Annotated in this window: 179 protein-coding genes (1 of these 179 running past the window's edge); 101 read left to right on the top strand and 78 right to left on the bottom strand. The window is 67.9% G+C overall.

From position 1 onward, the window contains the following. The 3 genes from A9Z05_RS00515 to A9Z05_RS00525 all read left to right on the top strand — a co-directional run. On the top strand, positions 1–385 hold the 3' portion of the coding sequence (locus A9Z05_RS00515) for a zinc-binding alcohol dehydrogenase family protein (protein WP_069616419.1). The gene continues 575 nt to the left of window position 1, outside the view; 385 of the gene's 960 nt are visible here — the last part of the coding sequence; its start codon lies beyond the left edge, outside the window; its stop codon occupies positions 383–385. A 187-nt stretch (positions 386–572) separates the two neighbouring features. Then, on the top strand, positions 573–1040 hold the full coding sequence (locus A9Z05_RS00520; RefSeq protein ID WP_069616420.1) for a helix-turn-helix domain-containing protein: 468 nt from the start codon (positions 573–575) through the stop codon (positions 1038–1040). Further along, positions 1037–1612 (top strand): PIN domain-containing protein, encoded by a 576-nt coding sequence (locus tag A9Z05_RS00525; protein ID WP_069616421.1) that lies wholly within the window; start codon positions 1037–1039, stop codon positions 1610–1612. The genes A9Z05_RS00520 and A9Z05_RS00525 overlap by 4 nt, the downstream gene beginning before the upstream one ends. 178 nt (positions 1613–1790) lie before the next feature. On the opposite strand, the gene A9Z05_RS00530 is transcribed toward A9Z05_RS00525, so the two are convergent. Further along, the gene (locus A9Z05_RS00530; RefSeq protein WP_069616422.1) at positions 1791–2882 is read right to left on the bottom strand and encodes a porin; all 1092 of its coding nucleotides are present in this window, start codon (positions 2880–2882) and stop codon (positions 1791–1793) included. On the opposite strand from A9Z05_RS00530, the gene A9Z05_RS36735 reads away from it, so the two are divergent. Next, positions 2764–3003: a hypothetical protein gene (locus A9Z05_RS36735; protein ID WP_176730118.1), complete on the top strand. Its 240-nt coding sequence runs from the start codon at positions 2764–2766 to the stop codon at positions 3001–3003. The genes A9Z05_RS00530 and A9Z05_RS36735 overlap by 119 nt on opposite strands. Before the next feature lie 37 nt (positions 3004–3040). Here the strand turns inward: A9Z05_RS36735 and A9Z05_RS00535 are convergent, their stop codons facing one another. The 4 genes from A9Z05_RS00535 to A9Z05_RS00550 form a co-directional block, all read right to left on the bottom strand. Next, the gene (locus A9Z05_RS00535) at positions 3041–4108 is read right to left on the bottom strand and encodes an ABC transporter ATP-binding protein (protein ID WP_069616423.1); all 1068 of its coding nucleotides are present in this window, start codon (positions 4106–4108) and stop codon (positions 3041–3043) included. Next, entirely contained in the window at positions 4101–5873 is a 1773-nt protein-coding gene (locus tag A9Z05_RS00540; RefSeq protein ID WP_069616424.1) for an iron ABC transporter permease, read from the bottom strand. The genes A9Z05_RS00535 and A9Z05_RS00540 overlap by 8 nt, the downstream gene beginning before the upstream one ends. A gap of 113 nt (positions 5874–5986) precedes the next feature. Beyond that, a complete protein-coding gene (locus A9Z05_RS00545; protein WP_069616425.1) occupies positions 5987–7087 on the bottom strand; it encodes an ABC transporter substrate-binding protein in 1101 nt (366 codons plus the stop codon). A gap of 191 nt (positions 7088–7278) precedes the next feature. Further along, the gene (locus A9Z05_RS00550; protein ID WP_069616426.1) at positions 7279–8757 is read right to left on the bottom strand and encodes a PLP-dependent aminotransferase family protein; all 1479 of its coding nucleotides are present in this window, start codon (positions 8755–8757) and stop codon (positions 7279–7281) included. Positions 8758–8858: 101 nt separating this feature from the next. Between A9Z05_RS00550 and A9Z05_RS00555 the strand changes: the two genes are divergently transcribed. From A9Z05_RS00555 to A9Z05_RS00565, 3 genes are all read left to right on the top strand, one after another. After that, positions 8859–10094, top strand: coding sequence for a multidrug effflux MFS transporter (locus A9Z05_RS00555; protein WP_069616427.1), 1236 nt, complete (start codon positions 8859–8861; stop codon positions 10092–10094). A gap of 125 nt (positions 10095–10219) precedes the next feature. After that, complete coding sequence (locus A9Z05_RS00560) at positions 10220–10894, top strand: response regulator (protein ID WP_069616428.1); 675 nt, start codon at positions 10220–10222, stop codon at positions 10892–10894. 79 nt (positions 10895–10973) lie between these two features. Continuing rightward, a complete protein-coding gene (locus A9Z05_RS00565; protein ID WP_069616592.1) occupies positions 10974–12392 on the top strand; it encodes a sensor histidine kinase in 1419 nt (472 codons plus the stop codon). Between the two features lie 55 nt (positions 12393–12447). Here the strand turns inward: A9Z05_RS00565 and A9Z05_RS00570 are convergent, their stop codons facing one another. The 8 genes from A9Z05_RS00570 to A9Z05_RS00605 form a co-directional block, all read right to left on the bottom strand. After that, a complete protein-coding gene (locus A9Z05_RS00570) occupies positions 12448–13314 on the bottom strand; it encodes an MOSC domain-containing protein (RefSeq protein WP_069616593.1) in 867 nt (288 codons plus the stop codon). 87 nt (positions 13315–13401) lie between these two features. Continuing rightward, complete coding sequence (locus A9Z05_RS00575) at positions 13402–14355, bottom strand: ABC transporter substrate-binding protein (protein ID WP_069616429.1); 954 nt, start codon at positions 14353–14355, stop codon at positions 13402–13404. A gap of 33 nt (positions 14356–14388) precedes the next feature. Continuing rightward, positions 14389–15573 carry a cytochrome c gene (locus A9Z05_RS00580; protein ID WP_069616430.1) on the bottom strand — a complete coding sequence of 395 codons (1185 nt, stop codon included), beginning with the start codon at positions 15571–15573 and terminating at the stop codon, positions 14389–14391. Positions 15574–15623: 50 nt separating this feature from the next. Next, a complete protein-coding gene (locus A9Z05_RS00585; protein WP_069616431.1) occupies positions 15624–16445 on the bottom strand; it encodes an ABC transporter ATP-binding protein in 822 nt (273 codons plus the stop codon). Further along, positions 16439–17533 carry an ABC transporter permease gene (locus A9Z05_RS00590; protein WP_069616432.1) on the bottom strand — a complete coding sequence of 365 codons (1095 nt, stop codon included), beginning with the start codon at positions 17531–17533 and terminating at the stop codon, positions 16439–16441. Before A9Z05_RS00590 ends, A9Z05_RS00585 begins: the two co-directional genes overlap by 7 nt. A gap of 4 nt (positions 17534–17537) precedes the next feature. Continuing rightward, entirely contained in the window at positions 17538–18572 is a 1035-nt protein-coding gene (locus tag A9Z05_RS00595; RefSeq protein WP_069616433.1) for an ABC transporter substrate-binding protein, read from the bottom strand. A gap of 31 nt (positions 18573–18603) precedes the next feature. After that, complete coding sequence (locus A9Z05_RS00600) at positions 18604–19443, bottom strand: class II aldolase/adducin family protein (protein WP_069616434.1); 840 nt, start codon at positions 19441–19443, stop codon at positions 18604–18606. A gap of 32 nt (positions 19444–19475) precedes the next feature. After that, entirely contained in the window at positions 19476–20561 is a 1086-nt protein-coding gene (locus A9Z05_RS00605) for an LLM class flavin-dependent oxidoreductase (RefSeq protein WP_069616435.1), read from the bottom strand. Positions 20562–20790: 229 nt separating this feature from the next. Here A9Z05_RS00605 and A9Z05_RS00610 point away from each other — a divergent pair, with 229 nt between their 5' ends. Further along, the gene (locus tag A9Z05_RS00610; protein ID WP_069616436.1) at positions 20791–22134 is read left to right on the top strand and encodes an acyl-CoA dehydrogenase family protein; all 1344 of its coding nucleotides are present in this window, start codon (positions 20791–20793) and stop codon (positions 22132–22134) included. A 70-nt stretch (positions 22135–22204) separates the two neighbouring features. Here A9Z05_RS00610 and A9Z05_RS00615 read toward each other — a convergent pair whose 3' ends face one another. After that, positions 22205–23179, bottom strand: a complete 975-nt coding sequence (locus tag A9Z05_RS00615; RefSeq protein WP_176730122.1) for a LysR family transcriptional regulator — start codon at positions 23177–23179, stop codon at positions 22205–22207. Between the two features lie 17 nt (positions 23180–23196). Here A9Z05_RS00615 and A9Z05_RS00620 point away from each other — a divergent pair, with 17 nt between their 5' ends. Together A9Z05_RS00620 and A9Z05_RS00625 are read left to right on the top strand one after the other, a co-directional pair. Next, positions 23197–23763 carry a cysteine dioxygenase gene (locus A9Z05_RS00620; RefSeq protein WP_069616438.1) on the top strand — a complete coding sequence of 189 codons (567 nt, stop codon included), beginning with the start codon at positions 23197–23199 and terminating at the stop codon, positions 23761–23763. 105 nt (positions 23764–23868) lie between these two features. Further along, positions 23869–25494 carry a rhodanese-related sulfurtransferase gene (locus tag A9Z05_RS00625; protein ID WP_069616439.1) on the top strand — a complete coding sequence of 542 codons (1626 nt, stop codon included), beginning with the start codon at positions 23869–23871 and terminating at the stop codon, positions 25492–25494. 70 nt (positions 25495–25564) lie between these two features. Here A9Z05_RS00625 and A9Z05_RS00630 read toward each other — a convergent pair whose 3' ends face one another. Further along, on the bottom strand, positions 25565–26707 hold the full coding sequence (locus A9Z05_RS00630; protein ID WP_069616440.1) for a glycerophosphodiester phosphodiesterase: 1143 nt from the start codon (positions 26705–26707) through the stop codon (positions 25565–25567). Between the two features lie 362 nt (positions 26708–27069). Between A9Z05_RS00630 and A9Z05_RS00635 the strand changes: the two genes are divergently transcribed. Both A9Z05_RS00635 and A9Z05_RS00640 read left to right on the top strand, forming a co-directional pair. Further along, complete coding sequence (locus tag A9Z05_RS00635; protein WP_069616441.1) at positions 27070–28137, top strand: phytoene/squalene synthase family protein; 1068 nt, start codon at positions 27070–27072, stop codon at positions 28135–28137. A gap of 480 nt (positions 28138–28617) precedes the next feature. Beyond that, positions 28618–29832, top strand: coding sequence for a porin (locus tag A9Z05_RS00640; RefSeq protein ID WP_069616442.1), 1215 nt, complete (start codon positions 28618–28620; stop codon positions 29830–29832). A 109-nt stretch (positions 29833–29941) separates the two neighbouring features. Here the strand turns inward: A9Z05_RS00640 and A9Z05_RS00645 are convergent, their stop codons facing one another. The 7 genes from A9Z05_RS00645 to A9Z05_RS00675 all read right to left on the bottom strand — a co-directional run bounded on the left by A9Z05_RS00645 (position 29942) and on the right by A9Z05_RS00675 (position 38362). After that, a complete protein-coding gene (locus A9Z05_RS00645) occupies positions 29942–30361 on the bottom strand; it encodes a cupin domain-containing protein (protein ID WP_069616443.1) in 420 nt (139 codons plus the stop codon). Between the two features lie 10 nt (positions 30362–30371). After that, positions 30372–30809 (bottom strand): carboxymuconolactone decarboxylase family protein, encoded by a 438-nt coding sequence (locus tag A9Z05_RS00650; RefSeq protein ID WP_027805767.1) that lies wholly within the window; start codon positions 30807–30809, stop codon positions 30372–30374. A gap of 95 nt (positions 30810–30904) precedes the next feature. After that, entirely contained in the window at positions 30905–32389 is a 1485-nt protein-coding gene (locus A9Z05_RS00655) for a PLP-dependent aminotransferase family protein (protein WP_069616444.1), read from the bottom strand. 283 nt (positions 32390–32672) lie between these two features. Further along, entirely contained in the window at positions 32673–33950 is a 1278-nt protein-coding gene (locus tag A9Z05_RS00660) for an MFS transporter (protein WP_069616445.1), read from the bottom strand. Between the two features lie 28 nt (positions 33951–33978). Continuing rightward, a complete protein-coding gene (locus tag A9Z05_RS00665; protein ID WP_069616446.1) occupies positions 33979–36801 on the bottom strand; it encodes a molybdopterin cofactor-binding domain-containing protein in 2823 nt (940 codons plus the stop codon). Next, entirely contained in the window at positions 36782–37684 is a 903-nt protein-coding gene (locus A9Z05_RS00670; RefSeq protein ID WP_256121803.1) for a xanthine dehydrogenase family protein subunit M, read from the bottom strand. The genes A9Z05_RS00665 and A9Z05_RS00670 overlap by 20 nt, the downstream gene beginning before the upstream one ends. After that, entirely contained in the window at positions 37685–38362 is a 678-nt protein-coding gene (locus tag A9Z05_RS00675; RefSeq protein WP_069616448.1) for a TetR family transcriptional regulator, read from the bottom strand. Between the two features lie 332 nt (positions 38363–38694). Here A9Z05_RS00675 and A9Z05_RS00680 point away from each other — a divergent pair, with 332 nt between their 5' ends. The 3 genes from A9Z05_RS00680 to A9Z05_RS00690 all read left to right on the top strand — a co-directional run bounded on the left by A9Z05_RS00680 (position 38695) and on the right by A9Z05_RS00690 (position 41348). Further along, positions 38695–40077, top strand: coding sequence for a sensor histidine kinase (locus A9Z05_RS00680; protein ID WP_069616449.1), 1383 nt, complete (start codon positions 38695–38697; stop codon positions 40075–40077). Positions 40078–40403: 326 nt separating this feature from the next. After that, positions 40404–40793 (top strand): BON domain-containing protein, encoded by a 390-nt coding sequence (locus A9Z05_RS00685; protein WP_069616450.1) that lies wholly within the window; start codon positions 40404–40406, stop codon positions 40791–40793. 93 nt (positions 40794–40886) lie between these two features. Then, the gene (locus A9Z05_RS00690; RefSeq protein ID WP_256121804.1) at positions 40887–41348 is read left to right on the top strand and encodes a DUF3331 domain-containing protein; all 462 of its coding nucleotides are present in this window, start codon (positions 40887–40889) and stop codon (positions 41346–41348) included. Positions 41349–41371: 23 nt separating this feature from the next. On the opposite strand, the gene A9Z05_RS00695 is transcribed toward A9Z05_RS00690, so the two are convergent. From A9Z05_RS00695 to A9Z05_RS00705, 3 genes are all read right to left on the bottom strand, one after another. Further along, positions 41372–41803 (bottom strand): universal stress protein, encoded by a 432-nt coding sequence (locus A9Z05_RS00695; RefSeq protein ID WP_069616452.1) that lies wholly within the window; start codon positions 41801–41803, stop codon positions 41372–41374. Between the two features lie 185 nt (positions 41804–41988). Beyond that, on the bottom strand, positions 41989–42534 hold the full coding sequence (locus tag A9Z05_RS00700; RefSeq protein ID WP_069616453.1) for an RNA polymerase sigma factor: 546 nt from the start codon (positions 42532–42534) through the stop codon (positions 41989–41991). Between the two features lie 110 nt (positions 42535–42644). Continuing rightward, on the bottom strand, positions 42645–42875 hold the full coding sequence (locus A9Z05_RS00705; RefSeq protein WP_069616454.1) for a DUF4148 domain-containing protein: 231 nt from the start codon (positions 42873–42875) through the stop codon (positions 42645–42647). Between the two features lie 554 nt (positions 42876–43429). Here A9Z05_RS00705 and A9Z05_RS00710 point away from each other — a divergent pair. The 4 genes from A9Z05_RS00710 to A9Z05_RS00725 all read left to right on the top strand — a co-directional run bounded on the left by A9Z05_RS00710 (position 43430) and on the right by A9Z05_RS00725 (position 47293). Beyond that, entirely contained in the window at positions 43430–44098 is a 669-nt protein-coding gene (locus A9Z05_RS00710; RefSeq protein ID WP_069616455.1) for a response regulator transcription factor, read from the top strand. Between the two features lie 130 nt (positions 44099–44228). Then, the gene (locus A9Z05_RS00715; RefSeq protein WP_069616456.1) at positions 44229–44618 is read left to right on the top strand and encodes a response regulator transcription factor; all 390 of its coding nucleotides are present in this window, start codon (positions 44229–44231) and stop codon (positions 44616–44618) included. A gap of 142 nt (positions 44619–44760) precedes the next feature. After that, on the top strand, positions 44761–45837 hold the full coding sequence (locus tag A9Z05_RS00720) for a HAMP domain-containing sensor histidine kinase (RefSeq protein ID WP_069616457.1): 1077 nt from the start codon (positions 44761–44763) through the stop codon (positions 45835–45837). Positions 45838–46102: 265 nt separating this feature from the next. Further along, positions 46103–47293, top strand: a complete 1191-nt coding sequence (locus tag A9Z05_RS00725) for an MFS transporter (RefSeq protein ID WP_089436404.1) — start codon at positions 46103–46105, stop codon at positions 47291–47293. A 34-nt stretch (positions 47294–47327) separates the two neighbouring features. Here the strand turns inward: A9Z05_RS00725 and A9Z05_RS00730 are convergent, their stop codons facing one another. Beyond that, on the bottom strand, positions 47328–48593 hold the full coding sequence (locus A9Z05_RS00730; protein WP_069616459.1) for a condensation domain-containing protein: 1266 nt from the start codon (positions 48591–48593) through the stop codon (positions 47328–47330). 252 nt (positions 48594–48845) lie between these two features. Here A9Z05_RS00730 and A9Z05_RS00735 point away from each other — a divergent pair, with 252 nt between their 5' ends. The 4 genes from A9Z05_RS00735 (at position 48846) to A9Z05_RS00750 (ending at position 52618) form a co-directional block, all read left to right on the top strand. Next, complete coding sequence (locus tag A9Z05_RS00735; RefSeq protein ID WP_069616460.1) at positions 48846–49262, top strand: organic hydroperoxide resistance protein; 417 nt, start codon at positions 48846–48848, stop codon at positions 49260–49262. A gap of 216 nt (positions 49263–49478) precedes the next feature. Beyond that, positions 49479–50027 (top strand): RNA polymerase sigma factor, encoded by a 549-nt coding sequence (locus tag A9Z05_RS00740; protein WP_069616461.1) that lies wholly within the window; start codon positions 49479–49481, stop codon positions 50025–50027. A 20-nt stretch (positions 50028–50047) separates the two neighbouring features. Then, on the top strand, positions 50048–50890 hold the full coding sequence (locus A9Z05_RS00745; protein ID WP_256121805.1) for an anti-sigma factor: 843 nt from the start codon (positions 50048–50050) through the stop codon (positions 50888–50890). A gap of 264 nt (positions 50891–51154) precedes the next feature. Further along, positions 51155–52618 carry a catalase gene (locus A9Z05_RS00750; protein ID WP_069616463.1) on the top strand — a complete coding sequence of 488 codons (1464 nt, stop codon included), beginning with the start codon at positions 51155–51157 and terminating at the stop codon, positions 52616–52618. Positions 52619–52782: 164 nt separating this feature from the next. On the opposite strand, the gene A9Z05_RS00760 is transcribed toward A9Z05_RS00750, so the two are convergent. Continuing rightward, entirely contained in the window at positions 52783–53688 is a 906-nt protein-coding gene (locus A9Z05_RS00760) for a ketopantoate reductase family protein (protein ID WP_069616465.1), read from the bottom strand. A 307-nt stretch (positions 53689–53995) separates the two neighbouring features. On the opposite strand from A9Z05_RS00760, the gene A9Z05_RS00765 reads away from it, so the two are divergent. The 3 genes from A9Z05_RS00765 to A9Z05_RS00775 all read left to right on the top strand — a co-directional run bounded on the left by A9Z05_RS00765 (position 53996) and on the right by A9Z05_RS00775 (position 57335). Beyond that, complete coding sequence (locus tag A9Z05_RS00765; protein ID WP_069616466.1) at positions 53996–55288, top strand: MFS transporter; 1293 nt, start codon at positions 53996–53998, stop codon at positions 55286–55288. Between the two features lie 257 nt (positions 55289–55545). After that, complete coding sequence (locus A9Z05_RS00770; RefSeq protein WP_069616467.1) at positions 55546–56463, top strand: LysR family transcriptional regulator; 918 nt, start codon at positions 55546–55548, stop codon at positions 56461–56463. Between the two features lie 122 nt (positions 56464–56585). Further along, a complete protein-coding gene (locus A9Z05_RS00775; protein ID WP_069616468.1) occupies positions 56586–57335 on the top strand; it encodes an SDR family oxidoreductase in 750 nt (249 codons plus the stop codon). 67 nt (positions 57336–57402) lie between these two features. Here the strand turns inward: A9Z05_RS00775 and A9Z05_RS00780 are convergent, their stop codons facing one another. Together A9Z05_RS00780 and A9Z05_RS00785 are read right to left on the bottom strand one after the other, a co-directional pair. Continuing rightward, positions 57403–59040: a glycoside hydrolase family 32 protein gene (locus A9Z05_RS00780; protein WP_069616469.1), complete on the bottom strand. Its 1638-nt coding sequence runs from the start codon at positions 59038–59040 to the stop codon at positions 57403–57405. 180 nt (positions 59041–59220) lie between these two features. Further along, positions 59221–60804, bottom strand: a complete 1584-nt coding sequence (locus tag A9Z05_RS00785) for a glycoside hydrolase family 68 protein (protein ID WP_069616470.1) — start codon at positions 60802–60804, stop codon at positions 59221–59223. A gap of 187 nt (positions 60805–60991) precedes the next feature. Between A9Z05_RS00785 and A9Z05_RS00790 the strand changes: the two genes are divergently transcribed. The 5 genes from A9Z05_RS00790 to A9Z05_RS00810 all read left to right on the top strand — a co-directional run bounded on the left by A9Z05_RS00790 (position 60992) and on the right by A9Z05_RS00810 (position 66132). Further along, positions 60992–62020: a substrate-binding domain-containing protein gene (locus A9Z05_RS00790; protein ID WP_069616471.1), complete on the top strand. Its 1029-nt coding sequence runs from the start codon at positions 60992–60994 to the stop codon at positions 62018–62020. Between the two features lie 370 nt (positions 62021–62390). Continuing rightward, complete coding sequence (locus tag A9Z05_RS00795) at positions 62391–63077, top strand: type 1 glutamine amidotransferase domain-containing protein (RefSeq protein WP_069616472.1); 687 nt, start codon at positions 62391–62393, stop codon at positions 63075–63077. A gap of 139 nt (positions 63078–63216) precedes the next feature. After that, positions 63217–64326: an NADH:flavin oxidoreductase/NADH oxidase gene (locus tag A9Z05_RS00800; protein ID WP_069616473.1), complete on the top strand. Its 1110-nt coding sequence runs from the start codon at positions 63217–63219 to the stop codon at positions 64324–64326. A gap of 140 nt (positions 64327–64466) precedes the next feature. Further along, on the top strand, positions 64467–65537 hold the full coding sequence (locus A9Z05_RS00805) for an AI-2E family transporter (protein WP_069616474.1): 1071 nt from the start codon (positions 64467–64469) through the stop codon (positions 65535–65537). Positions 65538–65757: 220 nt separating this feature from the next. Continuing rightward, complete coding sequence (locus tag A9Z05_RS00810; protein ID WP_069616475.1) at positions 65758–66132, top strand: hypothetical protein; 375 nt, start codon at positions 65758–65760, stop codon at positions 66130–66132. 39 nt (positions 66133–66171) lie between these two features. On the opposite strand, the gene A9Z05_RS00815 is transcribed toward A9Z05_RS00810, so the two are convergent. Next, positions 66172–66966, bottom strand: coding sequence for an SDR family NAD(P)-dependent oxidoreductase (locus A9Z05_RS00815; protein WP_069616476.1), 795 nt, complete (start codon positions 66964–66966; stop codon positions 66172–66174). A 160-nt stretch (positions 66967–67126) separates the two neighbouring features. On the opposite strand from A9Z05_RS00815, the gene A9Z05_RS00820 reads away from it, so the two are divergent. After that, entirely contained in the window at positions 67127–67972 is an 846-nt protein-coding gene (locus A9Z05_RS00820; RefSeq protein ID WP_069616477.1) for an AraC family transcriptional regulator, read from the top strand. A gap of 12 nt (positions 67973–67984) precedes the next feature. On the opposite strand, the gene A9Z05_RS00825 is transcribed toward A9Z05_RS00820, so the two are convergent. The 4 genes from A9Z05_RS00825 to nthA all read right to left on the bottom strand — a co-directional run bounded on the left by A9Z05_RS00825 (position 67985) and on the right by nthA (position 71315). After that, positions 67985–68572: a LysE family translocator gene (locus A9Z05_RS00825; protein WP_069616478.1), complete on the bottom strand. Its 588-nt coding sequence runs from the start codon at positions 68570–68572 to the stop codon at positions 67985–67987. A gap of 186 nt (positions 68573–68758) precedes the next feature. Next, the gene (locus A9Z05_RS00830; RefSeq protein ID WP_069616479.1) at positions 68759–70021 is read right to left on the bottom strand and encodes a GTP-binding protein; all 1263 of its coding nucleotides are present in this window, start codon (positions 70019–70021) and stop codon (positions 68759–68761) included. Next, a complete protein-coding gene (gene nthB / locus A9Z05_RS00835) occupies positions 70018–70671 on the bottom strand; it encodes a nitrile hydratase subunit beta (protein ID WP_069616480.1) in 654 nt (217 codons plus the stop codon). The genes A9Z05_RS00830 and nthB overlap by 4 nt, the downstream gene beginning before the upstream one ends. A gap of 44 nt (positions 70672–70715) precedes the next feature. Beyond that, positions 70716–71315, bottom strand: coding sequence for a nitrile hydratase subunit alpha (nthA, locus tag A9Z05_RS00840; protein WP_069616481.1), 600 nt, complete (start codon positions 71313–71315; stop codon positions 70716–70718). Positions 71316–71837: 522 nt separating this feature from the next. On the opposite strand from nthA, the gene A9Z05_RS00845 reads away from it, so the two are divergent. From A9Z05_RS00845 to A9Z05_RS00860, 4 genes are all read left to right on the top strand, one after another. Beyond that, positions 71838–72734 carry a transporter gene (locus A9Z05_RS00845; RefSeq protein ID WP_069616482.1) on the top strand — a complete coding sequence of 299 codons (897 nt, stop codon included), beginning with the start codon at positions 71838–71840 and terminating at the stop codon, positions 72732–72734. A 94-nt stretch (positions 72735–72828) separates the two neighbouring features. Next, positions 72829–73887: a phenylacetaldoxime dehydratase family protein gene (locus A9Z05_RS00850; RefSeq protein WP_069616483.1), complete on the top strand. Its 1059-nt coding sequence runs from the start codon at positions 72829–72831 to the stop codon at positions 73885–73887. Between the two features lie 55 nt (positions 73888–73942). Then, positions 73943–75469 (top strand): amidase, encoded by a 1527-nt coding sequence (locus A9Z05_RS00855; RefSeq protein ID WP_069616484.1) that lies wholly within the window; start codon positions 73943–73945, stop codon positions 75467–75469. Positions 75470–75611: 142 nt separating this feature from the next. Beyond that, positions 75612–76655, top strand: coding sequence for a helix-turn-helix domain-containing protein (locus tag A9Z05_RS00860; RefSeq protein ID WP_069616485.1), 1044 nt, complete (start codon positions 75612–75614; stop codon positions 76653–76655). Between the two features lie 85 nt (positions 76656–76740). On the opposite strand, the gene A9Z05_RS00865 is transcribed toward A9Z05_RS00860, so the two are convergent. From A9Z05_RS00865 to A9Z05_RS00890, 6 genes are all read right to left on the bottom strand, one after another. Beyond that, positions 76741–78210 (bottom strand): heavy metal sensor histidine kinase, encoded by a 1470-nt coding sequence (locus A9Z05_RS00865; RefSeq protein ID WP_069616486.1) that lies wholly within the window; start codon positions 78208–78210, stop codon positions 76741–76743. After that, the gene (locus tag A9Z05_RS00870) at positions 78207–78902 is read right to left on the bottom strand and encodes a heavy metal response regulator transcription factor (RefSeq protein WP_069616487.1); all 696 of its coding nucleotides are present in this window, start codon (positions 78900–78902) and stop codon (positions 78207–78209) included. The genes A9Z05_RS00865 and A9Z05_RS00870 overlap by 4 nt, the downstream gene beginning before the upstream one ends. Before the next feature lie 33 nt (positions 78903–78935). Further along, positions 78936–80447, bottom strand: coding sequence for an efflux transporter outer membrane subunit (locus tag A9Z05_RS00875; protein ID WP_069616594.1), 1512 nt, complete (start codon positions 80445–80447; stop codon positions 78936–78938). Positions 80448–80452: 5 nt separating this feature from the next. Continuing rightward, positions 80453–81682 carry an efflux RND transporter periplasmic adaptor subunit gene (locus tag A9Z05_RS00880; protein WP_069616488.1) on the bottom strand — a complete coding sequence of 410 codons (1230 nt, stop codon included), beginning with the start codon at positions 81680–81682 and terminating at the stop codon, positions 80453–80455. Positions 81683–81718: 36 nt separating this feature from the next. Continuing rightward, complete coding sequence (locus A9Z05_RS00885) at positions 81719–84886, bottom strand: efflux RND transporter permease subunit (RefSeq protein ID WP_069616489.1); 3168 nt, start codon at positions 84884–84886, stop codon at positions 81719–81721. A gap of 185 nt (positions 84887–85071) precedes the next feature. Beyond that, positions 85072–85815 carry a Crp/Fnr family transcriptional regulator gene (locus tag A9Z05_RS00890; RefSeq protein ID WP_069616490.1) on the bottom strand — a complete coding sequence of 248 codons (744 nt, stop codon included), beginning with the start codon at positions 85813–85815 and terminating at the stop codon, positions 85072–85074. Positions 85816–85983: 168 nt separating this feature from the next. Between A9Z05_RS00890 and A9Z05_RS00895 the strand changes: the two genes are divergently transcribed. Continuing rightward, positions 85984–87636 (top strand): acyl-CoA synthetase, encoded by a 1653-nt coding sequence (locus A9Z05_RS00895; RefSeq protein WP_069616491.1) that lies wholly within the window; start codon positions 85984–85986, stop codon positions 87634–87636. A gap of 37 nt (positions 87637–87673) precedes the next feature. On the opposite strand, the gene A9Z05_RS00900 is transcribed toward A9Z05_RS00895, so the two are convergent. Together A9Z05_RS00900 and A9Z05_RS00905 are read right to left on the bottom strand one after the other, a co-directional pair. Continuing rightward, positions 87674–89656 (bottom strand): methyl-accepting chemotaxis protein, encoded by a 1983-nt coding sequence (locus A9Z05_RS00900; protein WP_069616492.1) that lies wholly within the window; start codon positions 89654–89656, stop codon positions 87674–87676. Between the two features lie 139 nt (positions 89657–89795). Further along, positions 89796–90227 carry a YqaA family protein gene (locus A9Z05_RS00905; RefSeq protein WP_069616595.1) on the bottom strand — a complete coding sequence of 144 codons (432 nt, stop codon included), beginning with the start codon at positions 90225–90227 and terminating at the stop codon, positions 89796–89798. Between the two features lie 356 nt (positions 90228–90583). On the opposite strand from A9Z05_RS00905, the gene A9Z05_RS33825 reads away from it, so the two are divergent. Beyond that, positions 90584–92272 carry a DUF6119 family protein gene (locus A9Z05_RS33825; protein WP_176730123.1) on the top strand — a complete coding sequence of 563 codons (1689 nt, stop codon included), beginning with the start codon at positions 90584–90586 and terminating at the stop codon, positions 92270–92272. Between the two features lie 92 nt (positions 92273–92364). Here A9Z05_RS33825 and A9Z05_RS00910 read toward each other — a convergent pair whose 3' ends face one another. Further along, positions 92365–93024: a LysE family translocator gene (locus tag A9Z05_RS00910; RefSeq protein ID WP_069616493.1), complete on the bottom strand. Its 660-nt coding sequence runs from the start codon at positions 93022–93024 to the stop codon at positions 92365–92367. A 284-nt stretch (positions 93025–93308) separates the two neighbouring features. Here A9Z05_RS00910 and A9Z05_RS00915 point away from each other — a divergent pair, with 284 nt between their 5' ends. Then, entirely contained in the window at positions 93309–93791 is a 483-nt protein-coding gene (locus A9Z05_RS00915) for an Lrp/AsnC family transcriptional regulator (protein ID WP_006479115.1), read from the top strand. Between the two features lie 798 nt (positions 93792–94589). Here A9Z05_RS00915 and A9Z05_RS00920 read toward each other — a convergent pair. After that, positions 94590–96239 carry an IclR family transcriptional regulator gene (locus A9Z05_RS00920; protein ID WP_069616596.1) on the bottom strand — a complete coding sequence of 550 codons (1650 nt, stop codon included), beginning with the start codon at positions 96237–96239 and terminating at the stop codon, positions 94590–94592. 178 nt (positions 96240–96417) lie between these two features. Between A9Z05_RS00920 and A9Z05_RS00925 the strand changes: the two genes are divergently transcribed. The 3 genes from A9Z05_RS00925 to A9Z05_RS00935 all read left to right on the top strand — a co-directional run bounded on the left by A9Z05_RS00925 (position 96418) and on the right by A9Z05_RS00935 (position 100323). After that, positions 96418–97377: an MBL fold metallo-hydrolase gene (locus tag A9Z05_RS00925; protein WP_069616494.1), complete on the top strand. Its 960-nt coding sequence runs from the start codon at positions 96418–96420 to the stop codon at positions 97375–97377. A 186-nt stretch (positions 97378–97563) separates the two neighbouring features. Further along, the gene (locus A9Z05_RS00930; protein WP_069616495.1) at positions 97564–98916 is read left to right on the top strand and encodes an MFS transporter; all 1353 of its coding nucleotides are present in this window, start codon (positions 97564–97566) and stop codon (positions 98914–98916) included. Positions 98917–98973: 57 nt separating this feature from the next. Beyond that, a complete protein-coding gene (locus tag A9Z05_RS00935; RefSeq protein ID WP_069616496.1) occupies positions 98974–100323 on the top strand; it encodes an MFS transporter in 1350 nt (449 codons plus the stop codon). Here the strand turns inward: A9Z05_RS00935 and A9Z05_RS00940 are convergent. Next, positions 100320–101120, bottom strand: coding sequence for an SDR family oxidoreductase (locus A9Z05_RS00940; protein WP_069616497.1), 801 nt, complete (start codon positions 101118–101120; stop codon positions 100320–100322). The two genes, A9Z05_RS00935 and A9Z05_RS00940, sit on opposite strands and share 4 nt — an antisense overlap. Positions 101121–101252: 132 nt before the next feature. On the opposite strand from A9Z05_RS00940, the gene A9Z05_RS00945 reads away from it, so the two are divergent. Together A9Z05_RS00945 and A9Z05_RS00950 are read left to right on the top strand one after the other, a co-directional pair. After that, a complete protein-coding gene (locus A9Z05_RS00945) occupies positions 101253–102212 on the top strand; it encodes a GlxA family transcriptional regulator (RefSeq protein WP_069616498.1) in 960 nt (319 codons plus the stop codon). A 73-nt stretch (positions 102213–102285) separates the two neighbouring features. Beyond that, on the top strand, positions 102286–103434 hold the full coding sequence (locus A9Z05_RS00950) for an epoxide hydrolase family protein (RefSeq protein ID WP_069616499.1): 1149 nt from the start codon (positions 102286–102288) through the stop codon (positions 103432–103434). A gap of 106 nt (positions 103435–103540) precedes the next feature. Here the strand turns inward: A9Z05_RS00950 and A9Z05_RS00955 are convergent, their stop codons facing one another. Continuing rightward, positions 103541–104032, bottom strand: a complete 492-nt coding sequence (locus A9Z05_RS00955) for a 2,4'-dihydroxyacetophenone dioxygenase family protein (protein ID WP_069616500.1) — start codon at positions 104030–104032, stop codon at positions 103541–103543. A 150-nt stretch (positions 104033–104182) separates the two neighbouring features. Here A9Z05_RS00955 and A9Z05_RS00960 point away from each other — a divergent pair, with 150 nt between their 5' ends. From A9Z05_RS00960 to A9Z05_RS00970, 3 genes are read left to right on the top strand one after another with little or no spacing between them, the layout of a single operon-like run. Continuing rightward, complete coding sequence (locus A9Z05_RS00960) at positions 104183–104671, top strand: MarR family winged helix-turn-helix transcriptional regulator (RefSeq protein WP_371090545.1); 489 nt, start codon at positions 104183–104185, stop codon at positions 104669–104671. Positions 104672–104708: 37 nt separating this feature from the next. Continuing rightward, positions 104709–105044, top strand: coding sequence for a hypothetical protein (locus tag A9Z05_RS00965; protein WP_069616501.1), 336 nt, complete (start codon positions 104709–104711; stop codon positions 105042–105044). Further along, positions 105041–106282: an MFS transporter gene (locus A9Z05_RS00970; protein ID WP_069616502.1), complete on the top strand. Its 1242-nt coding sequence runs from the start codon at positions 105041–105043 to the stop codon at positions 106280–106282. Before A9Z05_RS00965 ends, A9Z05_RS00970 begins: the two co-directional genes overlap by 4 nt. 24 nt (positions 106283–106306) lie before the next feature. Here the strand turns inward: A9Z05_RS00970 and A9Z05_RS00975 are convergent, their stop codons facing one another. Further along, positions 106307–107257: a LysR family transcriptional regulator gene (locus A9Z05_RS00975; RefSeq protein ID WP_069616503.1), complete on the bottom strand. Its 951-nt coding sequence runs from the start codon at positions 107255–107257 to the stop codon at positions 106307–106309. A gap of 105 nt (positions 107258–107362) precedes the next feature. Here A9Z05_RS00975 and A9Z05_RS00980 point away from each other — a divergent pair, with 105 nt between their 5' ends. Both A9Z05_RS00980 and A9Z05_RS00985 read left to right on the top strand, forming a co-directional pair. Then, the gene (locus A9Z05_RS00980) at positions 107363–108718 is read left to right on the top strand and encodes an aspartate aminotransferase family protein (RefSeq protein ID WP_069616504.1); all 1356 of its coding nucleotides are present in this window, start codon (positions 107363–107365) and stop codon (positions 108716–108718) included. Positions 108719–108767: 49 nt separating this feature from the next. Next, positions 108768–110285 carry a CoA-acylating methylmalonate-semialdehyde dehydrogenase gene (locus A9Z05_RS00985; protein WP_069616505.1) on the top strand — a complete coding sequence of 506 codons (1518 nt, stop codon included), beginning with the start codon at positions 108768–108770 and terminating at the stop codon, positions 110283–110285. 128 nt (positions 110286–110413) lie between these two features. Here the strand turns inward: A9Z05_RS00985 and A9Z05_RS00990 are convergent, their stop codons facing one another. Continuing rightward, the gene (locus A9Z05_RS00990; RefSeq protein WP_069616506.1) at positions 110414–110788 is read right to left on the bottom strand and encodes a hypothetical protein; all 375 of its coding nucleotides are present in this window, start codon (positions 110786–110788) and stop codon (positions 110414–110416) included. Positions 110789–111195: 407 nt separating this feature from the next. On the opposite strand from A9Z05_RS00990, the gene A9Z05_RS00995 reads away from it, so the two are divergent. Further along, positions 111196–111573: a nuclear transport factor 2 family protein gene (locus A9Z05_RS00995; protein WP_069616598.1), complete on the top strand. Its 378-nt coding sequence runs from the start codon at positions 111196–111198 to the stop codon at positions 111571–111573. A gap of 97 nt (positions 111574–111670) precedes the next feature. On the opposite strand, the gene A9Z05_RS01000 is transcribed toward A9Z05_RS00995, so the two are convergent. Next, complete coding sequence (locus A9Z05_RS01000) at positions 111671–112474, bottom strand: helix-turn-helix transcriptional regulator (RefSeq protein WP_069616507.1); 804 nt, start codon at positions 112472–112474, stop codon at positions 111671–111673. A gap of 132 nt (positions 112475–112606) precedes the next feature. Here A9Z05_RS01000 and A9Z05_RS01005 point away from each other — a divergent pair, with 132 nt between their 5' ends. Beyond that, positions 112607–114013: an APC family permease gene (locus A9Z05_RS01005; RefSeq protein WP_069616508.1), complete on the top strand. Its 1407-nt coding sequence runs from the start codon at positions 112607–112609 to the stop codon at positions 114011–114013. Positions 114014–114077: 64 nt separating this feature from the next. Continuing rightward, on the top strand, positions 114078–115187 hold the full coding sequence (locus tag A9Z05_RS01010) for a P1 family peptidase (protein ID WP_069616509.1): 1110 nt from the start codon (positions 114078–114080) through the stop codon (positions 115185–115187). A gap of 138 nt (positions 115188–115325) precedes the next feature. On the opposite strand, the gene A9Z05_RS01015 is transcribed toward A9Z05_RS01010, so the two are convergent. Then, positions 115326–115538 (bottom strand): hypothetical protein, encoded by a 213-nt coding sequence (locus A9Z05_RS01015; protein WP_069616510.1) that lies wholly within the window; start codon positions 115536–115538, stop codon positions 115326–115328. Positions 115539–115674: 136 nt separating this feature from the next. After that, complete coding sequence (locus A9Z05_RS01020) at positions 115675–117858, bottom strand: FUSC family protein (RefSeq protein WP_069616511.1); 2184 nt, start codon at positions 117856–117858, stop codon at positions 115675–115677. A 199-nt stretch (positions 117859–118057) separates the two neighbouring features. Here A9Z05_RS01020 and A9Z05_RS01025 point away from each other — a divergent pair, with 199 nt between their 5' ends. Next, a complete protein-coding gene (locus A9Z05_RS01025; RefSeq protein WP_069616512.1) occupies positions 118058–119005 on the top strand; it encodes a LysR family transcriptional regulator in 948 nt (315 codons plus the stop codon). 110 nt (positions 119006–119115) lie between these two features. On the opposite strand, the gene A9Z05_RS01030 is transcribed toward A9Z05_RS01025, so the two are convergent. Beyond that, positions 119116–119418, bottom strand: coding sequence for a DUF4148 domain-containing protein (locus A9Z05_RS01030; RefSeq protein ID WP_069616513.1), 303 nt, complete (start codon positions 119416–119418; stop codon positions 119116–119118). Positions 119419–119663: 245 nt separating this feature from the next. Then, the gene (locus tag A9Z05_RS01035) at positions 119664–120806 is read right to left on the bottom strand and encodes a porin (RefSeq protein WP_069616514.1); all 1143 of its coding nucleotides are present in this window, start codon (positions 120804–120806) and stop codon (positions 119664–119666) included. Positions 120807–121142: 336 nt separating this feature from the next. On the opposite strand from A9Z05_RS01035, the gene codA reads away from it, so the two are divergent. Further along, positions 121143–122384, top strand: coding sequence for a cytosine deaminase (gene codA, locus A9Z05_RS01040; protein WP_069616515.1), 1242 nt, complete (start codon positions 121143–121145; stop codon positions 122382–122384). 163 nt (positions 122385–122547) lie between these two features. Next, positions 122548–123882: a chloride channel protein gene (locus tag A9Z05_RS01045; RefSeq protein ID WP_069616516.1), complete on the top strand. Its 1335-nt coding sequence runs from the start codon at positions 122548–122550 to the stop codon at positions 123880–123882. A gap of 451 nt (positions 123883–124333) precedes the next feature. Here the strand turns inward: A9Z05_RS01045 and A9Z05_RS01050 are convergent, their stop codons facing one another. The 4 genes from A9Z05_RS01050 to A9Z05_RS01065 all read right to left on the bottom strand — a co-directional run bounded on the left by A9Z05_RS01050 (position 124334) and on the right by A9Z05_RS01065 (position 128444). Beyond that, on the bottom strand, positions 124334–125662 hold the full coding sequence (locus A9Z05_RS01050; RefSeq protein ID WP_069616517.1) for an MFS transporter: 1329 nt from the start codon (positions 125660–125662) through the stop codon (positions 124334–124336). A 223-nt stretch (positions 125663–125885) separates the two neighbouring features. Continuing rightward, positions 125886–126818 carry a 3-keto-5-aminohexanoate cleavage protein gene (locus tag A9Z05_RS01055; RefSeq protein ID WP_006482842.1) on the bottom strand — a complete coding sequence of 311 codons (933 nt, stop codon included), beginning with the start codon at positions 126816–126818 and terminating at the stop codon, positions 125886–125888. Between the two features lie 35 nt (positions 126819–126853). Continuing rightward, positions 126854–127660 carry an SDR family oxidoreductase gene (locus A9Z05_RS01060; protein ID WP_069616518.1) on the bottom strand — a complete coding sequence of 269 codons (807 nt, stop codon included), beginning with the start codon at positions 127658–127660 and terminating at the stop codon, positions 126854–126856. 73 nt (positions 127661–127733) lie between these two features. Further along, positions 127734–128444, bottom strand: a complete 711-nt coding sequence (locus A9Z05_RS01065; protein WP_069616519.1) for a GntR family transcriptional regulator — start codon at positions 128442–128444, stop codon at positions 127734–127736. 291 nt (positions 128445–128735) lie between these two features. Between A9Z05_RS01065 and A9Z05_RS01070 the strand changes: the two genes are divergently transcribed. Further along, positions 128736–129188 (top strand): type VI secretion system amidase immunity protein Tai4, encoded by a 453-nt coding sequence (locus A9Z05_RS01070; RefSeq protein ID WP_069616520.1) that lies wholly within the window; start codon positions 128736–128738, stop codon positions 129186–129188. Between the two features lie 47 nt (positions 129189–129235). Here the strand turns inward: A9Z05_RS01070 and A9Z05_RS01075 are convergent, their stop codons facing one another. Further along, positions 129236–130027 (bottom strand): IclR family transcriptional regulator, encoded by a 792-nt coding sequence (locus tag A9Z05_RS01075; RefSeq protein ID WP_069616521.1) that lies wholly within the window; start codon positions 130025–130027, stop codon positions 129236–129238. Between the two features lie 159 nt (positions 130028–130186). On the opposite strand from A9Z05_RS01075, the gene A9Z05_RS01080 reads away from it, so the two are divergent. The 5 genes from A9Z05_RS01080 to A9Z05_RS01100 all read left to right on the top strand — a co-directional run bounded on the left by A9Z05_RS01080 (position 130187) and on the right by A9Z05_RS01100 (position 134577). Continuing rightward, on the top strand, positions 130187–130963 hold the full coding sequence (locus tag A9Z05_RS01080; protein ID WP_069616522.1) for an ABC transporter substrate-binding protein: 777 nt from the start codon (positions 130187–130189) through the stop codon (positions 130961–130963). 88 nt (positions 130964–131051) lie between these two features. Beyond that, positions 131052–131708: an amino acid ABC transporter permease gene (locus A9Z05_RS01085; RefSeq protein WP_069616523.1), complete on the top strand. Its 657-nt coding sequence runs from the start codon at positions 131052–131054 to the stop codon at positions 131706–131708. After that, positions 131705–132460, top strand: a complete 756-nt coding sequence (locus A9Z05_RS01090; RefSeq protein ID WP_069616524.1) for an amino acid ABC transporter ATP-binding protein — start codon at positions 131705–131707, stop codon at positions 132458–132460. The genes A9Z05_RS01085 and A9Z05_RS01090 overlap by 4 nt, the downstream gene beginning before the upstream one ends. Next, a complete protein-coding gene (locus A9Z05_RS01095; RefSeq protein ID WP_069616525.1) occupies positions 132457–133767 on the top strand; it encodes an FAD-binding oxidoreductase in 1311 nt (436 codons plus the stop codon). The genes A9Z05_RS01090 and A9Z05_RS01095 overlap by 4 nt, the downstream gene beginning before the upstream one ends. A 78-nt stretch (positions 133768–133845) precedes the next feature. Next, positions 133846–134577 carry a class I SAM-dependent methyltransferase gene (locus tag A9Z05_RS01100; RefSeq protein WP_069616526.1) on the top strand — a complete coding sequence of 244 codons (732 nt, stop codon included), beginning with the start codon at positions 133846–133848 and terminating at the stop codon, positions 134575–134577. 24 nt (positions 134578–134601) lie between these two features. On the opposite strand, the gene A9Z05_RS01105 is transcribed toward A9Z05_RS01100, so the two are convergent. Together A9Z05_RS01105 and A9Z05_RS01110 are read right to left on the bottom strand one after the other, a co-directional pair. Next, positions 134602–136023, bottom strand: coding sequence for a cytochrome-c peroxidase (locus A9Z05_RS01105; protein WP_069616599.1), 1422 nt, complete (start codon positions 136021–136023; stop codon positions 134602–134604). A gap of 95 nt (positions 136024–136118) precedes the next feature. Next, positions 136119–137792, bottom strand: coding sequence for a phospholipase C (locus tag A9Z05_RS01110; RefSeq protein WP_069616527.1), 1674 nt, complete (start codon positions 137790–137792; stop codon positions 136119–136121). A gap of 403 nt (positions 137793–138195) precedes the next feature. On the opposite strand from A9Z05_RS01110, the gene A9Z05_RS01115 reads away from it, so the two are divergent. Continuing rightward, a complete protein-coding gene (locus tag A9Z05_RS01115; protein WP_069616528.1) occupies positions 138196–139053 on the top strand; it encodes an EamA family transporter in 858 nt (285 codons plus the stop codon). 29 nt (positions 139054–139082) lie between these two features. On the opposite strand, the gene A9Z05_RS01120 is transcribed toward A9Z05_RS01115, so the two are convergent. Further along, positions 139083–139556, bottom strand: coding sequence for an Lrp/AsnC family transcriptional regulator (locus A9Z05_RS01120; protein WP_069616529.1), 474 nt, complete (start codon positions 139554–139556; stop codon positions 139083–139085). Positions 139557–139876: 320 nt separating this feature from the next. Between A9Z05_RS01120 and A9Z05_RS01125 the strand changes: the two genes are divergently transcribed. The 6 genes from A9Z05_RS01125 to A9Z05_RS01150 all read left to right on the top strand — a co-directional run bounded on the left by A9Z05_RS01125 (position 139877) and on the right by A9Z05_RS01150 (position 144230). Further along, the gene (locus A9Z05_RS01125; RefSeq protein ID WP_069616530.1) at positions 139877–141262 is read left to right on the top strand and encodes an amino acid permease; all 1386 of its coding nucleotides are present in this window, start codon (positions 139877–139879) and stop codon (positions 141260–141262) included. 45 nt (positions 141263–141307) lie between these two features. After that, entirely contained in the window at positions 141308–142510 is a 1203-nt protein-coding gene (locus tag A9Z05_RS01130) for an amino acid aminotransferase (RefSeq protein ID WP_069616531.1), read from the top strand. A 159-nt stretch (positions 142511–142669) separates the two neighbouring features. Then, the gene (locus A9Z05_RS01135) at positions 142670–143068 is read left to right on the top strand and encodes a DUF488 domain-containing protein (RefSeq protein ID WP_069616532.1); all 399 of its coding nucleotides are present in this window, start codon (positions 142670–142672) and stop codon (positions 143066–143068) included. Positions 143069–143179: 111 nt separating this feature from the next. Continuing rightward, positions 143180–143470, top strand: coding sequence for a DUF1488 domain-containing protein (locus tag A9Z05_RS01140; protein WP_069616533.1), 291 nt, complete (start codon positions 143180–143182; stop codon positions 143468–143470). Between the two features lie 16 nt (positions 143471–143486). Then, the gene (locus A9Z05_RS01145) at positions 143487–143726 is read left to right on the top strand and encodes a hypothetical protein (RefSeq protein ID WP_006479066.1); all 240 of its coding nucleotides are present in this window, start codon (positions 143487–143489) and stop codon (positions 143724–143726) included. A 153-nt stretch (positions 143727–143879) separates the two neighbouring features. Then, a complete protein-coding gene (locus A9Z05_RS01150) occupies positions 143880–144230 on the top strand; it encodes a metal ABC transporter ATPase (RefSeq protein WP_069616534.1) in 351 nt (116 codons plus the stop codon). A 28-nt stretch (positions 144231–144258) separates the two neighbouring features. Here the strand turns inward: A9Z05_RS01150 and A9Z05_RS01155 are convergent, their stop codons facing one another. The 3 genes from A9Z05_RS01155 to lhpI all read right to left on the bottom strand — a co-directional run bounded on the left by A9Z05_RS01155 (position 144259) and on the right by lhpI (position 146561). Then, positions 144259–145035 carry a helix-turn-helix domain-containing protein gene (locus A9Z05_RS01155; RefSeq protein WP_069616535.1) on the bottom strand — a complete coding sequence of 259 codons (777 nt, stop codon included), beginning with the start codon at positions 145033–145035 and terminating at the stop codon, positions 144259–144261. Between the two features lie 16 nt (positions 145036–145051). Beyond that, positions 145052–145456, bottom strand: coding sequence for a response regulator transcription factor (locus A9Z05_RS01160; protein ID WP_069616536.1), 405 nt, complete (start codon positions 145454–145456; stop codon positions 145052–145054). Between the two features lie 169 nt (positions 145457–145625). Further along, a complete protein-coding gene (gene lhpI / locus A9Z05_RS01165) occupies positions 145626–146561 on the bottom strand; it encodes a bifunctional Delta(1)-pyrroline-2-carboxylate/Delta(1)-piperideine-2-carboxylate reductase (protein WP_069616600.1) in 936 nt (311 codons plus the stop codon). A gap of 263 nt (positions 146562–146824) precedes the next feature. On the opposite strand from lhpI, the gene A9Z05_RS01170 reads away from it, so the two are divergent. The 7 genes from A9Z05_RS01170 (at position 146825) to A9Z05_RS01200 (ending at position 154894) form a co-directional block, all read left to right on the top strand. Then, positions 146825–147562: a FadR/GntR family transcriptional regulator gene (locus A9Z05_RS01170; RefSeq protein WP_069616537.1), complete on the top strand. Its 738-nt coding sequence runs from the start codon at positions 146825–146827 to the stop codon at positions 147560–147562. Positions 147563–147707: 145 nt separating this feature from the next. Beyond that, entirely contained in the window at positions 147708–148829 is a 1122-nt protein-coding gene (locus tag A9Z05_RS01175; protein WP_069616538.1) for a branched-chain amino acid ABC transporter substrate-binding protein, read from the top strand. Positions 148830–148896: 67 nt separating this feature from the next. Then, complete coding sequence (lhpH, locus tag A9Z05_RS01180; RefSeq protein WP_069616539.1) at positions 148897–149904, top strand: trans-3-hydroxy-L-proline dehydratase; 1008 nt, start codon at positions 148897–148899, stop codon at positions 149902–149904. Positions 149905–150088: 184 nt separating this feature from the next. Beyond that, positions 150089–152680, top strand: a complete 2592-nt coding sequence (locus tag A9Z05_RS01185; RefSeq protein WP_069616540.1) for a penicillin-binding protein 1A — start codon at positions 150089–150091, stop codon at positions 152678–152680. Between the two features lie 78 nt (positions 152681–152758). Further along, a complete protein-coding gene (locus A9Z05_RS01190) occupies positions 152759–153637 on the top strand; it encodes a flagellar brake protein (RefSeq protein ID WP_069616541.1) in 879 nt (292 codons plus the stop codon). A 223-nt stretch (positions 153638–153860) separates the two neighbouring features. Beyond that, entirely contained in the window at positions 153861–154190 is a 330-nt protein-coding gene (locus tag A9Z05_RS01195; RefSeq protein ID WP_069616542.1) for a DUF4148 domain-containing protein, read from the top strand. Between the two features lie 299 nt (positions 154191–154489). Further along, complete coding sequence (locus A9Z05_RS01200; RefSeq protein WP_069616543.1) at positions 154490–154894, top strand: lysozyme inhibitor LprI family protein; 405 nt, start codon at positions 154490–154492, stop codon at positions 154892–154894. A gap of 54 nt (positions 154895–154948) precedes the next feature. Here the strand turns inward: A9Z05_RS01200 and A9Z05_RS01205 are convergent, their stop codons facing one another. Further along, on the bottom strand, positions 154949–155596 hold the full coding sequence (locus A9Z05_RS01205; protein WP_006483707.1) for a response regulator transcription factor: 648 nt from the start codon (positions 155594–155596) through the stop codon (positions 154949–154951). Continuing rightward, entirely contained in the window at positions 155593–157695 is a 2103-nt protein-coding gene (locus tag A9Z05_RS01210) for a PAS domain S-box protein (protein ID WP_069616544.1), read from the bottom strand. The genes A9Z05_RS01205 and A9Z05_RS01210 overlap by 4 nt, the downstream gene beginning before the upstream one ends. Before the next feature lie 319 nt (positions 157696–158014). Here A9Z05_RS01210 and A9Z05_RS01215 point away from each other — a divergent pair, with 319 nt between their 5' ends. The 5 genes from A9Z05_RS01215 to A9Z05_RS01235 all read left to right on the top strand — a co-directional run bounded on the left by A9Z05_RS01215 (position 158015) and on the right by A9Z05_RS01235 (position 163491). Continuing rightward, positions 158015–158485, top strand: coding sequence for a universal stress protein (locus A9Z05_RS01215; RefSeq protein ID WP_069616545.1), 471 nt, complete (start codon positions 158015–158017; stop codon positions 158483–158485). Between the two features lie 303 nt (positions 158486–158788). Then, on the top strand, positions 158789–159295 hold the full coding sequence (locus A9Z05_RS01220) for a cupin domain-containing protein (RefSeq protein ID WP_069616546.1): 507 nt from the start codon (positions 158789–158791) through the stop codon (positions 159293–159295). 185 nt (positions 159296–159480) lie between these two features. Then, entirely contained in the window at positions 159481–160506 is a 1026-nt protein-coding gene (locus tag A9Z05_RS01225; protein ID WP_069616547.1) for a DedA family protein/thiosulfate sulfurtransferase GlpE, read from the top strand. 458 nt (positions 160507–160964) lie between these two features. Next, positions 160965–162347: an amino acid permease gene (locus A9Z05_RS01230; protein WP_069616548.1), complete on the top strand. Its 1383-nt coding sequence runs from the start codon at positions 160965–160967 to the stop codon at positions 162345–162347. 208 nt (positions 162348–162555) lie between these two features. After that, a complete protein-coding gene (locus A9Z05_RS01235; protein ID WP_069616549.1) occupies positions 162556–163491 on the top strand; it encodes a universal stress protein in 936 nt (311 codons plus the stop codon). A 477-nt stretch (positions 163492–163968) separates the two neighbouring features. Here A9Z05_RS01235 and A9Z05_RS01240 read toward each other — a convergent pair whose 3' ends face one another. Next, the gene (locus A9Z05_RS01240) at positions 163969–164403 is read right to left on the bottom strand and encodes a hypothetical protein (protein WP_069616550.1); all 435 of its coding nucleotides are present in this window, start codon (positions 164401–164403) and stop codon (positions 163969–163971) included. Positions 164404–164941: 538 nt separating this feature from the next. Here A9Z05_RS01240 and A9Z05_RS01245 point away from each other — a divergent pair. Together A9Z05_RS01245 and A9Z05_RS01250 are read left to right on the top strand one after the other, a co-directional pair. Further along, positions 164942–165196 carry a DUF3562 domain-containing protein gene (locus A9Z05_RS01245; protein WP_069616551.1) on the top strand — a complete coding sequence of 85 codons (255 nt, stop codon included), beginning with the start codon at positions 164942–164944 and terminating at the stop codon, positions 165194–165196. 203 nt (positions 165197–165399) lie between these two features. Then, positions 165400–167199, top strand: a complete 1800-nt coding sequence (locus A9Z05_RS01250; protein ID WP_069616552.1) for a methyl-accepting chemotaxis protein — start codon at positions 165400–165402, stop codon at positions 167197–167199. A 28-nt stretch (positions 167200–167227) separates the two neighbouring features. Here A9Z05_RS01250 and A9Z05_RS01255 read toward each other — a convergent pair whose 3' ends face one another. Then, positions 167228–168268, bottom strand: coding sequence for a sigma-54-dependent Fis family transcriptional regulator (locus tag A9Z05_RS01255; RefSeq protein ID WP_069616553.1), 1041 nt, complete (start codon positions 168266–168268; stop codon positions 167228–167230). Positions 168269–168662: 394 nt separating this feature from the next. Between A9Z05_RS01255 and A9Z05_RS01260 the strand changes: the two genes are divergently transcribed. The 4 genes from A9Z05_RS01260 (at position 168663) to A9Z05_RS01275 (ending at position 172432) form a co-directional block, all read left to right on the top strand. Next, complete coding sequence (locus A9Z05_RS01260; protein WP_069616554.1) at positions 168663–170657, top strand: ATP-binding protein; 1995 nt, start codon at positions 168663–168665, stop codon at positions 170655–170657. A 68-nt stretch (positions 170658–170725) separates the two neighbouring features. Then, on the top strand, positions 170726–171136 hold the full coding sequence (locus tag A9Z05_RS01265; RefSeq protein WP_069616555.1) for a BON domain-containing protein: 411 nt from the start codon (positions 170726–170728) through the stop codon (positions 171134–171136). Between the two features lie 78 nt (positions 171137–171214). After that, positions 171215–171760, top strand: a complete 546-nt coding sequence (locus tag A9Z05_RS01270) for a hypothetical protein (RefSeq protein WP_069616556.1) — start codon at positions 171215–171217, stop codon at positions 171758–171760. 51 nt (positions 171761–171811) lie between these two features. Next, complete coding sequence (locus A9Z05_RS01275; protein WP_069616557.1) at positions 171812–172432, top strand: DUF4142 domain-containing protein; 621 nt, start codon at positions 171812–171814, stop codon at positions 172430–172432. Positions 172433–172466: 34 nt separating this feature from the next. Here A9Z05_RS01275 and A9Z05_RS01280 read toward each other — a convergent pair whose 3' ends face one another. The 3 genes from A9Z05_RS01280 to A9Z05_RS01290 all read right to left on the bottom strand — a co-directional run bounded on the left by A9Z05_RS01280 (position 172467) and on the right by A9Z05_RS01290 (position 174121). Further along, positions 172467–172970: a PRC-barrel domain-containing protein gene (locus A9Z05_RS01280; RefSeq protein WP_069616558.1), complete on the bottom strand. Its 504-nt coding sequence runs from the start codon at positions 172968–172970 to the stop codon at positions 172467–172469. A 103-nt stretch (positions 172971–173073) separates the two neighbouring features. Further along, entirely contained in the window at positions 173074–173505 is a 432-nt protein-coding gene (locus tag A9Z05_RS01285; RefSeq protein WP_069616559.1) for a CBS domain-containing protein, read from the bottom strand. A gap of 367 nt (positions 173506–173872) precedes the next feature. Next, positions 173873–174121: a hypothetical protein gene (locus A9Z05_RS01290; protein ID WP_069616560.1), complete on the bottom strand. Its 249-nt coding sequence runs from the start codon at positions 174119–174121 to the stop codon at positions 173873–173875. A 122-nt stretch (positions 174122–174243) separates the two neighbouring features. Here A9Z05_RS01290 and A9Z05_RS01295 point away from each other — a divergent pair, with 122 nt between their 5' ends. The 5 genes from A9Z05_RS01295 (at position 174244) to A9Z05_RS01315 (ending at position 180333) form a co-directional block, all read left to right on the top strand. Continuing rightward, the gene (locus A9Z05_RS01295; RefSeq protein ID WP_069616561.1) at positions 174244–174543 is read left to right on the top strand and encodes a hypothetical protein; all 300 of its coding nucleotides are present in this window, start codon (positions 174244–174246) and stop codon (positions 174541–174543) included. 308 nt (positions 174544–174851) lie between these two features. Next, positions 174852–175163 carry a hypothetical protein gene (locus A9Z05_RS01300; RefSeq protein WP_041492268.1) on the top strand — a complete coding sequence of 104 codons (312 nt, stop codon included), beginning with the start codon at positions 174852–174854 and terminating at the stop codon, positions 175161–175163. 203 nt (positions 175164–175366) lie between these two features. Then, entirely contained in the window at positions 175367–176245 is an 879-nt protein-coding gene (locus A9Z05_RS01305; RefSeq protein ID WP_069616562.1) for a MipA/OmpV family protein, read from the top strand. Positions 176246–176341: 96 nt separating this feature from the next. Then, positions 176342–178036 carry a VRR-NUC domain-containing protein gene (locus A9Z05_RS01310; protein ID WP_069616563.1) on the top strand — a complete coding sequence of 565 codons (1695 nt, stop codon included), beginning with the start codon at positions 176342–176344 and terminating at the stop codon, positions 178034–178036. After that, a complete protein-coding gene (locus tag A9Z05_RS01315; RefSeq protein WP_069616564.1) occupies positions 178033–180333 on the top strand; it encodes an ATP-dependent DNA helicase in 2301 nt (766 codons plus the stop codon). The genes A9Z05_RS01310 and A9Z05_RS01315 overlap by 4 nt, the downstream gene beginning before the upstream one ends. 18 nt (positions 180334–180351) lie before the next feature. Here A9Z05_RS01315 and A9Z05_RS01320 read toward each other — a convergent pair whose 3' ends face one another. The 4 genes from A9Z05_RS01320 to shiA all read right to left on the bottom strand — a co-directional run bounded on the left by A9Z05_RS01320 (position 180352) and on the right by shiA (position 185104). Further along, positions 180352–181125: an IclR family transcriptional regulator C-terminal domain-containing protein gene (locus A9Z05_RS01320; protein ID WP_069616565.1), complete on the bottom strand. Its 774-nt coding sequence runs from the start codon at positions 181123–181125 to the stop codon at positions 180352–180354. Between the two features lie 427 nt (positions 181126–181552). Then, the gene (locus tag A9Z05_RS01325; RefSeq protein ID WP_256121808.1) at positions 181553–182011 is read right to left on the bottom strand and encodes a DUF4440 domain-containing protein; all 459 of its coding nucleotides are present in this window, start codon (positions 182009–182011) and stop codon (positions 181553–181555) included. A gap of 267 nt (positions 182012–182278) precedes the next feature. Continuing rightward, entirely contained in the window at positions 182279–183580 is a 1302-nt protein-coding gene (locus A9Z05_RS01330) for a UDP-N-acetylglucosamine 1-carboxyvinyltransferase (protein WP_012340028.1), read from the bottom strand. A 216-nt stretch (positions 183581–183796) separates the two neighbouring features. Then, positions 183797–185104, bottom strand: a complete 1308-nt coding sequence (gene shiA / locus A9Z05_RS01335) for a shikimate transporter (protein ID WP_069616567.1) — start codon at positions 185102–185104, stop codon at positions 183797–183799. Positions 185105–185463: 359 nt separating this feature from the next. Here shiA and A9Z05_RS01340 point away from each other — a divergent pair, with 359 nt between their 5' ends. Then, a complete protein-coding gene (locus A9Z05_RS01340) occupies positions 185464–186591 on the top strand; it encodes a 4-hydroxyphenylpyruvate dioxygenase family protein (protein WP_069616568.1) in 1128 nt (375 codons plus the stop codon). Positions 186592–186636: 45 nt separating this feature from the next. Here A9Z05_RS01340 and A9Z05_RS01345 read toward each other — a convergent pair whose 3' ends face one another. From A9Z05_RS01345 to A9Z05_RS01355, 3 genes are all read right to left on the bottom strand, one after another. Further along, the gene (locus A9Z05_RS01345) at positions 186637–187977 is read right to left on the bottom strand and encodes a type II toxin-antitoxin system HipA family toxin (RefSeq protein WP_069616569.1); all 1341 of its coding nucleotides are present in this window, start codon (positions 187975–187977) and stop codon (positions 186637–186639) included. Between the two features lie 2 nt (positions 187978–187979). Beyond that, the gene (locus A9Z05_RS01350) at positions 187980–188375 is read right to left on the bottom strand and encodes a helix-turn-helix transcriptional regulator (protein WP_069616570.1); all 396 of its coding nucleotides are present in this window, start codon (positions 188373–188375) and stop codon (positions 187980–187982) included. A gap of 177 nt (positions 188376–188552) precedes the next feature. Further along, complete coding sequence (locus A9Z05_RS01355) at positions 188553–189218, bottom strand: cation diffusion facilitator family transporter (RefSeq protein WP_069616571.1); 666 nt, start codon at positions 189216–189218, stop codon at positions 188553–188555. A 431-nt stretch (positions 189219–189649) separates the two neighbouring features. On the opposite strand from A9Z05_RS01355, the gene A9Z05_RS01360 reads away from it, so the two are divergent. The 9 genes from A9Z05_RS01360 to A9Z05_RS01400 all read left to right on the top strand — a co-directional run bounded on the left by A9Z05_RS01360 (position 189650) and on the right by A9Z05_RS01400 (position 200197). Beyond that, positions 189650–190603, top strand: coding sequence for an alpha/beta fold hydrolase (locus tag A9Z05_RS01360; protein WP_084044076.1), 954 nt, complete (start codon positions 189650–189652; stop codon positions 190601–190603). A gap of 360 nt (positions 190604–190963) precedes the next feature. Next, the gene (locus tag A9Z05_RS01365; RefSeq protein WP_069616573.1) at positions 190964–191983 is read left to right on the top strand and encodes a DNA-binding protein; all 1020 of its coding nucleotides are present in this window, start codon (positions 190964–190966) and stop codon (positions 191981–191983) included. Positions 191984–192152: 169 nt separating this feature from the next. After that, entirely contained in the window at positions 192153–192773 is a 621-nt protein-coding gene (locus A9Z05_RS01370) for a TetR/AcrR family transcriptional regulator (protein WP_069616574.1), read from the top strand. Between the two features lie 233 nt (positions 192774–193006). Further along, positions 193007–194065 (top strand): NADP-dependent oxidoreductase, encoded by a 1059-nt coding sequence (locus A9Z05_RS01375; RefSeq protein ID WP_069616575.1) that lies wholly within the window; start codon positions 193007–193009, stop codon positions 194063–194065. A gap of 92 nt (positions 194066–194157) precedes the next feature. Next, the gene (locus A9Z05_RS01380; protein ID WP_069616576.1) at positions 194158–194457 is read left to right on the top strand and encodes a putative quinol monooxygenase; all 300 of its coding nucleotides are present in this window, start codon (positions 194158–194160) and stop codon (positions 194455–194457) included. A 144-nt stretch (positions 194458–194601) separates the two neighbouring features. After that, complete coding sequence (locus tag A9Z05_RS01385; RefSeq protein WP_006479019.1) at positions 194602–195057, top strand: (2Fe-2S)-binding protein; 456 nt, start codon at positions 194602–194604, stop codon at positions 195055–195057. A gap of 1 nt (position 195058) precedes the next feature. After that, on the top strand, positions 195059–197278 hold the full coding sequence (locus A9Z05_RS01390) for a xanthine dehydrogenase family protein molybdopterin-binding subunit (protein WP_069616577.1): 2220 nt from the start codon (positions 195059–195061) through the stop codon (positions 197276–197278). Between the two features lie 15 nt (positions 197279–197293). Continuing rightward, positions 197294–198598, top strand: a complete 1305-nt coding sequence (locus A9Z05_RS01395; RefSeq protein ID WP_069616578.1) for a cytochrome c — start codon at positions 197294–197296, stop codon at positions 198596–198598. 153 nt (positions 198599–198751) lie between these two features. After that, positions 198752–200197, top strand: coding sequence for an NAD-dependent succinate-semialdehyde dehydrogenase (locus tag A9Z05_RS01400; RefSeq protein ID WP_069616579.1), 1446 nt, complete (start codon positions 198752–198754; stop codon positions 200195–200197). Positions 200198–200484: the final 287 nt, after the last annotated feature.

A 200484-nucleotide genomic window follows, 5' to 3' on the forward strand; every position in this document is an offset into this window, starting at 1 on the left:
GCGGGCGCTGGAACCGCATTTGCGCGCGGGCGTGGATGTCGTGCTCGATTATCTGTGGGGCGCCAGCGCGCAGACACTGCTCGGCGCGGCCGCGAAAGCGACACCCGGCGGGCGGCGGCTGCGTTTCGTGCAGATCGGCTCGATCGGCGGCGCGGACGTGCTGGTGCCCGGCGCCGTGCTGCGGGCCACCGCGATCGAACTGATGGGCAGCGGGATCGGCAGCGTGTCGTTGGCGCGCTTGCTGGCGTCGGTGCGCGGCGTATTCGAAGCGGCCGGTGAGGCAGGCCTCACGATCGACACGCGCACGGTGCCGCTGTCGGCGGTCGGCGAACATTGGAGCGATACGAGCAGCGTCGTACGTTTGGTGTTCACGATGCGCGGCTAGTGAGCGGCGCATCGGCGTGCAGTGATCGTCGCTCGCCAAGAGTAAGGGCCAGAAGCCGAGTGACGGCGCGTATTGACTGATATCGAGGTTCGGCGATCTTATAAGGGCTCCATCAATTTTCGTTTATTGCGAATTTCGTTTATTTCGAATAAGATGGCGCATTTGAGAACCTGCTTGGGAGTGCGCGATGCCTCATACCTCGATGTCCGATACGATCTTGCCGGTGGAGCGGGAGGTGCAGGCGGCGGTCGAAGGACAGCGTGCGCTGGCGGCTTATCTGGCCACGCGAACGGAAATACAGCGCATCCAGATTTTCGATGACGAAAATCGTGCGCATCAGGTCGAGCTCCCGACTTCTGCACTGCGTCTGCTGGTCGACATCCTCGCGGAGCTCGCAGACGGCAATGCGGTCAAGGTCGTACCCGTTCACGCGGAACTGACCACGCAGGAAGCAGCCGACCTGCTCAATGTGTCCCGTCCACACCTGATCAAGCTGCTCGAATTGAAGGCGCTGCCATATCACAAGACTGGCAAGCACCGTCGTGTGCGCTTTTCCGATCTGATGCGTTACAAGACCGAACGCGATCAGGCGAGCGCCAGTGCGATGGAAGAGTTGAGTCGGCAAGCGCAGGCGTTCGGGATGGGCTACGAATGACGAGTTCGCCATTCACGGCGGTCTATGATGCCTGCGTGCTGTACCCGGCACCGCTGCGCGATTTCCTGATGTGGCTCGCATTGAGCGGATGTTTCAGGGCTCGCTGGAGTATCGATATCCACAACGAATGGAAACGGAATCTGCTGCGCAAGCGCGCGGACCTCAGTGCCGCGCAACTCGACCGTACCGCGAGTCTGATGGATCGGGCGATACCTGATGCGTTGGTGACCGGGTACGAAGCGTTGATCGAGGGCCTGACGTTGCCGGATGCCGCTGATCGGCATGTACTGGCCGCCGCGATCCGCTGCAACGCCAGTGTGATCGTGACGTTCAACCAGAAGGACTTTCCCGACGAAGTGCTGTCGGCGTACGGGGTGGAGGCGCAGCATCCCGACGTGTTCGTCGACAATCTCTTCGATCTCGAGCCGGCTGCGGTTGTCGCCGCAGCACGGCGACAACGCGAAATGCTCAAGCATCCTCCGGTGATGGTGGATCGTTACCTCGACATCCTGCAGCGGCAGGGGATGGTTCAGACCTGCAAGGCGCTCGAAGCTTACCGGGCGATTCTCTGAACGAGCCGCCATCGCGTTCGCGTGCTCAGCGAATCGCCGGCACGTTGCTCGCGCATCTGTTTCAGTTTCAACATGTTTCTTCGGTCGCTCGTGCCGTGCCCCGACATTCGACGAAGCGGATGACGACGCGCTCCCGAAACGCTTGTGCCGTCCTCCGCTTGCCGTCACGTCGCAACGGTCAGAACCGCTGCTGGATCCCCGCCGTTACCCCGACCTGCGTGGTGCCGTACCCGTTGAAATCGCGCGACACGCCGACTTTCTGGTCATGCTTCGCGATCGCAAACGCACCGGCTGCATACAGCACCGTGCGCTTCGACAGCGCGTACTGCGCGCGCACCGACACCAGCGTCGGATCGGCATCCGTGCCGCCCTTGATGTTCTGGTGATAGACGGCCGCGATCAGCGAGAACGTCGGCGTGAACTGGTACGACCCGCCGAGCCAGACCATGTCGCTCAACTGGTTCGCCGCCGGGGTGCGGAAGGTGCGCTTGTAATTGCGATAGCCGGCCATCGTTTTCAGGTTGCCGAAGTCGTAGCTCAGGCCCGCATGGATGCCCTGGATATAGTTGACGGTATCGGCCGGCGTGACGCTGTCGGCCGCGCCGTTCTGCCGGTCGAACGTGACGACGGCGGCGAACGGCCCCGTCTCGTATCCGATCGCGAAATCATACTTGGAGCTGGTCTTCACGCTGCCCGGCACGTTGCCGAAACCGTACAGCGCGCCGAACTTGAAGCCGCTGAATTCGCCGTCGTAGCGCACCGCGTTCGACGAGCGCGTGAACAGGCCGTCCTTGCGGCCGCCGGTCGCCATCGACGACGTCGCCCACGAGTAGTTCTGCGCGTAACCCATCGGGTCGAACGGCAGCATGTAGTCGTATGTGACGGTGAAGTTGCGGCCAAGCGTCAGCTCGCCCCATTTGCCTTTCAGGCCCACCGTCGCACGGCGCGCGAAGATCGAGTCGGGGCCGTCGTCGGACGCGCCGTTCGCGAGATCGATCCCGCTTTCGAGGCGGAACACCGCCTTCAACCCGCCGCCGAGATCCTCGACGCCGCGCAAGCCCCAGCGCGACGTGTTCTTGTTGCCCGACTTCAGCTTGAACGAATTGCCGCCATCCGGCGCCGCATGGTTCGTGTATTCGATGCCGGCGTCCATGATCCCGTATATCGTGACCGACGACTGCGCGTGCGCGGCCGGCGCGGCGAGACAGGCTGCCGCGGCCGAACCGGTGAGGACTACTGTTCGAATCGAACGTTCTGCGCGTGACTTCATTTTGACGGTGTCTCCTTGGTTTGTTTTGGGTGAGGTGAAACAGAAAACAGGTACGCAGCGCGCCATCGGCGGACGCGAGGAAGCGTCCGCCGATGCGAGTCGCAAAGGGATGCGCGCTTGACTGCATGCGCGGCGGCGCGTGAGCCGCCGCGGTCGGGTCAGCCCGCTTTCGCGAACGCCCAGCAGTCGTTGGTCGGGAATTCGATCCAGTGCTTGCCGGCCGCGCGCGGCACATGACCGAACGCGCGCAGGCGCATGTCGCCGCAATGGAACAGGTATTCCCAGCGGTCGCCGAGATACATCGACGTGACGAGGTCGGCCTGCAGCCGGTTCGCGCCCGGGCCGTCGGCGACCTGCACGCGTTCGAGACGGATCACGGCCTGGGCGTCCTGGCCCGGTGCGAGCGTGTCGCGGGCGACGGCGCGCAACTCCCAGCCGTCGCCGGCGAGCGTCACGCATTCGCCGTCGATCGCGGCGACGCGCGCGTCGATCCGGTTGTTGCTGCCCATGAACTCGGCGGTGTACAGCGAGCGCGGCGCGCCGTACAGCTCGGCCGGCGTGCCTTCCTGCTCGATGCGGCCGTTGCGCAGCAGCAGGATGCGGTCGGACATCGCCATCGCCTCGGTCTGGTCGTGCGTCACGCACAGCGCCGACAGCCCGAGCGACACGATCAGCTCGCGCAGCCACGCACGCGCTTCCTCGCGCAGCTTCGCGTCGAGGTTCGACAGCGGCTCGTCGAGCAAAATCACCGGCGGGTTGTAGACGAGCGCGCGGGCGATCGCGACACGCTGCTGCTGGCCGCCCGACAATTGATGCGGAAAGCGCTCGGCGAGGTGGCCGAGGCCGAGCTGGTCGAGCGCGGTCTGCACGCGGCGCTTCTGTTCGGCCGGCGCGACGCGGCGCAGCTTGAGACCGTAGCCGACGTTGTCGGCGACGGTGCGGTGCGGCCACAGCGCGTACGACTGGAACACGAGGCCGAGCGAACGCTGTTCGACGGGCAGGTCGATGCGTTGCGCGCCGTCGAAGAACACGCGCTCGTCGAGCTGGATGCGTCCGTCGGACGGCTGTTCGAGGCCGGCCACCGCGCGCAGCAGCGTGGTTTTGCCGCTGCCCGACGCGCCGAGCAGGCACACGACTTCGCCGGCCTTCAGTTCGAACGACACGCCCTTGAGGATCGGGTTGGCGCCGTAGCTGAGGTGCAGATCGTCGACGATGAGCTTATCCATGAAGTTTCACTCCGAAGCGCAGGGCCACGCCGAGACCGGCGCCGACCATCGCGATGTTGATGACAGAGAGCGCGGCGACCTGGTCGACGGCGCCGGTCGCCCACAGCGACACGAGCAGCGCGCCGATCACTTCGGTGCCGGGCGACAGCAGGTAGACGGCGGTCGAGTATTCGCGCTCGAAGATCATGAAGATCAGCAGCCACGCGGCGAGCAGGCCGAAGCGCACGAGCGGCAACGTCACGTCGAGCGACACGCGGCTGCGCGTCGCGCCGACGCTGCGGCCGGCTTCCTCGAGTTCGGGGCCCACCTGCAGCAGTGCGCTCTGGATCAGCCGCATCCCGTACGCGAGCCACACGACCGTGTACGCGATCCAGATGCTCCACATCGAGTTCTTCAGCTCGCGCAGGCCCGGCACGAACAGGAAGATCCACAGGAACGCGAGACCGGCGAGGAGCCCCGGCACCGCGCGCGGCAGCAGCACGAGGTAGTCGAGCAGCCTGGTCGCCCAGTCGGGGCGGCGGTGGCCGGCAAACGCGACGAGCGAGTAGAAGCCGATCGCGAGCGCGCCGCCGATCACGCCGATGCCGAGCGTGTTGACGATCGCGCGCACCAGGTTGTCCTGCTCGAACAGCTCGATGAAGTTCGACAGCGTCAGCACTTCGGCGAGCGCGACGCCTTCGCCCCAGTTGGTCACGAACGCGCGCAGCACGATGCCCGAGATCGGCACGATCACGGTCAGCATCAGCCACAGCGCGACGATCGCGAGCGCGACCCAGCGCCACACGCCGAGCGGCAGCACCGTCGCGCGGCCGGCCTTGCCCTTCACCGTGACGAAGCGGTTCGCCGTCTTCAGCAGGCGGCGCTGCAGCAGCACGAGCGGGAACGTGATCGCGACGATGCACACGGCGACCGCGGCCATCAGGTGATACGACGGCACGCCGAGCTTGTTGGTCAGCTTGTACAGGTAGGTCGCGAGCACGAGATGGCCTTCCGGGTCGCCGAGCACGAGCGGCAGCCCGAACACCTCGAAGCCGAGGAAGAACACCAGCACGCCGGCGAACAGCAGCGCGGGCATCGTCATCGGCAGGCTCACGTCGAGCGCGACGCGGAACGGACGGGCGCCGGTCACGCGTGCGGCTTCCTCGACGTCCGAGCCGAGGTTGCGCAGCGCGGCCGACGAATACAGGTACACGTGCGGCACGTGCGTGAGGCCGACGATCACCGTGATCGCGAAGATCGAATACACGTTCCAGGGCACGTTCTGCGCCCCGAACAGTTCCTTGAACCATACCGAGTAGAAGCCGACCGGGCCGGCCGCGACCACGTAGCCGAACGCGAGCACCATCGGCGACACGAACACCGGCGTGAGCAGCAGCGGTTCGAGCCAGCGGCGGCCGGGCAGGTCGGTGCGCACCATCAGGAACGCGAGGATGCCGCCGAGCGGGATCGAGATGAACAGCATCCCGCCGGCGATGATGAACGAGTTCTTCACGGCCGACCAGAAATCGGGATCGCTGAAGATGAAGCGGAAGCCGTCGATGCCGAGCGTCTTGTTCGCGTCGAAGAACGGCGCGGACAGCAGGCTCTGGAACAGGATGAAGCCGAGCGGCAGCGCGACCGCGACGGTCAGTACCGCGACGACGATCCAGCGCAGCATGCCGGCGAGCGGCTGCAGGCGGCTGACCGGCAGCGCGGGAATGGCGTCGCGCGGGCCGGCGGCGGGTGGCGCGGCCGGTGCCGTGCCGCGTGTGCTGGTTGAAAGCATGAGTTCGCCCCTGCGGCCATCCGGATGGCCGCCTCAAGGAAGTCGGTGAGGAGAAGGAGCCGCCCGCGCGACGGGCGGCGGGCGGCCTGGGTCAGCCGAAGCCGATCAGCGCATCAGCGCTTGATCGCCTGCTGCCATTGCTTCAGGAACGCGAGGCGCTTCGACTGGTCGAGATAGACGAGCAGGCCGGTGCCGATCTGGATCGGCTTCAGCGAATCGCCGAGTTCCTTCGTGAGGCTCGCGGCCGACGTCTCGCCGGTCACGTCCGCGCGGATCGCATACAGGTTCGCCTGGTTCGCGATCAGCGTCTGGCCGCGCTTGGACAGCAGGTAGTCGACCCACAGCTTCGCGGCGTTCGGGTTTTTCGCCTTCTTCGACACGGTGGCGAGGCGGCTCACGACCTGTGTGTAGTCCTTCGGAAACACGTAGCCGATCGACTTGTCCTTCTTCGCCTTCGCGTACGCATACGAGCCGATGATGTTGTAGCCGATCAGGTTCTCGCCCGACGAGATGCGCTCCATCATCGCGCCGGTGCTCGACTGCAGCTTCGGGCCGGTCGCGCCGATCGCCTTCACGAGTTCCCACGTGACCTTCTCGTTCACGTGCGCGTCCTGGGTCAGGTAGTTGAAGCCGACGCCCGATTTCTCGATGTCGTAGGTCGTGACCTTGCCCTTGAACTTGTCGGCCTGCGTGGTGAGCAGCTTGATCAGGTCGGCGCGCGTCGTCGGCACTTCGTTCTCGGGGATCAGGCGCTTGTTGTAGACGATCGCGAGCGGCTCGAACGTCGTGCCGTACGCCTGCTTCTGGTATTGCGCCCATTGCGGCACGTTCGGGCTTTCCGGCGAATCGTAGGACGCCATCAGGCCGTCGTTGACGAGCTTGACCTGCAGGTCCATCGCGGAGCTCCACAGCACGTCGGCACTGGTGCTGCTCGCCGCGTTCTCGCTGATGTAGCGGTTGTACAGCTCGGTGCTGTTCATGTCGTTGTACTCGACCTTCACGCCGTACAGGCTTTCGAAGTCCTTGATCAGCGGACGTACGAGGCCCGTGTCGGTCGTCGAGTAGACGATCAGCTTGCCTTCTTTCTTCGCGGCGTCGATCACGCCCTGGTAGTTCCCCGGGTAGCCGGCCGGAACCTGCGCGGCGGCGCTGCCGGCGGCAGCGCCCAGAACGACCGCCAGCGCGGCGGCGAGGTGCTTCGGTGCAAACGGCATGTCTTCCTCCAGTGATGCGTCGATGTTGTTCGAGTGACGCGGATGTTAAGTGCGAGGCACTTTCAGCCCGCTTTCATTTCCGTTCGCAATCATGCCATTCGTGTCATGGATTTCCCGAGGTCGGCGCGGCGCCGGCCGCGGGTTTCGCGGGGCGCGGCAGGGCTCGAAAGGGAGAGGGGCGAGGTTGCCGGCTACGCGGACGCGGCCAGCAGTTGTCCGAGGAGGCGGCCGCCATGCCGCGCGTGCGCGGCCGTCAGCGCGGCATATCCGACGACGACGCCCGCTTCGCACCGGGCGCTTCGACAGAAGCCGCGGATCGGCTGCAACTCGACGCCGGCCGCGCGGGCTTGCGAGACGTACGCAGCGTCATCGATACCGGGCGGCAGCCACAGCACGAAATGAAAGCCCGCGTGCTCGCCGGACACCGTGTACCGGCCGCCGGCATGCTTCACCAACTGGTCGAGCACGATGTCGCGCCGCTGACGGTACGCGTGACGCGCGGCGCGCAGGTGCTTCGCGAAATCGCCGTGTCCGATGAAGCGCGCGAGCGCGAGCTGCGGCGCGACGCCGACCGAGCGCGCGGTCGCGTGCCACACGGCGGACAGCGCCGGGCGCAGTGCCGCCGGCACGATCATGAAGCCGATGCGCAGTCCGGAAAACAGCGTCTTGTTGAACGACCCGCAGTAGATCACGCGATCGCACGCATCGAGCGATTTCAGCGCGGGCAGCGGCGCGGTCTGGTAGCTGAATTCGCCGTCGTAGTCGTCCTCGATGATCCACGTGCGGTTGCGCTGCGCCCAGTCGAGCAGCTCGAGCCGGCGCGAGACCGACATCGTGACGCCGAGCGGCGCCTGATGGGCCGGGGTCACATACGCGGCACGCGCATCGGGATGGCGGTCCAGCGATGCGGTGTCGATGCCTTCCCGATCGACCGGCACGTCGATCACGGTCGCGCCCGCGATCGTGAAGATCTGCCACGCCGACGCATAGCCGGGATCCTCCATCAGCACTGTCGAGCCGGGCGCGAGCAGCGTGCGCGCGACGAGATCGATCGCGTGGCGGATGCCGGTCGTGATGACGATGTCGCCGGCCCCGCACGGGATGCCGCGGTATTCCCGCAGGTACGCGGCAATTTCCGCGCGCAGGCTTTCGACGCCTTGGGCCGGCGTCGCGCCGAGCTCGTCGGCCGTCGCGGCAAGCAGGCTGGCGCCGAGCGCCTTCTTCCATTGCTGCATCGGCAGAAGGCCGGGATCGGCGAGCCGCGCGACGAACGGGACGCCCGGACGCACGCCGTGCTCGGGTTCGGCCGCCGCTGCCGGCGCGGGGGAGGCGGCGGCGTGGAGCGGGCTGCCGCCGCGCGACTGCGCGGCCGCGCGCAGATAACTGTCCGGCACCACCGCGCAGACCCGCGTGCCGGACCCTTGGGTGCGAGCGATGTAGCCCTCGGCGCACAGGATGTCGTATGCCGCTTCGACGGTGCCGCGCGCGACGTCCCAGCGCGCGGCCAGCGTGCGGCTCGATGGCAGCGGGCTGTCGGCGGGCAGCAGACGTTTCAGGATCGCGTCGCGAATCGTATCGGCGATGCATTCCTGCTTCGACTGCGGGCTGCCGCCCGATAGCGCGGCGGGGCGCGGCAGGTCCAGCGGGATCGCGGCTTTGCCTCGCGGCATAGTGGTCCAGTCAACGGTCGATTTAATGGTCCTTCAGCTTATATCACTTTCGCCTTAGATTGCTGTCGCCCCAACCATTCTGACCGAAACGGACTCACCGCATGAAGACGCGCTCGTTACCCCGATGGGGCTGGCTGTTCCTGCTGATGCTCGTGGTGTGCCTGCCGCGCGTCACGATCGATGCGTACCTGCCGTCGCTGCCCGCGATGGCGGACGCGCTGCACGGCACAGACTCACAGTTGCAGCTCACGCTGACGCTGTACATGGTCGGCTATGCGCTGTCGATGCTGGTGTCGGGGCCGCTGTCCGACCGCTACGGCCGACGTCCGGTGCTGCTCGGCGGCCTGTGCGTGTACGTCGTCGCGAGCGTCGCATGCGCATGGTCGACGAGCATCTCTGCGCTGATCGTCGCGCGCATGTTCCAGGCGCTGGGCGGCTGCAGCGGCACCGTGATCGGCCGCGTGATCGTGCGCGAGCGCTTTCCGGCCGCGACGCAGGCCACGATGCTCGGCCATATTTCGGCCGGCATGGCGCTGTCGCCGGTGGTCGCGCCGCTGGCCGGCAGCGCGATTGCCGAGTGGCTCGGCTGGCGCGGCGTGTTCGGTTGGCTGGCGGCCGGCGGGCTGGTCGCGACCGCGATGGTGCGGCGCTACCTGCCCGAGACGCGCGAACGCGGTGCGCGGCCGCCAGCCGGCGCCGGGCTGCTGCGGACCTATGCCGGCCTGCTGCGCGAGCGGCGCTTCCTGCGCTATTCGCTTGCGATCAGCTGCGCTTACTGCACGTACTATCCGTTCATCGCGGAATCGTCGACGCTGTTCCAGCGGCAAATCGGCGTGTCCGGGCCGGTCTATGCGGCGATCTTCGGCGTGACGGTGCTCGGCTATCTGGTCGGTTCGAATATGTTCGCGCGGATCAGCGCGCGCTGGTCAGCCGATTCGGTCATCGCGGCGGCGGCGGCCGTCAATCTGGTCGGGGCCGCCGTGCTGGGGATCGGCGGCGCGATCGCCCCGACTTCGGTGACGGCCCTCGTCGCACCGATGTTCGTCGTGATGATCGCGGTCGGGATCGCGATTCCGGCCTGCCAGTTCGCGGTGATGCAGCCCTACACGAGGATCGCCGGCACGGCGTCGGGGCTGTTCTTCTTTATCCAGATGACGATCACGGCCGCGTGCGGCGGCGTGCTGGCATGGCTGTCGGACGGCACGGCGCGCCCGATGATCGTCGTCACGGCGGGCGCGAGTATCGCGTTCGTCGCGGTGGTGGCCGGTTTTCGCGAGCGGCGCGTGACCGGCGATGCGCGCATCGCGGCGCGCAACCGTCCGGCTGCCGAGCGCTGAGCGGCAGCCGCCGGCACCGCCCGCGGCGGGTTCGCGGCACCCGCGCAACCCGTGTTTGCGCGAGGCGTGGAGACGGAAAGGATCATGTAATGTAGCGGGCTGTCGCTGACCTTACCGGAATCCCCATGCGCGTGCTGCTCGTCGAAGACAACCCGAACCTGGCCCAGTCGCTGAACGACGCGCTGAGCGCCGCGCGCTTCGCGGTCGATCACATGGCCGACGGCGAGGCGGCGGACCACGTGCTGCGCACGCAGGATTACGCGCTGGTGATCCTCGATCTCGGACTGCCGAAGCTCGACGGGCTGGAGGTGCTGCGGCGGCTGCGCGCCCGTCGCAACCCGGTGCCGGTGCTGATCCTCACCGCGCATGGGTCGGTCGAGGACCGCGTGAAGGGGCTCGACCTCGGCGCCGACGACTATCTCGCGAAGCCGTTCGAATTGACCGAACTGGAGGCGCGTGCCCGCGCGCTGATCCGGCGCAGCCTCGGCCACGAACATTCGCGCGTCGAATGCGGGCCGCTTTCGTACGACAGTATCGACCGCGGCTTTCATCTCGCGGGCGAGCCGCTGTCGCTCACGCCGCGCGAGCGCTCGGTGCTCGAGGTGCTGATCCTGCGCAACGGCCGCGCGATCAACAAGGACACGCTGTCGGAGAAGATCTTCGGGCTCGACGAGTCGGTCAACGCCGATGCGATCGAGATCTACGTGTACCGGCTGCGCAAGAAGCTGGAGAACTCGGGCGTCGCGATCGTCACGCTGCGCGGGCTCGGCTATCTGCTCGAAGCGAAGGCGGAAGCATGATCCGCCTTCGCGCTCACCGTCATTCGCTGTCCCCGGCGCGGGCGCATGCGTCGCCTCGGACGGCTCGGCAAGCCGGATGATGACCCGCCCGAACCTGCGCGCGCAGGTCGCGCTGTGGCTGCTGCTGCCGCTGCTCGGCCTGCTCGCGCTCGACTCGTGGCTCACGTACCAGCGCGCGATGAGCGCCGCGCACGTCGCGTTCGACCGCACGCTGTCGTCGTCGCTGAAGTCGATTCGCGAAGGCGTGCGGCTCAACGCCGGCGAGATCGAGGTCGACTTGCCGTATCTCGCGCTCGAAATGCTCGAATCGAGCGACGGCGGCAAGATCTACTACCTGATCCGCGAGGACAACGGCCGCACGGTCACCGGCTATCCCGATCTACCGCTGCCGCATGGCCGCGACGCGGGCGACGGCGCGCTGTTCGTCACGCGCTACTACGACGTCGTGTATCGCGGCGAGCAATTGCGGATGGCTGCGTTGCGTATTCCCGTGCACGACGTGCCGACCGCGCAGTCGCGCATCGTATGGGTGATGGTCGGAGAGACGATCGAGGCGCGTCAGGCGCTCGCGCGCGAGATCCTGGTCGGGTCGCTGCTGCAGGAAGGGCTGCTCGTCGTGCTGGCGCTCGGGATCGTGTGGCTCGGCGTCGGGCGCGGGCTGCGGCCGCTGAACCGGCTGTCGGCGACGGTCGCCGCGCGCAGCGAGGACGACACGACGCCGCTCGACACGGGCGCGATGCCGAGCGAACTCACGCCGCTCGTCGATTCGATCAACCAGTACATCGGTCGCACGCAGCGGATGCAGGTGGCGCGGCGCCGCTTCTTCGCCGATGCGGCCCATCAGTTGAAGACGCCGCTCGCGGCCGTGCAGGCGGGCGTCGAGCTCGCGTTGCGGCCCGACGAGCAGTCGCGCGCGAACGTGCACCTGCGGCGCGCGAACGGCGCGGTGCGGCAGGCCGCGAAGATCGTCCAGCAACTGCTGTCGTTGTCGCGGCTCGATTCGGACAGCGGTCATGCGGTCGCGCACAAGCCGGTCGCGCTGCATCGGCTCGCGCGCAGCGTGACGCTGGACTGGTCGCCCGTCGCACGTGCGCGCAGCATCGATCTCGGTTTCGAGCACGAGGCCGATGTCGACGTGCTCGGGCAGTCCGACTTGCTCGGCGAGATGATCGGCAACCTGATCGACAACGCGATCCGTTATGCGGGCGACCATGCGGTGATCACGGTGCGCGTGTCGCGCGACGGCGCGGACGCGCGGCTGGACGTGATCGACAACGGTCCGGGCATTCCGGCCGACGAACGCGACGCGGTGTTCGAGCGCTTCCATCGCGGCAGCAAGACGCAGACGGTCGAAGGCACGGGGCTCGGACTGTCGATCGTGCGCGAGATCGCGCGCGTGCATCAGGGCAGCGTGACGTTGACCGACGCGGCGGGCGGCGGGCTGATCGTGACGATCCGGCTGCCGGCGGTGAGCGACGCGATGCCGCGCGCCGCGTGACGGCGCGTGGCGATATGGCACGCGAAGGGAACGGGCGGCGCTGTCCGGCTGCGGCTCAGTCGCCGAACCCGATCTCCGCTTCGACCGGCTGCCCGACTTCGAGCCACGCGCCCGCGCCTTCGACGACGATCGCGTTGATGCCGAACGTCAGCGCGCCGTCGTAGTTCGGGTTCGCGCGATAGGTCTGCATCGTGTCGGTCGGTTCGTGCGGCCATGCGGGATCGGGCGCGCCGGTGGCCTGGTCGATCGTCGGCACCGGGCAGCGCGTGCACAGCTTCACGAGCCGCAGTCGCACCGGCGTGTCGCCGTCGGTGTCGAGGTGCTCGACGAAATCCTCTTCGTACGCGTCGAGATCCGACACGACGATGTTCGGACGGAAGCGGTTCATCGGGATCGCCGGCGCGCCTTTCGCGGCGAGCCGCGCGTTCAGGTCGTCGAGCGACGACTGGCCGATCACGAGCAGCGGATAGGCATCCGAGAATTGCGTATGCGTATCGATCTCGCCGGTCCATTGGCGGTTGCAGCGGCGGCGCGCGTCGGGGCCGAAGCGCGCGAGCTTCGTCGGCATGCCGAGGAATTCCGTGAGCCACGCGGCCGTGTCGGCACCCGTGTCGATCGCGTCGACGGTGTCGCGCCACACGGTCGCGGCCATCGTCGGCGTGGCGGGCGTCGCATCCCCGTCGAGCGGCGTGCGGATGGCCGGCATGCCCGGCGCGTTCAGCACGAGCGCGTCGTTGTCGAGCGCCGGACGGATCAGCGCGAGGCGCGGGTGCGTACGCTGCGTCAGCATCTGCCCGTGCGGATCCGTGATCAGCCAGTGGCGGTCGTACGCGAGGCCCGTTTCGAGCAGTTGCGCACGCGGCAGCGCGATGCCGGCGCAGGATTTGATCGGGTAGACGAAGAGTTCGGTGATGGCTGGCATGACGCTGGCTGAAGGCGGGATGGTCGAATCGCGATTGTGCCAGATCATGCCCGAGTCGTTTGCGCGGCCGGGCGCGGCCACCACCCGTCACGCGAGCGGGAAGTCCGTGTCGAAGGTCGTGCGCACGTCGAGCGGCTGGCGCAGCAGCCCGGCCTTCAGGTAGAAGTCGGCGGTGCGCTGCTGTTCGGCGATCACCGCTGCGTCGATCGGCCGCCAGCGCGTGCCGCGGCGCTCGAACTGCAGCTTCGCGGCCGCCGGCGGAATGCCGATGATGCGTGCGAGCGCGGCCGAATACGCGTCGACGTGCCGGTACGACCAGGCCTGCGCGCGCACGACGCGCCGCAGGAAATCGTGCAGTACGTCGCGCTTCGATGCGATCGCCGCGTCGGTCGCCGCGAGATAGCTGAGGCCCGACCACAGCCCGCGGCCGTTGACCAGCACGCGTGCGCGGCCGCTCGTTTCGGCGAGCGCCGTATAGGGCTCCCAGGTCGCCCACGCGTCGATCGAACCGGTGGCGAGCGCCAGCATCGTATCGGCCGGCGGCAGGAAGCGGAACGACACGGCATCGGGCGGCAGGCCGGCCGCGTCGAGCGCCTTCAGCGTGACGAAATGGCCGATCGAGCCGCGCGTGGTGCCGATGCGCTTGCCCTTCAGGTCGGCCGCGCCTTTCAGCGCGGCGTCGGGCTGCACGAGCACGGCCGTGCCGTACGGATCGGAACGGTTCGCGCCGATCACCTTGATGCGGGCGCCCGATGCGAGCGCGAAGATCACCGGCGCGTCGCCGATCGGCCCGCAGTCGACGGCGGCCGCGTTCAGCGCTTCCGCGAGCGGCGCGGCGGCCGGGAATTCGGTCCACGCGATGTCGTACGCGAGGCCGTTCAGTTCGCCGGCCGCTTCGAGCAGCGCGCGCAGCCCGCCTTTCTGGTCGCCGGCGCGCAGCAGCGGGCGGGCGCCCGATTGCGCGCACACGGCGGCCGGCGCGGCGGCGATCGTGGCAAGGGCGCTCGCCTGCGCGAGGAAGTGGCGTCGGGTCGGATTCATCGTGAAGTTCGGTTGAAGAAGGGGTTCTGGGATTCAATGCGGGAGCCCGGCCTGGACGTCGCGCACGGGTTCCTGGTCGACGCGCAGCAGCAGTGCGGTCAGTGCGTCGCCGCGGGCGGCCGGCGTGGACGGCCGGACCGCCGCCGTATCCGAGCGGCACAGCAGGTCGGCATCCGACCAGCCGGCGCTGCCCGGCAACGCGCGCGCCCGCAGCCAGCCGCGCCGATCCGCGAGCAGTTGCGTGCCGCCGAGTGCGTCGGGCGCGACGCCGGCAATCGTCGCGAACGCGAGCCACGCGTCGGCGGTCGTCGCGACGCAGTTCGCGCGCGCGCCGGCTGACGTTGGCACGGATGCGCCGCGCTCGGTGACGAGCAAGGTCTGCCAGCGCGCGTCTTCCGGCGGTGGCGTCGCGCCCGGCGCAAGCGCGACGACGCGCACGCGCTGGCCTTCGCGCCAGCGCTCGAGCGCCTGAGGGGCGGCGTCGCCGCAGCGCACGTCGAGGGCCGGCAGCGGGACGGGCGCCGGCCACGCGCCTTCCGCCTGCGCGCCGCTGCCGGCGGCCAGCGCTTTCAGGTAGTCGAGTACGGCCCATGTGTCCTGCGGGCCGAGCGTCGCCGCGAAGCCGGGCATCGTCGACGCGCCGTGCTCGTCCTGAGTGCCGTGACGCACGCGCCAGAACAGTTCGCCGTCGAGGCGACGCGCGAGCAGCGCGCCGGCGAAGGTCGGCGGCCAGTGCGCGAGCGTGGCCGCGAGCGGCCCTTCGCCGCGGCCGTCCGCGCCGTGGCAGGCCGCGCAATGTTGCGTGTACAGGTGCGCGCCGCGCATCACGTTCGATACGGAAAACGGCGCGGGATCGCGCTGGAAGCTCGTCGCCACGGCAGGCGCGAGCCACAGCGAGGCGGGCGGCCACGGCGCGAACCACGCGACGGCGAGCGCGGCGATGGCCGACGCGACACGCCACTTGCGCGAAGCCAGTGCGATACAGGCGAGCACGACGGCCAGCGCCGTCACGCCACCGGCGAACGCGAGCTGCCGCGTGAGCCCCGCGTCGATGCGCAGCGTTTCGAGCGCGATGCGGTGTGTCCACGGCCATGCGGCCTGGCCGTCGGCGTCGCCGGTCAGGCCGATCGCGTGCAGCACCTGTGCCAACGCGATCTGCGCGCGATACAGCAGTTGCAGGAACGCGATGGCCCAGTCGGCGAACGGCGGCGCGTTCATCGCGCGGGTTTCCGGCGTGCCGCGGTCAAACGTCGAACGCTACCCGGCATCTACCAGCTCGCATCGAGCCCGAGATGCCGCAGCGCATCGTGGCGCAATGCGGCGAGGCGCGGGTCGCCGCGATGGCGCGGGTAGGGCAGGTCGACGCGCAGTTCGGCGACGATCCTTGCCGGGCGCGGCCCGAACACGATCACGCGCTGCGCGAGGAACAGCGCCTCTTCCACGTCGTGCGTGACGAGCAGCGCGGAGAAACCGTCGCGTTGCCACAGCGCGGTCAGCTCGGCCTGCATCGTGAGCCGCGTCAGCGAATCGAGCTTGCCGAGCGGTTCGTCGAGGATCAGCAGGCGCGGATCGTTGACGAGCGCGCGGGCGAGTGCGACGCGCTGCGCCATCCCGCCGGACAACTGATGCGGAAACACGTTCGCGAAGTCCTGCAGCCCGACGCGCGCGAGCGCATCGTCGACGCGATGCTGCGCGGTGCGCGCCACGCCGCGCGCTTCGAGGCCGAGCGCGACGTTCGCGCGCACGCGCCGCCACGGGTACAGCGTCGGGTCCTGGAACACGACGATGCGCGACGGATCGGGGCGCTCGATCGGCGTGCCGTCCTGCGCGATCGTTCCTTGCCGCGCGGCGTCGAGCCCCGCGACGAGCCGCAGCAGCGTCGATTTCCCGCAACCGCTGGGCCCGAGCAGCGCGACGAATTCGCCGGCCGCGACCGACAGCGACACGTCGTCGAGCACCGGCAGCGCGCCGCCGGGGCCGTCGAACGCATGGCTCACGCGGCGGATGTCGATGCGTGCGCCGCGCGGCGCGGTGACGGCGGGCGCAGCAACTGTGGCAACGGACGATTCGAGTGCGGCGGCGCTTACCATTTGACGGTTCCTTTCTGCCAGGCGAGCACGCGGTCGCGCACCGCGAACAGCAGCGCGATCAGCCCGGAAAACAGCAGCGCCATCACGAGCAGCGCCGCATACATGTTCACGTACGACGCCCAGCCCTGCGCCCAGCTCAGATACCAGCCGAGCCCCGACTTGACGCCCATCATCTCGGCGACGACCAGCACCGTGAACGACGCGCTCAGCCCCATGAAGATGCCGACGAACACGTGCGGCAGCGCGGCCGGAATCGCGACGCGCAGCACGAGGAAGCGCGCGTTCGCGCCGAGCGTGCGCGCGACGTCGTAGTACTGCCGGTTCACGCTCGCGACGCCCGACCACGTCAGCACGGCGACCGGGAAGCCGGTCGACAGCGCGATCAGGAACGCGGCGGCCGAATAGCTCGACGGGAAGAAGTAGAACGTGAGCGGGAGCAGCGCGGTGGCCGGCACGGGGCCGAGCACACGCAGCACTGGATGCACCCAGTAGCCGATCCGGCGCGACCAGCCGATCGACACGCCCACTGCGAAGCCTACCGTGACGCCGTACGCGAACCCGAGCGCGAGCAGCTTCAGCGTGTTGCCGGCGCTGCCGGCGAGGCGCGGCCAGTCGTCGACGTAGACCTCGATCAGCGCTTGCGGCGGCGCAAAGAACGGCGTCGGCAGCCAGCCGGTTTTCGCGGTGACGATTTCCCACGCGGCGAGCACGAGCGGCAGCGCGACGAGCCACGGGCCGGCCGGGCGCACCCGTGCGAGCCGCGTGCGGGTCGCCGCAACGAGATGGCCGAGCGTCGCGGCGGCGAGCAGCAGCGCGGCGATCGTCCACGCGGCCGTGCCGAACGCGTCGGTGTACGTCCAGTCGCTGAAGCCGACGATCCGGTTCGGCCACAGTTGCGTGAGCGCGCCGAGCACGGCCCACGCGAATGCGGCGGCGATCCCGGTCGGCCAGGTGCGCGCGCGCCGCGCGTCGGCGGCCAGCGTGGCTTCGCAGGCCGTGCAGGCTGCGCGCGCGGTGGCGGTAGCGTTGACGTCGCCGGCCGGGGCCGATGCGGCGCGTGCGGCGGAAGCGTGTTCGATCGTCGACATCGCGTTACCCCAGTACGTTCGCATAGACCTGCTGCGCGAAGCGCTGCGGGTCCGTGCTCTTCTTCAGCACGCTGATGCGGCGGAAATCGTCCGCGTAGAACGCGATTTCCTGTTGCAGGTCGACGTTGGTCGGGTGGTGCGTGTAGGTGAGCGTCGCGTACAGCTTGCGCAGATCCTCGGGGCTGATCTTCGGCGAATACTTCGCGAACACCTTTGCGGCTTCGTTCGGGTTGTCGTGCGTGTATTCGGTGGCCTGCACGATCGAGCGCGCGAGCGCGGCGGCGGCGGGCCGGTCGTTGCGCACGAGGTCGCCGCGCGCGCCGATCACGCAGCACACCTTGCGCGCGTATTCGCCGGACAGGTTGGTCGCGAGTTCGGTATACGCGCCGTTGCTGCGCTTTTCGAGCAAATAGAGATTCGGGTCGCCGTCGGCGATCGCGTGGATTTCGCCCTTGTCGACCGCGACGCCGAGCAGGTCGGCCGGATACTGCCGCCACGTGATGTCGCGCTCGGGATCGATGCCGTTCTTCGCGAGCAGGATCGAGAAGAAGTGCTTGCCGGGCGCGGCCAGATCGCTGACGCCGACCGTCTTGCCCTTCAGCGCCTGCAGCGTCGTGACGCCGGCCGCCTTCGCGCCGAGCAGCCGCACGCAGCCGCCATGCGAGCTGCCGATGATCTTCACGTCGAAGCCGGCTTCGAGCGGCTTCAGCCAGCGATGGATCATCCCGACCGCCGCATCGGCCTTGCCGGTCGCGATCGATTCGAGCAGTTGATCGGTCGAGCCGCTGTAGTTGATCAGCTCGACCTTCAGCCCGTTCTTCTCGAAGAAGCCGCGCTCCTGCGCGACGACGATCGGCGTCAGGCAGAACGCGTTCTGGTTCCACGCGAACGTGAGTTTCTTCAGCGGCGGCGCGGACCACGCGTTGCGGCCGAGCGTGATCGCCGGCACGGCGAGCGCGGCGGCGCCGGCCGCGCGCAGCAGGCGGCGGCGTTGGTCGTCGTGTGCGTCGGCAGGCGCGGATGCGGTGGTTTGGGTCATGGTCTGGTCTCCGGTGTAGCGGAAGGGCGGATCAGTCGAGCAGATCGGGTTCGTCGGCGACGACACGCGCGAACAGGCTGTCGAACGCGTGCAGCGCGCCGTCGGGGCCGCCGATCTGGCCGTGCGTGTGGCGCGCGGTCGCGTGATCGATCGGTTGCGGCGTGCCGGCCGCTTCGGCCAGCAACTGCGTGTGCGCGACGTTGTCGAGCGCGATGTACCACCATGCGGCGGCCTCGACCGTCGGGCCGGCCGTCAGGATCCCGTGGTTCTTCAGGATCACGCCCTTGTGCGTGGCGCCGTCCGGTTTCGCGAGCGCATTGGCGATCCGTGCGCCTTCGCTCGTGTCGACGACCATCCCCGTGAAGTCGTCGAACAGCGCGTGGTCTTCGTAGAACACGCACGCGTCCTGCGTGAGCGGATCGAGCGGGCGGCCGAGCGTCGACCATGCCTTGCCGTAGGTCGAATGCGTGTGCGCGGCGGCGACGACGTGCGGATGGGCTTCGTGGATCGCCGCATGGATCGCGAACGCGGCCTTGTTCAGCGGCCGTTTGCCGATCGCGGTTTCGCCGCGCGCGTTGACGAGCAGCAGGTCGGAGACCTTGATCTGCGAGAAATGGACACCGAGCGGGTTCACCCAGAAGTGATCGGGCAGCTCCGGATCGCGTGCGGTGATGTGACCGGCGAGGCCCGCCGCGAAGCCGAAGCGCGCGAACAGGCGGAACGCGGCCGCGAGCCGCTCCTGCCGGTGGCGGCGCTCGGCGGCGACGTCGACGCGCGGCGCGGGCGGATCGAACCAGAAGTGCTGGCGCGGGGTGTCGGCGAGCACGAGGCCCGATGCGGTACGGTTGGGCGAGGACAGGACGGCGGACATGATCGCGTATGGCTCCGTTGGCTCCGTTGGGCTCAGGCGGCGCGGCGCGCCGCGTCGTGGGCGGCGACGGCGCTGCGCACGCGCGGAATCAGTTCGCGGCCGTAGTCGATCGCGTCTTCCAGCGGATCGAAGCCGCGGATCAGGAACGTCGTCACGCCGAGGTCGTAGTAGTCGAGCAGCGCGTCGGCGACTTGTTCAGGGGTACCGACGAGCGCCGTCGAGTTCGAACGCGCGCCGGTGAGCTTCGCGATCTCGGTCCACAGCCGCTTGTCGACGCGCGAGCCGCGCTCGGCCGCGGCGAGCAGGCGGCGCGCGCCTTCGCTCTGCTGCGGGCCGCCGGCGCCGAGCCCGGCCGCTTCGCGCAGCCGGCGCGTCTCGTCGAGGATGCGGTGCGCCCGCGCCCACGCTTCGTCCTCGGTCGCCGCGAGGATCGGGCGGAACGACACGGAGAAGCGCACCTGGCGGCCGTGTTTCGCGGCTTCGGCGCGTACGCGCGTCGTCAGGTCGCGCACCTGGTCGAGCGATTCGCCCCACAGCGCGTAGACGTCCGCATGCTTGCCGGCCACCGCGAGCGCGGCTTCCGATGCGCCGCCGAAGTAGATCGGCACATGCGGCTGCTGGACCGGCTTCACTTCCGAAAAACCCTGTTTGAAGCGGTAGTGCGCACCGTCGTGATCGAACGGCTGCGCTTCGGTCCAGATCCGCCGCAGGATGCCCAGGTATTCGTCGGTGCGTGCGTAGCGTGCGTCGTGATCGAGGAAGTCGCCGTCGCGCTGCTGCTCGCTGTCCGAGCCGCCGGAGATGAAGTGCACGGCGAGCCGGCCGCGGCTGAACTGGTCGAGCGTCGCGATCTGCCGTGCGGCGAGCGTCGGCGCGGTGAAGCCCGGGCGATGCGCGAGCATGAAATGGATGCGCTCGGTCGCGGCTGCCGCGAACGCGATCGTCAGCGTCGCCGACGGGCCGGTCGAGTGATGCGGCACGAGAATCCGGTCGAAGCCGGCGGTTTCGTGGGCGCGGGCAAAGTCGCGCACATAGTCGGGATCGACGACGGGGCCGGACGCCGGGTGGATTTCCGACTGTTTCTGGCTCTGGATCATGCCGATGAATTCGACGCTCATCTGGGTCTCCGGTGCAGGGACGTCCCGGCGTACGGCCGGGCAGGAATGGAGCGCAGGTTAACGCCGGGATCATGCGGAATGGAAATAATCAATCCCGATTTGAATATCAGATTTGCATGGTTTGGGGTCGCATGCGTTGCGCATACGCTGTGGGCTCGTGAATGATCGGGCGCGCGTTGGCGCCTTGTTTGTTGCCGTCGTGTTCGACCTACCCAGGGAATCCGTTTCGATGTCCGCCAGCCTTGCCGTTTCCTCGCCGCCACCGCACCCTTCGCTGCGCCTTCTGCCGGTCGACGCGGCTGACGTCGCCGACGAGACGAGCGACGCGCGCGTCGCCGCGCTGCTCGAGCGCCTCGCCCCCGAACTCGCCGCCGATGCGGCCCGCAACGACGTCGACGGCCGCTTTCCGCACGAGAACTTCGCGCGACTGCATCGCGCCGGGCTGATCGCGCAGGTCGTGCCGCGCGAGCACGGCGGCGCCGGGGCGACGCTGGCGCGGGCGAGCCGGATCGTCGCCGCCGTCGCGCGGGCAGACCCGGCGACCGCGCTGGTGTTGACGATGACGTATCTGCAGCATCGCGCGCTCGGCCGCGCGGACAACCGCTGGCCGGCGCAGGTGCGGCGCGCGGTGTTCGACAGCGCGGTCGCGCACGGCGCGCTGATCAACGCGCTGCGCGTCGAGCCCGCGCTCGGTTCGCCGTCGCGCGGCGGGCTGCCGGACACCATCGCGCGCCGCGATGGCGACGGCTGGCGGCTGTCGGGCCACAAGCTCTACAGCACCGGAATTCCGGCGCTGCGCTGGCTGGCCGTGTGGGCGCGTACCGACGAGCCGACGCCGCGTGTCGGCGTGTTTCTCGTGCCGCGCGACCCGGAGACCGACGGCGACCGCATCCGCGTGATCGAAAGCTGGAATCACCTCGGCCTGCGCGCATCGGGCAGCCACGAGGTCGTGTTCGACGACGTGCCGCTGCCGGCCGATCACGCGGTCGACGTGCGCGCGCCGGACGCATGGGCCGTGTCGGCTGCCGCGCACGCGGATGCCGACGCGCAGGCCGATCAGCAGGCGTGGATGGTCGCGCTGCTCGGCAGCCTGTACGACGCGGTGGCGCGCGCATCGCGCGACTGGCTGATCGAGTTCGCGACGACGCGTGCGCCGAGCGGGCTCGGCGCGCCGCTCGCGACGCTGCCGCGCGTGCAGGAGGCGGTCGGCGAAATCGAGGGCTGGCTGCATACGAATCGCGTGCTGCTCGACGAGCACATCGCGCGCACCGACGCAGGCAACGCGCCGTCGCTGACGACCAGCGGCCTCGTCAAGCGCACCGTGACCGAGCACGCGATCCGGACGGTCGAGCAGGCGCTGAAGCTGTCGGGCAATCACGGGTTGAGCCGCGCGAATCCGCTCGAACGCCACTATCGCGACGTGCTGTGCAGCCGCGTGCATACGCCGCAGGACGACGCGATCGCGGCGGCGGCGGGGCGGGCGGTGCTCGATGCGGCGACGCGCGGGCAGACGAACGCGGCGACGGATGCAACGTCACGCAACGGGATCGAAGCCGGTCGACGCGATGCGTGAGCCGGACCGGGTTGCCGCGCGCGGAAACGGCGCTGCGCGACGCGGGCGCCGCGCAGCCACCGCGGCTACGTCAAGCGGCCTGGTCGTGCGATTGCTCGGGCAGCGCGAACGCCGTGCGCGCATGCGCGGCGACGGCCGCCAGCGGCGCGTCGAGGCGCGCCGCATCGTGTCGGCGCAGCAGCCACAGGTCGATCTGCGGCTTGAAATCGGCGAGCGGCACGATGTCGAGCGCGTCGCGCAGCGGGCTGCCTTCGACGAGCGGCAGCGGCATCAGCCCGAGGCCGACGCCGTTTGCAACGCTCTGCAGTTGCAGGTCGCGGCCGTATGCATCGAGCGTGACCGGCATCGGCAGGCCCTGCGCGTCGAGCGCGCGCCGCAGGCCCGCACGAAAGCCGCAGCCGTCCGGATTGAGCACCCAGCCGCGCGCGTGGCAATCGGCGAGCCGGTAGCTGCGGCGCGGCCAGTCGCCCTTGCGGCCGACCGCGACGAGCCGCGTGTCCAGCAGCCGCTCACCCTCGACCTGCGCCGGCAGCACCATCTCGCGGGCGAGGAAGACCAGCGCCGCATCGAGTTCGCGGCGGGCGACACGTTCGACGAGCAGGCCGCCCCATGCGGTCGTGACCTGCGTCGCGAGCGCGGGCCACTGCGCGGCGAGATCCGCGATGAGCGCCGGCAGCATCAGCTCGCCGAGCCCTTGCGTGAGCCCGATCCGGAATTCACCGGCAGGCGGCTGCTCGCCGGCAGTCAGTTCGCGCAGCGCGTCGACCTCGCGCAGGATCGCGCGACACTGTTCGAACACCTGCCGGCCGATGTCGGTCGGGCGCGGCGGCTTCGTGTTGCGGTCGAGCAGCGTCACGCCGAGCGCTTCCTCGAGATTCTGGACGCGCCGCGTGATCGCGGGCTGCGTCATCCCGAGCTCGGCCGCGGCCTGGCTCAGGGTCTGGCAGCGGACGACCGCTGCAAAAGCGTCGATATCGCTAATTTTCATGTTTGTTCTGCATGGTCTTTCGGGTGCATCATGACGATCCATCATATTCCGCATCATATTCGAGGAGCCGGCCGATGAGTACGCTTTCGTTGCAGCAGACGCCGCTGCGTCCGTTCGTCGACGGTCTGGATGCGCTGCTCGCGTCCGGCGCGAACGAGGCGCGCATTCTCGACGAGGGCGGCGCGCTGCTCGCCGCGCTCGTCGAACACGACGACTGGTTGCCCGACGCGTTCGCGCAGCCCGACCCCGAGCGTTACCGGCAGTACCTGCTGCATCTCGACCCGGACGAGCGCTTCTCGGTCGTCAGCTTCGTGTGGGGGCCCGGCCAGGCGACGCCGATCCACGACCACACGGTGTGGGGGCTGATCGGGATGCTGCGCGGCGGCGAGTTCTCGCAGCCGTACCGGTTCGACGCGGCCGGCAAGCCGGTGCCCGCGGGCGACGCCGTGCGGCTGCAGCCGGGCGAGGTCGAGGCCGTGTCGCCGCGCATCGGCGACGTGCATCGCGTGACCAACGCGTTCGCCGACCGCGTATCGATCAGCATCCACGTGTACGGCGCGAACATCGGCAAGGTCGAGCGCGCGGTGTACCTGGACGACGGTACCGTGAAGCCGTTCGTGTCCGGCTATTCGAATGCCTGACGCCCGGCCCGCTCGCGCGGCCCGTTGCGGGTGCGCGCGGGCAGGGCCACGCTCGATCCGTTCCGCTTTCTTCACCGACTTCAACACATTCAACACCGAGACATCGTGACGCAATCCGCCGATTCCACTTCCCGCTTTCCCGTCGCGTCGTACCAGGACGTACGCGCGCGCCTGCTGGCCCGCGACGAGATCGCGCTGATCGACGTACGCGAGGAGGATCCGTACGCACAGGGCCATCCGCTGTGGGCCGCCAACTTTCCGTTGTCGAAGCTCGAACTCGACGCATGGACGCGGATTCCGCGCCGCGACACGCCGGTCGTCGTGTTCGGCGAAGCGGGTGGCGAGGATCTCGCGCCGCGCGCGGCCGCGACGCTCGCGCGGCTCGGCTACACCGACGTGCGGCTGCTCGAAGGCGGCCTCGCGGGCTGGGTTGCCGCAGGCGGCGAGCTGTTCATCGACGTGAACGTGCCGAGCAAGTCGTTCGGCGAATGGGTCGAGGCCGAGCGCCATACGCCGTCGCTGTCCGCGCAGCAGGTGCAGGCGCTGATCGATGCGAAAGCCGATGTCGTGATCGTCGACGCGCGCCGCTTCGACGAATACCAGACGATGAACATCCCGACGTCGATCAGCGTGCCGGGCGCGGAGCTCGTGCTGCGCGTGCGCGCGCTCGCGCCGGATCCGCGGACGCAGGTGATCGTCAACTGCGCGGGCCGCACGCGCAGCATCATCGGCACGCAGTCGCTCGTCAACGCGGGGCTGCCGAACCCGGTCGCCGCGCTGCGCAACGGCACGATCGGCTGGACGCTGGCCGGCCAGACGCTCGAGCGCGGCGCGGCGCGCCGCTTTCCGGACGAAATCGACGCGACGCAGCGCGACGAAGCGCGTCGGGCCGCCCGCGCGGTGGCCGAGCGCGCCGGCGTGCCGCGCATCGCACTGGCCGACGTCGCGGCGCTCGACGAACCGGGCCGCACGCTGTACCGCTTCGACGTGCGTACGCCGGAGGAATACGAAGCCGGCCACCTGCCGGGCTTCCTGAGCACACCGGGCGGCCAGCTCGTGCAGGAGACCGACCATCACGCGGCCGTGCGCGGCGCGCGGATCGTGCTGGCCGACGATGACGGCGTGCGCGCGGACATGACCGCATCGTGGCTCGCGCAGATGGGCTGGGACGTGCGCGTCGTCGAGCCGGCCGGCACCGCGGCATTCATCGAGCGCGGCCAGCCGCCGCGGGAAGTGCCCGCGACGCCGCCCGCGACCGACGTGTCGCCCGCGACGCTCGCCGGCTGGCTGAAGGAAGCCGCGCCCGGCGAGCTCGCGATCGTCGACGTGACGGCCAGCGCGAACTACGTGAAGCGTCATATCCCGGGCGCGTGGTTTGCCGTGCGCGCGCAGTTGCGCGACGCGCTGGCGGCGATTCCGCCCGCGAAGCGCTACGTGTTCACGTGCGGATCAAGCCTGCTCGCGCGGTTCGCGGCGGATGACGCCCGCGCGCTGCTGCCGGCGTCGGCCGAGATCCGGGTGCTGACCGGCGGCACGGCCGCGTGGATCGACGCCGGGCTGCCGCTCGAGCGCGGCGAGACCCGGCTTGCGTCGCCGCGCATCGACCGCTACCGGCGCCCGTACGAAGGCACCGACAATGCGGCCGCCGCGATGCAGGCGTATCTCGACTGGGAATACGGACTGGTCGACCAGTTGAAGCGGGACGGCACGCACCACTTCAAGGCGATCTGACCGACGCGGGCCAACCGGGCGCGGCCCGTCGTGCGCGGCGCCCGGTCGCGATGCGGGTCGGCGCCGGGTATCAGCGCTTGAACGTATCGACGGCCGTGCGACCGACGGCCGGATCGTCGGTGAAGAAGCCGTCGATGCCCGCGCGCAGGTACGCCTGGATCTCGCGCACCGAGCCGGCCGTGTTGCGCGTGGCCGGCGTGCCGCCGTCCTTCAGCGACGCGGGCAGGAAGTTGTTCTCCGGGCGGAACGTGTACGGATGCACGACGAGGCCGGCCTCGTGCGCATAGCGCACGTACGGCGTCGGCTGCTGCAGCGTGCCGTCCGCGGCGACCGCGATGATCGACGTCTTGTACGGTCCGACGCCGTTCGCATAGGTCGCGATCTCGCGCATCCCGTCGCGCGTCGACAGGTCGCCGTAGGTGCGCGTGTCGTTCGCCTTCACGAAGTCGTACGGGTGCTGACCGGCTTCGTCCATCAGTTGCACGAGCTTCCAGTTCGGCTGGCTCGACTTGATCCGGTTGCGGATCGTCTTCAGGTTCGCGACCTCGAACGACTGGATGTAGACGGTCGCCGTGCGCGACGTGTACGCGTCCTTCAGCAGCGCGTCGACGAGGCGGTCCTCGAGCGGCAGGCCGATCGACTGGAAGTAGGTCGGATGCTTGGTTTCCGGATACAGGTGGATCGTGCGGCCGGTCTGCGCGGACATCTGCTTCGCGAGCGCGACGATCTCGTCGAACGTCGGAATCTCGAACTGGTCGTTGTACGCGGTGTTGGCGGGGCGCACCTGCGGGATGCGCTCGCGCGCCCGCAGCGTCTTCAGCTCGGCAAGCGTGAAATCCTCGGTGAACCAGCCGGTCAACGGCGTGCCGTCGATCGTCTTGGTCGCCTTGCGGCTCGCGAACTGCGGCAGCGCCGACACGTTCGTCGTACCCGAGATCTCGTTCTCGTGGCGCGCGACGAGCACGCCGTCGCGGGTCGACACGAGGTCGGGCTCGATCACGTCGGCGCCGTCCTCGATCGCCTTGCGGTACGACGCGAGCGTGTGTTCGGGGCGCAGCGCGCTCGCGCCGCGATGGCCGACCACCTGGACCTTCGCGGAAATCGGCTGCGTGGGATCGCGCGTCAGATCGTCGCCGCCGCACGCGGCGAGCAGGAACGCGGCGGCGCAGGCGAACGGGACGTAGCGCAGGGAGGTCGGGCGCTTGAGGAGCATGTCGATGAACCTTCGAAACGGAGTCGGGAAAGGGTGCTCGCGCCGACGGCCCGGCAGGGCGCCGGGCTGCGGAGTCGAACGGTGCGCGATCGTCGCATCGAATGATTACATATGTATTACGTCGGCCTTTCCGTTTCGTTGTGGGGCGGCGACATGCACGCGCGTGACGGTAGGCGGGCGCGCACCGCATTCCGGCCGTCACAGCGAACCCGCGCGCCGGATGCACTAAACTTGCGGGAATTTTGCATCGCCGCACCGGGGCCCACGCCCGGCTGGCGCGACGATGAGGCGACTCGCGGGCCGGCGCGGGCGCCCGGCGCCCGTGGCGTCCGGGGCCCGCGCCGGCCGATTTTTCCCGACCCATGACGACCCATACTGATCCCGCCTATCTGCTCGGCGAGCTGCTGAAGAACGTTTCCCGCTCCTTCTACCTGACGCTGCGCGTGCTGCCCGACGGCATGCGCGACCCGGTCGGCCTCGCGTATTTGCTGGCGCGCGCGGCCGACACGATCGCCGACACGGCGCTCGTCGCGCCCGACCGACGCGCGGCGCTGCTGACCGACCTGCGCGACGACATCGAGCGGCTCGGCGACGGCGCGGCGCTGTCGCGCTCGCTCGACGACGTGACGCGGATGCAGACCGATTCGCACGAACACCTGCTGCTCGGCTCGATGGAGCCGATGCTCGCGCTGCTGCGCGCGCAGCCGGAGGCCGACCGCGCGTCGATCCGCAAGGTCGTCGCGACGCTCACGGCGGGGATGGAATTCGACCTGCGCACGTTTCCGGACGAGCAGTCGGGGCAGGTCGCATCGCTGCCGACGCGCGACGTGCTCGACCGCTACACGTACCTCGTCGCCGGCTGCGTCGGCGAATTCTGGACCGACATGACGGGGATGCACACGCGCGCCGCGCGCGGCTGGGATCTGGCGGACATGCGCGAGAAGGGCATCCGTTTCGGCAAGGCGCTGCAGATGACCAACATCCTGCGCGACTGCGCGAAGGACCTGCGCATCGGCCGCTGCTACCTGCCCGACGACGTGCTGCGCGCGCACGGGCTCGTGGTGGCCGACCTGATGCGGCCCGAGGGCTCGGCGCGCGCGCGCGGCGTGCTGGTTGACCTGCTGCGCGTCGCGCTCGACCAGTATCGCGATGCCTGCCTGTATACGCTCGCGATCCCGCGCCGTTTCGTGCGGCTGCGGCTCGCGTGCCTGTGGCCGATCATGATCGGCCTCGAAACGCTCGAGCTGCTGGCCGGCCACGCGGCGTGGCTCGATCCGGCGAAGCCGGCCAAGGTGCCGAGAAAGCGTATTTACCGGATCATGGCGGCGTCGTTCGCGCTGGTCGGTTCGAACACGGCGATCCGCACGCGCCTGACCGCGCTCGCCGATGCGGTGGCCGCGCGGCTCGCGCGCCCCGCCACGCAGTCCTGAAGATCGCCGGCGCGACACGCGCCGGCATCGCCTCCCGGTCCGCGTTCGCCGGACCGTACCCGTCCGGTTCCCGGCACGTCGACTAAAAACGTTTTCATGATTTCGTGTCTCGAAATGTGGGTGTCACGAACGTCGGCGATCCTGCGCGGCGGCGTGAATCGCGGCGTCAGCTTCGATCGCGCATTGGTAAGACGTTTTGTCGCCGAAGGCGTCTGACGACATCGGACGGTCGTGTTGCACCCGTAAAAATGTAAAGCTAGGGTTTTCACCGGGAAATGCCGGAAACACCCGCTGAGCAAGCGTTTGGGGCTGTCTTGTAACCGTTTGGTGAACCGCTGCGTTGCGTCGATCATACGATGACCGACTGCACATGTTGGGAAACAATCGGTAATCCGTCAGAATCGCGTCGGCATGTACTCGCACATGTGTCGGTCATAAAACCACACCAGAAAAGAAACATTCTTTGAGGACGGAGAATCAATGAAAAAGCGCGTCGCTTTCGCCATGACGGCAGTCGGTCTCGCAGCCGCTACCGCCGCCCACGCCCAGAGCAGCGTGACGCTGTACGGTATCGTCGACAACGGTATCGCCTGGCAGAACAATTCGTCGGCAACCGGCGCGACCACGGGTGGTCACTCGAAGGTGCAGATGTCCACCGGCGTGTGGGCAGGCAGCCGCTTCGGCCTGAAGGGCAGCGAAGACCTCGGCGGCGGCACGAAGGCGATTTTCCAGTTGGAAGCCGGCGTCAACACGGCTAACGGCTCGTCGCAGTGGACGGGCGGCATCTTCACGCGTCAGGCATGGGTTGGTATGACGAACCCGACGTACGGTACGCTGACGGCCGGCCGCCAGTACACCGCGTACTACACGCTGCTGTCGCCGTACAGCCCGACGACCTGGCTGACCGGCTACTACGGCGCGCACCCGGGCGATATCGATTCGCTGGATACCAGCTACCGCGCGAACAACTCGCTCGTCTACATGTCGCCGAAGTTCTACGGCTTCACGGTCGGTGGTTCGTACTCGTTCGGCGGCGTCGCAGGCGCGACGAACCGCGGCTCGACGTGGAGCGCGGCGATCCAGTACCTGAACGGCCCGGCAGGCATCGCGGTCGGCTACCAGAAGATCAACAACTCGACGCTCGGCGGCGGCGTGTGGGGTGCGAACTCGACCGCGCAGAACGGTCTGGACACGAGCGGCAACGGTGCGGAACAGGCCGTGTCGTCGATCAACAACGGCTACAAGACGGCACAGTCGCAACAACGCGTCGCCGTGACGGCCGGTTACCAGTTCACGCCGTCGTGGGATATTTCGGCGTCGTACTCGAACGTCCAGTACATCCCGGGCGTGGGTTCGTCGTTCCGCAACACGGCGATCTTCAACACGGCAGGCGCCGTGCTGCACTGGAAGGCATCGGCTCAGTGGGACTTCGCCGCAGGCTACTCGTACACGCGTGCGACCGAGTCGAACGGCATCTCGAGCTCGGCCAAGTACCACCAGGTCACGCTGTCGCAGTACTACAGCCTGTCGAAGCGCACGGGCCTGTACGCAGTTGAGGCGTACCAGCACGCGAGCGGCAACACGCTCAACGGCGCGGCGGTCATCGCGGCAACGACCTCGATCGGCGACGGCGTGGGCGCAGGTTCGAAGCAGAACCAGATCGGCGTCGGCGTCGGCCTGATCCACCGCTTCTGATGTCGCGCGGCGCGCGAGCGCCGCTCACGGCATGCGGGATGAAAAACCGGCCTTCGGGCCGGTTTTTTTCGTTTACGTCGCGAGCCGATGCGCGATCCGTCTCATCGGATCACTGATCGATCGGCGACTTCAGCGGCTGATGCTCGCCCGTCAACCCGAACACGACGAGTTGCGCGGGCTCGGTTGCGCTCGCGTTGCGCGATACCTGATGGCGCGAGCCGGGCGGCTCGTACCAGCCTTCGCCGGCCCGATAGCGGCGCAGCGGGCCGCCGTTCACCTGCGACAGGACTTCGCCTTTCGACACGACGGCGAACACCGAGCCGAGGTGCTTGTGCGGTTCGGACACCTGACCGGGCGCATAGTCGACCGTCGCGACGACCGCGAGCTTGCCGGGCGCCTCGGGCACGGCCTGCTGCATGATCGCGTGCACGCTGTCGCCGGCGTCGTGCGCGTGAGCGGCGGCCGGCAGCGCCGCGGCGAGCACGAGCCCGGCGCACAGCGCGACGCGATGGAGCGGGGAACGGATCATCGTCGGCTCCTTACTCGGGCATCTTGCGGAACGCGATCGCGAAGCGGTTCCACGAGTTGATCGTCGCGATCAGCATCGACAGGTCGAACAGTTCCTCGTCGGTGAAGTGCGGCTTCACGGCTTCCCATACGGCGTCGGGCACGTGGTTGCCGGCCACCAGCGTCAGCGCCTCGGTCCATTCCAGCGCCGCGCGTTCGCGCTCGGTGAAGAACGGCGTTTCGCGCCACGTGACGACGGTCGCGAGACGGCGGTCGGTTTCGCCGCCCTTGCGCGCGTCGGTCGTGTGCATGTCGACGCAGAACGCGCAGCCGTTGATCTGCGATGCGCGCAGGCGGACGAGCTCGGCGAGCGGCTTCTCGATCGAGCTCTTCGCGAGGAATTCCTCGGCGTTGCGCATTACCTTGATCGCATTCGGGCTGGCGGCATAGAAGTTCAGGCGCGGTTGCATGGCAGGTCCTCTTCGGTTGGGTGCGCCGGGGTGGCGCGACAGGACCCACTTTAAGCACCGCATTGGCCTGCTTGAATAGCCAATTCCGTGCAAATTCAGGTAACCAGTGGCGACCCGTCTACGATGCCGGCCTCCAGCAAGCCGGCCAGCTTCGCGAGCGCCGTGTCGATGCGCAGCGCGTCGATCCCGCCATAGCCGAACAGCAGCCCCGGGCGCACCGGCACGCCCACGTGGAACGCCGAAATCCCGTACAGGCCGATGTCCTGCGCGCGCGCCGCGCGGACCAGCGCCGCTTCGTCGAGCCCCGGTTTCAGGTGCGCGGCGAGATGGATGCCGGCGGTCGGCACGATCGCGTCGAACCACGGCGCGAGTCCGCCGCGCAGGTGCGCGACCAGCATCTTGCGACGCGCGTCGTAGTGCTTCTGCACGCGCTTCAGGTGCCGCGCGAAATCGCCTTCGAGCATGAAGCGCGCGAGCGCCGCCTGCGTCAGCGTGCACGTGTGCCAGTCGACGATCTGCTTCGCCTTGGCCAGCGCGCCGCGCAGCGCGCGCGGCGGAATCGCGTAGCCGATCCGCAGCTCGGGGAAAATCGTCTTCGAGAACGTGCCGACGTACGCAACGAGGCCCGTGCGGTCCAGGCTCTTCAGCGATTCGACCGGCCGGCCCTCGAAGCGGAATTCGCCGTCGTAGTCGTCCTCGATGATCACCGCGCGGCGGCGCTGCGCCCATTCGAGCAGCGCGACGCGGCGATCGAGCGTCATCGGCATGCCGAGCGGGAACTGGTGCGACGGGGTCACGTAGACGAGCCGCGCGTCGTCCGGCAGCCGTTCCGTGACGAGGCCCTGCGCGTCGACCGGCACGCCGATCACCGTCGCGCCGAGCGACGCGAATGCGGCGCGCGCGGGCGGATAACCGGGATCCTCGACCGCGACGACGTCGCCCGGCCGGACGACGACGCGCGCGAGCAGGTCGAGCGCCTGCTGCGCGCCTTGCGTGACGAGCACGTCGTCCCAACTGCAGGCGACCGCGCGGCTGAATCCGACGTAGCGCGCGATCGCGCCGCGCAACTGCGGATCGCCGGCCGGGTCGTGGTACTGGCCGGGCCCGCGTGCCTGTTGGCGCAGCGCGTGATGCAGGCAGCGCCGCCAGGCGTCGAACGGGAACAGTGTCTTGTCGGTTACGCCGCCGCGAAAGTCGAAGCCGGGGGAGTCCTGCGGCGCGGGCATCGCGAGTGCGTCGGGCAGGTCGTTCCACAGCGCGCGTGCATCGACCGCGTCGATGCGCGGCATGTCGTCGACGATCGACGGCGCCGACGTCGCCGCGGCATGCGGCACGCGCGCGAGGCCGCCGGCGACGAACGTGCCGTCGCCCGCGCGCGTCGTCAGGTAACCCTCGGCGACGAGACGCTCGAACGCGTCGAGCGTCGTCTTGCGCGACACGCCGAGCTGTTTCGCGAGGTCGCGCGTCGACGGCAGCCGCGCGCCGCCTTCGAGACGCCCGTCGACGATCGCCGTGCGCAGTTGCCGGAAAATTTGCCCCGTCAGGTCGTGACGGCCTTCGATGCGGATCGCGATGTCCATCGCAGTGGTTACCTTGATTCCCGGGATTTCGCCTTGATCAGCATACCGGAAGTCGACCGGGCGGCGGCCGTTCGCGGCAGGCTGGCGCGGTCGCCATCGTCCGTCGGTGCCTTGCGATCCATGACGCGCTCACCACCGAGGGGGCCGTGCTGTCCGAAGGCGAACTGCTGCGGTGTTGTCGGGTTGTTCGGCCGGTGGGCGGTCGAGGGCGGGACGCCGTGCGTCACCCGGTCACACGTCGGTGCGAATCAACACATCGAGATTGCGCTGCGCGATCCGGCATTCAAAGCGACCTCGCCTTCGTCTCCGGCAGCAGCAGGACGGCGAGCAGCACCACGCCATAGGCTGCGCCGGAAAAGATCGCGATGGCCAGCGCGAGGCCGAGCGAATGGCTCAGCATCCCGACGAGGCTCGGGAACAGCGCGCCGATGCCGCGTCCGAAGTTGTAGGTGAAGCTTTGCGCATTGGCGCGGAAAGTCGATGGATACAGTTCCGTCAGGTACGCACCGACTCCGCTGAAGATGCCGCATGAGGAAAAGCCGAGCGGAAATCCGAGCCACAGCATCTGTGCATTCGAGAGCGGGACGGTCAGGTACGCGCACACCGACACGAGAGAGAGCGCGGAGAACAGCATGAAGTTGCGCCGGCGCCCCCACCAGTCGGAAAGATACGCGCCGACGACATAGCCGCAAAACGACCCGACGATGATCACGAACAGATAGGCGCCCGTATCGAGCACCGACAGGTGCCGCTCGATCTTGAGAAAAGCCGGCAGCCACGTCGACATCGCATAGAAGCCGCCCTGGATGCCGGTGCAGAGCAGCGCGGCCAGCACCGTGCGCCGTGCGTGCGCGCGCGAGAAGATCGCCCACACCGACGGCTGGCCTGCGCCTTGTTTGCGGGCGGCGTCCGCCTGCACGAACACCTCCGGTTCGGGCACGTGCTTGCGTACGTACAGGACGAGCAGGGCGGGCACGATACCCACCCAGAACAGGCTGCGCCACGCCAGCGACTCGGGAAGGACCGAAAACGCGATGCTGTAGAGGATCGCCGCGCCGCCCCAGCCGATGGCCCAGCCGCTCTGCACGAGGCCGACCGCCTTGCCGCGATGGGCGGGTGCGACGATTTCGCCGATCAGCACGGCGCCGACGGCCCATTCGCCGCCGAAGCCGAGCCCTTGCAGCGCGCGCAGCACGAAGATCTGCTCGAAGTTCTGCGCGAAACCGATTGCCAGCGTGCAGACGGAGAACCACAGGATCGTCCCCTGCAATACCTTGACCCGTCCGTATCGATCCGCGAGGATGCCCGCGATCCAGCCGCCCACGGACGAGAAAATCAGCGTCACGGTGCTCAACAGGCCGGCCTTGCCGCGATCGAGTCCCCACAGGTCGATCAGCGAAGCCAGCACGAAGCTGAACACCATGAAGTCGAACGCATCGGTCGCCCAGCCGGCGAACGCTGCCTTGAACGCGCGTTTGCCCGCGGAATCGAGTTCGGCGTACCACGACGCGCGCGGCGCGATTCGCAGTGTGGCTTCGTCGGCATCTCTCGTCGTCGTCATTGTTGTTGTTCGCGAAGTAGGAATGGCGCTATCGAAGCGCGGAAGGCCGTTTGCCGGTCGCGAGTGCGCGCCGCACGACGTCCGGCGTGGCCGGCGCTTCGCGGATGCGCACGCCGGTCGCGTGATGGATCGCGTTCAGGATGGCCGCGGCCGTCGGCACGAGTGCCGGCTCGCCGATGCCTTTCGCTCCGTACGGTCCGACGGCGGTCGGCGCCTCGATGAAGATCGACTGCACGTCGGGCATGTCGTGCACGGTCGGAATCACGTAGTCGTGCAGATTGTTGTATCGGCCGGGGTGATACTTCTCCATCAGCGCCATGCCGACGCCTTGCGCGACGGCGCCTTCGACCTGTCCTTCGAGCAGCGTCGGATTGACCATCCTGCCGACGTCGTGCGCGGCCACGACCTTGAGTACCCGCACGCGCCCGCTTTCGCAGTCCACCGCGACCTCCGCCATCTGCGCGCCGAACGCGTAGGTTGCATAAGGCGTGCCTTGCCCCGACGCATCGAGCGACGTGGTCGGCGGATCGAAGCGCTCCTCGGCCGCGATCACGTAGCCGTGCGCATCGACGGGCAGCGTCCGCAGATCGAGCGGATGGCCGTCGACGGCGATGCCGCGCGCATCGGACGAAATCCGCGCATTGGACGCCGCGCCGGCGAACGCGAGCAGCCGGTGGCGCAGCGCCGTGCCGGCAAGGAACGCCGCGCGACCGGTGATGAAGGTCTGTCGCGACGCCGACGTGCGCCCGCAATCCGGCGACAGCGCGGTATCCGGGCCGACGAATCGCAGCCGGTCGACCGGTACGCCCAGCGCGTCGGCCGCGATTTGCGGAATGACCGTGTTCGCGCCCTGGCCGGCATCCACCGCACCCTGGTGCAGCACGATCGTGCCGTCGCGCCGGATGCCGAAGCGGACGGTCGACGGGTTCGGCAATGCGGTGTTGCCGCAGCCGTAAAAGAACGCCGCGACGCCGACGCCATGGCGAATGTGGCCGGGCGACGCCGCATTCAGCGTCGCGATCCGCGCATGCGCGTCACGCCACGCGGGACGCAGCACATCGAGGCATGCGACGAGGCCGACGCTGTCGTCGAGCACTTGCCCGGTCGGCAGCGTATCGCCGGGGCGCAACGCATTCAGCGCGCGGAACGCGAGCGGATCGATGCCGGCCGCGAACGCCAGCTCGTCGATCAGCTGTTCCTGCGACATCGTCGTCTGCGGCACGCCGAAGCCGCGGAAGGCGCCGGCCGGCGTCACGTGCGTATGAATCGCCCGCGTGTGCGCCGCGTAGTGCGGAATCACGTACGGGCCGCCCGCATGCACCGGTACGCGATTCGCGACGGCCGTCCCCCAGGACGCAAACGCGCCGGTGTTGTAGTCGCCTTCGAACGTCACCGCGCGCAGCCGGCCATCGGCATCGGCGGCCATGCTGGACGTCATGCGGCCGGGATGGCGCTTGGTCGACGTGGCCATCGACTCCTCGCGCGAGAACGCCATCGCGACGGGCCGGTCGAGATGCCAGGCCGCGATCGCGAGCAGCGGCTGGACCGTCATGTCGAGCTTGCCGCCGAAGCCGCCGCCGACCGCGGTCGCGACGACGCGCACCTGTTCCGGCGCAACGCCGAGAATGCGCGCGAGGTCGGCGCGATGCGGGTGCGGCGCCTGCGTCGACGAATGGATTTCGATCACGTTGCCCACGCGTCGCGCCCAGCCGGCCTCCGGCTCGAGGTACGCGTGCTCGACGAAACTGGACTGGAACGTTGCGCTGACGACGTGACGGGCATCCTGTATCGCGCGCTCCGGGTCGCCGCGGCGCACGACACCCTCGATCAGCACGTTGCCGGGGCGATCGGCGTGCAACTGCGGACTGTCGTCCAGCACGGCGTCGGCGATCGCGAGAACCGGCGTCAGCGGCGTCCACTGCACCGGAAAGCGGTCGAGGTCGAGCGCCGCGATCGAGGCGCGCTCGCCGACCACCAGCGCGACCGCCTCGAGATGGTGGCGTGTTTCGGCATCCGGAAGGACCGGCTGGTCCGCGTACGGCGTCGCGACGCCGTGCAGGTTCATGCCCGGCACATCGGCGTGGGTGAGAACGCGATGCACGCCCGGATGCGCGTCGACGAAGGCGGCGAGATCGCCGAACGCGAAACGTGCGCGGTGATGCGGGCAACGCACCGCGCGCACGAACAGGCTGTCGGCCGGGTAGTCGTCGGCGCCGAATCGCTGGCTGCCGTCGACTTTTTCGGGGCCGTCGAGACGCGTGAGCGGCACGCCGACGGACGGCCCTTCGGACGGCGCGGGCGTGCGGCACCGCGCGGCGGCGCCGCATCCGACCTCGGTCACCGCGTCGACGATCTTCTGATAGCCGGTGCAGCGACACAGCACGCCGTCGATCGCGGCCCGCGCACCGGCGCGGTCGTTTACCTCGCCGGCGTCGATGGCCGCCGCCGCCGCGGCGAGCATGCCGGGCGTGCAGAAACCGCATTGCACCGCCTGGTGGGCGAGAAATGCCTGCTGCAGGCGGCCGCCGCATCGCGTGCCGCCGGCAAGGCCTTCGACGGTGACGACACGACGCCCCGCGATCTGCCCGACCGGGATCAGGCACGCATAGCGTGCGTCGCCGTCGACGATCACCGTGCAGCTGCCGCAATCGCCCTGACGGCAGCCTTCCTTGGTGCCGAACTGGCGCAAGTCCGCACGCAGATGGTCGACGAGGCGCTGCGAGCGGTCCGCCGGCAGGCGCCGCCGCGTGCCGTTGAGGTCGAACCAGTCCGGTTCCGGCGAAATCGCGGGGCCGTCGCCCGCGATGGTCTCGCGAACGTCGGCAAGCGGGTCAGGCCGGGGATGCGCCACGTGCGTTCTCCTCGATGCAGCATGTGAAAGCGCGCGTGATTGCCAGCCGCGCGAGATGAAGGCGATGCAGTGCGGTCGCCCGGCAGTCGTCGGCCGGAGACAGCTCGTCCAGCGGCGACGTTGCAAGCACGCCGGCCAGTTCGTCACGCCGTCGGCCCGTCAGTGCATTCTCGAGCACCTGCATCCGGCGCGCAACGGCGGAGGCGCCGCCGACGGCAACGGCGGCCGCCTCGATCGCCCCTGCGGCGCCCACGCGCAACTGCGCGGCGGCCGACACCACGGCGATCGCCGCGCCGTCGCGATTCGTGCACTTGATGAACGACGTACGCGCGTGCGCGCGGGGGCGCGCAAACAGCAGCGCCACCAGCAATTCGTCGGCGTCCAGCGCGGTCCGGTGGTTGCCCAGCAGGAATTCGGCCAGCGGCAAGCGGCGCATGCCGCGCACGCTGGCCAGTTCGACGCTCGCATCGAGCGCCAGCAGCGCGGGAATGCCGTCCGCGACGGCGGATGCATGGCACACGTTTCCGCCAATCGTGCCCTGGACGCGGATCTGCCGGGGGCCGATCGAAGCGGCTGCGTCCGTGAGCGCCACGGGGAGCCATGTCGTGCGGGCGATGGTGTCCCACGTGGCGGCCGCACCGATACGGGCGACGCCGTTGTTCAGCTCGATGCCGCGCAGCGCGTCGACGCGGCTGATATCCAGCCATGCCGACCGTGCCGGCACGAGCCCGATATCGGCAAATGCGTCGGTGGCCCCGCACACGATGCGCGGCCGCGGCTGCGCCGCGAGCGCACCGAGCACTTCGTCGAGGGTATGGGCGCGAACGTAGTTCATCTCTGCATCGTCATGGTCACGAGGGGCGACATCGGTGCCGGCACACACTCAATCGCCGATCGGCGGATCCTTGCGGACGACCCGCAGCACGCTGTCGATGACGAACGCCTCCCATCGGCGCACGGCCTCCGGCGCATTCAGTTCCTCGCCGAGGAACGCGGACAACGTATGGCGGTTCGACGTATAAAAATACGCTGCCGAAATGATCAGCAGGAAAACGTCGCGCGCGTTCAGTTCCGTGCGGAACAATCCCTGTTCGGCGCCGCTTTCGAGAATCCTGGCCACGTTCTGCACCGCATGCGACGAATATTCGCCCCGGCGCTCGAGCCTGGCCAAATGCTTGCCCTGGTGCAGGTTCTCGGTGTTGAGCAGCGTGATGAAATCGGGATTGCGCCAATAGTAGTCCAGCTTGAAGCGAATCACGGTCTTGAGCGCTTCCACGGGATTCGACGGATCGGGCGCCATCTTGAGCTCCGCCTCGTCCATCCGCCGATAGATGCCTTCCAGCACCGCGACGAACAGGCCCTCCTTGCTCCCGTAGTAGTAGTAGATCATCCGGTCATAGGACTTCGCCAGCCTGGAGATCCGCTCCACGCTGCCGCCTTCGTAGCCGTAGCGCGCGAAGACCTTGGTCGCCGCGCGCAGGATCTTGTCGCGGGTTTCCTGTGCCGCTGCCTCCCGGACACCGGTTCCGCGCACCGTCTTGGCTTTTGTTGCTTGAGTCATACCGCTCCTATGGCGGCCGGCAACCTCGTCTTGCCGCCTGAAAGAAACCTGGAACAGCGGCATTCCTCGAACTTTCGTACAGGGAACGCTACATGAATTAAGGATTCTACGGAACTCTCGCCGGGTTCGCAACAAATCATAAATAGGTAATTGATTCAATGGTTTGAGGGTGCCGTGATCGACGTATCGGCCCGCATGGAGGAGGCGTGAACCCTATCTTCACATTTTTATTTTGAGAAACTGCTGCTACCATTCGTTTGTGGAGTACTCACTACATGAAATGTTGATTTCAGGTTGGCATAGGCCGATGCCGGCAAGCAGGAGATAGACCCATGAACAACGAACTCGACGATGCCTGCAGCACGCTCGCTGCGCGGACGCCATGGAAATCGCTCGCCGATCCCGGCGGCGCCGAAGTGGGCCCGGCCTTCGACGAACTCATGTCTCGATCGCTGCCGTCGGTCGACATGCACGTGTTGCGCGACGTTTCGCGCGCGATGGCGCACGAGGCTTCGCCCGCGACGCGCGTCGCGACCCTGCTCGAGTCGGCGTTGCGGGGGGCGGGGGCAACGTGGGGCATGATCGCGGTGCTGCGCGACGGCGGCTGGCAGGCAGCGGCCGTCGCGACGGCCGCGAACGGACCGCACACCGAGCGGCGGCCGGTCGACCGGCTGCCCGTGCCGATCATTGCCGCCGCCGTGCACTTGCGCAACGGCCTGGTGCTGCGCGATGCGTGCGCCGCCGACCATTGGCGAACGGACGACTATGTGCGCCGCCGCAAGCCGCGCTCGGTGATCTGCGTGCCGATACGGTGCAACGGTGAACTGATCGGCGCACTGTATCTCGAGCATGGCGACCTGCCGGGCATGTTCACGCCGGCGAAGGCCGCACTCGTCGAGATCATTGCGCCGCATGCAGGATGCGTGCTGGAGAACCTTCGGCTGCGCGACGAGCTGGGCGCGCAGCGCGCACGCCTGGCCGGCGTCGAAGCCGCGATGCGCGAAACGCAGTCCGAAATGGACCGCACCAGTCGGCTGACCGCGTACGGAGAGCTTGCGGCCTCGATCGTGCACGAGGTCGCCCAGCCCGTCACGGCGATCGACACGTCCGCGCGTGCCGGGCTGAAATGGCTCGATCGCGGCGCGCCGAACATCGAAGCCGCCCGCGAGATGCTTGCGCACATCTGTGCGTGCACGGTTCGTGCGCGGACCATCATCGGTGCGCTGCGCGCCCGGGCACGGCGCGCGGCGCCCGTGCTCGCCGTGTTCGACCTCGCCGATGTGCTGCGCGAGGCGGCGGAGATACTCGAAAGCACGCTGGACGCGATGAAGGTGAACTTGCGCGTCGACGGATGTGCGTCCGCGATACCGATGCGCGGCGAACGCGTGCCGCTGCAGCAGGCCATCATCAGCCTGCTGATGAACGGCGCGGAATCGATGATTGGTACACCTGATGGACGGCGTGTCATCGTCCTGACATGCGAAGCCGATCGGAACCTCGTGCGCATTCGGATCGACGACAACGGCGACGGCTTCGATCCGCAGCTGGCGGCGCGCCTGTTCGAACCGCTGTTCACCACCAAGCCGCACGGAATGGGCATGGGGCTGTCCATCTGCAAGTCCATCGTTGAATCACACCACGGTCAGCTGGATCTTGCGCCGCGCGAGCACGGTGGTACGCGCGCCACGGTGACACTGCCGGTTTCTTCCATGTGAGCGGATACGGGCGCGATGTGTCGGGGCGTGAATCGGTGCGGACCGGCGCACGTCGCGGGCAAAGCAGACCGGATGCCTATACGAACGTATGCGGCGACTCATGCCGACGCGTCATGCGGCTAGCTGCAGATGCTATGGAGCACGCCGACGCGTCGCCTTATGCTCGCTTCACCGGTACGCGATTCACGTTGACGACGGCTCGACCGACCCGTCAGCGAGTCGGAATCGCGACGCGGCGCGGACGTGATGCGTGCGCATCGTGACGACGCAGGTCGCCGGAACACATGTGCTTGTCGACCCGATACCAGACACCCAAGGAACCCATCATGAAACTCCGACACATCGTCGCCTCCGGCGGCCTCGCCGTCGCCCTGATCGCCGGCATGAACCTGCGCGCGTTCGCGGACGAACGACCCGATACGGCCGGCGCGGATGCCGCGCTCACGTCGACGCCGGCGGCCGGCACGTCGAAGAAGGCGGTCCGTGCGGCCAATCGCACGTTCTCGCGGTCGGTTCAGAAGGCACTGTCCCATACGAAGGGGCTTGAAGGGAAGCCGATCGTCGTGTTCGGCAACGCGTCGACCGGACGCGTGACGCTGACGGGCCAGGTGGAAAGCGAAGACCTGGATCGTCTGGCGGTCGACGCGGCGCGGAAAGTGCGCGGCGTCACGTCGGTGAACAGCCGGATCACGCTGCGCTCGGAAGGCGGCGCCTGAGCGACCGGCGGACGCACCGCAGGCGGATGGCCCCGCCGTGGCGCTCGCGTGCGTCCGCTTTCACACGACCGACACGACCGGATGGGAGAAACGATGATGGCGACACTGCCCGAAGCGGACATCATGATTCGCACGTTGATCAATGTCCTCGATCCTTCGCTGGAGCAACGCGATGTTTGCCGGCAAGCGCAGCGCACGCGATACAAGTCGCGCCGCTTCGGCCGGCGCCGGTGCGACGACAACGACACGCTCGCGCGTGAAGACTCGCTTTACGCGATCGAGGTGATCGAGTGCCTGTCGTCGTCGATGATCAGCGTTTCATGGAGCGACTCGCGTTCGGGACGGTATACCGAGCAGATCTGGTGCCGCAGCCGCGCACGCGAGCCGGCGGTCTGCGCGTTGACGGGAAGCGCGATCGCGCGGGGGGATCGCGTGTTCCGTCCGCGCTCGAGCGACGTTTGCCTGCCCGCCAACCGGCAACGCATGATTCTCGCGGCAACCATTCAGTCGCGCGCCGGCGTATCGGTGCCCGACGGGATCGAGCCGGACGCGTGATGCGCGCGGTGCGAGCGGCGGCGCTAGGCGGACGGGACCGTCACGACGATCAGCGCCGCACCGCGAAGGCGCTCGGCGAGATCGAAGTGAACCGGGCGCACGCGCCACCAGCGCGCGAACCCGCTGCTGGCGCGATGTCCGACGACGACCATGTCCGGACGGGTGGTCAGCGCGTGGGCGGCGACGGCGTCGGCCGCGCGTCCGAATCGCACGAAGCCGCGCGCGTCGATGCCGTCGTCCGCGAGTGTGACGATCGCGCGCTGAAGTGCGTCGCGCGCGAATTCCTCGAGGCGATGGTGGGCGAGATCGGTGAGCAGGCCGGCTGTCTGCGCGTTCGCGGTCACGGGATCCACGACGGTCACGACGTCGACCGCGGCGGACAGCGCGTGCGAGAGCGCCGCACATCGCGCGAGCGCGGCCTGTGCCTCGTCGGTTTCGTCATAGACGAGTAGCATTCTGGAAAGTGCTGACATATTTCGTGTCGAGTAGTAGGCGCCCGGTCGTATCCCCCGCGGCGGATGCGATTGCCTACACTGAACACGCCACGCACGTCGTTTATTCCGTCGCCGTTCGTGCATTGCCGCGACGCGCCGCAAGCGATGCGCCCCCGCGTCGATTGACCTGCCCGCGGCAACGGGCATCAGCCGCCGGTCGCGGAACCCGTGAAGTTGTGTCGCGACGTGCGCGCCGCGTCGCCGCCGAGCGCGATGCGGATCGCCTTGCGCGCACGCGATATCCGGCTCATGACGGTGCCGATGGGGATGTCGAGCGTGTACGCGGCTTCCCGGTAGCTCAGCCCGTCGACGCTGACGAGCAGCAACGCGATGCGCTGCGGTTCGGGCAACCGTTCGACGACGTCGACGATCTGGCGGACGGCCACGGTGGTCTCCGGCGCTGCGCGCGGATCGGCGACCGTTTCCAGCAGCGCGTCGCTGCACGCGAGCAGCAGGCGGTCGCGACGATTGCGTCGCCGCAGCTCGTTGAGCCAGATCGAATGAACGATCGAGAAGACCCAGCTGACCGGCGCCGTATCGGACCGCAATTGATGAGCCCGCTCGAGCGCGCGAATGCATGCGCGCTGCACGAGCTCGTCCGCGTCGTGTCGATTCCCGGTCAGACGCAGCGCGAACGACCGCAGACGCGGCAGCATGTCGGGAAGCATCGTTGAAAATTCGATTGGCTTCATTGGCAGACGGGCGTGCCCCCTGCATGGGACGAAATGCAGTGACGGCCCGGGCGCTGGCGAGGACGCCGGCGGTGTCCCGCCCGTGCCGGGCCCGATACGAGGGCTGCCGTTCAATGCCCGGAATAGAGTTTCCTCAGCGCGTCGAGCTCGCCGTTCTGTCGCGCCGCCACCAGCTCCTGGCGGACTTCCGAGCGGGTCTTCGCCATCGGTGCGAGCGACGCCCACTGGCTGGCGGCCGGCACGTCGGAATGTCCGGCGACCGTTTCCGCCGGGGACGCCGCGTAGGCCGATGCAGTCAGCGCGAGCGCGGCGAAAGCGAGCGTGATTTTCGAAGTGTTCATGCTGGGCTCCTGAAGAAGGATGGATCGGAACGTATTTGCGTCACCTGATGGCGTCGGGAGCCTGCCTGGGCCCGCGGCGTCGTGTTCGTATCAGGTTCCGCCGTGTGTGTATTGAGCGCCGGGGAGGTATCTCGCATGTGTCCGGCGCGCGGTGTTTTGCAATGTCATGTATCCGCCTCGAAGCCCGATACATTCGGATACCGACGCGTGCGTCGGCGCGGTCGATGTGCAGCGCCGTTTCCGTGCGGACGCCGGTGCACAACCGGCGGTCATGCGCTGTGACGAGGGCGCGCAAGCCGACGAACGGCCGAGCGCGATGCGCACGCGGTTGCATCGGTGAATTGCGACTGGAATAATCGGAGCGTTCGCGTGTTTTCATTGATGCCGGCAGAGCGGGCGATCGTTGGGGCATCGTCCGCATGCGTCGCGGCAACGTGCCCGGCCGCACGATGCGAACGGGGCATCCCGCTTCGGGCGGCGGCCGCACCGCGTGCATCGAGATGCCTTCGCGCCGCCACGCGGCCATCCCAGCAAATTCATCAGCGAATATTTCAATGCCCGAGATCAGAATGCCGAACGTGGCGACTTCATCCGACGATCGGAGCGGCCGTGTCGTCTACGTCGTCGACGATGACGAATTCGTGCGTGCCGCGCTCGTCAGCCTGTTGCGCTCGATCGATCTGGCGGTATGCGCGTTTGCGTCGACCGAAGCGTTTCTCGCGGCGCCGAAGGGGGCAGGGCCGTCTTGCCTCGTGCTCGACGTGCGATTGCGCGGGCAGAGCGGGATCGCGTTCCAGAAGTCGCTGGTCGAGAATGGCGGCCCGCAAATGCCGATCATCTTCATGACCGGGCACGGCGACATCGCGATGACGGTGAAGGCGATGAAGGCCGGCGCGATGGATTTCCTGACGAAGCCATTTCATGATCAGGAAATGATCGATGCGGTGGTCGCGGCGCTCGATCGCGACGCGCAGCGGCTGGAGGCCAGCCAGTCGCTGCGCGATCTGCGCGAATGCTGGGAATCGCTGACGCCGCGGGAGCGGGAGGTGCTGCAACACGTCGCGACGGGCCTGATGAACAAGCAGGTCGCCGGCAACATGGGCATCGCCGAGATCACGGCCAAGATCCATCGCGGCCAGGCGATGCGAAAGATGAAGTGCCGTTCCGTCGCGGAACTGGTGCGCAAGATGACCGCGCTCGGCATCGAATTACCGTCGCGGTAGCGGCGGCGCCGTCGGGAGCAAGCCGACCCATACGTAGATATGGTGGCGGCTCGGCGGCGTGACGGTATGCTGGCGACTTGTGTAGCAGTATGTGGGGCGAGCCTGCTCGTTCCCCTGGCCATAAGCGCGGATGCCTCTTTCACTCTCAGTCACCGATCTCGTAGCGATTGTCGACGACGATCCGTTCGTGCGCGCCGCCGTGAGAAGCTTCGTGCGCGCGCTGGGCGGCGACGCGTGCGAGTTCGCGTCGGCGCCGGCATTCCTCGTGTCCGACCGGGTGGCGCGCACGCGCTGCCTGATCTGCGATATCCAGATGCCCGGGATGGACGGCATCGACGTGCTGTCGCGGATCGAAGCCGCCGGCGCGCGCATTCCGACCATATTCGTCACGGCGTTCGCCACCGTCCGCCAGCGCGAGCGCGAGCGCGTGCGCGCGAGCGCCGCGCTGTGTCTCCTCGAAAAACCGATCGATGCGCGAGAACTCGAAGGGTGGCTCGCCCGCGCGCTCCGGCGCGGCTGAGCGCCTGGCGGTTGCGGTTGCCGCGGCGGCAACCTAAACCTTCGTAGGGGGTGAATGGCCGCTCGTTTGATGGTGCACGCCCCCATGCGCGTGTTTTCATCTGTCCTGTACCGTCCGCCGCGACGGCGACAGGAGAACGAAGATGGAGCACATTCCTACCTTATCGTCAGCGACTGTGTTTGAATCGCGGGCCACGCGCAGCCTGCGCGGCGCCGCCCGCGCAGTGTTCCCGCATCCGCGCGAACTCGTCGTGTGGTCGGTGCGCCTCCTGCTCCTCGCCGGCGTGCCACTGGTCGCGGCCGGCATGTACGACGCACGCGCGCCGCTCGCGACCGCATTGCGCCCGGTGGCAAGCGAGGGTCTGCTGATCGCCGCGGCCGTGGCGATCCTGTTCGCGCTGGTCGCGACCGCGCTGTGGTCGTGGCTGCGGATGCTCAGGCTGGATGCGATCGTGCGCGAGCTTGCCGATGCCATCGACAAGCAAGGTATCGAGGCGCTTCCCGATACGTGGGCCGAACGCGGCGCGCCATCGATCGCGACACTCGCACGCGCGATCAACGGCGCGCACCGTCAGCATGCGGAACGCATGACGGAATTGCTGCACGTGCTGGCCGCCTATGCGCACGACCTGCGCACGCCGCTCACGCGAATGATGTTGCGCAGCGGGATGATGGATGACGGTGCGCTGCGCGACGCGATCGAGCGCGATCTTGCCGAGATGAGCGAACTGGTCGACGCGAGCCTGGCGTGCGCCCGACTTCAATGCAGCGTGCCGGAGCCGCCGCGCCGTGTCGACGCGGACGAAATGCTCGGCGTGCTGGTCGACAGCTATCGCGACGCGGGCCTGACCGTCGATCTCGACGGACGGGTCGGGCATCCTCTCGTGACGTTCCCGCACGCGCTGCGCCGCGTGCTCGTCAACCTGATCGACAATGCGTTGCGTTACGGGGACGACGTCCGTCTGTGTGTGCGCGTCGACGCGCGGCACGTGATGCTGACCGTGCTGGATTCGGGGCCGGGTATCGTGCCGGCGGAGCTCGAGGCGGTGTTCAAACCCTGGTATCGCGCGCCGCAGACGGCGGCGCGCGCGCCGGGATCGGGGCTGGGGCTGGCGATCGCCCGCCGGCTCACGCGGGCGATGCAGGGAGACCTGCAACTGAACAATCGCAGCACCGGCGGCCTCGAGGCGACGGTGATACTGCCGCTCGCGCCCGCATGAACGCATCGCTGGGGGGCGTCCGTTTCCCCGATACATTTCGATACGCCGGCGACACAAGCCGGATACATGGCGGGCGTCCAATCGGGACGGCAGGCGCGGCATTCCTGGACTGCGACGGTCGACTGAAGGACCGGCAGGCCGAGCGGCTCGTCGGTGAGGTCGACACATCGCTGTTCAGGACCGCGGCGCGCTTGTCCCAGGGCGTGAACCCACCCTGGCCGCCGACCCCAGATCCGGCCGGAATTTCGAAACGACAGGAGGCACGATGGCCGATCCCCACACAATGTCTGCGCGCGGCGCATCGTTCGTGCTGCTGGGCGCGCTGTTGACGGCATGCGGATACGGTGCGACGTTCCTGTTGTCGATGCATTTTCGTTCGGCGGGCGGAGGCGACGTCGATACCGGCGTCGCGCTGGTCGAAGCCATGGTCGGCGCGTTGATCGGCGTGCCGCTGGTCGCATGGCTTGCCCATTCGATCGGCACCGCACGTACCGCTGCGCTGGCCGCGCTCGTCGTCGGCGCGGGCGTCGTGGGTTTTGCGCTGATCGACCGCGCCGGCTCACTGAGCGTCGTGCCCGGATTGCTGGTCGGCGTCGGCTGGGGCGCGTTCTACCTCGCGGCGCCGATGATGCTTGCCGAGCGCACCACGGATACCGAACGCGAGCGCTGGTTCCTGCGGTTCGGGTCGTTTCAGATGGCGGGCGTCGGCGGCGGCCCGGCCGTCGCGTCGCTCGCGATACGCAACTGGCACTGGACGACGGGGACGGTGTTCTGCACCGTCGGCGGATTGTGCGCGATGGCCGCCGTCATGCTGGAATGCTTCGGCCGGCTGTCGCCGGCGTCGCTGCCCGCCGCGCGGCCGGTGCGGCAACGATGGGGCCGGGAGATGATGGCGATTGCCCGCACGCACGCGATCTATCCGATCGCCATCATCGCGCTCGGCTCGAGCGTCTTCTCGGGGCTGATGACGTTCCAGATGTCGATGGCGCAGGAAACCGGCGTGAAGGCCGGAACGTTCTTCGGGCTGTATTCGGCCACGGTGGTCGTCATCCGCTGGCTGCTCAGCGCGCTCGTGATCCGGATGCGCGTCGATGCGACCACGCAGATCCTGCTCGGCTTCATGATCCTGAGCGTCGCGGTGACGTTCGCCGTGCCGCACCATGCGCTCCTTCATTCGGCCAGCGCCGTGCTGCTCGGTACGGGCTACGGCCTCATCTATCCGATCGTCCAGGCGCAGGCCGTCAACAGCGCCGCTGCGCGGCATCGGCGCGCGGTGCTCACGTGGTTCGTCGCATCGTACTTTGTCGGCGTGTTCGGATTCCCGGCGCTCGGCAGCCTGGTGCTGGTCACCCTGGGCAGGACGATGCTGCTGACGCTCATCGCCGCATGCGGGCTGGCGGCGTTGCTGCTGTCCGTCGTCGAGCACCGCAAGCGGGTGTCGCTCGCGGTGTTCTGAAATCGGCGCAACCGGCGCGGCGCCGCGCCGGCCTTCAGCCGGCGGCGTCCTCGAGAATCGTGCGGACTTCGCCGAGCAGTCCCGGGATGGCGCGATGGCTCGTATGCGCGAGCCGCAGGACGCCGTCGATCGTGCAGGCGCCGATGACCTGATCGTCGGCGAATCCTGATGTCACGAACGGACCCCACAGCGCGTCGAGCGATACGCCGTCGTACGCGGCTGCGATGGGTTGATTGCCGAGGTTTGACAGCAGGACGTCGAAGGCCAGCACGTTCGACAGGAAGCCCGCCGCGTGCTCGACGCTCGGTCGGGCCGCCATCGCGGTATCCAGCGCCTTCAGCTCCGCCGCGACGCTCGCACGCGTTTGCGACGGCGCGAGGTCCTGCTTGATCGTGCGGGCGGCTGCCCACAAGTCGACCCCGCGCGGGTGATCGTCGATCGTGACGGTCTGGGTGATGTACACGCCGTTCGCGACGCCCGCTTCGCTGGCGAGCGCGCGTACGTCGATCGGCGTGACGGTTCTCAACGCGCGCGCGGCCCAGTCGCTCGACAGGCGCCGGCCCGCTTCATGAACGGCTGCGGCAATCGCGCCATGCACGGTCGTGCGCGCTTGCCGGGCGCGCGCGGCGAGGCGGCGCGTGGCTTCGGCTGAAAGCGCGACGGCGTCGATGTGCGGCAGCGCCGCCGTGTCCGGACGGAACGCCTTCGGCTCCGGTGCCGGAAGCGGCGCGGGCAGGGTGGCCGCGTCGTTCAGGTCGGCCTCGAGCAGCGTCTCGAGCGACTGCACGAGCGGCAGCGGCGTCACGGGCTCGCCCGTCAGCGTGCGCAGCAGTTCGTCGATCAGATACGCGGCGCCCATGCCGTCGAGGACGGAGTGATGCGCGACCAGAATCAGCGTCGACGTCGATTCGCGCTGCAACAGCGTTGCGCGCACCAGCGGCGCTGTCGTCCAGTCGAAGCGCGTCGCGATTTCGCGGGCCGTTTCGGTCTGCCACGACGTCGCGTGGTGCTCGATCACGCGTAACGGCACCTCGGCGCCGGGTACCGAATGGAACGCCGAATTGTGCTGCGCGTCGGCGGCGATACGGGTCGACAGCAGCGGATGCCTGCGCTGGAGCGCCTGAAAGGCGGCGTGCCATGCACCCGGCGCAAACCGCCGGTCGATCTCCGCGACCATCGCGAAATGCGTCGGCCGATTCCGGTCCAGCAACCAGAACAGATGTTCCGTGCTGCCAAGTGCCCGCACGCGTGTTTGCGCGGTCGCCGGACGATCGTCGAGTTCCTGCTGCTGGTTCTGCACCGTTTCACTCCCGAAGGGTTGTCTGCCTCAACAGAACACCGGAGGACGCAGGGCTATTCCCGCTTCGTTTCGGCAATGGTTGTGGCCGGCGTGGCGGATTCGTTTCTCAATGTGTACGCATCGCGAATGGATACATGACGTTGCAATAGCCCGGCGTCGGGACACATGACCGATACGTGGCCGCGCTCTAATGCATCCCGACGACGGAATACGTTCTCCATTCATTCACCCCCATCCAGCACGGTACCGATCATGAGCCAGCAAACCAAAGTTCTGTACACCGGCAAGACTCGCACCACCGGCGGGCGCGACGGCGCTGCCCGCAGTGCCGACGGCCGCCTTCACGTGAAGCTCTCCGGGCCCGGCTCGGCCGCGCCCGGCACGAATCCCGAGCAATTGCTGGCCGCGGGCTGGTCGGCATGCTTCATCGGTGCGATGGGGCTGGCCGCGCAACGGCTGAAGGTTGCGCTGCCGCGCGATACGCACGTCGATGCGGAAATCGATCTCGCCATGGCCGACGGCGCGTACTTCCTGCAGGCCCGGCTGAACGTCAGCGTGCCGGGCGTCGACGCGGACGTCGCGCAGGCGCTCGTCGATGCCGCGCACCAGACGTGCCCGTATTCGAAGGCGACACGCGGCAACGTCGACGTGGTCGTCACGGTGATCTGACGCGCATCGCGCGCCACGCCGCCGACGTACGGCCGGCGCCCCGTGATCCGGCCTGTCGGGCGACACGCGACCGCGGATGGAATATCTGCGCCGTCCAGCTGTTTACGTGGGCTGTAGGGGTGTTGCCCGTTCAATTTCGCCTAAACCCATGGATACACATCAGATACGGCCGTTTGTCCGCGTCGGCCGGCTTGCACGTTGCGGAGATCGACGTCGATGACCGCGGCCGAACTGTCCGCCATGCTGCCCGCGATGCTTCCGCGCCTCTGGACGTTCGCGCTGCGCCTCTCCGGCGATCGGCACGACGCGGAGGATCTCGTGCAGTGCGCGTGCGTGCGTGCACTCGAACGCGCGCATCAGTTGCGGCCCGGAACGGCACCGCTCAGCTGGATGTTCTCGATCGTGCAGTCCACCTGGCTCAACGAGCTTCGCGCGCGCAGCGTGCGCCGGCGCTCGGGCATGGACTGGGACGACGACCTGCTCGAAACCATCTCCGATCCCGCCGCACCGACACTGGAGCAGCAGGCGCTGGATGCGCAGATCGTCAGGGCCGTGCAGCAGCTGCCCGAAGCGCAGCGCGCGGTGATGTTGCTGGTCAGCGTGGAAGGACTCAGTTATAGCGAAGCGGCGGACGTGCTCGGCGTGCCCATCGGTACGATCATGAGCCGGCTGTCGCGTGCTCGCCAGGCGATCGGTGCGCTGTTCGCCGATCGACACGAACGACCCGTGAAAAGCGCGGCGAACAGTGAGGATCAGGGGGCTTGAAAATGGACGACGTCCTGCTCATGGCATACGTGGACGGAGCGCTCACGTCGCACCAGCGCGAGGAAGTCGACCGGGCGATCCGAATGTCGGCCGAGATCGCGACGCGGGTGGCCTTGCTCGAAGCATCGGTGTTGCCCTATCAGCGTGCGTTTCAGCGTCACCCCTGGCTGCCGGTGCCGCAGAGTCTGATCCGGACGGTCGCCGACATCGCGCACGCGCATGCGCCGCCGTCGGCGCTGCCGGTCGGCGGCGGCGATCGTCGGCAGATATCGGGTCCGTCGCAGCCCGGTGTACGCGGGCGGCAGTCCACGCCGGTTCGCTTGCGCGTTCGCATGATGGCGCCGTGGCTCGCGGTCGCATTCGTCGCCGGCGCGTTCTGCAGCGCCGCCGTACTGCGCTTCGCGCCGCCACCCGCAACGGTGGCCGCGCAGGCGCGGATGTCGCCGTGGATCATGGCGGCCGTCAATTATCAGCGGCTCTATACGCGCGACACCGTTGCGTCCGATTCGGCGAACGTCGCGGCCGCCGCGCAGACGATCGACACGATTCGCCGGGACGACGGACGGGGGATACGGATTCCGGACCTGCGCTCGGCCGGGCTGACGTTCAAGCGCATCCAGCGCCTGAGCTTCAATCGCAAACCGCTGGTGCAGATCGTCTATCTGCCCGCCCAAGGCGCGCCCGTCGCGCTATGCGTGATGAAGGACGAGCGGCCCGATACCGTGCCCGACCGTCAGCAGGTCGGCAACATGGACGTCATGACGTGGCGGCGCTCGGGAATCGCGTATGCGCTGATCGCCGCTCCCGGCGATGCGGACCTCGGCGCGCTCGGCGACCGGATCGTCGATAGCGAACGATCGTGAGGGCAAGCGGCGACGCCGTCGAAACGATCCGGCAACACAGCGTCGTGCCGCAGCGGTCCTGCTCGACGTGCGTGGTACAGCCGGCTGTCGACGTAACCCGGTACAAAGCGATACAAACCGGACAAACGCCGGATACGTTGTCCATTTCCAATCTGTCCGTGGACGGCCTGACGGATGGCCGCCTGCACGACGCGCGTTCCCCGCACCGACGGCGGACCGCGCGACCCATGAACTGAAATCACATACCGTTGGGGGAACCAGGACATGTCAGAGCATTCGATTCCGCGCGAAATTGCCCATGCGAACGGCGCGCCGGTCAGCAACAACGTCAACATCCAGACGGCCGGTGCGCGCGGTCCGGCGTTGCTGCAGGACGTCTGGTTGATCGAAAAGCTCGCGCACTTCGATCGCGAGGTGATCCCGGAGCGCCGCATGCATGCGAAGGGCGCCGGCGCATACGGGACCTTCACCGTGACGCACGACATTTCGCGGTACACGAAGGCGAAGCTCTTTTCCGAAATCGGCAAGCAGACCCCGATGTTCGTGCGCTTCTCGACGGTCGCCGGCGAGCGCGGCGCGGCCGATGCGGAGCGTGACATCCGCGGCTTCGCGCTGAAGTTCTATACCGAGGAAGGGAACTGGGATCTGGTCGGCAACAATACGCCGGTGTTCTTCTTTCGCGATCCATTGCGCTTTCCCGATCTCAATCATGCCGTCAAGCGAGACCCGCGCACCGGCATGCGCAGCGCGGAAAACAACTGGGATTTCTGGTCGCTGCTGCCCGAGGCGCTGCATCAGGTGACGATCGTCATGAGCGAGCGCGGCATTCCGCGATCGTTCCGGCACATGCACGGCTTCGGCAGCCATACGTACAGCATGATCAATGCGGAGAACGAGCGGACCTGGGTGAAGTTCCATTACCGCTCGCAGCAGGGCATCGAGAACCTGACCGACGCGCAGGCGCAAGCGCTGATCGCCCGGGACCGCGAAACCCATCAGCGCGACCTGTTCGACAGCATCGAGGCCGGCAATTTTCCGCGCTGGACGTTGTACATCCAGGTGATGACCGACGCGCAGGCGAAAGCGTTTCGGTTCAACCCGTTCGATCTCACGAAGGTATGGCCGAAGGCCGAGTTTCCGCTGATCGAAGTCGGCGAATTCGAGCTCAACCGCAATCCCGACAATTTCTTCGCCGAGACGGAGCAGGCCGCGTTTTCGCCGGCGAACGTCGTGCCGGGCATCGGTTACTCGCCGGACCGGATGTTGCAGGCACGCCTGTTTTCCTACGGCGATGCGCAGCGATATCGGCTCGGCGTCAACTTCGCGCAGATCCCGGTGAACGCGCCGAAGTGCCCGTTCCACAGTTATCACCGCGATGGTGCGATGCGCACCGACGGCAATCTCGGCGCGGCGCCGTCGTACTGGCCCAACAGCAAGGGCGCGTGGTCGGACCGGCCGCAGCTCGACGAACCGCCGCTCGAGTTGAACGGCGCGGCCGCGCATTGGGATCATCGCGTCGACGATGATCATTATCAGCAGCCGGGCGACCTGTTCCGGCTGATGGATGCGCGGCAACGCCAGTGCCTGTTCGATACCACCGCACGGCAGCTTGCCGGCGTGTCGGCGGATATCCGGCAGCGCCACATCGACAACTGCTCGCGGGCCGACCCGGCCTATGGCGCGGGGATCACCGCGGCGCTCGCGCGACTGGCCGGCGAACGCGAATAGCGGCTGGTATCGGCGACGCGCGACGGCCGCCGCCGGCCGCGCGGCATCGCGGCCGGCGGGCCGGTTCGACGCCCGACGTCACGTCGCCGGCGGCGCGGCCGCAGGCTGGCCGGCGCCGCTCGACGCGCCGTGACGGTCGGCGCGGCACACGCGAACGCCGTCCGTCACGAACGCGCCGCCGTCTTCGCTTCCAGCATCTTCACGAGCAGATGGAGCGTCCGATTGACCGGCGTGTCGATGCCTGCCGCGCGCCCGCGCCGAACGACCGCGCCGTTCAGGTGATCGATCTCGCCGGGTCTGCCGCGCGCCAGATCCTGCGCCGTCGACGAATACTGGCCGGGCGGAATCGTCGCTTCGATTTGCTCGACGATCGCGGCCGGCCGGTCGGCGAAATGGACGCCTTCGGCCGCCGCGACGGCGATGCACTCGGCGACGGCGGCACGCATCGTTTCGCGCAACGCATCGCGATGCGACATCTCGCCCAGGGGCAACTGCACGATGGCGGAAATCGCGTTGTACGCGCAATTGAGGATGAACTTGTGCCAGAGGGCCGCGCGCACGTCGTCGGCGATCCGGGTCGGAATGGCCGCTGCCCGCAGCACCTGCGCCAGCCGTTCGCTGGACGGCGACGCTTCGATCGCGAGATCGCCGCGGCCATGATGCAGCAGATGCCCCGGGCCCGCCATCTCGCTCGCGACATAGACGGCCGCGCAAATGACCGGGCCGGCGATCTCCGCGCGCAGCACGGCTGCGTTGTCGACGCCATTCTGCAGACTGACCACGATCGCTTGCGGCGCCAGCACGCGGCTCAACGTGCGCGCGGCTTGCGCGGTATCGCCGGACTTCACGCACACGAACACCACGTCGGCCGATGCCGCGGCGTCGATATCGGTCGACGCGTCGGCCGGCACGCGCCTGTCGAACGTGCGCGTCTGGACGCGCAGACCCTGGTCGCGAATCGCGTCGACGTGCAACGGACGACCAATGAAAACCACATCGTGGCCGTGCAGCGCCAGCATGCCGCCGAAGTAGCAGCCGACCGCGCCGGCGCCCAGAACCGCAAAACGCATGATTGCTCCAAGGAGAAGGCGTGAACGTGTCACGCATGGGCGAGGCGCGCGCAAGCGGCAGGCTCGTGCGCCCTCCATTCCCATGGAACACGCGACGGCGGCCGTTTATTCCCGGCGTCGCACCGGATTCGCGACACGGCGTCCGACATTGCTCGGCCTGCAGGCCAACGGAGGTTGCCGAGCGCGGCCTGGAACAGGCGCCGCGGAAAATCGACGCGCAATGGAATGACGTGCGGCGCCCGGGTGTTGTCAATCAGTAGCGCGTCATCGGGTTGGCGCGCGGTTCCTGATCCCGGACCTCTTCCAGATGAACTTTCCAGACTCGCTTCAGATTCCGGCTGTATCCCATCGCCCGCTGACCGGCCGCGATCACCGGACGCTCGTGCTCGCCGCGCTCGGTGGCGCGCTCGAATTTTACGATTTCGTGATTTACGTGTTTTTCGCCGCGGTCATCGGCCAATTGTTCTTTCCGCCATCGATTCCCGACTGGCTGCGCCAGTTGCAGACGTTCGGCATTTTCGCGGCCGGTTATCTCGCGCGCCCGCTCGGCGGCGTGGTGCTCGCGCATTTCGGCGATCTGGTGGGCCGCAAGCGCATGTTCACGTTGAGCGTGATGATGATGGCGCTGCCGACGTTGGCGATGGGGCTGCTGCCGACCTATGAGTCCATCGGCATTGCCGCGCCCGTGCTGCTGCTCCTGTGCCGGCTGTTGCAGGGGGCGGCGGTAGGCGGCGAGGTGCCGGGCGCGTGGGTGTTCGTGTCCGAACATGTGCCGCCGCGCCATGTCGGCTATGCGTGCGGCCTGCTGACCGGCGGCCTGACGCTCGGCATCCTGCTTGGCTCGCTGATCGCGTCGACGATCAATCGTCATTATTCGCCGGCGGAGATCGGCGCCTATGCGTGGCGATTGCCTTTCCTCGTCGGCGGCCTGTTCGGGATAGTGTCCGCGTTGCTGCGACGCTGGCTCGACGAGACGCCCGTATTCATCGAAATGAAGCGGAGCCGGTCGCTGACCCGCGAAGTGCCGCTGAAGGCCGTGCTGCGCGATCACGGTCGGGCCGTGCTGGTATCGATGATCCTCACGTGGACGCTCACCGCCGCGATCGTCGTCGTGATCCTGATGACGCCGACCCTCGTCGCCAGGCAATTTCACATCGCGCCCGCGCTTGCGCTGCAGGCCAATTCGGCCGCGACGTTCTGCCTGACGATCGGATGCATCGTCGCCGGTTCGATCGCGGGACGGTTCGGTACCGGCCGCACGATCTTCGTCGGCTGCCTGATGCTCGACGCATCGTACTGGCTGATGGCGTCGCAACTCGCCGTCGATCCGGCGTTGCTGTTGCCGCTTTATGCGCTATGCGGTTTCTGCGTCGGGGCGGTCGCGGCGATTCCGGTCGCGATGGTCCACGCATTTCCGCCAGCCGTGCGCTTTTCCGGTATCTCGTTCTCGTACAACGTCGCCTATGCGGTGTTCGGCGGTCTCACGCCGGTATTCGTCTCGGTACTGCTGAAATCGCATCCGCACGCGCCGGAACTGTACGTGGGCGTGCTGTGCATCGCGGGCGCGCTGACGGGCATCATGCTGCGGCCTGCACGGTAAGCGGCGCGCTGGGGCAATGCGGACACGGAGATCCGGCGGCGGCGACCGCGCGGCTGCGTGATCGCGCACATGATGCGGATCGCGACGCGCATTGCAGTGGTCGCCTCGAGATTCAGGTGAATTCGCGTCGATCAGCATACCGGGAGTCGTCTGCGCAGCGGGCGATCGCGCCGGCCGACCGCAGCCGCGATCGCCGGATTGGACCGCGGCGCGCCAGTGCCTTACGATCCACGACATCCTCACCGTGGAGCGACCTCATGCTGTCCGAAGACGAACTGGCGCTGCTCGACGCGATCCGCGTCACCGGCAGCCTGTCGCGTGCCGCCGCGCGGCTGGGCAAGGCGCCGTCGACTGTGTCGCACGCGGCGCGCCAGCTTGAAACGCGCTTCGACGCGCTGCTGTTCGACCGCCGTGGGTACCGGCTGCAGCTCACGCCGGCCGGGCAATTGCTGGCCGACGAGGCGGCGCGGCTGGCGCTCGACGTCGCCCGGCTGACGCAGCGCGTGCGGCAGGTCGCGAGCGGCTGGGAGGACCGGCTGTGGATCGTCAGCGACGAGGTGCTGGAGTTCGATACGCTGCTGCCGGTCATCCGCGCGTTCGATGCGCTCGATTCGGGCGTGTCGCTGCGCTTCACGCACGAGGTGCTCGGCGGGACCTGGGAAGCGTTGCGCGACGGCCGCGCGGATCTCGTCGTTGGCGCGACCAACGAGCCGCCGGCGATTCCGGGCCTCAAGTGGTTCGAACTCGGCGCGATGGAGTGGGTGTTCGCGGTGTCGCCGCGCCATCCGCTGGCGTCCGCGAGCGGCGTGCTGACGCGCGACGCGATCGGTGCGCATCGATCGGTCGTCGTCGCCGATTCGTCGCGGCGCGCGGCCGGCCGCGCGTATGGGCTGCTTGGCGGGCAGGCGGTGCTCGCGGTGCCGTCGATGCGCGCGAAGATCCTCGCGCAGCGCGATGCGCTCGGCGTCGGCTGGGTGCCGCGCCGGCGGGTGACGTCGCTGCTCGCGCGCGGCGAACTGGTCGAGAAGCAGACGGCCGATCCGCGCGAGCCGAATCTGCTGTACGTCGCGTGGCACGACGACCGCGACGGTCGCGCGCTGCAATGGTGGCTGGAGCAATTGCGCGAGCCGCGGCTCGCGCAGCGGCTGCTCGACGGGATCGACGTGGTCGGCTGAATGCGCTGCCGCCAACATGTTCGATGTTTTCGAACATGTTCGTCGCACCGGTCGTACGGCAACGCCGCGCGGCGCGCGCATCCTGTGTTCACGGTCAACTCACCGGTTCACAGGAGAACATCATGCAACGCTTCGAAGAAAAGACGGTCCTCGTCACGGGCGGCAACAGCGGCATCGGCCTGGCGGCCGCCAAGGCATTCGCGGCCGAAGGTGCGCGGGTCATCATCACAGGGCGCGACGCCGGCACGCTGGAAGCTGCCCGCCAAACGCTCGGCGAAGGGGCGCTGGCGATTCGCAACGAAGCCGGCAGCGTCGCGTCGGCCCGCGCGCTGGCCGACGCGCTCGCCGCCGCCGGCGTGCGGCTCGACGCCGTGTTCGTCAACGCGGGCGTCGCGAAACTCGCGCCGTTCGCCGACAGCGACGAAGCGATGTGGGATCTCGTGTTCAACACCAACGTGAAGGGCGCGTATTTCCAGATCCAGTCGCTGGTGCCGCTGCTGAACCGCGGCGCATCGATCGTGATCAACGGCTCGATCAACGCGCATGTCGGGATGCCCGGCTCGTCGGTGTACGCGGCGAGCAAGGCGGCCGTCAATTCGTTCGCGAAGACGCTGTCGACGGAACTGCTGCCGCACGGCGTGCGCGTGAACGTGGTGAGCCCCGGGCCCGTGCAGACGCCGCTGTACGGCAAGCTGGGGCTCGATGCGGCGGCGCTCGACGCGACGGCCGACAAGATCAGGGGCCTCGTGCCGATCGGCCGGTTCGGCACGCCGGACGAAATCGCGTCGACGGTGCTGCACCTGAGTGCGCCGGAATCCGCGTTCATCGTCGGCGCGGAAATCATCGCGTCGGGCGGGATGGGGTTGCTCTGAGGGGCGAGGCGGGCGGCGACCGTAGCCGGCCGATGCGGTGCTGGGCGAGCGGCACCGTCACCTGCACCTATCGGGACGCACAGGCGCCACGCGTATCGTCGCCGGTTCCCAGTTGCGTCACCGTCAACCCCGAAAACGTCGCGCGGCCCTGTTCGGCAAACACGGCCACGCGATCCGCATCGAGCGGCGGAAAGACCAGGTCCGTCAGCGCGACGCGGCCGCCGTTCGCGAACACTTCGACCGAGCCGCGATCGACGACGATTTCGAGTCGCAGTTGTCCGTGTTCGAGCGGCAGATCGACGATGTGCTCGCGGCTGAACGTGCCGGCGAAATTCGCTTCGCCGGATCGCGAGCGGTCGAGCGTCAGCGTGCGCTTCGCGGTGTCGTACACGATCCGGGTGCCGACCGACCCGTCGGCCGAGCGCCGCACGATCAGCCCCGCGCGCGCGGCACGCTGCGGCGAGAGCGTCACCGTGATGCGCTGGACGACGCCGCGTGTGGCGGCCGACAGCGGTCGGGTAGCGGAGTCGACCGTGACGTCGCCTTCATGTACGGCCGGCCGGCCGTCGGCCCATGTGTCGAACGCGGCGGCGGGCGCGACGACGAGGGTCGGCTCGCCGTCGATCGCCCTCAGCGACAGTTCGCGCGGCAGCGTGGTCGCGCCGCGCCACGGGGTGGTCGGCACTTTTGCCGCGTAATCCCAGTTGCTCATCCACGCGATCGCGACCGGCCGGGCGCCCGGTGCGCCGGAGAACGTGCCGGCCGCGTAGAAGTCGGCGCCGTGATCGACCCAGCGGAATTGCGCGGGATCGGAGCCGGCGGGCGCGACGCGGTCGGGCGTGAACGTGCGGCCGTCGAAATCGCCGACGAAATACATGGCCCCGGAACCCCCCGCGATCGACCACGGATTCACGTTGACGATCATGACCCACTTGATTCGCTTCGGATCGCCGTCGAGCGGCAGCGGTATGAGGTCCGGCATTTCCCACAGCGCGCCCGCATGCGGCACGTCCGGCAGCGTGAAATCGCTGAGGAACGACCAGTGGATCAGGTCGTCGGAACGATAGAGCTTCACGACGTGCGCATCGGCGACGACCGTCGTCATCAACCAGTAGCCGCCCGCCGCATACCACGACACTTTCGGGTCGCGAAATTCCTTCGATTCCGGATCGAGCGTCAGCACCGGGTTGTGCGCATACGGCTGCCAGGTCGTGCCCTGGTCGAGGCTGTACGCGAGCGACTGCGCCTGTATGCCCGGTGCGTGGCCCGAGCCGGGCTTGTAGACGCTCGTATAGAGCGCGACGAGCGGCGTGTGGCCCGGTGTGCCGAGGCCGGACGTGTTCAGCGTATCGGCGACGATCGAGCCGGAGAAGATTTCCTCGGTGGCGTTCGCGCGCATCGCGACCGGCTGCTCGCGCCAGTGGACGAGGTCGGTGCTGGTCGCGTGGCCCCACGACATGTTGCCCCAGTCGTTGCCGAGCGGGTTGTACTGATAGAACAGGTGATAGCGGCCGTTCGCGTAGACGAGCCCGTTCGGGTCGTTCATCCAGTTGCGCTGCGGCGTGTAGTGGAGGGCGGGCCGCCATTGCGGCGTGCCGTTGTCGGCCTGCGTGTGGCAGGGCGCGGCGATGGCCTGCGTGCAGGCCATGCAGACGAGCAGCAGCCGGACGATGCGGACGGAAAAGCGGAAAGACGTCGATTTCATGCGGTGCCGGAGGCGCTTCGTCGGACGAAGCGGGAAAGGAGGGCGCAGGCCGCCTGCAACGACGGCATGCGCAACGGTCAAAAGAAAGTCGAAGGGAAAAAGCGGAGGCGCGCACGCGGCACGCGCGATACGCGCCTCCTGAACCTCGTGCCTTTATCGACGATGGTTATTTTCGGTTGCTCAATTGGCCTGGCCGTTGCCGTCGTTGTGGCCGGCCCCCGTCGCCGGCAGGTTCGACGGGATGTCGCCGTAGCCGCCGAGGCCGCCGCGTCCATACGTGCGGTCGACCGCCGTCGACGTGCCGTTGATGTTCACCTTCACCGTCGGCGCGAGCGTGCCGCCGCGGCGCGGGCCGATCGCATCGATGAACGACTCGACGAGCCCGCCCGGCATCACGTAGTGCGAATACGACTGGAATTCCCGCGGGTTCTGGTTCGGGTCCTGCGCATACGGTGCGCCGGCCGGTGCGGAGAAGTCGGTCGGGTTGCCGAGCACGAGGCCGCTGCCGCCGTTCAGCGGCAGGTAATCGCTGCGGATGCCGTTGCCGACGAAGCCGTACACGCCGTCCGGGCCGTCGACGCCGGCCGCCATCGTCGTGCGGTGGCTGATCGTGAACAGGTAGTACTTGCCGTCCTTCAGGTAGATCTGCGGGCGCTCGGTCTGGTCGTCGACGCAGTTCGCCGACAGGATGGGCGGCAGGAACTTCCACTCGGTCAGTTGCGGGTTCGTCGCGACCGCGAGGCCGACGTTGGCCTTTTGATACACTGCGCCCGAATTCATCACCGCGTTGAGATCTTCGCGGTTCGGATCGTTCGGTGCATAGCCGAGATCGGCCTCGGTGCAGGTGCGTGCGCCGCGCGGGCCGCCGGTATTGCCTTCGAACACCATGTAGGTCTTGCCCGGATGCGCGGGGTCGGTGAACACGAACGGATCGCGGAACGAGAAGTAGGTGTTCTGCTGGCCGGTCTGGTAGTAGTTGCCGTCCGGCTGCAGCAGCGCCTTGTGATCGCCGAAGCCGGTGAACCACACGTGCTTGTCGTCGGCGTGGATGTTGCCGTCGGCGCGCGTGATGATCGCCTGCGGCGGCGTGATGTCGGCGCCGCCGGGGGCCGAGCGGTTGAACGACGTCGCGGTGTAGTAGAGGCTGACGTTGCTGCCGTTCGTGAGGCGCGCGGAGCCCGACCATTCAGCGTTGTTGGTCATCGGCGCGGTGCCGAACACCCTGGCGCTCGCGCCGTCCGGGAACAGGTGGCCGCCCCAGGTCCAGCCGCCGTTCGCCGGGCGCTGCGACGCGGGGATGCCGGCGCGGCGATAGAAGAAGCCGATGCGGGCGTGGACGTGACGGTCGTCGAACGTGTAGCCCGCGTGCGGATCGGCGGTGAGCGAGAAGATCACCTCCCAGCCCTTGTAGCTGAGCTGGTTCGCGCGCAGGTCGGCCAGCGGCCAGGTGTCCCACACCCACACGTTCGAGTTGATCAGCGGGAAATCCTGCGGGATGTCCGGCATCGTCAGCGCTTGCGGCAGCGAGTTCTTGTCGGCGCCGGCGGTGTGCGATTGCGCGACGATCTGGCGGATGTCCGCGCGCGTCCAGCGCATCGTGAAGTTGCCTTCGGGATCGTAGGCTTGCTGCGTATGGGGCGTGGGCACGGGCGCGCCCGTGCCGCTGGACTGCGCGTGCGCGACGGACGCGAAGGCGGCGAGTGCGCCGCCAGCGAGCAGCAAACGTTTGGTCGTGATCGGGCGGAAAAGGGGAAAGTATGTCATCTCGTCGTTGTTTCCTTGGCAGGTGAAAATGAACGGCTGAGTGGGCATCGATGTCCAAACCGGTTTGGATGCTATTTCAAACCGGTTTGGAACGCAAAAGATATTTATTTGACGGTAATGATTACTCAATGGAAATAATTACCAGGTCGGCGCGTCCCGGGCATCGGGCGACCGGGCGGGGCGGCGAATGCGAGGAATGACGGTGAAGGTGAATCTGAAGGCGCTGTCGGATGCGCTGGGTCTGTCGCGGACGACGGTCAGCCGCGCGTTGAACGGTTACGACGACGTCAGCGAGGCGACGCGCGAGCGCGTGGCGAAGGCCGCGCGCGAAATGGGCTACGTGGCCGATCCGACCGCGCGCCGGCTGGCGACCGGCCGGGCCGACATGATCGGCATCGTCTATCCGTTCGGCGCCGGCGATCTCGGCGATCCGCGGTTCGGCGAGGTCGTCGCGGGCATCACCGAGCGGCTCGCCGAGCGAAATCTCGATTTCATCATCGCGTCCGCGCGACCGGACGCGGAACTGGACACTTATCGGCGCATCGTCGACGGCAAGCTCGTCGACGGGCTGATCGTCGCGCGCACGCGGGTCGACGATCCGCGTCTCGCGTACCTGCAAGCGAGCGCGTTTCCGTATGTCGCGTACGGCCGCACGCAGGCGGCCGGCCCGTATGCGTGGTTCGACTTCGACAACGAGGCGGGCGCGCGCGACGCGGCGCGCCGGCTGATCGGCTTCGGGCATCGGCGCATCGCGATGATCAGCGCGCCGCTGGGGCTGAATTTCGCCGCGCAGCGGCGCGCCGGCTATCTGTCGGCATTGCGCGAAGCCGGTATCGAGGCCGATCCGGCGCTGCTCGTCGAGTGCGCGTTTACGCACGACGGCGGCCAGCAGGCGGCGCGGGCGCTGCTCGCGCGCGCCGAGCCGCCGACCGCGCTGCTGGTCGACAACAACATCGCGGGCGGCGGCGCGTTTCGCGCGCTGGTCGACAGCGGGCTGCGCTTGGGCGCGGACATGTCGCTGATCGTCTATGACGGCGTGCCGCCCGATATCGCGCATCCGTATCGTGTCACGGCGGTCGTGCAGCCGACCGGACACGCATCGGGCCGCGCGCTGGCGGAGCTGATGCTGCGGCTGCTGGACGACGGCGTGCGCGATCACCGGCTCGAAGCGCCAGTCATCGAAGCGGGGGACACGGACGGGCCTTTGCGCGGGTAATCGTCGGGAGCCGGCGCGACGGCAGCGGCCGGCTGCCGCGGGCAAACGGTGGAGGGCGGGACGGCGATGCCGGACTGCGCCCCCGTCGCAAAGGCCATGTCGATGGCAGGGGCGAATACGCCTTCTTCTAGACGACCGGTCTAATTCACGGATATCATCGGTCCGGTGAATGCGGCGACGTCCCCGGCAGCTTCATGCCGCGAGACGCCGTCGTTTTATTTCGGCCGCTTCTAGACGACTGGTCTAATAGGTGTATATCGCATGCGGGTGAATGAATCGCACGTTGCCGCGCGCGGGCGGACTAACCGACAGGTGCGCCGCGTCGACGTGCGGCCCCGTTCCCCGTTCATTTTCGAAGGAGTGTCCGATCATGAAGATTCTGGTTGTCCTGACCTCGCACGACACGCTCGGCGACACCGGCAAGAAAACCGGCTTCTGGCTCGAGGAACTGGCCGCGCCGTACTACACGTTCAAGGATGCGGGCGTCGAGTTGACGCTCGCGTCGCCGAAGGGCGGCCAGCCGCCGCTCGACCCGAAGAGCAGCGATCCGACGGCCCAGACCGACGCGACGCGCCGCTTCGACGCCGATGCGGCGGCCCGGGCCGAACTCGCGTCGACGCGCAAGCTGGCCGATGTGTCGGCGGACGACTACGACGCGGTGTTCTACCCGGGCGGCCACGGCCCGCTGTGGGATCTTGCCGAGGACCTGCATTCGATCGGCTTGATCGAGCGCATGCTGGCGGCCGGCAAGCCGGTCGCCGCGGTCTGCCACGCGCCGGGCGTGCTGCGCCACGTGAAGCACCCGCAGACCGGCGAGTCGGTCGTGCGCGGCAAGCGCGCGACGGGTTTCACCAATAGCGAGGAAGCGGCCGTCGAGCTGACCGAAGTCGTGCCGTTCCTCGTCGAGGACATGCTGAAAACCAATGGCGCGGAATTCGAGCGCAGCGCCGACTGGGCGCCGCATGTCGTCACCGACGGGCTGCTGATCACCGGGCAGAACCCGGCGTCGTCGGCGCCCGCGGCCGAGGCGCTGCTCGCGAAGCTCGGCCACCGCTGAACACGGCGCCGGCTCGGCCGGCGTCTCGTCCTTGCCGTCGGCGGGCGCACCCGGCCCGCCGACGGCCCGCATCGTTGCGCCGTGCGTCGCGCACGGCGCATTCCCAGCCGTTTTGCAGAACCCAACAAAGGAGTCGTGGATGTCTGCCCTGTTCGAACCGTTCAAACTCAAGGATGTCACGCTGCGCAACCGCATCGCGGTGCCGCCGATGTGCCAGTACGTCGCCGAAGACGGCGTCGTCAACGACTGGCATCACGTGCATCTGGCCGGCATCGCGCGCGGCGGCGCGGGCCTCGTGATCGCGGAGGCGACGGCCGTGTCGCCGGAAGGCCGCATCACGCCGGGCTGCGCGGGGTTGTGGAACGACGCGCAGGCCGAAGCCTTCGCGCCGTCGGTCGCGGCGATCAAGGCGGCCGGCGCGGTGCCCGGCATCCAGATCGCGCACGCGGGCCGCAAGGCGAGCGCGAACCGCCCGTGGGAAGGCGACGACCATATCGCCGACGGCGATCCGCGCGGCTGGCAGACCATCGCGCCGTCGGCCGTGCCGTTCGGCGCGCACCTGCCGAAGGTGCCGCGCGAAATGACGCACGACGACATCGCCCGCGTGCAAGCCGACTTCGTGGCCTCCGTGCGGCGTGCGCGCGACCTCGGCTTCGAATGGCTCGAACTGCACTTCGCGCATGGCTATCTCGGCCAGAGCTTCTTCTCGGTGCATTCGAACCAGCGCACCGACGAATACGGCGGTTCGGCGGAAAACCGCGGCCGCTTCCTCGTCGACACGCTCGCGGCCGTTCGCAAGGTCTGGCCCGAGCACTTGCCACTGACCGCGCGCCTCGGCGTGATCGAATACGACGGCCGCGACGAAGAGACGCTCGCCGAGTCGATCGCGCTCACGCAGCGGATGAAGCGGGAAGGGCTCGACATGCTGAGCGTGTCGGTCGGCTTCTCGACGCCCGACGCACAGATTCCGTGGGGCCCGGCGTTCCTCGCGCCGGTCGCCGAGCGCGTGCGCCGCGAGGCCGGCTTGCCGGTGTCGTCCGCGTGGGGAATCGATACGCCGCAACTGGCGAACCGCGTGGTGGCGGAGGAGCAGCTCGATCTCGTGATGGTCGGCCGCGCGCATCTCGCCGACCCGCACTGGCCGTACTACGCGGCCAAGCAGCTCGGCGTCGAGCGTCCGTCGTGGACGCTGCCCGCGCCGTACGCGCACTGGCTCGAGCGCTACCGGATCGCCGACAAGGTGGCCTGAACGGCGCGCGGCGACGCGGCGGCGGGCGGTCCGCGCATCGATCGCGCGTGCCGCCGATCCGGCGCCGATGGATAGAATGGCGGTTCGTCCGGCCCGATTGCCTGGGCGAGCCGCCATTTTTTCATTTCGACAGAGGTGCCATGGGCGCACATGTCCCGTCGTCTCCCGATTCCGCCGCGCGGCCGCGCGCCCAGCAGGTCGCCCGCGTCGCGCTGTATGCGGCGCTGCTGGTGCTCGCGCTGTGGGTGATCCGCGACTTCCTTCCCGCCATCGCATGGGCGTGCGTGATCGCCATCGCGATGTGGCCGCTGCTGAAGTGCTTCGAATCGCACCGGCTGTTCCGCAATCGGCCGACGCTGATCGCGACCGTCATCACGGCGGCGATCTCGCTGCTCGTCGTGCTGCCGGTGGCGGTCGCGACGACCCAGGCGATCGCGCAGGCGCACGACCTGCGCGAGTGGCTGCACACGATCCAGGACAACGACATCCCGTTGCCGGACGTGATCGGCCGGTTGCCGTACGGCGCGACGCAGATCACCGAATGGTGGCAGGCCAATCTCGGCCATCCGCTGCATGCGGCCACCGCGATGCACGGCGTCAACGGCGAGAAATTCATCGCGTTCGGCCGGCAATTCGGCACGAAGCTCGCGCACGTGCTGCTCGAATTCGGTTTCATGCTCGTCACGCTGTTCGTGATCCTGCGCGCCGGCCACAAGCTGTCGGGTGCGTTGCTGCAGGGCGCGCGGCGCGCGTTCGGCCGTAACGGCGCGGAACTGATCGAGCGCATGGTCGCGGCCGTGTACGGCACTGTGACGGGACTCGTCGTCGTCGGGCTCGGCGAGGGCGCGCTGCTCGGCATCGCCTATGCGCTCGCGGGCGTGCCGCACGCGGCGCTGCTCGGGCTCGTCACGGCGGTCGCCGCGATGCTGCCGTTCTGCGCGCCGGTCGTGTTCTGCGGCGCGGCGCTCTGGCTGTTCGTGCAGGGGGCGACCATGTGGGCCGTCGCGATCGCGGTGCTCGGGTTCATCGTCGTGTTCGTCGCCGAGCACTTCGTGCGGCCGGTGCTGATCGGCGGTTCGACACGGCTGCCGTTCCTGCTCGTGCTGTTCGGCATCCTCGGCGGCGCCGAGACGTTTGGCCTGATCGGGCTGTTCGTCGGCCCCGCGCTGATGACGGTGCTGACGATGCTGTGGGCCGAATGGATCGCCTGATCGCGCATGCCGTTGCACCGGTTCGATACAACGGTGCGGTGGTGCGGATGCGCGTGCGCGCACGCCGGCTGCAACGATTGATGACGATTCAGCCGGCGCGAAGGCCCGCAAACGCAGGGATCCGGATAAAGATCTCTACATTTCTTTTCGATCCGGACCCAAAGGTCGAGTAGCATGGGGCTTTCGATCACGCCGGTATGGCGCAGCAGATTTCCCGAGCATGCGATTGATTCCGATGGCCCGTCCCGCAGCGACGCTGTCCCTGGCCGCCAGCTGCCTGATGTTGCATGGCTGTGCGTGGTTCGACTCGTGGCTGCCGTTCTCGTATTCGCGCACGCCGCTTGCACGGGCCGCGTCGCGGCACGGCGCGACGCGCGCCGACGTCGTCCGCGCCGCAGGCAACCCGCGCAGCGTCTGGATGGTCCGTAACGGCGGCGGCGTCTGCTACAACTACTTCATCGAGCACGGCAACGATCACCGCGCGTACTTCGTCGTGTTCGACAAGGCCGGCGTCGTCACGCAGTCCGGCTTCGATACCTGCATGGACGCCGATCGCAAGGGCACGCTTCAGTCTGGCAAGCGCGCGTCGCGCTAGTGCGGCGGCCACGCGCGGCGCGAGCCCGTCATATGGCCGTCACGCTATCGTGTCGACCACGCCGCCGTCGACGCGCAACGCCGCGCCGGTCGTGGCCGAGGCCTGCGGCGAGCATACGTACACGACCAGGTTCGCGACTTCCTCCGTCGTCGCCGGCCGCTGGATGATCGAACTCGCGCGTTCGCTGCGTACGAACTCCACGGCAATGTCGTCGATGCTGCGGCCCGTTTCGTCGGCCTGCGCCTTCAGCATCTCGCGCACGCCTTCCGACATCGTCGGCCCCGGCAGCACCGAATTGACGGTCACGCGGGTACCGGCCGCGAGCTTCGCGAGGCCGCGCGCGATCGACAGCTGCGCGGTTTTCGTGAACCCGTAATGAATCATGTCGACGGGGATGTTCAGGCCCGATTCCGACGAAATGAACACGATGCGCCCGGCATTGCGTTCGATCATCCCTTTCAGGTAATGCCGCGCGAGCCGCACGCCGGACATCACGTTGATCTGGAAAAAATGTTCCCATTCGGCGTCGTCGATGTCGAAGAACGCCTTCAGGCCGTAGATGCCCGCATTGTTGACGAGAATGTCGGCGTTCGGCGTGTGCTGCGTGACGCGCGCGACGCCGGCCGCGTCGGACAGGTCGGCGGCGACGCCGTCGAGGCTTGCGCCGGGCACGGCGTCGCGCAGTTTCCCGAGCGCGGACTGCACCGACGCGTCGCTGCGGCCGTTGACGACGACGTGCGCGCCGGCGCGCGCGAGCCCTTCGGCGATCGCGAACCCGATGCCGGCGGTGGAAGCGGTGACGACCGCGGTCTTGCCTTTCAGATCGATCTGCATGAGTGTACCGGTTGGAAGAGAAAGCGGAACCCGCCGCGTGTGCCGCGGCGGCCGAATTCAAAGCTTAGGCGATCCAGCCGCGAAGCGTCGGCTCGCTGTTGCGCGGCGCCGCACAGTCTTGTACGGTGAGCGTTCGCCGTTCGAACCGGGAGCCCGCCGCGTGAGCCGTACCGCCAACCGATCCGCCGTACCGTCGCCATTCTGGCGCGATACCGCGCTGCCGTTCATCGAGGCGCGTACCGTCGACGACGGGCGCGCGATCTGCTATGCGAAGCACACGCACGACACGTTTTCGGTGGGCGCGATCGTCGGCGGCACGAGCACGTACGTGAACGGCGCGACGCACGCGCACGTCGGGCGCGGCGTGCTCGTGATCATCGATCCGGAGCAGGTCCACGCATGCAATCCGTACGGTCCCGATGCGTGGGCGTACCGGATGGTCTATGTCGACGTGCCATGGCTCGCGCGGCTGCAACATTCGCTCGGTCGCGATCCGAATCGCGATTTTCACGGGTTTTCGCCGAAGTTGACCGAGCGCGGCGATCTGTTCGCGCAATTTGACGGCTTCTACCGCACGCTGGTGTCGCCCGGCATCGATGCGCTCGGCAAGGAGAGCGCGGCGGTCGAATTCTTCGCGGCGCTGCACGGCGCGCTCGATCGCGAACTGCCCGAGCCGCGGCCGGGAGACGACAACGTGAAGCTCGCGCGCGCGGCCGACTACATCGCCGCCCATTGCCGCGAGGCCGTCACGCTCGATGCGATCTGCGCGGCGGCCGACCTGTCGCCGTCGTACCTGATCCGCGCGTTCAATGCGCGTTACGGGATGACGCCGCATGCGTTCCTGATCGATCGGCGCGTGCAATACGGCCGCACCGAGTTGCGCCGCGGCCGGCCGATCGCCGAAGTCGCGCTCGACGCAGGCTTTGCGGACCAGGCGCATTTCCAGCGTGCATTCCGGCGAATCGCGGCCGCGACGCCGGGGCAGTACCGCAGCGCCAGGCGCTGAACGCGACGGCGGCTACACGTCGAGCAGAAACAGCGCGCTCCCCGCGAGCAGCAGCGCCATCAGCCGGTTGAACACGCGCATGCGCCGCGCGTTCGCGAGCCGGTGCCGCAGCGACGCGCCCGCATAACCCCAGGATGCGATCGACGCGAAGCAGATCACCAGATACAGCGCGGCGAACTGCCAGACCTGCGCGCGGTCGCCGTCGGATGCATACGCACCCATCGCGGCCACGCACGCGAGCCACGCCTTCGGGTTGAGCCACTGCATCGCCGCGCCGGCCGCCGCCGACGGGCCGGCCACGTCCGGATCGGCCGACAGCCGGCCGTCGTCGAGCGCGAGCCGCAGCGCCATGTATAGCAGGAACGCGATTCCCGACCACTGCGTGGCCGTCGTCAGCACGGGCCAGCGCGCGAGCGCCGCGTGCAGGCCGAGGCCGATCAGCAGGAACAGCGCGACGAAGCCCAGCGTCGCGCCGGCCGCGTAGCGCAAGCTGGCGCCGAGGCCGTGGCGCGCGCCCGCGCTGAGCGCGACGATGTTGACGGGACCGGGGGTGATCGACGAGGCGAGCGCGAACGCGGCCATCGAAAACAGCATGCTCATCAGGTGTCTCCATGCGACATGTTGAAAGTCGCATCGAGACTACGGGCGCCGCGTCGGCCCGTATTGAAGAAAACTGCCGTCGGCGGTGCGGTCGGTATTACGTCACGCTGAACCGCGCGAGGCGCTCACGGGCCGACCGAAAGCGACACGACGCAGGCGCTGCCGCCGACGCCATCGAGTCCCACTTCACGGATGGGCGGGCGTCGCCAGTGCGTCGAACGCGTCGGCTTCCGGAAGCCGGCGCCACGACTCCGGGCCGGCGTCGATTTCTTCGACCGTCAGCAGGCACGCATCGAGTTCGCGGCGCAACCGGACGTGATCGATCGACTGCCCGATGAACACGATTTCCTGTCGGCAATCGCCTGTCGGCTCTTCCCATTTCTTCAGCACACCCTCGCGACGATAGTCGTCGTGCGGCCAGTCCGACGGTGGCGTAAACCGCCACCATCGGCCGACGTAACCCCACTGGAACGTGTCGCCGGCCTGCACGAGCAGGGCGGTTTCGGCATATCGGTGCGCAGCCCACACATAGCCCTTGCAGCGAAGCAGTCGGCCGTTGGTCCAGGGGCGACGCAGCCATGCGAGCAGCCGCGCCGGATGAAACGGCGCACGTTCGCGATAGACCCACGACGCAATCCCGTACGCATCCGATTCCGACGGGCGTTCGTCGGCCTGCATGCGTTGCATCCATCCCGGCGATTCGGCGAGCGCCGGCAGATCGAAGCGCCGCGTATCCAGCACGTCCGACGGATCGACCTTGCCGTGCTGCATCGGCAGGATTCGCGCCGATGGATTCAGTGACGCCAGAATTGCGCGCAGCCGCTCGAAACCCGCGTGGCCGATCCGGTCGAGTCGGCTCACGAGGATCACGTTCGCATATTCGACTTGTTCGATCAGCAGGTCCGACAGCTTGCGCGGCGGATCGGCATCGTTGCCGTTCGAGAGCGGGGCGTCGCGCGTGACCGGTTCGGTCGACGCGATCATGTCCTCGAACGTCTCGCCGTTGACCACCGTGACGAGCGTGTCCAGCCGCGCGAGTTCGCTGAGGCTGAAACCGTCCCGGTCGAGAAACGCGAACGTCTCCGCCACCGGCATCGGCTCCGAAATGCCGGTCGACTCGATCAGCAGGTAATCGAAGCGATGCTGCCGCGCAAGCGTGCTGATCTGCTCGAGCAGATCGGCGCGCAGCGTGCAGCAGATGCAGCCGTTGCTCATTTCGACGAGTTCGTCCTCGCCTCGATGCAGCTCGACGTTGCGCCGCACGTCGTCGGCGTCGACGTTCACCTCGCTCATGTCGTTGACGATCACGGCGACCTTCAGGCCGGCGCGATTGCGCAGGATATGGTTCAGCAACGTCGTCTTCCCCGCGCCGAGGAAGCCGGACAGCACGGTGACCGGAATCCTCGGCGGCGGGGCGGCCGGCACGTGTCGATTCGCCGGCGTCGTCATGCGCTCTGCGCGGACGCGCGATCCAGGTAGCCTTCGAACAGGTCGACCACGACATAGCCGTCGTCGGCGGCATCGCCCCACAGATCCTTCACGCGGAACTCGACGTGATAGGTCGGCTGATGCGCGGCGCTGGTGTCGCCGTGGCCGATCGCGTCCGGGAACGGCCACGATTCGGTCGTCCGGTGCAGCACGACACCTTCCTTGCCGCGAACGTAGCCGGGCGCGCGGCTGTGCCCGCTGACGTGTTCGTCGCGAACCACGACGCGATCGCCGACCTCGAACCGCGTCGAGTCGGGCGGGGCCGCCCGGCCGCCGGATCGCGGCGGGTTCGCGAGCCGGAAGTGCGAACCGAGCGCGCGGTCGAGTTCGTCCTGCGTGAGCACGCCGGTTTCGACGAGCAATGTCGCGGTCGCGATCACGTAGCGCTCGTAGTAGCGCGTGCCGGCGTGCTGGCGCACGTCGATGCGTTCGACTGCGTGACGTACCTCGTCGACGCTGAATTTTTTCAGTTGATCCACGCCGACGAACATCAGGCTGTATGCGAGATGCTCCCAGTCTTCCTTGAAGACCGGTTTGTAGCCGAGACTGTTGATCGTATGCGGCACCGGGCCGAAACCCTGGAATCCGCCGAGGTCGTGAAAGCCGTCCATATAAGATCTCCGAATTGAAGGTCGAGAGCGAAACGTGGTGCGCGTCAGTGCGCGCGCGGCAGCGCCACGCCGATCAGCACGTCCTTCGTGACGAGCGTGCGCAGTTGTTCCTCGGTCATGTGCTCGCTGCCGGCCGGCCGCACGGGCAGCACGAGATAGCGGCTTTCGGCGGTCGTATCCCAGACCTTCACGACGACGTCGTCGGGCAGGTCGGTGCCGAGCTCCCGCAGCACCGTGCGTCCTTCGCGGACGAGCCGCGCACGATATTCGAAGCCCTTGTACCACTCGGGCGGCAGCCCGAGCACCGGCCAGTTCGTGCATGAGCACAGGCTGCAGACGATCACGTTCTTCAGCGTCGGCGTGTCTTCGAGCGCAACGATGTATTCGCCCTGCGGGCCGGTGTAGCCGAACTGCGCGCACGCGGCCGTGCCGTCCTTCAGCAGAAGTTCGCGAAATGCCGGATCGACCCACGCGCGCGCGACGATGCGCGCGCCATTGGCCGGATCCCAGGTCGTGGACATCAGCTCGGTCAGACCTTCGATATAGCCGTCGGGAATCAGGTTCTTCTCTTTCATCACGCGAAACAGCGCCCAGGCGCGTTCGCCGGGCGTCGAGGCTGTTTCCTCGGAAGGAATCGTGTTCATCGTGGGGCTCCTTGTCGTAGTTCGGGGCGACCGCCGCCACGACGTTGCGACTGCCGTGGCGGGGGATGGGCGCGTCATGTCGGTCACGCTCGACGAGCAGGGTAAGAAGAGAAAAAACGCGGTTCTTTGCCGGCACGGATCGGAAACTATGCCGAGACGGCCCCGTTGCGCGGCAGGCGCCGATGCGCAACGCATACGCGGCGATTCGCAACGATTCGCGGCATCGACCGCGCGCCCGGCACGAAACGGCGGCCGCCGGCGCACGTTTTGCGCCCGCTGCAGGCCGCTGGCGGAGGAGGCCCGCCACAGCCAATTTCTTGTTCCGCCGGAAAACAGAAATGCGGATTTTGCCTTTCTATTCTCACCCTCAAGCGACGGCCGTTCGATGTCGCGAATCGTCGGCACTCCCTCGAGTACCGGCGGAACAACAGTCAGCCAGCACCCCGCGATTCCACGCTCCGGCAACGGTCTCCATTGGTCGTACGTCGAGCGTGGCGGTGTCTGCGCATCCAGGTGAGGAGCATGATGGACAACGTGAACAGAATGAAACTGAAGCGAATCGCGCGGTGGATCGGCCTGTCGCTGATGGTCGTCGCATCGCATTACGCGGGCGCGGTCGAGGTCGATCCCGGCGACTACGAGCAGTATCCGGTCGGCGCGACGATCGGCGTGCTGTACTACAACTATTCCGCGACGAACGCGTACTACGCGAATGGCCACCGGACGTCCGATTTCGACCTGCAGTCCAATGTCGGCATCGCCCGCCTGCTGCATGTGTTCCAGCTCACCGACAGGCTCACGATCGATCCGCAGGTGTTGCTGCCGTTCGGTCACATCAGCAGCTTCGGCAGCGCTGGCGCGCTTGGCAGTACGAACGGTGTCGGCGACGTGATCCTGACCGCGCCGTTGAAATTCCGGCTGAACGAAGCGAAGGACGTCGTCGCCGCGACGGTCTACGTTTACGCGCCGACCGGAAGTTACGACCAGAACCGTGGGCTCAATCTCGGCGCCAACCGCTGGTCGCTCGATTTCCAGGCAGCCTACGTCAAGCACTTTTCGCCGCAGTGGGCACTCGATCTCGTCGGCGACGCGATCTGGTACGGCAACAACACGTCGTACGGCGCGAGCGGTGCGACGCTCCATCAGCGGATGAGCTACAGCGCCCAGGCGATGGTGCGTTACATGCCCGATCCGGGCACGTCGCTCGGTATCGGCATCACCCAGCTCTGGGGCGGAGAAACCAGCGTCGACGGCGCGGACAACAACGACGCGCTGCGCACGACGCGCCTGCGGATCACCGCGGCGAAGTTCGTGACGAAGGCCGACCAGGTGCAAATCCAGCTCGGCACCGACCTGAGCGTGCGCAACGGCCCGAAGAACAGCGTGCTCGCCGGCCTGCGTTACGCGCACATCTTCTGACGGTCCGCATGCGCCGGGATATGGCCGGTGCATGTCGTTCGTTGCGCCCACGTCGAACCCTCGACACCCGATTCCCTTTCCAGAGAGGTCATGCATGGAATCCGCCATCGACAAACACCTGATCTGCCCGCGGAAGTTGTCACGCCGCGTCGCCGACGATTACCAGCCGCCGTTCCCGATGTACGTCGCCCGTGCCGCCGAAGACCTGAGCCAGGTCGTGATGGGCTATTTCGGCGTGCAGTATCGCGGCGCCGACAAGCGCGCGGCGGCGCTGGCCGCGTTGCGCCGGATCGTCGCCGATTTCGGCGCGCAGGACGGCCCGAACAATTTCGACCTGACGCAGCACACCGACGACGAGGACCACGAGAACCTGATTGCCGTCGGCTACTGGCGCGATCCGGCCGCGTATGCGCGCTGGATTGCGTCGCCGGCGCTCGTCGAATGGTGGGCCTCCGACGCACGCCTCGCGGACGGGATCGGCTACTTCCGGGAAATCGTCGCGCCGCGCGCCGAGCAGTTCGAGACGCTTTACGCATTTACGAGCGATTTCCCCGGCGTCGGCGCGATCATGGACGGCGTCAGCGGCGAGATCGAGGAGCACGGCTACTGGGGATCGATGCGCGACCGGTTCCCGATCTCGCAGACGGACTGGATGAACGCGAACGGCGAGTTGCGCATCGTCGACGGCGATCCGGCTCGCGGCGGCCGCGTGGTCGTACTGGCACACGACAACATCGCGCTGATTCGGTCCGGTCAGGACTGGCGCGCCGCGGAGACTGACGAGCGCCGACTGTATCTGGAGGAGATCGAGCCGACGCTGCGCAGCGGAATGGAGTTCCTGCGCGACAACGGCAAGGACGTCGGCTGCTACAGCAACCGCTACGTGCGCTCGATCGATCTCGACGGCAACGAGCTCGACGAGAGTTACAACATCGGCCACTGGCGCTCGCTCGACCGCCTCGAGCGGTGGGCCGAATCTCACCCGACGCACCTGCGGATCTTCGTCACGTTCTTCCGCGTCGTCACCGGGCTGTCGAAACTGCGGCTGTATCACGAGGTTTCCGTCTTCGACGCAAAGCATCAGGTCTACGAATACGTGAACTGTCATCCGCGCACCGGGCTGATGCGCGACGCCGTCGCCGTCGCGCGATGAATCCCGCCGGCGCCGCCCAGGCTCGCGGCGCCGCTTACCGAACTGGAGAACGTCGATGGCCATCAAACGCCCGACCCGCGAACAACTGTCCGACATTGCAGCCGGCTTCGGCTTTCATGTCGATTCCCGCCAACTCGCCGAATACGACGATGCGCTGCAGGCGAACTTCGACGCGTACGACGCGATCGACGCGCTGCCCGACCATCTGCCCGTCGTCGCGTATCCGCGCACGCCCGGCTACCGCCCGGAAGGCGACGAGAACCGTTACGGCGCATGGGCGCGCAAGAGCACGATCCATGGCGCCGCCGACGGCAAGCTGCGCGGCAAGACGGTGGCCGTGAAAGACAACATCTGCGTCGCCGGTGTGCCGATGCGCAATGGCGCGAGCACGTTCGAGGGCTACGTGCCCGATATCGACGCGACCGTCGTCACGCGGGTGCTCGACGCCGGCGCGACGATCGCCGGCAAGGCGACCTGCGAGTACTACTGTTTTTCCGGCGGCTCGCACACGAGCGCGTCGGGGCCGGTGCACAATCCGCGTAAGGCCGGATATTCGTCAGGCGGCTCGTCGTCCGGCAGCGGCGCGCTGGTCGCGAGCGGCGAGGTCGACATGGCGCTCGGCGGCGACCAGGGCGGCTCGGTGAGAATCCCGTCCGCCTATTGCGGCATCTACGGGATGAAGCCGACGCATGGGCTCGTGCCGTACACCGGCGCGATGCCGATCGAGGCGACCGTCGATCATCTCGGGCCGATGACGGGCAGCGTGCTCGACAACGCGCTGCTGCTCGACGTCATCGCGGGCGACGACGGGCTCGATCCGCGCCAACGGATGTTGCCGCCGCGCGCCGATTATCTCGGCGCGATCCGCGACGGCATCGCGGGCCTGCGGATCGGCATTCTGCGCGAGGCGTTCGGACTCGCGAATTCGGAGAGCGTGGTCGACGAGGCCGTGCGGGTCGCCGCGCTCCGGTTGCGCAAGCTGGGCGCGAGCGTCGACGAAGTGTCGGTGCCGCTGCATGCGGCCGGCACCGCGATCTGGCTGCCGATTGCGGCCGAGGGTGCGACGCAGCAGATGATGAAGGGCAACAGCCATGGCTTCAACTGGGGCGGCCTGTACGTGACCGGCATGATCGATCATCACGCGGGCTGGCGCGAGCGCGCCGACGAGCTGCCGGATACCGTGAAGGTGACGATGCTGCTCGGCGAATATTTCACGAGCCGGTATCGCGGGCGCTACTACGCGAAGTGCCAGAACCTCGCGCGACGCTTGCGAGCGGATTACGACGCGGCGCTGCAATCGTATGACGTATTGCTGATGCCGACCGTCCCGATGCGCGCGTCGGAACTGCCGAAGCCCGGCTGTGCGATGTCCGAGTCGTTGACGCGGGCGTTCGAGATGCTCGCGAATACCGCGCCGTTCGACGTGTCCGGGCATCCGGCCATGTCGCTGCCGTGCGGGGTGGCCGACGATCTGCCGATCGGGCTGCAGCTGGTCGGGCGCCGCTTCGACGAGGCGACGCTCTACCGCTGCGCCTATGCGTATGAACAGTCTTCCGACTGGCGTCAGACGACGTTCGCGTGACATGCGGCGCGGCAGCGCATCGCCGCCGCGCCGCATGTCGGTCCGACCGGCAACGCGGCTTGCACGGTTGCCGATTGGACAAGGCGCTTTTGAACGGGCACGCTACCGGCTGCATGTTGGCTAAACGATGTGGGGCACGACCATGACGATGCGTCCTTTTCCGCGCGCCGCGAGCGGCGACGCGCCCGGCCCGGCGGCCGACGACAGTCCGCCGGACCAATGGACGAATTCGGCGATCGAGGTGGCGACCGACGGCTCGGTCAGCCAGCGTATCGAGTTTTGGCGCGAGACGATTCTGCGTTTGTTCGCGGACGTGCAGATCGCGGCCGTGCAGAAAGCCGATTTCTTCGGCCAAGTGCGGCAGCGCAAATGCGAAAAGATGCGGATCTCGGAAATCTACGCCAGCGAGCAGGCCGTGATCCGGCGCTATCGCCAGGCGCGCAGCGAGTATGAGGACAAGTATTTCGGCGTATTGATGCTCGAGGGCAGCCAATCGGTCGAGCAGGACGGCAAGATCGTCACGCTGCACCCCGGGGATTTCGCGATCTACGACGCGACCCGGCCTCACCACCTGCAGTTCGGCCAGTCGTGGCGCGAGATCGTCGTCAGCATTCCGCGTGCGACGCTGAACCAGCTCGTCGTCGGGATGGAGCACCGCACGGCCTGCCCGACGCATACCGGGCAGGGCGTCGGCAGCGTCATGCGTGCGTTTCTCGAGCAGATGTCGTCGCAGATCGGCAGCGTGACCGAGGACGAGATGCGGCAGTTGTCGGATACCGCGATCTCGCTGATCGCGATGACCCTCGGGGGCATGCAGCGCAACGACCTCGCGCAATCGAGGATGAAGACGTTGACGCTGACGCGGGTGAAGCGGCATCTGCTCGAGCACCTGCACGATCCGGAGCTGAGCCCGATGATGATCGAGCGGTCGATCGGGATTTCGTCGCGGTACATCAACAAGCTGTTCGAGGCCGAAAACACGTCGCTGATGCGTTACGTATTGAACCTGCGACTCGAGCGGTGCGCGCAGGATCTCGCGAATCCGCAATGCGCGGTGCTGCGCGTGTCCGACATCGCGTTGCGCTGGGGATTCAACGACATGTCGCATTTCAGTCGCGTGTTTCGCGAGCGGTTCGCGATGTCGCCGCGGGCGTGGCGCGAGCAGGGCGGCAAGCCGCGCGCGTAACGCGTCGTCCTGGGCCGCGTTCGCGGCAGGCAAGCGCCGATCGGAAGCGGCTGGACGTCGACAGGCGTGGCCGCCGCGGCCGCCGTCAATGCAACGCGCGCGGCACGTGCGCCGGGCGAGCGCCGTGCGGATCAGCGGAATCGCTGGAATCGGCCGGGGCGTCGGCCGCGCGCAGCGGCCCGCCCGACCACGGCTGCGTCGACACCGAGAAGCCGAACGTATTGACGCCGCCGGAACACGCGACGAACACGCCGCCGCCGTGCATCTCGGCCACGGCCTTGACGATCGACAGCCCGAGCCCGTGGTTTTCCTTGCTGTTCGCGCGCGCTTCCTCGAGCCGGTAGAAGCGCTCGAACACGTGCGAGCGCTGCACCGGATCGATCGGCTCGCCGGGGTTCGACACGGCCATCTCGACGAGCGTGTCGCGGCGCGCGATCGTCACGTTCAGCGTCGCGCCCGGCGCCGAATGCTGGATCGCGTTGATCAGCAGGTTCGTCATCGCGCGGCGGAACAGCGACGGATCGACGGCCGCGCGCGCATCGCCGTGCAGTTCGGCGCGCAACCGCGCCTCGTCGAGCGGGATCTCGAGGAAGTCGAGCATGCGCCGCACCTCGTCGGCGAGCGACACGTCCTTCAGGTCGGTCGCGCGTTCGCCGCGGTCGCTGCGCGACAGGAACAGCATGTCGTTGATGATCACGCGCAGCCGCTCGAATTCCTCGAGGTTCGACTGCAGCGTCTGGCGCATCCGGTCGACCGAGCGGTCGCGGCTCGTCAGCGCGACCTGGGTCTGGCCGATCAGGATGCTGATCGGCGTGCGCAACTCGTGCGCGACGTCCGCGTTGAACGCTTCGAGCCGCGCGTAGGTTTGCTGGATGCGTTCGAGCGCGCCGTTGAACGACGTCGCGAGATCGCGCAGCTCGGTCGGCAGCGCGTCGGTGTGCAGCCGCTGGCGGCGGTTCGTCGCGCTCACGCTCGCCGCGTCCTGCGACAGCCGATCGAGCGGCGCGAGCCCGAAGCGCGCGACCGCGCGGCTCAGCAGCAGCGTGATGACGGTGGCCGTCGCGATCAGCGCGGCCAGCGTCCAGCCGAAGCGGCGCAGCATCCGCTGCGTACGCTCGCACGACGTCGCGACGACCAGTTGCAGCGTCGGCCGCTCGCCGGCGCCGGCCAGCGTGACGGTTTTCGTCATCACCGCGTAGCTGCTGTCGTTGAGCTGATAGCGCTGGAACGCGCCGAACGGCGGATCGAGCGGCACGCCGTTGACGGGGCTGCCGAAGCGGAACGCGGGGTCGGTGCTGATCACCTGATAGTGCGTCGAGCCGTCGGGCGGTTCGAGATCGGCGAGTTTTTCCTGCATCAGGCGGCCGCGCGTGGCGGTGGTCGCGTGCGACACGATCATCGCGGCGACCTTGGCGCGCGTGTCGAGCGTCGCGCGCAATTCGGCGAACAACTGGCGCTCCATCATCACGAACAGCCCGCAGCCGACCAGCGTGAACACGAGCAGCGACACGATGCCGAACATCGCCGAGAGCCGCAGGATGATCGAGCGTTTCATGCGCGCCGCTCCGTGTCGCCGTCGTCGCGCGCCTCGAGCACGTAGCCCATCCCGCGGATCGTGTGCAGCAGCTTGTCCGCGAACGGGCCGTCGAGTTTCGCGCGCAGGCGCTTGATCGCCGTCTCGACCACATTCGCGTTGCTGTCGAAGTTCACGTCCCACACGAGTTCGGCGATGGTCGTTTTCGACAGCACCTCGCCGCTGCGTCGCGCGAGCACGCCGAGCAACTGGAATTCCTGCGCGGTCAGGTCGAGCCGCGCGCCGTCGCGGGTCGCGCGGCGGCCGATCAGGTCCACGCGCAGGTCGCCGATCGAGATCAGCGTCGATTCCTGCACACGCGCGCGGCGCGTCAGCGCACGCAGCCGTTCGATCAGTTCGAGGAACGAGAACGGCTTGGTCAGGTAGTCGTCGGCGCCGCCGCGCAAGCCCCGCACGCGATCGTCGACACGGTCGCGCGCGGTCAGCATGATCACCGGCGTTTGTTTCTGCGCGCGCAACACGCGCAGCACGCCGAAGCCGTCGAGCTTCGGCAGCATCACGTCGAGCACGACCACGTCGTAGTCGAATTCGACGGCTTTCCACGCGCCGTCCTCGCCGTCGAGCGCGGTGTCGACGACCCAGCCTTCCTCGGTCAGGCCGCTCTTCAGGTATTCGACGACTTTCGGTTCGTCTTCGACGATCAGCACTTTCATGGTGGTTGTCCGCGTAACCAGGTTAAGGGCGGGTCAAGGGCCGACGCTCGCGCCGCGCGGTGGGGCCGCCGACGCGACGTCGGACGGCGCGGGGCCGTTCGACGCAGCGCCGTCCCAGCCGCCGCCGAGCGCCTTCGCGAGAAACACGACGAGCGCCGCGCGCTGGCCCTGGATCTGCACGGCCTGGCGCTCGCTCGTCAGCAACTGCTGCTGGGCCGTCAGCACGTCGATGAACGGCGTCAGGCCGCCCGCGTAGCGGTCCTGCGCGAGCGACACGAGCTTGCGCGCGTCGTCGACGGCCGCCGACGCCTGCTGCGCCGCCTGCGCGAGCACCGACAGGCCGGTCACCGCATTTTGCACCTCCTGGAACGCGGTGAGCACGGTCTGCCGGTAGCTGGCCTGCGCGGCGACGTAGCCGGCCTGCGCGAAATCGACGCCGGCCTTCAGCTTGCCGCCCTCGAACAGCGGCTGGCTGAGCGAGCCGCCGACCGACCACAGCAGCGCCGGCACGGTGAACAGGCCGGCGAAGCGCGTCGCGTCCCAGCCGATGTCCGGCGACAGCGTGATGCGCGGGAAATACGCGGCGCGCGCGACGCCGATCTGCGCGTTCGCGGCGGCCATCGCGCGCTCGGCCGACGCGACGTCGGGGCGCCGCTGCAGCAGGTCGCTCGGCATGCCGGTCGGCAGCGCGGGCGCGTTGATCGGCACCACGCGCGGCGGCAGCGAGAACGCGGGGGCCGGCGTGCCGACCAGCGTCGCGATCGCGGTTTCGACCTGCGCGCGCTGCTGGATCAGCAACTGCGCCTGCGTGCGCGTCGCGTCGAGCTGCGCGCGCTGCTGCAACAGGTCGAGGCCCGACACCGCGCCGAGGCCGTGGCGCGCGCTCACGTAATCGAGCGCCTTTTGTTGCAGTTCGATCGAGCGCCTGACGACGTCGATCTCGGTATCGAGTTCGCGCAGCGCGAAATAGCTCGATGCGAGATCGGCGCTCAGCACGAGGCGCGCATTCGCGAAATCGTCGCGCGCCTGCTCGGAGCTGGCCTGCGCGGCTTCGACGTTGCGCCGCACCCGGCCGAACAGGTCGAGTTCGTAGCTGACCGCCGCGCCGACCTGGATCTCGTTCTGCACGGTCGACATGCTCTTCGTCGCGTAGTTGGTCTGCGGCCGGTCGGCGGAGATCCTGAAGCGCTGGCCGCTCGCGTTCAGCCCGACGGCCGGATACTGGGCGGACGCGACCGACGCGAGCGTCGCCTTCGCCTGGTCGTAGCGCGCGGCGACCGCCTTCAGGTTCTGGTTGTTGCGCAGCGCATCGGCTTCCAGCGCGTCGAGCTGGGCGTCGCCGAACGCGGTCCACCAGGCCGGATCGAGCGGCGCGCGGGCCGGCGCGGCCGGTTGCCAGTATCCGTCGGCCGGGTCGAGCCGCCACGCGGCCGGCGTGTCGACGGCCGGGCGCCGGTAATCCGGGCCGAGCGTGCAGCCGGCGAGGGCGACCGCCGCGACGATCGCGACGGCGCCGACCGCGGCCGGGTGCACGCGGGTGCGTATCGCACTCACGACTTCGCTCCCGCGACGGCCGAGGCCGGCTGCGCCGCCGGCGCCTGCTCGACGACCGCGTCGCCGGTCGCGAGCGCGTCGCTCGGGTTCGCGACGAGGCGATCGTTCGGCGTGATCGGCCCGTCCACTTCGAGCGTCTGCCCGATCGTGCGCACGACCGTCACCTGTTTCAGCCGGACCTTGCCGTTCGCATCGACGGTCGCGACCGTCGGGCCTTCGGCGCGGAACAGCAGCGTATTGGCCGGCACCTGCAGGCGGCCGACCGGCGTCATCGGCAGCGTCGCCTGCACGTATGCGCCGGGCAGCAGCCGCCCGTCCGGGTTCGGCAGCGTGATCTCGATCTGCAGCGAGCGCGTCGCGACGTCGATTGCCTGCGACGTGCGCGTGATCGTCCCGTCGAAGGTCCGCCCCGGCAGCTCGGCCTGCGCAACGCTCACGTGCTGGCCGACCTTCACCTGCTGCGCATACGCCTGCGGCACCTGCACGTACAGGCGCAGCCGGTCGGCCTGCACGACCGTGAACAGCGCGCGGCCGGCGTTGCCCGAATTGACGAGATCGCCGACGTCGACGTTGCGCTGCGTGACGATCCCGTCGATCGGCGCGACGATCCGCTGGAAACCCTTCAGCTCGGTGAGGCGGCGCATGTTCGCGTCGGCCGCGGCGAGGTTCGCGGCGCCCTGGCTGAACGCGCCTTGGCGGTCGTCGAGTTCCTGCTGCGACACGGCATCGCGCTGGCGCAACTGCTGCGCGCGGTCGAACGACGTCTTCGCGAGCGCGAGCGCCGCTTGCGCCTGCTGGCGCTGCGCGGTGGCCTGCGCGAGTTCCTGGTTCAGCTCGGGCGTGTCGAGTTCGGCGAGCGTTTGCCCCTGCTTCACGTGCGCGCCGATGTCGGCCTGCCAGCGCAGCACGTAGCCGCTGGCGCGCGCATAGATCGGTGCCTCGACGAAGCCGCGCAGCGTGCCCGGCAGCGTCAGCTTGCCGCCGGTGGCCGCGTCGACCGGATGCACGACGGTTACGTACTGGCGCGTGTTCTGCTCGGCGACCGCGTCGAGGTGGTGCCGGTTCAGCACGTTGACGACGATGGTGCGCGCGGCGCCCGCAACGAGCAGCACGCCGATCACGATCGCGACGATCCGCCCGCGTCGCGACACCGACGCGCGCGCCGGCAGGTGCATGCCGTGTTCGTCCACCTGGATGCCGACGGCGCTGTGATGTTTCTCTTCCATGAATTCAACCAATTCAACCGGGTAGTGGGGCGAAAGTCAGTGACCGGCCTGGCGCGCGCGCCGCCGGGCCAGCCGCGCATGCACGCCGCCGAACACGAGCGGCACGAACAGCAACGTCGAAACGGTCGCGAACAGCAGCCCGCCGATCACCGCGCGGCCGAGCGGCGCGTTCTGCTCGGCGCCTTCGCCGAGACCGAGCGCCATCGGCACCATCCCGATGATCATCGCGAGCGCCGTCATCAGCACCGGGCGGATCCGTGTCGCGCCGGCTTCGAGCGCGGCCGTGAGCGGCGGCGCGCCGGCCGCGAGGCGTTGCCGCGCGAACGAGACGACGAGAATGCTGTTCGCGGTCGCGACGCCGACCGTCATGATCGCGCCCGTCAGCGCGGGCACGCTCAGGTGCGTGCCGGTGATGAACAGCATCCACGCGATGCCGGCGAGCGCGGCCGGCATCGCGCTGATGATGATCAGCGGATCGAGCCACGACTGGAAATTGACGACGATCAGCAGGTAGACGAGCACGATCGCCATCGCGACGCCCGCGCCGAGGCCGACATACGACGTGCGCATCGTCTCGATCTGTCCGCGCATCGTGAGGTCGGTGCCGCGCGGCAGCGTCGCGCGCGCGTCGGCCACGATGCGGTCGATCTCGCCCGCGACCGCGCCGAGATCGCGGCCCTCGACGCTCACGTACACGTCGATCGCCGGGCGGATGTTGTAGTGCGTGATCACGGCCGGGTTCACGGTGCTGCGCACCTGCACCAGGTTGCCAAGCAGTTGCAGCGGCATGCCCGTGCGGCCGCTGGCGGAGATCGGCGTGCCGAGCAGGTCGTCGACCGACGACAGGTTGTATTGCGGGGTCTGGATCTGCAGCGGGTATTGCACGCCGGTGCGCGGGTTGATCCAGAACGACGGCGTCGTCTGCGAACTCCCCGACAGCGAGATCAGCATGTTCTGCGCGACGTTCTGCGCGGAGAGATTGAGCTGCTGCATGCGCGTACGGTCCATGTCGGCCAGCAGGGTCGGTTCGTCGTTACGTTGCAGCACGTGCACGTCGACGGCGCCGGGGATTTGCCTGATCTTTTTCATCAGGCTGCTCGCAATCGTCATGTTACTCGCGAGATCGTTGCCGAGCACCTGCACGTCGATCGCGGCCGGCTGCCCGAAGTTGAGGATCTGCGTGATGATGTCCGACGGCTGGAAGAAGAACTCGACGCCCGGGAAGCGCTGCGGCAGCAGCGTGCGCAGCGTCTCTACGTAATGCGCGGTCGCGCGATGGCCGGGCTTCAGCGCGATCAGCAGCTCGCCGTCGAGCGTGCCGATCGTGCCGGCGTTGCTGTACGACAGGTTGATGCCGCTCACCGGCAAGCCGAGGTTGTCGACGATCGCGCCGAGCTCGTCGGGCGGCACGGTTTCGCGGATCACGCGCTCGACCTGGTCGGCGAGCCGCGCGGTTTCCTCGATCCGGTAGCCGGTCGGCGCACGCACGTGCAGCCGGAGGTTGCCGGAATCGGCGTTCGGGAAGAAGTCGCGGCCGAGCGCGAACACGAGGCCCGTCGACAGCACGCAGAAGGCGAGGAAGCACAGCGCGTAGAAGCGGCGGCGCACGAGCAGGATGCTGAGCAGCACGATGTACCACGCGCGCAGCCGTTCGAACGCGTGGTTGAACGCGTGATGGATGCGCGCGAAGCGCGACGTCGAAGCGGCGGGGCCGGTGCTCGCCTGCTGCGGGCGGAACAGCAGCATCGCGAGCGTCGGCACGAGCGTGCGCGACAGCACGTACGACGCGAGCATCGCGAACACGACGGCTTCCGCGAGCGGCACGAACAGGAAGCGCGCGACGCCCGTCAGGAAGAACATCGGCACGAACACGATGCAGATGCACAGCGTCGACACGAGCGCGGGCACCGCGATCTCGCCGGCGCCTTCGAGAATCGCTTCGTGCAGGTCGGTACCGAGGTGCAAGTGCCGCTCGATGTTCTCGATCGTGACGGTCGCATCGTCGACGAGAATGCCGACCGCGAGCGCGAGCCCGCCGAGTGTCATGATGTTGATGGTCTCGCCGAGCGCGGAGAGCGCGATCAGCGACGTGAAGATCGACAGCGGGATCGAGATCGCGATGATCAGCGTGCTGCGCCAGTTGCCGAGGAACAGCAGGATCATCATCGCGGTCAGCACGGCGGCGATCAGCGCCTCGTGGATCACGCCCTGGACGGCCGCGTTCACGAACACCGACTGGTCGAACAGCGGCGTGATCGTGAGCCCTTCGGGCAGCGTCGGGATCACCTTCGGCAGCAGCGCCTTCAGGTCCGACACGACCTTGAGCGTCGACGCGTCGCCGCTTTTCAGGATCGAGATCAGCACGCCGCGCTGGCCGTTCTGGCGCACGACGTTGGTCTGCGGCGCGAAGCCGTCGCGCACCGCCGCGACCTCGCGCAGGTAGGTCGTCGCGCCGTTGATCGTCTGGACCGGCAGGTCGCTGATGTCGGCGACCGTATCGGCCGACGCGTTCGTGTCGATCCGGTATTCGGTCTGGCCCATCTTCGCGGTGCCGGTGGGCAGCACGAGGTTCTGCGCGTTGACCGCGTTGACGATGTCGGCCGGCGTGAGCCCCTTCGCTTGCAGCGCCCGCGGATCGAGGTCGATCGCGACCACGCGCGTACGACCGCCGTACGGAAACGGAATCTGCACGCCCGGCACCGTGATCAGCTGCGGGCGCAGGAAGTTGAGCGCGATGTCGGCGAGCGACTGTTCGCTGAGCGTCTTGCTCGACAGCCCGAGCTGGATCACCGGAATGCTCGACGCGGAATAGGTGATCACGAGCGGCGGCGTCGCGCCCTGCGGCATCTGCCGCACGATCGCCTGCGCGGACGACACCGTCTGCGCGATCGCCGTCTGCACGTTCGCGCCCGGTTGCAGGAACACCTTCACGACCGCGATGCCGGGCAGCGACGTCGATTCGACGTGCTGGATGTTGTTGACGGTCGTCGTCAGGATCCGTTCATGGACGGACGTGATGCGGTTGGTCATCTCCGTCGCGGAGAAGCCGCTGTAATTCCAGATCACGCTGATCACGGGGATGTTGATCGCGGGCAGCACGTCGACCGGTGTGCGCATCAGCGCAAGCGGGGTGGCCAGCACGATCATGATGGCCATCACGATGAACGTGTAGGGGCGCCTGAGCGCGAGATTGACGATCCACATGGAGGCAGCGGGGCAGGCGGTGATCGGGCGGCGGTGAAGGGAACCCGAATGATAGGCGTCGGCCCGCAACGGGTTACTGTCGCGAAACTGGCGGAATCGTCAGGTTGGGGCGCGCCGGCCGTCGGCCGATTCCGCAGACGGAATGCGCGGGCGAGATGGCGACGGTTTCGCGCATCGGGCGGCGCTCACAGCTGCTCCATGCCGAAGCGCGCGAGCGCGTCGAGCTCGACGACCTCGATCTGGTTGTACGCGAGCCGCAGCGCGCCGAGCTTCTCGAGCTGCTGCAGCGCCTGGTTGATCCGCTGGCGCGACACGCCGACGAGCATCCCCAGTTCCTCCTGCGAGATCGACAGCGACGGGCCGGTATCCGGATACAGCGCGGGGTTGAAGAGCTGCGCGAGCGCCTGCGCGACGCGCGCGTCGACGTCGAGCAGCCGGCTGTTCTGGATCGACGCGATGAATTCGCCCATCCGGTTGTTCAGCTGATGAATCACGAAGCGCGTGAACGGCAGGCTCGTGTCGAGCAGCGCATGGAACGTGTCGACCGGCACGAACAGCACGGTCGAGCGCTGGATCGCGACGACCTCGTACTTGCGCAGCTCGCGCTTGATCACGCTGCCTTCGCCGAACCAGCCGCCCGACGGCACGCCGGAAAACGTGCAGCCGCGTCCGGACACGTTGAAGATCGCGAGCTTCAGCAGCCCTTGATGGACGCCGATCCAGTATTCGGACGGCGCGAGCCGGTGCGCGATCACGTCGCCGGCGTCGCACTGTTCGACGTGCGATTGGGCGAGCACGAGCGCCTGGTGTTCGGGCGCCAGCGTGCGGAACCACGCGCACTGGCCGAACAGCGTCGCGAGCGGCGGCACCGGGCCCGGTTCGGGGAGCGTGTCGGCCGGCTGGGCGGCCGCGTCGGGATGGTCGTGCATGGGTGCGGGTTTGCGAGGATAGGGATAACGCGCAGCGCTCGAGCGGCACTCTGTCGTTTCGATGACAGACGGCTCACAATAGCGCCCGTTAGGCTGTCGGCAATTGAACCACATCAAGACGATCCGGGGTGCACGCATCCCGGTGGACAGAACACGGGAGACAGGATCATGACGCAGATGTTCGAGGCCGGGCTCGGCCGCCGCGATGCCAATTACGTACCGCTCACCCCGATCGATTTCCTGATCCGCGCGGCCGAAGTCTACGGCGAGCGCCTCGCGATCGTGCACGGCGACGTGCGGCGCACGTGGGGCGAGACCTGCACGCGCGCGAAGCAGCTGGCGAGCGCGCTCGCGCAGGCCGGCGTCGGCCGCGGCGACACGGTCGCGGTACTGCTGCCGAACATCCCGGCGATGGTCGAGGCGCACTTCGGCGTGCCGATGGCCGGCGCCGTGCTGAACACGATCAACACGCGGCTCGACGTGTCGTCGGTGCTGTTCATGCTGCGTCACGGCGAGGCGAAGGTGCTGATCGTCGACACCGAATACGCGGAGGTCGCGCATCGCGCGGCGCTCGAGGTGCCGGGCCTGAAGATCGTCAGCGTGGCCGACGCGATGCCGGCCGACCCCGACCGTTTCGCGGACGCGACCGACTACGAGACATTCGTGGCCGGCGGCGACCCCGACTACGCATGGACGCCGCCCGCCGACGAATGGGAGGCGATCGCGCTGAACTACACGTCGGGCACGACCGGCGACCCGAAGGGCGTCGTCTACCATCATCGCGGCGCGTATCTCGCGGCGATCAGCAACATCCTCGAATGGGACATGCCGAAGCACGCGGTGTATCTGTGGACGCTGCCGATGTTCCACTGCAACGGCTGGTGTTTCCCGTGGGCCGTCGCGGCGCGCGGGGGCGTGAACGTGTGCCTGCGCAAGTTCGACGCGAAGACCGTGTTCGACCTGATCCGCCGCGAGCGCGTCACGCATTACTGCGGCGCGCCGATCGTGCAGAGCGCGATCGCGAACGCGCCGGCCGAGTTGCGCGCGGGGATCGACCATACGGTGCACGCGATGGTCGCGGGCGCGGCGCCCGCGCCGGCCGTGATCGCGAAGATGAAGGAGATCGGCTTCGACCTGCTGCACGTGTACGGGCTGACCGAGGTCTACGGCCCGGCGACCGTCTGCGCGAAGCAGGCGCACTGGGAAACCGCGTCCGACGAGGAACGCGCGCGGCTCAATGCGCGCCAGGGCGTGCGCTACCACCTCGAAGCGGGCGCGACGGTGCTCGATCCCGACACGATGACGCAGGTGCCGGCCGACGGCGAGACGCTCGGCGAGATCATGTTCCGCGGCAACATCTGCATGAAGGGCTACCTGAAGAATCCGAAGGCGACCGACGAAGCGTTCCACGGCGGCTGGTTCCATACGGGCGATCTCGCGGTGCTGATGCCGGACGGCTATATCCGGATCAAGGATCGCAAGAAGGACATCATCATCTCCGGCGGCGAGAACATCTCGAGCATCGAGGTCGAGGACGCGCTGTACCGGCATCCGGCGGTGGCGGTCGCGGCCGTCGTCGCGATGCCCGACCCGAAGTGGGGCGAGGTGCCGTGCGCGTTCGTCGAGCTGCGCGAAGGCGCGAGCGCGACCGAGGCGGAGATCGTCGCGCACTGCCGGCAACTGCTCGCGGGCTTCAAGGTGCCGAAGGTCGTGCGCTTCGGCGAGCTGCCGAAGACGTCGACCGGCAAGATCCAGAAGTTCCAGTTGCGCCATGCGGTCGGCTCGGACAAGGCGATCGACCTGGCGGGCGACAAGAAGTAAGCGAGCCGCCCGGCCCAGGTTGATCATCGGTCGTGCGTCACGCGCTGCGTTCGAGCCGGAACACGCTGACGGCGTCCGACAGCTGAGCGGCCTGGTCGCGCAACGCGACGGCCGCGCGCTCGGCATCGGAGATCAGCGTCGCATTCTGCTGCGTCGCTTCGCCGATCTGCGTGACGGCCAGGTTCACCTGCTCGATCCCGGTCGATTGTTCGCGCGACGCGGCGCTGATCTCGCCGATCAGCGTGCGGACCTGGTCGACCCGCGCGACGATGTCGCGCATCGTGCCGCGTGCGGCGTCCGCGATCCGGTAACCCTGTTCGACGGTCGTCGACGATTCGGCGCTCAGCGCGTCGATCTCCTTGACCGCGGCCGCGCTGCGCTGCGCCAGCGCGCGCACCTCGGCCGCGACCACCGCGAAGCCCTTGCCGTGCTCGCCGGCGCGGGCGGCCTCGACCGCCGCGTTCAGCGCGAGGATGTTGGTCTGGAACGCGATGCCTTCGATCGCACCCGTGATCTCGGCGATCCGACGCGTCGCGCGGCCGATGTCGTCCATCGTCGCGACCACGCGCTGCACCGCGGCGTCGCCGTTCGTCGCGGCGGCCGATGCGTCCGCGACCAGCGCGTTGGCTTGTGCCGCATGCTCGGCGCTCTGCTGCACGGCGGCGGTGATCTGTTCCATGCTCGCGGCCGTCTGTTCGACGCTGCTCGCCTGCGTCGCGATCCGCGCGGCGATGTCGCCGCTGCCGGCCGCGATGCCGACCGTGCCGTGCGCGATGTCGGCCGCGCTGTTGCGCACCTGCGCGACGATGCGCGCAAGGCCGTCGCCGATTCCGTCGACCGCCTGCACGAGACGGCCGATCTCGTCGTTGCCCGCGCGGTCGGGCACGTTCGCGCCGTCGCGGATCCGCACGCTGAGATCGCCCGCCGCATAGCGCTCCGACGCGCGGGCGGCGGCTTCCAGCGGCCGGCTCACGACGCGACGCACGACGATTACGAACAGCGTCGCGAACGCCGCGACGAGCACGGCGCCGATCATCAGGAAGCGGTTGCGGGTGGCGCGCATCGTGGCGAGCAGTTCGTCGTCGAGCGCGATGCCGCCGACGAGCCATTGCCACTGCGGAATCGTCGTGAAGGACACGACTTTCGCGGTCGGCCCGCGGTCGTGCGCGGCCGGGTCGGTCGACGTGTACGCGAGCCGGCCTTGGGCCGTCGCGAGCATCTGCGCGTAGGGCGCGCGTGTGTTGTCGGCCGGCTGGCCCGCCGCGTCGGGATGCACGACGAAGGTGCCGCGCGACGGGCCTTGCGACGCATCGAGCACGAAGTAGTAGCCGTTGTCGCCGATCTTCAGCGAGCGGATGCCGTCTTGGACGAGCTTGAGCTCGGCGCCGATGTCGAGGCCGACGAACAGCGCGCCGATCACGCGGCCGGTCGCGTCGGTCACCGGCTTGTACTGCGTGATGTACGTTCGGCCGAACAGCTTCGCGAGGCCCGTATAGCTGCGCCCCGCGACCAGCGGCGCATACGCGGGGCCCGCCCGGTCGAGCTTCGTGCCGACGGCGCGCGCGCCGTCCTGCTTCTTCAGCGACGTCGTGATGCGCACGAAATCGTCGCCGTCGCGCGCGAAGATCGTCGCGATCGCACCGCTTTTCTTCAGGAACTGATCGGGAATCGAGTAATCGAGGTCGAGCGGCTGGCCGCCCGCGAAGAGGGTCGGCGCGGCGACGCCGCCGATATCGACGGTGCGTGCCGGGTCGAGCGAGAAATCGGCCGGCAGGAAGCTCGCGAACAGCGACATCGAGCGGTTGGCTTCGGCGGTCAGCGCCTTGTCGAACAGGTCGACCATCGCGCGAATCGACTGCTCCCTGTCGTCGATCCGCAGATGCGCTTCTTCGGCGAGCTGCTGGCCGGCGAAATGGGCGAGCGTCCATGCGAACACGGTAAACAGCAGGGCGACGAGCGTGCACGCGAGCGCGGCCAGACGCGCGCCGACGCTCACCCGGCCCAATTGGGTCAGTCTCATGGAACATCCTGAGTGGGAGTGAGAGGGGGCGGAACGCACGCGTCACCGCTCGTGGACCCGTTAATACGGCAACTTTCGCGAAATCTTTAGCGGCTGTCGCGAATCGCGAACCGGCAGGCGGGCGAAGGGAAAGCGGAGGTCAGTGGGTGACGAGCCACGCGACGGCCAGATAGCGGCCGACCTTGGCGATCGTCACGATGACGAGAAAGGTCGGCAGCGGTTCGCGCAGCACGCCGGCGATCATCGTCAGCGGATCGCCGATCACCGGCGCCCAGCTCAGCAGCAGCGACCAGCGGCCGTAGCGCGCATACCAGCCCTCGGCGCGCGCCAGCGCCGACGGCCTGACCGGAAACCAGCGGCGCTCGCGAAAGTGCTCGATGCCGCGTCCGAGCGCCCAGTTGATCGCCGAGCCGGCGACATTGCCGACGCTCGCGACGAGCACCAGCGCCCACACGGGTTCGCGGCCGGCGAGCAGCAGGCCGGCGAGCACGGCCTCGGACTGGAGCGGAAACAGGGTCGCGGCGACCATCGACACGGCGAACAGGCCGCCGTAAGTGAGCAATTCGGGCATCGCGCGATTGTACTGGCCCACTCTAGGCTATTCACGTAAGCAGAGTAGGTAGCCGACTCGTCCTTGGCAGTTCCAAGGGCTCGCCAGAGGGAAAAGGCGCGTTCACGCGTGAAGGTACCTTCGAACTGACCACGAACAGAATCCGGGCGACTCTCTTTAACGGAGTTGAGCGAAGTTAAATCGCACTGGCGCCTAGTATCCTCTCGTTGCAAGGAGCGACGGGCAATTCGGTTCAAGAAATCACAGCTCGATCCGTCCGATTTCGATTTGCCTTTTTTGACATAGAATGGAGTTTCATCTCAATGTCCTGATTTCGGTTCGGATGATGAGAGTCACATAAAATTTTGGATTGTAAAATGAAAAAGAAGAGCGAAGAGACCAGTAAGTTAAGTGGGCGATCCAGTACCCTTTCGATTCGTTTAATGAACAAAGGGGCTTCTGTCAAAGATGGCTTGCGCTCGGGGCACACAATGATTGAGCGAGAAAGCGAGGGTGGATATCTGTACACGGCGCAGTCCGAAGATGCCCCGCCAAGCTGGGTCAAAATTGTCCGCGAATTTTCTATAGAAGATCTCCCGGATTTGACCAATCGTCACTGCTCGGCGGTCCTGTTTTTGGAGGTTACCCCCTCTGATCTGCGAATGAGTAAACGATTTTTTGCGATAACATTTGGTAGTGGTCATCTTTTCCTTAATCCGGATTCTTACGTTAAAAATTTCGGATTGCGTGTGACGCTCAATGCGGTGGCTCGAAGTGATTTGCGCAATGTGGATGTCGCTCAATTGGATACTACTCTTATTCAGAAGAGAATTCAGGCAAGTAGAAAATCTGATCTGCGCGACTTTGGTATCGATGAGCAGAGTGACTTGTTGAGGCTGGCTGGCGGAGCCCCTACTGATAGAGAGTTTGCTCGCGCGCTAGTTGGGAAGGATGCTTTGTCTCTCACGGCAAAAATAGATCCTGCTAAGATTGCCGAGAAGTGTAGGGAGGCATTTGATTTATATTGTGAAAAGCATTACGAGAGAGATTTTAAATTTATTGATTATATCGTTCCGGAAAATCGCCAAAGTGTTGTAAAGGTTCTCGATAAGAAGGTTTTTGATTCATTAAAGTCGATGGTTGATGGAAGGTCGTCAAGTCTTCATATTGCGATTCCCGAGATGATTAACCCAGAGGATGCATTTGAAATTGGATATTATGGGAGTGGACTTAGATCAGGGAGCAAGGCGACATATCCGGATGTTGAAATTGAAGACTATGTTTCGGAGCTTCGATCTGGACGTATGGCGGATATCGCTGATATGTCAGAATTGAAGGCTAGTCACGAAATTCGTGTAATTGTCAATGGGGAGGGGGATAAGCGTCAGCGTCAGCGGTTATATGACTGCTTTATATTTGAAGCAAAATATGGGGGTGCAACTTATGTACTCTTTGCTGGATCATGGTATCGAATTGATAGCGGGTATTATGCACGAGTTGTTTTGAATTTTGAAAAATATTTATCAAAAAAACCATTTGTAAAATCAACAAATTCAGTTAATGAAAGGGATTTTATTGGTGAATTGAATGCCCGTAAGGAGTTGTTGAATTTGGATCAGGTTAAATTGTCTCCATTAAATGCATCTGGCGCAAATCTTGAGCCTTGTGATTTTTTTTCTAAAAGCAGACAATTTATTCATTTGAAAGATGGGCATGATTCTGCTCCAATTAGTCATCTTTGGAATCAAGGCTTGGTATCGGCTGAGTGTTTGGTTAGTGATGGTGAGTTTCGTCAGCAATTAAGAGATAATGTGCAGATTCGCCAAATCAAGTACGGTCGAGCTGGATTTGTGAAGCTCTTGCCCAGAAAAGGGGATCAGCCCGTGACTGCTAGTTATTCCGTTGTTTATGGAATTATGCGAACTGCATATGTATCAAAAAAGGCGAGGTCAAAGGGATTGGATTTGCCATTTTTTAGCAAAGTAAGCTTTCAGCCGATCGCGGAGCGCATAGGAAGGATGGGGTTTAAGGTTGAAGTGCATTTGATTGAGAAAAAAAGAAAGTAAGTATGTGTTTTGATAAAATTTTCTTAAGAATATCGGTTTATCTGGGCGAAGCGGTTTCGGTTGACATGTTGATCAGAGAATTTGTGTTTTCTTCAGTTCCAGCCGACCATGATCGCGCCCATCCCGACGAGCAGCCCGCCCGTCACGCGGTTCATCGCACGCATCCGCGCGGGCCGCTGCAACGCGCGGCTCAGCCGGTGCGAGAACAGCGCCATCGATGCGACGCCGCCCGCGAACAGCAGGGCGAACGTCGCGGCGAGCAGCAGATATTGAAGGTTCAGGCTCCAGTCGGCAGTCGGGCTGATGAACTGTGGAAAGAACGACGGAAAGAACAGCAGCGTCTTCGGATTCAGACCGGAAGTCGCGACGCCGCGCCAGAACAATGCGCGCCGGGTGTCGGTGTCCGGCGCGGCGCTTGCCGCGGTGTCGGTGCCGGTATCGGCCGGCGCCGCGGCTGCGCCGGCCGGCGCGCGGCTCAGCCATTGCTTGCCGCCGAGCCAGACGAGATACGCGGCGCCGGCCCAGCGCAGCACGGTCAGCGCGTGTTCGTCGAGGTGGACCAGCGAGTTCAGGCACAGCGCGGTCAATGCGAGTTGCAGCAGCACGGCGAGCGTGCCGCCCCAGACGCACGGCAGCGCACGGCGCCAGCCGGTGCGCAGCGCCTGGTTCATCGTGAGCAGGTTGACGGGGCCGGGTGCGTAGATGAGGACGACGGAAGCAGCGAGGAACGACAGATAAAGCTTGAACGACATGACGGACGGGCAGGAACGAGGAAGCAGGCACCGGCCCCGCACGCGGTCGGATAGGCGTGCGGGCGGCGGGGAATCGCATGCCTGCCGGCCGGCCCCGCAACTCGTGATTGCGGTCGTGCGTCCCGCTGCGACGGGTGATCGCGGGGAGCGTGCCGGGCAGCAGGCATGAAGAAAATGTATCAAGCAGGCCGGTTAAAAGGCTTCCTGTTTTCCAGCAAAACGGATCTGAAACCGGAATGTCGTTCAGATAGAATCACGTTTTTCAGTAGAAGATTCTTCTCATCATGGCTACCCGCGAACGCACGCCGAAAACGCTCGACAATCAGGACCGCAAGATCCTCGGCGCATTGCAGAAAAATGCGCGTCTGTCGAACGCCGAACTGGCCGAACAGATCGGCATGTCGACCACCGCCTGCTGGAACCGCACGCGGCAACTCGAACTCGACGGGTACATCGACGGCTATGTCGCGCTGGTCAACCAGCGCAAGCTCGGCTATGCGGATATCGTGATTCTCGAAGTCACGCTCGATCGCCATGAAGACGACGCGCTGGCGCGCTTCGGCGCCGAACTGGCGGCGCTGCCCGAGGTGCTCGAGGCGTATCTGGTGTCGGGCGAGTACGACTACTGGATCAAGGTCGCGGTGGACGGCACGGCCGGCTACGAGCGCTTCCTGCGCGAAAAGCTGTACCGGATCTCGAGTATTCGCCACAGCCGCTCGATGTTCGCGCTGCGATGCATGAAGGACGTGCCTTCGATTCAGGTGTAACGCAAGGGAAATGCGAGCGCGACCGGCGTTGAAACGAAACGGCGGTGCATGCGACGAGGCGCCGACGCGGACGTGACCGGCGAACGGCCGAAAGGAAAGGCTCACCGGGGGGGCTGCCCGCAGAGCCACAAAAACGGATGAATCTTCCGTCCGGGATGGCCGGTGTTAATCGCCCGTCGGAGGAGAATGGCTTCTCACCGAGGCAACCGGCTTGCAGCAAGTGATCCGCGCCGATACGTACGCATCCGCGCCGGCATCGGCCTGAAACACGGCCGCGATACGATCTTGAAACGCTCGCCACGCGCCGAGCGCATTCGGCCGGGCCCGGCCTCTTGCTATCCGACCGGCGCACCCGTCGCGTGCCCGGCGCAACAGCCGCTCGCGGCGCGCGTCAGCGCCGGCGCATCAGGCGACCGGCGATTCGCTCAGCGCGGCAGGCGCGCGTGTGCTTCAGCGATGACTTCGCAGTTCTCGAGGTGCAGTGCCCAGGCTTCTGCCAGCAGCTCGCCAACACGTGCGAGCCAGCCAGTGGATTGGGTGGAACGATCGGAGACATTAGACGTTTGCATGACGAAGCCCCATATAGGTGGCGAGTTAGGGATAACCCTAATCATAGCGAAACGGCCCCGCTTTGTGAAATGCGATTTCGTTATATGAGAATTACTGACAATTGATGTTGCTGCCGCGCAACATGAATATTGGCTGTCCGCGCTCGTCGGGCACGCGTGACGAGGCAGCCCGCGCGGCCTCGCGGGCAGACAGAAAGGGAGTCGAAGGTACGTGGGGAGAAGGGTGTGGCTACCGGCCGATCCACCCGAAGCGCCAGGACAGTCGCCGCGTCGCGGCGCGCAGCGCTAGCGCCAGTTCGCTCTCCGGCTCGCGCGGGAAGCCGCGCGACGAACCGATGATCGCGATCACGAGGCGGATGCTGCCGGTGTGATCGAACACCGGCGCGGCGATCGTCCCGATGCCCGGCACCGGCGCGTCGAACGCGAAATCGAGTTCGTCCGCGCGAATCGCCGCGAGCCGCGCGCGGAAGGCCGCGTCGTCCGGCACGGCAGGCGCGCCAGCGAGGCGCACGGGCTCGTTGGCCAGCAGGTCGGCCAGCACGTCGTCGGACATGCCGGACGCGAAAATCCGCCCGATCGCCGTATTGACGAGCGACATCACGGTGCCGACCTGCAGGCTCACGTGCTGCGGCCGCGCCGATTCTTCCAGTCGGATCACGGTCGGCCCGAGCGGCCCGAGCGTCGCGGCGGCCACGCTCATGTCGGTCGCGCCGGCGAGCGCGACGATCTCGGCTTCTGCGTCGCGCGTCGGCGACACGCGCTGCATCGCAATCAGGCCGAGCGCCTGCGCGAGCGGGCCGCCGTCGAAGCAACCGGCTTCGTCGCGGCTCAGCAGGCCGATCTTCTGCAGGCTGACCAGATGCGGAAACGCCTTCGCCGCAGGCATGCCGGCCGCCGTCGCGAGATCGCGCAGCGGCAGCGCGCGGCCCGTCGACACCAGCGCGAGCAGCAGGTCGCCGGTGCTGTCGAGCGCATTGATCCCGCGCTGCGCCTTCGCGTCGTCGGCCAGCGCCGGCGGTACGCGCGCGGGACCCGACGCCGGTGCGGGCGCCGGTTCCGCACGCACCGCGCCGAGCGACGCGGTGGCCTGCCGCGCCGCGTCGCGCAACGCCGCGGCGATCGGGCCGTTCCAGTCGACATCGATCGAGCCCGTCGACCCGATGACCGTCAACGCGAGCTGCAGGCGCCCGTGCGCATCGAGGACGGGCACGCACATCCCGCTGACGCCCGGGCTCGGCCGGTCGATGCTGCGTTCGATGCCGCGCGCGCGGATCGCGTCGAAGTCGACGTGTTGCGCGTCGGGGTCCGGCGCGCGTGACGCGCGTTCGGCGCCGGCGAGCGTCTCGCCCGCGCCGGCCTGGCTGGCCGCCATCGCGTTGATTTGCGCGGCGTCGCCGAACGCGCGGAACACCCGGCCGGTCGCCGTGGTGTCGAGCGACATCACCGAACCGACGTGCAGGTTCACGTGCAGCGGATAGCCGCCGTGCTCGATGCGCACGATCGTCGGGCCGAGCACGCCCGGCACCGACAGCGCGACGCTCAGGCCGACCGTTTCCGCCAGCCGCGCCGCATGCGGCAGCGTCGCGCGGTAGGCCGGCTGGCGCTCGATCGACATCAGCCCGAGCCGCAGCGACAGCGGGCCCGGCTCGTAGTCGCCGGTGATCGCATCGCGCTTCACCAGCGCGAGCCGCGTCAGGCTCACGAGATAGGTGTGCGCCTGCGCGGTGGAGAGGTCCGCCGCCGCGGCCAGCTCCGACAGCCCGAGCGGCTTGCGCCGGCGCGCGAACGCGTCGAGCAGCCGGCCGCCGACCTCGACACTCTGGATGCCGCGTTGCGCCTTGGGCGGCGCGTCGTCCGCGCTGACTTCGTGGTTCTGCACGCGATGATTCTTCCGTTTGACGAAACCCCGCATGGTATCCGACGCCGTTTTCAGCGCCAGCCCGGAGGTTTACCCGTATTAGACAATAACAAGCGTATTTGCCATTGACAAATATTGGGCGCAAGCAGATGATCGGCCCATTCCCCTCAACACATGGCTCGCAGCCACGGAACGCACAATGGCCAAAGCATTCGCCTCCCAAGCCGATCTGGAAGAGAAGAAAGTCACCTGGACGAAGCTGTCCGAGAACGCGTACGCATACACAGCCGAAGGCGACCCGAACTCGGGCGTGATCATCGGCGACGACAGCGTGCTGATCGTCGACACGACCGCGACGCCCGCGATGGCGCAGGACCTGATCGCGAAGATCCGCAGCGTGACCGACAAGCCGATCAAGCACGTCGTGCTGTCGCACTACCATGCGGTGCGCGTGCTCGGCGCGTCCGCGTACTTCGACGAAGGCGCGCAGCACGTGATCGCGAGCCGCGGCACGTACGAGATGATCGTCGAGCGCGGCGAGGCGGACATGAAGTCGGAGATCGAGCGCTTCCCGCGCCTGTTCGCCGGCGTCGAGACGGTGCCGGGCCTGACCTGGCCGACGCTCGTGTTCGAGCGCGAGATCACGCTGTTCCTCGGCAAGCTCGAAGTGAAGATCATGCACGTCGGCTCGGGCCACACGAAGGGCGACACGATCGTGTGGCTGCCGTCGCAGAAGGTGCTGTTCTCGGGCGACCTCGTCGAATACGACGCGGCCTGCTATTGCGGCGACGCGCAGCTCGAACAGTGGCCGGCCACGCTCGAGGCGCTGCGCGCGCTTGGCGCCGAGAAGCTCGTGCCGGGCCGCGGCCCCGCGCTGCTGAATCCGGCCGACGTGAACAAGGGCCTCGACTACACGAAGGATTTCGTCACGACGCTGCTCGCGCAGGGCCGCAAGGCCGTCGAGCGCAATCTCGACCTGAAGGCGGCGATGGCGCTCACGCGCGAGGCGATGGACCCGAAGTTCGGCCACGTGTTCATCTACGAGCACTGTTTGCCGTTCGACGTGTCGCGCGCGTTCGACGAAGCGAGCGGCATCGCGCATCCGCGCATCTGGACCGCGCAGCGCGACAAGGACATGTGGGCCGCGCTGCAGGAGTGAATGGCACGCGGTAGCGGGGCGGCGTTCGCATGATCGTCCCGCCGTTTCACTGAGGGTTGCGGCATCCGCGGCGGCATCGCGCCGCGGCGCCGGCAGCCGTATCCGGTCTCACAAGAAAGCAGGGCGCACGCACGCCCTCGGAGACTGCCGCGCGCTCGATATCGCGCGGCCCGTTTGGAGAGAGACATGCCCCAATCGCTTCCCGCCGAAGCGACGCTCGCGCACGCGAGCGCTTCGGCGCCGACTTCCGCATCCGCATCCGGCGATGCGCTGCTGTTCCGCAAGATCGCGTGGCGGATCGTTCCGTTCCTGTTCCTCTGCTACGTCGTGTCGTTTCTCGACCGCATCAACATCGGCTTCGCGCAGTTGCAGATGAAGCACGATCTCGGCTTCAGCGATGCGATGTACGGCCTCGGCGCCGCGGTGTTCTACGTCGGCTACGTGTTCTGCGAAGTGCCGAGCAACATGCTGCTCGCGCGGTTCGGCGCGCGCCGCACGTTCACGCGGATCATGCTGCTGTGGGGCCTCGCGTCGACCGGGATGATGTTCGTGTCGCAGCCGTCGCATTTCTACGTGCTGCGCTTCCTGCTCGGCGTGTTCGAGGCCGGCTTCTTCCCCGGCATCGTGCTGTACCTGACCTACTGGTTCCCCGCGAACCGGCGTGCGGCCGCGATCTCCGTGTTCTTCGCGGGCGTCGCGGTGGCCGGCGTGCTCGGCGGGCTGCTGTCCGGCTGGATCATGCGCGACATGAGCGGCGTGCTCGGGCTGCACGGCTGGCAGTGGATGTTCGCGATCGAAGGTGCGCCGGCGATCCTGCTCGCATTCGCCGCGTTCACGCTCCTCGTCGACCGGCCGCGGGACGCGACGTGGCTCACGGCCGACGAAAAGGCGCGCGTCGCCGCGCTGTGCGCCGAAGGCCGCACACACGGCAATGCACACGACGGGCGCAGCGTGCTGGCCGCGCTCGCGAATCCGCGCGTGTACCTGTTCGCGTTCATCTATTTCTCGCTGACCTGCGCATCGCTGACGCTCAACTTCTGGATGCCGCTGATGATCCGCGACTTCGGCGTGACCGACGTCGTGGCCGTGAGCCTCTACACGGTCGTGCCGAACGCGGTGGGCGCGGTGGGGCTGGTGCTGATCGCGCGCCGCTCGGACCGCACCGGCGAGCGCCGCAAGCACTTCGCGTGCTGCACGATCGGCGGCGGCCTCGCGCTCGCGGCCCTGACGCTGCACCTGCACAGCTTCGCGGCGATGCTCGCGTGCCTGTCGATCGCGGCGACGCTGATCTTCGCCGCGCTGCCGATCTTCTGGGCCGTGCCGACCCGCTACCTGTCCGGCAACGCGGCCGCGGCCGGGATCGCGTTGATCAGCAGCATCGGGATCACAAGCGGCATCGTCAGCCCGTGGGTGATCGGGATGATCCGCACGCGCACGGGCAGCATGGATCTCGCCGTGTATCTGCTGGCCGCGCTGCTGGTCGCGAGCGGCGTGGCGCTGATGGTCGGCGTGAAGGGCGAATCCGCTCGGCGCGGCTGAACGTCGGCGTCGCGTTTCCCGTCCGGCCCGTATTCGCATCCATCGAGGAGACGATCGATGTCCATCCCCCTGCAAGCGGACGCCGCGCACGCGGCCGCGTCCGGTTCCGCCGCGTCCGGCAACGACGCGCTGTACCGCCGCATCGGCATCCGGATCGTGCCGTTCCTGTTCGTCTGTTACATCGTGTCGATTCTCGATCGCAGCAACATCGGCTTCGCGCAGTTGCAGATGCGGCAGGATCTCGGGCTGACCGACGCGATGTACAGCCTCGGCGCGGTGCTGTTCTTCGTCGGCTACGTGCTGTTCGAGGTGCCGAGCAACGCGCTGCTGCGCCGCTTCGGCGCACGCCGCACGTTCGCGCGGATCATGGTCCTGTGGGGGGCGGTGTCGGTCGCGATGATCACCGTCGACAGCGCGAAGCAGTTCTACGTGCTGCGGTTCCTGCTCGGGCTGTTCGAGGCCGGCTTCTTCCCCGGGGTGGTGTTCTATCTGACGTACTGGTATCCGGCGCGCCGGCGCGCATCGGTGCTGTCGATCTTCTATGCGGGTGTCGCGGTGGCCGGGATGGTCGGCGGGCTGCTGTCGGGCTGGCTGATGCGCGGGATGGCCGGCGTGCTCGGGCTGCACGGCTGGCAATGGATGTTCGCGATCGAGGGCGCGCCCGCGGTCCTGCTCGGCGCGATCGCATGGTTCTGGCTGTGCGACCGCCCCGAACACGCGCGCTGGCTGTCCGACGACGACCGGCAGCGGCTCGCGGCCGACCTCGCCGCCGATCGCGCCGATGCGCCCGCGCACGCGGCTGCTTCGCTGCGGCAGGTGCTGGCCGAGCCGCGCACCTATCTGTTCGCGTTCATCTATTTCTCGCTGACGACTGCGCTGCTGATGCTGCTGTTCTGGATGCCGCTGATGATTCGCGAATTCGGCATTCACGACGTCGTGCACATCAGCCTGCTGTCGATCGTGCCGAACGCGATCGGCGCGGCCGGCCTGATCGCGATCGCGCGGCGCTCCGACCGCAAGCGCGAACGGCGCCGGCATTTCGCCGCATGCGCGTTCGGCGGTGCGCTGGCGCTCGCGTTGCTGACGCTGCACCTGCCGAGCATCGTCGCGATGATGGCGTTGCTGTCGATCGCGGCGATGCTGATTTTCGCCGCGCATCCGGTGTTCTGGGCCGTGCCGTCCGCGTATTTCGCGGGGGCCGGCGCGGCGGGCGGGATCGCGCTGATCAGCAGCATCGGCGTGTCGAGCGGAATGATCACGCCGTGGATCGTCGGCGTGATCCGCACGCGCACGGGAAGCATGGATTCGGCGATGCTGATGATCGCCGGTTTGCTGGCCGCGTGCGCGGTCGCGATGCTGCTGGGCGTGCGCGCCGCACCGCGCGGCGCGGGCCCCGCCGGCAGCTAGCGCGCCGCGGTGTAGCGCGGGGCCGGCGTATCGGCCGACAGGTGCGGCGCCATCGTGCGGCGCGCGGCCTCGTACGCGTCCCATTCGTCGCCCGCGTGCAGCGACGGGATCGTCACGAGCTCGCCGCGATCGAACCCGACCAGCGCCGCATCGACCATGTCCGGCGCCGTCATCACGATTTCCTTCGGCAGATGCTCGAGCGGCAGGCCGCCCGTCTGCCAGAAATCGGTGGCCGTCGCGCCGGGCAGCACGGCCTGCACCTGCACGCCCTTGTCGGCGAGCTCGTGATGCAGCGACTGGCTGAACGCGAGCACGAACGCCTTGCTGCCGCCGTACACGCCATTCAGCGTTTCCGGCGAGATCGCGACGATCGACGAAATGTTGATCACCGCGCCGCGGCCGCGCGCGACGAAGCCGGGCACGGCCGCATAGGTCAGCCGCGTGAGCGCGGTCACGTTCAGGTCGATCATCCGCGTCATCGCGTCGACGTCGCTGTCGAGCAGCGGCGCATGCGTGCCGATGCCCGCGTTGTTCACGAGCAGCGTGATGCTCGCGTCCTGCTTCAGCTTCGCTTCGACGGCGGCGAGCGCCGCGCGGTCGTTGAGGTCCGCGTCGACGATCTCGACGCCGCGCTGCGTGTCGTTCGTGATGCGGTCGGCGAGGGCGCTCAGCCGGTCGCGGCTGCGCGCGACCAGGATCAGGTCGTAGCCGCGGCGCGCGAGGCGGTCCGCGTAGACGGCGCCGATGCCCGACGACGCGCCGGTAATGACAGCGGTACCGCGATGTGCTTGCGTCATGATGTACTCCGTTTCGATGAGGATGGCCGGATGGCGTGAAGGCATTCTGGCCTCGAAGCGCGGCGACACAAATGACGTAGATGGGTATGATTTCGGACATCGGGCCATTGGGCACGAAACCGGAGAACGCAGATGCACCGAATCGGCTTTCTGATCAGCGACGGCTTTCAGATCATGGCGCTCGCCGCGCAGTCGGTGTTCGAGTACGCGAACATGGGGATGGACGCGCCGTTCTACGCGATGGACAGCTATTCGGTCGACGGCGGCGACGTGCGCTCGTCGCTCGGGCTGCCGGTCGCCACGCGCGCGCTGCGCGGGCGGATCGGCGTCGATACGTGGATCGTCGCGGGCGTCAACGATCCGCTCGCCTCGCCGGCACCGGCCGGTGTCGTTGCTTACCTGCGCCGCGCGAACGGGCAGGCGCGGCGGATCGCCGGCATCTGCACGGGCGCGTTCGTGCTGGCCGAGGCCGGGCTGCTCGCGCAGCGCCGCGCGACCACGCACTGGGCGTTCGGCCGCGACATGCAGCGGCACTACCCGGAGATTCGCGTCGAGGACGACCGGATCTTCATCGTCGACGGTCCGATCTGGACGTCGGCCGGGATGACGGCCGGCCTCGATCTCGCGCTCGCGATGGTGGAAAAGGACCTCGGCGCCGACGCCGCGCGGTCGGTCGCGCACAAGCTGGTGATGCATCAGCGCCGCGCCGGCGGCCAGTCGCAGCATTCGGAAATGCTCGAGCTTGCGCCGAAATCCGACCGGATCCAGAACGCGCTCGACTACGCGCGCCGGAATCTCGGCCGCGCGCTGACCGTCGAGGAGTTGGCCGAGGCCGTGCACCTGAGCCCGCGCCAGTTCAGCCGCGTGTTTACGCTCGAAACCGGGCAGTCGCCGGCGAAGGCGATCGAGCGGCTGCGGCTCGAATCGGCGCGGCTGATGATCGAACAGAGCCGCCATCCGCTCGACGTGATCGCGAAGGAGAATGGTTTTCGCGACCGCCGGCACATGCGCGACGCGTTCGTGCGCGGGTTCGGCGTGCCGCCGCAGGCGCTGCGGCGCGATGCGCGGGCGGGCCAGCGGGAAACGGGCTGACGCGCGGCCGCACGCCTGCGCGGGTCGGGAAAATCGCGCAGAATCTCGTCGATATGTTTCGCGAGGAAACACGATGCATGCCGAACCGTTCGACGTTGCGATACCCGACCAGGCACTTGACGACCTGCGTCGACGCCTGCGCGACACCCGCCCGCCGAACCTGACGCCCGCCGAGCCGTGGCAGCAGGGCGTCGACGGCACGTGGCTGCGTGAGCTGGCCGCGTACTGGGCCGACGGGTTCGACTGGCGTGCGGCGGAACGCGCGCTGAACCGGCTGCCGCAGTTCGTCGCGGACGTCGGCGGCCGGCGCGTGCATTTCGTGCATCGGCGAGGCACGGGGCCGAAACCCTATCCACTCGTCGTCACGCACGGCTGGCCCGGTTCCGCGTTCGAATTCCATGCGCTGATCGATCGCCTGTGCGATCCGGCCGCGTTCGGCGGCGATCCGGACGACGCATTCGACATCGTCGCGCCGTCGCTGCCCGGCTTCCTGTTTTCTCCGGCACCCGCGGCACCCGGCACGTCGGCGCTGCAGGTCGCCGACTGCTGGGCGGAATTGATGGCCGGGCTCGGCTATCGACGCTTCGGTGCGCAGGGCGGCGACCTGGGCGCGGGCGTGTCGGTCGCGCTCGGCGCGCGGCACGAGGGCGTGGTCGACGGCGTCCATCTGAACTATCTGCCCGGCAGCTACGAACCGCCGATCGACGCCGCGCGGCCGCTGACCGACGACGAGCAGGCATTCCTGAAGCAGCGTGGCGATTGGGCGGCGCTGGAAGGCGGGTACGCGTATGTCCACATGACGAAGCCTCGGACGCTGGCCGTCGCGCTCAACGATTCGCCGCTCGGGCTGGCGGCGTGGATCGCCGAGAAATTCCGTGCGTGGAGCGATTGCGACGGCGACGTCGCGCGGCGGTTTTCGCACGACACGCTGCTGACCGGCATCTCGCTCTACTGGTTCACCGGCTGCATTGGCTCGTCGATGCAGATGTATTGGGAAAACCGGCTGCAGCCGATGCGCTTCGCGGCCGGACAACGCATGGCGGTGCCTGTCGCGTTCGCGCGCTTTCCGAAGGAGATCAGCCGTCCGCCGCGCAGCTGGCTCGAACGCGTATTCGACGTGGCGCAGTGGACCGACATGCCCAGCGGCGGCCATTTCGCGGCGATGGAAGAGCCGGATTTGCTCGCCGACGATATTCGGCGGTTTTTCAGGCGTTTTCGATAACGAGCGGGGCGGCCAGCGACGCGTGCGAAGTACGCCGGTGGCCATCCTGGCGACCGGGCGCGGCCGCATCGCGGGGATCGCGCCGCGCCGACGCCCGTCTCGAGTCTTACCGCGTCACGAACGCCGTGGCCGCCTCCGGCGCCGTACGCGCATGCTTGCGCTGGCGCAGCAGCGCGACGCGGCAGTTCTCGCGCGCCGTTTCGCGGCCGTCGTCGTCGAGCAGCACGAGGTCGCCGCGCATCACGTTCAGCGTGATCACGTCCTCGCCCGGCACGCCGAGCGTTTCCGGCGTATGCACGGAGCCGGCCGGTTCGAGCACCGTCGAACCGGCGTGCGCGACCCAGTCGTATTCGCGGTAGCGCCACGCACCCTGCAGCGTATGGACGAACACCTCGCCGTCGTGACGGTGGCGCGGCAGCGTGCCGCCTGCCGGCATCTTGAGCAGCGCGGTCAGCGTGTCCTCGGCCGCGTTGATGTGCAGGTACTTGATCGCGAGCCCCGGCAGGTCGGCGCTCATCGGCAGCCACGGCAGCGCGTCCCCGGGCAGGCACGAGATCGGCGGCAGGTCGGTGGAGGGCGGGGCGGACGGCTGCGTCATGGCGGAAGTCGGGGCGGAAACGGGAAGCCCGCATTATCGCAGAGGCGAATCGCGCGGCCGAACGGGGTGCGGCGTCGCGCCGAAAGCGTGCGCGGCAGGCCGATTCTTGCGCGACGGAATATACAGCTAAACTGTACAGTTTAACTGTCGATGTGCTATCTTGAATTCATGAACTCGCCATCGCCTCCCGCCGACACGCTCCCACTGGCCGGTCTCGCCGGCGAACTTCGCATCTCGGTCGGCAAGCTGATGCGGCGGATGCGGGAGCAGACCCATCCGAACGACCTCACGTCGTCGCAGAAATCGGTGCTGCTGCGGCTCGATCGCGACGGCCCGGCGACCGTATCGGCGCTTGCACGGGCCGAAAGCGTGCGCCCGCAGTCGATGCGCGTGACGGTCGCGACGCTGGAGGCGCTCGGCGCGGTCGCCGGCGCGCCCGATCCGACCGATGGCCGGCAGACGCTGATCGCGCTCACGCCCGGTTTCCGCAAGGTGTTGCAAGCGAACCGCGCGGCCAAGGACGACTGGCTGTTCCGTGCGCTGCACGCGCAATTGTCGGCGGCGGAACAGGCGGAGCTCGCGGCGGCCGTGAAGCTGCTGCAGCGGCTCGCCGAATTCCGGGACCCGGCGCGTCCGTAAACCGTATCGACCCGCTCGCCGAAAGGATGGCCCGCTCATGAACTACCTGCATCTCGTGTCGTACTTCTTCGGCGGCGCGTGTCTCGCGAACGCCGTGCCGCATCTCGTCAGCGGGCTGCGCGGCGAGCCGTTCCAGACGCCGTTCGCGCATCCGCCCGGGCGCGGGCTGTCGTCGTCCACCGTGAACGTGGTGTGGGGCGTCGTGAACCTCGTCATTGCTTATGCGCTCGTGCGCCGAGTCGGCGATTTCGACCTGAAGATCACCGCCGACGCGGCGGCGTTCGGGCTCGGCATCCTCGTGCTCGGCCTGTTCCTCGCGCGGCATTTCGGCGAACTGCACGGCGGCAACGCGCCCGGCCGGGTGCGGCGATGAGCGTGCCGGCCGCGGGCGTATTTCGCTCGCTTCGCAGCTTCAACTATCGCGTGTGGGCGATCGGCTCGCTGGTGTCGAACATCGGCACATGGATCCAGCGCACCGCGCAGGACTGGCTCGTCCTCACGCAGCTCACGCATCACGACGCATCGGCGGTCGGCACGGTGATGGCGCTGCAGTTCGGCCCGCAATTGCTGCTGTTGCCGTGGACCGGCTATGCGGCCGACCGCTTCGACCAGCGCAAGCTGCTGATGGCCACGCAGGCGCTGATGGGTGCGCTGGCGCTCGTGCTCGGCGTGCTGACGGTCACCGGCGCCGTGCGGCTCGAGCACGTGTATGTGTTCGCGTTCCTGTTCGGCTGCGCGTCGGCGTTCGACGCGCCGGTGCGGCAGACCTTCGTCGCGGAACTCGTCGGCGACCGCGAGCTCGCGAACGCGGTCGCGCTCAATTCGACGTCGTTCAACGCCGCGCGGATGGTCGGCCCGGCGGCGGCCGGCTTCCTGATCGCATCGGTCGGCACCGGCTGGGCGTTTCTCGCGAACGGGCTTAGCTTCTTCGCGGTGCTGGCGTCGCTGTCGCGGCTTCGGGAAGACGAATTGCGCACGAACGTACGGGCAGGCCGCTCGCGCGGCAGCCTGCTCGACGGATTCCGCTACGTATGGCGCCGCCCGGACCTGACGGCGATCCTCGTGATGCTGTTCCTGATCGGCACGTTCGGGCTCAATTTCCAGTTGTTCATTTCAACGATGGCCGCCAGCGTGTTTCACGTCGATGCGCGCGGGTTCGGCTTCCTGTCGTCGATGATGGCGGTCGGCACGATCTCGGGCGCGCTGCTCGCCGCGCGCCGCGAGCAACCGCGGTTTCGCCATCTGTGGATCGGCGCGACGCTGTTCGGGCTCGGCTGCGCGTTGGCCGCGCTGGCGCCCGGCTACTGGTCGTTCGCCGCCGCGCTGGTGCTGACCGGGATCGCCGCGATCACCTTTATGAACTCCACCAACAGCCTGATGCAGCTCTCCACCGAGCCGGCGATGCGCGGCCGCGTGATGGCGCTGCGCCTCGCGGTTGCATTGGGCGGCACGCCGATCGGCGCGCCGGTGGCGGGCTGGGTCGCGAACCACCTCGGCCCGCGCTGGGCGCTCGGCGTCGGCGCGGTGTCCGGCTTTGCCGCGGCGCTCGTCGCGACCCATTTCGTCACGCGCAAGCGTGCGCAGCCGCGCGCGGCCGACGACGGGGGCTGAACGAAGCGGGAGCCGAAGCCGCCGTTACGCGGCCGGCAACACCGCCGCATGCGCGGCTTCGAGGCACGACTGGAACAGCAGCGCCGCCCGCGACGGCCGCGGCGAGCGTCGCAGCAGGCTTACGAACCGGCACCGGTAATTGAACCGGTGCGGCGCGATCGGCTGCATCAGCCCCTTGTTTTCGAAACTCTCCGCGTAGTGATCGGGCAGGAAGCCGAGATAGCGGCCCGACAGGATCAGCGTTGCAATCGATTCCTGGTCCGACGCGGTCGCGCTGCGCGTGAGCTTCGCGCGATGGCTGAGTTCCATGTTCGGCGAATGGAAGCCGAGCCCCGCGAACGCGTGGTGGCGGATCGTCGTCCACGTGAGCTTGCCGTGCGGCGCGTCGAACAGCGGATGCTGGCGGCCGCAGTAGAGCAGCATCCGTTCGTCGAACAGCGCCGAATACACGAGGCTGCCCGAGTTGCGGTGCGCGGGAATGATCCCGACGTGGTAGCTGCCGTCGATGACCCCGCGCTCGACCTCGTTGATCGACGCGACGTGCAGGTTCAGCGCGACGTCCGGCGCTTCGTCCGCGAACTGGCGAATCGCGTCGCCCAGGCGCGCATGCGGGTTGGTCGCCGTCTTGTCGAACACCGCGATGTGCAGTTCTCCGCCCATCTTGTCGTGAATACCATCGATTCTGCTGCGAAATGCCTCCATTGACGCGAGCAGTCGCAGCGTTTCCTCGTATACCGTCTGCCCTTCGGGCGTCAGCGTGAAGCCCGCGCGGCCGCGCCGGCACAGCACGAGGCCGAGCCGCGTCTCCAGATCCTTCACGTGCCGGCTGATCGTCGAGATGCCGATATTCAGTTCCAGTTCGGCGGCGGCCATCCCGCCGCACTGCACGACGCCCTTGAAGACCCGCAGCAGGCGGAGATCCATGTCGCTGAGCTGCCCGAGCAACGCGCGGCTCTTCGGTTTCTTTGCTTGCATAGTTGCGCAAGTGAACATTGATATTGCGATATTCAAAAGACTAATTGGCGTCCCGACAATGCGCAATATCAATACGAGAAGGAGGGGCGCGCCGCGCCGACCGACATGACCGACATCACCACCGCGCAGCACGACGACACGAACCTCCGCACCGACGCCGCATGGCTCGACGCGCACTGGATGCCGTTCACGGCCAATCGCCAGTTCAAGGCCGACCCGCGCCTGATCGTGTCCGGCAAGGGCGCGTATTACACCGACGGCGAAGGCCGCAAGATCTTCGACGGCCTGTCGGGCCTCTGGTGCACGGGCCTCGGTCACGGCCGCACGGAAATCGTCGAAGCCGTGAGCCGTCAGGTCGCGCAGCTCGACTACGCGCCGGCCTTCCAGTTCGGCCATCCGAAATCGTTCGAGCTCGCCAACAAGATCAAGGAACTGACGCCGGCCGGGCTCGACTACGTGTTCTTCACGGGCTCGGGCTCGGAAGCGGCCGACACGTCGCTGAAGCTGGCCCGCGCGTACTGGCGTGCGAAGGGCAAGGGCACGAAGACGCGCCTGATCGGCCGGGAGAAGGGGTACCACGGCGTGAACTTCGGCGGCATCTCGGTCGGCGGGATCGGGCCGAACCGCAAGCTGTTCGGACAGGGCCTCGACGCCGATTTCCTGCCGCATACGCAACTGGCCGAGAACAAGTTCTCGCGCGGCATGCCGGAACACGGCGCGGAGCTGGCCGACCGCCTGCTCGAGCTGATCGCGCTGCACGACGCGTCGAACATCGCGGCCGTGATCGTCGAACCGTTCTCCGGTTCGGCGGGCGTGGTCGTGCCGCCGAAGGGCTATCTGAAGCGCCTGCGCGACATCTGTACCGCGCACGACATCCTGCTGATCTTCGACGAGGTCATCACGGGCTTCGGCCGTGCCGGCGCGATGACGGGCGCCGACGCCTTCGGCGTGGTGCCGGACATCATGAACTTCGCGAAGCAGGTGACGAACGGCGTGCAGCCGCTCGGCGGCGTGATCGCGACGAAGGAAATCTACGACACGTTCATGGCCGCGGGCGGCCCCGAGTACATGCTCGAGTTCCCGCACGGCTACACGTATTCGGCGCACCCGGTCGCGTGCGCGGCCGGCGTCGCGGCGCTCGACCTGCTGGTGAAGGAAGACGCGGTGGCCCGCGTGCGCGATCTCGCGCCGCATTTCGAGGCGGCCGTGCACGGGCTGAAGGGCCAGCGTCACGTCGCGGACATCCGCAACTACGGGCTGGCCGCCGGCCTGACGATCGCGGCGCTGCCGGGCGAGCCGGCACGGCGCCCGTACGAGATCGCGATGCGCTGCTGGGCGAAGGGCTTCTACGTGCGCTACGGCGGCGACACGATCCAGCTCGCGCCGCCGTTCATCGCCGAGAAGCGCGAGATCGACAACCTGGTCAACGCGCTGTCCGACGCGCTGAACGAAGTGGACTGAGCCACTGCTCGCCCGCAGCGACAACCGAATCCACCAAAGAGCCAGACACATGAAACACGACAGCAATGTGACCTCCACCGTCGGCCATCTGATCGACGGCAAGCGCGTCGACGGCGGTAGCCGGGTCCAGCCGGTGTTCGACCCGGCCACCGGCGAATCGCACAAGAGCGTCGCGCTCGCCGACAAGCTGACCGTCGAGGCCGCGATCGCGTCCGCGCAGGCCGCGTTCCCGGCATGGCGCAACACGCCGCCGCTGAAGCGCGCCCGCGTGATGAGCCGCTTCAAGACGCTGCTCGAGGAGCACGCGGAAGAATTGTGCGCGCTGATCACGGCCGAGCACGGCAAGGTGCTCGCCGATGCGATGGGCGAACTGCAGCGCGGGATCGAGAACGTCGAATACGCGTCCTATGTGCCCGAACTGCTGAAGGGCGAGCACAGCAAGAACGTCGGTCCCGCGATCGATTCGTGGAGCGAATTCCAGGCGCTCGGCGTTGCCGCCGGCATCACGCCGTTCAACTTCCCGGTGATGGTGCCGCTGTGGATGTGGCCGATGGCCGTCGCATGCGGCAACACGTTCGTGCTGAAGCCGTCGGAGCGCACGCCGTCGTCGACGCTGCGCATGGCCGAGCTCGCGCTCGAAGCCGGCCTGCCGCCGGGCGTGCTGAACGTCGTGAACGGCGACAAGGAAGCGGTCGACACGATCCTGACCGATCCGCGCGTGAAGGCGGTGAGCTTCGTCGGCTCGACGCCGATCGCCGAATATATCTACGCGACCGGCTGCGCGCACGGCAAGCGCGTGCAGGCGCTCGGCGGCGCGAAGAACTTCGCGGTCGTGATGCCGGATGCCGATATCCCCAACGCGGTGAACGCGCTGATGGGCGCCGCGTACGGCTCGTGCGGCGAGCGCTGCATGGCGATTCCGCTCGTCGTCGCGATCGGCGACGAAACGGGCGACCAGGTCGTCGCGGGGCTGAAGGCCGAGATCGAGAAGATGAAGGTCGGCCCGGGCAACGGCGCGGGCGTCGACATGGGCCCGCTCGTCACGCAGCAGCATTTCGAGAAGGTGACGGGTTTCGTCGAAGCGGGCGTGGCAGCGGGCGCGACGCTCGTCGTCGACGGTCGCGGCGTGAAGGTCGACGGTCACGACGGCGGCTACTACCTCGGCCCGTGCCTGTTCGACAACGTGAAGCCCGGCATGCCGATCTATCAGCACGAGATCTTCGGGCCGGTGCTCGGCGTGATCCGCCTGAAGTCGCTCGACGACGCGATGGCGCTGATCGACGCGCACGAATACGGCAACGGCACGTGCCTGTTCACGCGCGACGGCGAGGCGGCGCGCTACTTCAGCGACAACATCCAGATCGGCATGGTCGGCATCAACGTGCCGCTGCCGGTGCCGGTCGCGTACCACTCGTTCGGCGGCTGGAAGCGTTCGCTGTTCGGCGATCTGCACGCCTACGGCCCGGATGCGGTGCGGTTCTACACGAAGCGCAAGACGATCACGCAGCGCTGGCCGTCGGCCGGCGTGCGCGAAGGGACGGTGTTCAGCTTCCCGTCGAACCGCTGAGTCGACGTGCGCGCCGGCTGCATGCAGCCGGCGCGACGTGAGGCGCCGCCGCGGCCCGCCCCGATCGACGATCGGAGGCGGGCTTTTTTACGTCCCCGCAAAACGCGCGGAATGCGGCGAAAGCAGGCTCAAGGCGCGACCACGTGCCACACGTTCTTGAAGTTGTCGCCGTTGCGTTCGCCCTGTTTCATGTCCTTCGAGTAGAAGTACAGCGGCTTGCCCTTGTATGCCCATTGCGGGCTGCCGTCGTCGCGCTTGACGATCGTGTAGGGGCCGACCGGTACGTCGGTCGCGCTGGCCTTGTACGGCGGCCAGAGGGTTTCGCATGGGCCCGAACAGGCGCTGGTGCCGGCGTTGGGCTTGTCCTTGTCGAACGTGTAGACGGTCATCCCGTTCGCGGCGACGAGTGCGCCGTTTTCTTCCTTCGTGATGGAACCCTGGGCCGTGGCCGAAGCTGACGCAATGGCGAGCAGGGCGGAGCTGACGAGCAGCGCGGCTTTCATGAGTGCCTCCTGATAATCCGGTGGGCGGCCGCGATCGCGTGCACGGGCGAGCGTGCGCCGGAATCGCGATGAATGGTGCCGGAGCACGGCGCCGTCGCCGCCTGCACGCGTGAGCGACGCCCGGGCGACTGGCGGCAAACGGAGCGCCTTATTCACGATAGGCGGTTTTTGGCGGGGCTGCGAGAAGATCGGGGGGCATATCGGCGGCATGCACGCCGCGCGCAACGGCGCGACGATCGTCGTCGGGTCTGGGTATTCGGCATCCGTCCCCGAACGCGCGCCGGGCATGCGTTGCGACGACAACGACCCCGATACGGGTTTGCGTGGATGACATCGCGCGGATTCCGCCGGAATATTTCCGTCAGCGCGAGCCCGGCTCGCGCCGATCCTTCCGGGAGGTGACGACGATGCTTGAGGATCCAGGCGATGTAGCGCGCGCCAGCTATCGCGCGTATGTCGACAAGGACCGCGACGCGATCGAAGCGCTGATCGCGCCGGACTTCCATTTCACGAGCCCGCTCGACAACCGGCTCGATCGCGACGCGTATCTGGCGCGCTGCTGGCCGAACAGCGCGATGCTCGCCGGTTTCGCATTCGTCGACGTCGCCGTGCACGGCGAATACGTGTACGTCGTATACGAAGCCGTCACGACCGCCGGCAGGCGGTTCCGCAATGCCGAACGGTTGCGCGTGCGCGATGGCCGGATCGTCGAGGCCGAAGTGTATTTCGGCTGGTACGTGCCGCACCCGGCGCCGGATGGCGGGTTCATCGAATCGGGCACGTGAACGCGATCGCGCGGCGCGAAGCTGACGTTTCGCCGTCGCGAGCCGCCCGCGAAGGGCTGCCTGCCGGGGCGTCGCCGGTCGACGGCGCGCGCGCCGCTCAACCGGCTGCGTCGTTTTCCCCCAGCGCCTGAATGAACCGCGAAAACAGCTCCGGCTGCGACGAGATCCCGAGCTTCGCGTAAAGGTGCCGCCGATGCACCTTCACCGTTTCGGGTGATATCGCGAGCCGCTCCGCGATCGCCTTCGACGAATTGCCGCGCAGCACCATGCGTGCGATCGCCATCTCGCGATCGGTCAGCACACCCGCGCCGAAGCGCGCGAGCGCCTGCTCGACGCGCGCGCCGAGGTCCGCGTCGGGCGTGGCGCGCGCGGCATCGCCCACCAGCCGCCAATGCTGGCGGATAACGGCGAGCACCCACGGCATCGCGGCCGTCAGCTTGCCGAGCGGCTCGACGTCGAAGCGCGTCGACGCACCGAGCGACAGCGACAGCAGCGTATCGGCGTTCGGCCGCACGAGAATCTGGATCTCGTCGTCGCCGACCGCATCGCGAAAGTAGCTGAGGAAATATTCGCTCTGCCGGAACAGGTCCGGCGCGACTTCCTCGAGCCGGTAGCAGCCGTCGGCGAGCCCGTCGTGCGCGGCCTGCAGAAACGGATCGAGCAGATATAACCCGTTCAGGTAAAGCGGCACCGGCGACGCGGTGTCGGCGCCGCCCGTGTCGTATTCGTCGAGCACGAGCGGCACGCCGTCGCGGCCGATCGCGGTCGCGAGCGCGTTGTCGAACGGCGCCATTTCATTGAGCAACAGCACGAGGAACCGCCAGAAGCGCGGTTGGCCGAGATGATCGATCGCGCGGCCGAGTGCCTGGTGCATCGCGATTTCGGAAAAGAGACGATCCATACCACCACCGGAAGGGCGTAACACGAAGGGGGAATAGCGGTCCTGAAATTGGCTTCCTAGACTGCCACGCAATCAATCGGGCCCGAGTATGGGTGTTCAAAAAAAGGCGGCAAAGGAACAAAGGAGCACGAAATGGCGATGATGTCGGAATCGACGGGCACGCTGCAAGCGGCCTCTGCAACGGAAGATGCGCCACGCGCGCTGTCGCAGACGCTCAGCGTGCGCGACGCAGTGATGATCACCGTATCGGGCGTGACCCCGGCCAGCTCGATCTTCGTGATCGCGCCGTTCGCGATCCAGCAGGCCGGCAGTGGCGCGGTGCTGTCGTTCGTGCTCGGCGGCGTGCTCGCGCTGGCGTTCGCGCTCTGCTATGCGGAACTCAGCGCCGCGCATCGCAGCGCGGGCGGCGAATACGTGATGGCCAAGCGCGTGTTCGGCACGCTGCCCGGCTACCTGACCTTCATCACGGTGCTGTCCGTCAGCGTGTTCATCCCGGCCGTGCTCGCGAGCGGCGCCGCGCCGTACCTGAACAGCGCGCTCGGCACGCACTTCGGCAACCAGTCGGTCGCGCTGACGATCGTGCTGCTCAGCTATCTGCTCGGCATGCTGAACATCAAGACGAATGCGTGGATCACCGGTGCGTTCCTGGTCGTCGAAATCGGCGTGCTGATGCTGATCGCGGGGCTCGGCTTCGGATCGCCGCATCGCGGCGCCGACGTCCTGATCGCACCGGTCGTCGCGAGCGGCAACGCGCTGGTGCCCGCAACGCTCGCGGCCATCGTGCCCGCGATCGGCACCGCGATCTTCTGCTACAACGGCTTCGGCTCGGCCGCCTATCTCGCGGAAGACTTGCGCGGCGGCAACCGCAACGTCGCGAAGGCGGTGATCTATTCGCTGCTCGTGATCCTCGTCGTCGAGCTGGTGCCGCTCACCGCGATCGTGCTGGGCGCACCGTCGCTGACGGAACTGACGAAGAGCGGCGATCCGATCGGCTATGTCGTGCGCTCGCTGAGCAATCCGGCCGTGTCGCGCGTGGTCAGCGGCGGGATCTTCCTGTCGGTGTTCAACGCGATCATCGCGATCGTGATCGCGATGGGCCGCCTGCTGTACAGCAGCGGCCGGCATGCGCTCTGGTCGCGCACCTGCAACCGCGCGTTCTCGACGATCCATCCGCGCCTCGAATCGCCGTGGCTCGCGACGATCGCGCTCGCGATACCGTCGGCCGGGCTCGTGTTCGTGTCGAGCCTCGACGCGCTGACCGCGTTCACGGTCGACCTGTTGCTGCTGATCTACCTCGTCGTGGGGCTGGCCGCGCTGGCGAGCCGGTTCGTGCGCCGCGACGTCGAGCATCATTACCGGATGCCGCTGTGGCCCGTGACGCCGCTCGTCGCGGTGGCGGGCGCCGCGTACACGCTCTACACGACGCTCGCGACGGCGACGAAGCCGACCGACCTGATCATCATCGCCGGGCTGCTGGTCGCGGCGCTCGTGATGTACGTGGTGTGGGCGCGCCACAGCGCGGCATTCCGCGCGCTCTGAGCATCGGATCGACACCGGGCAGCACCGATACACCGAACCATTGAAAGACAGGAGGAATTGCATCATGCGCACGAGGGATCTCGGCATCCGCATCGGACTCGGCACGCCGGGCCGCTTCAACGCGATCACGGACGTACCGGGCGTGCGGGTCGGGCATTGCACGCTGAACGTCGAGAACGGCGACGCATCGATCCGCACCGGCGTCACCGTCATCGAGCCGCGCGCGGGCGCCGCGCACGAATCGCCGTGCTTCGCGGGCGTGCACGTGCTGAACGGCAATGGCGACGCGACCGGGCTCGAATGGATCCGCGAAGCCGGCCTGCTGACCACGCCGATCGCCTATACGAACACGCACAGCGTCGGCGTGGTGCGCGACGCGCTGGTCGCGAACGAACGGGAAGCGGCGGCCGGCCGCGTGTATTGGTGCATGCCGGTCGTGATGGAGACCTACGACGGGCTGCTGAACGACATCTGGGGACAGCACGTGAACGCCGCGCACGTGCAGCGCGCGCTGGCCGCCGCCCAGCCGGGGCCGGTCGCCGAAGGCGGCGTGGGCGGCGGGACGGGCATGATCTGCCACGAGTTCAAGGGCGGCATCGGCACCGCGTCGCGCGTGCTGGCGGCCGATGCGGGCGGCTGGACCGTCGGTGCGCTCGTGCAGGCGAACTACGGCGTGCGCGAGATGCTGCGCGTGGCCGGCTACCCGGTCGGCGAGGTGCTGCGGCACGTGCATTCGCCGTTCCGCGAAGCCGAAGCGAAAGGCGAGGCCGGCATGGGGTCGATCGTCGTCACGATCGCGACCGACGCACCGTTGCTGCCGCATCAATGCACGCGTCTCGCGCAGCGCGCGAGTGTCGGGCTCGCCCGCGTCGGCGGTGGCACCGAGGATTCGAGCGGCGACATCTTCCTCGCGTTCGCGACCGGCAACGCCGGCTTGCCGGCGGTGAACTACGGCAGCAAGGGCACGCCGAGCACCGACGTGCGGATGGTCAACAACGACCACATTTCCGCGCTGTTCGTCGCGGCGGCGGAAGCGGTCGAGGAAGCGATCGTGAATGCGCTGGTTGCGGGCGGCGACGTCGAGTCGCGCGGGGCGAGGGTCGAAGGGCTCGGGCCGGCGCGCTTGCTGGATGCGTTACGCGAAGTGGGCTGGCGGCCGGGGCGCGGCGCCTGAAACGGCAAGCGCCGCTTCAATCGAAGCGGCGTGGTGCGGGACGGCGATGCGGCGATCGGCCGGACCGCCGTCCGCCCGCGCATGTCATGCATGCGGTGCGGGCGATGCGGGCCTGGCCGTGACGACGCGGCGTCATGCTCAGCTGCCGAAGTAGATGTTGCAGAAGCTGACGGGGCCGACGCATGCGTTCGGGTCTTCCTGCTTCGATTGCGCACGATCGACGCGGCCTGCGGCCTTGACGGCCTCGGCGCGGTTCGCCTGTTGCGGTGCGGCGTCTGCCGGCGCCGGCTGCGCGTGAGCGACGGCAGCGGTGAGCGACAGGGCAACGAGGGCGAGGTGCAGCGGCTTCATTTTGTTTCTCCTGGGTGAGTGCCAGTCTCGCTGGCAGTGAGGAAACTATAGGCTCGCACTGCTTAAAGATTAATCGCCGCGCCTGTAGAGCTTATTTCCATCGGGAACAACGATCCCGTTGCGCGCGCATCGATCTTCAATGGCGATGCCGGTTGAACGGCGCGTCCTTGTCGAGCAGCGCGCTGCGCATGAAGTGCAGGCAGCCGACGATCCGCTGCATGTTGCGACGCGCGTCGGGCACCGCGTACCACGCCTGCAGCGCGTGCTGCGCCGCGCGGATCGCGAGATTCACGGATTTCAGCGTGCGCGCATGGCGGGCGGGCGTCGGATCGTCGAAGAAGCGCGGCAGTTCGAGCAGCACCGCATCGATCGAACCGGTCCAGCGCAGCATCTGCGGCGATTTCGCCGCGCGGAACGCGTGCAGCTCGTCGCGCAGGTCGATGACCGCGTGGCCGATCTCGAGCGTCGACAGCATCCAGCGCAGTGCATCGCGATGCTGCCGCGTGCGGCGCACCAGCAGCGTACGCAGTTGCGCCATCAGGTCGTGCGTGCTCGACTGGAAGCGCTGCGCGAGGCCCTCCGGCGCGCCTTCGCATGCCAGCGTCACCTGGCGGCGCAAGTCGTGCGCGATCCGGCCGGTGAGCCAGGGCATGTGGGTGGGGAACACGACGGCGAACACGAGCGAGCACGCAAGCATCGCGACGACGACCGCCAGCCCGTTGTTGATCAGCACTTCGGGCGTATACGCGATCGTGTTGTCGGGGCCCGCGAGCAGGCAGAAGAACACCGCGAAGCCGATCCCGTAGCCGGACAGGCCGGGCCGCATCGCGAGAAACGCGCCGAGGCCGAGGACGGGGGCGAGCGCCGCGCACAGCAGCGGAAAGCCGTCGATGTTCGGATAGACGTAGCACAGGAACAGGTAGCCCACGGCCGTCGCGAACGCCGCGCCGACGCCCATCTGCGCGACGAACTTCGGCGCGCGCGGCGACGTCGAGCTGAGCGCGCACGCGATCGCGGTGGCGATCACCGCGAGCGAGCCGCTCGGCCATTCGGATGCGATCCAGAACGCGCTCATCGCGCCGACGGCGACTACCGTGCGCAGGAACGCGAAGCCGACGAAGAACGCATTGGTTTTCACCGCGTAATGCGTGACCGAGCGCTCGAACGCATGATCATCCTGGTCGAGCGACGCGTAGGTGTCGACGTAGCCGAGATATTCGCCGATGAACCGGTACAGCAGCTCGATCGCGGTATCGAAGTCGAGCAGGCCGCCGGCCGCATGGTCCTCGATGGCTCGCCGCGACGCGCGCGCGGCCTTCGGCAACGCAGTGTGAAAGCGGCGCAGTTCGAGCAGCGCGCCGGTGGCCGGCGCGATGCCGCGCTGGCGTTCGTCGCGCAACGCGGCGAAGCGCAGGGCGAGCGCGTCGACGTGCGGCGCCAGCGCATCGAGTACCGCGTCCGACCGATTCGCTCGCAGCCGTTTGACGAGCTGGTGCAGCGCATGCAGCCGCGTGCAGGCGTTCATGAACTCGCTGTTCAGCCGCGCAAGCCGGCGGCTGCGCGCGCGAATGTGCGGATCCTCGAACGACGCGAATGCGCGGTTCGCTTCGAAGCCGACGATGTCGTCGACGAAATCGGCGAAGCGCCGCTCGAAATCGCCGCGCGCGACGTCGCCCGAGAGCGCGCCGGCCGTGAACGCCGCGAACGTCGCGTGGCGCGCGCTCAACGAGCGCATCAGCGCCTTCGCGGAGCTCAACGGCAGGATCAGCGCGCTGACCGCGCCCGAGCACGCGATGCCGAGGGCGACTTCCGCGGCGCGCGTGAGTGCGGACTGGAACAGCGTCTGCGGCGTCATCACGGCCGGCAGGCCGATCAGCGCGGCCGTGTAGCCGGCGAGCACGAAGCCGTACCAGCGGAAGTGGCGGTTGCGCACCGCGAGCGCGATGCAGCCGCCGATCCACAGCGTGATGCCGGCCATGTACAGCTCGGGTTGCTGCGCGAACAGCCCGCCGAGCGCGAGCGCGCCGACAAGGCCGGCCGCCGTGCCGAGCACGCGATAGAAGCTCTTCGCGAACACCATCCCCGACAGCGGCTGCATCAGCACGAACACGGTCGTCATCGCGGTGCGCGGCTGCGACATCTCGAGACGCATCGCGATACCCATCGCAAGCAGCGCCGCGAGCACGGTTTTCGCGAGGTGCAGCCAGATCAGCCCGTCGGTCATGGCCCAGTCGCGCGCCGCGTTGCCGAGCGGATCGAGCCATCGCCTCCATCGTGCCGGTTCGATGGAAGGTCGCGCGATCGCAGGTTGTGGCTTCATGGAAAGAGGGCCCAAGGCCGACCGCGCGAGGTGCCGCGGCGCGTCCGAACGGGTCCGTTCGACTGGTGAGGCGCCGATTGTAGGAGTGCGGCGCTCGCGCATTAACGCAGCTGCGGGGAAACGATAGTTGCAGCTGGAGTAACAATCTGTCGCATCCAGTGGAGGAAAATGGCGGCTCCGCTACAGGTCGCTCACAGGAATGGATACCCTACAAAACATGCGGGTGTTTTCGCGCGTCGTCGAGACGGGCAGTTTCACCGCCGCCGCGCAATCGCTGAATTCGACGACGGGCGCGATGTCGCGCGCGGTGTCCGAGCTGGAGGCGCGCCTGCGCACCCGTCTGATGAATCGCTCGACGCGCCGTCTCGCGCTCACGTCGGCCGGCGAAAGCTATCTGCGGCGCTGCCGCCAGATCCTCGCCGACGTCGATCGCGCGGAAGAAGAGGCGAGCTGCGCGCACGAGCGCCCGGCCGGCGTGCTGCGCATGCACAGCTTCGCGAGCGTGGGGCATCACTATGTATTGCCCACGCTGACGCGCTATCACGCGCAGTTTCCGGACGTGTCGATCGAGCTGTCGCTGTCGCAGCGCATGCCCGACCTGTTCGACGGCACGAGCGACACGGCCGTCGTCACCGCGTCGTCGCTGCCCGATTCGGAACTCGTGTCGCACCTGCTCGGCTCGACGTTCAGCATTCTGTGTGCATCGCCCGACTACGTGAAACGGCACGGCGCGCCGGCCCGCCCGCAGGATCTCGCCGCGCATGCGTGCCTGACGCTGTGTACGCCGGCGTTTCCCACGCACGAATGGGTGCTCGAAGGGCCCGAAGGCGTCGAGCAGATCCACGTCGCCGGGCCGGTGCAGACCAATACCGCCGAATCGCTCGCGCTCGCGATCCGCGACGGCATCGGGATCGGCATGCTGCCGCTGTATTCGGCGATCGACGCGCTGCGCGACGGCACGCTCGTCCGCGTGCTGCCCGCGCATATCCTGCAGAAGATGAACGTGTATGCGCTGTACCCGTCACGCCGCTTCGTCGATGCGAAGGTGCGGACCTGGGTCGAGATGCTGCGCGCGCAGGTGCCGACGATGATCGCGCGCGACGTCGAAATGCTGAACGCGATCGACCGCGAACCGCAGGCCGCCTGAACGCAGGCCGCCTGGACCCGGCGCGCGCATCGGCGCGCGGCGGGTTGCTTCATGCCCATGCCGAAACGGCGTCGCTCGCCACACATGCCGGATGCGAGCGACGCGCGCCGTCACAGCGCCGGCTTGGCCGCCGCGCCTGATTCGGTTGCCGGCTCGCCGGCCGGGCCGTAGGCGGCCCGCGCCGCTTTCCGCTCGGCGAGACGCTTCGCCTGCAGTCGTTCCTGAGCCGCGAGGATGTCGTCCGGATAGTTGCCGACTTCACCGCGCGCCGGGTTGTAGCCGACCGATTCGAGATCGACCAGCTCCTGCAGCACCTGCGCGCGCGTGACGGGCGACTTCGCCTGCTGGGCGAACGACAGGGCCGGTGCGGCAAGCATGACGGCAGCGGCGGCGGTAACGACGAGCGATTTCACGAGGTTCTCCTGAATAGGGGGTGGGTGGCCGGATCGACACGCGACGCGCGGCGCCGACCTTCGACGTCAGTCTACGTAGCGAGTCCGCGTGCAAACACCCCGATTCCAGGAGGGCTGCGTTCCAGAAGGAACAACATTGGCGGCGTCGCCCGCGGGCCACCGAACCCGTGGGGGAACACGGGCGCCGCGCACACGGGGCCGTGCACACGGCCCCCCGGCAGGCGGACGACGTCGCGCGATGCCGATCAGAACCGCGTGCGCATGCCGATCGTGCCGACCACCTGATTCGCCGTGCTCGATGCGCCGCCCGACGTGTTGATGAACGCCTGGTAGCCGCGGCCCGACGCATGCTGGAACATCGCTTCCGCGTACAGGTCGGTGCGGCGCGACAGCTTGTACACGGCCTGCAGGTTGGCCTGATGCCACTTCGGATCGCCGTCGTGCTTGCTGTCGGGATTCGACACGCTGGCGTCCGTGTATACATACGCCGCGCCGACGCTGACGGCCGGCGTCACCGCATAGCGCACGTTCACGTCGTAGTTGTTGAACGCGATCTGGCCGCTGGAGCCGAACGCGCCCGTGTTGTCGTACTGCGAACGCGTGTAGACGAAGCCGACGGTCGCCGGGCCGAACACGTAGCTGACGCCGCCGCCGTACGTGCGCATGCGGTCCGAGCCGATCGACCAGCCGCCCTGGTTCAGGCTCTTCGCTTCGGCCGAATCGGTCGCGCCGGGGCTCGCGCTCGTCGAGCCCTTCGTGCCGTTCATCTGCAGGTAGGCGCCGGCCAGCTTCAGCGGGCCGTTCGTGTAGCTCGCGGCCACGCTGTACGCGCGGTTCGCGCTGAAGTTCGCCGAGTTGGAGAACGCGTACAGCGCGCCGACCTTGAAGCCCGCGATCGTATCGCTCGTGTACTTGACCGCGTTGTTGATGCGCAGCGAGTGGTTCAGGTTGTCGTTGTCGAACGGATGCGCGAAGCCCGCATCGCCGAAATCGCCGGACGTCGCCGACAACGGCGCGACGAAGTCGACCATCGTGTCGTACTGGCGGCCGAGCGTCAGCGTGCCGTAGCCGGCCTGGCTGAGGCCGACATACGCGTGCCGGCCGAACAGCTTGCCGTCCTGGCCGAGCCCGCCGTTGTTCGCGTTGAAGCCGTTCTCGAGCACGAACAGCGCCTTCAGGCCGCCGCCGAGATCCTCGGTGCCGCGCAGGCCGAAGCGGCTGCCGTTGATCGTGCCGCTCGCCATGCGCCACTGCGGCGCGCCGTTCACGTTGTTGGTATAGGCGATGCCGGCATCGATCAGGCCGTACAGCGTGACCGAGCTTTGCGCGTGGGCGAGCGGCGCGAACAGGGCGGCGGCGCACGCGCCGGCGATCAGGGTTTTTTTCATGGTGAAGCTCCTGCGTGTGGGACGGGAAATCAAAGTTCGGCGCAAGTATAGAAATGCGCGTCGCGCGCAAGGGCCGGGCGGCCGCGAGCGCACTGTTCCAGATCCTGCAAGAGTCGTTCACAAAACCGACACGACGTGTCGCGCGCGCGCCGGGCAGGCGATTCTTGCGTGACGGCCGGCCCGCGGCTTCCGTCCGGCGCGGCCCGGCTGTCGTGTCGATGCAACATGCGCGGTACGTGCGCGCATCGCCGCTTTTACTCCATACTGGTCACCCGGACCGCACGGCCGCCGGCGCAGATCGCGCGGCCGTGTCAACGCATACGACAAGAGGCCCCCATGAACCTGTTCAACGTACGCCTGCGCGGCCGCGACGGCCTGTTCACGATCGGCGTCGATGCCGGCAAGATCGCGCGGATCGATGCGCAAACCGGACCGATCGCGTCGACGAATCCCGACCATATCGATGGCGGCGGCCGTCTTGCGATTCCGCCGCTCGTCGAGCCGCATATCCACCTCGATGCGGTGCTGACGGCCGGCGAACCCGCGTGGAACATGAGCGGCACGCTGTTCGAGGGCATCGAGCGCTGGGCCGAGCGCAAGGCGACGATCACGCACGAGGACACGAAAGCACGCGCGCATGCCGCGATTGGCATGCTGCGCGATCACGGGATCCAGCACGTGCGCACGCACGTCGACGTGACCGATCCGACGCTCGCCGCGCTGAAGGCGATGCTGGAAGTGAAGGACGAGGCGCGCGGGCTGATCGACCTGCAGATCGTCGCGTTCCCGCAGGAGGGCATCGAATCGTTCGATGGCGGCCGCGTGCTGATGGAGCAGGCGATCGAGCTCGGCGCGGACGTCGTCGGCGGGATTCCGCATTTCGAGAACACGCGGGAGCAGGGCGTCAGCTCGATCCGCTTCCTGATGGATCTCGCGGAACGCACGGGTTGCCTCGTCGACGTGCACTGCGACGAGACCGACGACCCGCATTCGCGCTTTCTCGAAGTACTCGCGGAAGAAGCGCGCGTGCGCGGCATGGGTGCGCGCGTCACCGCGAGCCACACGACCGCGATGGGTTCGTACGACAACGCGTACTGCTCGAAGCTGTTCCGGCTGCTGAAGCGGGCGGGGCTGAACTTCATCTCGTGCCCGACCGAAAGCATCCATCTGCAAGGGCGCTTCGACACGTTTCCGAAGCGGCGCGGCGTCACGCGCGTCGCGGAGCTCGACCGTGCCGGGATCAACGTGTGCTTCGGGCAGGATTCGATCAAGGACCCGTGGTATCCGCTCGGCAACGGCAACATCCTGCGCGTGCTCGACGCGGGCCTCCATATCTGCCACATGATGGGTTACGAGGACCTGCAGCGCTGCCTCGACTTCGTGACCGACCACAGCGCGACGACAATGCATCTCGGCGATGGCTACGGCATCGCGGTCGGGCGGCCGGCCAATCTCGTCGTGCTCGACGCGGACAGCGACTACGAAGCCGTACGCCGGCAGGCGAAGGCCACGCTGTCGATGCGCGACGGGAAGGTCATCATGCGGCGCGAACCGGAGCGCGTGACGTATCCGGATTGACGGGAAGGCGGGCGCTCGCCGGCCGCCGGCCTTGAGTATTCGCGGAATGCATCAGTCGATTCGAAAAATACGTTTGTTTCATGAGAGGCGAGGGCCTACGATTCGGTCCTGACGACGGCGTGCAACGTGCGCACCGTCCTTTCCCTCTTCGTTCGCCGACCCCATGCGCCTCGATCTTCCGTCCGCCCCCGCTGCTTCTTCACCGACCGCCAGCTCGTTCGCGCGCATGGCCGTCGTCACGGTCCTGACCGGCATCGGCGCGGGTCTCGGCGGCATGCTGCTCGCGCTGCTGCTGCATGCGATCCAGCACGTCGCATACGGCTACAGCATCGCGCACGTGATCGGGGCCGAGAGCTTCCTCGGTGGCGTGAGCGGCGCCGAGCCGCTGCGCCGGTTGGCGGTGGTGGCCGTCTGCGGGATCGTCGCCGGCGGCGGCTGGTGGGCGCTTTACCGATATGGCCGGCCGCTCGTCAGCATCCGTCGCGCGGTGCGCGCGGCCGATCCGCGGATGCCGTTCGTCAGCACGACGGTTCACGCGCTGCTGCAGATCGTCACCGTCGCGCTCGGCTCGCCGCTCGGCCGCGAAGTCGCGCCGCGCGAGATCGGTTCGCTGCTCGCCGGGCGGTTTGCCCACGCGGCGCGGCTCACGCCCGACGACTGCCGGCTGATGGTCGCGTGCGGCGCCGGCGCGGGGCTCGCGGCCGTCTACAACGTGCCGCTCGGCGGCGCGATCTTCGTGCTCGAGGTGCTGCTCGGCACGTTCGAACCGCGGGCGCTGATCGTGGCGGTCGTGACGTCCGCGATCGCGGCGGTCGTCGCGTGGGTCGGCCTCGGCAACGAGCATCAGTACACGGTGCCGGCGTTCGTGCTGAGCACGCCGCTCGTCGCATGGTCGATCGTCTGCGGGCCGCTGTTCGGCTTCGCCGCGTACGGTTTCGTGCGGCTCACGAGCCGCGCGCGCGCGAACGCGCCGAAGGACTGGCGGCTCCCGGTGTTCGCGCTGCTGAACTTCGCGGTGATCGGCGTGCTCGCGATGGGGTTTCCGCAACTGCTCGGCAACGGCAAGGGCCCGGCGGCGCTGGGTTTCGACGGCACGCTGACGATCGGCCTCGCGGCGACGCTGCTCGTGCTGAAGGTGCTGATCGAGGCCGGCAGCCTGCGGGCCGGCGCGGAAGGCGGGCTGCTCACGCCGGGTCTCGCGAACGGCGCGCTGCTCGGTGTCGTGCTCGGTGGGCTGTGGAGCGTGGTGTGGCCGGGTGCATCGCTCGGCGGATGCGCGTTGATCGGCGCGACCGCGTTTCTCGCCGCGTCGATGCAGATGCCGATCACGGCCGTCGTGTTGATGCTCGAATTCACGCGTGCGAATCACGACAGCCTCGTGCCGATGCTGCTGGCCGTGGCGGGGTCGCTTGTGGCGTATCGGCTTGCGCAGAAGCTGGCGGAGCGGCGCGCGACAGCGATCGCAGCCGTCGGCACGCCGGAGGCGGTTGCTCGCTAGCGGGCTCACGCCAGGGCGCGTATACGCATCGATGAGCGCGGCGATCCATCCACGACGTGACGTAGCTGGAGGGCGACTGGTGCGTACGGGAAGAGCATGCATCGCTGACGCATCAATTCCGTTTCGGCGTGGGTTATCCGGGAAACTCTCCCCGTAAGACACAACATCCGGGAATTATATTTCCGGCGTGCATCTCATTCTGCGAGGGGCCGGGCGGTTACCACCAAATGGACGTCATGGGCGAGGCGCTGCGGATCGACCGGGCGGCATTGCTCGGACTGGCAAAGGAAGCGGAGCTTTCCGCAGCCGCTGCCGGCGACATGATCGACGCAATGTGCGGAGTGGCCAGCCAGTTCTCGGCCATTGCGAAGCGCCGCTATGTTTGGACGGAGCGGAGGCGAGATGCGGACGGGGCGAAACCCGCATCTCGCCAGCCCGAATCTCGCTGTCTTCAGCCGCGCGACCGAACATCGGCGCGCTCGTGCCCGTGACGCAACGCGAGGCTCGCGAATGCCGCGACGACGAGTGCCGCCGCCAGCAGCGTCAGCCCGTTCTTCGCATTGCCGGTCGCCTGTTCGATCGCGCCGACGACGGTCGGCCCGACGAAGCCGCCGAGCAAACCGCAGGTATTCACGAGCCCGAGCCCGCCGGCCAGCGCGCTGCCGGCGAGCCGCGACGCCGGAAACGTGAACACGATCGACTGCACGACGAAAAACATCGACGCGGCCACGCACACACAGAGCAGCCCCGCCAACGGCGACGCATGCGCGGCGCCGACCATCCCGGCCGCCATGACCACCAGCCCCGCACACAGCATCCGCCGCGAATGACGCGATTCGCGCGCGAAGCGCGGCAGCGTCCCGGCCCCGAGCGCGGCGGCGAGCCAGGGCAGCGACGTCAGCAACCCGACCGCGACCGGCGACAGGCGCCCCGACGCGCCGATGATGCCCGGCAGGAAGAAGATCACCGTGTAGATGGTCAGCTGGTGGCAGAAGTACACGAAGATCGCGAGCCAGATCTGCGGATCGCGCAGCGCGGCGCCGAACGCATGGCCGTCGTGCGCGGCGACGCCCGCGTCCTGTTCGGCGGCCAGCTTGCGCTCGAGCGCGCGGCCGGTTTCCGCGGAGAGCCATGGCGCGGCGCTCGGCCGATCCGGCAATCGCGTCCACACGACGAACGCGAGCAGGATCGCCGGAATGCCTTCGACGACGAACAGCCATTGCCAGCCGTGGAAACCGAGCGTGCCGTCGAGCTCGATCAGCGCGCCGGCCAGCGGCCCGCCGACGATATTCGCGATGCACACGCCGAGCAGGAAATAGCCGGTCGCGCGTGCCCGCTCCTCGCGGCCGAACCAGTACGTCAGATACAGCATCACGCCGGGAAACAGGCCGGCTTCGGCCACGCCGAGCAGCAGGCGCATCACGTAGAACGACGTCTCGCCGCGGACGAACGCCATCGCAACCGACAGCGCGCCCCACGTGATCATGATCCGCGTGATCCAGAAGCGCGCGCCGACGCGATGCATGATCAGGTTGCTCGGGATCTCGAAGAGCGCGTAGGTGAGAAAGAACAGCCCCGCGCCGAGTCCGTACGCGGCCGATGAAATGCCGAGATCGACGCCCATCGAATGTTTGGCGAACGCGATGTTGGTGCGGTCGAGAAAACTGATCACATACGCGGCGATCAGCAGCGGCATGAGTTTGCGGAACAGCAGCCGGTTCAGCGACGCATTCGCGTCGGTCGCGGCGGACGACAAGGCCTGAGCGTGATGAGTGGACATGCGGACGACTCCGGTAGGGGCGAACCGGCGCGCACGGCAAGCACGGCGCGCCATGTTCGGCAAATGCCGCTGCGATGCAGGCAGCGGATGGGCAGTCGACGGAGCCGCGCCGGCGGCGCTCGAACGGAGCGGGGCGATCGAGGGCGTCCTGGCGCCGGCCGGCTCGGGCCGGCGCCTTGTCACTGCGCTTGCGGATTCTCGTGTTGGGGGCGCACCCCGGCGATCAGAAGTTCACCGCGTCGCCGCCCTTGAGCGCGAGCATCGCGCGCGCCTCGGCCGGCGTCGCGATCTCGAGCGACAGGCCTTCGAGCACCTGCCGCATTTTCAGGACTTGCGCGGCGCTCGATTCCGCGAGCTTGCCGGGCGCGATCCACAGCGAATCCTCGAGCCCGACGCGCACGTTCGCGCCTTGCGCGGCGCCGATCGTCGCGAGCGGAATCTGGTTGCGCCCGGCGCCGAGGATCGACCACACGTAATCGCTGCCGAACAGGCGGTCGGCCGTGCGGCGCATGTGCATCAGGTCCTCCGGATGCGCGCCGATTCCGCCGAGCAGGCCGAACACGCTTTGCACGAAGAACGGCGGCTTCGCGAGCCCGCGGTCGACGAAGTGCGCGAGGTTGTACAGATGCGAGATGTCGTAGCACTCGAATTCGAACCGCGTGCCGTTCGCGCCGCAGCGCGTGAGGATCGTCTCGATGTCCGCGAACGTGTTCTTGAACACGAGATCGCGGCTTTTCTCGAGATGTTCGCGCTCCCACGGATGCTTCAGCTCGCGGAAGCGCTCGAGCATCGGATACAGCCCGAAGTTCATCGAGCCCATGTTCAGCGACGCGACCTCGGGCTGGAAATGCAGCGCCGGCTGCAGCCGTTCGTCGACCGTCATGTGCGGGCTGCCGCCCGACGTGAGATTGATCACCGCATCGGTCTGCGCCTTGATGCGCGGCAGGAATTCGGCGAACACGGCCGGATCCTGCGTCGGTTTGCCGTCGGACGGATTGCGCGCGTGCAGATGCAGGATCGCCGCGCCGGCCTGCGCGGCCGCGACCGCGGCCGTTTCGATTTCGTGCGGCGTCACGGGCAGGTACGGCGACATCGACGGCGTATGGATCGCGCCGGTCGGCGCACAGGTGATGATGACTTTGCGAGCGTTTGCCACGGATGGATTCCTTTCGATGAACGATGCAGGACGCGTCAGAGCACTTCGACGTTGCCGCAGACGGAGATCGCCTGCCCGGTGATGCCGTGCCCGCCCGGCGAGCACAGGAACAGCGCGGTCGCGGCGATTTCGGCCGGGTCGGTCATGCGCCGCAGCGAGATCTTCTCGAGATAGCGTCGCTCCATTTCGTCGTAGCCGATGCCGAGCTGCTGCGCGCGCGCCTCGATCACGCGGCGCATCCGCGGACCGCGCACGATGCCGGGCTGGATCGCGTTCACGCGGATGCCGAGTGGCCCGAGCTCGATCGCGAGGCTCTTCACGAGGCCGACCACCGCCCATTTGGTGGCCGCATACGGCGTGCGGAACGCATAGCCGAGCCGGCCGGCGACCGACGACAACGCGATGATCGCGCCGCCGTGTTTCGACTCGCGCAGCAGCGGCACCGCGCGGCGCGTGAACTGGAATTGCGCGTTCAGGTTGATCGCGACGGTCTGTTCCCACTGCACGGGGTCGATTTCGTCGATGCCGCCGGTCGGGCCGGCGATACCGGCGTTGTTGACCAGCACGTCGAGGCCGCCGAGCCGCGTCGACACGTCGGCGAACACGCGTTCCACGGCGGCCGGGTCGGATACGTCGGCCAGCGTCGCGCTGATCGCGCCGGCCGCGGCACGCGGCGGCCGGTCGGCGAGCGCCGCGATCGCGGCTTGCGACGCGTCGCACACGTGCACGCGCGCGCCGCATTCGGCGAACGCGTCGGCGATTTCGAGACCGATGCCTGACGCGCCGCCCGTCACGAGGACGCGCAGGCCGTCATAGGGTTTCAGCAGGTCGGAAGCTGTCATGCCGGGTTGTCTCCATCGTTGATGTAGTGGGATGGCGGTCGCGCGCGTGTCGGGCGGCCGCCGCAAGCGGCCGCTACGGCTTCGCGTTCACGGTTCGAGGCGTCCGCTCGGCCCGCAGCGTCTCGGCGAGATCGTGCGCGGCGCCACCGATGTCGAGCGCGATGCCGGCCCGCACGCCCGCGCCGTCGCGCCGTTCGAGCGCATCGACGATCGCGCGGTGCGCGTCCATCGAGCGCCGCATGTGCGGGATGTCGAGCGCGACCATGTTGAGGAACGGGCCGACGCGCATCCACAGGTTCTCGACGATCGCGAGCGTGTTTTCGCTCGCGCCGTGCGCGTAGATCGCGCTGTGGAACGCGAAATTGCTTTGCAGGTAGGCGCGCGAGCGGCCGGCCTCGACGTGTGCCTGCATCGTCTCGCAGGTCTTGCGCACGGCGGCGATCTGCGCGTCGGTCATCCGCTCGCACGCGCGCTCGGCGATGCAGCCTTCGAGCGCGATCCGCACGTCGCGCAGTTCGTCGAGCATGTCGAGCGTCATCGGCGGGACGACGAGCGCGCGATTCGGGCCATCGACGAGCGCGCGTTCGGCGCGCAGCCGCGTGAGCGCGGCACGCACGGGCATCGTCGACGAGCCGACGGCTTCGGCGACGCTGCGCAGGCTCAGCGCCTGGCCGGGCGCGAACCGGCCGCTCATCAGCGCTTCGCGCAGTTGCTGGTAGACCTTGTCTGCCATCGTTTCCTGTTCGATGGCTTTCAGTGCGGGCGGGACGATACGAGGCGGCAAGGGGCGCTCCTGGGTTTGATCTGCGATCTGTGATCACACTGTGGATGTGCGAAGTTTTGTCGATCGGGGCGGCGGAGTCAAGGCGAACGGGATCGGGGAAAACGAGGGGGTGGGTGGACGAAGAGGCTGTCGGCGACAGTCGGCAATACTTTTCCCGTCGGGGTTTGATCCGATCCTCGAGGCCCGGCGTCGGAGGGCGACGGAGGCGAGCATGCGGGGGCGCGACCATGGTTACTTCAACGAACCGGGCGCGCGGTATCGTTCCGGTCGCGCAAACTTTTGGAGCCTGTCATGAGGGGAGTCCGGATCGCGGCCGCGTTGGCGTGCATCGCGTTTCAACCGGCGATGGTCGTGGCGAAGGACGTCGCACAAACCTCTCCCGAGGCCGGCTCACGTACTTATCTGCAGAACTTCAAGGACATGGTGCTCGCGGAGTGCCTGGCTACCGCGTACAAGCCGGCGCCCGGCACGAGCAAGGACATCGGCAGCAGCATCAGCGCGTTGCGCGACTGGACCTACTACGACATGGAACGTGCGCCGGACGTCATTCACGCGCTGGTCGCGAAGTATCTGGCTCGTGACTATCGGAATCCGGTTGTCGAATCGGAAGTCGCGGATGTGAAGTTCGACTTCCTGAAGTGCATCGACCTGTATCACGGCAAGGAACTGGACGCTGCGGCGAAGCAATTCGTATCGCGCCCGAACCGTACCTACCGGACCGAGCATTCGCCGAAGCCGCAGTAGCGATCGAACGCCGTTGCGCGGGCGCGCCGCATGCCACTTCGTCGACGCTATTCAAGCGTCCGGATCGAATTGCTGATCCCGCGCGCACAGTCGATCACCGCCGGCGCGAGCTTGCGGCGCGCGTCGTCGAACGTCCAGCGGCTCGTCGGCGCGACCACGTGCACGGCCGCGACCGGCTGCCCCTGGCTGCCGAGCACGGGCGCCGCGATCGACATGTCGCCGATGAACAGTTCTTCCTGGTTGGTCGCGTAGCCTTCGCGCCGCGCGCCCTCGAGCAGCGCGACGAGATCGTCGAGCGCCGTGACCGTGCGCGGCGTATGCGGCGTGCGCGCCATGCCGTCGAGCCGCACACGCGCTTCTTCCGGCGGCAACGCGCTCAGGAACGCGCGGCCGGAGCCGGTGCAGTACATCGGGATACGGCTGCCGATCGGCATGTGGATCGGCACGAACTTCGTCGACACGAAACGCGCGACATACACCATTTCATCCTCGTCCGGCTCGGTGAGGTTGGTGGTTTCGCCGGTCAGGTTCGTGAGTTCGGACAGGAACGGATTCGCGACGTCGATCAACGTATCGGCCGCGAGATAGTTGAAGCCGATCCGCATCACGTGCGGCGTGAGTTGGTAACGCCGCGTGACCGGATGCTTGCGGATGTAGCCGAGCTTCTCGAGCGTATAGACCATCCGCTGCGCGGAGCTTTTCGTCATCCCCGCCGCGTCGGCCACTTCCGCCAGCGTCATCGTGCGCCGTTTCGCGCTGAACGCGCGCAGCACGTTCAGCCCTTTTTCCAGCGACTGGTTGAACAGCAGATCGTTTGCTTGGTCGGGTGACGTTTCCATGGCGAAGGGCGGAATCGATTCGATATCGCATCATATCGTATCGAATATCGATACGCAAAAATCTATTTGCGATGTTTTTGATTCGTTTTAAGATCAAGTCATCGTCGCAGTGTCGATCAGCGACCGGCCGGCGCCCGGATTATTCGAGAAGGAGTCACCATGGTTCCGTTCATCAAGCGGTTCGGCGCACTGGCCGCCGGTTTCGCCACCTGTATCGCACTCTCCACGGCGTCGCCGAGCGCCGGGGCGGCCGAGCCCACGCTGAAGGTCGGCGCGACGGCCACCGGCGTGCCGTTCACGTTCCTCGACGTCAAGAGCAATTCGATCCAGGGGATGATGGTCGATGCGATCACCGCGGCCGGGAAGTCGGCCGGGTTTCGCGTCGACGTGCAGCAGACCGTGTTCTCGGCGCTGATCCCGTCGCTCACCACGCAGAAGATCGACATCATCTCGGCCGCGATGCTGAAGACGCCGGCGCGCCAGCAGGTCGTCGATTTCTCCGACACCGTCTACTCGTTCGGCGAAGGCCTGATCGTGAAGGCCGACGACCCCGGCCGCTATACGTCGATGGACGATTTCAAGGACCAGGTGGTCGGCGCGCAGGTCGGCACGGCGTTCGTCGATGCGCTCAACAAGAAGGGCATCTTCAAGGAAGTCCGGACCTACGATTCGATCGCCGACATCATGCGCGACGTCGCGCTCGGGCGCATCAAGGCCGGCTTCGCCGACCAGCCGATCGTCGCGTACCAGATCGAGCACGGCGTCAATCGCCAGGTGCGGCTCGTGCCGGAATACCAGAGCGTCGTGAAGGGGCAGGTGTGCTTCATCGTGCGCAAGGGTGACACCGCGACGCTCGAACAGCTCAACGGCGCGATCCGCAAGATGAAGAGCGACGGCACGCTGCAGCAGATCCTGCAGAAGTGGCACATGAGCTGAGCGTCGGCATTCGATTCCCGACCGGCATCGCCCGCGCGTCGCGGGCATCCCCAGCGGCGGGCCGTCTGGCCGTCGCACAGGAGGCCTCATGTTTTTTCAGAACGCGATCGATTTCCTGCCGATCCTGCTGACGGGCGCGGTGGTCACGATCGAGATCACCGCATGCGCGTTCGTGCTCAGTTCGGTGCTCGGGCTGATCCTCGCGCTGCTGAAGGTGTCGCGCAATCGTGCCGTCTCGACGGCCGGCAGCACGATCGTCAACGTGATCCGCGGGCTGCCGATCATCGTGCAGCTGTTCTACATGTACTTCGTGCTGCCCGATCTCGGTGTGCAACTGTCGGCGTTCCAGGCCGGCGTGCTCGGGCTCGGCATCGCATATTCGGCGTATCAGGCCGAGAATTTCCGCGCGGGCATCGAGGCGATCGACCGCGGCCAGATCGAAGCCGCGCACGCGATCGGCATGCGCGGCCCGATGATCATGCGGCGCGTGGTGCTGCCGCAGGCGTTCCGCATCGCGCTGCCGCCGTACGGCAATACGCTCGTGATGCTGCTGAAGGATTCATCAGTCGCGTCGACGATCACGGTCGCGGAAATCACGCGCGCCGGCCAGCTGATCGCGTCGTCGACGTTCCAGAACATGAGCGTCTACACGCTCGTCGCGCTGCTGTATCTCGCGCTCGGCCTGCCGCTGATGTTCGGCGTGAACCGGCTCGGCAAGCGGCTCGCACTGAGGAGAGGCGCATGATCCGGATCGATTCGATACACAAGCGGTTTCAGCAGCACGCGGTGCTGAAAGGCGTGAGCCTCGACGTGCAGCCGGGTGAAGTCGTGTGCCTGATCGGGCCGTCCGGGTCCGGCAAGTCGACCGTGCTGCGCTGTATCAACGGTTTCGAGACCTACGACGAAGGGTCGATCACGATCGACGGCGTGAAGGTCGATGCGCATTCGAAGCGGATTCACGAACTGCGGATGCGAGTCGGCATGGTATTCCAGCGTTTCAACCTGTTCGCGCACCGCACGGCGCTCGAGAACGTGATGGAAGGGCCGGTGCACGTCCGGCGCATGCCGGCCGCGCAGGCGCGCGAACAGGCCCGCGCGCTCCTCGACAAGGTCGGGCTTTCGCACCGGATGAATGCGTATCCGTCGGAGCTGTCGGGCGGGCAGCAGCAGCGCGTCGCGATCGCCCGCGCGCTCGCGATGACGCCGCAGGCGATCCTGTTCGACGAGCCGACGTCGGCGCTCGACCCCGAGCTCGTCGGCGAAGTGCTCGGCGTGATGCGCGGGCTCGCTCGCGACGGGATGACCATGGTGGTCGTCACGCACGAAATGGCATTCGCGCGCGAAGTGGCCGACCGCGTGTGCTTCCTGCACGACGGCACCATCTGCGAAAGCGGGCCGGCGCGCGACGTGCTCACGCAGCCGGCCCATCCCCGCACGCAGGAATTCCTGCGTCGCCTGCTGGCGTCGGACGGCGCCGACCACCCGGATCGAACATGAGCGCAACGAACGCGGCACCCGGATGGCCCGACTCGCCGTGGCCGGATTCGCTGTGGGCGGCGACCGCCGCGCCGGCGCCCGATACACCGGCGCTCGACGCGTCCGTGTCGTGCGACGTGGCGATCGTCGGCGCCGGCTTCACGGGCCTGTCGACCGCACTTCATCTGGCCGAACGCGGCGTGAACGTTCGCGTGATCGACGGCGCGCAGCCGGGCTGGGGCGCATCGGGCCGTAACGGCGGGCAGGTGATTCCCGGGCTGAAATACGACCCCGACGAACTGGTGCGCCGGTTCGGCGACGAGACGGGCGAGCAGCTTGCCGGCATTGTCGGCGGCGCGACCGATACCGTGTTCGACCTGATCGCACGGCACGGAATCGACTGCGATGCGCGTCGGCACGGCTGGATCCAGCCGGCGCCGACCGCCGCGATGCTCGACACGGTCGCGCGCCGCGCGCAGCAATGGGCCGCGCGCGGCGCGCCGGTCGACGTGCTGAGCCGTGACGACGTCGCGCGGCGGCTCGGCACGCCGGCGTATGCGGGCGGCTGGATCGATCGCCGGGCGGGCAGCGTTCAGCCGCTCAGCTATACGCGCGGCCTCGTGCGCGCCGTGCAGGCGAGCGGGGCGGTCGTGCACGGCTCGACCCGCGCCGTCGGGTTGACACGTGCCGACGGCCGCTGGCGGATCGCGACGTCCGGCGGCGCGACGCTGTCGGCCGAGCGCGTGGTGATCGCCACCAACGGCTACACGGACGGACTATGGCCCGGCTTGCGCCAGTCGGTGATCGCCGCGAACAGCTTCATCGTCGCGACGCAGCCGCTCGCGCCGGCGCTTGGCCGCGACATCCTCGCCGGTGGCGAGGTCGCATCGGATGCGCGGCGTCTGCTGCTGTACTTCCGCCGTGACGCGGCCGGGCGTCTGTTGATGGGCGGCCGCGGCCCGTTTGCCGACCCGCGCGCGCCGAGCGACTGGCGACATCTCGAACGCGCGACGACGCTGTTGTATCCGCAACTGAAAGGCGTCCGGTTCGAATACCGTTGGGCGGGGCGCGTCGCGATCACCGCGGATTTCCTGCCGCACGTGCACGAGCCGGCGCCGGGCGTGACGATCGCGCTCGGCTACAACGGCCGCGGCATCGCGATGGCGACGACGCTCGGCAAGCATCTGGCCGCGCATCTGGCGGGCGATGCGCAACTGCCGCTGCCGTTCCGGGTCACGCCGATCCGGCCGATCCCGTTGCACGGGCTGCAGCGCTTCTATATCGCGGCCGGCGTCGCCTGGTATCGCTTGCTCGACAGCCTGTCCTGATGCAGGCGCGACGGTAGTCGCCATTCGTCGTCCGATCGGGCAGAATCGGCCTGCCCTGTTTCGACCGACGGATGCCGCATGACCGAACCGAACGAATCACCCGGCCGCCGCGCGTACGCGAGCTTCGCGCAACGCTATGCGGACCTCGCGCCGACGAAGGCGCACAACGCGCTTTACGAACGTCCGGCAACGATGGCGCTGCTCGGCGACGTCGACGGCCTGACGGTGCTCGACGCCGGCTGCGGGCCCGGCATCTGCAGCGCGCATCTCGCCGCGCACGGCGCGACCGTGCATGCGTTCGACGTGACGCCGGAAATGGTTGCGCTCGCGCGAACGCGGTGCGCGGGACTGGCGGTCGACGTCACGGAAGGCGATCTCGAGGCGCCGCTCGCGTGGCTGCCCGACGCATCGGTCGACAAGGTGCTGTGCTCGCTCGCGCTCGACTACGTGCGCGATCTTGCGCCGACGCTGCGCGAATTCCGCCGCGTCGCGCGTCCGGGGGCAACGCTCGTGTTCTCGATGGCGCATCCGATGCGCGACTGGATGGACGAACGCACGCGCGGCGACGGCACGTACTTCGATACTTCGCGTTTCGGTTTCCACTGGTCGGGGTTCGGCGAACCGAGGCCCTACGTCGAAGCGTGGCGGCGGCCGCTCGCCGACATCGTGAACGCGGTCGCCGACGGCGGCTGGCGGCTCGACCGCTTCGTCGAACCGACGCCGCTGCCGGAGATGAAGGTCGTATCCGAACGGCTCCATGCGGAGTTGACGCTGGCGCCCGCCTTCCTGTGCATTCGCGCGTGCTGCTGATGCGGCACGGCGCCCGGCCGGCGCTCAGTGCTGCGCCGGGGCGTCCGTCAGCGTGCCGAGAAACGCTTCGATATCCTTGATGTCCTGCGCCGTCATCGCGGGTTTGTCGCCCGGCTTGCGATCGAACGGCGCGTCGGTCACGTCGACGTTCGCGCGATATTTCGGCGGGATGTCGTCGTATTCGTCGACCTTGCCGTCCGCGCCGCGCGAATAGAACTTCCGCGGCGAAATGCTGCGCTCGTTGTAGAACGCCATCACCTGATCGAGCGTGTGGAACACGCCGTTGTGGAAGAACACGTGGCGCGTCGCCGAATTGCGCAGCGTCGGCGTCAGAAACATCCCGCAATACTGCGTCTGGTCCTTCAGGTCGTCGCGGAACGGCCCGCACACGCCGAGATCGTAGAACGCCGGGTCGCGGTTCTGCACGAGCGCCCGGTTGCGCGGCGCGCCGAGCGCCTCGTACTGGTAATCGGTAAACATCGGCGGCAGCCCGTCCTTGCCGGGTTTCGACAGGTGGCAGCCCGCGCAATTCGCCTTGTCCGGATCGTTGAACAGGCGCAGCCCGCGCAACTCCGCCTGCGTGAGGCGCGCACGGCCTTCGAGCCAGCGGTCGTACTTGCTGTCGTACGGATGGAACGACGGATCTTCGACCTGATAGCGCGCGATCGCGAACATCGCCTCCGATACCGCGAGCTGCGGGGTGGAGAACACGCGCGGCCCGAACAACTGCTCGAACTGCGCGCGATGCGACGACTGCGCGAGCTTGCGGGCGACATCGTCGACGCTCGCATTCGCCATCTCGACCGGATTCAACAGCGGGCCGAACGCCTGCTGCTGCAATGTATCGGCGCGGCCGTCCCAGAACATGCCGCCCTGCGGCACGAGCTGCGGCGCGGCCGACGTGCCGGCCACCTTCTGCGCCTTGACGACGCCGGCCGCCGCCGTGGCCTGCTGCGCGACGCTCGGCGCGGCGTCGTTTTCGCCGGCATCGGGGCCGATGCTGAAATTCGGCTGGCGGTACAGGTACATCAGCGACGGCGGCGGACGATAGCCCTGCTGCGTCATCGCGAGGCCGCCCGGCTGCACGTCCAGCGCATTCGGCGGGCCGTACGCGTGATCGGGGCTGTGGCACGACGCGCACGACTGCTTGCCCGACGCCGATAGCGACGGATCGTTGAACAACGCGCGCCCGAGCTGCGCGACCGCCGACAGCGGCTGCGCGGCGGGCCGCTGCAGCACGACCGGATGCGGGTTCGCGCCGGTCCAGTCGGCGACCACGGTGCTGATCGCCGCCGGCACCCGAGCGGGAAACGCGATCGCGAATGCGCCATAGCCGAGCACGGCCGCGCCGAGCGCGACCGCCGCGCGGCGCAGCAGGCGGGAAGGGGCGCGCGGCACGGGCGTGCCGGCGGCATCGGGAGACGGAAACGCAGGGCGAGCTGTCATGCTGTCGATCGAAAATCGGGCGTCGCACGAGGCGACGCGTTGAAATGGAAACGGCCGGCGCATGATGCGCCGGCCATGCGGTCAGGCAGTGCCGGTCAGATCGCCGGGGCCGCGCTCAATGCGGTGCCGAGCGTCGGGTCGAGATACAGCGGCGTCGTGTTCGGCTTCGACGTGAAGTCGAACAGGTTGCGCAGGTCGCCGGCCGTCGCATCGAACGAACCGCCGCCGATACGCTGGCCGCCGAGCCAGTTGTCCTCGATGAAGCGCACGACGGACGCCTGGTCGAGCATCGTGTGATCGACGTAGTTCTGCTTCGCATACGGCGAGATCACGACGAGCGGAATGCGCACGCCCGGGCCGCAGCGGCCGTTCACGGTCGCGCCGTTCACGCCGGTGGTGCCGCCCGTGCCGCACTTGCCGGCGCCGTTGAGCTGGTCGACCGGGTCCGACGACGCGTGCGTCGGCGGCGTGTACACGTGGTCGTACCATCCGTCCGAGTCGTCATAGGTGACGATCACGGCCGTGTTCTGCCAGTCCGGCTGCTGCTGCAGGAAGTTGACGACCTTCGTCACGAACGCCTGCTCGTCGAGCGGATCCGAATAACCCGCGTGCCCGTCCTGCGCGGCCGGCGCCTTCAGGTAGCTGACCGACGGGAAGTTGCCGGCCTTCACGGCGGCGAAGAAGTCGTCCGTGTCGTACTGGTGGTTCGCGGGTTCGGCCGTCTTGCCGTCGGTCTCGACGCTCGAGCCGATCGCCGCGATCGAGCTCGGGCGCGTGTGCTGCGGGTTCGCGGTCGACGCGTAGTACTGGAACCAGTTGTGGTGCGGGATGTAGTCGGCCGTCGCGGCGTTCACGGCGGTCGCGACCGTGCTGCGCGCGCAGCCCGTCGTGCCGTTGCCGTTCGTCGTCGACAGGTTGAAGCCGCCCATGAAGCCGCCCCATGTGATCTTCGCGGCGTTCAGCAGGTCGCCGATATTCTTGCCCGTCATCATCGCCTGGTCCGTCGTGCTCGAACACACGTCGAAGCCCGGGTCGACGTCGTTGATCATCGTGAGGCCGCCCTGGCCGTCATTGATGTAGTACGAGGTCGCGGCGAGCGTCGACGGCTGCTTCGACGTCTTGACGATCTGCATGCCGTTGGTCTGCCCCGCGACGATGTTCAGCGCGCCCGGCGTCGACGGCCCGTAGACCGTCGTGAACGTGTTGTCGCTCATCGCGAAGCGCTGTGCATAGTTCCACAGCGCGGTCACCGTGTTGCCGTCGAAGTAGCCCATCACCTGGCCCTTCGTGCCGAATGCGCCGGCGCCGCCGGACGAGCCCTTGCCCGTGTATTTCGGGAACAGGTCCGCCAGGCCGTTGTCCTCGGCCTGCTGTTCGGCCGTGTACGCGTGGTTCTGGTCGGCGGTCGCGGCCTGCGTGCGGTCGAGACGGAACGGGTTCGCCGCGTCGGTGCCGTTGGCCGTATTCGTGAAGTTCGGGTTCGCGGTGAGCAGCGTGCCGGTCAGGCCGTTCGGCGTCGGCGTGCCGGACTTCGCGGTGAACGCCGGTTCGCCCGACGGGTTCGTCGCGTTCGGGTAGGTGCCGAAGTAGTGGTCGAACGAGATGTTTTCGCCGTAGATCACGACGACGTGCTTGATCGGCGTGGCGGTCTGCAGCGCATCCTGCGACGACACGGCGGGCGTCGGCGTGGAATCGTCGCTGCCGCCGCAGGCGAACAGCGCAAGCGCTGCGGCTGCGCAGGCGGTGACGAGCAAGGCTTGACGGAACATCGGGAAACTCCAGGTAAGGTCTTCGATGGTGGAGAACGGCCCCGTCGCCGTGTCGGTTCGGCGCGAAGCTCGTGAGGGAGCACGCGCATTGGAACAGCCGCGTATGAAGATATGGGGACGGAGTGTTTTCGCGACGGTTGCGCTGCGGTATCGGTTTCATTACGGCGCAGCGCGAGGCGAAAGAGAACGGAAAGGGGCGGACCGCCAGCAACGTCCACGTCGCATGCCGGGGCGTGGCGCTGCTTGCGGCGCAAGCAGCGCCGGGCGGGGCGATGGGGGGCCGCGGCCGGATCGTTTAGGGCGCGCCGTGCGTCGCTTTTCTGACAATCTGGTGACGCATTCATACTACGATGGACGCCTGCCGCGCACCGCGCGGCCTCCGACCCGTCAGCGAGGTTTCAGCGTGCCGATTCCCGTTCTGTTTGCCGTTCTGTGCGCGGCGTTCCTGCATGCGTCATGGAATGCGCTGGTGCGCAGCAGCGGCGACCGGCTGCGCTCGGCCACGGTGCTGCAGATCGCGATCGGGCTGTTCGCGCTGCTGTTCCTGCCGGCTGCCGCGCCGATCGCGCCGGCGAGCTGGCTCTGCGTCGTCGCGTCGGCCGTGATCCACGTCGTCTATACGCTGCTGCTCGTCCGCGCGTACGAACACGGCGACCTGAGCGTCGCGTACCCGGTCGCGCGCGGCACGGCGCCGCTGCTCGTCACGCTCGGCGCGGCGGCGTTCGCGGGCGAGCGCCTGAACCTCGGCGCGCAAGGCGGGCTCGTGCTGATCTGCGTGGGCATCATGGCGATCGGGCTGGAACGCGGGCGCGGCGCGAAACACCGGATGATGCAGGTGCTGCCGACGGCGTTCGCGACCGGCGTGTCGATCGCGGCCTATAGCGTGGTGGACGGGATCGGTGTGCGCGAGAGCGGCAGCACGGTCGGCTATACCGCGTGGATGTTCGTGCTGACGGGCGCGATGATGGCCGCGTACTACCGGCTGCGGGCGGGGCCGCTGCGGCTGACGCAGGAGGTCGGCGAGACGGCGAAGGCCGCCTGCGGCGGCGTGTTCGCGGCGCTCGCGTACGGCATCGTGATCTGGGCGATGGATCGCGCGCCGATGGGGCCGGTGTCGGCGCTGCGGGAGACGAGCGTGGTATTCGCGGCGCTGATTGCGCGCGTGTATCTCGGCGAGCGGCTGACGCCGCGCCGGGCGGCAGGGTGTCTGGTGATTGCTTGCGGAGCGTTGTTGATCAGTGCGTTCGAGGCGGTGCGGTGAGCGCATCGGCCTGATGCGCGCCGGGCGGGTCAGCTTTCCACCGGCATCGCACTCGTACACTTGATCTCGTCGAGGCACACGCTCGAATGCACGCCGCTCACGCCGGGAATGCGCATCAGCGTCTCGAGCAGGAATCGCGACAGCCCCTTCAGATCGTGCGCGACGACTTTCAGCACGTAATCGATGTCGCCCGTCACAGAGAAACATTCCTGGATCTGCGCGAGATCCGACACGAGTTTCTGGAATTTCGACAAATCGCGGATATGCCCGCGCTCCATCGTCACATGCACGAACGCGGTGACGCCGAAGCCCAGCGTGTCGGGGCAGAGCCGGGTTTCGTAGCGGCGGATCGCGCCGATTTCCTCCAGCCGCCGGTGACGTCGCAGCGTTTGCGCGGGTGACAGTCCCACGGCCTTCGCCAGATCGAGGTTCGACGCGCGGCCGTTCTCCTGCAGCACCGACAGCAACTGACGATCGATACGATCGAGAACCGGGTCAGGCATTTTTGTTTCCTCATTCGTCTCCCGGATGCAATCTTATCTCATAATGTAGGGTTTGCATGAGCGGGTTACGCAACCCGATTTCGCGGTCGCGACGCTAAACTGACGCCGGATTTTCGTGTGCGGTCGCAGCAGTGGGGCGCGGGCGGACGAGTCGGCGGCCAGCCAGGCCGCACACCGACGCGAATCGGCTGCTCGCCACGCGAAAATTGCAGTCCCCAACCCGGCGGCTCCACGAACGGCCGCCGGCACAGCAAAACAGCGCCCGGCACACCGAGGCGCGCCGCACCGCTTCCGGCGGAGGCGGGCAGAATGGAGAAGACATGGTTTCTGGAAACGAGAGCGACGGCCTGAAGCGCGGGCTGAAGAACCGGCACATCCAGCTGATTGCGCTCGGCGGCGCGCTCGGCACCGGGCTGTTCCTCGGCATCGCGCAGACGATCAAGATGGCCGGCCCGTCCGTGCTGCTCGGCTATGCGGTGGCCGGCATCGTTGCGTTCTTCATCATGCGCCAGCTCGGCGAGATGGTCGTCGACGAGCCCGTCGCCGGCTCGTTCAGCTACTTCGCGAACAAATACGTCGGCCACTTCACCGGCTTCCTGTCCGGCTGGAATTACTGGGTGCTGTACATCCTCGTCAGCATGGCCGAATTGTCGGCCGTGGGGATCTACGTCCAGTACTGGTGGCCCGGCGTGCCGACCTGGGTGTCGGCGCTGGTGTTCTTCGTCGCGATCAACCTGCTGAACCTGGCCAGCGTGAAGTCGTACGGCGAGACGGAATTCTGGTTCTCGATCATCAAGGTCGCCGCGATCATCGGGATGATCGGCTTCGGCGGCTGGCTGCTCGTGAGCGGCCACGCCGGGCCGGAAGCGAGTGTCGCGAACCTGTGGCAGCACGGCGGGTTCTTCCCGAACGGCGTGTCTGGGCTCGTGATGTCGATGGCCGCGATCATGTTCTCGTTCGGCGGGCTCGAGCTGATCGGCATCACCGCGGCCGAGGCCGACGATCCGAAGCGCAGCATTCCGCGCGCGACCAACCAGGTCATCTACCGCATCCTGATTTTCTACATCGGCGCGCTGGCCGTGCTGCTGTCGCTGTATCCGTGGGAGAAGGTCGTCACCGGCGGCAGCCCGTTCGTGCTGATCTTCCACGCGCTGAGCAGCAACCTGGTCGCGAACGTGCTGAACGTCGTCGTGCTGACGGCCGCGCTGTCGGTCTACAACAGCGGCGTGTACAGCAACAGCCGGATGCTGTTCGGCCTCGCGCAACAGGGCAACGCGCCGAAGGTGCTGTGCTCGGTCAACAAGCGCGGCATTCCGCTCGCCGCGCTCGGTGCGTCGGCGCTCGCGACCGGCGTGTGCGTGCTGGTCAACTACTTCATGCCGGGCAAGGCGTTCGAAGTGCTGATGGGCCTCGTCGTATCGGCGCTGATCATCAACTGGGCGATGATCACGGTGATCCACCTGAAGTTCCGCCAGGCCAAGCGTGCTGCCGGGGAGCAGACTTCCTTCCGCAGTCTGGGCTATCCTTTCACGAATTACCTGTGCCTGGCGTTCATGGCCGGCATTCTCGTCGTGATGTACCTGACGCCGGATCTCCGTCTGTCGGTGTACCTGATCCCGGTATGGCTCGCGGTGCTCGCGATCGGGTATCGCTTCCGTCAGAAGAATGCCGGCTTTGCGGTACACGACGGCGCGTCCGCACGCTGACGCAGGACACGACCGACCATTCTTCAAACGAGACCGACTCAAGCCATGTTCGAACACATCGACGCGTACCCGGGCGACCCGATCCTGACGCTCAACGAGAACTTCCAGAAAGATCCGCGCGATCAGAAGGTCAACCTGAGCATCGGGATCTATTTCGACGCCGAAGGCCGGATTCCGGTGCTGGGCGCCGTGCGCGAAGCCGAAACCGCGCTGCAGCGCGACAGCGGCCCGAAGCCGTACCTGCCGATGGTTGGCCTGGCCGCGTACCGCGACGCCGTGCAATCGCTGGTGTTCGGCGCCGATCATCCGGCCCGCGCGGCCGGCCGCATCGCGACGCTGCAGACGCTCGGCGGCTCGGGCGCGCTGAAGGTCGGCGCCGATTTCCTGAAGCGCTATTTCCCGGATTCGCAGGTGTGGCTCAGCGATCCGAGCTGGGAGAACCATCGCTTCATCTTCGAGCGCGCCGGCTTCACGGTGAACACGTATCCGTACTACGACGAGGCCACGGGCGGCCTGAAGTTCGACGCGATGCTCGCGGCGATCGACGCGCTGCCGGCGCGCAGCATCGTGCTGCTGCACGCGTGCTGCCATAACCCGACCGGCGTCGATCTCGACGAAGGCCAGTGGGAGAAGCTGATCGACGTGATCGAGGCGCGCGGGCTGCTGCCGTTCGTCGACATGGCGTACCAGGGCTTCGGCGCGGGTCTCGACGCGGACGCGTTCGCGGTGCGCGAACTGGCCCGCCGCGGCGTGCCGACGCTCGTCGCGAACTCGTTCTCGAAGAACTTTTCGCTGTACGGCGAGCGCGTGGGCGGCCTGAGCGTCGTCTGCGAGGACGCGGCCGCGGCCGAGCGCGTGCTCGGCCAGCTGGCCGGCGCCGTGCGCTCGAACTACAGCAACCCGCAGACTTACGGCGCGAAGGTCGTCGCGGCCGTGCTCGGCACGCCGGCGCTGCGCAAGCAGTGGGAAGAGGAACTGTCGGCGATGTGCCGCCGCATCGCGCGGATGCGCCAGTCGATCCACGACGGCCTGCGCGACCACGTGAGCGGCGAAGCGCTCACGCGCTACGTGAAGCAGCGCGGGATGTTCACGTACACGGGCCTGACCGAATCGCAGGTCGACGCGCTGCGCGAGGTGCACGGCGTATACATCCTGCGCTCGGGCCGGATGTGCGTGGCGGGCCTGAACGACTCGAACGTCGGCATCGTCGCGGACGCGATCGGCAAGGTGCTGAAGAGCGGCGTCTGAACGCGGCGCGCCCCGGCGCGCAACGGTGAAGAACCGGCTGTTTCCCGTCGCGGGAACAGCCGGTTTTTTGTTGGGCGGCCGTCATGTGCGATGCGCGGCTGACGCACGGGCAGGCGCGGCGGTACGATCACGGGATCGTACGCCATGCAGAGGAGCGACATGGGCATCCGGATCATCCAGCTCGGCACGCCGCGCGCGGCCGGCGAGGGCCTGAGGATCGGCACGGTGCGGCGGCCGCCGCGCGGCGTACCGAAGGCGGAATTCGCGTCGCGCGACTACTATGATGTATGGTTGCCGACGCTGTCGCCAAGCCCCGAGCTCGTCGCGCAGGCGCAGGCCGCCGAAACCGACGCCGAATGGAACGCGTTCAAGCGCCGCTTCCGCGCGGAGATGGCGCACGGCGATCCGGCCAAGGTGCTGGACCTGCTGGCCGCGCTGTCGGCGACGACCGCGTTCTCGATCGGCTGCTACTGCGACGACGAAAACCATTGTCACCGCAGCGTGCTGCGCGAGCTGCTCGCGCAGCGCGGCGCGGCGATCGAGCCCGGCGCCGGCTGAAGCGGGGGCGCGCGGCGGCACCGCGATCGTGCGGTGCAGCGAGCCCGTTGACGTGGGTCAAGCGCGCGGCCGCGCGCGCCACTATGCTCTCGTCATGGAGCCATCACGACGATGACGAACCGACCGATGCACATCGTTTTCCCGTCCGAACCGCCGGAATACTGCGCGCGCGATCTGGTCGTCGCGTTTTCGGCGCTGGTCGACGGGCGTTGCGTTCAGTGCGCGGTCACGGCCGAGGCGCTGGAAGACCATTTCGGTGCGCGGTCGCTGCTCGAACGCGATCTGCTGGGCGCATTCGACGCGCACCGGTCGGCCATCGAGGCGATGGCACGACGAATGCTCGAGGAAATCGGCGGCCGGCCGGTGCTGCTGCATAGCGGGCACTTCCGGCTCGAAGGCTGATACCGCAGGAGGGCGCATGACACTGCAGGGCAACATTCACGAACGCGACTGGTCGGTCGAAGTGGAGACGCGCCCGTGCGAATCGGGCGAATTCCGCTGCCGCGTGTCGGTCGAGCACGGCGCCGGCGCCGCGCGGTTTCATCATACGTTCGAGCACAGCCACGCGTATCCGACGGAGCGCGAGGCGATGATCGAAGGGCTGCGGGCCGGCATGACGTGGATCGAGATGAAGGCATCGCAGACCTTCAACGTCTGAACGGTCCCGCGCCTGTCGGGCGCGGGCAGACTATCGGCCGGCAGCGATCGAAAAATGCGCGCCGCGCCACGGGAAACACGGGCCGCCACATCGTGAGGCGGCCGGTACATGCAAGGCGGTCGACGAGCGGGCGGCCCCGTCAGGAGAGACGACATGGGCGTGGGCATGCAGATCGCCTGCCTCGGATTCACGGGTTCGGCTGCGGTCGAGGCCGAAGCCGGCGCGCAACTGGTGCGACTTGAGCGGTTTCGCGCGTGGATCGAAGGCTGCCATCTCGCGATCGAATCGCGCACGGCGACCGATGGCGCGCGCCGGTACGACGTACGGCTGGACCTGGTGATGCGCGACGCGACGCGCCGGCCGCTGCCGCCGTGCGTCGGAGCCGACGTGGACGACGCGTTGCGTCGCGCGTTCGAGCAGGCCGAACGGGCGCTGCTCACGTGGCAGGCCGGCGCCGCAACGGTCGCGCTGCGCGACGCGGCGACAGGCGACGCGATGCAGTGACGCGGCGCCCGTCCTCAGGCGCCGCGTGTCAGACCCGCGCGAGCGCTTGCGCGTCGATGATGCGCACGCGCTTGCCGCGCGTTTCGACGAGCGCGTCGCGATGGAACCGCGAGAACATCCGGCTGACGGTTTCGAGCTTCATCCCGAGATAGCAGCCGATTTCCTCGCGCGTCATCCGCAGGTTGAATTCGGTCGCCGAATAGCCGCGCGCCTCGAATCGCGACGACAGGTTCAGCAGAAAATGCGCAACGCGCTGCTCGGCCGACATCGTGCCGAGCAACAACATCTGGCTCGATTCGCGGACGATTTCGCCGCTCAGCATCTGGTAGAGGAAGTGCTGCATCGGCTTGATCTCGCGGCACGCGGCTTCGAGCGCGCCGAACGGGATGATGCATACCACGCTGTCCTCCAGCGCGATCGCGTCGCAGCAGTGCTGGCCGCTGCCGATGCCGTCCATCCCGAGCGTTTCGCCGGCGATCTGGAAGCCCGTCACGTGCTCGCGGCCGTCGCGATGCATCATCACCGTCTTGAACGAACCCGCGCGCACCGCATAGATGCTCTGGAACGGATCGTCGGTGCGGAACAGCGCGTCGCCCTGGCGAACCTGCCGCGTCGTGCAGATGATCGCGTCGAGGCGGCCGTATTCGGCGGGCGTCAGGTGCGGCGGCAGGCACATCGAGCGCATCGCGCAGGCCGAGCAGCGTGCGGCCGGATGCTTGGCGGCGTCGGCGCGCGCGGCCGGGCGCAGCGGAATCGTTGGCCGGGGTACGAAGGACACGTCGGCGAAGGCGGTGGCGGTGGACATGAGGCGCTCCGGCTCGTCAAGGGCGGCGCACGCGCGCGTGCACCAGGGATTCGATGACACGGCATGCGGCGTCGAATTCGACGGTCTTGTCGAAGAAGTAGTCGGCTCCCGCCGTCGCGCATGCCTCTCTGAATGCCGGCGCCGAGTGGTTCGTCAGCACGATCGTGACGATGCGCGGCGCGGCCTTCGACAGCATCCCGATCAGGTCGAGACCGCTGCCGTCCGCGAGCCGCACGTCGACGATCACCACGTCCGCACGGCTGCTGCGGATATGCGTCCACGCGTCCTGGCCGTCTTCCGCTTCGCCCACGACGGCGACGCCGCGGATCGCGCCGACGAGCAGCGCGATCCGCTGGCGGACGGCAACCGCGTGATCGACGAGAAACACCCTGAGTGCGGCGGGCGACAGGCTGACATTCATGCCGGCAGTATCGTGGTGCGCCGCCGAAATTGAAATCGGCCGAATTGGAACTTCGTGTAGGCCGCTTCGACGCGGTGTAGGGCGTTTCCTACACCGCGTACGGGAAATCGCCGGTATGAATCCGACGATGCGATGCCGCGTGAGCGGCGCGACCGGTTGCGCGGCCCGGTCAGCCGGCGCGGCGCGCGGCCAGCGCGTCGCGCGCGGTGCGGCATGCGGCCAGGTCCCACGCGGCGCAGCCGACGCTCTTGAACAGCAGCGGGCCGCCGCGGGCGAAGGCGCCGTTCAGCACGTCGGCGAGCGATGCGACGTGCTGCCAGTCGACCTGCGCGACGATCAGGTCGCCGGCTTCGTGGCGCGCGCCGGCCGGATCGTCGACGACGAGCCGGCTGCCCCGCACCGTGTTCGCGTCGATCTCGGCGGCATCCGCGGTAAACGCGCCGACGCCGACCACGAGCCGGCCTTCGCGCGCGGCTTCGCGGTAGACGGGCGTGCGGCTCGTCGTCAGCGTGACGACCACGTCGATCGCGTCGGGAATCGCGTCGCCGTCGAGCGGCGCGAGTCGACGCGCATGCGCGCGGTGGGCGGCGCAGAAGGCGGCCGCGCTGTCCGCGCTCGTGCCGCGCACGTGAAGGCGCGCGTCCGGAAAGATCGCCGCGAACGCTTCCGCGTGATTGACCGCCTGCTTGCCGGTGCCGATCAGCAGGATGTCGCGCGGCGCGGCGCCATGCAGCGCCTGGATGCCGAGCGCGGTGATCGCCGCCGTGCGGCGGCCCGTGACGGTCGGGCCGTCGAGCGCGAAGCGCATTTCGCCGGTCGTCGCGTCGTACGCGGTGACCTGGCCGAGAATCGTCGGCAGCCCGCGTGCGCCGTTGCCGGGACACACGTTCACGAGCTTGTGGCTCGCCAGGTCGTGTGCGCTCGACGGCATCGACAGCATCACACCGCCGCCTTGCAGCGGCACGACCAGGCGTTCGGGGCTGACGATGTCGCCTGCCGCATAGTCGACGACCGCTTGCCTGAGCGTGGCGAGCAGCGCCGGGTAGTCGAGCAGCGCGGCCGTGTCGGCCGCATCGAAAACGGGAATCGGGGAAAAGGCGGTCATCGTGTACGTCGGGGCGTCGGTGAGCGTGGACGGCGGGCGCATGCCGCGGCCGCCGCGGGTCTGCCGGGTACCGTGACACAGGGCAGTGTGGATCGAATTTATACCACTTGTTGGCGCGCCTGCAACCCAGAAAATAAAGCGCCCCATCGATTTTGGTTCTAATATCTGGCCAGAAGGCTCGCCGCTGCCGCGCTGCGCCCGCCGCTCCGGTATAGTGCGAACCCATTCCAGATCCACGCCCGCGAACGGGCAGGAGCCACACGATGATGTCCGCGCGTCCCGACTCACTCGAAGGCGGTTTCAGGCCGCTGCAGATCTACGAGCAGGTAGCCGAAAAGATCCGCGACGAGATCCGCGCGGGGCGCTACGCGGCCGAGTCGCGGCTGCCGTCCGAGCGCGAGCTCGCGGCGCTGTTCCAGGTCGGCCGGCCGGCCGTGCGCGAAGCGCTCGGCGCGCTGCAGAACGAAGGGCTCGTGTTCACGAAGCGCAATTCGGGTACCTACGTCGTCGCGGCCCCGCTCGACGTGCTCGCCCAGCGCGGCGACGCGCACGCGGCATCCGAGGCGGACTTCAGCCCGACGTCGACGCTCGACGTGCGGCTGATCCTCGAGCCCGCGATCGCGCGCCTCGCGGCCGCCCATGGCCGCGCCGACCCCGGCGCCGAGCGCTATCTCGCGCAGATGGAAACCATCACCGACGTCGACGATCCGCATCAGCGCGCGCTGTGGAACGAGAGCGACCGTCTGTTCCACCGGCAGCTCGCGCTGATGACCGGCGACGCGTTGATCGTGAAGATCGCGGACGAAGTCGCGAAGACGATGGATCAGCCGCTGTGGAAGCGGCTGAAGGACGACGGTATCTACGACGCGGGCCGGATCCGGCTCTACGTGTCCGAGCATCGGCTGATCTATGAGGCGATCGTGTCCGGGGATGCCGATGCGGCCGCGTTCTATGTCGAACAGCACATTCGCCGCGTGCGGCGCGACATTGCGCCGAAATGATGCGCCCGGCCCGCCGTTGGCGTTGGCGTGGGCGTTGACGTTGGTCTTCAATATGACCAAAATCCCGATAATTATTTTGAAATTGCTTGAGATGTGACCACGCATGTCCTACATTGGTTTCACACAAAACCAATCAGGAGACATCATGCGACACCTCGTGACCGCGTTTTCGGTGGCGGTTGCCGCCGGCGCGCTGACTTCCGCTCATGCGCAGGAAGTCGTGATGATCGGCCACTCGGCGCCGCTCACGGGCCCGCAGGCCGCCAACGGCAAGGACAACGAAAACGGCGCGCGGCTCGCGATCGACGAGCTCAACAAGGCCGGCGTGAAGGTCGGCGGGAAGACCGTGACCTTCAAACTGGTTTCCGAAGACGACCAGGCCGATCCGAAGGCAGGCGTGCAGGTCGCGCAGAACCTCGTCGATAAAGGCGTCGTCGCGGTGCTCGGGCCGTACAACTCGGGCGTCGCGATCCCGGCTTCGCGCGTGTATTCGACTGCCGGGGTGCCGATCCTGCCGGTTGCGTCGAACCCGGCGCTGACGAAGCAGGGCTTCAAGAACATCTTCCGGATCGGCGCGAGCGACGAGCAGCTCGGCGGCACGATGGCCACGTTCGCCGCGAAGACGCTGAACGCGAAAACCGCCGCCGTGATCGACGATCGCACCGCGTACGGGCAGGGCGTCGCCGAGCAATTCATGAACGTCGCGAAGGCGAACGGGATCAAGATCGTCGACCAGGAATACACGAACTCGTCGGCCACCGATTTCCTCGGCATTCTCACCAAGATCAAGGCCGCCAACCCCGACGTGATCTTCCTCGGCGGCTATGCGGCGCAGGGCGCGCCGATGGCCAAGCAGATGAAGCAGCGCGGCTTGCGCGCGAAGCTGCTCGGCGGCGACGGCATCTGTTCGGCCGACATGGGCAAGGTCGCGGGCGAGGCCGCGTCGATCGTCTATTGCGCGCAGGGCGGCGTCGCGCTCGAGAAGACGCCGGCCGGGCGCGAATTCCTGAAGAAGTACCACGACGCCTATCACACCGATACGCAGGTCTACGGCGTCAACTACTACGACGGCGTGAAGCTGCTCGCCGACGCGATGGTCAAGGCCGGCACGACCACCGACAAGGCGAAGCTGAGCGCGCAGCTCGCGAAGTCGAACTACGCGGGCGTCGCAGGCACCTATTCGTTCGACGCGAACGGCGACCTGAAGGGCGCGCCGACCACCGTCTACGTGATCCGCAACGGGCTGCCGGCACCGTACGCGAAGTAATTGCCGCGCGCCTCTCATCGGACGGCGGCCGTGCCGCCGTCTTTCGTTTCAACGCATCCGATCCGCCATGAAAATTTCCCGATCCCTGTCCACCGTCGAAGTGCACACCGGCGGCGAGGCGTTCCGCATCGTCACGAGCGGGTTGCCGCGCCTGCCCGGCGACACGATCGTCCAGCGCCGCGCGTGGCTCGAGGAGCACGCCGACGAGATTCGCCGTGCGCTGATGTTCGAACCGCGCGGCCACGCCGACATGTACGGCGGCTATCTGACCGAGCCCGTCTCGCCGAACGCCGATTTCGGCGTGATCTTCGTGCACAACGAAGGCTACAGCGACCATTGCGGACATGGCGTGATCGCGCTGTCGACCGCGGCCGTCGAACTCGGCTGGGTGCAGCGCACGGTGCCGGAAACGCGGATCGGCATCGACGCGCCGTGCGGCTTCATCGAGGCGTTCGTCCGGTGGGATGGCGAGCATGCGGGGCCCGTGCGCTTCGTCAACGTGCCGTCGTTCATCTGGCGGCGCGACGTGTCGGTCGACACGCCGTCGTTTGGCACCGTGACCGGCGACATCGCGTATGGCGGCGCGTTCTATTTCTACGTCGACGGCGCGCCGTTCGACCTGCCGGTGCGCGAATCGGCGGTCGAGAAACTGATTCGCTTCGGCGCCGAGGTGAAGGCCGCCGCGAACGCGAAATATCCGGTCGCGCATCCGGAGATCCCGGAAATCAACCATATCTACGGCACGATCATCGCGAACGCGCCGCGCCACGCGGGTTCGACGCAGGCGAACTGCTGCGTGTTCGCGGATCGCGAGGTCGACCGCTCGCCGACCGGTTCCGGCACCGGCGGCCGCGTCGCGCAGCTCTACCAGCGCGGGCTGCTCGCCGCAGACGATACGCTCGTCAACGAATCGATCGTCGGCACGGTCTTCAAGGGCCGCGTGCTGCGCGAAACGACGGTCGGCGACATCCCGGCCGTGATCCCGGAAGTGGAAGGCAGCGCGCATATCTGCGGGTTCGCGAACTGGATCGTCGACGAGCGCGATCCGCTCACGTACGGATTTCTCGTGCGCTGAGCCGCGGCGCGGCTCGCGCCGCTGTCGCGCCCCGTCGCGCGGCGTTCAGGTTGTCGTACCAGGTTTGGCGCGTCGCTCCGGTTGCCGGACACGCGCCTTTTTTGCGCGAGCGCCGTCGTCATCCCGCCCCGCGTGTGCCGGCCCAGGGCCGCCGCGGGCCGGTCGGCCGCGCGAGTTTGGTACGATGCAGCCTTTTCAGCCGAGCTCCACCCGCGTGAATCGCCGAAACGTGTCGTCAGTGCGTGCCTTGTGTGCCAGATGGGTCGCGCGCGCCCAACCCGTCGCGGCGGCCGCCGTCGCGCGGGTCAAGCCTCTCGCCGCCACCGCGTGGCGCCATGTCCGCCACCCGACGCGCCGTGGCGCGCTGCTCGCGGCCGCCGCCGTGCCGGCCCTGTTCGCGGTGTACGTGGTCGCGCTCATCCCGTTCACGCCGGGCATCGGCGACATCCGCAAGGCGCGCGTCGACCAGCCCGCGCAGGTGCTGTCCGCCGACGGCAAGCTGCTGGCCGAATTCAAGCCGTCGAACCGCGAATGGGTGTCGCTCAAGCAGATCTCGCCGCACATGGTCGACGCGCTGATCGCGACCGAGGATCACCGCTTCTACGAACACCACGGCCTCGACTGGAAGCGCACCGCGTCGGCCGCGCTCCATACGTTCTCGGGCAGCCGCCAGGGCGGCTCGACAATCACGCAGCAGCTCGCGCGCAACCTGTATCCGGACGAGATCGGCCGCGCGCCGACGCTCACGCGCAAGGTGAAGGAGGCGATCACCGCGCTGAAGATCGAGGCCGTCTACAGCAAGGACCAGATCCTCGAGACCTACCTGAACACGGTGCCGTTCCTGTACAACGCGTACGGCGTCGAGATGGCCGCGCGCACCTATTTCGACAAGTCGGCCGACGAACTCGACGTGCTCGACAGCGCGACGCTCGTCGGGATGCTGAAGGGCAACAGCTACTACAACCCGGTGCTGAACCCCGAGCGCGCGCTGCAGCGGCGCAACACGGTGCTCGGCCAGATGGTGAAGTACGGCAAGCTGTCGCCGGCGCAGTTCGCGCAGCTGCAGCGCCGGCCGCTGCGCATCGACTTCGAGCGCCAGAAGGAGCCGCCCGGGCCGGCGCCGCATTTCGCGCAGCAGTTGCGCAAGTGGCTGATCGCGTGGGCCGATCGCAACGACTACAACATCTACTCGGACGGGCTGATCGTGCGCACGACGATCGATTCGCGGCTCCAGCAGATGGCGACGCAGGCGCTCACGCTGCAGGGCAATCAGCTGCAGGGCATCGCGAACAACGCGTGGAGCGGCCGCGACGGCTGCGGCACCGACAACGAGGTATTCCGCACGTTCATGCGCGAATCGCCCGAGTACAAGGCCGCGCAGGATGCCGGCAAGGACGATGCCGCGGCGATGAAGATGCTCGCGGCCGACCGCGGCTTCCTGCACGCGCTGTGCAAGGCGAAGACCGACGTGCAGGCCGGCTTCCTCGCGATCGATCCGCGCGACGGGCAGATCCGCGCGTGGGTCGGCAGCCGCGACTTCACCCGCGAGCCGTTCGACCACGTCGCGCAGGCGCGGCGCCAGCCGGGCTCGACGTTCAAGCCGTTCGTCTATGGCGCCGCGTTCGCGGGCGGGATGAAGCCGGAGGATACGTTTATCGACCAGCCGGTCGAGATCCCGCTGAAGGGCGGGGAGATCTGGCGGCCGAACGATGATGCGCCGCCGACCGGCAAGCCGATGACGCTGCGCGACGCCGTCGCGCTGTCACGCAACCGGATCACCGCGCAGGTGATGGAGAAGGTCGGGCCGGCCGCCGTCGCGCGGCTGGCGCGGGACATGGGCGTGCGCGAAAGTCCGCTCGAACGCGTGCCGTCGCTCGCGCTCGGCACGAGCCCCGTCACGCTGAAGGAAATGGTCGTGTCGTACGCGACGATCGCCAACGGCGGGCTGTACGTCGAACCGCAGATGGTGACGCGTATCGAGAACCGCCAGGGCGAGGTGCTCGCCGAATACGCGCCGGCGCCGCCCGAGCGCGCGCTCGATGCCGAAACCGACAAGACGCTGCTCGACGTGATGCGCGACGTCGTGACGCGCGGCACGGGCGGCAGCATCCGCACGCGCTTCGGGATCCGCGGCGACGTGGCCGGCAAGACCGGCACGACGCAGGACAACGCGGACGGCTGGTTCATCCTGATGCAGCCGGGCCTCGTCGCCGGCGCGTGGGTCGGATTCGACGACGGCCGCGTGACGCTGCGCAGCGATTACTGGGGGCAGGGCGCGCACAGCGCGCTGCCGATCGTCGGCGATTTCTTCCAGCGCGCGCAGCGCGCCCGGATCGTCGATACGAAGGCGAAATTCGATACCGAGCCGTCGCCGGGCTGGTTCGGATCGCTGCGCGAGCGCGTGACCGACCTGTTCGATACGTGGTTTCCGCCCGAGCCGAAGAAGGCGCCCGCACCGGTCAGGACGCAGCGTATCGAGCGCCCGGCCGAGACCGACGAAGAGGCGGCATCGGCGGCTTCGGCCGTATCGGCGCCGGATGCCGCGTCCGGCGGCATCGTCGAGGAATGGGTGCCGGCGTCCGAAGTGGCCGCGTCGGCCGCCGCGCTGTCGGCGGGTGCATCGCAGCCTGCGCAGCCGCCGGCAGGCGCCAGCATGACGAGCGGAAGCAGCGTCGGGATCGGCGCGGCGCCGTCGGCCGTGCCGGCTCCGGTTCCCGCTCCCGCTCCGCCAGTGCCGGTGCCGGCCGCGCCCGATACCACGGGCGCTTCGCAGTAACGAAGCCGTTCAGATCCGCGCGATGTTGCCGTAATCAAGTTGTCACGATAGCTCGCGCGGTCGCTCCGCGCTTCTCCGATGCGGCTTTCCACCGACTACGTCGCGCTCGCGCGCGACGATCTTTCCGCCGGCGTCCCGCTCGGCTTCGACCTCTACGACGCCGACGGCACCGCGCTCCTGCCGGCCGGCACGACGCTGCAGGATGCCGCGCAGCATGCTTTCCTGTTCGACCATTTCCACCCCGTACGCCGCCGCGAGGACGCCGACACCGAGCCGAGCGTGCCCGGGACGGTGGGCACACCCGCCACGCGCATGGCCTTGTCGGCGGGCGCCGCGATCGGCATTCGCCGCCGGGTCGGCACGGCGCGCGCGCTGCAACGCTGCCGGTTGATCGGCGTCGGTGCGTCGGGCGCGCTGTTCGTCGAACCGCAACCCGCCGCCGCGCTCGAGTTTGCACGCGGCGACGACATCGAAGCGGTGGCGATCGGCGCTGCCGCGGTATTCCGTTTCGGCGCGACGGTCGAATCGGTGCACGCATCGGGCGCCGCGCCGTTCATGATCCTGTCGCCGCCCGGCTTCGTCGAGCGGCTGCGTGCGCGCGCGGAGCCACGCGTGCCGGTGCGCATCGCGGCCTGCTGCAGCGGCGCGACGCAGGGGGCGGAAAGCATCGGGATGGTGCACGACATCAGCCTGAGCGGCTTGTCGATCGCCGTCGACCGGCCGATCGCCGCCACCGGCGAGCCGTTGCGCGTGCTGCTTCCGTACGAAACCGGCGGCCGCGTCGAGCAACTGGCGCTCGACGGCACGGTGCGGGCCGTGCATGCCGACCCGGCGGCCCCGACGCTGACGCTGCATCATGCGGCGTTCGGCGACATCGATGCCGACGATCGGGTGCGCCTCAAGGCGTTGCTGTTCGACAGGCAGATGGCATCGGTGAATACCGTTCGCCTGCGCTGACGCGCTGCCGAGCGTGCTGGATGCCGAAGCGCGGCATTCGGTGCGCGAGCGTCGATAATCGTCTGATGAATTGCGTTATTCCCGTGCGATTGTACGGTTTCGATCAACAGTGAATTTGCGATTTAAGTATTTACCCTGATAGTCGCGCCTCCTAGACTTCTACTCATGCGCAACGACCCCGAGTCCGAAGCGCCTGACAAAACAATCCTGGAGGTAACGCATCATGAAATCGCTGATCAAGGCAGTTGCACTGGCCGCCCTGGTGGCCGCACCGGTCGTCTCGTTCGCCCAATCGAACCCGCAGCCGCTGACGCGCGCGCAAGTGCGCGCCGAGCTGGTCCAGCTCGAAAAGGCCGGCTACAACCCGAACGACTGGATCAACTATCCGGAAAACATCCAGGCCGCCCAGGCCAAGATCGCCGCCGCGCAGAACACTGGCGCGCAAGCCGACGCAACCGGCTACGGTTCGAACCCGGTCGCGACGTCGCAGTCGGGCCAGCGCGCGGTCGTGCCGGCCGTCAACGACCGCTCGTCGGTGTACTTCGGCCACTAAGCCGGCTGTTGTGTCGCGGCCCTTGGGGCCGTGGCCGGAAGCATGTCGAGAAAGCCCGCACTCGTTTCAGTGACGAGTGCGGGCTTTTTCAATGGATGCGCAACGGTCGGATGCGCTCGCCGTCAGGAAAACACGACAACCAGCGAAATCGCATCTCGGGCGTCAGCCCGGCACCCCGCTGACAATCCGCCGCGCGTGCGCTAGCATCGCCGTCGATGTCGCCGCGGTGGCGCGACCCATGCACACGGGGCGCAACAAGACACCGGGTTCCACACTTCAACGAACAACAAGGAGCATCCATGCGTGTCTTGACCGGTCTGCTGGGCTCGCTGGCGCTGGCGGCGAGCGTCGCCCATGCGCAGGCGAATTGTGCGGACGCGACGGATCAGGCGACGATGACGGCGTGTGCCGATCGCGCGTACAAGAAATCCGACGGGGAACTGAACCGGATCTACCAGGCCGTCACCGCGCGCCTGCGCGACGCGCGGCCGCTTGCCGACAAGCTCGTGGACGCGCAGCGCGCGTGGATCGCGTACCGCGACGCCGAATGCCATTTCTCGAGCGCGAATGCCGAGGGCGGCAGTGCGTACCCGATGGTCGTATCGACCTGCCTCGACGACCTGACCAAAGCGCGCACCGAAACGCTGAAAGGCTATCTGTCCTGCGAGGAGGGCGACCTCGCGTGCCCGGTGCCCGCGAAGTAACGCGTCGTGCGCGGGCCTGCCGAGGCGCGCGCCACGTCGGTTACACGTCGTCCGTTACACGTCGTCCGTTTCGTCGAGCAGCTTGTGCCGCATCGCGTAACGCACGAGCGCCGCTTCGTGCGGCATCTGCATCTTTTCCAGGATCCGGGTCTTGTAGGTGCTGACCGTCTTCGCGCTCACGCACAGCGCATTCGCGATCTCGGTCAGCGTCTGGCCGGCGGCGATCCGCCGGAACACGTCGAATTCGCGGTCGGACAGCCGCTGGTGCGGCAGCGTTTCGGCCGGCTCGTTCAGGCTCTGCGCGAACTGCTCGGCCATCGCGAGGCTCACGTAGACGCCGCCCGACGCCACTTTCGTGACCGCGCCGACCAGCTCCGCGCTCGCGCTTTCCTTCGTCAGATAGCCGGACGCGCCCGCGCGGAACGCACGCACCGCGTATTGCTGCTCCGCGTGCATCGTCAGCACGAGCACGCGCAGCGCGGGCTTCTCGTCCTTGATCTGCTTGATCAGTTCGACGCCGTTGCGGCCCGGCATCGACAGGTCGAGCACGAGTACCTGCGCGGGCGTCGCCCGCACCAGCGCGATCGTCGACGGGCCGTCGCAGGCTTCGCCGGCCACCTCGAATCCGGTGGCGTTCTGGAGGATGTGCCGCAGACCGTCGCGTACGAGCGTATGGTCGTCGGCGATGAGCACCTTGATCATGTGATGAGCGTGTCCTGTTGAACGGTGCCGAGCGGAAACGAGACGGTAATCGAGAAACCGCGCGCGAGCGCGGTGTCGATGGTCACGGTGCCGCCCAGCATGTGTGCGCGTTCGCGAATGCCGATCAGGCCGAACGACTTGTCCTCGTGAGCCGGGCCGCCGGGCGCCGCGCCGCGGCCGTTGTCCGCGACGCGCAGCACGCAATTGCCTTCCTCGATGTCGAGCCGCAACGCCACGCGCGTCGCATCCGCATGGCGCGCGACGTTCGTCAGCGCTTCCTGGACGATCCGGAACAGCGTGGTCGCGCCCGTGCTGGTGAACGTGAGGCCCCCCGTTTCGATGTGGCGCTCGACATCGATCCCGTAGCGGTTCGTGAAATCGTTCGCGAGCCATTCGATCGCGGGCACGAGGCCGAGGTCGTCGAGCATCACCGGCCGCAGGTCGGCCGCGATGCGCCGCACCGACGCGACGGTCGCGTCGATCAGCCGCCGCATGCCTTGCAGATGCGTCTGCAGGCCTGCGTCGGGCTGCGCGCGGCCGGGCATGCGCAGTTGCTGTTCGACGACCGACAGGTCCATCTTCAGCGCGGTGAGCTGCTGCCCGAGGTCGTCGTGCAGCTCGCGCGCGATGCGGGTCTTTTCCTCTTCGCGCACGTTCTGCAGGTTCGCCGACAGTTCGCGCAATTCCTCGCGCGATTGCTTCAGCGCGTTCTCGGCCCGCAGCCGCTCGGTGATGTCGCGCAGCATTACCGTATAAAGCTTGCCCGACGCGTCGCGGATCTGCGAGATCGACGCTTCGATCGGGAACTCGTCGCCGTTGGCCCGCAAGCCGAACAGCACGCGCTGGCGGCCCATCTGCCGCTCGGACACGCCCGTCACGCCGAACTGGTCGACGTGTTTCGCGTGCGCCGCGCGGAACCGCTCGGGAATGAAGCGCGACAGCGGCGCGCCGATCGCCTCCATCGCCGACACGCCGAACACCTGCTCGGCCATCGGATTGAAGATCACGACCGTCTGCTTCTCGTCGATCGTGATGATCGCTTCCATCGACGAACGGATGATGCCCATCATCCGCGCCTCGTTGAGGCTGCCGCGGCTGCTCGCGCCGGCATCGGCCCGGCCGCGCAGCAGCGCATGGACGAGCGCCGCGAACCCGAACGACGCGATCAGCCCGGCCGCGAGCACGGTGCCGGCCGCCCGCTGCGCGCCGGTCGCGCTCGGCCGGCCGTCCGCGGAATAGGCGAGCGTCAGCGCGGTGCCGCCGAAATTCAGCACGTCGGTGCGCCGCATCAGGTCGGGCGACGCCGACGCTTCGTCGGTCGTCGTCTCGACGCTGACGATCGCGCGCGAATCGCCGCTGGCGGTCATCCACATATCGATCCCGCGTTCGGCGTCGAGCGCGCGCTCGACCAGACGCCGCGGGCTCAGCGCCGCGAACAGCATCCCGTCGACACCGGCTTCGCGCGTGCCGGACGGCGTGGCGGCGGCCACCGGCGAGGTCGTCACGGGCAGGAACAGCGTCAGGGTGCGGGCGTCGCGGGACGCGTCGTCGTCGGCAGGGTGGACGCCGAGCGCGATATCGCCGGTCCGCAGCGCGCGCGTGAGCGGCGCCGCGTCGGACGCGCCGAAGCGCACGACCGGCGAATTCGAGACGGGGGCGCTGAGCGTCGCTGCCGCGAGCGGATCGGCCGGCAGCGGCTTCGCGCCGGCCAGCGCGCCGCGCGCCGCGCGCGTCAGCGGCGCATAGCCGATCTGCCGGACCGGCGAGCGGCCGCTGTCGAGATCGAGCGTCTCCGCATACCGGCGCCATTGGCCGGGCGTCATGTCCGGGACGAGGCCGAACGCGCCGCGCGCACCTTCGAGCACGGCGACACCGGCCTGCAGTTCATGCCGCAGCATCGCGGTCACGTGCGTCGTCCGACGCTCGAAACGCGTATGAACGGCGGTTTGCCACTGCTCGCGCACGAGCAGCGCGACGCCGAGCGACAGCACGGCGCCCGCGCACAGCGCAACGACGCCGGCCGCGAACGGCTGGCGTAACATGATCTCGAGGCGCGTGGGCTCTCGGGCGTCCCGCGTCGGGGTTCCACTGACGGTCATTCGATGGCCATTCTGTTGTTCGGGCTGCCCGGGGCACGCGGGCAGCGCGGCAAAACCGGGGAAACTCGCACCGGCTGCGTGCAACGACTATTTTCAGGACGAAATTGTGCGCGTTTTACACATTTTTTGTAATGGGGGCAGTTGAAATTGCGGCAAACGGCGTGCAGCCGCAGGCGCGCCGGCCACGCTTGACGCGCGTCAACGCACGCATCGGCATGTGGGGCAGACTGTTCGGCAGGCAAGCCGGCGCCGGGCCGGCTCGCGGTAACGGGCCGTGGTGGCGCAACGCGCGACGCACGGCCGGTCGGAGGGACGGACTATGTACAAGCGGATTTTCGTCGGGCTCGACGGCAGCCCGAGCGCGCGTCTCGCGCTGAACGAGGCGATCCGGATCGCGACCGCGTCCGGCGGCGAAGTGACGTGTGCGTACGTCGTCGAACATCGGCCGCAGCTCGTTGACGTCGACGCCGGCTTCGCGGCCGAGCGCGACGGCGACGTCGCCGCGACCGATGCCGCGACGCCGGTGCTCGAGGACGCGAAAGCCGCGCTCGCGCAGCAGCATGTGCGAGGCACGGTGCGCGCGCTCGACGCGTACGGCGAGGACATCGCGACGGTGCTGATGCGCACGGCGGCCGAGGCCGACGCCGATCTGGTCGTGATGGGCACGAGCGGGCGGCATGGTCTGCGCAGGCTGTTGCTCGGCAGCGTGGCGGAGTCGCTGCTGCGCGCGGCCGACCGGCCCGTGCTGCTGGTGCGGCACGACGAGGCCGGGACGTCGGCGGCCGCGTAAGCGACGCGGTACGGCGCCCGGTGCCGCCTCCCCGCGCATTGACGGGCAGCAGGGCGCCACACGCTTGGCCGCACATGGCGCGATGGCGTAGTGCGCCGTGCCACCGATACGCGCCGATGCGTGATGGCACGTCGGCGGTTGCATCCCGGCACGCAGTTCTGGCAGCATCGGCCGGTGTCCGCTTGTTCGCCGCGCGTATGGCCGCGGCGATCGACGCAGGGACATCCGGCGGCATCCGGTCGCAAGAACGACGATCGGTCAGCCGCCGGATGCCGGTTGCCTACCTTACCGACGTCATCCGCCATGCCGATTTCCGCGACCGACCTGATTCGCCAGTTCGACCTGCAGCCGCATCCCGAGGGCGGCTATTTCCGTGAAACCTACCGCGCGACCGATTCGGTCGTGCGTCCGGCCGACGGCGCGCCACGTGCCGCATCGACGGCGATCTACTACCTGCTGTGCGACGGCGCGTATTCGTCGTGGCATCGCATCCGCTCCGACGAGGTCTGGCATTTCTACGCAGGCGATCCGATCGAAGTGTGGGTGCTCGACGCGCGTGACGGGCTGACGATTCACCGGCTCGGCAACCCGCTCACGCATCCGGGCACCGTGTTCCAGGCGGTCGTGCCGGCCGGAAGCTGGTTCGGCGCGCGCTGCGCGTCGCCGGAGCACGTCGCGCTCGTCGGCTGCACGGTGGCGCCGGGGTTCGAATTCGCGGAATTCGAGCTGGCGGATGCGGCCGCGCTGGCGGCCGAGTTTCCCGACTACGCGGAACACGTCGCGCAGCTTGCGCAGCGCCCGGACGCGTGACTGTCACGGTCGCGTCACGCCGGGCGCAAAGCCCGTGCGGACGGCCCGTGTTCCGCGCGGTCGAGGCCAAACCCGTTTAGAATGCGCAGGATGCACCGGTCGGTCGCGGACATGCCGCGGCGGCCGTTGCGCCGCCGTACCGACGGCCCTGTCGCGCGGCCCGCATGTCTTCGAGGAGCGCCGCCGTGTGGCACTTTCCCATTGCAATTCCATCGTCGCTCGGCCCGTGGGCCGTGTTCGCGAGCGTGTTGATCACGCAGCTCGGCGTGCCGGTGCCGGCCGTGCCGATGCTGATCCTCGGCGGCACGATGGCGGCGATGGGGCAGGCGTCCTGGGTCAGCATGTTCGCGGCGGCGATCGGCGCGACGATGCTGGCCGATTCGCTGTGGTTCTTCATGGGCCGCACGCGCGGCCGGCGCCTGCTGAACGGCCTCGTGCGCTTCTCGCTGTCGCTCGACACGACGCTGCGCTTCGCGCGTAATGTATTCGAAAGGTACGGCGCGCCGCTGCTCGTGCTGTCGAAATTCCTGCCGGGCCTCGGCCTCGTATCGGCGCCGCTGCTCGGCACGACCGCGATCGGCATCGGCGTGTTCCTGTTCTGGGATCTGGCCGGCGCGTCGCTGTGGGCGGCGTTCTGGCTGATCGGCGGCGCGGCCATTCACGACCAGATCGTCCAGTTCGTGCTGTGGGTGCGCGCGAGCGGCGGCACGATCCTCGACGCGTTCCTCGCGATCTTCATCACGTTCCTGCTGTACCGCTGGGTGCGCCGCGTGCAGTTCCGCCGCTATCTCGCGCAGGTGCGCATCTCGCCGCCGCAGCTCGTCGAGATGATGACGTCCGACGAACCGCCGCTGATCTTCGACGCACGGCCGAAAGCGATTCGCGAACGCGAGCCGTACCGGATTGCCGGCGCGGTGCCGGTCGATCTCGATTCGCCGGACCTGCTGGCCCCCGAAGTGCTGAAGCGGCCGATCGTCGTCTATTGCGTGTGCCCGAACGAGGCGACCGCGAAGCGGCTCATCGCGAAGATGCAGCGCAAGAAGATGATCCACAACATCCGCGCGCTGAAGGGCGGCCTCGATGCGTGGGAAAAGCACGGTTATCCGGTCGAGCCGCTGCCGGCCGATCTGGATTCGTCGCGGTATTTCGTGCGGCCCGATCATGGTGGGCTGGAAGGCGAATATACGGTGCGGGCGACGTTGTCGAAATAAATACGCCCGCCGTAAATACGCCCGCCGCGTCGCACGCATTCCAATCCAACACCGCTTTCACCTGCCGCGATTTTCCCCAAAATCGCCTGGCGTGAAACCGCCGATCGTCCCTATAATCCCGCCTGCATATTGCGTGCGTTTGATTGCGCACATTCGACGCGCGTTCGTTCGCGCCGAAAGCGATGGATCCCGTTACCGCTCGTCCCGCGCACAGCCGTGTCACGCGGGGCGCTCGGGTGTATTCCGTGAAAGGCCCTATCCGTACTTCCAGATTGTTCCGGGGAATACGGATAATCCGCAGCAATTCCAACCGAATTGAAGCGGTATCCGCGTCGTTTCTCATTCGGAAATCGACAGCAGGGATTATTTCGTTTTCTGCTGCCGAAATCGGCATGAACGGACGCGCATTGTCATCGACACAATGACGGCGGCCCGCTCGCGGCCGCCAGGAGACGAATTTGAAACAACCAGAAGACCAGTTGCACCGCGGGCTGGAAGAACGGCACATCAATCTGATGGCGCTCGGCGCGACGATCGGCGTCGGCCTGTTTCTCGGCTCGGCCACCGCGATCCGCACGGCCGGCCCGGCCATTCTGCTGACCTATCTGCTGGGCGGCCTCGCGATCTTCCTGATCATGCGCGCGCTCGGCGAGATGGCGATCACCAACCCGGTCGCCGGCGCCTTCAGCCGCTATGCGCGCGACTACCTCGGCCCGCTCGCCGGTTACCTGACCGGCTGGACCTACTGGTTCGTGTGGATCGTCACCTGCATGGCGGAAATCACGGCGGTCGGCGTCTACATGCACATGTGGTTTCCCGGCGTGCCGAACTGGATCTGGGCGCTCGCGGCGCTGCTGGCGATGGGCTCGGTGAACTTCATCGCGGTCAAACTGTATGGCGAATTCGAATTCTGGTTCGCGCTGATCAAGATCGTCACGATCGTGCTGATGATCATCGGCGGCGGGTTGATGATCGCGTTCGGCATCGGCAACGGCGGTATCGCGACCGGCATCTCGAACCTGTGGTCGCACGGCGGCTTCATGCCGAACGGGATCAACGGCGTGATCGCCGCGCTGCCGATCGTGATGTTCGCGTATCTCGGCGTCGAGATGCTCGGCCTCACGGCCGGCGAGGCGCGCAACCCGGAGAAATCGCTGACGAAGGCCGTGAATTCGGTGTTCTGGCGCGTGCTGATTTTCTACATCGGCGCGCTGTTCGTGATCATGTCGCTCTATCCGTGGGACCAGATCGGCACGCAGGGCAGCCCGTTCGTGATGACGTTCTCCCGGCTCGGCATTCCGGCCGCCGCCGGCATCATCAACTTCGTCGTGCTGACCGCGGCGCTGTCGTCGTGCAACAGCGGGCTGTTCAGCACCGCGCGGATGCTCTACAACCTCGCGCAGCAGGGCCAGGCGCCGGCCGCGCTCGGTCGCGTGAACCGCAGCGGCGTGCCCGTGTATGGCGTGGCCGTGTCGGTCGCGCTGCTGCTGATCGGCGTGTTGCTCAACTATCTCGCGCCGCAGCACGTGTTCACGTGGCTCACGTCGGTGTCGACGTTCGGCGCGATCTGGACGTGGTGCGTGATCCTGATCGCGCAGATGCGTTTTCGCCGCACGCTGTCGGCCGACCAGATCGCGCGCCTGCCGATCCGCGTGCCGCTCTTTCCGCTCGGTTCGTTCGTCGCGCTCGGCTTTCTCGCGCTGGTCGTCGTGCTGATGGCGTTCACGCCCGATACGCGCGTCGCGCTCGTGATCGGGCCGGTGTGGATCGTACTGCTCGGCATCGCATACACGCTGTTCCATGCGAACCGTCCGGCCGCGTCGATGCCGACGAAGTCGTAAGCCGCGCGGGCGGGGTGCCGCGCGACCGTTCGCGATCGTTGATCGCGATCATGCGCGCGCGGGCCGGACGGCCTATGCTGAACGAACGCATCGCTTGTCCGCGCTTCGCGTGGCATCCCGCCGATCCCCGACCGCAGCGGCTGTCCGCCGCCGCGCGAAGCGCCCCGTCGTCGCCCGGCGACGACGTGCACGCACGGAGCCCTTCGCCATGCAGCCTGCCCAGCCCATCCCGACGCTCGCGCGGATCGCGCTGGCCGTCGATCCGACGCCCGAATCGCTGACCGCCGCACGTTACGTGCGCACGCTGCTGCGTCCCGGCATGCGATTGCGCATCATTTGCGCGATCGACAATCCGCGCCTCGTGTTGCCAGACATTCCGCGCATCGACGCGCTGCTGACGTCGGCCCGCGAGGACATGATGCGCGAAGCGCAGGCCACCTGCGCGCGAATCGCCGCGCTGTTCGCCGACAGCGGGATCGAAGTCGAACAGGTGGTCGTCGATACGTCGGTCACGGGCGGCTCGGTTGCCGACGCCCTGGTCAACGATACGTCGACGTGGCACGCGGACGTGCTGGCGATCGGCGCGAATCCGCATCACGGTCTGTTACGGCTCGTCGAAGGCGCGATGTCGGACACGCTGACGAAACGCGCGCGCTGCGCGCTGCTGATCGTGCCGTCCGCCTATGCACGGACGTCGGACGGCCCGCTGCAGCGGCTGATGTTCGCGGTCGACGGCAGCGAGCCGTCGCTGCACGCGGTGCGCGTCGGGCTCGGCTTCGCGGCGCCGACGACGTTGCTGTATGCGGCGTACGTGGTTGATCGCGCGGTTCGTCTGACCGATGTCGTGCCGGTGCGCGCGCTCGAGGATGCATACCGTGCCGAGGGCGAGGATGCGCTCGCGAAGATCGGCCCGCTGTTTCATGCGACCGGCAATCCGACCAAGCGCGGCATCGTCGAGACGCATCCGACCAGCGACGATGTGGCCCATGCACTGATGCGCGATGCCGTGCACTGGCGAGCGGAGCTGCTGGTGGTCGGCACGCATGGCCGTCGCGGCATCGCCGCCTGGCTGATCGGCAGCGTCGCGCGGCGGGTCGCGCATCTCGCGCAGGTGCCGGTGCTGCTGGTGCGCGGTGCGGAATGAATCGCGCGTCGTCGCGATCGAAGCGGGCGCGGATTGACCTGCATCAGAAACGCGGCGCATATCGCGTGAGACAGTGACGAAGCGTCCCCCGACGCGACTGGCCTTCGCATGCATGCGGGACCGTGGCCGCGCCCGCATGCGAAAGGCGATCACTGTCGCACTCGCCGCCACATCATGTTCGGGAGCCGCGCCGCGTGTTTGTCCGGCGCGTCATCCGACCGGAAACTCTCTGGCACGAGGGTAGGCAACCAACGGTTGCCTTGGAGGACGGGCGGGGTGGAAGTCACCCCGTCCGCTTTCCGCCTGGCCCCGTCGAATTCATTTCCCCGCACGAATGGTTTGGAATGCGGCCGCGTCGAGCGGCGCGTCATCGCGCGCGGTCACCTCGATACGGGTCGCGGACAGGGCGCATGGCGGGCGTGTCGTGACGCGCGACCGATGCACGGCTCCGTGCCGTGCGTCGGTGACGTGCGCAGATCAGAGGGAGCGAAGAATCGATCGCAGGTCGTGCCGGCGGCCCGTGCAGCGACGCGCCCGTGCATGCGGACGCACGACATGGAGCGGCGCACATGCGCCGCATGTGCGGCTGCGCAAACGATTCGCATGCGGCCAGCCGGGGCGCGCCTTGCGACGGGGCTCCGACGCGGCCGGCGCGTCGGCTGCGTTGCGCGCGGACAGCGCCGCGGCGAATCGCTGCAACGCGAGGACCGACCCCGCGACGCTCTGATACTTCTCGCGGCCGATCTGCCCATCGAGCGTGACGAGCAGCCCGGCCTCGCGTGCGAGCGCGAGCAAGGTGTCGAGGTCGTCGGACGAACGGCTGCCGGCCGACGCGGCCCGGGCGGGCAGGGCGCGCGCGTTGCCCGACGCGCGCCGCTGGCCGTCCCGGCCCGGGAAGTTGCGATGTGCCATGGTTGGTCTCCTGCGCCGGACCCCGCGTGCCGGCTCGATGGCCGACTGAGCGATGTTCCGGTATGAACGCCTGGTTCATGTGATCAGTATCGTGTGGCGACGGCGCGCTGCCAAGCGGCGCGCGCTGAAGTCGCTGTCAGGAAATTGCGCGACGCTATCGGAATCCGCTGACACGCGCGACGGCCGATCGGCCGGGACCGCCGCGTTCGTCCGATGAATGCATGACAGGGGTGCGCTTGACGCATGATTTCGGACGGTCTAAGTTTCCCCACTGCATCGGCGTCGCCCGGCGGCCCACCCGCCGCCCGTCGCCCATGCCGCGCCCCGGGGTGGCGTGGCAAGGCTTCCAGTTTCGTTCGCGGGCCATGTGCGCCGCGGATCCTGTGCGAACGGTTCGGAAACGGATCGACGGGGCGGCACGCAACGTGCCGTTGATCGCGCGCAAACCCGCGCCGGCGCATCGTACGCCGCGCGTCTGTCCAGTCTTTAAGCTTCCAGTACCGTCATCTTTCGTTCCTCGACCGTCAGGAGTCTGTCGATGTCCAAGGACAATTTGCTCGATTCACTCAAGGAAGCCGCCGAACGGCGCGCGATCGGCGCGGAGCAGCTGCGTGCGATGCTCGACGACGAAGTGCGCGCGCTGTCGTCCGGCGCGCGCGTGCACGACTACATCCATGTATTCGCGATCCGGCACCTGCGCGAGCGGATGCGCCAGAAGGACGATTTGAGCCGCGACACCCGGGCCGATGCGGCGCCCGCGGACGCCGATCCGCGTCCGGGCCAGCGGCTGTAGCGTGCGGTGGCCGCGCGCCGCGGCTCGCGCGCAGCCCATCCGTCGAACCCGGCCATCCTGACGATCGGCCGACAGTCTCGGACGCCTGTCGTCATACGTTTCATCGAACCGTCACAACGACCTCAAGTAAGTGGCCCGATTTGCCGTTTACCCGGTGAATTCGTCCAACCGGGCGCTCCCCGTTCTCTTACCGAGTCGTTGCCATGTTCTCGTCCATTCGCGCCCGCATTCTTGCCGCGTGCGTCGCCATCGTCGTATTCGCGCTCGTCGCCACGACCCTGATCAACTATTTCATCGCACGCGCGTACAACGACGACGCGATCGACCGCAACCTGACCTCCGTCGCCAGCGGCCACGTGGTCGGCATCGCGGATTGGGTCGCGACCCGCACCCGGATGATCGCGTCGCTGCAGGATGCCGCGCTGACGCCCGATCCGCTGCCGGTGTTCAAGCAGATGGCCGCGGCCGGCGGCTTCACGAACGTCTATGCGGGCTACGCAGACAAGGCGTTTCACTTCTCCGACCCCACCGGTATCCCGCCCGACTACGACCCGACGGGCCGCCCGTGGTACAAGCAGGCCGCGCAGGCCGGCAAGCCGGTCGTTACGCCGCCGTACGTCGATGCCGGCACGGGCAACCTCGTCGTCACGTTCGCGGTGCCGATCCTGCGCGACGGCGCGCTGAAGGGCGTCGTCGCCGCGGACCTGTCGATGGACAGCGTGATCGCGAACGTCAAGTCGATCCGCCCGACGCCGGCGAGCTTCGGGATGCTGATCGACAGCAGCGGCCACGTCGTCGCCCACCCGGACGCGAAGCTCACGCTGAAGCCGGTCGCCGACGTGTCGCCCGAACTCGGCTCGCTCGGCGTGGCGTCGATCGCGGCGGCGAACGCGCCAGTCGAGGTCAGTGTCGGCGGCGACGCGAAGCTGGTGCGCGCGAAACCGGTGCCGGGCACCGACTGGTACGCGCTGGTGCTGCTCGACAAGGCCGAGGCGACGGCCGGAATGCGTTCGCTGCTGACCGCTTCGCTGATCACGCTGATCGTGATCGTCGGCGTGGCGTCGCTGATCATCGGCGCAATCACCGCGACCGCGTTCCGCCGCCTGTCGCAGGTGCGCCAGGCGATGGCCGCGATCGGGTCGGGCGCCGGCGACCTGACGCAGCGGCTGCCGGCCGACGGCCGCGACGAAGTCGCCGACATCGCGCGCTCGTTCAACAGTTTCGTCGACAAGCTGAACGACGTGATGCGCCAGATCCGCGACGCGAGCGAATCGGTGCGCACGGCCGCGAACGAGATCGCGGCGGGCAACCAGGACCTGTCGTCGCGTACCGAATCGGCGGCGGCGAGCCTCGAGGAAACCGCCGCGTCGATGGAAGAGATCACCGCGACCGTCGGTCAGTCGGCGGCGGCGGCCGGCCAGGCCGACGAGCGCGCGGCGGCCGCGTCGCGGATCGCGTCGCACGGCGGCGTGGTCGTGTCGGACGTCGTCGCGACGATGGGGAAGATCGAGGAAGCGTCGAGCCGGATCGGCGACATCATCGGCGTGATCGACGGGATCGCGTTCCAGACCAACATCCTCGCGCTGAACGCTGCCGTCGAAGCGGCGCGGGCAGGCGAACAGGGCCGCGGCTTCGCGGTCGTCGCGCAGGAAGTGCGCAGCCTCGCGCAACGCAGCGCACAGGCCGCGCGCGAAGTGAAGGTGCTGGTCGAATCGACGGTCGCGAGCGTGTCGGCCGGGTCCGGGCAGGTGCGCCAGGCCGGCGACACGATGCGCGAGATCGTGTCCAACGTGGCGAACGTGACGACCATCATCTCCGAGATCACGCATGCGGCGAACGAGCAGACGCGCGGGATCCAGGAAGTGAACCGCGCGGTCAGCCAGCTCGACGAAATGGTGCAGCAGAACGCGGCGCTCGTCGAACAGTCGACCGCCGCAGCCACCGCGCTGCAGTCGCAGGCGAACGCGCTCGCGACGACGGTCGGGCAGTTCAAGGTCGCCTGACGCAGCAGGGGCCCGCGGCCCGCGCCGCTTACGAACCGTCCTGGTCGCGCATCAGCGCGAGCCGGTTGTAGAGCGTCTTCAGGCTGATGCCGAGCGCCTTCGCCGCGCGCGGCTTGTTGCCGTCGAAGTGACGCAGCGTCGCCGCGATGAAGCGCTGCTGCGCGTGGTGCAGCGTCGCGCCGACCGGCAGCGCCATCGCGCCTTCCGAGGTGCTGTCGGCGTCCGGCATCGGCTGCTTCGGCAGGGCGACGTCGATGCCTTCGTCCGACAGGATGTACGCGCGCTCGATCGTGTTGTGCAGTTCGCGCACGTTGCCGGGCCACGAATACGCGCGCAATGCGGCGATCGCCGCGTCGGTCAGCCGCTTGTGCGCGCGATGCCGCGCGTTCAGCGTGTCGACGAATTCCTGCGCGATCGTCTCGACGTCGCCGTCGCGCTGGCGCAGCGGCGGCACGTAGATCGCGAACGCGGCGAGCCGGTAGAACAGGTCCTCGCGCAGCCGGCCGTCGCGCACCGCGTCGGCCGGATTGTGGCGGGTGGCCGAGACGAACCGCACGTCGAGCGGAATCGATTCGGTGCCGCCTACGCGCACGATCGTGTTCGACTCGATCGCCCGCAGCAGTTTCACCTGCAGCGCGGCGGGCATTTCCGCGACCTCGTCGAGCAACAGCGTGCCGCCGCGCGCGGCTTCGAAGAACCCTTCGCGCTGCGCGATCGCGCCGGTAAAACTGCCTTTCTCGTGCCCGAACAGGTGCGCTTCGGCAAGGTCGGGCGGAATCGCGCCGCAGTTCATCGGCACGAACGGGCCGTCGCGCCGCGCGCTCAGATCGTGCAGCCGGCGCGCGACGATATCCTTGCCGACCCCGCTTTCGCCGGCAATCATCACGCTCGCGCGGGTCGGCGCGATTTTGTCGATACGGGCGAGCAGCGTGCGCATCGCGGCAGACCGGCCGGACAGCCGGCGGCCGTCTGCGCGCTGCTTCGTCCGGTTGGCTGGTTCACCCATAGGCGTTCGCGGGCCGTTTTGCAAAACGGCATCACACGTCCCGTTGATTGCAATATTTATCATCGACAGCGAAACAACCGTGAAGGTGCCGCGGAATAGAAAATTCCAATGTGGGCGGCACGAGCGAAAGAAACAGGCCATCGATTTTGTCGGGCGCCTTGGCATGACGCCGCGTTCCGGTCGCATCGGCGCTTTTTTACAGAAACCCGATGAAAAAAGCGGCCGACGCCCCATTGCGGCGGCGGCGGGCGCGGCGATGCCGACAGCAACCACCCGGGCCACCACCCGCGCGGGCGCAAGGCCTAGCCATCCGGTGCCACGAATACGATGTGGAGCCGGGGCCGGGTACGCTGTTTGCTGACGCATTCACGCTCGCCCGGCGCGCTCGACGGTATGCCGGATGGCCGAAAGGCGGCATCCCCCCGCACGACGGGAGCCGGCGCGATGCAAGGACGCAATGAGGACTCTGACCCGCGAGCTGTTCCGGCAGGGTGCATGGGTCGTACTGGCCGTCGGGCTGGCGTCCGCGCTGCAGGCGTGGGCGATTCAGGCTGTCGGCCAGCACGCGCCCTTTGCGCCGCTGCCTTTTTATGCCGGCGTGGCGGCCGCCGCATGGCTGACGTCGTTCGGCGGTGGCCTCGTCGCGACCGCCGCGAGCGCCGGCGTGATCGCCGCATGGTGGTGGCGTGACGCGCCGCTGGCGGCGCTGCTGACGCAAGCCGGCGCGTTCGTCGCGATCGGTTTCGTCGAATGCGTGCTGGTGGCCGCCGTGAAGCCGCTGCTCGCGAACGATCGTCCGCATGGGACCGGCGACCACGACGGCGATCCGTATCCGCCGCATCGCGAGCCGTCGTCCGTCGCACGCGTGTCCGACGACGAACTGCTGCGCCACGTGGTCGATGCGTCGCCCGATGCGATCGTCGGGACCGACGCCGAGCGCCGGATCACCAGCTGGAATCCGGCCGCGGCCAGTATCTTCGGCGTCGATCCGGCACAGGCGAGCGGACGCGACATCGTCACGATGATCGCGCCGCGCTGGTTGCGCCGGCATGCGGTGCCCGCGTCGTTCGCGAACCTATGCGCGCCGGTCGGGCCGCTCGACGTACTGTGCGTGCGCCGCGACGGCGGCCGTTTCCGCGCGACCTTCGCCGCGTCGCCGATCGTCGACGCGCAGGGTCACTGCGCGGGCCTGTCGCTGACGCTGCGCGAAGCGGGCCAACGCCGCCGCAACGAACGCCACTACCTTCGCTCGCTGCGCGGCGCGCGCGACGCACGCGTGCAGGCCGACGCGTCGAACCGGCTGAAGGACGAACTGCTGGCGACGGTGTCGCACGAACTGCGTACGCCGCTGAACGTGATCTACGGCTGGGTCGAGGTGCTGCGCAACGCCGACGGGCAGGGTTTCACGCAGCAGGCGGTCGATGCGATCGATCGCAGCGCGCGGTCGCTGTCGCACATGGTCGCCGACCTGCTCGACGCGTCGTCCCTCGCGACCGGCCGGCTGCGCCTCGAACGCGTGCCGGTCGATGTCGTGCGGATCGTGCGCGACGCCGCGCGTGAATTCGACGCGACGGCCGAGGCGAACGGGCTCGTGCTGTCGACCGAATACGCGATGCCGGCCTGCGTGATTCCGGCGGACGGCGAACGCCTGCGCCAGGTCCTGTCGAACCTGCTGTCGAACGCGATCAAGTTCACGCCGCCGGGCGGACGCGTCAACGTGTCGCTGACGCGCGCCGGCGAGCGCGTGCGGCTGTCGGTCTCCGACACCGGGCAAGGCATTGCGCCGGAATACCTGCCGCACCTGTTCGAGACATTCAGCCGGCCGCAAGGCGCGTTCACGTCGCCGAAGCGCGGCCTGGGGCTCGGTCTGTCGATCGTGCGCAACATCGCGCAGCTGCACGGCGGCGACGTCGTCGCGACGAGCGCGGGCGTCGGGCGCGGCATGACCGTCGCGGTGACGCTGCCGGCCGGCTGGGACGCCGACGATCCGGTGGAGCGGCCGCCGCGCGCGAAGGGCAGGTCCGATACGGTCGCGCTCGACGGCCAGCGCGTGCTGGTGGTCGACGACGATCCGACGTCGCGGACGAGCCTCGCGGTGGCGCTCGAAACGATGGGCGCGCAGGTATCGACCGCGCGATCGGGGCACGATGCGCTCGACGCGCTCGAGCGGCAGCAGCACCCCAGCGTCGTGCTGTCGGATCTCGCGATGCCGGATGGCGATGGTTACTGGCTGCTGGACCGGATCCGGCGCCTGCCGGACGGCGGTGGGCATCTGCCGGTCGTCGCGGTGACCGCGCACGCCGGCAAGGCCGACCGGCGCCGCGTGATGGCCGCCGGATTCGATGCGTATCTGTGCAAGCCGGTCGACATGCCGACGCTCGCGAGCGTGATCGTCGATGTCGTACCGGACGACAGGCGCGACGCGGGCGGCGGGAAGCCGCGCGAGCGGTAGCGGCGCACACGGACCGCGCAGGCACTCTGGTTGCCTGGCCGCCGACCGCATACGAAAAAGGAGGCACGATGGACGCAACGGACAACACGCGGCGCGACGGCACGGGTAGCAAGCCGGCACGCACCCGACGCAGGACGCCGGTCGTGCCGATCGCGAGCATACTGATGCTGTCGTGTGCATGGATCGCGACGCCCGGCGACGCATCGGCCGACGACGGCACCCGTGCCAAGTTGGCGAGCCAGGCGTCTGCCGTCGGGGGCCAGATCCGGGATGCGACGCTCGCGTCCCGCGTCCGGGCCGCGCTCGTCGCCGAACGCGGCCTGGCCTCCGGCGACATCGACGTGCAGGTTCGCGACCGCGTGGTCGAACTCACGGGCAACGTGCCCGACGAGCGGCAGCGCGCGACCGCGATCCGCGTCGCGCACGACGTGAGCGGCGTGAGCGGCGTGCGCGACAAGCTGCAGATTCGCCGGAAGTAACGTGATGCGCGGGCCAGCGCCGGGCCGATCGGGCGTCGCGCGCCCGCGACCCTGCGCGTCACCGGGCAGGAGGTCGACATGGACACCATCATCGCGGGCCGTTTCTCGCGGCTCGAGCAGGCGGAGCGCTGCGCGGAGCAATTGCGCGGCCACGCCATCCATCGGGACGACGTGAAGGTCTTCTTTCTCAATCCGCCCGGGCAGCACGCGCTGTTCTGGCTCGGCGGCGATGTCTATGCGGACTCCGCCGCGCGACCGGGCGGCCTCGGCGCGCTCGAAGGCGTGGCCGTCGGCGCGGTCGTCGGGCTCGCCGGGGCCGCACTGCTGTATCTGGGCGGCCTTCATTCGCCGCTCGCGTGGATTGGCGTGCCGCTCGTGGGCGGCTATGTCGGTGCGTTGTGCGGCGCGCTGGGCCGGATGCGCGGCGATGCGCCGGAGGGGCATGGCGCGTTGAAGCAATGCGAAAACGGCGTCGTGCTGGCCGCGCATGTGACGCGGCGCACGATTGCGTTCGCGGAGCGGACGATGCTCGCCGCCGGCGCGCTGTCGGTGGAGCGCACCGAGGGCGCATGGCACAACGGCGCGTGGACCGATTTCTTCACGTCGGACCATCGTCCCGCGTGACGGCAAGCGGCGCGGCCGGCCCCCGCTCCGTCGTCCCACCCGGAGGCCCGGATGACAAAAAACCGGATCATGCAACGCACGCGTCGGCCGCTGGCCAGCGGGCTGACTGCCATCGCCGGCGTCCTGGCGTGCGCGTCTTCGCACGCGCAGACGCCGGCCTCGTCCGCGCAGGTCGCCCCGGGCGTCATCCTCCCCGGCCCGACCGCCGACGAGCCCGGCATGACGCAGCGGCCGACCGGCATCGACGCCGAGTTCGTCGACAAGGCCGGCATGATCGGCAAGGTGGAACGGCAAGCCGGCCAACTGGCGCTCGACCGCTCGTCGAACGCGGACGTGAAGGCCTTCGCGCGCCGGATGGTCGACGATCACGCGCGTATCGCGGACGAATTGCGGCACATCGGCGCGCAAAAGGGCGTGCCCGTCCAGACACGGATGCTCGTGGACCCGGCGGTGACGGCATTGCGGGCGAAGGACGGGCGCGCCTTCGATACGGCGTACGTGGCGCTGGCCGGACCACGCGCGCACGAAGCGGCGATCCGGCTTTACGAAACCGAGGCGAAAGAAGGCCGCGACCCACAGCTTCGCGCGTTCGCGGCCCGCACGCTGCCGATGCTGAACGCGCATCTGGGCGCCGCGCGGCAACTCGCGAAGGCGGTGGCAGCCGCGCAGTGACCCGCTGTCGGGCGGGCAGTTCGGACAGGCTTCTTCAGTGCTGCCGCGTACCGTCTTCGGGGCCGCCCGGCGACGCCTCGTACGGCGGCGAATCGAGCGCCGTTTCGCCTTCCTCGATCAGCCAGTACGGCGAACGGCCGTAATACGCATGCAGCGCTTCGGCCCACTCGGGGTCGGCCATCGTCGGCCAGCGGCTCTTGTCGAAGCCGGGCGCCTCGCGCACACGTGCGGTGCCGACGGGCAGCACGAAGCATTCGCGTTCGGCATCGAGGACGAGCGCGTTCCACGGCACCGCGAGCAGCTTGTCGCCGATCCCGAGCAAGCCGCCGGACGACACGACCGCATACGCGATCCGCCCGGCGCGCACGTCGAGCATGATGTGGGTGACCTTGCCGATGTCGTCGCCGTCCATCGTCAGCACGCGATCGCCTTCGAGCGTGCGGGCGGCCATGACGTCAGGTCCCGGCCCGCCGGCGGCCGTGCGCGGCTTCGCGCCGACGATGCGCGCGGCGTCGCGCGACGGTTTGTCCGTTGTCATCGAAAACCTCCTGGTCGAAGCGGCACCCCGGCCCGCGCGCAAATTCGTTGCGCGGCTAATGCGCCGGGGCAGCGGGCCGCGAGATGATGGGCACGCCGACCGGTCAGCGACGGCGCGGCAACGAGACGTCCTCCAGCGTATTGGCGAGCTCGTCGCGCGCCGGGCCGCCCGCGCGCGTCGCGATGTCGCCGAGCGACACCATGCCGACGAGCTTCAGGCTGCGGTCCAGCACCGGCAGGCGGTGCAACTGCACGTCGGCCATGCGCTGCTGAACGTCGCCGACGCCGTCGTCCTCGACACACCATTGCACGGGCCTGGACGCGACCGCCTGCACCGGCGTATCGGGCGAATGGCCGTGCGCCAGCGCCCGCACCGCGAGGTCGCGATCGGTCACGATCGCGACGAGCTCGGCGCCGTCGCAAACGGGCAGCACGCCGATATCGAAGCGCTGCATCAATTCGGCCGCATGGCGAATCGTGTCGGTCGGCGCGACGCACACTACGTCGCGCGACATGATTTCGTTGACGCGATACATGAACGCCTCCTGCGTGATCGGGACGATACGGGAGCACCGCGCGTGCCACGCATACGGCGCGCACGCCGGGGCCAAGACCTGTTCACGCCCAACACCGACCTGCGCCGGGGTGTCGGGCGCGGAGAAATTTGCCAGCGCCCTTGTACATCTTCCACGGCGGCAGCCGGGGGCTGTCGACGGGCCGTCAGTGGCCGATGCCCGTCATCGTGACGATCACCAGCACCACAGCACTTTCGATCGCGGCGAGCGCCGCGACGCCGGCCGCCCCACTGATTTCGTGCCATCTGCGTTCAAGGACTTTCATCGAATCGCTCCTGATTGGGCCGACGCGGGGGCGCTGCCACGCAACGCGCGCCGGGTGCCGCCGTCAGCCGTGATCGCGGGGCGGGGAAGGGACGTGCGGCGCGCGACGTTCGTGCTCGCCGGACGGCGTGGTGGGGTCGATACGCGTCGCACCGCCGACGGCGGGCGGATCGCTGGCCGGAAACGTCTCCTCGAGCCCTTCGTCGATGCGCTCCTCCGTCTTGTCTTCAGACGGCGGACGCGACGGGGCGAGCCGGAGCAGTCCGGCGGCCGGTGACACGGCGTCGCGGCGGCCGGTGGCGTGTACGGTCATGGTCGAACCTCCTTGTGGATGAGAACGCGCAAGCGCCGTACCCGTGGCAGCCGCGGCACGGCGCTTGCAAGCCGGCGGTAACCGGCCGGGCACGCGTCCGGGATGAACGAGAGGGCATCGTGATGAATGCAGCCAGGAAAAGGATACGTTACGACGCGAACGTATGCGGCGGCGATTTCGGCCACGTGCGCGAGCGTTTCGACACGTGGAAGCGCGAATCGCGGCTCTATCGACCGGAGCGGCGCATGTTCGACGGCAAGGACGAGGTACGCGAACTGAACGACACCGTCTACGACGGCCCGGAACGCGCGCAGCAGGCGCTCGTCGCGCAATGCGAACCCTCGGATCCGTTCGCGCTCGCCGTGCAACTGGCCGCCGAGGGGCGCACGATGTGGCTCGTCATGGCGGCGTACGACGAGTAAGCCGAGCGACCCAGGGTCACGGCGCCGGAGCAGGCACGGCGCTTGCGGGGGCTCGCCTTGCCATCGAAAGGCGCGCGCCGTCGCGCAGGAGTGACATGAACACGCCATCCATGCTGCACCGTCCCGAACCGACGACACCCGACGTCGATCCGGATCCGCCGCCGCCCGGGCACGACGACCCGGTCGATCCGCCCGTGCCCGACGGGCTGCCGCAGGGCGACCCGCCGTCGAACCCGCCGCCGATGCGGATGCCGGGCGGAAGCCGTGCACGGCGACCGGCCACGCGAACATTGAAAAGGAGGACCGTCATGGACATTCACGTGCAATCGCCAGACAAGCGCGCGATCGCTCAGGTACTGGGCCGCTATTTCGAATCGCGTTCGCTCCGCTATCACATCGAGGAATTGCCGGGCGGCGTGCTGCAGATCGGCTTTCGCGCGAGTGGCCGTCCGGTCGCCGTCACCGTTTCGTTCGACGATGCCGCCTACGACACCTACACGCACTGGGACGCGAGCCAGAAGCAGCTCGCGCTCGGCCGGCTCGCCGACGGCTTCTCGCGGATGATGTCGACCCGCAGTCCGGCCGCGCTCGCCGGCGACTATCACGTCGAGCGTTTCTGATTCCGCAATCATTCGCCGGCTCATGCCGGCTTCCGGCAAAGTGCCCGCATACAGCGGGCGCTTTGCGTCCGCGCGCGCGTCGCGTAGGATGTCCGTTAATTCAGCGCATGCTACGTTCGCGCCGCAGGCTGCCTGCCGTTGCAGCCGATGAAGCGCGACGCGCTTTCCTTCAGGTTCGTTTCGTGCAACCGACGGAGACCGCCTTGACCACTGTTGCTCGCCTGTTGCTGTCCCCCGGCGTACGCCGGTTCGTATCCGGCCTGTCGGCACTCGCGGCGCTCGCCGCCGGCGCCCGTGACGCGTCGGCCCAGACGCCTTCGCCGCTCGGCGAATGGCAATACACGGCGGGCGTACCGCTCCAGAAACTCTTCGATCCGAACATTCCCACGTGGCAGGTGAGCGTCGGCGCCGCGATGACGCTGCAGCCACGCTACGCGGGCTCCGACCGCTATCGCGTGATGGGCGGCCCGAACTTCGACATCCGCTATCGCGACCTGTTCTTCCTGTCGACGGGCGAGGGCCTCGGCGCGAACGTGCTGCGCGGGCCGAACTGGCGCGTAAGCTTGTCGGTCGGCTATGACCTCGGGCGCCGGTCGGCCGACGATCTCGGTCATCTGAACGGTCTCGACAACATCAACGCCGCGCCCGTGATGAAGCTCGCGGCCGACTACGTGGTCTCGAAGGATTTCCCGCTCGTGCTGCGCGCGGACGTCCGGCGCAGCATCGGCGGGTCGAACGGCTGGACCGGCGATTTCTCCGCGTACATGCCGATGCCCGGCAGCAACGAGCACTTCTTCTGGTTCGCCGGGCCGACCGTGACGTTCGCCGATTCCCGCTACATGAACAGCTGGTTCGGCGTGAACCCGGGCGCGGCCGCGCGCTCGGGGCTACCGGCCTATTCGTCGGGGGCCGGGATCAAGTCGGCCGGCGTGGGCATGACGATGGTGTGGTTCGTGAACAAGCACTGGTTCGTCACGGTGGACGGCGCGCTTGAGCAGCTCGTCGGCCGCGCGGCGCGCAGCCCGATCACGCAGCAGTCGACCAACGGCGTGTTCGACATGTCGGTGAATTACCAGTTCTGACCGGGGCCGGGCAGTGGAAGGGCGACGCCGCGTGCGGCATTGCCCGTCATATTTGATATGATTGCGACCTGTACAAACGTACAGTGATCGATCCCCGTGACGCCTGCCTCGCCGACGCCTCCGGCGTTTTACTACCTGACCAATTTCGAACGCGCGCTGGCCTGGCTCGGCGAGCGTTACGACGACCTGTTCGACGCGCACGAGCACGCGTTCGTCCGGCAGTTCGCGACGCTGCCGCAGGCGTCGCGCGCGCTACTGGTACGGATGCTGATGCGTAACGGGTCCGATTTCCGCGCGAGCAAGCTCGTGTACGACGAGATCGGCTGCACGCTCGACGCCGTCGCGCCGCTCGTCGCGCTCGGCTGGGTCGATCCCGCGCCGGCGCTCACGCTCGACGAGTTGTTCGCGCTGTCCACCAAGGCCGATCTGCTGCGCATCTTTCCGGCGCTCGCCGCGCATGCGGGCGAGCGCAAGGCCGACTGGCTCGACCGGCTGCGGCCCGCGCACGACGTCGCGCAACCGCTCGACGCGTGGTGCGCGCAGCCCGATGATCGGGTGTTGCGCGTGACGGTCGGCGCGCTGTGCGACCGGCTGCGGCTGATGTTCTTCGGCAATCTGCATCAGGACTGGAGCGAATTCGTGCTCGCCGATCTCGGCGTGTTCCAGTACGAAAGCGTGCCGATCGCGCCGTCGTCGCGCGCGTTCCAGCAGCGCGGCGACGTCGACGCGTATCTCGCGCTGCAGATGTGCCGCGACGCACTCGATGCATGGCCCGACGATCTGCCGTTCGACGACCTGATCCGCGCGCTGGATGCAGTGGACTGCGCGCAACCGTGGCTCGCGACGCGCCGCGCGAAGCTGCTGTTCGCGCTCGGCCAGGCGTGCGAACGCCGCGCCGACTGGTGTGCCGCACTCGACGCGTACGCGCGCAGCGCATGGCCCGGCAGCCGTCACCGGCGCATCCGCGTGCTCGAACGCTGCGGGCGCGACGACGACGCGCTCGCGCTGGCGCTCGACGCCCGCGGCGGCTTCGAAAGCGACGAAGAGCGTCAGCGCGTCGAACGCATGCTGCCGCGCCTGCAGCGCCGCGCCGGCCAGCACGTCGAGCGCGCGGCCGCTGCCGCGAACGTGCCGCGCGAGACGCTCGTGCTCGCGCGTCCCGACGCGTCCGTCAGCGTCGAATTCGCGGTGCGCGACCATCTCGCTCAGCCGGCTGCGCCGGTCCACTACGTCGAAAACACGCTGATCAATTCGCTGTTCGGGCTGCTGTGCTGGGAACCCGTGTTCGCGGCCGTGCCCGGCGCATTCTTTCACCCGTTCCAGCGCGGCCCGGCCGACCTGCACGCACCCGATTTCGCCATGCGGCGCGCGGCGGCCTTCGACGCCTGCTTCGCGCAGCTCGATTCGGGCGCGTACCGCGACACGATCCGCCGGCATTTCGCGACGAAGGCCGGGCTGCAGTCGCCGTTCGTGTTCTGGGGCGTGCTGACCGACGCGCTGCTCGACGAAGCGCTCGCCTGCCTGCCGCCCGAGCACCTGCGGCTGTGGTTCACGCGCCTGCTCGCGGATATCCGCAGCAACCGGTCCGGCTTGCCGGATCTCGTCCGCTTCTGGCCCGACGAGCGCCGCTACGAGCTGATCGAGGTGAAGGGCCCTGGCGACCGGCTGCAGGACAACCAGACGCGCTGGCTCGCCTACTGCCTCGCCCACCGGATGCCCGTGCGCGTCGTCGACGTCGAGTGGGCCGGCGACGGCGTCGCGCATGCCGAGGCGGCGGGGTTGTCCGCATGAGCTACGTCGTCGCGGTACGGGCGATGTGCGAGTTCACCGCGCGGCGCGGCGATCTCGACCTGCGCTTCACGCCCGCGCCGACCGCGCTCGAAGGCATCGCCGGCCACGGCGCGGTCACGTCGAAGCGCGGCGCGCGCTACGAAACCGAGATCGCGCTGACGGGCACGTGGGGCACGCTTACCGTGCGCGGCCGCGCCGACGGCTACGATCCCGTGGCGAACCGGCTCGAGGAAATCAAGACCTATCGCGGCAGCCTCGACGCGATGCCGGCCAACCATCGCACGCTGCACTGGGCGCAGGCGAAGGTCTATGCGCACCTGATGTGCGACGCGCGCGACCTCAAGGAAATCGACGTCGCGCTCGTGTATTTCGACATCGTGTCCGAGCGCGAGACGGTGCTGACGGAAACGCTGGATGCCGCCACGCTCGCGACGTTCTTTGCCGAGCAGTGCGCGTGCTTCGTCGGCTGGGCCGAACGCGAGACGGCCCATCGCGCCGCGCGCGATGCGGCGCTGCGCGCGCTCGCGTTCCCGCACGGGCAGTTCCGCAGCGGCCAGCGCGAGCTGGCGGTGGCCGTCTATCGCGCGGCGCGCGACGAACACTGCCTGATGGCGCAGGCGCCGACCGGCATCGGCAAGACGCTGGGCACCGTGTTCCCGCTGCTGAAGGCATGCGGCGAGGGCGAGCTCGACCATGTATTCTTCCTGACCGCGAAAACCCCCGGCCGCGCGCTCGCGCTCGAAGCGGCGGCGACGCTCGGCGCCGGCACGCCCGCGCTGCCGCTGCGCGTGCTGGAACTCGTCGCGCGCGACAAGGCGTGCGAACATCCGGACCTCGCGTGCCACGGCGAATCGTGCCCGCTCGCGAAAGGCTTCTACGACCGGCTGCCGGCCGCGCGCGATGCGGCGATCGAGGCCGGGCTGCTCGATCGCGATACCGTGCGCGCCGCCGCGCTCGCGCACGACGTCTGTCCGTACTATCTGGCGCAGGAGCTCGCGCGCTGGTCGGACATGGCGATCGGCGACTACAACTACTATTACGACGGCAGCGCGATGCTGCATACGCTCGCGCAGCAGAACCAGTGGCGCGTCGGCGTGCTCGTCGACGAAGCGCACAACCTGCTCGACCGCGCCCGCAAGATGTACAGCGCGTCGCTCGACCCGTTCGCGTTCGCGGCCGCGCGCGAAGCCGCGCCGGCGGCGTTGCGCAAGGCATTCGATCGGCTCGGCCGCGCGTGGGGCACGCTCAATCGCGCGCAGGCCGAGCGCTATGCGGCTTATCCGGAGGTGCCCAGCCCGATCGTGTCGGCCGTGCAAAACCTCGTCGCGGCGATCGGCGAGCACCTGACCGACGCGCCGCGCGCGAACGGCGACGCGCTGCTGCGTTTCCATTTCGAGGCGATCCAGTTCGGCGTGCTGGCCGAAGCATTCGACAGCGCGTCGATCTTCGACGCGACGCTGCATGGCGAACCGATGCCGCGGCAGCCCGCACTCGACGGCGTCGCGACGGCTGGCCGCCGGCGCCGCGTCCAGTCGACGCTGTGCGTGCGCAACGTGATCCCGGCCGGTTTCCTCGCGCCGCGCTACGAAGCCGCGCGCGCGACCGTGCTGTTCTCGGGCACGCTCAGCCCGTTCCATTTCTATCGCGATACGCTGGGGCTGCCCGGCGATACGGGCTGGCTCGACGTCGACGGGCCGTTCCGCGCCGAGCAACTGACGGTGCGCGTCGCGAGCCACGTGTCGACGCGCTGGCGCGACCGCGACCGCTCGCTCGAGCCGATCGCCGACCTGATCGCCGCGCAATACGCAGCGCGACCCGGCAACTATCTCGGCTTCCTGAGCAGCTTCGACTACCTCGGGCGCGTGGTCGCGCTGATGCGGACGCGCCATCCGGACGTCCCCGTGTGGGCTCAGGCGCCCGGCATGGCCGAAAGCGAGCGCGACGCGTTTCTCGCGCGCTTCGACGCGGGCGGACGCGGCGTCGGCTTCGCGGTGCTGGGCGGGGCGTTCTCGGAAGGCGTCGACCTGGTCGGCGAGCGGCTGATCGGCGCGTTCATCGCGACGCTCGGGCTGCCGCAGGTCAACGACATCAACGAGCAGATGCGGCGCGCGATGGACGCGCGCTTCGGCAACGGTTACGACTACATGTACCTGTATCCGGGGCTGCAGAAGGTCGTGCAGGCGGCCGGGCGCGTGATCCGCACCGAGCACGACGAAGGCGTCGTGCATCTGATCGACGACCGTTACCGACGGCGCGAAGTGCGCAGCCTGCTGCCGCGGTGGTGGCGGATCGGGTGACGGCGGCGGCGCCGGCCGCTACAACACGTTGAGCATCGCGAGCGCGGCTTCCTGCAGATGCGGCAGCACGCGTCGCACGGCCGCATCGGCCGTCTCCGCGCCGATCGGCATGTTCGTGCTCAGCGCGGCGACGACTTCGCCGTGACGATTCTTCAGCGGCACCGCGATTCCGCGTACGCCGACCTGCAGTTGCTGCTCGATCGCCGCGTAGCCGGCGTCGCGCGCGCGGTCGACCTGTTCGAGCAGCCGCGCCTTGTTGGTGATCGTGTGCGGCGTGAACGGCGGCAGCTCGGTCTCGTCGAGCCACGCGCGCACGGCTTCGCGATCGGGATGATGGGCGAGCAGCACGACCCCGGGCGACGTCAGCGGCGCCGGCACGCGCGCGCCGAGCACGAAGCCCGTCGTCATCACGCGCGACACGCCGTTGCGGGCGATGAACACGAGCTCCCAGCCGTCGAGCACGCTGACGTACGCCGATTCGTTCAGCGACGCGCTCAGTTGCTGCAGATAAGGCTGGACCGTACGCGGCAGCCGCGCCGAATCGAAGTACGACCAGCCGACCCGCAGCACGCGCGGCGTGAGGCCGTACAGCTTGCCGTCGGTGTACACGTAGCCGAGCGACTCGAGCGTCAGCAGGTAGCGCCGCGCGGCCGTGCGCGTGAGGCCGGTGCGCGCGGCGGCCTGCGTGGGCGTCATGCGCGCGTGCTGGCTGTCGAATGCCTCCAGGATCATCAGGCCTTTTTCGAGGCCGGCAATCCAGTCGCGTCGGTCGAGTTCCGGCTTTTTCGTCATCACGGGTGGGCGGTGACGCGCGGTGTTCGCGCAGGAGTGGGCGATTATCGCGCGAGTTGAGGAGTAGCGGGAGATCGGCCGATCCGCCATCCTTGTGCGTGGTATTGGGGGGCAGATATAGAGTCGGCGACATCCATTCAAGGAGGTCGTATGCGGGTTGTGAAGTGGGGGAATGATCTGGCCGTGCGCCTTCGGGCCGATCTGGTCGGGAACCGGGGCTGCCTGAAGGCGACGAAGTCGAGATCGTCGTTCTCCGTGCCAGCGCTTTGGTCGCGAGCCCCTACGTGAGCCTCGAAGCGCTTCTGCTGCCGTTGGGGCGTTCAGAGGCACGCTGCCGGGCGATTTCAGGTTCAGGCGGAACGACGCAAACGAGTCGGATTGAGTCGACTCATTCAAGCGCCGGAACACACGTGCGGCGCAGCCCAGCTTACTTGTGTTCGTGGCAGAGCGCAGCAATGCGCCATCTCGCGTCGATCACGCACCACTGCTCGACGAAATCGAAGCGGGAATCGATTGCCTGGCTTATCCATACCGACCCGATGCCCGTTATCGTCGCCCATTGCCCGCGCGTGACGATCTGCATGGTTTCGTCCCGATACTCGATACCCGATCTATCCACCGCGCGCTCAGCCGCGACGACGCGCATTCGCGCAAGAAATTGCGCCTTCGTGCGAATGTGAGCTTCGTGCCGGACAACGAAGTGCGGGCTGGCGATGAAATCGAGTTGTTCGACGTCGGCGTGACGATACGCGTCGATCCAGACGTCGCGCATCTGCGCCAGGGTGGCTCGGGGTTCCATAGGCTGTCCATTTTCCTGATGGCGCGCAGGTGCGCGGTTTTTGGCGGTATCCGCCGGGTCGGGAAGGCAGTCTGTGGCCGGGCTCACGTTTCGGCAATTGGACGGGTCCGAATCTCGTTTTCCCCGAGCGAGAAAAAGCCGGCGGGGCGCATGAGTAAACGTCCCGATGACGCGTCGTCGGACTGGCGCCGACCGCGGGAAGAGGCGTGAAGCAGCACGCAGTGTGCGGACGCGGACAGATGGCGGCCGGTGGCAGAGCGCTGCGCGGCCGCGCATGGAAGCGACCGATACGGCATGAAAAGCGAAGGAACCGGATGCGACGCGACCATTACGCGCGCCGCATCCGTCATGACCTTATTCGCTGCTCGTCCACTCGACGTTCGCGCCGACCGAACGCAGGTTCTCGACGAAATGCGGATGCGCGCGGCGAATCGGCAGCGCGTTCATGATTTCCGAACGGCCTTCGATGCTCGCGGCCACCATCAGCAGCGCGATCGCGACGCGAATGATGTACGGGCTCTCGACGCGCGCCGGCGTCAGTTGCAGTCCGCCGAACGTGATCAGCCGGTGCGGATCGGACAACAGCACGTGTGCGCCGAACTTCGACAGTTCGCCGGACCAGCCGAGCGCGCCGTCGTAGACCTTGTTCCAGAACATCGCGCTGCCTTCCGCGCGCACGCCGAGCGCGATGAAGATCGGCAGCAGGTCGACCGGCAGGTACGGCCACGGCGCAGCCTCGACCTTGGTCAGGATGTTCTGCGTGAACGGCCGGCGCACGCGCAGCGGGCCGTCGCGTTCCGCGCGCGACCAGCCGTCGCGGTGCGTGACGGTGACGCCGAACTTCGCGAACGTGCGGTCGATCAGCGGGAAATGCTCGGGCGACGAGTTGCGCACCGTGATGTCGCCGCCGGTGATCGCGCCGAGCGCGAGGAACGTCGCGATTTCATGGAAATCCTCGGCGAAGCGGAACTCGCCGCCGCCGAGCTTGCCGCCGCCCGTCACGCAAAGCCGCGACGTGCCGATGCCCTCGATCGCGACGCCGATCATCGCGAGGAACTGGCAGAACTCCTGCACGTGCGGCTCGGAGGCCGCGTTCATCAGCGTCGACGTGCCGTTCGCGGCCGTCGCGCACAGCGCGAAGTTCTCGGTGGTCGTTACCGACGCGTAGTCGAGCCAGTGATCGTTGGCCGTCAGCGGGCCGTCGGTACGGACGATCAGTGAATCAGGCGTGCGTTCGATGTGCGCGCCGAAACGTTCGAACACCTCGACGTGCGGATCGATCTCGCGCACGCCGAGCGTGCAGCCTTTCACGTCGTTCTCGAGGCGCGCGACGCCGAAGCGCGCGAGCAGCGGCGGAATCAGCATGATCGACGAACGCATCGCCTCGGGCAGCCGATGAACGGCCGGATCGAACTTCGTGTTGCGATGGTGAAGCTCGAGCAGACCCGTCGTGAAATCGACCGACACGTCGCTGCCGAGCGTGCGGAAGATATCGAGAATCTTGCGCACGTCGGTGATGTCCGGCACGCCGACGAGGCGCAGCGGCTGATCGGTCAACAGGGTGGCGCACAGAATCGGCAGGACGGCGTTCTTGTTCGCGGACGGCTTGATGTCCCCGCGCAGCGGAGTGCCGCCGTGGACGATGAGATTCGACATGATATGGGGGCGTATCGGTGACTGACGTAGGCCCATATGATGCCATTGGTCGGCACGCGGCGTGGAATGTTCGGAGGGGAAAAAGGGGAATCGGAGCGCGTAACTGACAGTGTTTGACGTCGCGTCCGCGATGTAGCTGGCCGAATACCGGCCGGCATGGCGAAATGGCCGATCGCGTGGCCGCCCGCGTATCGGGCCCGCCACGCGCTCGTTGCGTCATTGCGCCGCCCGCATCCGCGCGGCGACCACCAGCGAGATCAGGCAGCCGACCGCCAGATAGCCGGCGACGAGATGCCATGAACCGCCGGCCACGCTGACGAGCCCGACCGCGATGAACGGCGTGAAACCGCCACCGACGACGCTCGCGAACTGGTAGCCGACGCCCGCGCCGCTGTAGCGGTATTCGGCGCCGAACAGCTCGGTGAACAGCGGCTGCTGGACGCTCACGACCATGTCGTGCGCGGCGTTCGCCAGCAGGATCGAGAAGATCACGATCCACGCGATCGAGCGCGACTCCAGCGCGACGAAGAACGGCACCGCGGACGCGAGGCCGATCAGCGCGCCGACCAGATAAATGCGGCGCAGGCCGTAGCGGTCGGCCAGCCACGCGAAGCAGGGGATCGTCACGCAGCTCACCGCGCCGACCAGCAGGCCGATGTTCAGGAACAGGTCGCGCGACATGCCGAGGTTCGTCGTCGAATAGCTGAGCGCGAACGCGGTGACGATGTACATCGTGAACAGTTCCGCGAGCCGCAGCGCGACGATCAGCAGGAACGCCTTCGGGTGGCGCGTCAGCGCTTCCAGCACCGGCAGGCGCAGCTTGCGGTTGCCGTGCTCGACCTTCTCGACGAACTCCTGCGATTCGTCCATGTTCTTGCGCACCCAGAGCCCGATCAGCACCAGCACGATGCTGAACACGAACGGCAGGCGCCAGCCCCACGACTTGAACGCGGCCTCGCCGAGCGTATGGCTCAGGATCGAGACGATGCCGGTGGCCAGCACGAGCCCGACGCCGTAGCCGACCTGCACGCCGCTGCTGTAAAACGCCTTCTTCTGCTTCGGCGCGCTCTCGACGGCCATCAGCGCCGCGCCGCCCCATTCGCCGCCGACCGCGAAACCCTGGATCGCGCGCATCAGCACCAGCAGCACGGGCGCCCACCAGCCGATCGTCGAAAACGTCGGCAGCAGGCCGATCGCGACCGTCGACAGCCCCATCAGCATCACGGTCAGCACGAGCATCCGCTTGCGGCCGAGCCGGTCGCCGTAGTGGCCGAACACGATGCCGCCGAGCGGCCGGAACAGAAAGCCGACGCCGAAGGTGGCGAACGCCGCGAGCGTGCCCATCGTCGGGCTGACCTTCGGGAAAAACTCGGAATTGAATACCAGCGCGGCGACGATCCCGTACAGCAGGAAGTCGTACCAGTCGACAACGGCGCCGACGAAGCTGCCGATCGCGGCCTTGCGGGCCTGGCTGCGCGCACGGGCGCCGGCGGCGGCGTCGAGGGTGTCGAAGGTGGGGGTCATGGCGATGTCTCCTGGCACGGCGCATCGTGGAATCGTGGCGGCGCCGCGTCCGATGCTGCATTGAAGTCGATGGGTGAACGGAGAATAGGGCTCGCGCCGCACGGCGGCAATTGGCCAATCGGACAATGTGCGCGATGATCGTTCAATTCCGTGCGATTATCGAACGATTTTCGGGTTTGCACTAGGCGGCACGCCGATATCCCGTTCGGCCGGGGTGTGCCGCCGTGAACGATCTGGTTAAAATCTGCAGCATCGACAACTCGCCCGTCCGGGGCGGAAGCGGGGCCGCTACATCGGCCGCGCATGCCGCACGCGACAGGCACCATTCCCCCATCGACCGCATGCCCCCGGAGACTGGAATGCCCGGCAATTCCCACCCCTTGTCCAGCGATACGCCGCCCGTCGCCGATCCGGCCGACAATCCGCTCGGGATGGCCGGCCTCGAATTCGTCGAATTCGCGGCGCCCGTGCCGGACGCGCTTGCGCGGCGCTTCGAGCAGCTCGGGTTCAAGGCGATCGCGCGGCACGTCAGCAAGAACGTCACGCTGTACCGGCAGGGGCAGATGCATTTCCTGATCAACGCCGAGCCCGATTCGTTCGCCGCGCGCTATGCGGAGGAATACGGGATGGGCGTCTGCGCGATCGGATTGCGCGTGGCGAACGCCCGGCGCGCGTTCGAGCGGGCGATCCAGCTCGGTGCCTGGGCGTTCGAGGGCGAAAAGGTCGGCGTCGGCGAACTGAAGATTCCGGCGATCCAGGGCATCGGCGATTCGCACCTGTATTTCGTCGACCGCTGGCGCGGGCGGGACGGCCAGCGCGGCGGCGTCGGCGACATCTCGATCTTCGACATCGATTTCCGGCCGATCGACATCGCGACCGCGCATACCGATCTCGATTGCGCGGGCGTCGGCCTGCAGCAGGTCGACCATTTCACGCAAACCGTCGGCGCGGGCCGCATGCAGGAGTGGCTGGATTTCTACCATGACCTGCTGCATTTCCGCGAGATCCACCAGATCGACGCGCACTGGCATGTGTCGGAGGAATCGCGCGTGATGGTGTCGCCGTGCGGCGCGGTACGGATTCCGGTGTACGAGGAAGGTACGCGGCGCACCGAGCTGATGCATGCATACCTGCCCGACCATCCGGGCGAGGGCGTGCAGCACGTCGCGCTGGCCACCGACGACATCCTGGCGTGCGTCGATGCGCTGCGTGCGAACGGTGTCGAGTTCATCGAACCGCCCGCACGCTATTACGACGACGTCGATGCGCGGCTGCCCGCGCATGGCGTCGATCTCGATGCGCTGCGCCGCCGCGCGGTGCTGCTCGACGGCGAAATCGGCAGCGACGGCGTGCCGAAGCTGTTCTTCCAGACCTTCGTCAAACGCCGCCCCGGCGAGATCTTCTTCGAGATCGTGCAGCGCAAGGGGCACCACGGGTTCGGCGAGGGCAACCTCGCGGCACTCGCCCGCGCGCGCGACGCCGGCTGAACGATCAGGCGCCGACGGCCGTTACGCCGCCGCGCATGCCTTCGATCACGCCCGATCGACCGCCGCGAGCTTGCGGCTGTGCCGACGCATGCCGTCGAAGATCGCGTCGGCCACGTCCGCCGGAAAATCCGCCGGGATCTGCGCGGCGGCTTCGGCAATCGCGGGCTCCGTCCGTGCGGCGACGGCCGCCATCGCGGCGCGCACGTCGTCTTCGGTCAGGCCGACGCGGCGGCCCTGCTCGATCCAGTGGCGCGGCTGGATTTCGCCGATCACGTAGTGCCGGTTCTTCCCGCAGACAGCCATCGCGAGACGTGCGCGGCGCGGCGGAATCTGATTGCGGCGTGTACCGATGATCGGATGCGCGGACAGCACGTCGTACAGCGGCGTGCTGCGATACGCATTGCCGGGCAGGTGCGCGATGCTGAAGTTCTTCGCGTGGCCGTCGATCGCCGCCAGCACCCAGAACACGATCTGGGCGACGAAAAAATTCATCCGGTCGTGGGAAGCGTCAGCCGAATTCGCGAGGATGCTCATGATCGTCTCGATGCCGGGGCCGCCGTCCGATTCGTATTTCGCCCCCGATGGCGTGCCGGTCGCCTGGCACATGTCCTCCTGCGGCAGCCGCAGGATCCACGAGCCGTCGCGCGACGGACGCCGGTCGAAACGCTGGACAATCAGCGCCTTCTGATCGTCGAACCGGCCGATCTCGCACGGCGCCACCGACAGGCCGTACGCGGCGACGAGTTTCGAGCACAGCCATTCGTTTTCGACGGACGTGCGCATGTCGGCCTGCATGTTGCCGACACGCCCGAGCGGGAGCTTGAAGATGTGCGTCGTCGGTGTGCTGCCCGACGGACGCAGCCAGCGATCACGCTGACGCAGCAGCGCGGTCTTTTCCTGCGCGCCGGCAATCGACAGGCGCAGGTCGGCGTCCGGCTCCGCACGGCCAGGCAGCGGCGCGGCGGTCGCGTGGCGCAGCACGTCGGCGACGGCTGCGTCGTCGAGCGTCGCGCCTTCGATCGCCTCGAGATCGACCGGCGTCTCACCCGGCGGCAGCATCTGGATCGCGCCGACGCAGTCGCGGCCGATCGACGCGAGCAATTCGAACGGCGCCGTCGACCCGAGCCGGTAACGTTGCGCGATGCGGCGGCGGATCGGCTCGCTGTCCGGCAGCAGGTTGTCGAAATAATCGGCCACGATCGCGCCCTGATGCGGCTGATTGCCGGGCGTGAAGGGGAGCGACAACGACAGGGGCCGGCCCTGGGGATCGTCGAGCCAGTCCGGCAGGTAGACGAGACGTTCGACGCCGCGGCGGATTTCCCAGTACCCGACGGGAATGCCGTTCATCCATAGGTCGAGCCGATCATGGCGGGCGCGTGCGGCCATCGTCACCAGTCCTCCCGCTTCGACCCGCGCGGGCTGACTCGAGTCGTTGCTGCCGGGCGCTTCCGCGCGGCGCCGGCCGGGGTTTTGGCGGCCGTGGTGCCGCGCTTGCTCGCGACCGGCTTGCGGCGCGCCGTCGGCTCGGCGCCGGAAGCCGAATCGGCCGCTTCCGCCGGCGCATCCCGTTCGTCCAGGCTGAGCATCATCCGAACGCCGAGCGCGTTCAGCACCTTGAAAAGCCGCTCGATGCTGACGGCCGACGGGTTGGCTTCGAGCTGGGCATAGGATTGCTGGGTGATGCCGAGGCGGGCGGCCAGTTGCGCCTGAGTGAGCCCCGCGGATTTCCGGAAGCCGACGAGTATCGGGCGCAACTGGGTCAGGGTCTGGACAGGAAAGGCCATCGGGCGCTCCGCGAGATGACAGGCGATCGTTTGTAATCGAAAAATACAGTCTATGGCATGTATTGAAGAAATACAAATCATAGCCTGTATTAACAAAAAACAAACGATAGCCTGTTACGCGGCGAGCGATCGTACAGGGAAGGGCGCGAATCGGACGTTGGGCGACATCCGCAGCGTTCACGACCCGCGCGTCGAGCGACTCGCCCAGTCGGCCAACGCCGGCCACTGCCCACAGCCGCGCCGGACGAACCCCGCGCCCGTGCGTATCACCAACGCGCCGATCACCAGCGCGGCGAGGTCGTCGAGACGGCCGAAGCCGACCAGCGCCGCACCCATCGCGAGCGCCGCGAGCAACGACGACAGCGCATCGGTCCGCACGTGCCAGCCGCTCGCCTCGAGCAGTGCGGAGCCGGTCTCGCGCGCCTTGCGCAGCATCCAGTACGACAGCACGGCCTTGCCGGCGAGCGTGACGACAACCAGCGCGAGCGCGGCCGCGCCCGGCTGCACGATCGGCGGCGCATTGAACCGGGTCAGCGCATGCCAGATCATCTGCGCGCCGGTTACGGCCAGTAATGCGCCGAGGCCCGCGAGCGCGAGCGGCTCGTAAGTCGGGCGACGCTCCGGCGGCAGGCGCGCGTCGAACCGGCAGGCGACGAGGATCAGCGCATCGGCCGCGAGATCGATCGCCGCGTGCGCGACGTCCGCGAGCAATCCCGACGAATGCGCGAACCATGCTGCCGCCGCCTCGACGGCGAGCAGCAGCAGGTTGATCGCGAGGCTGACGGCGAGGGCTCGGGACGTGGCTGCGTAAACGTGGGACGTGGCGCGCGATGGGCGCTGCATGGCGGATCGCTTGTCGGAATCGGGGACGACTTCGAACGCTACCGGCCTACGGTGGCACGCAAATGACAGACGAAACGCGGGCGCCGGGCGAGGATTCGGCGCACGGCGGGCGATCCGCTGACCGATAACCCGTAGCGCTCAACGCTTTCGATCGTGCCGAAAAAATTACAGCGCACGTTCATGTGGTGGCGAATTCGGCGGCGTCGCGTGGGACTGCGGCGCCATCGACGCAGGCCGTCCGATGGCGCACCGACCTGCGATGAGCGACGCAGCCGGCCTGCGAGCGGGGCCGTGAGTTGCTTGCGCGACAGCCCGGCGTGTTCGTCCAAACGGCGTATCGAAGGTCCTTCTCGGCCGCAGTCGAGTGCCATCAAGCGCCATCGAGCGCCGTCGGGCAACGACATGCATTGCCCACTCGCTTGAGCAACCCGATGCACGACAGCCAACGCCTTTCCCCGCCCGACACGATGCGTGGGATGCCCGCGCCCGGCCTGCCGGCCGGTTTCGATCGACGATTCAGCCGACGCTACGCGCTCGTCAACGACGTTCGCCTCCACTACGTGACCGGTGGCCCCGACGACGGCGAAATGGTGATCCTGCTGCATGGCCGGCCGCAAACCTGGTACACGTGGCGTCACGTGATGCCGGCGCTGGCGGAAGAGGGATATCGGGTCGTCGCGGTCGATTACCGTGGCGCGCGCGAATCCGACAAGCCGCTCGGCGGCTACGACAAAGCATCGATGGCAGGCGACATCCGCGCACTCGTTCGCCACCTCGGCGCGACGCGCATCAACCTGGTCGGCCGCGATATCGGCGTGATGGTCGCCTACGCGTACGCTGCTCAATGGCCCGCCGAGATCCTGAAGCTGGCGATGCTCGACGTTCCGGTGCCGGGGACGCGCATCTGGGACGAAGCGAAGGCGCGTTCCGATCCGCAGATCTGGCATTTCGGATTGCATCAGCAGCGCGATATCGGCGAGATGCTGATCGCGGGCAGGGAGCACGCCTACATTCTCGATTTCTACAAGAAGCGAACCCACGTCGCGCTGTCGGACGACGATATCGCCGTCTATGCGGATGCTTATGCCGCGCCGGGCGCGCTACGCGCTGGGTTCGAACTCTATCGCGCATTCCCGCAGGACGAATTCCCGCAGGACGAGGCGCAGTTCAAGGCGTTCATGAAGCACAAGCTCCCGATGCCGGTGCTCGCGCTTGCCGGCGGCAAGAGCAACGGCGCCAAGGAGTTCGACATGGCGAGAGAACTGGCGCTGGACGTTCGCGGAGCGGTTGCGCCGGACACGGGTCATTGGCTGCCGGACGAAAATCCGGCCTTCCTGACGCGGCAGTTGATCGATTTCTTCACGGAAGCCGCCCCCGGCCGCTGAGGCCCACGGCCGTAACGCGTCGCGCCCTGAGCGGCCATCGCACGCATGCCTATGTTGCCCTGCGGGGCGTGTGGCGCGTGACGCCATCGCAGCTGGGTCGCCAGCCGCGCAAATGGTGGCTGTCTCGATCCGGCGGCGCCCCCGAGACACTCAATGAATCTGCGGCCCACGACCCCATAAGGGATTCCAGCGTTTTGTTGCCGCACCGTGCCACGCCGCCGTAACTAGCCAAGCCGGACTTGCAGGCCTCCGTCCACAAACTCTCAACATTATAGAAATAATGTCAAAACTTATCTCAGTGTAATTGGATATTTAACGGTTTACGTTATATTATTGACGAAATTTCCTCCTAAACCGATCATGTCCGATCCCGCTGCTGACGAACTCCGCCTGACCGCCGAAATCGAGCGCCTCAAGGCCGACTTCCCGAAAACTCGCGAGCTGTACCGCGAAGCCTGCGCACTGCTGTTCTTCCGTTTCGGCATCACGCCGACGGCCAATCGCCTGTACCAGCTCGTGCGCAAGGGCAGCATGAGCACGCCGACAGCGGTTCTCGGCGAGTTCTGGGCCGAGCTGCGGGAAAAGAGCCGTGTGCGCATCGAGCATCCGGACCTGCCGGCCGATCTGCAGGCGGCAGCCGGCGAACTGGTCGCGGCGCTGTGGAACCGGTCGAGTACCGACGCGGCCGCCGCACTCGACGCGCTGCGCGCGGAAGTCGAGGCCGAGCGGGCAGCGGCGCGGACGGAAGTGGCGACGCTGCAAGCCGAACTGGCCCGCACCGAAACCGCGCTGGAGCAACGCACGGCCGCGCTGCTGGCCGCGCAGGTCCGCATTCAGGAACTGGAGCAGGCGAGAGCCGCGGACGATGCATCGCGGCGAGCGATGCAAGCCGATATCGAACGCCTGAAGGCCGACAACGCGGAGGGCGACCGTGCACTCGCGCAGGCTCGTGCGGACTTCACCATTCAGCTCGACCGGCTGCGCGACGACGCCGGCCGCGCCGAAGAGCGGCTGCGCGCATCGGAGAAGCGGGCGCTTCAGGAAATCGATCGCGAGCGGCTCGCGGCCGCGCGCTTGCAAAAGGAACTCGACGCGGCGACATCGCGCGCCGAACAGCGCGACGCGCAGCAGCGGAAGGAAGCGGCCGCGCTACAGGCACAACTCGGTGACGCGTTGCATCGCTGCGGCGTGCTTCAGGGGCAGCTCGACGGCGCGCTGGCGGCCGACGCGGCGCGCAGCACCGAACTCGATGCGCTGAGGCGCGAGCTGGCGGCGCTGGTGCGCCGGCCGCCGTTACGCGGCATCAAGACCATCCCGGCCGCCGAGCGGAGCGAGCGGCGGGCGCACACGAGAAAACGCGCAGACGAAGCGCCGCGCTGACGGCGAAACCGAGCCGTCGACATGACGCGTCACGCGCAGACGGTACACGCGGGCGAGGCGCGCGCCGGCCAGGCATTGGGCAGGAGACGGGGATCGGGTAAAGTGCCGCTCAACATGCCGGCTCGACGTTACTAGACGACCGGTCTAATCGTTGCTACCATACGCCATCATGAATGCATCTTCAGGCGCCGAAGTCCGCCAGCACATCCTGAACATCGCGAAGCCGATCATGCTCCACAAGGGGTTCTCGGCGGTCGGTCTGAACGAGATTCTCGCCGCGGCGGGCATCCCGAAGGGCTCGTTCTACCATTACTTCGGCTCGAAAGAGGCATTCGGCGAAGCGCTGCTCGAATCGTATTTCGAAGGCTATCTCGCGCATCTCGACAATCTGCTCGAGCAGCAGGCCGGCACGGGCGCCGAGCGTCTGATGACGTACTGGGGCAACTGGCTGCACACGCAATGCGCGGACGATCCGGAAGGCAAGTGCCTCGCGGTGAAGCTCGGCGCGGAGGTGTCGGATCTGTCGGAAGCGATGCGCGCGGTGCTGCGGCGCGGCACCAGCCAGATCATCGAGCGGCTCGCGGGCGGCATCGAGGCCGGGCTCGCCGACGGTTCGCTGAGCGGCGTCGACGATCCGTCGCACACGGCCGCGATCCTGTACGAGCTGTGGCTGGGCGCGACGCTGCTGGAAAAGATTCACCGCAACCGCCAGCCGCTCGAAAGGGCGATGGCGGAAACGCGGCGCATGCTGAACCTGCCGCCGGCTGCGCCCGGCGGCGCGCAGTCGTAGCCCGGGCGCGCGTGGGCGCGCCTTGTTTTTGCGTTGATTCTAGACGACTGGTCTACTCAATCACTTATGACGAACGCTTCACGCCGCGTTACGCTGTCCCGATCGTTTCCACCCCTGCCGGCGATCGCACCGGCCCGACCGCCGATGCCGTCGCGGGCGTGCACTTTCCGCTGGTCCATCCCTGATCCGATCGTGCCCACGAAGCACGTTCATTCCTGTTGACGGAGGCTCACATGCCGCAAAGCAAGACCGCAAACCGCCAGATCGTCCTGAATTCGCGCCCGGTCGGCGCACCGACGCCGGACAACTTCCGCGCCGAAACCGGCGACGTGCCGGTTCCCGGCCCTGGTCAGGTGCTGCTACGTACCGTCTGGTTGTCGCTCGACCCGTACATGCGCGGCCGGATGAGCGACGCGCCGTCCTATGCGCCGCCCGCCGAACTGGGCCAGCCGATGGTCGGCGGCACGGTCAGCCGCGTGGTGTCGTCGAATCTGCCCGCGTTTCGCGAAGGCGATCTCGTCGTTGCCGGCGCCGGATGGCAGGACTACGCGCTGTCCGACGGACGCGACCTGATCCCGCTCGGCCGCGACTTCGCGCACCCGTCATATGCGCTCGGCGTGCTCGGCATGCCGGGCTTCACCGCATATACCGGGCTGCTGAAGATCGGCGAACCGAAGGCCGGCGAAACCGTGGTCGTCGCGGCCGCGAGCGGCGCGGTCGGCGCGGTGGTCGGCCAGATCGCGAAGCTGAAGGGTTGCCGCGTGGTCGGTGTCGCCGGCGGCGCCGACAAGTGCGCATACGTGACCGGTACGCTCGGCTTCGACGCGTGCGTCGACCATCGCGATCCGGCGTTTGCCGCGAAGCTGAAGGACGCGTGCCCGAACGGCATCGACGTGTATTTCGAGAACGTCGGCGGCGCGGTGTTCGACGCGGTGTGGCCGCTGCTGAACGACCATGCGCGCGTGCCCGTCTGCGGCATCATTGCGCACTACAACGACGCGGCATACGACGACAACGCCGTGTCGAGCGGCCGTGACCGCGTGCCGGCGCTGATGGGCGCGATCCTGCGCAAGCGCATCCGCGTGCAGGGTTTCATCATCCTCGATCACTATGCAACCGGCTATGCGCCGTTCCTGAAAGACATGAGCGAGTGGGTCGCGCAGGGCAAGGTCAAGACGCTCGAGGACGTCGTGCCCGATCTCGCCGACGCGCCGCAAGCGCTGATCGGCTTGCTCGCCGGCAAGAATTTCGGCAAGGTCGTCGTGCGCGTCGGCCCGGACGAACTGGCCTGATCCCGCCGCTCGGCGACAGACAACCGCTGCACGCTGGCGTCGCGAGACGCCGGCTTGTGGCATGCTCGTTTCCGTTTTCAAAGGAGTAGAAAATGGCGCTTCACGTGATTGCTTCGCTGTTCCTGAAACCCGAACACGCGCAGGCCGCCGAGGCCGAACTGCGCAGCATGGTCGCGAAGACGCGCACCGAGCCGGGTAACCGGCGCTACGACCTGTTCCGCGAGCAGGACGGCTCGCCAACCCTGCATCTGTACGAGATCTACGACGACCAGGCGGCGTTCGACGCGCATCTCGCGAGCCCGTATTTCGGCGAATTCCGCACGAAGTCGGCCGACTGGTTCACCGCACCGCCCGTCATCAAGGTGCTGTCGGCCATCGACGTGGCCGAGTAACGACGCAAGCCCGCAACACCGCCGCCGCGGCTCGCCCGCACCCGGGCCGCGCGGCACCCGTTGCGCACGACGCAACGGCGACGCTCCCATGACGCAGCGCGCATCGTTCGCGCCGCTCCCCAATACAACGGCCCCGGAGGCTGAATGATCACCCTCAACATCAACGGCGAAACCCGCTCGGTCGACGCCCCCGACGACATGCCCTTGCTCTGGGTGCTGCGCGACGTCGTCGGCCTGACCGGCACCAAGTTCGGCTGCGGCATCGCGCAATGCGGCGCGTGCACCGTGCATCTCGACGGCGTGGCCGCGCGTTCGTGCGTGTTGCCGGTCGCCGCCGTCGCGGGCCGCAAGATCACGACGATCGAAGCCGTCGGCGCGACGCCGGCCGGCCACAAGGTCCAGCAGGCGTGGCGCGAGCTCGATGTCGTCCAGTGCGGCTACTGCCAGTCGGGCCAGGTGATGGCCGCCACCGCGCTGATCGCGTCGAACCCGAACCCGAGCGATGCCGACATCGACGCGGCCATGGCCGGCAACATCTGCCGCTGCGGCACGTACCACCGGATTCGCGCGGCCGTCAAACAAGCCGCTAAGGAGGCGTGACATGTCCCGAGGACTGATCGAAGCAGGTCGGGCCGGCGCGGGCGTGTCGCGCCGGTCGTTTCTGAAACTCGGCATGTCGCTCGGCGCGGCGGCCGGTGGCGGCTTGCTGCTCGGCTTCAGCCTGCCGGCGGCGGGTGACGATGCGCGCCGCTCGGTGATCGGCGGCGACGCGGCCGAGCCCGCACCGTCGGGCGTGTTCGCCCCGAACGCATTCGTGCAGATCGACCGCGCCGGCAAGGTCACGCTGGTGATGCCGAAGGTCGAGATGGGGCAGGGCGTCTATACCGCGCTGCCGATGCTGATCGCGGAAGAGCTCGAGGTGCCGCTGTCGAGCGTGACGCTCGATCATGCGCCGCCGAACGAGAAGCTGTTCCTCGATCCGCTGCTCGGCGGACAGCTCACCGGCGGCTCGACGTCGGTACGCTACGCGTGGGAACCGCTGCGCCGCGCGGGCGCCACGGCGCGCACGCTGCTGGTCTCGGCGGCCGCGAAGCAATGGAACGTCGATCCGGCCAGTTGCCGCGCGGCGAACGGCGAAGTGCAACATCCGCCGAGCGGCCGGCGCGCATCGTACGGCCAGTTGGCCGACGCCGCGGCGAAGCTGCCGGTGCCGAAGGACGTCGCGCTGAAGCAGCCGGCGGATTTCAAGCTGATCGGCACGCCCGCGAAGCGCCTCGATTCGCCGGAGAAGGTCGACGGCACCGCGCAGTTCGGACTCGACGTGCGCCTGCCCGGCATGCTGTACGCGGTGATCGTGAACAGCCCGGTGTTCGGCGGCACGGTCGCGAGCGTCGACGACACGGCCGCGAAGAAGATCCCCGGCGTGCGCCAGGTCGTGCGCGTCGACAACGCGGTCGCGGTGGTCGGCGATCACACGTGGGCCGCGAAGCGCGGCGCCTCGGCGCTCGTCGTGAAGTGGAACGAAGGCGCGGGCGCGAAGGTGTCGACGAAGGATCTGTTCGCGGATCTCGCGCAGGCGGCGGCGAACGGCAAGGGCGCGGTCGCACGCAAGGAGGGCGACGTCGGCAACGCGTTCGCGAACGCGAAGACGCGCGTCGACGCCGTCTACGAACAGCCGTTGCTCGCGCACGCGACGATGGAGCCCGTGAACTGCACGGTGCACGTGCGTGGCGACGGCTGCGAGATCTGGGTCGGTACGCAGGTGCCGACGCGGGCGCGCGATACCGCACAGCAGCTCACCGGCCTGTCGCCGGACAAGATCGTCGTGCACAACCATCTGCTCGGCGGCGGGTTCGGCCGGCGGCTCGAGACCGACATGATCGGGCAGGCCGTGAAGGTCGCCAAACAGGTCAATGCACCGGTGAAGGTGATCTGGACGCGCGAGGAAGACGTCCAGCACGACATGTACCGGCCGTGCTACTACGACACGATCTCGGCCGGCCTCGACGCGAACGGCAAGCCGGTCGCATGGCGGCACCGGATCGTCGGCTCGTCGATTCTCGCGCGCTTCGCGCCGCCCGCGGTCAAGGACGGCGTCGATCCCGACGCGGTCGAGGTCGCGGCCGAGCTGCCTTACGACCTGCCGAACCAGCTCGTCGACTACGTGCGCCAGGAGCCGCGGCACGTACCGACCGCGTTCTGGCGCGGTGTCGGGCCGACGCGCAGCACGTTCGTCGTCGAAAGCTTCATCGACGAACTGGCCGTGCAAACCAAGACCGACCCGGTCCAGTACCGCCGCGCGCTGCTCGACAAGACGCCGCGCGCACGCAACGTGCTCGACGTCGCGACGAAGGCGGCCGGCTGGGGTGCGTCGCTGCCGAAGGGGCAAGGACGCGGCGTATCGGTGATGCATGCGTTCGGCAGCTTCTTCTCGATCGTCATCGACGTCGCGGTGGACGGCGGCGAGGTGCAGGTCAAGCGCGTCGTGTGCGCAGTCGATTGCGGGATGTTCGTCAATCCGAACACGATCGAGGCGCAAGTGCAGGGCGGCATCATCTTCGGGATCACGGGCGCGCTGTACGGCGAGATCACGATCGAGGACGGCCGCGTCGTGCAGAGCAACTTCACCGACTACCGGATGATGCGAATCAACGAGGTCCCCCCGATCGAAGTCCATCTGGTGAAGAGCGGCGAGGCGCCGGGCGGGATCGGCGAGCCGGGCACGGCCGCGACCGCGGCGGCGCTGGCGAACGCGATCTTCGCGGCGACCGGCACGCGGCTGCGCAAGCTGCCGGTCGGCAACCAGTTGAAAACGGCCTGAGGGGAGGGGACGACCATGCGACATATCACCCTGAACCTGACTGTGCTCCGCGCGTCGCTGCTCGCGCTGTCCGCATTGATGGCCGGCACGGCCGCGCAGGCCGCGCAAACGACACCCGCCGACAGTGCGCTCGTCGCGCGCGGCGCGTATCTCGCGAAAGCCGGCGACTGCGTCGCGTGCCACACCGCGCCGCGCGGCACGCCATTCGCGGGCGGCCTGAAGATGGTCACGCCGATGGGCGCGATCTACACGACCAACATCACGCCCGACCCGGAGACGGGTATCGGCGGCTATACCGAAGCCGAGTTCGCCGGCGCGCTGCGCAAGGGTGTCGCGAAGGACGGTCACAACCTGTATCCGGCGATGCCGTATCCGTCGTATGCGAAGCTGAAGGACGACGACGTGAAGGCGCTCTATGCGTACTTCATGCACGGCGTCGAACCGGTGAAGCAGGCGAACCGGCCGTCCGACATCCCCTGGCCGCTCAACATGCGCTGGCCGCTCGCGTTGTGGAACGTGGTGTTCCTCGACACGACGCCTTACGCGGACAAGCCGGCGAAAGACGCGATGTGGAACCGCGGCGCGTATCTCGTGCAGGGGCTCGGGCACTGCGGGTCGTGCCACACGCCGCGCGGCGTCGGCTTCCAGGAGAAGGCGCTCGACGAAAGCGGCGCGGCGTTCCTGTCGGGTGCGGCGATCGACAACTGGTTCGCGTCGAACCTGACCGGCGAGCACAACACCGGGCTCGGCCGCTGGAACGAGGCCGACGTCGCGCAGTTCCTGAAGACCGGCGCGAACCAGCACGCGACCGCGTTCGGCTCGATGGTGAGCGTGATCAACCACAGCACGCAGGAACTGACCGACGACGATCTGGCATCGATCTCGCGCTATCTGAAATCGCTGCCGGCGGCAGGCGGCACGGGCGCGCCGCCGTACCGCTATGATCCGAAGGCGACGCAGGTCGCGCTGGGCCGACCGGCAACGGATCCGGGCGCGAAGGTGTATAACGCTTACTGCCTGCATTGCCACGGTGTGGACGGGCGCGGCTATGCGCCGCTGCTTGCGCCGCTCGCCGGCAATCCGAACGTGCTCGAGACCGATGCGTCGTCGCTGATCAACGTGACGCTGAACGGTAGCGACACGCTCGTGATCGGCGGCGTGCCGTCCGCGTATCCGATGCCGGCGTTCGCGAACCAGTTGAACGACCGGCAGATCGCCGACGTGCTGACGTTCATGCGCGCCGGCTGGAACAACGGCGCACCGGCCGTGCAGGCGGCGGACGTCGCGAAACTCCGCAAGGCGACGGCGGCCGCGCACTGAGCACGGCGCGCCGCGCAACAAGGGCGGGCCGCCGTGCCTGCCGTCGACGCCGCCGGGTGCGTGCCTGCCCCGGCGGCTTGGCTTTTTCTGTCAACCGGCGTGCGGCCGTTCGCGGCAGCGCGCGTTTTATCGACGCAATGTAGGGGTGTCTGGATGGCTAACGTGACTTATACGGATACGCAACTGCTGATCGACGGCGAGTGGGTCGACGCCGCGAGCGGCAAGACGATCGACGTCGTCAACCCGGCGACCGGCAAGGCGATCGGCAAGGTGGCCCACGCGGGCATCGCCGATCTCGACCGTGCGCTCGCCGCCGCGCAGCGCGGCTTCGAAGCATGGCGCAAGGTGCCCGCGCACGAACGCGCGGCGACGATGCGCAAGGCGGCCGCGCTCGTGCGTGAGCGCGCCGACACGATCGCGCAACTGATGACGCAGGAGCAGGGCAAGCCGCTTACCGAAGCGCGCGTCGAAGTGCTGTCGGCGGCCGACATCATCGAATGGTTCGCGGACGAAGGGCGCCGTGTGTACGGCCGGATCGTGCCGCCGCGCAACCTCGGCGCGCAGCAGACGGTCGTGAAGGAGCCGGTCGGCCCGGTCGCGGCATTCACGCCGTGGAATTTCCCGGTCAACCAGGTCGTTCGCAAGCTGAGCGCGGCGCTCGCCACCGGTTGTTCGTTCCTCGTGAAGGCGCCGGAAGAAACCCCGGCGTCGCCGGCGGCGCTGCTGCGCGCGTTCGTCGACGCGGGCGTGCCGGCGGGCGTGATTGGTCTCGTGTACGGCGATCCCGCTGAAATCTCGTCGTACCTGATTCCGCACCCGGTGATCCGCAAGGTCACGTTCACGGGTTCGACGCCGGTCGGCAAGCAGCTGGCCGCGCTCGCGGGCCAGCACATGAAGCGCGCGACGATGGAACTGGGCGGCCACGCGCCGGTGATCGTCGCCGAGGATGCGGACGTCGCGCTCGCGGTGAAGGCCGCCGGCGGTGCGAAGTTCCGCAACGCGGGGCAGGTCTGCATTTCGCCGACGCGCTTCCTCGTGCACAACAGCATCCGCGACGAATTCACGCGCGCGCTGGTCAAGCATGCGCAAGGGCTGAAGGTCGGCAACGGTCTCGACGAAGGCACGACGCTCGGCGCGCTCGCGAACCCGCGACGACTGACCGCGATGGCGTCGGTCGTCGACAACGCGCGCAAGGTCGGCGCGAGCATCGAAACCGGTGGCGAGCGGATCGGCGCGGAAGGCAACTTCTTCGCACCGACCGTGATCGCGAACGTGCCGCTCGAAGCGGACGTGTTCAACAACGAGCCGTTCGGCCCCGTTGCTGCGATTCGCGGGTTCGACAAGCTCGAGGATGCGATCGCCGAGGCGAACCGCCTGCCGTTCGGGCTGGCCGGCTACGCGTTCACGCGGTCGTTCGCGAACGTGCATCTGCTGACGCAACGCCTCGAAGTCGGGATGCTGTGGATCAACCAGCCGGCGACGCCGTGGCCGGAAATGCCGTTCGGCGGCGTGAAGGATTCGGGCTACGGGTCGGAAGGCGGGCCGGAAGCGCTGGAGCCGTATCTCGTCACGAAATCGGTGACGGTGATGGCGGTTTGATGGTCGGTTGAGGGTGGGCGCGCTGCTGTTTGGGGGCGCGCCCGTTTTGCGCTGACAGATTTCTCGCGACGCTCGCTGCATAGCTGAAAAAGAGGCTGGGGAAGCTTCAGCGTTCAGCGTCCGGTGCTATCGGCGCGATATCTTCGATGCGTTCGAGATTGCTGGGATCCGCGGTTTGGAGGCGGTCGTGTCGATTCACTATTTTACATAACGTGAATTATCGACATTTTCGTTTGTGGCAGCCATATCCTAATGTCGTGTTCTGGCTATTTACAGATGTCGTGTTT

This window comes from Burkholderia sp. A2 (genome assembly GCF_001729305.1).
GTDB lineage: Bacteria > Pseudomonadota > Gammaproteobacteria > Burkholderiales > Burkholderiaceae > Burkholderia > Burkholderia sola.

Bases quoted from the DNA above. Each gene is read 5' to 3' on its own strand.
- A9Z05_RS00520 (WP_069616420.1), top strand. From the start codon at position 573: ATGCCTCATACCTCGATGTCCGATACGATCTTGCCGGTGGAGCGGGAG.
- A9Z05_RS00525 (WP_069616421.1), top strand. From the start codon at position 1,037: ATGACGAGTTCGCCATTCACGGCGGTCTATGATGCCTGCGTGCTGTAC.
- A9Z05_RS36735 (WP_176730118.1), top strand. From the start codon at position 2,764: ATGATCCCGTATATCGTGACCGACGACTGCGCGTGCGCGGCCGGCGCG.
- A9Z05_RS00530 (WP_069616422.1), bottom strand. From the start codon at position 2,882: ATGAAGTCACGCGCAGAACGTTCGATTCGAACAGTAGTCCTCACCGGT.
- A9Z05_RS00535 (WP_069616423.1), bottom strand. From the start codon at position 4,108: ATGGATAAGCTCATCGTCGACGATCTGCACCTCAGCTACGGCGCCAAC.
- A9Z05_RS00540 (WP_069616424.1), bottom strand. From the start codon at position 5,873: ATGCTTTCAACCAGCACACGCGGCACGGCACCGGCCGCGCCACCCGCC.
- A9Z05_RS00545 (WP_069616425.1), bottom strand. From the start codon at position 7,087: ATGCCGTTTGCACCGAAGCACCTCGCCGCCGCGCTGGCGGTCGTTCTG.
- A9Z05_RS00550 (WP_069616426.1), bottom strand. From the start codon at position 8,757: ATGCCGCGAGGCAAAGCCGCGATCCCGCTGGACCTGCCGCGCCCCGCC.
- A9Z05_RS00555 (WP_069616427.1), top strand. From the start codon at position 8,859: ATGAAGACGCGCTCGTTACCCCGATGGGGCTGGCTGTTCCTGCTGATG.
- A9Z05_RS00560 (WP_069616428.1), top strand. From the start codon at position 10,220: ATGCGCGTGCTGCTCGTCGAAGACAACCCGAACCTGGCCCAGTCGCTG.
- A9Z05_RS00565 (WP_069616592.1), top strand. From the start codon at position 10,974: ATGACCCGCCCGAACCTGCGCGCGCAGGTCGCGCTGTGGCTGCTGCTG.
- A9Z05_RS00570 (WP_069616593.1), bottom strand. From the start codon at position 13,314: ATGCCAGCCATCACCGAACTCTTCGTCTACCCGATCAAATCCTGCGCC.
- A9Z05_RS00575 (WP_069616429.1), bottom strand. From the start codon at position 14,355: ATGAATCCGACCCGACGCCACTTCCTCGCGCAGGCGAGCGCCCTTGCC.
- A9Z05_RS00580 (WP_069616430.1), bottom strand. From the start codon at position 15,573: ATGAACGCGCCGCCGTTCGCCGACTGGGCCATCGCGTTCCTGCAACTG.
- A9Z05_RS00585 (WP_069616431.1), bottom strand. From the start codon at position 16,445: ATGGTAAGCGCCGCCGCACTCGAATCGTCCGTTGCCACAGTTGCTGCG.
- A9Z05_RS00590 (WP_069616432.1), bottom strand. From the start codon at position 17,533: ATGTCGACGATCGAACACGCTTCCGCCGCACGCGCCGCATCGGCCCCG.
- A9Z05_RS00595 (WP_069616433.1), bottom strand. From the start codon at position 18,572: ATGACCCAAACCACCGCATCCGCGCCTGCCGACGCACACGACGACCAA.
- A9Z05_RS00600 (WP_069616434.1), bottom strand. From the start codon at position 19,443: ATGTCCGCCGTCCTGTCCTCGCCCAACCGTACCGCATCGGGCCTCGTG.
- A9Z05_RS00605 (WP_069616435.1), bottom strand. From the start codon at position 20,561: ATGAGCGTCGAATTCATCGGCATGATCCAGAGCCAGAAACAGTCGGAA.
- A9Z05_RS00610 (WP_069616436.1), top strand. From the start codon at position 20,791: ATGTCCGCCAGCCTTGCCGTTTCCTCGCCGCCACCGCACCCTTCGCTG.
- A9Z05_RS00615 (WP_176730122.1), bottom strand. From the start codon at position 23,179: ATGATGCGGAATATGATGGATCGTCATGATGCACCCGAAAGACCATGC.
- A9Z05_RS00620 (WP_069616438.1), top strand. From the start codon at position 23,197: ATGAGTACGCTTTCGTTGCAGCAGACGCCGCTGCGTCCGTTCGTCGAC.
- A9Z05_RS00630 (WP_069616440.1), bottom strand. From the start codon at position 26,707: ATGCTCCTCAAGCGCCCGACCTCCCTGCGCTACGTCCCGTTCGCCTGC.
- A9Z05_RS00635 (WP_069616441.1), top strand. From the start codon at position 27,070: ATGACGACCCATACTGATCCCGCCTATCTGCTCGGCGAGCTGCTGAAG.
- A9Z05_RS00640 (WP_069616442.1), top strand. From the start codon at position 28,618: ATGAAAAAGCGCGTCGCTTTCGCCATGACGGCAGTCGGTCTCGCAGCC.
- A9Z05_RS00645 (WP_069616443.1), bottom strand. From the start codon at position 30,361: ATGATCCGTTCCCCGCTCCATCGCGTCGCGCTGTGCGCCGGGCTCGTG.
- A9Z05_RS00650 (WP_027805767.1), bottom strand. From the start codon at position 30,809: ATGCAACCGCGCCTGAACTTCTATGCCGCCAGCCCGAATGCGATCAAG.
- A9Z05_RS00655 (WP_069616444.1), bottom strand. From the start codon at position 32,389: ATGGACATCGCGATCCGCATCGAAGGCCGTCACGACCTGACGGGGCAA.
- A9Z05_RS00660 (WP_069616445.1), bottom strand. From the start codon at position 33,950: ATGACGACGACGAGAGATGCCGACGAAGCCACACTGCGAATCGCGCCG.
- A9Z05_RS00675 (WP_069616448.1), bottom strand. From the start codon at position 38,362: ATGACTCAAGCAACAAAAGCCAAGACGGTGCGCGGAACCGGTGTCCGG.
- A9Z05_RS00680 (WP_069616449.1), top strand. From the start codon at position 38,695: ATGAACAACGAACTCGACGATGCCTGCAGCACGCTCGCTGCGCGGACG.
- A9Z05_RS00685 (WP_069616450.1), top strand. From the start codon at position 40,404: ATGAAACTCCGACACATCGTCGCCTCCGGCGGCCTCGCCGTCGCCCTG.
- A9Z05_RS00690 (WP_256121804.1), top strand. From the start codon at position 40,887: ATGATGGCGACACTGCCCGAAGCGGACATCATGATTCGCACGTTGATC.
- A9Z05_RS00695 (WP_069616452.1), bottom strand. From the start codon at position 41,803: ATGCTACTCGTCTATGACGAAACCGACGAGGCACAGGCCGCGCTCGCG.
- A9Z05_RS00700 (WP_069616453.1), bottom strand. From the start codon at position 42,534: ATGAAGCCAATCGAATTTTCAACGATGCTTCCCGACATGCTGCCGCGT.
- A9Z05_RS00705 (WP_069616454.1), bottom strand. From the start codon at position 42,875: ATGAACACTTCGAAAATCACGCTCGCTTTCGCCGCGCTCGCGCTGACT.
- A9Z05_RS00710 (WP_069616455.1), top strand. From the start codon at position 43,430: ATGCCCGAGATCAGAATGCCGAACGTGGCGACTTCATCCGACGATCGG.
- A9Z05_RS00715 (WP_069616456.1), top strand. From the start codon at position 44,229: ATGCCTCTTTCACTCTCAGTCACCGATCTCGTAGCGATTGTCGACGAC.
- A9Z05_RS00720 (WP_069616457.1), top strand. From the start codon at position 44,761: ATGGAGCACATTCCTACCTTATCGTCAGCGACTGTGTTTGAATCGCGG.
- A9Z05_RS00725 (WP_089436404.1), top strand. From the start codon at position 46,103: ATGGCCGATCCCCACACAATGTCTGCGCGCGGCGCATCGTTCGTGCTG.
- A9Z05_RS00735 (WP_069616460.1), top strand. From the start codon at position 48,846: ATGAGCCAGCAAACCAAAGTTCTGTACACCGGCAAGACTCGCACCACC.
- A9Z05_RS00740 (WP_069616461.1), top strand. From the start codon at position 49,479: ATGACCGCGGCCGAACTGTCCGCCATGCTGCCCGCGATGCTTCCGCGC.
- A9Z05_RS00745 (WP_256121805.1), top strand. From the start codon at position 50,048: ATGGCATACGTGGACGGAGCGCTCACGTCGCACCAGCGCGAGGAAGTC.
- A9Z05_RS00750 (WP_069616463.1), top strand. From the start codon at position 51,155: ATGTCAGAGCATTCGATTCCGCGCGAAATTGCCCATGCGAACGGCGCG.
- A9Z05_RS00760 (WP_069616465.1), bottom strand. From the start codon at position 53,688: ATGCGTTTTGCGGTTCTGGGCGCCGGCGCGGTCGGCTGCTACTTCGGC.
- A9Z05_RS00765 (WP_069616466.1), top strand. From the start codon at position 53,996: ATGAACTTTCCAGACTCGCTTCAGATTCCGGCTGTATCCCATCGCCCG.
- A9Z05_RS00770 (WP_069616467.1), top strand. From the start codon at position 55,546: ATGCTGTCCGAAGACGAACTGGCGCTGCTCGACGCGATCCGCGTCACC.
- A9Z05_RS00775 (WP_069616468.1), top strand. From the start codon at position 56,586: ATGCAACGCTTCGAAGAAAAGACGGTCCTCGTCACGGGCGGCAACAGC.
- A9Z05_RS00780 (WP_069616469.1), bottom strand. From the start codon at position 59,040: ATGAAATCGACGTCTTTCCGCTTTTCCGTCCGCATCGTCCGGCTGCTG.
- A9Z05_RS00785 (WP_069616470.1), bottom strand. From the start codon at position 60,804: ATGACATACTTTCCCCTTTTCCGCCCGATCACGACCAAACGTTTGCTG.
- A9Z05_RS00790 (WP_069616471.1), top strand. From the start codon at position 60,992: ATGCGAGGAATGACGGTGAAGGTGAATCTGAAGGCGCTGTCGGATGCG.
- A9Z05_RS00795 (WP_069616472.1), top strand. From the start codon at position 62,391: ATGAAGATTCTGGTTGTCCTGACCTCGCACGACACGCTCGGCGACACC.
- A9Z05_RS00800 (WP_069616473.1), top strand. From the start codon at position 63,217: ATGTCTGCCCTGTTCGAACCGTTCAAACTCAAGGATGTCACGCTGCGC.
- A9Z05_RS00805 (WP_069616474.1), top strand. From the start codon at position 64,467: ATGGGCGCACATGTCCCGTCGTCTCCCGATTCCGCCGCGCGGCCGCGC.
- A9Z05_RS00810 (WP_069616475.1), top strand. From the start codon at position 65,758: ATGCGATTGATTCCGATGGCCCGTCCCGCAGCGACGCTGTCCCTGGCC.
- A9Z05_RS00815 (WP_069616476.1), bottom strand. From the start codon at position 66,966: ATGCAGATCGATCTGAAAGGCAAGACCGCGGTCGTCACCGCTTCCACC.
- A9Z05_RS00825 (WP_069616478.1), bottom strand. From the start codon at position 68,572: ATGAGCATGCTGTTTTCGATGGCCGCGTTCGCGCTCGCCTCGTCGATC.
- A9Z05_RS00830 (WP_069616479.1), bottom strand. From the start codon at position 70,021: ATGACGACGCCGGCGAATCGACACGTGCCGGCCGCCCCGCCGCCGAGG.
- nthB (WP_069616480.1), bottom strand. From the start codon at position 70,671: ATGGACGGCTTTCACGACCTCGGCGGATTCCAGGGTTTCGGCCCGGTG.
- nthA (WP_069616481.1), bottom strand. From the start codon at position 71,315: ATGAACACGATTCCTTCCGAGGAAACAGCCTCGACGCCCGGCGAACGC.
- A9Z05_RS00845 (WP_069616482.1), top strand. From the start codon at position 71,838: ATGATGGACAACGTGAACAGAATGAAACTGAAGCGAATCGCGCGGTGG.
- A9Z05_RS00850 (WP_069616483.1), top strand. From the start codon at position 72,829: ATGGAATCCGCCATCGACAAACACCTGATCTGCCCGCGGAAGTTGTCA.
- A9Z05_RS00855 (WP_069616484.1), top strand. From the start codon at position 73,943: ATGGCCATCAAACGCCCGACCCGCGAACAACTGTCCGACATTGCAGCC.
- A9Z05_RS00860 (WP_069616485.1), top strand. From the start codon at position 75,612: ATGACGATGCGTCCTTTTCCGCGCGCCGCGAGCGGCGACGCGCCCGGC.
- A9Z05_RS00865 (WP_069616486.1), bottom strand. From the start codon at position 78,210: ATGAAACGCTCGATCATCCTGCGGCTCTCGGCGATGTTCGGCATCGTG.
- A9Z05_RS00870 (WP_069616487.1), bottom strand. From the start codon at position 78,902: ATGAAAGTGCTGATCGTCGAAGACGAACCGAAAGTCGTCGAATACCTG.
- A9Z05_RS00880 (WP_069616488.1), bottom strand. From the start codon at position 81,682: ATGGAAGAGAAACATCACAGCGCCGTCGGCATCCAGGTGGACGAACAC.
- A9Z05_RS00885 (WP_069616489.1), bottom strand. From the start codon at position 84,886: ATGTGGATCGTCAATCTCGCGCTCAGGCGCCCCTACACGTTCATCGTG.
- A9Z05_RS00890 (WP_069616490.1), bottom strand. From the start codon at position 85,815: ATGCACGACCATCCCGACGCGGCCGCCCAGCCGGCCGACACGCTCCCC.
- A9Z05_RS00895 (WP_069616491.1), top strand. From the start codon at position 85,984: ATGACGCAGATGTTCGAGGCCGGGCTCGGCCGCCGCGATGCCAATTAC.
- A9Z05_RS00900 (WP_069616492.1), bottom strand. From the start codon at position 89,656: ATGAGACTGACCCAATTGGGCCGGGTGAGCGTCGGCGCGCGTCTGGCC.
- A9Z05_RS00905 (WP_069616595.1), bottom strand. From the start codon at position 90,227: ATGCCCGAATTGCTCACTTACGGCGGCCTGTTCGCCGTGTCGATGGTC.
- A9Z05_RS33825 (WP_176730123.1), top strand. From the start codon at position 90,584: ATGAAAAAGAAGAGCGAAGAGACCAGTAAGTTAAGTGGGCGATCCAGT.
- A9Z05_RS00910 (WP_069616493.1), bottom strand. From the start codon at position 93,024: ATGTCGTTCAAGCTTTATCTGTCGTTCCTCGCTGCTTCCGTCGTCCTC.
- A9Z05_RS00915 (WP_006479115.1), top strand. From the start codon at position 93,309: ATGGCTACCCGCGAACGCACGCCGAAAACGCTCGACAATCAGGACCGC.
- A9Z05_RS00925 (WP_069616494.1), top strand. From the start codon at position 96,418: ATGGCCAAAGCATTCGCCTCCCAAGCCGATCTGGAAGAGAAGAAAGTC.
- A9Z05_RS00930 (WP_069616495.1), top strand. From the start codon at position 97,564: ATGCCCCAATCGCTTCCCGCCGAAGCGACGCTCGCGCACGCGAGCGCT.
- A9Z05_RS00935 (WP_069616496.1), top strand. From the start codon at position 98,974: ATGTCCATCCCCCTGCAAGCGGACGCCGCGCACGCGGCCGCGTCCGGT.
- A9Z05_RS00940 (WP_069616497.1), bottom strand. From the start codon at position 101,120: ATGACGCAAGCACATCGCGGTACCGCTGTCATTACCGGCGCGTCGTCG.
- A9Z05_RS00945 (WP_069616498.1), top strand. From the start codon at position 101,253: ATGCACCGAATCGGCTTTCTGATCAGCGACGGCTTTCAGATCATGGCG.
- A9Z05_RS00950 (WP_069616499.1), top strand. From the start codon at position 102,286: ATGCATGCCGAACCGTTCGACGTTGCGATACCCGACCAGGCACTTGAC.
- A9Z05_RS00955 (WP_069616500.1), bottom strand. From the start codon at position 104,032: ATGACGCAGCCGTCCGCCCCGCCCTCCACCGACCTGCCGCCGATCTCG.
- A9Z05_RS00960 (WP_371090545.1), top strand. From the start codon at position 104,183: ATGTGCTATCTTGAATTCATGAACTCGCCATCGCCTCCCGCCGACACG.
- A9Z05_RS00965 (WP_069616501.1), top strand. From the start codon at position 104,709: ATGAACTACCTGCATCTCGTGTCGTACTTCTTCGGCGGCGCGTGTCTC.
- A9Z05_RS00970 (WP_069616502.1), top strand. From the start codon at position 105,041: ATGAGCGTGCCGGCCGCGGGCGTATTTCGCTCGCTTCGCAGCTTCAAC.
- A9Z05_RS00975 (WP_069616503.1), bottom strand. From the start codon at position 107,257: ATGCAAGCAAAGAAACCGAAGAGCCGCGCGTTGCTCGGGCAGCTCAGC.
- A9Z05_RS00980 (WP_069616504.1), top strand. From the start codon at position 107,363: ATGACCGACATCACCACCGCGCAGCACGACGACACGAACCTCCGCACC.
- A9Z05_RS00985 (WP_069616505.1), top strand. From the start codon at position 108,768: ATGAAACACGACAGCAATGTGACCTCCACCGTCGGCCATCTGATCGAC.
- A9Z05_RS00990 (WP_069616506.1), bottom strand. From the start codon at position 110,788: ATGAAAGCCGCGCTGCTCGTCAGCTCCGCCCTGCTCGCCATTGCGTCA.
- A9Z05_RS00995 (WP_069616598.1), top strand. From the start codon at position 111,196: ATGCTTGAGGATCCAGGCGATGTAGCGCGCGCCAGCTATCGCGCGTAT.
- A9Z05_RS01000 (WP_069616507.1), bottom strand. From the start codon at position 112,474: ATGGATCGTCTCTTTTCCGAAATCGCGATGCACCAGGCACTCGGCCGC.
- A9Z05_RS01005 (WP_069616508.1), top strand. From the start codon at position 112,607: ATGGCGATGATGTCGGAATCGACGGGCACGCTGCAAGCGGCCTCTGCA.
- A9Z05_RS01010 (WP_069616509.1), top strand. From the start codon at position 114,078: ATGCGCACGAGGGATCTCGGCATCCGCATCGGACTCGGCACGCCGGGC.
- A9Z05_RS01015 (WP_069616510.1), bottom strand. From the start codon at position 115,538: ATGAAGCCGCTGCACCTCGCCCTCGTTGCCCTGTCGCTCACCGCTGCC.
- A9Z05_RS01020 (WP_069616511.1), bottom strand. From the start codon at position 117,858: ATGAAGCCACAACCTGCGATCGCGCGACCTTCCATCGAACCGGCACGA.
- A9Z05_RS01025 (WP_069616512.1), top strand. From the start codon at position 118,058: ATGGATACCCTACAAAACATGCGGGTGTTTTCGCGCGTCGTCGAGACG.
- A9Z05_RS01035 (WP_069616514.1), bottom strand. From the start codon at position 120,806: ATGAAAAAAACCCTGATCGCCGGCGCGTGCGCCGCCGCCCTGTTCGCG.
- codA (WP_069616515.1), top strand. From the start codon at position 121,143: ATGAACCTGTTCAACGTACGCCTGCGCGGCCGCGACGGCCTGTTCACG.
- A9Z05_RS01045 (WP_069616516.1), top strand. From the start codon at position 122,548: ATGCGCCTCGATCTTCCGTCCGCCCCCGCTGCTTCTTCACCGACCGCC.
- A9Z05_RS01050 (WP_069616517.1), bottom strand. From the start codon at position 125,662: ATGTCCACTCATCACGCTCAGGCCTTGTCGTCCGCCGCGACCGACGCG.
- A9Z05_RS01060 (WP_069616518.1), bottom strand. From the start codon at position 127,660: ATGACAGCTTCCGACCTGCTGAAACCCTATGACGGCCTGCGCGTCCTC.
- A9Z05_RS01070 (WP_069616520.1), top strand. From the start codon at position 128,736: ATGAGGGGAGTCCGGATCGCGGCCGCGTTGGCGTGCATCGCGTTTCAA.
- A9Z05_RS01075 (WP_069616521.1), bottom strand. From the start codon at position 130,027: ATGGAAACGTCACCCGACCAAGCAAACGATCTGCTGTTCAACCAGTCG.
- A9Z05_RS01080 (WP_069616522.1), top strand. From the start codon at position 130,187: ATGGTTCCGTTCATCAAGCGGTTCGGCGCACTGGCCGCCGGTTTCGCC.
- A9Z05_RS01085 (WP_069616523.1), top strand. From the start codon at position 131,052: ATGTTTTTTCAGAACGCGATCGATTTCCTGCCGATCCTGCTGACGGGC.
- A9Z05_RS01090 (WP_069616524.1), top strand. From the start codon at position 131,705: ATGATCCGGATCGATTCGATACACAAGCGGTTTCAGCAGCACGCGGTG.
- A9Z05_RS01095 (WP_069616525.1), top strand. From the start codon at position 132,457: ATGAGCGCAACGAACGCGGCACCCGGATGGCCCGACTCGCCGTGGCCG.
- A9Z05_RS01100 (WP_069616526.1), top strand. From the start codon at position 133,846: ATGACCGAACCGAACGAATCACCCGGCCGCCGCGCGTACGCGAGCTTC.
- A9Z05_RS01105 (WP_069616599.1), bottom strand. From the start codon at position 136,023: ATGACAGCTCGCCCTGCGTTTCCGTCTCCCGATGCCGCCGGCACGCCC.
- A9Z05_RS01110 (WP_069616527.1), bottom strand. From the start codon at position 137,792: ATGTTCCGTCAAGCCTTGCTCGTCACCGCCTGCGCAGCCGCAGCGCTT.
- A9Z05_RS01120 (WP_069616529.1), bottom strand. From the start codon at position 139,556: ATGCCTGACCCGGTTCTCGATCGTATCGATCGTCAGTTGCTGTCGGTG.
- A9Z05_RS01125 (WP_069616530.1), top strand. From the start codon at position 139,877: ATGGTTTCTGGAAACGAGAGCGACGGCCTGAAGCGCGGGCTGAAGAAC.
- A9Z05_RS01130 (WP_069616531.1), top strand. From the start codon at position 141,308: ATGTTCGAACACATCGACGCGTACCCGGGCGACCCGATCCTGACGCTC.
- A9Z05_RS01135 (WP_069616532.1), top strand. From the start codon at position 142,670: ATGGGCATCCGGATCATCCAGCTCGGCACGCCGCGCGCGGCCGGCGAG.
- A9Z05_RS01140 (WP_069616533.1), top strand. From the start codon at position 143,180: ATGACGAACCGACCGATGCACATCGTTTTCCCGTCCGAACCGCCGGAA.
- A9Z05_RS01145 (WP_006479066.1), top strand. From the start codon at position 143,487: ATGACACTGCAGGGCAACATTCACGAACGCGACTGGTCGGTCGAAGTG.
- A9Z05_RS01150 (WP_069616534.1), top strand. From the start codon at position 143,880: ATGGGCGTGGGCATGCAGATCGCCTGCCTCGGATTCACGGGTTCGGCT.
- A9Z05_RS01155 (WP_069616535.1), bottom strand. From the start codon at position 145,035: ATGTCCACCGCCACCGCCTTCGCCGACGTGTCCTTCGTACCCCGGCCA.
- A9Z05_RS01160 (WP_069616536.1), bottom strand. From the start codon at position 145,456: ATGAATGTCAGCCTGTCGCCCGCCGCACTCAGGGTGTTTCTCGTCGAT.
- lhpI (WP_069616600.1), bottom strand. From the start codon at position 146,561: ATGACCGCCTTTTCCCCGATTCCCGTTTTCGATGCGGCCGACACGGCC.
- A9Z05_RS01170 (WP_069616537.1), top strand. From the start codon at position 146,825: ATGATGTCCGCGCGTCCCGACTCACTCGAAGGCGGTTTCAGGCCGCTG.
- A9Z05_RS01175 (WP_069616538.1), top strand. From the start codon at position 147,708: ATGCGACACCTCGTGACCGCGTTTTCGGTGGCGGTTGCCGCCGGCGCG.
- lhpH (WP_069616539.1), top strand. From the start codon at position 148,897: ATGAAAATTTCCCGATCCCTGTCCACCGTCGAAGTGCACACCGGCGGC.
- A9Z05_RS01185 (WP_069616540.1), top strand. From the start codon at position 150,089: ATGCAGCCTTTTCAGCCGAGCTCCACCCGCGTGAATCGCCGAAACGTG.
- A9Z05_RS01190 (WP_069616541.1), top strand. From the start codon at position 152,759: ATGCGGCTTTCCACCGACTACGTCGCGCTCGCGCGCGACGATCTTTCC.
- A9Z05_RS01195 (WP_069616542.1), top strand. From the start codon at position 153,861: ATGAAATCGCTGATCAAGGCAGTTGCACTGGCCGCCCTGGTGGCCGCA.
- A9Z05_RS01200 (WP_069616543.1), top strand. From the start codon at position 154,490: ATGCGTGTCTTGACCGGTCTGCTGGGCTCGCTGGCGCTGGCGGCGAGC.
- A9Z05_RS01205 (WP_006483707.1), bottom strand. From the start codon at position 155,596: ATGATCAAGGTGCTCATCGCCGACGACCATACGCTCGTACGCGACGGT.
- A9Z05_RS01210 (WP_069616544.1), bottom strand. From the start codon at position 157,695: ATGACCGTCAGTGGAACCCCGACGCGGGACGCCCGAGAGCCCACGCGC.
- A9Z05_RS01215 (WP_069616545.1), top strand. From the start codon at position 158,015: ATGTACAAGCGGATTTTCGTCGGGCTCGACGGCAGCCCGAGCGCGCGT.
- A9Z05_RS01220 (WP_069616546.1), top strand. From the start codon at position 158,789: ATGCCGATTTCCGCGACCGACCTGATTCGCCAGTTCGACCTGCAGCCG.
- A9Z05_RS01235 (WP_069616549.1), top strand. From the start codon at position 162,556: ATGCAGCCTGCCCAGCCCATCCCGACGCTCGCGCGGATCGCGCTGGCC.
- A9Z05_RS01240 (WP_069616550.1), bottom strand. From the start codon at position 164,403: ATGGCACATCGCAACTTCCCGGGCCGGGACGGCCAGCGGCGCGCGTCG.
- A9Z05_RS01245 (WP_069616551.1), top strand. From the start codon at position 164,942: ATGTCCAAGGACAATTTGCTCGATTCACTCAAGGAAGCCGCCGAACGG.
- A9Z05_RS01250 (WP_069616552.1), top strand. From the start codon at position 165,400: ATGTTCTCGTCCATTCGCGCCCGCATTCTTGCCGCGTGCGTCGCCATC.
- A9Z05_RS01255 (WP_069616553.1), bottom strand. From the start codon at position 168,268: ATGATAAATATTGCAATCAACGGGACGTGTGATGCCGTTTTGCAAAAC.
- A9Z05_RS01260 (WP_069616554.1), top strand. From the start codon at position 168,663: ATGAGGACTCTGACCCGCGAGCTGTTCCGGCAGGGTGCATGGGTCGTA.
- A9Z05_RS01265 (WP_069616555.1), top strand. From the start codon at position 170,726: ATGGACGCAACGGACAACACGCGGCGCGACGGCACGGGTAGCAAGCCG.
- A9Z05_RS01270 (WP_069616556.1), top strand. From the start codon at position 171,215: ATGGACACCATCATCGCGGGCCGTTTCTCGCGGCTCGAGCAGGCGGAG.
- A9Z05_RS01275 (WP_069616557.1), top strand. From the start codon at position 171,812: ATGACAAAAAACCGGATCATGCAACGCACGCGTCGGCCGCTGGCCAGC.
- A9Z05_RS01280 (WP_069616558.1), bottom strand. From the start codon at position 172,970: ATGACAACGGACAAACCGTCGCGCGACGCCGCGCGCATCGTCGGCGCG.
- A9Z05_RS01285 (WP_069616559.1), bottom strand. From the start codon at position 173,505: ATGTATCGCGTCAACGAAATCATGTCGCGCGACGTAGTGTGCGTCGCG.
- A9Z05_RS01290 (WP_069616560.1), bottom strand. From the start codon at position 174,121: ATGACCGTACACGCCACCGGCCGCCGCGACGCCGTGTCACCGGCCGCC.
- A9Z05_RS01295 (WP_069616561.1), top strand. From the start codon at position 174,244: ATGAATGCAGCCAGGAAAAGGATACGTTACGACGCGAACGTATGCGGC.
- A9Z05_RS01300 (WP_041492268.1), top strand. From the start codon at position 174,852: ATGGACATTCACGTGCAATCGCCAGACAAGCGCGCGATCGCTCAGGTA.
- A9Z05_RS01315 (WP_069616564.1), top strand. From the start codon at position 178,033: ATGAGCTACGTCGTCGCGGTACGGGCGATGTGCGAGTTCACCGCGCGG.
- A9Z05_RS01320 (WP_069616565.1), bottom strand. From the start codon at position 181,125: ATGACGAAAAAGCCGGAACTCGACCGACGCGACTGGATTGCCGGCCTC.
- A9Z05_RS01330 (WP_012340028.1), bottom strand. From the start codon at position 183,580: ATGTCGAATCTCATCGTCCACGGCGGCACTCCGCTGCGCGGGGACATC.
- shiA (WP_069616567.1), bottom strand. From the start codon at position 185,104: ATGACCCCCACCTTCGACACCCTCGACGCCGCCGCCGGCGCCCGTGCG.
- A9Z05_RS01340 (WP_069616568.1), top strand. From the start codon at position 185,464: ATGCCCGGCAATTCCCACCCCTTGTCCAGCGATACGCCGCCCGTCGCC.
- A9Z05_RS01345 (WP_069616569.1), bottom strand. From the start codon at position 187,977: ATGGCCGCACGCGCCCGCCATGATCGGCTCGACCTATGGATGAACGGC.
- A9Z05_RS01350 (WP_069616570.1), bottom strand. From the start codon at position 188,375: ATGGCCTTTCCTGTCCAGACCCTGACCCAGTTGCGCCCGATACTCGTC.
- A9Z05_RS01355 (WP_069616571.1), bottom strand. From the start codon at position 189,218: ATGCAGCGCCCATCGCGCGCCACGTCCCACGTTTACGCAGCCACGTCC.
- A9Z05_RS01360 (WP_084044076.1), top strand. From the start codon at position 189,650: ATGCACGACAGCCAACGCCTTTCCCCGCCCGACACGATGCGTGGGATG.
- A9Z05_RS01365 (WP_069616573.1), top strand. From the start codon at position 190,964: ATGTCCGATCCCGCTGCTGACGAACTCCGCCTGACCGCCGAAATCGAG.
- A9Z05_RS01370 (WP_069616574.1), top strand. From the start codon at position 192,153: ATGAATGCATCTTCAGGCGCCGAAGTCCGCCAGCACATCCTGAACATC.
- A9Z05_RS01375 (WP_069616575.1), top strand. From the start codon at position 193,007: ATGCCGCAAAGCAAGACCGCAAACCGCCAGATCGTCCTGAATTCGCGC.
- A9Z05_RS01380 (WP_069616576.1), top strand. From the start codon at position 194,158: ATGGCGCTTCACGTGATTGCTTCGCTGTTCCTGAAACCCGAACACGCG.
- A9Z05_RS01385 (WP_006479019.1), top strand. From the start codon at position 194,602: ATGATCACCCTCAACATCAACGGCGAAACCCGCTCGGTCGACGCCCCC.
- A9Z05_RS01390 (WP_069616577.1), top strand. From the start codon at position 195,059: ATGTCCCGAGGACTGATCGAAGCAGGTCGGGCCGGCGCGGGCGTGTCG.
- A9Z05_RS01395 (WP_069616578.1), top strand. From the start codon at position 197,294: ATGCGACATATCACCCTGAACCTGACTGTGCTCCGCGCGTCGCTGCTC.
- A9Z05_RS01400 (WP_069616579.1), top strand. From the start codon at position 198,752: ATGGCTAACGTGACTTATACGGATACGCAACTGCTGATCGACGGCGAG.